196 protein-coding genes, 4 pseudogenes and 3 riboswitches (2 of these 203 running past the window's edge) are annotated in these 230,686 nt (G+C 43.0%); of the genes and pseudogenes, 39 read left to right on the forward strand and 161 right to left on the reverse strand.

Going from position 1 to position 230,686, the window contains the following annotated elements; genetic code table 11:
- From BMZ58_RS04630 to BMZ58_RS21580, 5 genes are all read right to left on the reverse strand, one after another.
- Positions 1-918, reverse strand: partial view of an FAD-binding oxidoreductase gene (locus tag BMZ58_RS04630; protein ID WP_075035391.1) — the 5' portion only. The gene continues 486 nt to the left of window position 1, outside the view; 918 of the gene's 1,404 nt are visible here — the first part of the coding sequence; the start codon lies at positions 916-918; its stop codon lies beyond the left edge, outside the window.
- A gap of 298 nt (positions 919-1,216) precedes the next feature.
- Entirely contained in the window at positions 1,217-2,866 is a 1,650-nt protein-coding gene (locus BMZ58_RS04635; RefSeq protein WP_279626116.1) for a glycoside hydrolase family 13 protein, read from the reverse strand.
- Positions 2,867-3,021: 155 nt separating this feature from the next.
- Positions 3,022-3,552 (reverse strand): chromate transporter, encoded by a 531-nt coding sequence (locus BMZ58_RS04640; protein WP_075035393.1) that lies wholly within the window; start codon positions 3,550-3,552, stop codon positions 3,022-3,024.
- A complete protein-coding gene (locus tag BMZ58_RS04645; protein ID WP_075035394.1) occupies positions 3,549-4,103 on the reverse strand; it encodes a chromate transporter in 555 nt (184 codons plus the stop codon). Before BMZ58_RS04645 ends, BMZ58_RS04640 begins: the two co-directional genes overlap by 4 nt.
- Positions 4,104-4,120: 17 nt before the next feature.
- Positions 4,121-4,243 (reverse strand): hypothetical protein, encoded by a 123-nt coding sequence (locus BMZ58_RS21580; protein WP_279626117.1) that lies wholly within the window; start codon positions 4,241-4,243, stop codon positions 4,121-4,123.
- Positions 4,244-4,619: 376 nt separating this feature from the next.
- Between BMZ58_RS21580 and BMZ58_RS04650 the strand changes: the two genes are divergently transcribed.
- The 3 genes from BMZ58_RS04650 (at position 4,620) to BMZ58_RS04660 (ending at position 8,283) form a co-directional block, all read left to right on the forward strand.
- Positions 4,620-5,669 carry a CdaR family transcriptional regulator gene (locus BMZ58_RS04650; RefSeq protein WP_075035395.1) on the forward strand — a complete coding sequence of 350 codons (1,050 nt, stop codon included), beginning with the start codon at positions 4,620-4,622 and terminating at the stop codon, positions 5,667-5,669.
- A gap of 121 nt (positions 5,670-5,790) precedes the next feature.
- On the forward strand, positions 5,791-6,909 hold the full coding sequence (locus tag BMZ58_RS04655; protein WP_075035396.1) for a glycerate kinase: 1,119 nt from the start codon (positions 5,791-5,793) through the stop codon (positions 6,907-6,909).
- Positions 6,910-6,924: 15 nt separating this feature from the next.
- Positions 6,925-8,283: a GntP family permease gene (locus tag BMZ58_RS04660; protein WP_075035397.1), complete on the forward strand. Its 1,359-nt coding sequence runs from the start codon at positions 6,925-6,927 to the stop codon at positions 8,281-8,283.
- A gap of 470 nt (positions 8,284-8,753) precedes the next feature.
- On the opposite strand, the gene BMZ58_RS04665 is transcribed toward BMZ58_RS04660, so the two are convergent.
- From BMZ58_RS04665 to BMZ58_RS04710, 10 genes are all read right to left on the reverse strand, one after another.
- Positions 8,754-9,695, reverse strand: a complete 942-nt coding sequence (locus tag BMZ58_RS04665) for an LCP family glycopolymer transferase (RefSeq protein ID WP_075035398.1) — start codon at positions 9,693-9,695, stop codon at positions 8,754-8,756.
- 368 nt (positions 9,696-10,063) lie between these two features.
- Positions 10,064-10,846 (reverse strand): DUF6612 family protein, encoded by a 783-nt coding sequence (locus tag BMZ58_RS04670; RefSeq protein ID WP_075035399.1) that lies wholly within the window; start codon positions 10,844-10,846, stop codon positions 10,064-10,066.
- 45 nt (positions 10,847-10,891) lie between these two features.
- Positions 10,892-11,524, reverse strand: a complete 633-nt coding sequence (locus BMZ58_RS04675; protein WP_075035400.1) for a class D sortase — start codon at positions 11,522-11,524, stop codon at positions 10,892-10,894.
- 33 nt (positions 11,525-11,557) lie between these two features.
- Positions 11,558-12,253 (reverse strand): TasA family protein, encoded by a 696-nt coding sequence (locus BMZ58_RS04680; RefSeq protein ID WP_075035401.1) that lies wholly within the window; start codon positions 12,251-12,253, stop codon positions 11,558-11,560.
- Positions 12,254-12,319: 66 nt separating this feature from the next.
- Positions 12,320-12,913: a CalY family protein gene (locus tag BMZ58_RS04685; protein WP_075035402.1), complete on the reverse strand. Its 594-nt coding sequence runs from the start codon at positions 12,911-12,913 to the stop codon at positions 12,320-12,322.
- Between the two features lie 68 nt (positions 12,914-12,981).
- The gene (sipW, locus tag BMZ58_RS04690) at positions 12,982-13,539 is read right to left on the reverse strand and encodes a signal peptidase I SipW (RefSeq protein ID WP_425268642.1); all 558 of its coding nucleotides are present in this window, start codon (positions 13,537-13,539) and stop codon (positions 12,982-12,984) included.
- Positions 13,536-14,822 carry a hypothetical protein gene (locus BMZ58_RS04695; RefSeq protein WP_075035404.1) on the reverse strand — a complete coding sequence of 429 codons (1,287 nt, stop codon included), beginning with the start codon at positions 14,820-14,822 and terminating at the stop codon, positions 13,536-13,538. The genes sipW and BMZ58_RS04695 overlap by 4 nt, the downstream gene beginning before the upstream one ends.
- A gap of 474 nt (positions 14,823-15,296) precedes the next feature.
- Complete coding sequence (gene gndA, locus BMZ58_RS04700) at positions 15,297-16,709, reverse strand: NADP-dependent phosphogluconate dehydrogenase (RefSeq protein ID WP_075035405.1); 1,413 nt, start codon at positions 16,707-16,709, stop codon at positions 15,297-15,299.
- Between the two features lie 41 nt (positions 16,710-16,750).
- Positions 16,751-18,196 carry a glucose-6-phosphate dehydrogenase gene (zwf, locus tag BMZ58_RS04705; protein WP_075035626.1) on the reverse strand — a complete coding sequence of 482 codons (1,446 nt, stop codon included), beginning with the start codon at positions 18,194-18,196 and terminating at the stop codon, positions 16,751-16,753.
- A 580-nt stretch (positions 18,197-18,776) separates the two neighbouring features.
- Positions 18,777-19,826 (reverse strand): lactonase family protein, encoded by a 1,050-nt coding sequence (locus BMZ58_RS04710; protein WP_075035406.1) that lies wholly within the window; start codon positions 19,824-19,826, stop codon positions 18,777-18,779.
- Between the two features lie 364 nt (positions 19,827-20,190).
- Between BMZ58_RS04710 and BMZ58_RS04715 the strand changes: the two genes are divergently transcribed.
- Entirely contained in the window at positions 20,191-21,231 is a 1,041-nt protein-coding gene (locus BMZ58_RS04715; protein ID WP_075035407.1) for an aldose epimerase family protein, read from the forward strand.
- Positions 21,232-21,411: 180 nt separating this feature from the next.
- Here the strand turns inward: BMZ58_RS04715 and xylB are convergent, their stop codons facing one another.
- Both xylB and xylA read right to left on the reverse strand, forming a co-directional pair.
- Positions 21,412-22,869, reverse strand: a complete 1,458-nt coding sequence (xylB, locus tag BMZ58_RS04720; RefSeq protein WP_075035408.1) for a xylulokinase — start codon at positions 22,867-22,869, stop codon at positions 21,412-21,414.
- A 3-nt stretch (positions 22,870-22,872) separates the two neighbouring features.
- The gene (xylA, locus tag BMZ58_RS04725; protein ID WP_075035409.1) at positions 22,873-24,201 is read right to left on the reverse strand and encodes a xylose isomerase; all 1,329 of its coding nucleotides are present in this window, start codon (positions 24,199-24,201) and stop codon (positions 22,873-22,875) included.
- A 224-nt stretch (positions 24,202-24,425) separates the two neighbouring features.
- On the opposite strand from xylA, the gene BMZ58_RS04730 reads away from it, so the two are divergent.
- From BMZ58_RS04730 to BMZ58_RS04740, 3 genes are all read left to right on the forward strand, one after another.
- Positions 24,426-25,613: an ROK family transcriptional regulator gene (locus BMZ58_RS04730; RefSeq protein ID WP_075035410.1), complete on the forward strand. Its 1,188-nt coding sequence runs from the start codon at positions 24,426-24,428 to the stop codon at positions 25,611-25,613.
- 21 nt (positions 25,614-25,634) lie between these two features.
- Positions 25,635-27,242: a glycoside hydrolase family 43 protein gene (locus tag BMZ58_RS04735; protein ID WP_075035411.1), complete on the forward strand. Its 1,608-nt coding sequence runs from the start codon at positions 25,635-25,637 to the stop codon at positions 27,240-27,242.
- A 105-nt stretch (positions 27,243-27,347) separates the two neighbouring features.
- Positions 27,348-28,505 (forward strand): ROK family transcriptional regulator, encoded by a 1,158-nt coding sequence (locus BMZ58_RS04740; RefSeq protein WP_075035412.1) that lies wholly within the window; start codon positions 27,348-27,350, stop codon positions 28,503-28,505.
- Positions 28,506-28,663: 158 nt separating this feature from the next.
- Here the strand turns inward: BMZ58_RS04740 and xylE are convergent, their stop codons facing one another.
- The 8 genes from xylE to BMZ58_RS04780 all read right to left on the reverse strand — a co-directional run bounded on the left by xylE (position 28,664) and on the right by BMZ58_RS04780 (position 38,579).
- Positions 28,664-30,088, reverse strand: coding sequence for a D-xylose transporter XylE (xylE, locus tag BMZ58_RS04745; protein ID WP_075035413.1), 1,425 nt, complete (start codon positions 30,086-30,088; stop codon positions 28,664-28,666).
- Positions 30,089-30,424: 336 nt separating this feature from the next.
- Positions 30,425-31,885 carry an alpha-ketoglutaric semialdehyde dehydrogenase GucD gene (gene gucD / locus BMZ58_RS04750; RefSeq protein WP_075035414.1) on the reverse strand — a complete coding sequence of 487 codons (1,461 nt, stop codon included), beginning with the start codon at positions 31,883-31,885 and terminating at the stop codon, positions 30,425-30,427.
- Between the two features lie 21 nt (positions 31,886-31,906).
- Complete coding sequence (locus BMZ58_RS04755) at positions 31,907-32,815, reverse strand: fumarylacetoacetate hydrolase family protein (RefSeq protein WP_075035415.1); 909 nt, start codon at positions 32,813-32,815, stop codon at positions 31,907-31,909.
- 64 nt (positions 32,816-32,879) lie between these two features.
- Positions 32,880-33,653: an IclR family transcriptional regulator gene (locus BMZ58_RS04760; RefSeq protein ID WP_075035416.1), complete on the reverse strand. Its 774-nt coding sequence runs from the start codon at positions 33,651-33,653 to the stop codon at positions 32,880-32,882.
- A 113-nt stretch (positions 33,654-33,766) separates the two neighbouring features.
- Positions 33,767-35,383 (reverse strand): glycoside hydrolase family 43 protein, encoded by a 1,617-nt coding sequence (locus tag BMZ58_RS04765; protein ID WP_075035417.1) that lies wholly within the window; start codon positions 35,381-35,383, stop codon positions 33,767-33,769.
- A 36-nt stretch (positions 35,384-35,419) separates the two neighbouring features.
- The gene (locus BMZ58_RS04770; protein ID WP_075035418.1) at positions 35,420-36,241 is read right to left on the reverse strand and encodes a carbohydrate ABC transporter permease; all 822 of its coding nucleotides are present in this window, start codon (positions 36,239-36,241) and stop codon (positions 35,420-35,422) included.
- Positions 36,242-37,237, reverse strand: a complete 996-nt coding sequence (locus BMZ58_RS04775; RefSeq protein ID WP_244151504.1) for a carbohydrate ABC transporter permease — start codon at positions 37,235-37,237, stop codon at positions 36,242-36,244. It abuts the gene before it with no gap.
- Between the two features lie 61 nt (positions 37,238-37,298).
- Entirely contained in the window at positions 37,299-38,579 is a 1,281-nt protein-coding gene (locus BMZ58_RS04780) for an ABC transporter substrate-binding protein (protein ID WP_083412526.1), read from the reverse strand.
- A gap of 335 nt (positions 38,580-38,914) precedes the next feature.
- On the opposite strand from BMZ58_RS04780, the gene BMZ58_RS04785 reads away from it, so the two are divergent.
- Positions 38,915-40,888, forward strand: a complete 1,974-nt coding sequence (locus BMZ58_RS04785; protein ID WP_075035629.1) for a YjhG/YagF family D-xylonate dehydratase — start codon at positions 38,915-38,917, stop codon at positions 40,886-40,888.
- A gap of 118 nt (positions 40,889-41,006) precedes the next feature.
- Here the strand turns inward: BMZ58_RS04785 and BMZ58_RS20985 are convergent, their stop codons facing one another.
- From BMZ58_RS20985 to BMZ58_RS04810, 6 genes are all read right to left on the reverse strand, one after another.
- The gene (locus BMZ58_RS20985; protein WP_167360025.1) at positions 41,007-41,177 is read right to left on the reverse strand and encodes a hypothetical protein; all 171 of its coding nucleotides are present in this window, start codon (positions 41,175-41,177) and stop codon (positions 41,007-41,009) included.
- A gap of 289 nt (positions 41,178-41,466) precedes the next feature.
- Complete coding sequence (locus BMZ58_RS04790) at positions 41,467-42,984, reverse strand: tripartite tricarboxylate transporter permease (RefSeq protein WP_075035419.1); 1,518 nt, start codon at positions 42,982-42,984, stop codon at positions 41,467-41,469.
- Positions 42,985-42,999: 15 nt separating this feature from the next.
- On the reverse strand, positions 43,000-43,446 hold the full coding sequence (locus BMZ58_RS04795) for a tripartite tricarboxylate transporter TctB family protein (RefSeq protein ID WP_425268643.1): 447 nt from the start codon (positions 43,444-43,446) through the stop codon (positions 43,000-43,002).
- Positions 43,447-43,518: 72 nt separating this feature from the next.
- On the reverse strand, positions 43,519-44,520 hold the full coding sequence (locus BMZ58_RS04800) for a tripartite tricarboxylate transporter substrate binding protein (RefSeq protein ID WP_075035421.1): 1,002 nt from the start codon (positions 44,518-44,520) through the stop codon (positions 43,519-43,521).
- 364 nt (positions 44,521-44,884) lie between these two features.
- Entirely contained in the window at positions 44,885-45,559 is a 675-nt protein-coding gene (locus BMZ58_RS04805; protein WP_075035422.1) for a response regulator, read from the reverse strand.
- Positions 45,556-47,145: an ATP-binding protein gene (locus BMZ58_RS04810; RefSeq protein ID WP_075035423.1), complete on the reverse strand. Its 1,590-nt coding sequence runs from the start codon at positions 47,143-47,145 to the stop codon at positions 45,556-45,558. Before BMZ58_RS04810 ends, BMZ58_RS04805 begins: the two co-directional genes overlap by 4 nt.
- A 489-nt stretch (positions 47,146-47,634) precedes the next feature.
- On the opposite strand from BMZ58_RS04810, the gene BMZ58_RS04815 reads away from it, so the two are divergent.
- Entirely contained in the window at positions 47,635-48,432 is a 798-nt protein-coding gene (locus BMZ58_RS04815) for a nuclease-related domain-containing protein (RefSeq protein ID WP_075035424.1), read from the forward strand.
- Between the two features lie 152 nt (positions 48,433-48,584).
- On the opposite strand, the gene BMZ58_RS04820 is transcribed toward BMZ58_RS04815, so the two are convergent.
- Positions 48,585-49,703 (reverse strand): M20 peptidase aminoacylase family protein, encoded by a 1,119-nt coding sequence (locus BMZ58_RS04820; RefSeq protein WP_075035425.1) that lies wholly within the window; start codon positions 49,701-49,703, stop codon positions 48,585-48,587.
- A 364-nt stretch (positions 49,704-50,067) separates the two neighbouring features.
- A riboswitch (TPP riboswitch) is annotated at positions 50,068-50,171 on the forward strand.
- 93 nt (positions 50,172-50,264) lie between these two features.
- Between BMZ58_RS04820 and BMZ58_RS04825 the strand changes: the two genes are divergently transcribed.
- From BMZ58_RS04825 to BMZ58_RS04840, 4 genes are read left to right on the forward strand one after another with little or no spacing between them, the layout of a single operon-like run.
- Entirely contained in the window at positions 50,265-50,867 is a 603-nt protein-coding gene (locus tag BMZ58_RS04825) for a YkoF family thiamine/hydroxymethylpyrimidine-binding protein (RefSeq protein ID WP_075035426.1), read from the forward strand.
- Positions 50,864-51,442, forward strand: coding sequence for an ECF transporter S component (locus tag BMZ58_RS04830; protein ID WP_075035427.1), 579 nt, complete (start codon positions 50,864-50,866; stop codon positions 51,440-51,442). The genes BMZ58_RS04825 and BMZ58_RS04830 overlap by 4 nt, the downstream gene beginning before the upstream one ends.
- Positions 51,439-53,064, forward strand: coding sequence for an ABC transporter ATP-binding protein (locus tag BMZ58_RS04835; RefSeq protein WP_075035428.1), 1,626 nt, complete (start codon positions 51,439-51,441; stop codon positions 53,062-53,064). Before BMZ58_RS04830 ends, BMZ58_RS04835 begins: the two co-directional genes overlap by 4 nt.
- Positions 53,051-53,830, forward strand: coding sequence for an energy-coupling factor transporter transmembrane component T family protein (locus BMZ58_RS04840; protein WP_075035429.1), 780 nt, complete (start codon positions 53,051-53,053; stop codon positions 53,828-53,830). The genes BMZ58_RS04835 and BMZ58_RS04840 overlap by 14 nt, the downstream gene beginning before the upstream one ends.
- Before the next feature lie 100 nt (positions 53,831-53,930).
- Here the strand turns inward: BMZ58_RS04840 and BMZ58_RS04845 are convergent, their stop codons facing one another.
- The 6 genes from BMZ58_RS04845 to BMZ58_RS04870 all read right to left on the reverse strand — a co-directional run bounded on the left by BMZ58_RS04845 (position 53,931) and on the right by BMZ58_RS04870 (position 60,081).
- On the reverse strand, positions 53,931-54,908 hold the full coding sequence (locus BMZ58_RS04845) for a 2-hydroxyacid dehydrogenase (RefSeq protein ID WP_075035430.1): 978 nt from the start codon (positions 54,906-54,908) through the stop codon (positions 53,931-53,933).
- A 14-nt stretch (positions 54,909-54,922) separates the two neighbouring features.
- Positions 54,923-56,071 carry a galactonate dehydratase gene (gene dgoD, locus BMZ58_RS04850; protein WP_075035431.1) on the reverse strand — a complete coding sequence of 383 codons (1,149 nt, stop codon included), beginning with the start codon at positions 56,069-56,071 and terminating at the stop codon, positions 54,923-54,925.
- 124 nt (positions 56,072-56,195) lie between these two features.
- The gene (locus tag BMZ58_RS04855; RefSeq protein ID WP_075035432.1) at positions 56,196-56,972 is read right to left on the reverse strand and encodes an IclR family transcriptional regulator; all 777 of its coding nucleotides are present in this window, start codon (positions 56,970-56,972) and stop codon (positions 56,196-56,198) included.
- 144 nt (positions 56,973-57,116) lie between these two features.
- Positions 57,117-58,610: a glycerol kinase GlpK gene (glpK, locus tag BMZ58_RS04860; protein WP_075035433.1), complete on the reverse strand. Its 1,494-nt coding sequence runs from the start codon at positions 58,608-58,610 to the stop codon at positions 57,117-57,119.
- 27 nt (positions 58,611-58,637) lie between these two features.
- Positions 58,638-59,468: an MIP/aquaporin family protein gene (locus tag BMZ58_RS04865; RefSeq protein ID WP_075035434.1), complete on the reverse strand. Its 831-nt coding sequence runs from the start codon at positions 59,466-59,468 to the stop codon at positions 58,638-58,640.
- A gap of 319 nt (positions 59,469-59,787) precedes the next feature.
- Complete coding sequence (locus BMZ58_RS04870) at positions 59,788-60,081, reverse strand: YrhK family protein (RefSeq protein WP_075035435.1); 294 nt, start codon at positions 60,079-60,081, stop codon at positions 59,788-59,790.
- A 347-nt stretch (positions 60,082-60,428) separates the two neighbouring features.
- Between BMZ58_RS04870 and BMZ58_RS04875 the strand changes: the two genes are divergently transcribed.
- Positions 60,429-61,844 (forward strand): alanine/glycine:cation symporter family protein, encoded by a 1,416-nt coding sequence (locus BMZ58_RS04875; protein ID WP_075035436.1) that lies wholly within the window; start codon positions 60,429-60,431, stop codon positions 61,842-61,844.
- 160 nt (positions 61,845-62,004) lie between these two features.
- Here BMZ58_RS04875 and BMZ58_RS04880 read toward each other — a convergent pair whose 3' ends face one another.
- The 7 genes and pseudogenes from BMZ58_RS04880 to BMZ58_RS04910 form a co-directional block, all read right to left on the reverse strand.
- Entirely contained in the window at positions 62,005-62,934 is a 930-nt protein-coding gene (locus BMZ58_RS04880) for an aldo/keto reductase (protein ID WP_075035437.1), read from the reverse strand.
- Between the two features lie 377 nt (positions 62,935-63,311).
- Positions 63,312-64,529, reverse strand: a complete 1,218-nt coding sequence (locus BMZ58_RS04885; RefSeq protein WP_075035438.1) for a M20 family metallopeptidase — start codon at positions 64,527-64,529, stop codon at positions 63,312-63,314.
- Positions 64,530-64,532: 3 nt separating this feature from the next.
- A pseudogene (gene panF, locus BMZ58_RS04890) lies at positions 64,533-66,006 on the reverse strand (sodium/pantothenate symporter).
- Positions 66,003-66,290 carry a YhdT family protein gene (locus BMZ58_RS04895; RefSeq protein ID WP_075035439.1) on the reverse strand — a complete coding sequence of 96 codons (288 nt, stop codon included), beginning with the start codon at positions 66,288-66,290 and terminating at the stop codon, positions 66,003-66,005. The pseudogene panF and the gene BMZ58_RS04895 overlap by 4 nt, the downstream one beginning before the upstream one ends.
- A gap of 117 nt (positions 66,291-66,407) precedes the next feature.
- Complete coding sequence (locus tag BMZ58_RS04900; protein WP_075035440.1) at positions 66,408-67,844, reverse strand: aldehyde dehydrogenase family protein; 1,437 nt, start codon at positions 67,842-67,844, stop codon at positions 66,408-66,410.
- A gap of 23 nt (positions 67,845-67,867) precedes the next feature.
- Positions 67,868-68,623 carry an SDR family NAD(P)-dependent oxidoreductase gene (locus BMZ58_RS04905; protein ID WP_075035441.1) on the reverse strand — a complete coding sequence of 252 codons (756 nt, stop codon included), beginning with the start codon at positions 68,621-68,623 and terminating at the stop codon, positions 67,868-67,870.
- 10 nt (positions 68,624-68,633) lie between these two features.
- The gene (locus tag BMZ58_RS04910) at positions 68,634-69,701 is read right to left on the reverse strand and encodes a tartrate dehydrogenase (protein WP_075035442.1); all 1,068 of its coding nucleotides are present in this window, start codon (positions 69,699-69,701) and stop codon (positions 68,634-68,636) included.
- A 525-nt stretch (positions 69,702-70,226) separates the two neighbouring features.
- Here BMZ58_RS04910 and BMZ58_RS04915 point away from each other — a divergent pair.
- Positions 70,227-70,934 (forward strand): FadR/GntR family transcriptional regulator, encoded by a 708-nt coding sequence (locus BMZ58_RS04915; protein WP_139207285.1) that lies wholly within the window; start codon positions 70,227-70,229, stop codon positions 70,932-70,934.
- Positions 70,935-71,097: 163 nt separating this feature from the next.
- Here the strand turns inward: BMZ58_RS04915 and BMZ58_RS04920 are convergent, their stop codons facing one another.
- From BMZ58_RS04920 to BMZ58_RS04950, 7 genes are all read right to left on the reverse strand, one after another.
- A complete protein-coding gene (locus BMZ58_RS04920; RefSeq protein WP_075035444.1) occupies positions 71,098-71,889 on the reverse strand; it encodes an SDR family oxidoreductase in 792 nt (263 codons plus the stop codon).
- Complete coding sequence (locus BMZ58_RS04925) at positions 71,867-72,775, reverse strand: fumarylacetoacetate hydrolase family protein (RefSeq protein WP_075035445.1); 909 nt, start codon at positions 72,773-72,775, stop codon at positions 71,867-71,869. Before BMZ58_RS04925 ends, BMZ58_RS04920 begins: the two co-directional genes overlap by 23 nt.
- Before the next feature lie 21 nt (positions 72,776-72,796).
- Complete coding sequence (locus BMZ58_RS04930) at positions 72,797-74,953, reverse strand: TRAP transporter permease (protein ID WP_075035446.1); 2,157 nt, start codon at positions 74,951-74,953, stop codon at positions 72,797-72,799.
- Positions 74,954-74,955: 2 nt separating this feature from the next.
- Positions 74,956-75,453: a DUF1850 domain-containing protein gene (locus tag BMZ58_RS04935; protein WP_075035447.1), complete on the reverse strand. Its 498-nt coding sequence runs from the start codon at positions 75,451-75,453 to the stop codon at positions 74,956-74,958.
- A gap of 38 nt (positions 75,454-75,491) precedes the next feature.
- Complete coding sequence (locus tag BMZ58_RS04940; protein ID WP_075035448.1) at positions 75,492-76,487, reverse strand: TAXI family TRAP transporter solute-binding subunit; 996 nt, start codon at positions 76,485-76,487, stop codon at positions 75,492-75,494.
- Positions 76,488-76,628: 141 nt separating this feature from the next.
- On the reverse strand, positions 76,629-77,318 hold the full coding sequence (locus tag BMZ58_RS04945) for a response regulator (protein WP_075035449.1): 690 nt from the start codon (positions 77,316-77,318) through the stop codon (positions 76,629-76,631).
- Positions 77,293-78,915 carry an ATP-binding protein gene (locus BMZ58_RS04950; RefSeq protein WP_075035630.1) on the reverse strand — a complete coding sequence of 541 codons (1,623 nt, stop codon included), beginning with the start codon at positions 78,913-78,915 and terminating at the stop codon, positions 77,293-77,295. The genes BMZ58_RS04945 and BMZ58_RS04950 overlap by 26 nt, the downstream gene beginning before the upstream one ends.
- A gap of 256 nt (positions 78,916-79,171) precedes the next feature.
- Here BMZ58_RS04950 and BMZ58_RS04955 point away from each other — a divergent pair, with 256 nt between their 5' ends.
- Entirely contained in the window at positions 79,172-80,224 is a 1,053-nt protein-coding gene (locus BMZ58_RS04955) for a DctP family TRAP transporter solute-binding subunit (protein ID WP_075035450.1), read from the forward strand.
- 19 nt (positions 80,225-80,243) lie between these two features.
- Positions 80,244-80,549 carry a DUF3870 domain-containing protein gene (locus BMZ58_RS04960; RefSeq protein WP_075035451.1) on the forward strand — a complete coding sequence of 102 codons (306 nt, stop codon included), beginning with the start codon at positions 80,244-80,246 and terminating at the stop codon, positions 80,547-80,549.
- Positions 80,550-80,714: 165 nt separating this feature from the next.
- Here the strand turns inward: BMZ58_RS04960 and lhgO are convergent, their stop codons facing one another.
- The 38 genes and pseudogenes from lhgO to BMZ58_RS05150 all read right to left on the reverse strand — a co-directional run bounded on the left by lhgO (position 80,715) and on the right by BMZ58_RS05150 (position 121,590).
- Positions 80,715-81,920: an L-2-hydroxyglutarate oxidase gene (lhgO, locus tag BMZ58_RS04965; RefSeq protein ID WP_075035452.1), complete on the reverse strand. Its 1,206-nt coding sequence runs from the start codon at positions 81,918-81,920 to the stop codon at positions 80,715-80,717.
- Between the two features lie 15 nt (positions 81,921-81,935).
- On the reverse strand, positions 81,936-82,871 hold the full coding sequence (gene glaH, locus BMZ58_RS04970; protein ID WP_075035453.1) for a glutarate dioxygenase GlaH: 936 nt from the start codon (positions 82,869-82,871) through the stop codon (positions 81,936-81,938).
- Between the two features lie 371 nt (positions 82,872-83,242).
- On the reverse strand, positions 83,243-84,856 hold the full coding sequence (locus BMZ58_RS04975) for a gamma-glutamyltransferase family protein (RefSeq protein ID WP_075035454.1): 1,614 nt from the start codon (positions 84,854-84,856) through the stop codon (positions 83,243-83,245).
- A gap of 204 nt (positions 84,857-85,060) precedes the next feature.
- Complete coding sequence (locus BMZ58_RS04980) at positions 85,061-85,471, reverse strand: PaaI family thioesterase (RefSeq protein WP_341864765.1); 411 nt, start codon at positions 85,469-85,471, stop codon at positions 85,061-85,063.
- Between the two features lie 10 nt (positions 85,472-85,481).
- On the reverse strand, positions 85,482-86,261 hold the full coding sequence (locus BMZ58_RS04985; RefSeq protein WP_075035455.1) for an enoyl-CoA hydratase/isomerase family protein: 780 nt from the start codon (positions 86,259-86,261) through the stop codon (positions 85,482-85,484).
- Between the two features lie 5 nt (positions 86,262-86,266).
- Positions 86,267-86,656 (reverse strand): PaaI family thioesterase, encoded by a 390-nt coding sequence (locus BMZ58_RS04990; protein ID WP_075035456.1) that lies wholly within the window; start codon positions 86,654-86,656, stop codon positions 86,267-86,269.
- A 23-nt stretch (positions 86,657-86,679) separates the two neighbouring features.
- Entirely contained in the window at positions 86,680-87,864 is a 1,185-nt protein-coding gene (locus tag BMZ58_RS04995; RefSeq protein WP_075035457.1) for a thiolase family protein, read from the reverse strand.
- 11 nt (positions 87,865-87,875) lie between these two features.
- On the reverse strand, positions 87,876-89,027 hold the full coding sequence (locus tag BMZ58_RS05000) for an acyl-CoA dehydrogenase family protein (protein WP_075035458.1): 1,152 nt from the start codon (positions 89,025-89,027) through the stop codon (positions 87,876-87,878).
- 17 nt (positions 89,028-89,044) lie between these two features.
- Positions 89,045-89,890 carry a 3-hydroxyacyl-CoA dehydrogenase family protein gene (locus tag BMZ58_RS05005; protein ID WP_075035632.1) on the reverse strand — a complete coding sequence of 282 codons (846 nt, stop codon included), beginning with the start codon at positions 89,888-89,890 and terminating at the stop codon, positions 89,045-89,047.
- Between the two features lie 6 nt (positions 89,891-89,896).
- Positions 89,897-90,877 carry an electron transfer flavoprotein subunit alpha/FixB family protein gene (locus BMZ58_RS05010; protein ID WP_425268644.1) on the reverse strand — a complete coding sequence of 327 codons (981 nt, stop codon included), beginning with the start codon at positions 90,875-90,877 and terminating at the stop codon, positions 89,897-89,899.
- A 12-nt stretch (positions 90,878-90,889) separates the two neighbouring features.
- Entirely contained in the window at positions 90,890-91,639 is a 750-nt protein-coding gene (locus BMZ58_RS05015; protein WP_075035459.1) for an electron transfer flavoprotein subunit beta/FixA family protein, read from the reverse strand.
- 15 nt (positions 91,640-91,654) lie between these two features.
- Positions 91,655-92,518, reverse strand: a complete 864-nt coding sequence (locus tag BMZ58_RS05020; RefSeq protein ID WP_075035460.1) for a 3-hydroxyacyl-CoA dehydrogenase family protein — start codon at positions 92,516-92,518, stop codon at positions 91,655-91,657.
- Positions 92,499-94,127: a long-chain-fatty-acid--CoA ligase gene (locus BMZ58_RS05025; protein ID WP_139207286.1), complete on the reverse strand. Its 1,629-nt coding sequence runs from the start codon at positions 94,125-94,127 to the stop codon at positions 92,499-92,501. The genes BMZ58_RS05020 and BMZ58_RS05025 overlap by 20 nt, the downstream gene beginning before the upstream one ends.
- 34 nt (positions 94,128-94,161) lie before the next feature.
- Positions 94,162-95,172: a TAXI family TRAP transporter solute-binding subunit gene (locus BMZ58_RS05030; RefSeq protein WP_075035461.1), complete on the reverse strand. Its 1,011-nt coding sequence runs from the start codon at positions 95,170-95,172 to the stop codon at positions 94,162-94,164.
- Between the two features lie 22 nt (positions 95,173-95,194).
- On the reverse strand, positions 95,195-97,159 hold the full coding sequence (locus BMZ58_RS05035) for a TRAP transporter permease (protein ID WP_075035462.1): 1,965 nt from the start codon (positions 97,157-97,159) through the stop codon (positions 95,195-95,197).
- Between the two features lie 47 nt (positions 97,160-97,206).
- On the reverse strand, positions 97,207-98,355 hold the full coding sequence (locus BMZ58_RS05040; RefSeq protein ID WP_075035463.1) for an acyl-CoA dehydrogenase family protein: 1,149 nt from the start codon (positions 98,353-98,355) through the stop codon (positions 97,207-97,209).
- 263 nt (positions 98,356-98,618) lie between these two features.
- A complete protein-coding gene (locus BMZ58_RS05045) occupies positions 98,619-99,551 on the reverse strand; it encodes a ketopantoate reductase family protein (RefSeq protein ID WP_075035464.1) in 933 nt (310 codons plus the stop codon).
- Positions 99,548-101,245 (reverse strand): sigma-54 interaction domain-containing protein, encoded by a 1,698-nt coding sequence (locus tag BMZ58_RS05050; protein ID WP_244151493.1) that lies wholly within the window; start codon positions 101,243-101,245, stop codon positions 99,548-99,550. The genes BMZ58_RS05045 and BMZ58_RS05050 overlap by 4 nt, the downstream gene beginning before the upstream one ends.
- 138 nt (positions 101,246-101,383) lie before the next feature.
- A complete protein-coding gene (locus BMZ58_RS05055; protein ID WP_139207287.1) occupies positions 101,384-102,751 on the reverse strand; it encodes a hypothetical protein in 1,368 nt (455 codons plus the stop codon).
- Positions 102,752-103,086: 335 nt separating this feature from the next.
- A complete protein-coding gene (locus BMZ58_RS05060; protein WP_075035636.1) occupies positions 103,087-104,316 on the reverse strand; it encodes an ABC transporter substrate-binding protein in 1,230 nt (409 codons plus the stop codon).
- Between the two features lie 74 nt (positions 104,317-104,390).
- Positions 104,391-105,098, reverse strand: coding sequence for an ABC transporter ATP-binding protein (locus BMZ58_RS05065; RefSeq protein WP_075035466.1), 708 nt, complete (start codon positions 105,096-105,098; stop codon positions 104,391-104,393).
- The gene (locus BMZ58_RS05070) at positions 105,091-105,855 is read right to left on the reverse strand and encodes an ABC transporter ATP-binding protein (protein WP_075035467.1); all 765 of its coding nucleotides are present in this window, start codon (positions 105,853-105,855) and stop codon (positions 105,091-105,093) included. Before BMZ58_RS05070 ends, BMZ58_RS05065 begins: the two co-directional genes overlap by 8 nt.
- A 2-nt stretch (positions 105,856-105,857) precedes the next feature.
- Positions 105,858-106,886: a branched-chain amino acid ABC transporter permease gene (locus BMZ58_RS05075; RefSeq protein ID WP_075035468.1), complete on the reverse strand. Its 1,029-nt coding sequence runs from the start codon at positions 106,884-106,886 to the stop codon at positions 105,858-105,860.
- A pseudogene (locus BMZ58_RS05080) lies at positions 106,887-107,750 on the reverse strand (branched-chain amino acid ABC transporter permease).
- Between the two features lie 72 nt (positions 107,751-107,822).
- On the reverse strand, positions 107,823-109,502 hold the full coding sequence (locus BMZ58_RS05085; RefSeq protein WP_075035469.1) for a long-chain fatty acid--CoA ligase: 1,680 nt from the start codon (positions 109,500-109,502) through the stop codon (positions 107,823-107,825).
- A 73-nt stretch (positions 109,503-109,575) separates the two neighbouring features.
- Complete coding sequence (locus BMZ58_RS05090) at positions 109,576-110,349, reverse strand: SDR family NAD(P)-dependent oxidoreductase (RefSeq protein ID WP_244151494.1); 774 nt, start codon at positions 110,347-110,349, stop codon at positions 109,576-109,578.
- 21 nt (positions 110,350-110,370) lie between these two features.
- A complete protein-coding gene (locus BMZ58_RS05095) occupies positions 110,371-110,775 on the reverse strand; it encodes an acyl-CoA thioesterase (protein ID WP_075035471.1) in 405 nt (134 codons plus the stop codon).
- Positions 110,776-110,846: 71 nt separating this feature from the next.
- Positions 110,847-111,416, reverse strand: a complete 570-nt coding sequence (locus BMZ58_RS05100) for a TetR/AcrR family transcriptional regulator (RefSeq protein ID WP_075035472.1) — start codon at positions 111,414-111,416, stop codon at positions 110,847-110,849.
- Between the two features lie 76 nt (positions 111,417-111,492).
- A complete protein-coding gene (locus BMZ58_RS05105) occupies positions 111,493-112,665 on the reverse strand; it encodes a thiolase family protein (RefSeq protein WP_075035473.1) in 1,173 nt (390 codons plus the stop codon).
- 21 nt (positions 112,666-112,686) lie between these two features.
- Positions 112,687-113,460, reverse strand: a complete 774-nt coding sequence (locus BMZ58_RS05110; RefSeq protein ID WP_075035474.1) for an SDR family oxidoreductase — start codon at positions 113,458-113,460, stop codon at positions 112,687-112,689.
- Positions 113,450-114,681 (reverse strand): annotated as a pseudogene (locus tag BMZ58_RS05115) (acyl-CoA dehydrogenase family protein). The gene BMZ58_RS05110 and the pseudogene BMZ58_RS05115 overlap by 11 nt, the downstream one beginning before the upstream one ends.
- Before the next feature lie 12 nt (positions 114,682-114,693).
- The gene (locus tag BMZ58_RS05120; RefSeq protein ID WP_075035475.1) at positions 114,694-115,116 is read right to left on the reverse strand and encodes a MaoC/PaaZ C-terminal domain-containing protein; all 423 of its coding nucleotides are present in this window, start codon (positions 115,114-115,116) and stop codon (positions 114,694-114,696) included.
- A complete protein-coding gene (locus BMZ58_RS05125; protein WP_075035476.1) occupies positions 115,113-115,547 on the reverse strand; it encodes a MaoC family dehydratase N-terminal domain-containing protein in 435 nt (144 codons plus the stop codon). Before BMZ58_RS05125 ends, BMZ58_RS05120 begins: the two co-directional genes overlap by 4 nt.
- Before the next feature lie 19 nt (positions 115,548-115,566).
- Entirely contained in the window at positions 115,567-116,331 is a 765-nt protein-coding gene (gene fabG, locus BMZ58_RS05130) for a 3-oxoacyl-ACP reductase FabG (protein ID WP_075035477.1), read from the reverse strand.
- Between the two features lie 21 nt (positions 116,332-116,352).
- A complete protein-coding gene (locus tag BMZ58_RS05135) occupies positions 116,353-117,522 on the reverse strand; it encodes an acyl-CoA dehydrogenase family protein (RefSeq protein WP_075035637.1) in 1,170 nt (389 codons plus the stop codon).
- 566 nt (positions 117,523-118,088) lie between these two features.
- Entirely contained in the window at positions 118,089-119,066 is a 978-nt protein-coding gene (locus BMZ58_RS05140) for a phosphotriesterase family protein (RefSeq protein ID WP_139207294.1), read from the reverse strand.
- A 22-nt stretch (positions 119,067-119,088) separates the two neighbouring features.
- Positions 119,089-119,841 carry an SDR family NAD(P)-dependent oxidoreductase gene (locus BMZ58_RS05145; RefSeq protein ID WP_075035479.1) on the reverse strand — a complete coding sequence of 251 codons (753 nt, stop codon included), beginning with the start codon at positions 119,839-119,841 and terminating at the stop codon, positions 119,089-119,091.
- Positions 119,842-120,291: 450 nt separating this feature from the next.
- Entirely contained in the window at positions 120,292-121,590 is a 1,299-nt protein-coding gene (locus BMZ58_RS05150) for an ABC transporter substrate-binding protein (RefSeq protein WP_075035480.1), read from the reverse strand.
- 365 nt (positions 121,591-121,955) lie between these two features.
- Between BMZ58_RS05150 and BMZ58_RS20990 the strand changes: the two genes are divergently transcribed.
- On the forward strand, positions 121,956-122,099 hold the full coding sequence (locus tag BMZ58_RS20990) for a hypothetical protein (RefSeq protein WP_167360027.1): 144 nt from the start codon (positions 121,956-121,958) through the stop codon (positions 122,097-122,099).
- A 52-nt stretch (positions 122,100-122,151) separates the two neighbouring features.
- On the opposite strand, the gene BMZ58_RS05155 is transcribed toward BMZ58_RS20990, so the two are convergent.
- A complete protein-coding gene (locus tag BMZ58_RS05155) occupies positions 122,152-122,763 on the reverse strand; it encodes a LysM peptidoglycan-binding domain-containing protein (RefSeq protein WP_075035481.1) in 612 nt (203 codons plus the stop codon).
- Positions 122,764-122,966: 203 nt separating this feature from the next.
- On the opposite strand from BMZ58_RS05155, the gene BMZ58_RS05160 reads away from it, so the two are divergent.
- The 8 genes from BMZ58_RS05160 to BMZ58_RS05195 all read left to right on the forward strand — a co-directional run bounded on the left by BMZ58_RS05160 (position 122,967) and on the right by BMZ58_RS05195 (position 132,494).
- On the forward strand, positions 122,967-123,185 hold the full coding sequence (locus BMZ58_RS05160; RefSeq protein WP_075035482.1) for a hypothetical protein: 219 nt from the start codon (positions 122,967-122,969) through the stop codon (positions 123,183-123,185).
- 407 nt (positions 123,186-123,592) lie between these two features.
- Positions 123,593-123,697, forward strand: a riboswitch (SAM riboswitch).
- A gap of 68 nt (positions 123,698-123,765) precedes the next feature.
- A riboswitch (SAM riboswitch) is annotated at positions 123,766-123,873 on the forward strand.
- A gap of 72 nt (positions 123,874-123,945) precedes the next feature.
- Positions 123,946-125,100, forward strand: coding sequence for a thiolase family protein (locus tag BMZ58_RS05165; RefSeq protein ID WP_075035483.1), 1,155 nt, complete (start codon positions 123,946-123,948; stop codon positions 125,098-125,100).
- 20 nt (positions 125,101-125,120) lie between these two features.
- Positions 125,121-127,064 carry an acetoacetate--CoA ligase gene (locus BMZ58_RS05170; protein ID WP_075035484.1) on the forward strand — a complete coding sequence of 648 codons (1,944 nt, stop codon included), beginning with the start codon at positions 125,121-125,123 and terminating at the stop codon, positions 127,062-127,064.
- The gene (locus tag BMZ58_RS05175) at positions 127,064-128,224 is read left to right on the forward strand and encodes a thiolase family protein (protein WP_075035485.1); all 1,161 of its coding nucleotides are present in this window, start codon (positions 127,064-127,066) and stop codon (positions 128,222-128,224) included. The genes BMZ58_RS05170 and BMZ58_RS05175 overlap by 1 nt, the downstream gene beginning before the upstream one ends.
- Entirely contained in the window at positions 128,221-128,643 is a 423-nt protein-coding gene (locus tag BMZ58_RS05180) for a Zn-ribbon domain-containing OB-fold protein (protein ID WP_075035486.1), read from the forward strand. The genes BMZ58_RS05175 and BMZ58_RS05180 overlap by 4 nt, the downstream gene beginning before the upstream one ends.
- A gap of 95 nt (positions 128,644-128,738) precedes the next feature.
- Entirely contained in the window at positions 128,739-130,238 is a 1,500-nt protein-coding gene (locus BMZ58_RS05185; protein WP_075035487.1) for a sodium:solute symporter family protein, read from the forward strand.
- 218 nt (positions 130,239-130,456) lie between these two features.
- On the forward strand, positions 130,457-131,167 hold the full coding sequence (locus BMZ58_RS05190) for a vanadium-dependent haloperoxidase (protein ID WP_075035488.1): 711 nt from the start codon (positions 130,457-130,459) through the stop codon (positions 131,165-131,167).
- A gap of 346 nt (positions 131,168-131,513) precedes the next feature.
- Positions 131,514-132,494, forward strand: coding sequence for a TIGR00341 family protein (locus BMZ58_RS05195; RefSeq protein WP_075035489.1), 981 nt, complete (start codon positions 131,514-131,516; stop codon positions 132,492-132,494).
- A gap of 71 nt (positions 132,495-132,565) precedes the next feature.
- Here the strand turns inward: BMZ58_RS05195 and BMZ58_RS05200 are convergent, their stop codons facing one another.
- The 4 genes from BMZ58_RS05200 to kduD all read right to left on the reverse strand — a co-directional run bounded on the left by BMZ58_RS05200 (position 132,566) and on the right by kduD (position 136,266).
- Positions 132,566-133,408, reverse strand: a complete 843-nt coding sequence (locus BMZ58_RS05200) for an aldo/keto reductase (protein ID WP_075035490.1) — start codon at positions 133,406-133,408, stop codon at positions 132,566-132,568.
- Between the two features lie 154 nt (positions 133,409-133,562).
- On the reverse strand, positions 133,563-134,534 hold the full coding sequence (locus BMZ58_RS05205; protein ID WP_075035491.1) for a dienelactone hydrolase family protein: 972 nt from the start codon (positions 134,532-134,534) through the stop codon (positions 133,563-133,565).
- A 102-nt stretch (positions 134,535-134,636) separates the two neighbouring features.
- Entirely contained in the window at positions 134,637-135,470 is an 834-nt protein-coding gene (kduI, locus tag BMZ58_RS05210; RefSeq protein WP_208601397.1) for a 5-dehydro-4-deoxy-D-glucuronate isomerase, read from the reverse strand.
- 40 nt (positions 135,471-135,510) lie between these two features.
- Positions 135,511-136,266 carry a 2-dehydro-3-deoxy-D-gluconate 5-dehydrogenase KduD gene (kduD, locus tag BMZ58_RS05215; protein ID WP_075035493.1) on the reverse strand — a complete coding sequence of 252 codons (756 nt, stop codon included), beginning with the start codon at positions 136,264-136,266 and terminating at the stop codon, positions 135,511-135,513.
- 231 nt (positions 136,267-136,497) lie between these two features.
- Here kduD and BMZ58_RS05220 point away from each other — a divergent pair, with 231 nt between their 5' ends.
- Together BMZ58_RS05220 and BMZ58_RS05225 are read left to right on the forward strand one after the other, a co-directional pair.
- Positions 136,498-137,496 (forward strand): LacI family DNA-binding transcriptional regulator, encoded by a 999-nt coding sequence (locus BMZ58_RS05220; RefSeq protein WP_075035494.1) that lies wholly within the window; start codon positions 136,498-136,500, stop codon positions 137,494-137,496.
- A complete protein-coding gene (locus BMZ58_RS05225; RefSeq protein ID WP_083412531.1) occupies positions 137,489-138,187 on the forward strand; it encodes a rhamnogalacturonan acetylesterase in 699 nt (232 codons plus the stop codon). Before BMZ58_RS05220 ends, BMZ58_RS05225 begins: the two co-directional genes overlap by 8 nt.
- Here BMZ58_RS05225 and BMZ58_RS05230 read toward each other — a convergent pair.
- From BMZ58_RS05230 to BMZ58_RS05440, 45 genes are all read right to left on the reverse strand, one after another.
- Positions 138,172-139,092, reverse strand: a complete 921-nt coding sequence (locus tag BMZ58_RS05230; protein WP_075035496.1) for an AEC family transporter — start codon at positions 139,090-139,092, stop codon at positions 138,172-138,174. The two genes, BMZ58_RS05225 and BMZ58_RS05230, sit on opposite strands and share 16 nt — an antisense overlap.
- A gap of 103 nt (positions 139,093-139,195) precedes the next feature.
- A complete protein-coding gene (locus BMZ58_RS05235; RefSeq protein WP_075035497.1) occupies positions 139,196-139,831 on the reverse strand; it encodes a YesL family protein in 636 nt (211 codons plus the stop codon).
- Positions 139,832-139,878: 47 nt separating this feature from the next.
- On the reverse strand, positions 139,879-141,171 hold the full coding sequence (locus tag BMZ58_RS05240) for a Gfo/Idh/MocA family protein (protein WP_075035498.1): 1,293 nt from the start codon (positions 141,169-141,171) through the stop codon (positions 139,879-139,881).
- A gap of 33 nt (positions 141,172-141,204) precedes the next feature.
- A complete protein-coding gene (locus BMZ58_RS05245) occupies positions 141,205-142,326 on the reverse strand; it encodes a glycoside hydrolase family 88/105 protein (protein WP_075035499.1) in 1,122 nt (373 codons plus the stop codon).
- Between the two features lie 26 nt (positions 142,327-142,352).
- Complete coding sequence (locus BMZ58_RS05250) at positions 142,353-143,195, reverse strand: carbohydrate ABC transporter permease (protein ID WP_075035500.1); 843 nt, start codon at positions 143,193-143,195, stop codon at positions 142,353-142,355.
- Between the two features lie 17 nt (positions 143,196-143,212).
- Positions 143,213-143,896, reverse strand: a complete 684-nt coding sequence (locus BMZ58_RS05255; protein WP_341864766.1) for a carbohydrate ABC transporter permease — start codon at positions 143,894-143,896, stop codon at positions 143,213-143,215.
- A 128-nt stretch (positions 143,897-144,024) separates the two neighbouring features.
- Complete coding sequence (locus tag BMZ58_RS21680) at positions 144,025-144,201, reverse strand: hypothetical protein (RefSeq protein ID WP_341864767.1); 177 nt, start codon at positions 144,199-144,201, stop codon at positions 144,025-144,027.
- 83 nt (positions 144,202-144,284) lie between these two features.
- Complete coding sequence (locus BMZ58_RS05260) at positions 144,285-145,577, reverse strand: ABC transporter substrate-binding protein (protein ID WP_083412533.1); 1,293 nt, start codon at positions 145,575-145,577, stop codon at positions 144,285-144,287.
- A 311-nt stretch (positions 145,578-145,888) separates the two neighbouring features.
- Complete coding sequence (locus BMZ58_RS05265) at positions 145,889-147,436, reverse strand: response regulator transcription factor (RefSeq protein ID WP_075035501.1); 1,548 nt, start codon at positions 147,434-147,436, stop codon at positions 145,889-145,891.
- A 5-nt stretch (positions 147,437-147,441) separates the two neighbouring features.
- Positions 147,442-149,160 (reverse strand): sensor histidine kinase, encoded by a 1,719-nt coding sequence (locus tag BMZ58_RS05270; RefSeq protein ID WP_075035502.1) that lies wholly within the window; start codon positions 149,158-149,160, stop codon positions 147,442-147,444.
- Positions 149,161-149,228: 68 nt separating this feature from the next.
- Positions 149,229-150,542 carry a hypothetical protein gene (locus BMZ58_RS05275; protein ID WP_075035503.1) on the reverse strand — a complete coding sequence of 438 codons (1,314 nt, stop codon included), beginning with the start codon at positions 150,540-150,542 and terminating at the stop codon, positions 149,229-149,231.
- A gap of 120 nt (positions 150,543-150,662) precedes the next feature.
- Entirely contained in the window at positions 150,663-154,787 is a 4,125-nt protein-coding gene (locus BMZ58_RS05280; RefSeq protein WP_075035504.1) for a bacterial Ig-like domain-containing protein, read from the reverse strand.
- A gap of 29 nt (positions 154,788-154,816) precedes the next feature.
- Positions 154,817-155,674 carry a sugar phosphate isomerase/epimerase family protein gene (locus BMZ58_RS05285; protein WP_075035505.1) on the reverse strand — a complete coding sequence of 286 codons (858 nt, stop codon included), beginning with the start codon at positions 155,672-155,674 and terminating at the stop codon, positions 154,817-154,819.
- A gap of 16 nt (positions 155,675-155,690) precedes the next feature.
- Positions 155,691-156,680 (reverse strand): sugar kinase, encoded by a 990-nt coding sequence (locus BMZ58_RS05290; RefSeq protein ID WP_075035506.1) that lies wholly within the window; start codon positions 156,678-156,680, stop codon positions 155,691-155,693.
- Positions 156,673-157,320: a bifunctional 4-hydroxy-2-oxoglutarate aldolase/2-dehydro-3-deoxy-phosphogluconate aldolase gene (locus BMZ58_RS05295; protein ID WP_075035507.1), complete on the reverse strand. Its 648-nt coding sequence runs from the start codon at positions 157,318-157,320 to the stop codon at positions 156,673-156,675. The genes BMZ58_RS05290 and BMZ58_RS05295 overlap by 8 nt, the downstream gene beginning before the upstream one ends.
- A gap of 17 nt (positions 157,321-157,337) precedes the next feature.
- Positions 157,338-158,828 (reverse strand): UxaA family hydrolase, encoded by a 1,491-nt coding sequence (locus BMZ58_RS05300; protein ID WP_075035508.1) that lies wholly within the window; start codon positions 158,826-158,828, stop codon positions 157,338-157,340.
- A gap of 23 nt (positions 158,829-158,851) precedes the next feature.
- Positions 158,852-160,276 carry a glucuronate isomerase gene (uxaC, locus tag BMZ58_RS05305; protein WP_075035509.1) on the reverse strand — a complete coding sequence of 475 codons (1,425 nt, stop codon included), beginning with the start codon at positions 160,274-160,276 and terminating at the stop codon, positions 158,852-158,854.
- A 15-nt stretch (positions 160,277-160,291) separates the two neighbouring features.
- A complete protein-coding gene (locus BMZ58_RS05310; protein ID WP_075035510.1) occupies positions 160,292-161,800 on the reverse strand; it encodes a tagaturonate reductase in 1,509 nt (502 codons plus the stop codon).
- Between the two features lie 374 nt (positions 161,801-162,174).
- A complete protein-coding gene (locus BMZ58_RS05315) occupies positions 162,175-163,137 on the reverse strand; it encodes a formylglycine-generating enzyme family protein (RefSeq protein WP_075035511.1) in 963 nt (320 codons plus the stop codon).
- Positions 163,138-163,329: 192 nt separating this feature from the next.
- Entirely contained in the window at positions 163,330-164,847 is a 1,518-nt protein-coding gene (galT, locus tag BMZ58_RS05320) for a UDP-glucose--hexose-1-phosphate uridylyltransferase (RefSeq protein WP_075035512.1), read from the reverse strand.
- Positions 164,848-164,864: 17 nt separating this feature from the next.
- Positions 164,865-165,854 (reverse strand): UDP-glucose 4-epimerase GalE, encoded by a 990-nt coding sequence (galE, locus tag BMZ58_RS05325; protein ID WP_075035513.1) that lies wholly within the window; start codon positions 165,852-165,854, stop codon positions 164,865-164,867.
- 14 nt (positions 165,855-165,868) lie between these two features.
- Entirely contained in the window at positions 165,869-167,026 is a 1,158-nt protein-coding gene (locus BMZ58_RS05330) for a galactokinase (protein ID WP_075035514.1), read from the reverse strand.
- 169 nt (positions 167,027-167,195) lie between these two features.
- Complete coding sequence (locus tag BMZ58_RS21305) at positions 167,196-167,339, reverse strand: hypothetical protein (RefSeq protein WP_208601398.1); 144 nt, start codon at positions 167,337-167,339, stop codon at positions 167,196-167,198.
- 65 nt (positions 167,340-167,404) lie between these two features.
- Complete coding sequence (locus BMZ58_RS05335) at positions 167,405-168,454, reverse strand: Gfo/Idh/MocA family protein (RefSeq protein WP_075035640.1); 1,050 nt, start codon at positions 168,452-168,454, stop codon at positions 167,405-167,407.
- A 36-nt stretch (positions 168,455-168,490) separates the two neighbouring features.
- Positions 168,491-169,624, reverse strand: coding sequence for a Gfo/Idh/MocA family protein (locus BMZ58_RS05340; protein ID WP_075035639.1), 1,134 nt, complete (start codon positions 169,622-169,624; stop codon positions 168,491-168,493).
- A gap of 13 nt (positions 169,625-169,637) precedes the next feature.
- Complete coding sequence (locus BMZ58_RS05345; protein WP_167360028.1) at positions 169,638-170,300, reverse strand: YesL family protein; 663 nt, start codon at positions 170,298-170,300, stop codon at positions 169,638-169,640.
- Between the two features lie 32 nt (positions 170,301-170,332).
- The gene (locus BMZ58_RS05350; protein WP_075035516.1) at positions 170,333-171,163 is read right to left on the reverse strand and encodes a sugar phosphate isomerase/epimerase family protein; all 831 of its coding nucleotides are present in this window, start codon (positions 171,161-171,163) and stop codon (positions 170,333-170,335) included.
- Between the two features lie 145 nt (positions 171,164-171,308).
- Positions 171,309-173,315, reverse strand: coding sequence for a Sip1-related alpha-galactosidase (locus tag BMZ58_RS05355; protein ID WP_075035517.1), 2,007 nt, complete (start codon positions 173,313-173,315; stop codon positions 171,309-171,311).
- Positions 173,296-174,600, reverse strand: coding sequence for an amidohydrolase family protein (locus BMZ58_RS05360; RefSeq protein ID WP_075035518.1), 1,305 nt, complete (start codon positions 174,598-174,600; stop codon positions 173,296-173,298). The genes BMZ58_RS05355 and BMZ58_RS05360 overlap by 20 nt, the downstream gene beginning before the upstream one ends.
- Positions 174,601-174,638: 38 nt before the next feature.
- Positions 174,639-175,943, reverse strand: coding sequence for an ABC transporter substrate-binding protein (locus tag BMZ58_RS05365; RefSeq protein ID WP_075035519.1), 1,305 nt, complete (start codon positions 175,941-175,943; stop codon positions 174,639-174,641).
- 118 nt (positions 175,944-176,061) lie between these two features.
- Positions 176,062-176,958, reverse strand: coding sequence for a carbohydrate ABC transporter permease (locus tag BMZ58_RS05370; protein WP_208601399.1), 897 nt, complete (start codon positions 176,956-176,958; stop codon positions 176,062-176,064).
- Positions 176,955-177,848 carry a carbohydrate ABC transporter permease gene (locus BMZ58_RS05375; protein WP_075035520.1) on the reverse strand — a complete coding sequence of 298 codons (894 nt, stop codon included), beginning with the start codon at positions 177,846-177,848 and terminating at the stop codon, positions 176,955-176,957. Before BMZ58_RS05375 ends, BMZ58_RS05370 begins: the two co-directional genes overlap by 4 nt.
- Before the next feature lie 25 nt (positions 177,849-177,873).
- Positions 177,874-178,887, reverse strand: coding sequence for a LacI family DNA-binding transcriptional regulator (locus BMZ58_RS05380; protein WP_075035521.1), 1,014 nt, complete (start codon positions 178,885-178,887; stop codon positions 177,874-177,876).
- Positions 178,888-179,229: 342 nt separating this feature from the next.
- Entirely contained in the window at positions 179,230-181,653 is a 2,424-nt protein-coding gene (locus BMZ58_RS05385) for an alpha-mannosidase (RefSeq protein WP_075035522.1), read from the reverse strand.
- Complete coding sequence (locus BMZ58_RS05390) at positions 181,629-184,790, reverse strand: FAD-dependent oxidoreductase (protein WP_075035523.1); 3,162 nt, start codon at positions 184,788-184,790, stop codon at positions 181,629-181,631. The genes BMZ58_RS05385 and BMZ58_RS05390 overlap by 25 nt, the downstream gene beginning before the upstream one ends.
- 53 nt (positions 184,791-184,843) lie before the next feature.
- On the reverse strand, positions 184,844-185,920 hold the full coding sequence (locus BMZ58_RS05395) for a Gfo/Idh/MocA family protein (protein WP_075035524.1): 1,077 nt from the start codon (positions 185,918-185,920) through the stop codon (positions 184,844-184,846).
- A 50-nt stretch (positions 185,921-185,970) separates the two neighbouring features.
- Positions 185,971-186,939 carry an ROK family protein gene (locus tag BMZ58_RS05400; protein WP_075035525.1) on the reverse strand — a complete coding sequence of 323 codons (969 nt, stop codon included), beginning with the start codon at positions 186,937-186,939 and terminating at the stop codon, positions 185,971-185,973.
- Positions 186,936-187,571, reverse strand: coding sequence for a D-sedoheptulose-7-phosphate isomerase (locus BMZ58_RS05405; protein WP_075035526.1), 636 nt, complete (start codon positions 187,569-187,571; stop codon positions 186,936-186,938). Before BMZ58_RS05405 ends, BMZ58_RS05400 begins: the two co-directional genes overlap by 4 nt.
- A 20-nt stretch (positions 187,572-187,591) precedes the next feature.
- Entirely contained in the window at positions 187,592-188,389 is a 798-nt protein-coding gene (locus tag BMZ58_RS05410; protein ID WP_075035527.1) for a DeoR/GlpR family DNA-binding transcription regulator, read from the reverse strand.
- Positions 188,386-189,702 (reverse strand): four-carbon acid sugar kinase family protein, encoded by a 1,317-nt coding sequence (locus tag BMZ58_RS05415; protein ID WP_075035528.1) that lies wholly within the window; start codon positions 189,700-189,702, stop codon positions 188,386-188,388. Before BMZ58_RS05415 ends, BMZ58_RS05410 begins: the two co-directional genes overlap by 4 nt.
- Entirely contained in the window at positions 189,699-190,352 is a 654-nt protein-coding gene (locus BMZ58_RS05420; protein WP_075035529.1) for a class II aldolase/adducin family protein, read from the reverse strand. Before BMZ58_RS05420 ends, BMZ58_RS05415 begins: the two co-directional genes overlap by 4 nt.
- Positions 190,353-190,361: 9 nt before the next feature.
- Complete coding sequence (locus tag BMZ58_RS05425) at positions 190,362-192,389, reverse strand: YyaL domain-containing protein (protein WP_075035530.1); 2,028 nt, start codon at positions 192,387-192,389, stop codon at positions 190,362-190,364.
- Between the two features lie 21 nt (positions 192,390-192,410).
- Positions 192,411-193,337, reverse strand: coding sequence for a class II fructose-bisphosphate aldolase (locus tag BMZ58_RS05430; protein WP_075035531.1), 927 nt, complete (start codon positions 193,335-193,337; stop codon positions 192,411-192,413).
- Positions 193,338-193,357: 20 nt separating this feature from the next.
- Positions 193,358-194,848 (reverse strand): FGGY-family carbohydrate kinase, encoded by a 1,491-nt coding sequence (locus tag BMZ58_RS05435; protein ID WP_075035532.1) that lies wholly within the window; start codon positions 194,846-194,848, stop codon positions 193,358-193,360.
- Complete coding sequence (locus BMZ58_RS05440) at positions 194,845-195,513, reverse strand: aspartate/glutamate racemase family protein (protein ID WP_075035533.1); 669 nt, start codon at positions 195,511-195,513, stop codon at positions 194,845-194,847. Before BMZ58_RS05440 ends, BMZ58_RS05435 begins: the two co-directional genes overlap by 4 nt.
- Before the next feature lie 240 nt (positions 195,514-195,753).
- Between BMZ58_RS05440 and BMZ58_RS05445 the strand changes: the two genes are divergently transcribed.
- The 3 genes from BMZ58_RS05445 to betC all read left to right on the forward strand — a co-directional run bounded on the left by BMZ58_RS05445 (position 195,754) and on the right by betC (position 199,760).
- Entirely contained in the window at positions 195,754-196,248 is a 495-nt protein-coding gene (locus BMZ58_RS05445) for a GNAT family N-acetyltransferase (protein WP_075035534.1), read from the forward strand.
- Between the two features lie 14 nt (positions 196,249-196,262).
- Positions 196,263-198,149, forward strand: coding sequence for a beta-N-acetylhexosaminidase (locus BMZ58_RS05450; RefSeq protein WP_075035535.1), 1,887 nt, complete (start codon positions 196,263-196,265; stop codon positions 198,147-198,149).
- A 147-nt stretch (positions 198,150-198,296) separates the two neighbouring features.
- Entirely contained in the window at positions 198,297-199,760 is a 1,464-nt protein-coding gene (betC, locus tag BMZ58_RS05455; RefSeq protein WP_075035536.1) for a choline-sulfatase, read from the forward strand.
- Positions 199,761-199,908: 148 nt separating this feature from the next.
- Here the strand turns inward: betC and BMZ58_RS20995 are convergent, their stop codons facing one another.
- From BMZ58_RS20995 to rpiB, 9 genes and pseudogenes are all read right to left on the reverse strand, one after another.
- Positions 199,909-200,178 (reverse strand): immunoglobulin-like domain-containing protein, encoded by a 270-nt coding sequence (locus BMZ58_RS20995; protein WP_167360029.1) that lies wholly within the window; start codon positions 200,176-200,178, stop codon positions 199,909-199,911.
- On the reverse strand, positions 200,169-200,717 hold the full coding sequence (locus tag BMZ58_RS05460) for a hypothetical protein (protein ID WP_075035537.1): 549 nt from the start codon (positions 200,715-200,717) through the stop codon (positions 200,169-200,171). Before BMZ58_RS05460 ends, BMZ58_RS20995 begins: the two co-directional genes overlap by 10 nt.
- A 14-nt stretch (positions 200,718-200,731) precedes the next feature.
- Positions 200,732-201,319 (reverse strand): hypothetical protein, encoded by a 588-nt coding sequence (locus tag BMZ58_RS05465; RefSeq protein WP_075035538.1) that lies wholly within the window; start codon positions 201,317-201,319, stop codon positions 200,732-200,734.
- Between the two features lie 152 nt (positions 201,320-201,471).
- Entirely contained in the window at positions 201,472-202,392 is a 921-nt protein-coding gene (locus BMZ58_RS05470) for an AEC family transporter (RefSeq protein WP_075035539.1), read from the reverse strand.
- A gap of 246 nt (positions 202,393-202,638) precedes the next feature.
- Complete coding sequence (locus tag BMZ58_RS05475; RefSeq protein WP_075035642.1) at positions 202,639-205,152, reverse strand: bifunctional 2',3'-cyclic-nucleotide 2'-phosphodiesterase/3'-nucleotidase; 2,514 nt, start codon at positions 205,150-205,152, stop codon at positions 202,639-202,641.
- A 491-nt stretch (positions 205,153-205,643) separates the two neighbouring features.
- A pseudogene (tkt, locus tag BMZ58_RS05480) lies at positions 205,644-207,609 on the reverse strand (transketolase).
- A gap of 66 nt (positions 207,610-207,675) precedes the next feature.
- Positions 207,676-208,320 carry a fructose-6-phosphate aldolase gene (gene fsa, locus BMZ58_RS05485; protein ID WP_075035540.1) on the reverse strand — a complete coding sequence of 215 codons (645 nt, stop codon included), beginning with the start codon at positions 208,318-208,320 and terminating at the stop codon, positions 207,676-207,678.
- 26 nt (positions 208,321-208,346) lie between these two features.
- Positions 208,347-209,297 (reverse strand): class II fructose-bisphosphatase, encoded by a 951-nt coding sequence (glpX, locus tag BMZ58_RS05490; protein ID WP_075035541.1) that lies wholly within the window; start codon positions 209,295-209,297, stop codon positions 208,347-208,349.
- Positions 209,298-209,315: 18 nt separating this feature from the next.
- A complete protein-coding gene (gene rpiB, locus BMZ58_RS05495; protein ID WP_075035542.1) occupies positions 209,316-209,795 on the reverse strand; it encodes a ribose 5-phosphate isomerase B in 480 nt (159 codons plus the stop codon).
- Between the two features lie 290 nt (positions 209,796-210,085).
- On the opposite strand from rpiB, the gene BMZ58_RS05500 reads away from it, so the two are divergent.
- On the forward strand, positions 210,086-210,880 hold the full coding sequence (locus BMZ58_RS05500; protein ID WP_075035543.1) for a DeoR/GlpR family DNA-binding transcription regulator: 795 nt from the start codon (positions 210,086-210,088) through the stop codon (positions 210,878-210,880).
- 432 nt (positions 210,881-211,312) lie between these two features.
- Here BMZ58_RS05500 and BMZ58_RS05505 read toward each other — a convergent pair whose 3' ends face one another.
- From BMZ58_RS05505 to BMZ58_RS05530, 6 genes are all read right to left on the reverse strand, one after another.
- Complete coding sequence (locus tag BMZ58_RS05505; RefSeq protein WP_075035544.1) at positions 211,313-212,323, reverse strand: C-terminal binding protein; 1,011 nt, start codon at positions 212,321-212,323, stop codon at positions 211,313-211,315.
- Positions 212,324-212,343: 20 nt separating this feature from the next.
- Positions 212,344-213,243, reverse strand: a complete 900-nt coding sequence (locus tag BMZ58_RS05510) for a sugar phosphate isomerase/epimerase family protein (RefSeq protein WP_075035545.1) — start codon at positions 213,241-213,243, stop codon at positions 212,344-212,346.
- Between the two features lie 5 nt (positions 213,244-213,248).
- Positions 213,249-214,070, reverse strand: a complete 822-nt coding sequence (locus BMZ58_RS05515; RefSeq protein WP_075035546.1) for a sugar phosphate isomerase/epimerase family protein — start codon at positions 214,068-214,070, stop codon at positions 213,249-213,251.
- Between the two features lie 131 nt (positions 214,071-214,201).
- Positions 214,202-215,584: a GntP family permease gene (locus BMZ58_RS05520; protein WP_075035547.1), complete on the reverse strand. Its 1,383-nt coding sequence runs from the start codon at positions 215,582-215,584 to the stop codon at positions 214,202-214,204.
- A gap of 114 nt (positions 215,585-215,698) precedes the next feature.
- On the reverse strand, positions 215,699-216,661 hold the full coding sequence (locus BMZ58_RS05525; protein WP_075035548.1) for a 3-hydroxyacyl-CoA dehydrogenase family protein: 963 nt from the start codon (positions 216,659-216,661) through the stop codon (positions 215,699-215,701).
- A 44-nt stretch (positions 216,662-216,705) separates the two neighbouring features.
- Entirely contained in the window at positions 216,706-217,530 is an 825-nt protein-coding gene (locus tag BMZ58_RS05530; protein WP_075035549.1) for a sugar phosphate isomerase/epimerase family protein, read from the reverse strand.
- A gap of 1,043 nt (positions 217,531-218,573) precedes the next feature.
- On the opposite strand from BMZ58_RS05530, the gene BMZ58_RS05535 reads away from it, so the two are divergent.
- Entirely contained in the window at positions 218,574-219,377 is an 804-nt protein-coding gene (locus BMZ58_RS05535; protein WP_244151495.1) for a DeoR/GlpR family DNA-binding transcription regulator, read from the forward strand.
- A 125-nt stretch (positions 219,378-219,502) separates the two neighbouring features.
- On the opposite strand, the gene BMZ58_RS05540 is transcribed toward BMZ58_RS05535, so the two are convergent.
- The 3 genes from BMZ58_RS05540 to BMZ58_RS21315 are packed head-to-tail and all read right to left on the reverse strand — an operon-like array spanning position 219,503 to position 221,978.
- A complete protein-coding gene (locus BMZ58_RS05540; RefSeq protein ID WP_075035550.1) occupies positions 219,503-220,297 on the reverse strand; it encodes a triose-phosphate isomerase in 795 nt (264 codons plus the stop codon).
- Entirely contained in the window at positions 220,290-220,958 is a 669-nt protein-coding gene (gene dhaL, locus BMZ58_RS21310) for a dihydroxyacetone kinase subunit DhaL (protein ID WP_208601400.1), read from the reverse strand. Before dhaL ends, BMZ58_RS05540 begins: the two co-directional genes overlap by 8 nt.
- A gap of 30 nt (positions 220,959-220,988) precedes the next feature.
- Positions 220,989-221,978, reverse strand: coding sequence for a dihydroxyacetone kinase subunit DhaK (locus tag BMZ58_RS21315; protein ID WP_208601401.1), 990 nt, complete (start codon positions 221,976-221,978; stop codon positions 220,989-220,991).
- Between the two features lie 521 nt (positions 221,979-222,499).
- On the opposite strand from BMZ58_RS21315, the gene BMZ58_RS05550 reads away from it, so the two are divergent.
- From BMZ58_RS05550 to BMZ58_RS05565, 4 genes are all read left to right on the forward strand, one after another.
- Positions 222,500-223,267, forward strand: coding sequence for a DeoR/GlpR family DNA-binding transcription regulator (locus BMZ58_RS05550; RefSeq protein WP_075035551.1), 768 nt, complete (start codon positions 222,500-222,502; stop codon positions 223,265-223,267).
- 396 nt (positions 223,268-223,663) lie between these two features.
- A complete protein-coding gene (gene cidR, locus BMZ58_RS05555) occupies positions 223,664-224,569 on the forward strand; it encodes a cidABC operon transcriptional activator CidR (protein WP_075035552.1) in 906 nt (301 codons plus the stop codon).
- A 185-nt stretch (positions 224,570-224,754) separates the two neighbouring features.
- Entirely contained in the window at positions 224,755-225,309 is a 555-nt protein-coding gene (locus tag BMZ58_RS05560; RefSeq protein WP_075035553.1) for an acyl-CoA thioesterase, read from the forward strand.
- Complete coding sequence (locus BMZ58_RS05565) at positions 225,284-225,655, forward strand: hypothetical protein (protein ID WP_075035554.1); 372 nt, start codon at positions 225,284-225,286, stop codon at positions 225,653-225,655. The genes BMZ58_RS05560 and BMZ58_RS05565 overlap by 26 nt, the downstream gene beginning before the upstream one ends.
- A gap of 345 nt (positions 225,656-226,000) precedes the next feature.
- Here BMZ58_RS05565 and BMZ58_RS05570 read toward each other — a convergent pair whose 3' ends face one another.
- On the reverse strand, positions 226,001-227,095 hold the full coding sequence (locus tag BMZ58_RS05570; protein ID WP_075035555.1) for an NAD(P)-dependent alcohol dehydrogenase: 1,095 nt from the start codon (positions 227,093-227,095) through the stop codon (positions 226,001-226,003).
- Between the two features lie 174 nt (positions 227,096-227,269).
- Positions 227,270-228,025 carry a fumarylacetoacetate hydrolase family protein gene (locus tag BMZ58_RS05575; protein WP_075035556.1) on the reverse strand — a complete coding sequence of 252 codons (756 nt, stop codon included), beginning with the start codon at positions 228,023-228,025 and terminating at the stop codon, positions 227,270-227,272.
- A 211-nt stretch (positions 228,026-228,236) separates the two neighbouring features.
- On the opposite strand from BMZ58_RS05575, the gene BMZ58_RS05580 reads away from it, so the two are divergent.
- The gene (locus tag BMZ58_RS05580; RefSeq protein ID WP_075035557.1) at positions 228,237-229,163 is read left to right on the forward strand and encodes a prenyltransferase; all 927 of its coding nucleotides are present in this window, start codon (positions 228,237-228,239) and stop codon (positions 229,161-229,163) included.
- A 209-nt stretch (positions 229,164-229,372) separates the two neighbouring features.
- Positions 229,373-230,239 carry a hypothetical protein gene (locus tag BMZ58_RS05585; RefSeq protein ID WP_075035558.1) on the forward strand — a complete coding sequence of 289 codons (867 nt, stop codon included), beginning with the start codon at positions 229,373-229,375 and terminating at the stop codon, positions 230,237-230,239.
- 82 nt (positions 230,240-230,321) lie between these two features.
- Here BMZ58_RS05585 and BMZ58_RS05590 read toward each other — a convergent pair whose 3' ends face one another.
- Positions 230,322-230,686: the 3' end of a zinc ribbon domain-containing protein gene (locus BMZ58_RS05590; RefSeq protein WP_075035559.1), read on the reverse strand. It continues 1,477 nt past the right edge of the window; only the last 365 of its 1,842 coding nucleotides appear in the window; its start codon lies off the right edge, out of view; it ends in the stop codon at positions 230,322-230,324.

Genomic DNA, 230,686 nt, shown 5'->3' on the forward strand with positions numbered 1-230,686 from the left:
GATGATCACTTCTTTTGCACCCATCTCCTCCATAATTTCCTCAATAAGTCCGCGTTCCACCCGCAGCGTTTCTGGATGTCCGTCCAATTCGATGATAATCACAGCAGCTGCGTCCGTAGGCAATCCGACTGGCTGGAAGTTCTCGACCGCGACAATACAAGCCTGGTCCATGAATTCCATTTTTGCTGGGAGGATGCCGGAAATAAGCGTCTGGGAAATGGCCTCCCCCGCTCTTCTCACTTCATCAAAAGCGACCATCAGCGTCTGAACCGCTGGTGGCTTCGGCATCATTTTCAACGTAGCACCAACGATGACACCAAGCGTGCCTTCTGACCCGACGATCAGTTTCGTCAAGTCGATGCCTGTTACATTTTTTATCGTCTGACCACCAGTACGGATAATTTCTCCCTCGGGTGTGACCACTTCCAAGCCGATTACATGATCTTTCGTCACCCCATATTTCAGGCCACGAGGACCTCCCGAATTTTCAGCAAGATTTCCACCAATGGTCGCGACATGTGCACTACTTGGGTCAGGAGCATACATAAGCCCATGTTTTTCCGCTTCTTTATTAATGTTCGCCGTCAACACGCTCGGCGTCACCGTAACAGTCAAATCGCGTGGGCGAAGATCGATTTCAGCAGGATATTGAGACAAATCAAGTACGATACCACCATGGACAGGCAGAGGACCCCCGCTCAAACATGTGCCAGAACCACGCGGATGGACAGGTATTTTATACGCATTAGCCAACTTCAATACAGTGGCCACTTCCTGTTTATCTTTCGGCTGAACCACGGCATCCGGCAGATGCTCACCGAAGGAAGCGTCAAAGCTGTAACTATGCCTATCCGCAATTGACGTGAGCACGCGTTCTTCAGGGAAAAGTCCTTGCATTTCTTTTAGCCATTCTTCCATATGTGCTTCCCCTTTCCTTTTTATCCAGTTAACTATTCAGAAAATTCTACTATTATAATCATCATCGCAGAAATAGAAAAAGGAAACAACAAAGAAACCTCTCCCGCCAACTTCTCTTTCTGAACCCCTTGCCGACCTGGTCATACAAATATTGGTAAATGGTTGTAAAAAGTAAACAAGCTGTATAACAAGCTATTAGATAAAATGTAAAAAAATACCACACCTGGTCACCCAATATTTGGGTGACCAGGTGTGGTAAATAATGTAAATAACACCAATGATGTAAGACATGTCGGTGCTAAATCCGATAGACGACTCCTTCGTACGGAGCTAACATCCGTCTGTTCTCTTTCCCTGAATCATTTGTAACCACGACCGGATTTCCTTCCACTTGCTGATATACTTCCTCATCCAGCTCTACTTCCCGAGAAGAGAAATTACATACGACTAAGAGGCTTTCTGCTCCCCCGATTCGTTTGTACGCAAAAACATTCGGATCTTCCCTGAGCAGCAATTCAAAGCGACCATCTGTTATGACATCCAACTCTTTCCTCAAACGAATCAACTGCTGATAAAAATAAAAGACAGAGTCCTCATCCTCCATTGCTGCCGCTGCATTAATACTCTCATAGTTCGGGTTGACCTGAATCCATGGTGTCCCCTCCGTAAATCCCGCATTCTCTGAATCACCCCACTGCATCGGAGTACGTGCATTGTCGCGGCCTTTAACATAAATGGCTTCCATTAACTCCTCGTGGGACCATCCTTGCTCCTTTTTCTCCTCATACATGTTCAACAATTCAATATCCCGATACTCATCCAGGGTTTCGAAGCGGACATTGGTCATCCCGATCTCTTCCCCCTGATAGATGTACGGCGTCCCTTGCATCATGTGCAGGCAAATCGCCAGCATTTTCGCAGACTTCACCCGGTACTCTCCATCATCTCCAAACCGGGAAACAATCCGTGGCTGGTCATGGTTATTCCAATATAAGCTGTTCCAGCCGACTCCATGCAAGGATGTCTGCCACTTTTCAAAGTTCTCCTTCAATGCTACAAGATCAAGATTAGTCCAATTCCACTTGTCCCCATCAGAATCAAGATCCATATGCTCAAAAGTAAAAATCATATTAAGCTCTTCATTCTCAGGGTTTGTGTAATGTTTCGCATCCTCCGGAGAAGCACCAGGCATCTCACCGACTGTCATTACATCATAATTGGATAGTACTTCTTTGTTCATTTCCTGCAAAAATTCATGCACACGCGGACCATTCATGAAATACGGACTGCCATCCCCCTGTTCCCCATCTGGATACTCAGGATCTTTCGATATAAAGTTGATGACATCCATACGGAAGCCGTCCATCCCTTTATCCAGCCAAAACTTCATCATGTCATAGATATCTTCCCTTAGTTTCGGATTTTCCCAGTTCAAGTCCGGTTGTTTTTTCGCGAAAAGGTGCAAATAATATTGTTCCGTATTTTCGTCATATTCCCAAACGGATCCGCCAAACACAGAGTTCCAGTTTGTCGGTGGCTCCTCCTGATTCTTCCCCTCTTTCCATATGTAATAGTCGCGATATGGGTTATCCTTACTTTTCGCAGACTCGACAAACCATGGATGCTCATCAGAAGTATGATTGACGACAAGGTCCATCACCAGTTTCAAATCCCGCTTGTGTGCTTCTTCCAATAAACGCTCCAAATCATCCATGTTCCCGAATAGATCATCGACCTTTCGATAGTTACGAATATCATAGCCATTATCCTCTTGCGGAGAATCGTAAACAGGGGACAGCCAAAGTACATCCACACCCAACTCTTTCAAGTAATCTAATTTCTCAATAATCCCTGGAATATCACCGATTCCATCTCCATTTGTATCATTAAAACTCTTTGGATAAATTTGATAGACAACACTCTTCTTCCACCATTCTTGATTCATCACTTATCCACTCCTTCACATAAACCTTCCTCTACCAAGAATAACTGAAAATTTAGCATCCTCCAAAACCATACCAAAAATTACCGTACCAGGTCATACAGAAAATGGAAATTATCTCACCAAAAAAGAGGCGCTTTCTCTTTGCGCCTCTTTCCCATTCAACCTAGAAAAATCGCTCCGTATACGAGGGCACCTAAAATGACGAACGCGGGGTGCAATTTCACTTTCTCCAACAATACAAAACTCACTAAAATCAGAAAACCCGTTTGCCAAACTCCACTCGAATCATAGGACGTCTGAAAAAATTGATAAGCCATCACTCCGAGCAATACAGCGATTGCCGGACGGATCAAGTTTGTCATCATTTTGACTTTAGGAGAATCCTTAAACTTCGCTAATAGACTCATTAAAAATATCATCAAAATCAAAGATGGGGCGACAGTCGCGAAAACACCGACAGCAGCACCTAAGACACCGGCTTGCTGATATCCGATGAAACCTGCCATCTTTGTCGCAATCGGTCCCGGTAATGCATTGGCCATCGCAAGCATTTCACTGAATTCAGTCACACTCATCCAGCCAAACCGGTCCACGACCTCATTTTCGACAAGCGGAATCGATGCAGGGCCGCCCCCATATCCGAGAACTCCTGGAATGAAAAAAGCTACAAAAATATTCCAAAGTATCATGGTGCTTGCTCCTCCCGTTTTTTACTTGGGCGAAGGAGAGCGTATAGGAGGAGGGCAAAAATCAACAATCCTGGGTGGACATGAAGCCATTCCATTAATAAAAGTGATGCTACACCTAAAACACCAGCCGCTACCCAGCCAAGGTTGCTTTGTGCTTTTTTGAAAAAATCATACGTCAGCTTAGCAAGCATCACGCCGACCACAGGTACGACCGCCTGTGTCATCCCGTTCACCCATGGCTCCTCCCGCAAGCTGTTAAGTGACGTAATCAAAACAATCATAAGTGTGATTGTCGGTATAATCGTCGCAAGTACCGCATTCAACATACCGAAAATTCCCGCCACCCGATAGCCTATATAGCCCGCCATTTTGGTTGCAATCGGCCCGGGCAATGTATTTGCGAGGGCGAGGATGTCACTGAAGTCATCATCCGTCAGCCACTCATATTTTTCAACGACTTCTTTATGTACAAGGGGGATGGATGAAGGTCCCCCGCCGTAGCCGAGCATCCCGACTCGAAAAAAAGCAATAAACAAATTCCATTGCTGCATTCTTTCCTCTCCCTTCCTTAGAAGGCAGCGATCGTGCCATCTGTTCTGGATTCCGTACCTCCATATAATGTCCCGGTAGCACGTTCCGCCAAATGATAAAGTTCACTACCGTTAATGTTTGCCACCGTGGCTACCGACACATCTACCTAATTGCCACTGCACCTTTTATTTTTATTTTTGGCATCTAGATCTAGGAACAGTTGTCTATATGGAAATTTAATATACTCTATTTAGTTTACATTATAATTTGACATTCTTAAATTACAACGACAATATGTAATGATTCTTTAATTAGTAAATTCACCTCAAACATCACCAAAATCTTTAATTACCTCTCACATTTGCAGAAAGGGGGAACTCGGAGAATGTACTTCCTTCACCTACCTGCGATGGAGCGTACTTTCCATCTTTAAATGATACTTCTTCAACCATGATTTTTCCTCTACAAGCTTAAACGACTCTACTTTCTTATTCTGATAAAATAATAGAAAAGAAAAACATAAAGGAGCCTCGCTTATGGAACTAACCGCACAACTCGGTCAAGAAATCATTGATAGATTAACAAGATACATTGATGTCCCAATCAACCTTATGGACCCTCACGCGAAGATTGTCGCAAGCACAAACTCGGACCGCATAAATCAATCCCATGGGGGTGCTCAATATGTGATTGAAAAATTAACACCGTTGCGCTTTTCCTCCGAAGAAGCAACTCGATATGTAAATACGAAACCAGGAGTGAACTTACCGATATTTCACCGCGGTGAGTTGGCGGGGGTCGTCGGTTTGACGGGAGAGCCGGATGAAGTTTTTCAAGCAGCTGGTATGACCCAAGGATCTGTGGAAATCGCTCTGGAACAGTTATATATTCAAAAGCAAGCCTTTTATCAAGAAAGACAATGGAATTACTGGTTTCATCGATTGATATCCAACGAAAATGTTCTTGGGGAAGAATTGGAAAAAGAGGCGTTTTACACTTTACAAGCAGATGTAAAAAAGACTTGGCAAGTGCTTGTCTTCCAGGTAAAGTCCCCGTATGAACACAGCGACTCCATACGACAAAAAATCAAGAAAAGAGGATACCCCCTTTTCGTCCTTCCCTACAAGGAAAATTTCATTGTAGCTGCGATACCATTTGAAAATAAGCCTCTTATGCTTGATTTCAATGGGAAAGTAGGTGTTGGAGAACCTGGTTACACCGTAACTGGGATTCGAAAATCTTTCTACCAAGCGATGCAAGCAATTGAAATCGATCGCGCCCAAAATCCCATCGTTTATAGTGCTTCTTTAAAAATGGAACGCCTGCTTTCGCATATAGACCGTGGTACATATGAGGATGTTACTCTTCCTTATGCAAACCGACTACACCAATTAGAAGAGTCCTATTCCCACACACTTCGTACCTTTTTTAAGAATAACTTAAAAATGAATCAAACTGCGGCTGAACTTCACATTCACCGCAATACTTTAATTTATCGTTTAGAACAAATTTATAAAAAAGTAGGATTGGATGCACGCAATTTTAAAGATGCAGTGATCCTGCAAGCTATTTTGATACGCCACTAAATTGTGCATTTGCACAAGAATGCGCTTTCAAAATTCTGATATATTGTAAATTTCATCAATTGTTTCTTTAGCCAAATTCCTTTTGAATAAGAGTAAGCCTATATTGAAGGAGGGGAATATTTTGAAAATTGTATTGGCTCCTGATTCTTATAAAGGGAGTTTGTCGTCAATCAAAGTTTCGGAAATCATGAAAAAAGCCATTCAAACAGTTGATGACAAAATTGAAATAACGATGAAACCGATGGCTGACGGTGGAGAGGGGACGCTAGAAGCCTTTTCTAAAGCCGCATCTCACGAAAAAGTAGAATTCAGGTGTACAGGTCCACTCGGTGAAGAAAGACAAAGTTGGTATATAAAATTGAATGAAGATCAGGCCGTCATTGAGGGTGCTGTCATCTCCGGCTTACCCCTCGTCCCTGAGTCAAAGCGCAACCCTGATCATACTACAAGTTTTGGAATTGGAGAAGCGATTCTTCATGCACTCGAGCAAGGTTATAGAGACCTCTTGATCGCGATAGGAGGAAGCTCTACCAATGACGGTGGACTTGGGATGCTTCAGGCATTAGGAATGAAAGCTTATGATTTTCAAGGAAAAGAAGTAAACATTTTCGGAAAAGATGTAGCCACTATTCAGGATATTGATTTTTCCACCTTGGACCCCCGCCTTGAGACAGCAACTATTCGAGTTGCCTCTGATGTCGATAACCCTTTGACAGGACCAAAAGGAGCAAGTCATATCTACGGCCCGCAAAAAGGAGCGACAGTAGAGCAAATCACAAATTATGATTGGGCCCTGGCTGCCTATGGAGACTTGGTTGAAAAAGCTTGCGGTAAGACGATTGCAAATTTGCCTGGCGCAGGTGCAGCTGGAGGGCTAGGCTTTGCTTTTCTCGCTATCGGTGGGCGTCTTGAGTCCGGTGCCAAGCTTGTAGGAGAAGCAATCCAATTGCCTGAAGCAATCCGTGATGCAGACCTTGTCATTACAGGGGAAGGCCAAAGTGATGAACAGACAATGTATGGAAAAGCACCTGGATATGTCTCCGAAGTTGCGAATTATTACAAAAAGCCTGTCATCCTTTTATCAGGAAGTCTAGGTGCCGGTTATGAGAGCCTCGACCAGGTGTTTACCAGTTGCTTTTCTACTGTTCCTGCCCCGACTTCATTAGAAAATTGCCTGGAGAACGCGGAAGCAAACCTATATCAAACAACAAAACAAATCGTTAAATTAATTGATTCATAATAAAGGAGTGGAACTATGGAAGGGCTCGGTCTTGTACTTATTATTGTTTTAGGCGTTTTATTCGTGATCATAGCCACCGCAAAGTTTAATCTACACCCATTTCTTTCTCTGCTCATCTCCGCCTTTGCAATCGGAATACTATCTGGCATGCCACTTGGCGATGTGGTAACAGCTGTCAATGATGGTTTTGGGGGCTTGATGGGTGGAATAGGGCTTGTAATTGTATTCGGTACAATCATTGGTGTCATTCTAGAAAAATCAGGAGCCGCTTTACGAATGGCAGAAGTAGTTTTAAAGATGGTAGGCGAAAAACGTCCCCAACTTGCCATGAGTGCAATTGGAAGTATTGTTAGTATTCCCGTTTTCTGTGATTCTGGATATGTAATCTTATCCTCCCTTAAGAAAGCGCTCGCAAATAAAACAAAAGTAACGGTAGCCTCCATGGCTATTGCCTTATCAACAGGATTATTCGCCACGCACACCTTAGTCCCGCCAACTCCAGGGCCAATTGCAGCTGCTGGTAATATTGGTGCACAAAACTACCTCGGAACGGTCATCTTATTCGGTATCATCGTAGCCATTCCAACGATTCTCATCGGCTACCTTTGGGCTGTGAAAGCAGGAGCGAAAATTCATATTGATAGCAGTGAGGATGATCATCTTTATGATTATGATGAAGTGGTCAGCAGTTTCGGCGACATGCCCTCTGCAGCTAAATCTTTCGCCCCCATCATCGCCCCGATTATATTGATTGGATTCAGTTCTGTCATCACATTCGCTGGATGGGAAGGTGCGCTTTTCTCCTTTTTCCTTTTCTTAGGTTCACCTGTTGTCGCTCTTCTTGTGGGAGTATTGTTCGCTTTCTTCCTTTTACCTAAATATGATGAGGAAACACTCACCGAATGGGTCGGATATGGAATAAAAGAAGCCGCTCCTATTCTTCTGATCACCGGTGCCGGAGGAGCTTTCGGTTCTGTTATCAGTTCCACAAACATCGCCGATTTGATCAAAGGTATTGCAGGTAACGAAGTAGCAATCGGTGCACTATTTATTTTCATTCCATTTATTATTGCAGCCGCTTTAAAAAGTGCACAGGGATCTTCTACAGCAGCTATCGTCATTACCTCAACCCTGATAGCACCTCTTCTTTCCCAAATAGGAATTGAAGGTGCCGTGCCATTAGCCCTTGTCGTCATGGCTGTCGGAGCGGGTGCCATGGTCGTATCACACGTTAATGATAGCTATTTCTGGGTCGTTAAAGAATTCAGCGGCATGTCCATCACTCAAGCCTACAAAGCACAAACGATGGGAACATTGCTACAAGGTCTTACGGCGATTATTGTAACCTCCATTTTATGGTTCATCTTGGTTTAAAAAAGTACAGGCTATCTCTTTTAAGGGACAGCCTGTACCTTTTTTTATGACTACAAACTGAGATTCATCAATATGTAAAGTAACCCACTATCCAGCCCCATCCTAACTCTCGCCATTTGCTTAAACCTTCCTTACCATACAATTAATAGAACAATAATCCCCCAAATAGGAAGCGAAAAGACACTTGCCCAAAAAAGCCCCTCAAAAAAATTACCTTCCTCCTCTTCCATACCATCACCTCTTTGCTCACAGTATGGCCACACATATAGAGTAAATTACTTCTTCCGTACTATTTCACATAAATAGACAAGTATTTCCCAGGTAATAATGGATTCGCCATTTCTATACAAAAACATCATCCGAAGAACCGCTTCCCGTAGCCTAACTATCATTCCATCTTGTAATCGATTCTTCCACTCAACCTCTCATAGAAAAGGAAAAATAAAAAAAGCTACTCTAGAAAGAGCAGCTTAAGAATTATATTCTTGGATCATCTTACGTACATCCTTTACTTCCTGATCAGAGACTTCCAAGTACCAGATTCCATCAATCTTCGTACCATTTCCTGTCATCTGGTAAGTAGAAAGGTTCTCTCTAGCGCCACTATAATTTTTCGCTAAATCCTGCATTGTAGCAAAATCCATATTTGTAGAAACATTCTTGCCTAACACGTCCATGACATTTCCGAGCTTATTGATTGAACCGACGTTCATCCCTTTATCGACAATCCCTTGGATGACTTTCCGTTGCCGTTCATTTCGCCCGATATCCCCTTTAGGATCATCATAGCGCATGCGCACGTAACCAAGCGCTTCCTCACCGTCCATGGTCAGTTCCCCTTTTTTATATTGGAAACCATTTTTCCCTACCCATTCCATATCATTCTGGATGGTGATTCCACCGACGACATCGACCATTTCTTCTAACCCTTCCATATTGACTTGAACATAATAATCCAGTTCAATATCAAGGAAGTTTTCAACCGTTTGAATCGACATGTCAGCACCACCGAATGCATAAGCATGGTTGATTTTATCGAGCTTTCCTGCTTGCGATGAATCCCCAACCATCTTCGTCCGTGTATCACGTGGAATACTGATGATTTGGCTTCTGTTATTATCAGGGTCAATAGACAAGACCATCAAAGCATCGGAACGGCCCGAGTCTCCGGCCCTTTCATCTACTCCTAGCAATAACACGTTAAGCGGTTCACGCTTTTCCCGTTTTTTCTCTGTCAATTCATGGTCGATGGATGATACTTCCTGATGCATCTTGGAATCTACTGTACTTTTCGCTCCACTATAAACAGAGTAAGCATACACCCCTGCTGGGACTAATAATAAAGCAAGTAATACAAGCGAAACCTTCCACCAGCGACCTTTTTTCTTCTTGTGTTTTTCTGTACGACTCATTTTCGTTTCACTCCACCTTTTTAGCAATCCACTTCTATTATATAATCCTATCACTAAGATTTCTAACCTTTTTTGATAAAGAATCGCTCTTTCCCCCTGGAATAAGCTGTTTGGAGACTCTCCTATGTATATTTGGCGCTCTTTTCTTATTGCATGAAAAGATACAGGGAGTTAAATATGCGTAGAACTTTAACATTAACGTGATTGTTAACACCCAGCAATCTTTATAATTAAAAAGAGTCAAGAGCGTACCACACCGCTCTCGACTCTATTGAAAATTCATTTCTCCTGCATAGCTGACTAAATTCCCAACAAAAACCTTTTTATTAAGACAGATAACCACAGTTCAGAGACAGAGACATATTGACTTACTTTACTGAATTGTTTCCTTCAGTTTTGTCCAACAATTTAATCGTACCTTCTACTGCTACTTCGGGGAACACACTTTCCTCAACCGCATTAATATCACTTATCGTGTACATTATTTTTCCTGAATTACTGTCTACAATAATTTCTTTCATGAGATAAGTAGATTTTTCAATGAAGATTTCTATAGTCTGATTTTCACCTGAAGTGGTCTCCTCTATTCCTGCAGCTGGCATCAGATCCTGGATCATGTTTCCGTCCTGAAGAGAAATAACATAACTACCCCCGTTATCCCTCATCTCAAACACTTGACTTCCTCCCAACATCTCATCTATTTCGTCATCATTTATATTTTTCAACTTATCAAAATGGCCCCCGGAGTTTGGTAGCATAACCCATTGACCTGCTGTGTTTATATACATCTGGTCGCCATTCATGTAGAATTCTATACCTTGATTTGATTCATTTTCTCCTGTAAGCGAAGACTTAGAATGGATCTTCGGCTCCTCTCCTAATAATACATTTACTTCTATCAATGGTTGTGTTTGTCCATTCCCCTTATTGTCCTGCATTTTCTCTCCTATAATACGAAAACCATTCACCTTGGTCATAGCTTCGATCGATTGTTTTAAAATCTCTTTTCCTTCTGACATTTCCTCCCGTGCTTCGACCTGTTTGTCTGCATCACTTCCTAAAAGCTTTTCTCCAAAGGAAGTCGTTTCACTTAAGGCTACCAAGGTAACAACACCACCGATGATTAATATACCTGTATACCATTTCTTCACAATTTCTTCTCCTTTCTACTCTATGCTATTTATATGATTCGTTTACTAATCTATTAAACCAGCTTTAACAATTAAACGGTGAGTCGGGTCCGGTACTGGGTCACAAGTGATTAGCGTTACCATGCTTCCCTCTCCTGATTGTTTCAGAACGGTTAAATTATCTGGAGTTACAAGCAATGAGTTTTGAACTTCATACTCGAATCTCCCCTCCGTCGTATGAAAAAAGATAGAATCCCCTTCTTTCACTTCATCCAATTTGTTAAAAAGTTTGCCATCGCTATAGCCCCTATGAGCAGCAAGTGCGGCATTACCATTATGGCCAATAGGAGCTGTCCCATTCATATGCCCCACCCCATATTTTAAATTGTAGTCACTTGCCCCCTGTAAAATAGGCAGTTTCAATTGAATCGTAGGAATCTCAATGGTTCCTATGATAGATCCGTCTTTCTCATCTTTGGTAAATATGGATTGGTTACCCTCTCCCGCCGCAAGAATGTCATTCACATCCTCTATTTGATCATTACTCTCAAAGGTTAAAGGTGGACTACTACCCCCTTCACCAGATTCAAACTGTTGAATATATTGATCCTTTTTATACGAAGCCCATTGATTTTCAACAAACGGATAACTAATCACCCCCAGACCAACAAGGATGATTCCTAATGCCAACCACTTCATTATTCATCACTCCTAAGAAAAAAGAGCAAAATCCTAAGACGATTCTGCTCCGACAACTGGTTGTTTCTTCCTAAAGAAACTCCGGATATAAAGGGAAACACCCAATGTTAATAATAATCCGCCCACAAGGTAATATAGGAGAGGAGAACCTTCTCCTGTCTGTGGGAGCATCCCACCTTCTGATGATCCTGTTGGTTGATCTGCCTGGCTCTGTGGAGAACCCTCTCCCTGATCAGGTGTTGACACTGGAGGTATATCACCTTCTGCAAAGAACGTAAAGCCCACTTCTGTTGCCAACCCTTGAAATTCATTCCCTGATTCGTATGGAAACTCCACCTTCAAAGTCATTTCATCGGCGTTTTTTGCTGCAAGCTTTCTTGCTGAAATCTTTTCAAAGTCTGATAGATGACCAGCAAATACTTGCTCACCTTCAATTTCCAGGATGAAGGTTAATTGGTTATACAATTTTTCTGATCCGCTTTTATGTGAGGAGGTCATTGTGTATTGGAGATTCTGAGTGCCATCGTTATTCAAAGCAAAGGAGCGGACTGCATAATCACCCGGCTTAAAGTTTTCGATATCAATGACTCGTTCGTGCGAGGTTGAAAGATCAATCTCCGAAGCATCTTCTAATGCCTTGGTTGACCCGATCGGTTGGAAGAGGACGAAGAGTAAAATACATATACTATAAATGCTGAAGAATTTAAGAAAGAGAGGGAGTTTTTTCATAATAGGATCTCCTTTAGTGTTAGTAAAGAAAAGGCGGGAGGAATCCCCCCCACCCTTTGAAACAACTTATCTAGCTTCTCCAGCTCCCTGCTTACCTTCAAATTTCCAAGTAAGCTCAAGGCCATCCCCTTGGAATTGGTTTTGATCCTGGTTATTTTCTACAAATTCGTATTGTACATAGAGAGTATCAGATGTTCCAGCTGCAAGGTTACCGCCTCTTTCGGCAAGCCAGCCACTAAATATATTACCTTCAATCACATCAGGACTCATCCCCTTCAAATCCGCTAGGGTAGTAGAGAATATAGGTGCATCTAACTTATCAGCATTCAGTAAGAAATTCACTCTAATGTGCTTACCCAAATCTTGAGAATTATCACCCTCAGCGTCACTAACAGAATAATCAGTATCTAGATTAATAGAAGCAATATCCAAAGATCCACCATTTACTAAGTCAAATGAACGAAGCATTGTATCCCCTGGCTTAAGATTCCCTACATCAATAACTGTTGTTGGATCCGCAGATAAATCTAATGTACCTGCAGCAAATGATCCGCTAGCCTCAGCTGTATCACTGAAGTAGGCAAACGTTCCTCCACCCACCAAAGACAATCCCAAAGCCGCTGATGCAACACCCAAACCTAATTTCTTTTTCAAACCCATGTAACTTCCTCCTTAAAATTTATGTTTTTTTATATTGAATCCTTGCTTATGTACAAGGAGTACAACCGTTAAGCCTTTGCAGATTCTTTCTCTTTGTTATCTTCAAGTTTGGAAATCTCTCTCCAGATGGAGATACATCCATAACCAAACAACCCAACTCCCGGAACGACTAGTAATAAAAGAGATCCTAGCTTGGAATTAGCAAAATCCATCACATAACCAATATAGGGAACCGTGAAATCCACATACTTACCAACGACATTGCTTGCTAACACTGGTTCCAGGTCAGCGCCATCATTGTTATCTCCCTTGGTGACATAGCTGGTATTTTCGCCTGATCCTTTAACCTCTATGATTCTGTGAGTGACGAGAACGCCTTCCTCACGGAGAAATGTAATAACATCGCCCTTTTTATACTGAGTTCCATCATCGGTAGGTTCTATCGCAACAATCGAACCTGTTTGGAACGTAGGTTCCATAGAACCGGAAAGGACAGTTTTTAATTGATATCCCATAAACGTGGATTCACCGCCAGAGATTTTAGAAACAGCCACTATGACTACCATGAAAATTAATATCCCATACAGTAGAAATGTCATGAGTGTACTCAATACATTTTTCATCATGAATCTCCTTCTTTAGATGTTTTAGTTTTCTTTTCTTTAGAAGTGTCTTGCCCTTGGCCTGAAGAGTTTCCTTCTTCTCCATCATTTTTTGAGGACTGATCTTTATTATTTTTTGTACTCTCCGCAGAGGAAGAGTGTTTTCCTTGCGAATCTTTTTTCTCTTCTGGCTCATCTACTTTCTTTTTATCTTTTGATTCATCTGTTCCTTTTTCTGATGTTTGTTCATTGCTGGAAGAGGACTTATCGTTACTTGATTTATCTTCTTTATTCTCCTCTTTACTTACTTGTTTATTTTCGGGACCGTCATCCTCTTTGCTTTCCTCTTTTTCTTCAGAAGAATCATCCGATGTTTCTTTCTGACTGTCCTGCTGCTCTCCTTGATCCTTTTTAGCTTTTTGCTCTTCTGCTTCTTTCTGTTCTTCTTTCTCTTTTTCAGCCTTCTCTTTTGCTTCCTTCAGTTTTTCTTCTTCCTCTTTTTCAGCCTTTTCTTTCGCTATCTTCTCTTTCTCCTCTTTTTCCAACTGCTTAATAATGGCTTGTAGAGAAGCGATTTCTTCTTCTATCTTTTTCTTCTCTTCTTTCATCGTCTGGTTATTCTTTTCTAACTGTTTTTTAGGAGACGTGAAGATTTCATTGATGGAAGCTTGAAAATCCTCCCAAATTGCTGTCCCTATGGCGGGAGAAGCATTCTGACCAAACTGATTGGTATTATAATAGAATAAAAGCTTTTCAATTTGTTTGTGATTCAACCCACTCTTGACCATTAGATCCTTTAATGTATCACCTGCTAATGGATATTGATCCTGTAAGCAAGAAGCTGTTGTCTGATCTGAAAGTTGAGCAATCCTTACAAATAATTTATAGATAGTATGGGCTCTCTCTTTAAGGTTTTCTTTTTCAATGTCCAGGCTTTTATCCAATTGCAAGCGATCGTTTTGTAATTTTTCCAGTTTCGTCAGTTTATCTTTCAGTAGTTTTTCTTCCTCCTTCAATTGTTGCAAGGAATATTCCGATAACCCTGCTATTCGCTCAAAAGAAGACGTATAACTAGTAACCTCTGGAATATTTTTCACTTCATTATTAAAGAGAAGAAGTTCTTCTTTCACGTCTGAGAACAGTTCATTTATATATCCGGGGAACACTTCACAAGCTTGTATTTGCGAGGTTGCCACATCCGAATCGTTAAATGCCCCTAACGTCTTACCAACAAATTGAGAACTTGTACCGACAATCAGTGAACTAATTGCAACACTGCATGTAATGTGTTTGGTCGTTTTCACCATCCGCGTTTTGCGCTGTCTTCTAAATTTATCCCTTCTTGGCTCCAGAGGATCTCCCCCCTTTTTCACAATCATTCGTTCTTGAAAATCAATTTTTGTTCTTTATTAAGAATACTGTAACCTGATTATAGTACCTAAGTTATTTTATGGAAAACTTTAAAAAGAACCATTATTCTTTATATAGAACAAAAAGTGTAGGTTAATCTTCGTATATCTCCATATAGCTTACAATTAATCAAAATTACACACTCCTATTTCTTATAAAGAACAAAAAAGCAATGCTTGAAAAAGTTAATCGGAATATCAGACTTTTTCAGATTCAAGTGAGATAAAAATAGTCCTATAAAATATCAAAATTCTTAAAGGGAGGGAGTGCAAATAGATTGGAAAAAGTCTTTTTTCCATTCCTTACTGTTTCTTTTAAAATAAAAAAAGAGCGCAAACCTCATCCGATGGAGGTTTGCGCTCTTATCTTGATTATCCGTTGATCCAATCTGTATGGAACGTGCCTTCTTTATCAATACGCTGATACGTGTGAGCACCGAAGTAGTCGCGTTGTGCTTGCAGCAAGTTCGCTGGAAGCTTTGCGGTACGGTAGCTGTCATAGTATGCCAGCGCACTGGAGAATGCCGGTACTGGTACGCCGTTTTGAATAGCTAGAGTGAGCGTTTCGCGAAGCTCTTTTTGATACGATGTTGCGATGTCCTGGAAGTATGGATCAAGCAACAGGTTCGTCAGGTTCTCTTCTTTGTCGTAAGCGTCTTTGATCTTCTGCAGGAACTGTGCGCGGATGATGCAGCCGCCGCGGAAGTTCATCGCGATATCGCCGTACTGCAGGTCCCAGCCTTTTTCTTCGGACTGTGCACGCATTTGTGCGAAGCCTTGGGCGTAGGAGCAGATTTTACTCATGTACAATGCTTTACGAAGGTTTTCGATTACTTCTTCTTTATTTCCGTCAAAAGTAACTTCTGGTCCTGTCAGGTATTGGCTTGCTTTCTCGCGCTCTTCTTTCATTGCAGAAAGGAAGCGGGAGAATACGGATTCTGTGATGATTGGAAGTGGCACGCCAAGGTCCAGGGCACTCTTACTTGTCCATTTTCCTGTTCCTTTTTGGCCTGCTGTATCAAGGATGACTTCAACAAGTGGTTTTCCTGTTTCTTCGTCCACTTTTGTGAAAATGTCTGCCGTAATCTCGATCAGGTAGCTATCCAGTTCGCCTTCATTCCACTCTTTGAACACTTCGTGCAGTTCTTGTGCGGAAAGGCCAAGGACGTTCTTCATGATGAAGTATGCTTCACAAATGAGCTGCATGTCGCCATACTCGATGCCGTTGTGCACCATTTTCACATAGTGGCCAGCACCACCGCGTCCCATGTAGGCTGCACAAGCTGCGCCTTCTACATTCGCTGCAATTGCGTCAAAAATCGGCTTCACTTCGGCATATGCTTCACTTGGTCCTCCTGGCATGATGGAAGGACCTTTACGTGCGCCTTCTTCTCCGCCAGAGAATCCAGTGCCTATGAAGTGGATGCCTTTTTCTTCTAAGTAAGCGGCACGGCGTTCTGTGTCTTCATAGTACGTGTTACCACCGTCGATCAGCATGTCGCCTTCTTCCAGATGTGGAACAAGACTTTCGATGACTTTGTCTGTCGTTTCCCCTGCTTTGACCATCATCAAAATTTTGCGTGGCTTTTCAAGGGAAGCGACGAATTCTTCTGCACTGTAAGCGCCAGAAATACCGCCACTGTTTTCTTCATTTCCTACTAGCTCATCTACACGGTCTGTCCAGTAATCATAGACAGATACAGTGTAATCATTGTCCTGGATATTAAGAGCAAGATTCGCCCCCATGACACCTAAACCGATAACTCCGATATTCTGCTTTTCCATTATCCGACCAAATCCTTTCCATTCTATCTAATAAAAATTTATTACCACCACGTATTGCCATCTTCATTCAAGAGCTTCTCAGCCGCTTCCGGCCCTTCGGATCCTGCTTGATAGCCGTGAAGAGGAAGGGCATCATTTTCGAACGCTTCTAAAATCGGCTGGATCCACTTCCAGGAAAGCTCGACTTCGTTCCAGTGCGCGAAATAGGTGGAGTGACCAAGCATGGCATCCCCCAACAAGTTCTCGTAGGCTTCCGGCTGAGCATCAAGGTTCTTGGTGAAGTTGATGTACGCCGGTTCGAATTTCTCGTTCGAATCATCTTTCAGGTTGATTCGTAAACCGACACTTTCGTTTGGATTAATTTCAATCATCAACAAGTTAGAAACCGCTCCTGCTGCATCTTCATCATCCTCGACTTCATTTTTGAATTCGATGATGATCTTTGTTGATTTCTTATTCATACGCTTCCCTGTACGGATGTAAAAAGGAATGCCTTTCCAGTAGTTGTTGTCGATGTACAAGCGAGCTGCGAAGTATGTGTCATTGTTGGAGTCTTCGGCTACGCCTTCCTCTTCCATGTACCCTGGAATGTGTTCGGCATTGATTTCTCCCGCTTCGTACTGACCACGGACGACATGCTTGGAAATCTCATCTGTTTCGACTGGTCGCAATGATTCCATGATCGCCTTCTTCTTCTCTTCAATCTGTTTCGGCGTCAATTTTTCCGGATGGTGAAGAGCTGTCATCATGACTAATTGCAACAGGTGGTTCTGCACCATATCGCGAATTGCTCCAGCTTTATCATAATAGCCGGCTCTAGTACCGACGCCCACTGTTTCACTCGCCGTAATCTGAACGTTGGCTATCTGTTGATGATTCCAAAGAGAACTCAAAATAGGATTCGGACGGATCAATGATTCAAGGTTCTGAACCATCGGTTTTCCAAGATAGTGGTCAATGCGGAAGATTTCTTCCTCCTGGAAAACTTTCGTCAGTTCATCATTCAAGTGTCTCGCTGAATGCAAGTCGCTTCCGAAAGGCTTTTCTACAATCAGACGCTTCCAGCCATCCGTATCTGTAATGCCGCTCTCATGAAGCGATGCGGTAATCGGCTCCACCAATTTAGGTGCGACAGACATATAGAACAACCGATTCTCTGGAATAGAAAGCTCGCTTTCACGCTCTTCGATGAATGCCTTCAAACCTTTATAGGATTCTTCTTTCATTGCATCAAAAATAAAGTAACGGAAGACTTCGAGAAACGCTTCCAGATTGGATGTGTCGACATCTCTTCTAGAGAAGGTTTCCAGTGATTCCTTGATGATATTATGAAAATCTTCCTTCGTATAAGGTCTGCGTCCCAATCCTACGACAGAGAGAGAGTTCGGCATTTTCCCTTCAAGATATAGGTTATAGAGGGCAGGGTAGATTTTCCGTTTTGCTAAATCCCCGCTGGCTCCGAATAAAACAAAGGTCATGTCGTCCATTCTTTCTACGGTATCGATTCCATGACTTGTCATGTGTTGTTGACTCATTTTCGTGACTACCTCCTGTACTTTTACGCTTTTTCCAGTATAAAACATGACCACCAAATATGTAAGTAAACAGGCTTATATCCAGGTCACGGTTTATTGTTTGCTTCATGGTTCAGATTTATAAATGGCTAAGTTCCCATGAAAATTATTTTACTGAAAATTCGTCTATTTTTAAAGAGGCTGCAGGAGACACATAGTCCTTGTGAACCCTAATTTGAAGGGTGTGAGCCAAATGACGCTTTGTTTGTCTACTATACTCTTAGTGTGAGCGTTTTCACTCTTTTTTGCAATAGATTGAAAAAAATTTTCATGTTTTTTGTGTTTTCGTGCCTGACTTCTGGTGCGTTAGTGAACGAAAGGATACGTGACACGGAGGGGTTACTCTTTTAATGTCAGGCATATTAAAATCGCTTGATATCGTTTCATTGCCCAATAAAAAAGAAAACAGCCACCCTGGCTCAGGATGACTGTTTCACCTATTTTTTCTGTTCATAAGTCGGTTCCTTAAGACCTGAAAGGGGAAGCGCTACAATCATGCATCTCCAATAAATTTCACACAAACAGGTTCCGGTACGAAGACGTCAGATTGAATCAAGGATAGCTTTCCTGTAGATTTGTCTCTCTCAAACAATGTCATCGTGTTTGATTTTTGGTTCGTAGCAATAAGGAAATCTTCGGAAGGATCCAGAACAAAGTCACGCGGCCAATTTCCTTCGGTTGACGTCCAATCGATGAATGTTAATTGCCCTGTATCCTGGTCTACTTTATATACTGCAATGGTGTTATGCCCACGATTTCCGGCGTATACATATTGACCATCAGAAGAAATATGGATTGCACTTCCGTCGTTCGTTTCATTAAAATCCTGGGGAATGGTTGAAATCACCTGTTCATCTGAAAAACTTCCATCTTTCTCATCATAATGAAGGACAAGGATTTCTGAACTTAGTTCTGTCATCACATAGGCGAACTTTTTATTCGGGTGGAAGGTGATGTGTCTTGGACCACTACCTGGTTTTGTGTTGAAGACTTGGGCCTGATTTAATTTACCGTTATCAGAAAGATAGGTGATTACCCTGTCAGTTCCGAGATCGATGGCAACCACGTACTTTTCATCTGGTGTGAAACCGGCAAAATGCATGTGCGGTTTCTCCTGTCTTTCATGTGGACCGGTGCCCTCGTGTTCCACAACGGAAGCGGCGGGATCAAGGGAGCCATCTTTGTTTGTTAAATAGGATGCAATTTTCGTTGTATGATAATTAGCTGTCAACACCGTGCTTTTTTCGGAATCGACGCTCACGTGGCATGGAGGTGACCCGACAGCGGTTTGACTATTTAATTTCGTCAATTCCCCGCTCTCCTCACCAATCGTAAAGGCTGTAACACCGCCGTCTTCTCCCTCTTTCGTGACCGCATATAAATTCTTATGGTCGTCACTCACCGTGACATACGTCGGGTTTGCCAGCTCTGCCGCTAGTTTCACATCTCTTAATTCTTTGTTGTCCGTATCGAGCGTAAACTGATAGACGCCTTTACTTTCCTGTTTGGTATAAGTTCCAACATATCCAGTATACTTTGTCATCTTAAAACTCCTTTACGATTAGTATGGAAATCTCGTTAGTCAAACTCTTCCTACCCATTATCACATAAAGGTATTTACTCCTAAATCGATAACTCTAATATTCATACGTTATCCGTAATCTGGAGGTCTGTAAAGTTTACTGATTTCTTTTAAAATAACATAACATACCATCCTTTAAAAAATGAAAATAACATAGACGATATTATATCAAAAAATAAGAAGTTTATTTGTTGGATTGCTTTCCAAGTCAATCAAAAAACAGGAACTCTTATTGCTGGTTTATGGTCGAATGGGAAGCAGGTTGTTACCTCCATCGATTTAACAAAGTGATACAATAGAAGAAACTATGAAGAGGAGGATGGAAATGAAGGTCACGGAAGAAAAACTACCAAACGGGTGGACCCAATACACTCTTATTAACGATAAGGAAATGTCAGTAAAAGTTTTAAATTATGGAGGGATCATCAAAGAAATCAATGTTCCTGATAACAAAGGGAATATCGAGAATGTCGTACTTGGTTACCAGAAAGACGAAGATTACCTGGAAGACCCTAACTTTTTCGGTGCCCTGATAGGAAGAGTAGCCGGCCGGATTGCAGGCTCCACCTTTACCATCAATGGAAAAAAGTACAACTTGGAAGCAAATGATGGCGAGAATCATATCCATGGAGGTTCTGGAGGGTTTCACAAACGGCTTTGGGAAACAAGCACATTCCAGGATCCTGAGCATGTCGGCCTTGTTCTTACTCTGCAAGTTCCTCATTTGAGTGATGGTTATCCTGGCGATGTTAACGTGAAAGTCACTTATCAACTCGACAATGATAACCAATTAAAGGTAGATTACGAAGCAGTGAGTACCCAGGATACCGTCCTAACCTTAACTAACCATACATATTTCAACTTAAGTGGGTACGCAAAAAGAACTATCCACGATCATGAAGTGAAAATGCCCAGCAAACACTTTCTCGAACTGGATGAAGACCTGATTCCTAGTGGACACGTCCGCCATGTAGAAGGTACGCCTTTTGACTTTCGCCGTCCTACCCCTTTACGTACCGGGATAGAATCGGATTATGATCAGAACAAAATTGCAAAATCCGGCTATGACCATTACTTCCTTTTTTCTAAAGGAGATAAGAATATCATTGAGGTTAGAGATCACGACAGTGGAAGAATAATGATAGTGGAAACGGATCAGTCTGGTGTGGTGATGTATACAGGAAATAACCTGACAGATGACCACCAGTTAGCTGAAAAACAATCGGAAAAGTATTTAGGCGTTTGTTTTGAAACACAAGGATCACCAGCCTCCCTCCATCATCAAGATTTCCCTTCTATAGAATTAACAGCTAATACGATCTATTCGCAGCAAACCGTCTTCACTTTCCAAAATGAAAATCATTAACAACTGCTCAAATACAATGGAAAAAGCCAAATGCTTAGAATTATTTACTTTTCTTTTTAGTCCATAAAGAAAAGTGCGGGGATACAGGGACACCATAAAAAGAGCGTCTTATCCAAAATGGTAAGACGCTCTCTTTATTGATCACCTATAGGATTGCAGACGTTCATTCAACTCTTTCGTCTAGGCATATACATCCTGATAAATGTGGAACAACTTTTTATAGGACTCCACTTTTTCCTTGTCTGGTGAGAAAGTCTTTTCGATTGTCAGAAATTCATCTGCACAACCTTCCAAAGTATCAAACCACCCGCAGCCGTACGCCGCAAGCATCGCTGCTCCTACACCTGGACCCTGTTCGCTCGACAATTTGACGACTTCGGCATTAAAGATATCCGCCTGCATTTGCAGCCAATATTCATTCTTCGCTCCGCCACCTGTCGATACTATGGTATCAATCGTTTTTCCATTCTCTCGAAAAATCTCAAGCGATTCATTCAATGAAAAAGTAATCCCTTCCATTACTGCATGGACGAATTCTCTTCTCGTATGAGAGTGGGTCATTCCTATGAAACTCCCACGTATGTTGGCATCGGCATGCGGTGTCCGTTCTCCTGAAATATAAGGAGTGAACAATAATCCTCTGGATCCTGGAGAAACTTCTTCGACTCCCTTTGCAAAGGCTTCAAATGTTTCTTGCGGTGCATAGACATCTTTAAACCAACGGAGACTGTCTCCAGCCGCAAGCGTAACACCCATCGTGTAGTAAGCATCAGGGGCGCCATGGTTGAAGTAATGGACTTTTCCTCCAAAATCCTTATCCCGACTTGACTCATAGGAGAGGATGACGCCTGAAGTCCCGATACTGCACAGTGTCTTTCCATCACTCAGTATACCTGAACCAATCGCCCCGCAAGCATTATCCGCACCACCTGCAAAGACTTTTGTATGTGCACGAAGTCCAGTTTGTTCCGCCACTCCTGCCTCTACAACGCCTGTTTGATCACTCGAGCTCACTAAAGGAGGGCAGATCTCTATGTTTATACCAACAGCATCACAGATTTCCTTACTCCAATCATTTGCCGATAGATCGAGCAAAAGTGTACCGGCTGCATCCGAATAATCCATGGCGATTTCACCAGTGAGACGATATCGCAAGTAATCCTTCGGCAAGACAAAGGTAGAAGCTTTTCCATAAAGTTCTGGTTCGTTTTCTTTCACCCACAAAATTTTTGGAAGAGTGAATCCTTCCAATGCAGGATTTTTCGTGATTGCAAGCAGGCGATCCTCTCCTACTTGGTGAAGAATATCCCGGCACTGTTTGGTTGTACGTGTATCATTCCAAAGAATTGCATTCCTTAATGGTTTCTTCTCATTATCCAACAGGACAAGCCCATGCATCTGCCCAGAAAAACTCATGCCTTCAATATCAGACGCAGGACACGGGGCCTGCTGGACTAGTTCTTTCAATCCAGCAAGTGTTTCTTCCACCCATACTTCAGGGTCCTGCTCGCTATAGCCGTTTTTTTCTTGGATAAGAGGATAAGACTTCGACACCTCTAGAGCTATATCACCATTTTGGTCGACAAGTAACAGCTTTACTGCACTTGTCCCCAAATCAACACCGATCACATATTTCATAGATTACTTCTCCTCTGCATACATCGTCAGCAAGTATTGATTGATTTTCGCTTTAATCTTTTCTAAACCTCCTGATTGATTTTCAATACCATCAAGTCTTAAAGCATGTTCCTCCAACTTATGGAAGTCCGTAGAGCCATCAACGATATCTTTTCCAATACCTTCGCGGAAGCTTGAGTATCTCTCATTTACAAGGCCATCAAGTACATCATCATCAATCAATTTCTGAGCAACTTTCAATCCGACAGCAAAACTATCCATCCCAGCAATGTGTGCGTGGAATAAATCTTCTGGCGCAAAGGATCCGCGACGTACCTTCGCATCGAAATTCAATCCTCCGGAGCCTAAGCCGCCATTTTTAATGATTTCATACATTGCTAGAGTAGTAGAGTAAAGATCAGAAGGGAATTCATCTGTATCCCAGCCCAATAATGGGTGACCCTGGTTGGCATCCACCGAACCTAGCATATCATTGACCCGTGCATAACGAAGTTCATGTTCGAATGTATGACCAGCTAATGTCGCATGGTTTGCTTCAATATTGAATTTAAAATGGTCGGCAAGATCATACCTTTGTAAGAATGCATAACCTGATGCAACATCAAAATCATATTGATGCGTCGTTGGTTCCTTCGGCTTCGGTTCAATGAGGAACTGCGCATCGAATCCGATTTCCTTCGCGTAATCTACCCCCATCCGGAAGAAACGTCCGAGATTGTCAAGCTCCAGCTTCATATCGGTGTTCAAAAGGGTTTCATAACCCTCACGACCGCCCCAGAACACATAATTTTCTGAGCCTAATTCTTTCCCGACTTCCAAACCTTTCTTCACTTTTGCAGCCGCATAGGCAAAGACGTCAGCATTATTCGATGATGCCGCTCCATGGACAAACCGGGGATGAGTGAAATTATTCACCGTATTCCAAAGCAATTTCGTTTTGCTATCTTTCATATAATCCTTAATCATCGCAACAATGGTATCAAGGTTCTGGTTCGACTCTCTTAAATTGCTTCCTTCTGGTGCAATGTCTACATCATGGAAACAGAAATAAGGAACATTCAGTTTTTCAAAGAATTCAAATGCTGCTTCCACTCTAGCTTTTGCTAAGTCCATGTCATCATATTTATCCCAGGAACGGATAGCGGTACCAGTACCAAATGGATCAGACAGGTCTTCTGTGAATGTATGCCAGTATGCCACCCCAAAACGGAGATATTCTTCCATCGAACGTCCGCCTACTACTTCTTCCGGATTATAGAATTTGAACGCATATGGATTATTGGATTGAGGGCCCTCATATTTGATTTTGTCAATATTATTAAAATAAGTCATTACGATAACCTCCTGAAAGATGCGTTAAGATTTTTAAAAATAAGTGGTGCTAAAAATAAAAGAAACCGCTTTCTTAAACAGGTGACCTCCCTCTTATAAAGAATAGAATTTTCATTATTTTATAAATGTTTAATCAAAGACTATCAAACAAATCTTAGTTTGTCCAATGGATAAACAAATAAAATTGTGTTATAATTTAAAAAAATAGAAAGCGATGGGGTTAAATGACCAAAAAATACACTTGGAATCAGTATACGATTAAGAATGTCAACAAATCTTTAGTGTTAGAAACCATTCTGAACCAATCACCGATCTCCCGGGCAGATATCGCGAATGAAACCCAATTGAATAAGGGGACCGTTTCCTCCCAGGTTACGGAGTTATTAGGTGAAGGGCTGATCTATGAAAAAGGGCCCGGTGAATCAAAGGGAGGAAGAAGACCTGTCATGCTCCTCTTCAATGAAAAAGCAGGTTATTCTATCGGTGTCGATATCGGAGTGAATTACATTTTAGGAATTCGTACAGACCTCGTCGGCAACATATGTGAAGAAGTGACGACTTACTTCAATGACCTCTCTTTCGAATATATTAGGGTGAAGCTTTTCCAGGTGATCGACCAACTCATTCAGTCAGCACCCCAGAGCGAATATGGGATTGTTGGAATCGGGATCGGAGTGCCGGGTGCTGTAAACAAAGAAGGAAAAATCCTGCTTGCTCCGAACCTTGGCTGGGAAAACATAGACATCAAGGGGATGATTCATCAGCGATATGAATGTCCTGTCATTGTTGAAAACGAAGCGAATGCAGGAGTTTATGGGGAAAAAACTTTTGGTTCCGGTCGCTGGGAAAAAGATATCATCTACGTAAGTGTCGGGGTCGGCATTGGGGTTGGATTGATTTTGAATGGCGAACTTTACAGAGGGACCGATGGTTTTTCAGGAGAACTCGGCCATATGACCGTAGAAGGACGTGGCCACAGATGTAGATGTGGAAATCAGGGGTGCTGGGAGTTATATGCTTCCGAGCAGGCGCTTACTTCTAGTTCTCAAATAAGTTGGAAGGATTACGTGGATCCTTTAACAAACATGATTGAAAAGGCAGAAAAAGGCGATGAAGATGCGATAGATACTTTCCATTCCATTGGTACATATTTAGGAATAGGTCTGACGAATATCATTAATTCATTCAACCCAGAGCGCGTCATTATCGGTAACCGAATTACTGCAGCACAGCGATGGATCGAACAACCTATGATGGGAAAAACAAAACACAATGCGCTTTGGTTTCAACAAGACTCTTTAAAAATCCACTTCTCAGAATTCAATTCCCACTCATCTGCTTTAGGTATGGCTGCCTTCACATTTGAGAATTTTTTAAAAGTAAATATTCACGAATATACGAGCTTGGTTTAAAAAATTTTAGAGGTGATGATTATGACAACGATCCAAAATCCAATTTTAACCGGATTCCATCCCGATCCGAGCATTTGTCGGGATGGGGAAGACTACTACATTGCCGTATCTACTTTCGAATGGTTCCCTGGGGTTGGAATCTATCATTCTAAGGATCTGAAAAACTGGCGGTTAATTTCCCGGCCCTTGAACCGGATAGAACAATTAGATATGCGCGGAAACCCCGATTCAGGTGGGATATGGGCCCCTGCTCTTTCTTATAGTGATGGAAAGTTTTGGCTCATCTATACAGACGTAAAAGTTGTCGATGGACAATGGAAAGATTCCCACAACTACCTCGTCACTTGTGACACCATTGATGGCGAATGGTCCAATCCTGTCCATTTAAATAGTTCCGGATTTGATCCCTCGCTTTTTCATGACGATGATGGCAAAAAGTATTTAGTGAATATGATGTGGGATCACCGTGTTGGTCACCACAACTTTTATGGAATCGTCCTTCAGGAGTATAGTCATGAGGAGAAAAAGCTCATTGGTAAACCGGAAATCATCTTCAAAGGGACGGACGTAAAACTTACAGAAGCTCCCCACCTTTATAAAATGAACGGCTATTACTATTTATTGACAGCCGAAGGGGGAACGAAATTCGACCACCAGGCTACATTGGCACGTTCTACTAGTCTCAAAGGTCCTTATGAAATTCATCCAGATAATCCGCTTATTACGACATGGCCATACCCACGAAACCCCCTTCAAAAAGCAGGTCACGCATCGATGGTTAAAACCCATACAGATGAATGGTTCCTTGTCCACCTTACAGGGAGACCGCTTCCAAAAGTAACGGATGCCCTTTTAGACCCAAGAGGCTATTGCCCCCTTGGGCGGGAAACGGCTATCCAAAGATTAGAATGGGAAAATGACTGGCCGTATGTAGTGGGAGGAAATCAACCCTCTCTTGAAATTGAAGGACCAGAAATTCCTGAAGTCCAATGGGATAAAGATTTTGTGGAAAAAGACGATTTTGATAGCAATAATCTGAATCATCATTTTCAATCTTTACGAATTCCGCTGGATGAGAACATCGCTTCTCTAAGGGAACGTCCAGGACATCTGCGTCTTTATGGTAAGGAATCTTTAACTTCCACTTTCACCCAGGCCTATGTTGCAAGAAGATGGCAGCATTTTAACTTCAGGGCAGTAACGAAAGTAGATTTCAGACCAGAGACCTTCCAACAAGCAGCCGGACTAGTCAATTATTACAATACAAAAAATTGGACAGCGCTCCAAATTACATGGGATGAAGAAAGAAGGACAAGAGTATTAGATTTAACCATTTGTGATAATTTTTCTTTCAGTCAAACCTTAGATCAAGGAGTAATCATTCCTGATGAGGTGGATGATGTTTACCTCAGAGTAGATGTGAAAACGAACATTTACACATATGCCTATTCTTTTGACGGGGAAAGCTGGCACGAACTACCTGTCTCCCTGCCATCTTACAAACTGTCTGATGATTACGTGGAAGGCGGCGGATTCTTTACAGGCGCTTTTGTAGGAATGCAATGCCAGGACACATCAGGTCAAAGTCAACCAGCAGATTTCGACTACTTTATATACCAAGAAAATTAAATCTAAAGTGAGCCCTGGTCGTTACTCTTGACCAGGGCTTTTTCAATCGATTATATGATACAATGATGCATACAAATATAGACAGATAGTCTGGAGGATGTATGCATGTCTTGGTCTCAACAATCCATCAAATCGCAAAATAAAAAAAGAATATTAGAGACGATCATGACCGATGCACCGGTATCACGTTCTGCGATCGCCAAAAAACTAGGGGTTACTAAAGGAACCGTTTCTTCTTTAGCCGCCGAACTAATCGAAGAGGAAATTATTATTGAACAAGGTCCTGGTTCCTCCAGTGGGGGAAGAAGACCTCTGATGTTACTCTTCAATGAAAAGGCTGGTTATTCCATCGGCATTAATCTTGGTGTTAATTATATCCTTGGCATATTAACTAACTTAAACGGTGAAATCATTGCTGAACAACGTCAAAGCATTTCCAAAGAAAATTTCAATCAATGGCTCCCGGTCATCATAGAAACCATACAACATTTAATCGACCAGACTCCTTCCTCTCCCTACGGTGTAGTAGGAATCGGAGTGGGAGTTCCGGGCATCGTCGATAACAATGGTCTCGTCCTTCTCGCTCCGAATCTGGAATGGGAGGACATCGACTTGAAACAAGAATTGGAACAAGTCTTCCACCTTCCAGTCATCATTGATAATGAAGCGAATGCGGGAGCTTACGAAGAAAAATTTCATCATTCCCCCCCTGCTCAAGCGAACAATATTGTGTATGTAAGTGCCGGTATCGGTATTGGAGTTGGGCTGATCATTGATGGAAAACTGTATAATGGAGAGAAAGGTTTTTCTGGAGAACTGGGCCATATGATGATAGACATCAACGGGCGTGAATGCTTGTGTGGAAGTCAAGGTTGTTGGGAAATGTATGCGTCAGAAAAAGCTTTGATCAGCGAGGCAGCAAAACTTCCCTCTTACACAGCAGATAGCCATTTGGAGTCTTTGATCGAAGAAGCAGACACCAATGAGCAAGTAACCGCCTTGTTTGCTGACATCGGGTATTATTTAGGGATCGGCATCAGTAATATCCTTAATACCTTCAACCCTGAAAAGGTTGTTATCGGTAACCGTCTCGCTATGGCGGAAGACCTTCTTCAACCATCTTTGAAAGAAGCAGTGGAACGCCATAGTTTACGTTTTCATAAAGAAGATGTCGCTATCAGTTTCTCAAAGGCCCCGCAATACTCGACTGCCCTTGGGTCCTGCCATTACATGATCGAAAAATTCTTAGAAAATTCTTTTTAGGCAAACACTATATAATGTACGGAAAGTCAAACCTTCTCCCCATTTTTCAGCCACGTTTTTCCGATGAAATGGTTAAAGAAGGAGTTCGTTAAATAACTTCCCAGAATAAAAAGCCGTTCAGCCAAGGTTTCCCTGCTGAACGGCTTTTGATCTCAAGGCTATTTAGTTTCAGCCATTGTTTTGTATTCCTCTCCGTTTCCTCTACTTCTACGCAAACGCATTTCTAATTGCTCCAACGATTTCCCTTTCGTTTCGGGAACGAATTTCCATACAAATAAACCGGATAGAATACTCATCACACCATAAAAGGTATAGGTTAAACCTCCGCTGAACTCCATCATCATCGGGTAAGTCGATGAAATGAAATAGTTTGCAGCCCACTGAGCAGCTACTGCAATCGCAACTGCTTGTCCGCGGATTTTATTTGGGAAGATTTCAGAAATCAGAACCCACACGATCGGCCCCCAGGACATCATAAAGGATGCAGTATAAATGATAATGAATATAAGTGTAGCAATTCCGATTGCATTCGCATAAGCGAGACCAGCGACACCAAACATTCCGATCGTCATGCCAAGCGAGCCTATAATCAATAGCGGCTTTCGTCCGAATTTATCAACAGTCAAAATTGCAATGATGGTAAATATCACATTCACAAGCCCCATGATAATTGTCTGGAACATGGAAGCGTCCCGGGCTGCTCCCATACTCTCAAAGATTCTCGGAGCGTAATACAACGCTACATTGATGCCGACGAACTGCTGGAACACAGAAAGCAAAATTCCAACAACAACGATAGAAACACCAAAAGAGAATAGTTTCCCTTGTTTCGTATCAAAAGAATTATTGATTTCATACAATGTCGCTTTCGCCATCGTCTTATCATAAATTTTGTTCAAAATTGCAAAAGCTTCCTCACTTTTATTCTGTGAAGCTAAATAGCGAGGTGTCTCCGGCACTGTAAATAATAAAAGAAGGAACAAAAGCGCTGGGATCGCTTCGGATGCGAACATCATACGCCACCCGATCTCATTTACCCACTCTGTCGTCTGTCCTCTGGCGATTCCCCAGTTAACGAAATAAACAACAAGCATACCGAAGATGATAGCAAATTGATTCAATGATACTAAACGTCCGCGGATATGGGATGGAGCAATCTCACCGATGTACATGGGAGAAACCGCTGATGCTAAACCAACACCAATCCCACCGATAATTCTATAAAAATTAAATAGTAATAAAAGGCCATGACTCGGTTCCCCTGCCGTGAAAAATAAAGCCTCCGGATAGGCGGACCCAAGAGCAGATAATAAGAAAAGAGCGGCAGCTAATATCAATGTACGTTTACGTCCGAAACGAGTAGCAAAATAACCGGACATCAAGCCCCCAATGATACATCCGATCAATGCACTGGAAACCGTCAAACCATGGACGAGAGAACTTAAGTTCAAATTGTCAGCAAAATAATTCTGTAAGGACCCTTCTGCCCCAGATATAACCGCTGTATCATACCCAAACAATAAACCACCTAGTGTCGCAACCAATGTAATTAAAACGATATACAAGTTCTTATTTTTATTCATTTTCTAACAGAGTAGAAGACAAGCCTACTCCTTCCTCCTTTCAATTTCGAAATCGCTTTCATTTTTCATTGTATCAATAGATACTTAGTTTGTATAGTGAACAAACTAAGTAATTTAGAATTTTTTGATTTTATTTTAAATGTATCGTACACCGAGTTCCTTCTATTAATAGGATGGAACTCTGACAAAGCTCCAATTTCTACTCTAAACAGGCGCCTCCGTTGTGTTTTTATAGTTTTAGAACAACACTTAAGTCCACTTACAGGGTGGAGGACAGGCACTAAAAAAAGCAAAGCCAGCATAGAGACTGACTTTGCTTCAAGCTTCTATTCTTTCTTAACCTTTCAGGAATACGGTTTTCATCGTTGTAAAGAATTCTTTCGCCGCTTCTCCTTGTTCGCGTGAATAAGAGCTGGAAGCCTTCATACCACCGAATGGAGCTTGCAGTTCGACGCCAGCTGTCTCTGAATTGATTCGTACGAGACCAGCTTCAATGTCATCAATAAAGGAGAGAATATGGTCGATATTTTTCGAGAAGATCGATGCGCTCAATCCGAAATCGACATCGTTCGCTAGTTCGATTGCTTCTTCAATGGTTTCCACCTTCATCAATGCCAGGACTGGACCGAAAATTTCCTCTTGTGCGATGGTCATAGAGGATGTGACTTTATCAAAGACCGTAGGCTCCATATAGTATCCACCGGATTCATTTGACACCGGTCGTCCACCATAGACTAATTCCGCCCCTTCTTCCTGGCCGATTTCAATATATTTTTGAACCGTTTCATACTGCCCTTTAGTCGCGCAAGGTCCCATCCAGGATTGCTCTTCGAGACCGTCACCTACATTAATTTCACTGACTTTCTCTAGTAGTTTCTGTTTGAACTGATCATAGATCCCTTCCTGGACAATGACCCGACTGCTGCATGTACATTTTTGACCAGTAGATTTAAGACCACCACTGATTGCTGCATCGACAGCCAGATCCAGGTCGCAATCATCAGCCACGATCAATGGGTTTTTTCCACCCATTTCCAGTTGGTATTTACCACCGCGTGCGGCAACTGTTTGACCAATATGATTACCCGTAGCATTGGACCCTGTGAAAGTAACGGCTGTCACATCCTTATGCTCTGCGAGGCCTTGGCCGATGACGGAACCTTTCCCTGTCACAAAGTTGACGACGCCTTCTGGCATGCCTGCCTTGTCAAAACATTCAATGACTTTAGCTGCGGTTACAGCTGCTTCTGTTGCAGGCTTCAAAATCACTGCATTTCCATAGATTAAAGCGGGAGCCATCTTCCACAAAGGAATGGCAACAGGGAAGTTCCATGGTGTAATGACGCCTACGACGCCAAGTGGCACTCGCTTGCTGAACATGAGCGCAGAACTATCAGTAGACGGGATGACATCCCCTTCTTTTCTCATCCCTTCGCCCGCGTAATATCTCAAGATAGCGACGCCACGAGCTGTTTCTCCTTTTGCTTCGGGCAGTGTTTTACCCATTTCCCGTGTCATCGTCTCAGCAATATCTTCTATGTTTCTTTCTAATATGTCTGCTACTTTGAATAATAGATTCCCTCTTTCGGCTCCGGAAAGTTTCTTCCACTTTTTCTGACCTTCTTTTGCAGCATCTACCGCTTTTTCCAAATCTTGTTTTGTAGACGCTTGCACATGACCTAAAACCTCAGAAGGATTTGCTGGACTTGTACTTTTCAATTGTTCACTGGATTCAGACACGCTCCACGTTCCATTAATATAGTTCAAATAATTTTGGGTTTCTGTTGTAACACTCATTACTATACCTCCTAAATAAATTTAAGATAATGTCGCTTGTTTCGTTACTTCTAACTTTTCAACAGGATTACTCAACGTACCTATTTCAGGGATGGTGATCTCAATCAAATCTCCTTCTTGCAACGTGAATTCATTAGGTGGAATGATACACGTACCAGTAAAGAGGACGGTTCCATCGAAAATGACGTTGTCGCGCATTAAGTATTCCACCAGCTCATCATATCTGCGTTTCAATTGGGAAGTACTGGCACTGTCTTCAAAAACTTTTTTTCCATTTCTAGTAATCTTACAAGTAATCATCAGGTCATAAGCATCCTCTACGGTTTCCGCTAAACGGATGGCTGGTCCAAATGAACAGGAATGCTTCCAAATTTTCGCTTGTGGCAGATACAGCGGATTTTCTCCTTCGATATCGCGGCTGCTCATGTCATTACCTACCGTGTAACCGACTATATCCCCCTGCTTATTTAATACCAGTCCTAATTCAGGCTCTGGTATTTGCCAATTGGAATCATTGCGCAAATAAACAGGCTTTTCAGGGCCAATCGTCCGCTTACTTGTAGACTTCAGGAAAATCTCTGGGCGATCTGCATCATACACCTTGTCATAATACGAATCCTCCACTTCCTCTTTCCCATCATAGGCCTCATAATTTCTCGCATTTTTACTCTTTAAATATGTAACTCCTGATGCCCATACCTCATCTGCCTCCAAGGGAAGAAGTAAGCTCAAATCGGCCACATCGACTGGAAGCGCCTCCAATTGACCGATAGCTTCTTCCACGATAGCAAGACAAGAAACCTCCTGTTCTTCAGATTTCTGGATCACCTCCAGAAAGTCCTTGTATGGAAGTGGATAAACAACGGTTTCATTTTTTACTGCTGCCAGCTGCGGGGTACCATCATCTTTTCTGAATTTAATCACTTTCATAAGATCGCCTCCGTTTTATAATATAAAACACCGTTTTGATATATGGGTTAAAATATAATCTACCTTATGCGTGGGATAAAGTAGATGTATAACCCAGCTTCCTGGAAATCGTCTCGCCCGTCTGCTTCAATTTAGAAATGACAGGATGAATTCGATCACCCGAGAAACGCGTGGATGGAGCAGATATGCTGACGGCAGCAGTTACACGACCGGAATGATCGTAAATGGGAATCGCAAGACATGTGACTCCAGGTTCATTTTCCTCTGCGTCTATGGCATACCCTTTGGTCAATACTCTTTGAAGTTCTTCTTGAAAGTCTTGAGCATTTGTAATAGTCTTTTCCGTTTGTTTCTTGTAATCATAATCTTTCAGTGTCTCATTTCTTTCTTCTTGCGATTGATAAGCAACTAATACTTTACCAACAGCACTGGAGTGAATCGGTACTCGTCTGCCCACGCGGGAATAGCCTATGATTGCTGTAGGGCTATCGACTTTATCAATATAAACACCTGCCTGTCCATCTAATATGACTAAATGGACAGCAAGGCTTGTTTCCATCGATAGTTCTACTAACGATTGCTTGGCTATGGATCGCACATCTATACTATTCATTAAGAAATTGGAACGCTCCACGAGTTTCATGCCTAAGCTGTACTTCCCAGAGTCCGGATCCTGTCTTACGTAGTCATGCTCTTTTAATGTTTTGAGCAGGGAGTGGACCGTGCTTTTGTTCAAACTAAGTTTCGAGCTGATTTCTGATACTTTAAGTTCAGGATTCAACTCATTGAACAAATCCAGTATCTTAAAAGCTCTGTCGACAGATTGTATGATGGGCATCTTCGTTCTCCTTCAATGAAGTGAAAATGTGTAACCACTTCAATACATACAATATATAACTTGCAAATTGTAGAGTCAAGTCCCACAATTCTGACAAATGGGATTTTACTTATTTACATTTCTTCCGCTCCCCCCATTTTTACGACCTTTGATTTGTCATATATTTTATCCTCATAGACAAAATAATCAAAGTCTGCAGGCTTCTTTTCTCCACTAAGGTCTTGTGCACACAGCCCGACAAAAGTACCAGTAAATCGGATCAACTCAGCATCATCATCTGATAAGTGACTAGCGTCTATATTCTGGATGACGGGTTCCCAATTCTCCCCATTCAAAGAATAGAAAAAGCTGAGCCATTCTTCCTCCAACCGTGCTTTCAGGCCATAGAAGGGTTGGTCCGGCAGAGATATTTCCCTTGATAGACATTCATCATATTCTCCATGTTTCGACTGGATGACGCCTAACACTTTTCCATCTTCTTCGTTATGAGTAATTCTTAAATAAACATAATCTCTTGTATCGTAGTAAAAGATCAGACCGGCCATTTGTTGAAAATGCTCGGGCTGGAAATCCATCCTTGTTTCCACTTCAATATCTAAGCTCTCCACCCTTCTTGCGACCATGCTCTGTCTGTGAAGGGAGCTCATCGATTCTTGCCCCTTTAAGCGGAGATGATTTGGACGTTCCTTCAGGGAGACCCAATCTTCAGAGAAAGGGATACGTAACGAATTCCAGTTACCATCAAGCTTTGGTCCGGAAAAATCATCATAGATCGGGTTTGCTTTCTCCACAGGCACAGGGTGTAAATCTGGACCAGTAACGGACAACTGTGGTCGTGGTCCGCCTTCCACCCTCAACCAATCATCTTCGGTCCAGTAACATTTCTGCAGTGCTGTTTCCCGGCCAAGCATACATTTCTGATTTTTCACCGGCCGTGCACAAAGGTGGGACAAATACCACTCCCCAGTTTGTGTTTCTACTAAACTCGCATGACCAGCTTTCTGCAATACATCGTCTTGACTCGAAGTAAGAATAGGGTTCTCTGGATCTACTTCATAAGGGCCGGCCAGATTCTTTGATCGTGCAACCGTTACCGCATGGTTATACCCTGTTCCCCCTTCTGCTGTGATCAAATAATACCATCCGTTTCTTTTATAGATGTGAGGCGCCTCTGTCAGCCCCAGCTCTGTCCCCTTAAAAATATTTTTCACGGGACCGACCAGCTTTTTTTCCTCCACGGAGTATTCCTGTAAAGCAATTCCCGCAAAAGAATTCGTGCCTTTCCGGTGGTCCCAAATCATATTCAAGAGCCACTTCGACCCATCATCTTCATGATAAAGGGAAGGATCGAACCCACTACTGTTTAAATAAACGGGCTCTGACCATGGCCCATTTATATCTTCTGCTGTCACAAGATAATTATGGGTGTCTTTGAAAGCTCCCGCTCTGCTTTTCACATCCGTATAGATTAAATAAAACACCCCATCCGCATAGCTTAAGCACGGTGCCCATACCCCGCCAGAATCTATGTTCCCGACCATGTTCAGCTGAGAAGTTCGCGTCAATGGATACGTATGAAGCTTCCAATTAACCATATCCTTCGAATGGTAGATTTGCACTCCAGGAAACCATTCAAACGTAGAGACTGCGATATAGTAATCTTCCCCTACTCTTAATATAGATGGGTCCGGGTGATAGCCCGGCAAGACTGGGTTCGAAATAGTACCCATAAGATCTCTCCTTTAATAATGAATGTTTGACTTCCTTTACCCTTTCACAGAACCAGCAGCAATCCCTTTGACAATCTTCTCCTGAGCAACAAGATAAATGAGCAACAAAGGTAGACTACCAAGTGTCAATGCCGCCATAATGCCAGGCACATTCACCGAAAATTGGCCATAGAATTCACGTAGCCCTAATGGTAGTGTTGCATTCTCTTCTGAGTTAGTCAGAACAAGAGCGAAGATGAACTCATTCCAAATTTGAATAAAGTTATAGATTGCTACTGTAGCAACAGCCGGAGTCAGTAACGGAAAAAGAATTTTCCAGAACAACCGGAAGGGCCCACACCCATCCATTTTGGCCGACTCTTCCAACTCCTTCGGTAAGTCCTTCAGGAATTGAGTGAAGATGATAATAGACACAGGTAAAGCAAATGCAATATAAGGTCCTGGCAAAGCCCATATCGTATCATAGAGCCCCATGTTCTTCGTTAATAGAAAAATCGGAATCAATGTCGTGTGGATCGGAATCATCATTCCGACTAAAAACAGGATGAACAAAGGTCTGTTCAGCTTAAAGCGCATGCGTGCCAAAGGATAACTAGCCATAGCAGCGAGAACAATTACGGCTACAACAGAAATCACCGAAACGACGACACTATTGAAAAAGAATCTAAAAAACTCGGATTCCAGGAGCAGCCGATAATTTTCAAAAGAAAGACTTTCCGGCAAAGACCATGGCGAGCTCATAAACTCGATTTGGGTTTTAAAAGAAGTACTCACCATGACGAAGAAAGGAATACCAGTGAACAACAATAAAAGGATCGCTAAAACATAAAGTGGTATTTGTCGTATTCTTTTCAGCATCTAGTTAACTCCTTTCCGTCTTTGATCAAATATTATGATGATAATCGTTACAAACAGAGCGATGATGAACATACTAAAGGAAATACTGCTTCCATACCCCATATTGAAGTTGGTGAACGTCTGCTCATACATATAAGTGGCCATCAGCTCTGTAGAGTTGTTCGGTCCCCCATCTGTCATCACATAAATCAGGTCAAAATACTTCAATGCTCCGATAATAGAAAGAATCGAAGAGGTAATGATAGTAGGGATCAATAAAGGCAGGGTGATATTCAAGAACTTCTTCCTTGAGTTTGCTCCATCAATTTCCGCAGCTTCATACAATTCTTCTGGAATCCCTACGATTGCTGCCCTGAATAGAATCATATAAAAAGGGGCAAATTGCCAGCATACCGTGGCAATTACCGCCCAAATGGCAGTATCTTCATTTCCAAGCCACCCTCTCTGCCATGATTCCAGTCCTAATTGACCAAGAATTTGGTTGACGATTCCAAAGTTACCGTCATAGATATAGATGAACAAAATCCCGATCGCTACCGTGGACATTAAGAAAGGCATGAAGTAAATCGAACGGAAGAACCTCATTCCTTTGATTGGACTGAATAAAAGCAAGGCCATAATCAAACCTAGCGGGAGCTGAGTCAATAAGGAAGCTGCCACTAGTAGAAAATTGTTCTGTAGGGAGGTCCAAAATACGCTGTCCCCAAGAAGGGTGATATAATTTTGGATTCCTGTGAAAACCATGCTGTTATCAATTCCGGACCACTCGAACAAGCTGTAATAGAAAGTCATCGCTATCGAATAAACAACATACAATCCATAGATGAGTAGAGCGGGACCTAAAAACCCGATAATCACCCAAAAATCCTGTTTCTTTCGTTTCTTTTTCGTTTGATCCGCCCTTACAGGGGTAGGAGGGGTATAGACTTTATCACTTTCCTGATCTTCCTTCTCTTCTAAGTTCCATTTCTTTGCATTGTTCTCCAAGTCTCTCACCTCACTCAAGATGGATAAAAACTACATCAAGAAGTAGTTTCTTGATGTAGTTTTCCTTTGGTTATTCCAGAACTTCCTTCGCTTTCTCTTCGACTTCTTTTGCGGCTTCCTCAGGAGTCATGGATAAACCGAACAAGGCCTGAGTCGTATCCAGGTGTACTTCTGCTAATTCCGGAGGCAGGGTTTGGTCATAGAACGTCTGCATATATTCCGCTTCTTCCAGTACACTGCTAATTTCTGCGACGTATTCATCATCATATTCGACATCCTTGACAGCGGAAATCGCTCCATCAGTATTCGCCAACTGCTGAGCTGTTTCTTTACTTGTCAATTCTTTGACCAACTCTGCTGCAAGCTCCTGATTTTCACTTTTCTCTGCTACGGAGAAAACAGGACTGACACCACCGACGATATCTTTGCTGGACCCTTGTCCACCTTCAATAGATGGGAATAAGAAGAAACCTAGCTTTTCTTCAAACTCTGGCATATCATTTCTCGTCGTTCCCAGCATCCAGTTCCCCTGGATGATCATGCCTGCTTGTTCCGCATAAAGCAGTTGTCTGGATTGACCTGTATCAAAGTTCATGCCGTTGAAGCCATCCGGGAAAGCCTCCATTTCTGCAAGCTCCTGGATCTTTTCCCCAGCCTTCACATAAGCTTCATCATCAAATCCTCTGCCCTCACGGTTATAAGCTTCATTGAAAAGCTCAGGTCCACCAAATCTTTCAGCGAAATACATGTAATAGAAAGAACCAGGCCATTTTGATTGGTTGGCCAAGGAGAATGGAACAATATCATTGGATTTCAATGTCTCTACAATTTCTAATAATTCATCATAGGTCTCAGGTTCTTCTAATCCTAACTCTTCAAACATCTCTTTGTTATACCAAACAGGTACGATGTCCATAGCTAGTGGAGCTCCGTAGTTCTTCCCATCGAATTCAGCCGGTGACAATGCCGCTGGAAGATATTGCTCTGCATTGATATTTTCAGAAATATCCTTTACCTGGCCTGCTTCTACAAATTTCTCCAGCCAGCCACCGCCCCAGGAGTGGAAAACATCAGGAGGTGTTCCTCCGCCCATCGCAACAGAAAGCTTCGTTTTATAAGGATCGTTTTCTTGTCTGACTACTTCTACATTCACACCTTCATTATTACTCTCAAAGCGTTCCACCGCATCTTCGATAGCTACTTCGGAGTTTCCTGTTTCAATATGCCATAGTGTCAATGTTTTAGAACCATCCCCCTCTGAATTACCATTGGAGGTGCTCTCACTGTTCGCACAGCCGGATACGATAAATAATACAACCAGAGACATGATCCATACTTTGGATTTCCACATAATATTTCCTCCCCATTTGTTAGCGTTTTCATTTTTCTGAAATATGGTTTGCTTTTACCTTCCCATCATCCCTTCCGAAAAAGGTCACCTCCTAAAAATAATAAACCAAAACTAAGTTTGTCCATTGCACGAACTAATTAACGTCATAATACCTTATAATTTGTTAGATATCAAGAATATTTTGAAATCTAATTGCAATCTATCGTTTTATATTATAAAACCTCGTACTACATAGTTGACATTTCTGTTGAGAAAATTCATAATCATTTAATAAATAAGCGTTTACATAACGAAAAAGGAGTGCTTTTCTTTTGAGTAACCAACCTCTGGATTTAATGGAGTTAACAGAAACAGATATCGATGCCATAGAAACGAAAGCTGCAGGTCCGGCTGGATCTTTGCCTCTCACTGATGAGATGCTTCGCAATTCCCCGAGTGGTCATTTATTTGGACTATCACAAAATGTGGGCATGGGGTGGCAACCGAATAAGCTGAATGGAAAACAAGTGCTCATGTTAAGTACACAAGGCGGAATGAAAGATGAAAACGGCAACCCTGTAGCCCTTGGCTACCATACGGGACACTGGGAAGTTGATATGCTGATGAAAGAAGCAGCCATGGAGGTACATCGGGCGAAAGGAGTTCCTTTTTCAGCGTATGTAAGTGATCCTTGTGACGGCCGCAGTCAAGGAACAACAGGGATGTTCGACTCGTTCCCTTACCGTAATGACGCTGCAAAAGTTTATCGAAGGCTGATTCGTTCCTTACCCACTAGAAATGCAGTAGTGGGAATCGCCACGTGTGACAAAGGATTGCCTGCAATGATGATGTCCCTCGTTTCCATGCACGATTTACCAACTGTTCTCATTCCTGGAGGTGTCACTCTCCCACCTGCCCAAGGGGAAGATGCTGGAAAAATCCAGACCATCGGGGCCCGCTATTCCAATGATGAACTTTCTCTCAAAGAAGCTGCAGAGTTAGGCTGCCGTGCTTGTGCAACACCAGGTGGGGGCTGTCAATTCTTAGGTACCGCTGCCTCTTCCCAGGTCGTCGGGGAAGCTTTAGGTCTTTCCATCCCTCATGCAGCTTTAGCACCTTCTGGTCAAGATATATGGAAGGAAATGGCACGCAAATCCTCCCGGGCCGTGCTGGATATGATTGAAAAAGAAATAACAACAAAAGATATCATTACAAATGAGTCGATTGAAAATGCGATGGTCGTCCATGCTGCTTTTGGTGGATCGACGAATCTTCTTCTTCATATCCCAGCAATCGCTCATGCAGCTGGCTGTGATATACCGACAGTAGAAGACTGGATTGAAGTGAACAGAAAAACACCACGAATCGTCAGTGTTCTTCCTAATGGACCAGATGACCATCCTACTGTTAGAGCCTATCTTGCAGGGGGAGTACCTGAAGTAATGTTACATTTGAAAGAACTCGGTCTTCTTAACCTCGATGTGATGACCGTGACAGGCAAAACTTTGAGAGAGAATCTCGAATGGTGGGAACATTCTTCACGAAGAAATCAAATGAAACAACGTTTATGGGATGCAGATCAAATAAAACCAGAAGAAGTCATTATGTCCCCGGAACGAGCGAAAGAAAGAGGCCTGACATCTACGATTACATTCCCTGTCGGAAACCTTGCACCCGAGGGTTCCATTATAAAGTCTACATCGATAGATCCTGAGGTTATCGATGAAAATGGAATCTATTACCACAAAGCAAAAGTAAAAGTATTTACGAGTGAACGAAAAGCTATAAAAGCTATAAGAAACGGGGAAATCAAAAAAGGCGACATGATGGCTGTTACCGGCTGTGGTCCTTTGGGCACAGGGATGGAAGAAACCTATCAATTGACTTCCGCTTTGAAGCACTTATCTTATGGAAAATATGTGACGCTGATTACAGATGCTCGTTTTTCTGGTGTATCCACAGGTGCATGTATCGGACATATCGGCCCTGAAGGACTCGCTGATGGCCCTATTGGAAAACTAAAAGATGGGGACGTTGTTGAAGTTTATGTAGATACACACAACTTGACGGGTCACCTCCACTTCCTGGGGACCGAAGATCAACCAGTCAGCCCGGAAGAAGGAAGGGAAATACTAGAACATCGGGTACAAAACCCAGACATACAACCATCGGAAAAGTTGCCTGATGACACACGGTTATGGGCAGAATTACAAAAGGTGAGCGGAGGGACTTGGAAAGGTAGTGTATACGATGTCGATCGGATAATTAAGGTTTTACGGGCTGGTGAAAAAGCACTGGAAAAAGAACAGGTTACTGTGGACAGTAAATAAATAAGAAGTAGAAAAAGAAAGCCCGGTTTTGTATCAACACTGACAAAACCGGGCTTTCATTGTATTCTTGGCCCATTAATTCTATTGTTTTCCCCTCATCTGTTTCATAGAATTTTACCTAAACACCAACCGTAGAAAGAGGCTCTCTTTCTTTTATTTGCTTCATTTCTTGTTCCAGCTTCAAAACTTTCTTTCGTTCTTCCTCCAATTGTTCCTGGAGGTGTTGATTCTCTTTCACCAAATAATCTCTTTGATCTAGTACGCGCAGCATATCTTCTCTCACATTCATTCCTACTTTCTATATATTTTTTCAATGATGGACAAAAAAATGGACAGGAAACTCTTTTGTAATCTACACCGGATGTTTGTGTTGGAAAATGACGTTTTTTGTATTTTTATAATATACTCCTGTCTATACCCATTGTAAAACTTTTATAAACAAAAAAGGAGAAAAATATTGGAGGCGCCCTCTCCATCGGTTAGAAACCATTCTATTGCAGGGATATTTCTATCTATGAGAGACGCATTCTTCCGTTCGCTAACGCACCAGGAGCAGGCACAAAAAAAGATGCTCCCGATCAGGAAGCATCCGAATTTTGTTCTTCTTGCTGATGTTGATTATTTTTGCGGTTACGAATTAGAGGGACAACAAACGATAAGATACTGACAATATAAAGACTGATCGATACAGGATCAGAAATCAGGGCCATTATATCTCCATTGGATGCTGTAAGGGATTGTCTTAGCGATTGTTCCATCATCCCACCAAGGATGAAAGCGAGAATAAATGGAGCTGCCGGAAAACTGAATAATCTCATCAAATAACCGAGCACCCCGAAAATCAACAGTAAATATAAATCAAACGTGCTGAAGCTGATCGCATAGACTCCAATTAAACTAAAAATCGCTACTAGAGAGATAAGCATAGGTCGAGCAATTTTTAATATTTTCGCTATATAAGGAATCAAAGGTAGATTCAAAACCAACAAAAAGATATTTCCGATATACATACTGGCAATGATGCCCCAGAATACATCAGGGCGATCTGCCATCAATAGTGGTCCTGGTTGAATACCCAGGACGAGAAACGCACCGAGCATGACCGCTGTCGTCCCGGAACCCGGAATCCCCAAACTGAGCAATGGGACGAAAGCTCCACTAGTCGCCGCATTGTTCGCTGTTTCCGGAGCGGCCAACCCTTTGATAGAACCTTTCCCGAACTCTTTCGGCTTTTTAGCGATTCTTTTTTCACTAATATAACCGATGAAGGAAGCAATAGTCGCTCCAGCACCTGGCAAAACTCCGAGAATAAAGCCGAGGAATGATTGACGGGTCATGGGACCTCTCATTTCCTTAAAGTCAGCTTTACTGAGTTTCAAGCTTCCGATATCTCCTTGACTACCCAACGAAGTGTCTTTTCGCTTAAGGATAAGAAAACAAATTTCAGCTAAGGCGAATAGACCTAGAGCAATGACAAGAAAGTCAATTCCTTCGAGGAGGTTCGGATTTCCGAATGTAAAACGAGTCGTTCCCGTTTGTGTATCGATTCCAATAGTCGCGGCCATGAATCCGATGGTCGCTGTAATGAGAGCTTTAATCGTCGAGCCATCTGATAAACTGGCAATTGCCGTCAATCCTAAGAACATTAAAGCGAAATACTGTGGCGGCCCAAATGAAACAGCGACTTGCGACAAAGCAGGAGCGAAAAGCATCAACAAAACAACAGAAACTGTTCCACCGACAAAAGAGGAGATAGCAGCAATGGCGAGGGCTTTACCGGCTTCTCCCCGCTGGGCCATCGGATAACCATCGAACGATGATGCCACTGTTCCCGAAATTCCCGGGGCATTCAATAAGATTGAAGAGGTGGAACCACCGAATACAGCACCGTAATAGACACCTGCCATCATAACTAGAGCGACGGAGGGATCCATTCCATACGTAATCGGGATCATAATGGCAATCGCACTGATCGGACCAAGTCCTGGCATCATACCGATCAATGTTCCGGCAATGACACCGATCAAAACAAATAGTATCCCTTGCCAACTAAAAGCAACTTGCACTCCTTGCATTAAACCTTCCATAGCACCCATATTGACTCACACCTTCTAAAATGGTAGTAATCCTTGAGGTAAACGGATTTGTAACAAGTAATTGAACGATAAGTACATAATCAAAGGAAAAAGTACGGCGACTAATATTGCGGTTTTGAGCTTTCTGTAACCCAAAAACCAGGAGCATCCAAATATAAAAAGAAAAGAACTCAACACAAAACCGATGATTTCCAAGAGGAAAATATAGAAGAAGATCATTCCTCCAACGGCAAGTAAAACGAGAATCTCTTTTTTCGGTACTTGACGCTTTTCTTTCTCCTCTTCTGTCTCTGAGGATTTATCAAAAAATAAAAAGATAGCAAGAACAATCAGAAGGTATCCTAACACCTTCGGAACTAAATCGGAGTCGACAGGGACATAGGGATATTTTTTCAAGTTGTAACTCAAATAAAGATAACCAGCGGCAAATAAAATCAGGAAAACACTTATCTTCTGGTTCATCGTCTTCAACACAAAGATCACCTTCTATTTAATAAGAAAGGGTCTGTGAAGAGGAAACAGACCCTTTCAAGATTATTGATTCAATCCCAACTCTTCCATAAGGCTTCCGAGTTCCTCTCTCTGTTGATCAAGGAATTCACTGTACTCTTCACTGTCCATGTAGGATTCATCCCAACCATAATTGTCACGTACCTCTGCAAATGCTTCAGAGTCGCTGACTTCTTTCAACTTTTCTTCATAATAAGCGACTTGTCCTTCCGTCATATCTCCCGGACCAAAGAATCCTCTCCAGTTGACGAACGTTGCATCAATCCCTTGTTCTTTCGCTGTAGGGAATTCTCCAATGACCTCGCCATCGACGCGTTCCTCAGCAGTAATACCAAGAACTCGGACTTTACCAGCCCTCACTTGTTCAACTGTCTCAGCCATCCCGGTAGAATAAACATCAGCACTTCCGTTCAAAATTTGAGTCATTCCTCCACCATCCTGGGCGGAAACGTATTTGATTTTTTGGATATCCACTCCTGCTTCCTTCGCAATGGCCACGAATTGCATATGATCCATAGAACCGGGAGCAGATGTACCAACGACCGTTACACTGGAGGGATCTTCTTTCATATCCTCAAAAAGTTCATTGAGATTTTCCCATTTAGCATCCTCGGCTACAGCAAAAGCAGCATAGTCGGCAATCATATTCGCAAGTGGCGTAAAGTCCTCATGTGAAAGATTAGATTGACCATTCAATGGAACAAATATCAATGGAGGCGAAGATACAAAAATGTTATGAGGGTTATTCGTGCTGTCTACATAAGACCAGCCGACAGATCCGCCTCCCCCTTCTTTGTTGACAACCCCGACATTTTGTTCAGTAATGTTTTCTTCTTCCAGAACCTTACCTACAGAACGAGCCGTCGTGTCCCAGCCACCACCGGCTCCTGCTGGTGCGACGATTTCAATATTTTTATCCGGTTGCCATTCCCCATCTTCTCCTTCTCCGCTAGTCTCTGATGAACTTCCACAAGCAGTAAGGAATAATACGAGTACCAATGCACTAAACATCCATAATTTCTTCATTCTGAATCCCCTCTCTTCAAGCTGTTTGTAGCTAGTTTATATGAAAGTTTTTAGTATGTAACCGTTTTCAAAATATCCTTTATTAAATGCAATAAACGAAATTAACCAAATAAAATTCATGGGATTCATAATTTGCTTTATAAGGTAGTCTGCTAGGTTCGGGGATATCCGCCGATTGCCAGGATATATCCGCGACTTTTGTAAAGATATCCGCGAGTTGGAGAGATATATCCGCGACTTGCCCAAAGATATCCGCGAGTTACTAAGTTATATCCGCTACTAACCCAAAATCATAGCTAGAAGCTTACTAACCAGCAGTTATCCATTATTTTCTGGCCATAAAAAAACTCGCCCGAAGACGAGTTCATCTACAATAATATTTCCGTTCTGGACGACCGACTTTTCCGTAATTCATCTCCGCTTTCCCTTTCCCGATCCGAATCAAATATTCCAAGTACCTACGAGCCGTCGTTTTGGAAGCACCCATCAGTTCACTCGCTTGCTCAGCAGTCAGCCCTGTACCTGCCGCTTCTGATAACATTGTTTGTACTTTTTCCAATGTAAGCGGATCGATTCCTTTAGGAACTGGGGGATCCTCTATTGCTACTTTACCTGAAGGCTTGATTAACCGATCAACGGTTTCTTGATCGAACGTTTCCAAGTTATCGATCTCTTCTTTCCGCTTCAAACAGTCTTCAATCGTCTGCTGAAACCTTTCCATTGTAATCGGTTTGATAATATAATCAATGATTCCATACTTCAACGCTTTTTCCAAAACATCTTTTTCTTTCGCTGCTGTAATCATAATCACATCAAGCTGTGGAGCTTTTTCACGGATTTCATGGAGGAGGTCGACGCCCAAACCATCCGGCATATAGACATCCAGCAAAAGTAAATCCGGTTGTTCCTTCTCAAGCAAATCTATGGTTTCCCCAGCATTCAAAGCTTTCCCGACAACTTCAATCCCGTCCATCATCCGCAGAAATTGAGCATGGAGCTCAGCAACACGAAAGTCATCTTCACTGATCATCACTTTCATTGAGTTTCACCTCCTGGATTTTTAGGTAAAAAAATAGAAAATACTGTGCCACTTTGATCTCCATTTAATATCTCCAGCGTACCTCCAAGTTGATCTACGACCTCTTTCACATTTGCAAGTCCATAGCCTCGAAGTTCCCCTTCCTTCGTAGAAAATCCTTTTTCAAAGCAACGGGAATACATATCTTCCGGAAACCCAGGACCATTATCCGTCACTTCGAAAACGATATCTTCGCCTACATCTGTTACGAAAAACTCTACTTGTTTCACTTCCTGACTGCTCACTGCTTCAAAGGCATTATCAATCACGTTCCCCAGCACCGTAACCAAATCCGCGCGATTGATATGCGCAGGTACACGCCCTAGTTCCGAATCTATTTGAACCGTGAAATCAACCTTCTCTTCCGATGCTTTACTCATTTTCCCTACTAAAATCGCCTGGACCGTTTCATCCTGAATATGATCAAAAATAACTTCTTGGTGTTTTTGTGAAGTCCGCGACTCCTCTGCAATCATTTGTATCGCTTCTTTTTCTTTTCCAAGCTGCAACAGTCCCAGCAGCACATACATCTTATTCGCATGCTCATGTGTCTGCGATCTCAAACCTTCGGAATGGCGTTTCACCTCTGATAGGGCCTGCACCATCTTTCTCACTTCCGTCTTATCACGAAAACTAGAAACGACACCTTCCACTACTCCGTTATGTATGATTGGCGTCCGGTTGGCGATCACCAGTTTGTCACGCAGCATCATCTCTTCATCTTTCAAGGCTTTGCCTGTTTGTAAAACTTGCAGCATTTTTGTATTTGGAAAAACCTCTGTGATCAGACGACCTTCCGCTCCTTCATCTAAATCCAGCAATTCGATTGCTGATTGATTGATCATAGTCACTTTGCCTTCTGCATCGATCGAAATGATACCTTCTTTTATTGATGATAAAATGGCTTGCCGTGTTTGATAGAAGGACGTGATTTCGTATGGTTCGAGTCCTAAAGTATCTTTCCGAATGCTTCGTGCCAGCAGTAAACTCCCCACCACACCTACAATTAAAACAAGCACAGCGACCCCAAAAACATTTTCGACTTTATTCCAGACAATCGTCCGTATATCTTCCAGTAAAAAACCGACGGAAACAATGCCTATGATCTCTCCGCCTTCATTAATGATCGGAGCTTTACCGCGTAGAGAAGGACCAAGCGTCCCCTCTGCTCTTGATATGTAATACTTCCCATCGCTTAAGGCCCGTTCATTGTCACCTCCGACCATACGCTTGCCGATTTTACTTTCATCGGGGTGGGCGTAGCGAATGCTATCCGTATTTCCAACAACGACGAACTCCGCCCCCGTCTGCTGCTGGACGCTCAATGATATTGGCTGAATAATTTCAGAAGGGTTTTCCTCCTCAAATGCCTGTTGAACCGAAGGCATGAATGAAACCGTTCGGGCTACCTCAAGCGCAAGCCGCCCCATATGCTCTTCAATGTCCTTTTTTTCCATATAGGCAAAAACACCTGCCAACAAACCAATCACCATTACAAGCAGTGAAAGAACCAATCCTAGAATCTTTGTGCGCAGTGAAACCTTCATCCCCTATCTCCACCTATGAAAACGTTATCTTAGATTATCGTAACATAGAGATTGTCGTTTGAGTGATTAGGAGAATCGGTATTTTTTAAAAAGTCAGTTATTTTTTACAATAGGATGGTAATTTATGTAGATCTTAATGGGAATTCACTAGTTATCCCTGGTCAAGGTAAAGGTCGATAAAAGTCAGATGAATGTTTATGCCGATAAAGAGTCGGAAATTGGAGAAGAGAATATTTCCTGGGAAATTACAGGGGAAATTTGATGAATAGTGATGGCGCCTTACTATCTTAAAAATTTTAGTTTCTCACCATCGAATCATCTCACTAGTTTTACAGATTATGATAGGCCTCAACCTCTCTATTCAGGCCAGATCTAGAAGCTTCATATTCCGAGTATAACCGGCCACATGTTACTAGATATTCCATAAATCTTTTAAAAAAATCGATATATGACGATATAATTAACACCTTCAAAAAAAGGAATGAGTGCATGTTATCTAAACTATTTCGTAAAAAGAAAAAAGAACCACAGGAAAAAAAGCCACTTCAAAAAAAACCAAACGAAAGAGGCAAAGCACACATCAGTAAGAGAAAAGGAGAAATTGGGGAATACAAAATAGATATTCAATTAGACCAAATGCCAAAAGAATATAAGCATATGAGCGACTTACTAATAGAAAATCCAAAATCCAAATCCGGATATTCGCAAGTCGATCACGTACTTATAACAAGCTATGGTATTTTCGTCATCGAAACTAAAAATTATCAGGGAACGGTGTATGGAGGAAAAGACAGAAAAACATGGTCTGTGAATGGGAAGTTCAAAATGATGAACCCGTTCTTTCAAAACTATGGTCATATCCAAGCACTGAAAAAGATTATCGGAGAGAAGTATGAGGGAAGCATGGTTTCTATCGTTTCTTTCACAAAGCGTTGTACCTTCAAAATCGATACCAACCTCCGTGATATTAAAGAGAATCAACTTATCGTTTATGATATGGAACTTAGTGAATTTATCAATCGGAAAATCCATGTACAAAAGTTAATACATAAACAACCTCTTATAACTGCGGAAGAGGTTCAACACATTTATGGTGAAATAAAAAAACAACATATATCAAATCCCGATGTTCTAAAAAGACATGTGGAAGCCTTAAATGATACATCGGAAACTACTCGATCTACCTGTGTAGTGTGCGAGAAAGAAGTATCTAATAAAGTGAAATCGTTTTGTTTAAATAATAAAAAGTTTGAGGGTAAAATCTATTGTTACGACCATCAAAAATAATACTTTTCGCTCTAATACTAGCGTGGCTGCCCCGACAAAGGCCCTTTCTATTTTATTGCTAATAAAATTTACCCTTTGAATTTTATAATCACCAAAACTCCTTTCTATGCTTCCCGAGCACAAAAAGGAGTTTCACTAAATTCTATAAATATCTAAGCACGACCAGCCAACAAGCTCATCACCGTCTCTACTAAAACACGAGAAGCATCTGGCATTACTGTTTGATCAAAAGTCATTTTTGGATGGTGAAGGCCGGGCTGTAAATCACAACCGACCCCGAGCATAGATGCTTTCAATTCCGGCCGTTTAATCGTATAAAAATGAAAATCGTCACCCCCGCTGGTTTGGAGGACAGGTGAAAGAGCATCTGCCCCTACAGCTTTTGCGATGCCCCGCTCCATATGAGCAATAGCATCAGAATCGAGGACAGCGGCGGGAACGTCGGATTTCACTTCAGCCTCGACATCCACCCCGTATAATTTTGATACAGCTTCCAATACCGCCTCTACTTTTGCCGTCAGCTCGGCCATTACATCATTCGTCTGCGCACGTAAGTCAACGGAAAAGGTAGCACTTCCTGGTATGATGTTCGTACTCTCCCCTCCACCATGAAAGGAAGTAACTTTAGCGGAATAGGGAACCATCGGATCCAAATGGATGTTGTTGATCATTTGAATGATTTCCGCTCCGAGCTCAATGGCGTTTTTATTTAAATGCGGGCGGGCGCCATGAGCATCTTCTCCTGAGATTGTTGCTTCTAAAAACCGTGCGGCTCCATGTTGGATCGCTGGAGAGAACTGGCCGGTCCGTAATTCCTGAATAGGTCTTAAGTGAAGACCATAAAGGTAGTCCACATCATCCACAGCCCCTTTTTCAATCATCTTCCACGCACCTTCCATTTTTTCTTCTGCAGGTTGAAAGATAAAGCGAACCGTTCCACTTACATTCGCCAGCTTTTCTTCTAAGGTGAAAAGCGTTTGTAATACCATCGCCATATGGGCATCATGGCCGCATGAATGATTCGCTGTAGATACCCCGTCGACCTCCTGATAAAGGGCGTCGATATCAGCTCGAATCGCAATACATGGATGACCGCTCCCGATTTCGGCAAGTAGTCCTGTACAATCATCAAATCGCTTGATCCTTGCATCCGTTTTTTCTAATAAAGATGCGATGTAATCAGTCGTCCTTGTTTCTTGCCAACTGACTTCAGGGTTCTCATGTAAATGAGCGAACATCTCCTTTATCGTCGGGCGAGCATTTTTGTTCATTCGTAGCCTCCTCTAACCGATTTCATTCCTATTTCCCGTTTGTTTAAGAGATAGATATCCATTGTCTTCCTTTCTCCCCCTCGTCGCTTAGGATAGATCTTCAGGCGACAAAGAAAACCAGGCTGTTTATAACAGATCTCCTATTCTGTCATCCTAACTTTCATGATTATTCTGTCAACTCCAACTTTACTATATTGGCAAATTTGAGTCAGGTTTTTGTTTCTAGAAGTAAGGGGTATTTTTTATAAAGTATGGCTGCTCTCTTCATATGTGGGACCGTACAATAGAGTTTTTTGAATAAAGTCCATTTACAAATGTCGTTGTCTTCGCTACTATGAAATCAAAGCACAATAACTGCATACGCAAACAGCACTAGGGGAGCTGCTTCAAGCGGCTGAGAGGAAACCATTCCGACCCTTTGTACCCGAACTAGATAATACTAGCGTGGGGAAGTGCGGTCGTCACTCACAAGGACCATAGTGGTTCTTCCTTATTATGATTGATCGACTGCATTCCCATGGGATGCAGTTTTTTTTGTGTTCAAAAAAAGGAGGAATACAAATGGAAAATAGTTGTGGAAATTCTCGTATTGTGGGGTGCTCTTTTTCTGTGCACCCAATGTCCGACCAATTCGTGTCTTATATTAAAACAAGCTTACAGGAAGTGGACACATCAAAAGTATGGATGCACACAGATGATGTCACGACAACTGTCCGCGGACGGATGGAGCATGTATTTGATGTGACGAAAGCGATTTTATTGCATATCGCAAAAACAGAAGTCCACGTCGCGTTCCAGGGTACCTTTTCTATTGGATGCCCGGGCGATTCTTCAGGGGATGTGTATATGGATGAAACAACAGAGCGGATGAACGAAGCGGAAACAAGAGACATCCAGCAGTATATCGCAGCGAAATTCTCTCTCTATCCAATGGGTGGCGGAAATTACATGGATACGATTTACAGCCAAATCGAGGCGATGAAAGAAAAAGGTGTAACCGTCTCCCCCGCCCACTATTCGACACGACTTGAGGGCGATACCCATGATATTTTCTCAGGACTGGAAGATGTCTTCAGGGAAACAGAAAACAGCGGGTCTTCACATACGGTCATGACTGTTACGGTTTCTGCCAACAGCCCGACCCACAAGGAGAAAAAATCATGAACTCCTGGAAGTTGAAAGAAATCGTAGTCATGTCTGTATTGTCTGTCGTTTTTGCTATTGTTTATCTCGCTTTTCTCCCTGTTGGAAAAATTCTTGTCGGCTTCTTCGGTCCCATCGGCTATGATTTGATTTTCGGCATCTGGTTCATCGTCTCCATCATCGCCGCCTATATCATCCGCAAACCAGGAGCTGCGTTTTTATCTGAAACAATTGCAGCAGCTGTCGAAGTTTTACTTGGCAATGCGGTTGGACCAATGCTTTTAGTTTCCGGGATGATTCAAGGACTCGGAGCTGAATCCGCTTTTGCGATGACCAGATATAAGCGCTATGACTTGTTCACACTCATGCTCGCAGGTGTAATGGCAGCTATCTTCAGTTTTGTCTGGGGCTACTTCCTTTCCGGGTTTGCAGCTTTAAGTACGGGGTACGTCCTCGCCATGTTCATCTTTCGTCTAATTAGTGGTGCGCTCATTTCAGGAGTATTAGGAAAAGCACTTAGTGATGCACTAGCGAAGACAGGCGTCCTATCAAGCTTCGCCCTTGGAAAAGAATACCGGAGGAAGCGGGCCGCATGAAGGATACCATTTTGCGAACAGAAAACCTTACCCTTTCCTATGAGGAGCACCCGGAACCAGTGCTTCAATCGATCACTTTTTCGGTCCAGAAGGGAGAAGGGGTTCTCCTGCTTGGTCCTAGCGGGTCGGGGAAAAGTTCCCTCACGCACTGTTTGAATGGACTTTTCCCTCGCGAACTTGATGGGTCGATGAATGGAAATGTTTTTATCGAAGACCGTAACACCAGCGATTATCACCCCGGGGAAATCGCACGAAAAGTCGGTGTCGTCTTCCAGGATCCAGATTCACAGTTTTGCATGATAACCGTGGAAGATGAAGTTGCCTTCGGGCTTGAGAACTTGAATGTTCCTTATGAATCGATGATAGAGAAGGTGGACAAAGCGTTGCAGTGGGTAGGAATGGCGGATTACAAGCTGGCGAAGATCTCCGATTTATCTGGTGGCCAAAAACAAAAAGTCGCCCTCGCCTGTATCCTCGCGATGGAGCCGGAGGTCCTCATCCTTGATGAACCGACCGCCAATTTAGACCCCGTTGCAACTAAAGAATTCATCGACTTATTGAAGCGATTGAAAGAAGAACTGAACTTCACCTTACTGGTCATTGAGCATAAATTGGAAGGCTGGCTGACCTTTCTGGAAAGAGTCATCGTTTTCAGCGAGGACGGTCAGCTTGATTATGACGGTCCGTTACGTCACCATTTACAATTCCATGCAGAGGACCTTCATAACATGGGGATCCGACTTCCTTTTGCAACGCGGACGTCATTGGAAGAAAAAAGGCAACCTCCTCACCCTCTTTTTGTCACAGATTTACCTGGACTCCCTTCCTTACAAGAGGAAAGGACTCGGGGAAAAGCCATGGGAGATGCCTGGTTGGAAATGAGCAATGGCACTTGGAAATCGATTTTACACAGCATAGATGTCACCATTCATGAAGGGGAATGGATAGCGATTGTCGGAGAGAACGGAAGTGGAAAATCTTCGTTATCGAAAATTCTCGCTGGCATTCAAAAACCAACTAGAGGGAGCATCTCTCTTGATGGCCGTCCGTTAAACAAGTGGAAGGAACAAGAATTGCGCAAAGAAATCGGCTACGTTTTCCAAAACCCGGAACATCAATTCATTACAGATTCTGTATTTGAGGAAGTCGCCTTCAGCCTAAGACACGGCGGAATAGCAGAAGAAGAACTGAAAAACACCGTCGAGGAAATTTTAGCTTTTTGCCGGTTGAAGGGAATGGAAAACCAGCATCCTTTTGTTCTGAGTCAGGGACAAAAACGACGGTTGAGTGTAGCCACGATGATCGTTGACAACCAACGGCTGCTTTTTCTTGATGAACCTACATTCGGACAGGATGAAAAATCGACAGCCGAATTAATGGATCTACTGCAACAAAAACACGACAAAGGAACAAGTATTGTTATGATCACCCACGACATGGAACTTGTCGATCGTCATGCGACCCGGGTGCTCGTCATGAAAGAAGGAAGGCTGGCATTTGATGATCGACCGGAAAAACTATGGTCCCACCCTGGTCTCCCTGATTTCCATTTGGAACTTCCACCACGGGAACAGTGGAAAAGAACAATAAAGAACAAGGAGCATACCTATGTTTCTTCATAATGTAAACCCGACAGTAAAGGCCCTGACGATTATAGGGATCGTCTTTCTACTAGCCTTTCTATTCGATCCTGTCACTCCTTTGCTCTATATTTCCTGGACGATTGTTGTTACCTTTTTGTTCGGGACGTTCAAAAAGAAATATTACATCTACTATTTCCTTTCATTCCTGCTGTTTGCATTTGGAATGTTTTGGACGACGTTGGTATTTTCAGATACTTCCGCCCCTTCCGGAAAAACCTTGTCTCTCTTAGGGATCACCGTCCCAGCGGAAAATCTCTGGGTAGCGACTTCGTTAGGTCTGCGTGTTCTAGCCTTTGCCACGCTTTCGTTGTTGTTCCTTTTCACTACAAACATGGTTCACTTTATTCTCAGTCTCATCCAGCAGTTGAAACTACCACCAAAAATAGCTTATGGAGTGTTAGCAGGTTACCGCTTCCTGCCAATGTTGAAAACTGAATTCCAGCAGGTTCTTGCTGCTCATAGAATCCGTGGTGTCAACAAGCCAAAAACATGGAAAGAAAAGATTGTGCAGTATCAACGAATGGCCATCCCTCTCCTGGCTGGTGCCATTCGCAAAGCAGAGCGTACAGCTGTTGCCATGGAATCAAAAGGATTTACCGGCGCTAAGGACCGCACCTTTTACCGTCCGATGAAAGTACAGAGAAAAGACTGGTTATTTCCATTGATGATGTTCGGAATGCTCGGGATCACGATAGCTCTTTCTGTTTACTTCGGATACTTCTCTTTCTACGACGGACAACTTTGATCATAAAAAAAGCCTGAGTCCCAATACCTTAAGGTACTGGGACTCAACCAATCTTCACTAAAAATTTGCTATTTAAATTTATTTCATGAAATAGAAGTCCTCATAGTAAATGTTTTAACTCTTCCACAACATTCTCTGGTTTCCCGCCCGTCACACCAGCGACCAGATTTTCTGCTGCTTTCATAGCCATCGCCTCACGGGCCTGAGCCGTGGCTGAGCCAATGTGTGGAGTCGTCACAACGTTATCCATTTTCAGGAGTGGGTTGGATGGTTCGACAGGTTCATTTTCAAACACATCTAAGCCAGCTCCGCCGATCATACCTTCCCCCAGGGCATGAATAAGTGCTTTCTCATCAACCACCTGCCCACGAGAAGCATTAATTAAAATCGCATCTTCTTTCATTTGTTTCAGTTCTCGCTCTCCTATCAAATGCTGGGTTTCTTCAGTCAGGGGTACCATCGTAAGAACAAAATCAGATTTATTCAATAGTTGTTCTAGCGATTCTTTTTTAAGCCCGTATTTTTTTTCAACCTCAGGACGAGCATTTCGATTATAATAAAGCACGTTCATATCGAATCCTTGAGTTGCCCGTTTGGCCACCTGTTCTCCAATCCGCCCCATGCCGATAATACCGAGAGTGGAATGATGGACATCCTTTGATAAAAAAGTAGGTTCATCTAACTTGTCCCATTTTCCGACTTTCACATATTGGTCCAACTGACTGATTCGTCTAGAGCTCGATAAAATTAAACCAAAGATTAAATCGGCCACGGTATCGTCCAGCACGTAGGGAGTATGAGTACCTATAATATTGTAATCAGCCATAAGATCAGTATCTAATGTATCGTATCCAACAGAAATATGGCTAATAATTTTCAAGTTCGGGGCCTGCTTAATAAAATTTTCGGTCACTTTGGCTTTAGGAATCATTAGTCCTTGAACATCTTTAATTTCGTCAAACAAAATGTCGTTCGGAATACTTTCCTCCTCTCTCCAAATCCTATAATCACAATGCCCTGCTATATAGTCTTCGACTTGTTGCGAGACGGGTTTCGCGATAAAAACTTTTGGTTTCATTAGTCCCTCTCCTTTTACCACTCCGCTATACTTCTATCCTTATGTCTCCAAATCGGATTTCTCCAATTATGTCCTTCTTCCGCACGCTGACGTACATAATCTTCATCAATCTCAATACCGAGCCCAGGACCATCAGGGAAAGCTACATGTCCGTCTTTATAATCAAAAACGCTCCGATCTTTTACGTAATCCAACAAATCATTTTCTTTATTGTAATGGATTCCTAAACTTTGCTCCTGGATGAAAGCGTTGTGTGCAGTCGCATCCACGTGCAGGCAGGCAGCTAAAGCAATCGGGCCTAATGGACAGTGTGGCGCAAGGGCAACATCATACGCTTCTGCCATGGAGGCGATTTTTTTCACTTCTGTGATTCCTCCCGCATGTGACAGGTCTGGTTGAATGATATCTACAAACCCTTCAGATAAGAGGTTTTTGAAGTCCCACCTTGAATACATTCTCTCCCCTGTAGCAATAGGAATATGCGTATGGGCGGCAATATCTCTCAATGCCTCGTTATGCTCGGATAACACAGGCTCCTCAATAAACATTGGTCGATAAGGCTCAAGTTCCTTGGCTAAAATTTTGGCCATCGGTTTATGTACTCTCCCATGAAAGTCAATGCCGATACCGACGTCTTTGCCAACACTTTCGCGGACACTTGCCACCCTTTCTACGGTTTGATCGATTTTACTGTAGGTATCAATGTATTGCAGTTCCTCTGTTCCGTTCATTTTGATGGCTGTGAATCCCGTAGCAACCGCTTCCTGTGCAGCTTTGCCCACATCAGAAGGTCTGTCGCCGCCAATCCAGGAATATACTTTGATCGAATCCCGGCACGCACCGCCCAGCAGTTGGTATACCGGTGCGTTATAATATTTCCCTTTAATGTCCCATAGTGCCTGGTCAATGCCTGCAATGGCACTCATAAGAATCGGACCACCGCGATAGAAACCGCCTCTGTACATCATATTCCAATGGTCTTCAATTCGTAGAGGATCCTTTCCAATCAAACCCTCCATCAATTCCTCAACAGCCGCCTTGACTGTATGAGCCCTTCCTTCAATAACGGGCTCCCCCCAGCCTGTAATGCCTTCACTCGTTTCTATTTTCAAAAACAACCACCTTGGTGGCACTTGAAAAAGTTCATAGCTTACAATTTTCATAATGTGATAGTCTCCTTTTCAAATAATTCGTTTCCAGTTCCTGATTACGGAACACTGTTCCAACAATATCGTAAAAAAACAGAAACCAATATTTACAAAAGTATATCTCCAAGTGAAAACGCTGTCAACCATTTGCAGAACCTAACAAGCTGGAAATCTCTTGAGAAACCTTCTTCACCTCTACAGCAAGATGCTCCAATTTCTTATCATCCACTCTCATAATCGGACCTGCGACACTGATTCCGCCAACCACATCACCATGAAAATTGAAAAGTGGTGCAGCTGCACATTGGATGCCTTCCTCATGTTCTTCCAAGTCAAAAGATACTCCACGACTCCTGATCTCTTGTAGATGCTTCTTCATTTCTGCTTGATCTGTAATGGTATTTTCGGTAAATTTCGTCATCGGGCGTTCGGTCAATACCTCATCGATTTTCTCTTCCGGTAAAAAAGCTAAAATCGCTTTCCCAACCCCTGTACAATGCATCGGCGCCCGTTTGCCGATTCTGGAAAACATCCGAATCGTAGCTTCTGATTCGGTTTTATCAATATAAACGATTTCTGACTGATCCATCATTACGAGGTGAACCGTTTCTCCCGTCGTTTCCGCTAATTGATTCAAATAAGGCGCAGCAGTCTTACGGATATTCAAATGACTGGAGACCACTTCGCCAAGCTCGATTAATTTAAGCCCGAGCAGATATCTTTCATTTTCTACATCCTGCTTGACGAAACCTTGCAGCAATAGAGAACTCAACAACCGGTGAACAGTACTTTTGGAAACGTTCAAACGGTGGGAAAGTTCTGTTACACCTAAACCTTTCGGATGTTCTTTTAGCATATTCAAAATGGTTAAAGCCCGATCTACGGATTGAACAGTAACCGCTTCCTTTTTCGCCATTCCTTGCACCCCGATCTAGAATACTATTATTTCCGATTATATCATATTTAACTCTCCCATAAGCTCATAGAACGATGGCTTTCTTCTTTAGCACGAAAGGTCATCCTCTAAACGGATGACCTTTCGCTTGTTTTTGCATTGGAATTATTTAAACTGACGTGTTGCTTCAACAGCTTTCTTCCAGCCTTTATACAACTTATCCTGCTCGTCTTCACTCATTTCTACCGTAAACGTGCGCTCGTTCTCCGACTGTTGTTTGATCTCCTCTTTATCCTTCCAGTATCCGACAGCAAGTCCAGCTAGAAATGCTGCACCTAGTGCTGTTGTTTCCTGGACGACAGGCCTCTCGACAGGTACTCCTAGAATGTCACTCTGAAATTGCATGAGGAAGTCATTTTTGACTGCACCACCGTCGACGCGGAGAGCTTTCAAATCGATTCCTGAGTCTGCAATCATTGCATCCAGCACATCTTTTGTTTGGTAGGCGAGTGACTCCAAAGTCGCCCGTACAAAATGTTCTTTTGTTGTACCACGGGTTAGTCCGAACATCGCACCTCTCGCGTCACTATCCCAATAAGGAGTGCCTAACCCTACGAAGGCAGGTACTAAATAAACCCCATCTGTAGACTCTACCGAGGTCACGTATGCCTCTGTTTCCGGCGCATTCTCGATCATTTTCAAGCCATCTCGTAACCACTGAATAGCCGATCCAGCTACAAATATGCTTCCTTCCAACGCATACTCGACTTTCCCATCGATTCCCCATGCAAGCGTTGTCAAAAGTCCGTGATCAGAAGCTACACCTTCTTCTCCTGTGTTCATCAGCATAAAGCAACCGGTGCCGTACGTATTTTTGGCCATTCCTTTTTCAAAACATGCTTGTCCGAACAAGGCCGCTTGTTGGTCCCCGGCAATTCCTGCAATAGGTACTTCCTCCCCGAAGAAATGATAGTCGACGGTATGGGCGTAGACTTCTGAAGACGGTTTCACTTCTGGCAGCATCGATTTCGGGACATTCAGGATATCGAGGAGTTCTTCATCCCATTCCAAATCATAAATGTTATACATCAACGTCCGGGAAGCATTGGAATAATCAGTAATATGAGTTTTTCCACCCGAAAGTTTATAAACAAGCCATGTATCAATCGTTCCAAATAGTAGTTCCCCATTATCCGCTTTTTCTCTGGCTCCTTCTACGTGGTCAAGAATCCATTTCACTTTCGTGCCCGAAAAATATGGATCCAGCAGAAGACCTGTTTTTTCACGAAAACGTTCATTGTGAGCAGCGGCACGAAGATCCTTACAAATGTCTTCCGTTTGACGGGACTGCCAAACAACAGCTCTATGAATCGGTTTTCCTGTATTTTTGTCCCAAACGACTGCTGTTTCTCTTTGATTGGTTATGCCGATCCCTGCCACTTGTTGGGCAGAAATATCTGCTCTTCTCAACACATCCGCAATACAAGCAAGCACGGATGTCCAGATTTCATTCGCATCATGCTCTACCCAGCCTGGCTGCGGAAAAAATTGCTCAAATTCCTTTTGCGCAGTTTCTACAATTTTTCCTTCTTTATTAAAAAGAATTGCTCGTGAGCTTGTTGTTCCTTGATCAATAGAAAGAATATATTTGTTTTCCATATCTATCATCTCCTCATAGAATATTAGTTAGCTGATTTTTTCTTCTAACTGGTTACTATACGTCTCTCCTTTTTTAATTTCAGCCCGGGCTGCACCGAATAGAATAATAGCGACTATGGCTGAGAATACCCAAAAAGAAAACGAGAGTTCTAACAAGAATACGGCTTTGTAAAAAAGTGCTCCATAGATACCTCCCAAAATCGGACCCACAACGGGAATCCAGGCATAGCCCCAATCCGAACCGCCTTTTCCTGGAATCGGAAGCAACGCATGCGCAATCCTCGGTCCCAGATCGCGGGCAGGGTTGATAGCATAACCTGTCGTCCCACCAAGCGACATCCCGATCGCAACAATAAGAGCCCCAACGATTAGAGGGTTCAGCCCTTCGGTGAATTCATTGGCTCCAATAAATAATAGCCCCATCACAAGCACGAACGTACCGATTATTTCTGTAACTAAATTCGAAAAAGGACTGCGAATTGCTGGGTCCGTCGAGAAAACGGCAAGCTTAGCGCCTTTATCTTCCGTAGCTCTCCAGTGTGGCAAATAATTAAGAAATACAATGCCCGCACCAATCAATGCCCCGATTATTTGTGCAGTTATATATAAAGGCACCTTTGCCCATGGGAAGTCACCAATTGCTGCAAATCCCAACGTAACGGCTGGATTGATATGAGCACCAGAAAATCCACCGACAGCATAAACCCCCATCGTAACCGCAAGCCCCCAGGCAATCGTGATGACCACCCAACCGGACCCTTCGGCTTTTGAATTCTTCAAAACTACTCCACCAACAACACCACCACCGAAAATGATCAAAATCATCGTCCCGACAAGCTCAGCCATAAACTCTGACATCTCTTCCACTCCTTTTTCTTTGTTTTAGTGATTCGAGTTAAGAATGCACAAAAAAGAGACCCACACTAATAACCGAACTGAAAAAAGTCCGGCTTACGTGTGAGTCTCCTAATCTCCGTCACATACTTAACTTGTTGTTGCTCATTATATCGACTAATGTAAGCGGTGTCAACTGTCATTTTCCATCTTATCTAAAGTTCCACCCTAATATTATATAAGTGAATTCTCAAAAAAGCGTAACACCAAGAAGCAAATCCGTTGGTGTTACGCCATCCTCTATAATTGGATAACGGAGTGGGCACAAGCACTAAAATATAAATCACTCATCCTTCTTTTTCTCATATTTCTCCGCATATTCCTTGCGCAAATGAAAGTTATGAATGAGCCGGATCGTCGGCCGAATCAGCATCTGGATACTTCCGAGGACAAACAGGGTCACACCCCAGTGTTTCAAGTGTTCGAAGTAAAAGAAAATACTACCGACCAGAAACCAGATTCCAAGCAAAAAATCATTGATTGTATATAACATTTCATAGTTTTTATTGATAAAAAGTTCGTGCTTCCCTAAATGGAAATCGACATATTTCTGTTTATCAGACTTTTGATCCGACATACATTCACCTCCACCACCCCCATTCCCTTTTTGGTGTAGTTTTATAGCTTAATCCGAATATCGCCTTTTTTTACGAGGAAAGCATAGGAGCTTCGAAAGGTTCGCACCCCGGAAATTTCAACGAGAATTGAATAAGCTTGTTTTATAAAAAAGTAACCTCTCGTTATCCCGATTTTTGTCTTTGCCTCCCAATAATTCTGCGATGTTTGTCATTTTCCACAAATGTAAGCGCTTATATTTTAACATTTCAACGAACGTTTCTTCTTATAGGGGTGATATTGTATATAATGGACCTTGGCGGAAACCGTCATAAATAGGCAGTTACATCAAGACACAGGAGGTAAATCATGTTAGATGTTTTGAACCAGATCAACGATGTACTATGGGGAGCACCCAGCCTGATCCTATTATTCGGGACAGGGTTATTTCTGACTATCATGTTAAAAGGATTGCAATTCAGCAAGCTATTTTATGCCTTTAAACTCGCTTTTACTAAAGAGGATAAAACAGAAGCAACTGCTGATTCCAAAGGGGATATCAGTAACTTTAAAACATTAATGACAGCGCTGTCAGCTACGATCGGAAACGGTAATATCGCTGGTGTGGCAACTGCGTTGACCCTTGGAGGGCCAGGGGCGATCTTCTGGATGTGGATAGTTGGCTTGTTAGGAATGGCGACGAAATACTCGGAAGCCCTCCTTGCTATGAAGTACCGGGTGAAAAATGAAAATGGAGAGTATTCCGGTGGACCGATGTATTACGTGGAACGAGGCATCGGCAGGAAATGGAAATGGCTCGCGATCGCATTTGCGCTATTTGGCGCTTTTGCTGCGTTAGGGATCGGCAATAGTGTCCAATCCAATACGATTTCTGATGTCATGAGTGAAAGTTTCCATATCAATAGCTGGATCACAGGAGCGGTCCTAGCCGTGTTTACAGGACTGATCATTTTTGGAGGTATTCAACGGATCAGTACAGTTGCAGGATTTTTTGTGCCGATTATGGCTTTTCTGTACATCGGTGGTGCTTTATTAATCATCATCGTTAATTATGACGCGATTGTCCCTGCCTTTCAGATGATCTTCCATTATGCGTTCAGTCCCGTTTCCGCAGCCGGAGGATTTGCTGGCGTCGTGGTCATGGAAGCTGTAAGAAGCGGTGTTTCACGAGGGATTTTCTCTAACGAAGCTGGTCTAGGTACAGCCGCACTAATCGCCGGAAACGCTAAAACCGATCATCCTGTAAAACAAGCGCTTGTGGCGATGACCGGAACCTTTATCGTTACGATCATCGTTTGTACGATGACTGGACTTGTCCTGATTATGACAGGCTTCTGGGACCCATCAGGGGGAGCAATTTCTGGGGTTCAACACGCTACAGGGCTTGACGGTGGAGCATTGACGAGTGCTGCATTTGGACATGCGTTAGGAACAACCGGCGAATACATTGTCGCCTTTTCGGTCATTTTCTTCGGCTTTTCAACGATTGTCGGCTGGTACATGTACGGAGAAAAATGTTTTGAATACTTGCTTGGCCTTCGTTACATTATTCCGTACCGCTTCATCTACATTGCCGCAACCTTTATGGGAGCCGTCATGCAGCTCGATCTCGTATGGGCTTTTGCCAATATGGCGAACGCATTGATGATGATTCCGAACTTAATTGCTCTATTGCTGCTTTATAAAGTAATCGTCAAAGAAACAAACTTTTACTTTAACGACTATATCCAACAACATTCCTACACACGAACGAAAGCAAGTTGATAAAAGGGATAAAATAACCTGTCGAATGGCAGGTTATTTTTTATCATTTCACTGATTTCATAAATTACATTAAATATAACCTACTCTTATAAAACTAAAGATAGCGTAATACCAGTAGAAAAAACATTGGTATTACGCTCTTCTTTAGTTATTGATCGAATTAAGAGAAGATATTATCTATACGCGAAATCTCATCATCTGACAAATCAACATCCAACGTTTTCAAATTGTCGATTACCTGCTGTGTCCGTTTCGCCCCAGGGATGACAGTATCGATCGATGGCTGATTCAAATACCATGCCAAAACAATGTGTGGGACTTCTACCCCTTTTTCTTCAGCGATCGGTCTCAATTGATCGACCTTAGCCAGATTCTGCTTGAATGCCTCTCCCTGGAAGAGAGGATTCTTTGCTCTGAGATCATCGAATGTGGTGTTTTCATCATATTTACCGACTAACAAACCGGACGCAAAAGGGAAATAAGGAACGAACGATATCCCCTTCTCAGCTGTATAGGGGAGCATCTCTTTCTCTGCTTCACGCTTGAATAAATTATATTCTCCTTGAATCACATCTACATATCCATCCTTATTGGCCTCTTCCAATTGCTCAACGGAGAAATTCGAAACGCCGATCGAACGTATTTTACCTTCGTCTTTTAATTCTTTCAAAGCTCCGACCGCTTCGTCTTTCGGTGTGTCTTCATCTGGAAAGTGGATATAATATAAATCAATATAATCGGTCCTCAAACGCTGAAGGCTATCTTCCACCGACTGTTTCAAGAACGAAGGAGAATTATTAAAGACAACATCTTCTCCTTTAAATTGGTGAGCCCCTTTGGTAGCAAGGACAATGTCCTCTCGCTTATACTCTCTCACCACCTGACCGACCAATTCCTCTGATCGTTCCGGACCATAGATAAAAGCTGTATCTAAAAAGTTCATTCCATGCTCAATAGCTGTTCGGACGACATCTTTACCTGCTTCTTCATCTAAGTTTGGATAAAGATTATGACCGCCAACCGCATTGGTACCAAGTCCTACAGGGTTGACCACTAAATCAGACTTTCCTAGACGTGTCTTTCTTTCCACGTTATTCAACTCCTTTTTATATCACTACGTTCAAGTGTTTACCACATAAGCTTAAATGGAAAACAAATCCAAACCGTACAAGAGATCACTTTCCATTTCTTGTCCGACTTAAAATGTCTTCATTCCCTTTACATGAAAAAAGAGAGAAATCCCCATAAGTACTCGAACCATAAGTAGAAGTCTGGAAGAATAAGACTTATACATCCTCAGGGACAGATCGCTTACCGAGTGTCTGAGAGCAAGAGACCCCTTTTGCGTATTTTATCAATAGCTCAGATTTTATAATTCCCAGTCCATAAAAAATCCAGTGACCCTTTATGATCACTGGATTTTTTGCTATAGGGTCTTCCCTCTTTGCAAGCGGAGGCTTGTAAAATTCAACTTTGTAAGAAATTCAAAGCTGCTTGCCGATAAATTTCTGTAGTCTCTGCTAATTCATCGATATCGACATATTCATCAATCTGATGAGGTACTTCCCGATCTCCTGCACCGGTAGTAATGATCGGGACCCCTGCCACATGTAAAAAGGTGCCGTCCGTCGCACCAGGAACACCGTTATAAATAGGTTCCTTTTTTAAAACCTTACGGACTGCTTCTGCTACGGCTCTCACGACAGGTTCCTCTTTCTCCGTCGATGTCCAAGGGCGGTCTTCGATCACCTTGAAATCAGCTTTGAAGTCCGTATCATCCTCAGCGAGTCTGTCGATAATTCGCTGGATCTCCCCTTTTAATGTTTCATGATCCTGCCCTGGTACGGTACGAATATCCAGCGTTGTCATGCATTGTGCTGGAATGACATTGACTTGTGCGTCTCCTTTAGCAGGTGCTTGTAAGATGGTAGGTGTAATACTTGGCCAGCCAAGAGTTGGATGCTTTCCTAAACGCTCTTGTTCTCTCTTTTCCAGTTTTTCCAGTTCGACGATAAGTTTAGCCATTCGCAAATTCGGGTTAATGCCGCTCCATGAAATAGCCCCATGTGCCATTTTTCCATAAGCAGTCAGGACGACCCTCATTGCTCCTCGTTGGGCAATGCAGACTTGATTCTCTTCAGGTTCGCAAATGATAGCTCCATCTACATGATCTGCCCATCCTTGTTCGATAAAATGTTTAATCCCGATCATCATTCCTTCTTCATCACATGGAATACATAGAATGATTTTCCCGGACCATTCTTCTTCATCTTCTAAAAGGGATTGCACTGCCGTGATCATACAAGATAGATTCCCTTTCGTATCATTGGTTCCCCGGCCATACATCCGGCCATCTACAATTTCAGCACCGAATGGATCGTACTTCCATGAGTCATGATCCCCCTCTGTCACGACATCCGTGTGCCCTTCGAATAAAAGCGTCCGTCCTGGTTTTCCAGAGTCGACCACCCCAATGACGTTAGGACGTCTTGGCTCCACCTCTTCTACGTGAACTTCAATGCCTAGATTTTTTAAATAGGCAGCGACGTAAAGGGCGGCTTTTTCCTCATTCCCACCTTCAACTCCCGGCCTATATACACTCGGTATTCGCACGAGGTCCTGGGTTAAAGAGAGAACACGTTCTTTGTCTCGTAATTTCCTTGTATCTATATGGATATTGGGCATCTATTAAACGCTCCTTTCTAATTGATCCTGATAGGCAGATTGGTTTTGAATGAAAGATTTCGTCAACATACTGATGGTTACAAAGGCAACTAAGGAAAGCAGGATCGGGACAACTACGTTATGCATGCCAAGCAAATTAGGGAAAAACTGGTCGACGATAATATAAGAAGCAATACCGACGATCATGGATGCCAAGGCTCCATATTTATTTCCTCCATCCCAGTAAAGACCAAGTACGACAGGCCAGATGAAGGTTGCTTCAAGACCACCGAAAGCAAACAAATTGAGCCAAATGAGTAAGTCAGGCGGACTCAGAGCCATGAGGAAAACGAGAATTCCAAGAATAGCAGTCACCCCGAAACTCATCCGCTTCACACGTGTATGAGAAGCATCCGGTTTTATATAATTCAAATACACATCCTTTACAACAGCTGAACTAACCAGCAGTAACAAGGAGTCTACCGTGGACATGATGGCTGCCATTGGTGCAGCTAAAACAATACCAGCAAGCCAGGCAGGCAATACTTCCTGGGCGATCAACGGCATGACCTTGTCCCCGACTTCTATTCCAGGGAGAATGGGACGTGCGAATACACCGATCAAGTGCATGTTCAACATAATAAATCCTACGACAATCGTTCCAATAATGAGTGCACGGTGCATAGAACGGGAATTCTTATAGGCCATCGCACGAACGGTTACTTGTGGTAAACCAACAACTGCGACACCGACAAGTATCCAGAAGGAAGATACGTAAGTCGGACTCAGTCCCCCCTTCTGCTCCATAAGGGGTCACAAGGTTCGGATTCTCTGCAGTAAGGTCTGCCATTATGTTTCCGATCCCACCTCCAGCAATGATGGTGGCAATCAACAAGATAAGCGTCCCACCGAACATGACAACACCCTGGACAGTATCCGTCAGGGCCACGGCCTTGAACCCGCCGATAATGACATAGACTAGAACAGATACGGCAAAAATGAATAAAGCTGTCGTATAGTTGAGACCAGTAAGCGACTCAATAAGTCGTGCTCCACCGACCCATTGTGCTGCCATAGCAGAGAAAAGGAAGATGATGATACTGAAAGCCGCTGTTAGTACGACCCACTTGCTTTGATAACGCCCTTTCAAATAGTCGATGAGTGTGACCGCTTTGTACCTTCGTGCCATGATCGCAAACTTTTTGCCAAGGATCATTAAAACAAAGTAACCGGTAGCTACTTGTGACATGGAAAGAAGCACCCAGCCGAATCCTTCTGTGTACGCGACACCTGGACCTCCGATGAAGCTGCTCGCACTACCATATGTTGCAATCATCGTCATAGCGAGGATAAAACCGCCGAGCTGACGTCCTCCAAGAAAATATTCCTGTAAAAAGGAGTCCCCGGTTGCATTTTTCAAAGAGCGGCTCGACCAAAAACCGATCGCAAAGATGAGAACAAGGAATATGAAGAGTGAGATGACTACAGGGGTGTTCATGTTTGCTCACCTTCTTCTTCATCAAATGGTACTTCCACAAACCAAAATTTGACGACAAAGATGACGAGCAAAGCCATGATGATAAAACCAAGTACACAGCTGTAAAAAAACCATGCAGGCAAACCGAAAACATAAGAGTAATTATCAGGCGTCCGACCTCCGAGACCGTAAGCAAAAGCAAACCACCAGACGAAATTGAAAACAGCTAAAGCAACCCCAATCACAGCTTCACGGTTGGCAATCTTGAACCGTTCATCCGGTTTTCTCTTCCTTTCTTTTTCCAAGTCTCCATCTCCTTTTCACAACGTTCGAAGCAAGGAGCTCCCCTCGATTCCAACGTCTATTTATTTAAAAACTCCTACATAGAAGTTTTCTTACAAGTAGTGCTGAAGCAAACCGTTTCACATTTTGACAGCAACGTTTTTCAAAATAGTGTAGTTCCTTAAGGCTTCTAACCCCTTCTCCCTACCGAATCCGCTCTTCTTATATCCACCGAATGGCATCTGGATCCCGCCCCCTGCTCCATAATTGTTGATGAACACTTGTCCGGCTCTGATTTTTTTCGCGAGGCGGTGACCTCGACCTATGTTCTCTGTCCATACTCCTGTCACTAACCCGTATGGGGTAGCGTTCGCAAGATGAACCGCTTCTTGTTCACCTTTGAAGGTGAAGACACTTAGAACTGGCCCGAATATTTCTTCTTGTGCCACTTCACTTTGTGGATCCAGCCCATCAAGGAGTGTCGGTTCAAGAAAATACCCATTTTCATACCCCTCCACATGAGCTCGTTTCCCTCCAGCAAGAAACGAGGCGTTTTCCTTGTTCGCGATGTTCAAAAAACTCTCGATTCGCTGAAACTGTTTTTCGGATAACACAGGACCCAGATCTGGATCTTGAATACCTGGTCCCATTTTCAATGAAAGCATACGGTTTTTCACACGTTCGACCAGATCATCCTTCACTTCTTCCTGAACGAGAAGACGGGAACCTGCTGAGCATGTTTGCCCTGCATTTTGAATGACTGATTTCACAATCCAATCAGCAGCTTCATCCATCTTCGCATCAGAAAAAACAATGTTAGGTGACTTTCCTCCAAGTTCTAAGGTGACCGGCACGATATTACGGGAAGCAGCTTCCATGACAAGCATCCCAGTCTGAACAGAACCAGTAAAAGTTATATGATTAATATCTTTATGATGAATCAATGCAGAGCCCGCTTCATCACCGTATCCTATCACCACATTGAACACACCCTTTGGTAAGGACGTTTCATCAAATAACTCTGCTAGTTTGATAGCCGTCAAAGGAGTATCTTCCGCTGGCTTCACCACCACCGTATTTCCTGTTGCGATTGCAGCTGCGGTGCTTCTGGAGGCGATTTGGATCGGGTAGTTCCATGGGATAATATGAGCCGTCACGCCAACCGGTTCTCTCACGGTATAATCCAAAATGTTCGCCTGAACAGGGATGGTTTCACCAAAAATTTTGTCTGCCATTCCGGCATAGTATTCAAAGTATCGAGCAGCAGCTTCGACATCGTTTCTAGCCTGGGAGATCGGCTTCCCTGTATCCATCGTTTCAAGTTGAGCGATCTCTTCGGCAGAATGCCTAAGCTTTGAGGCCATCTCATAAAGAATTCGTCCGCGCTCCTCCGGGGCAAAATCCTGCCATTCGTCTGACTCGAAGGTTTTCCTTGCCGCCATGATAGCGTGATGAATCTCAGTTTTTCCCCCTCTTGGAACTTCAGCAGTCACTTCTTGAGTTGCCGGGTCTTTGGTTGCAATCGTCTGTTTTCCTTCACTTTCTATCCATTCGCCCCCCACATACATGCGCTTCATACTTCCACCCCTCTTTCCTTTTTTTAAATTCCTCTACCTCCATCAACATTAAGGACACTTCCTGTTACCATTCGGGCGCCATCAGAACTCAAGTACAAGGCAGCTTCTGCTATGTCTTCAGGCTTTACTAATTCTCCTAAAGGAACACTTTTCTTGAATGTCTCTTCCTTCACCTTATCAACATCTCCATCTTCCGGACTGAACTTGCCTAACATACTTGTATCAGAAGGACCAGGATTAATCGCGTTGACACGTATCTTGTATTCTGCTAATTCAATTGCTAAAGCCTTTGTAAAAGCAATTGCTCCCCCTTTGGAGGTTACATAAGCATTCAACCCTGGTCGAGGACGTTCCGCAGCAATCGAGGCGATATTGGTAATGGATCCCATTCCTTGTTTCTTCATCGTTTTCACGACTTCTTTATTTATGAGGAATAAAGAAGTCGTGTTGACAGCCATTAAACGATTCCATTGGGAAAATTCAACTTCATCGATCGGGGTGGCAGACTGAGCAATTCCTAATGTATTTACTAGAGTCGTTATCTTACCCAAGAAATCTACAGCCTTTTCTATAGCATCTTTTACCTGCTTTTCTTCTGTAAGATTTGCTGATATCGTAACTAAACGATCAGGATATTCGTTCTCCAACTCTTCTAATTCATCGACATGCAAATCCAGGGCTGCTACTTTCGCCCCTCCCTCTAAAAAACGCTTCGTAATTGCTTGTCCCATACCGCCATTTGCTCCGGTAACTACGACCGTCTTATTTTGAAGATTCATAGTTTCCCTCCTACATTTGTTGATAGATTTGTTTAACAATGGCATCTCCCGTTTCAAAGGTCTTTGCATTCCCTTTTAAATCAGGAGTCAAAGCTGTATTCGATTCAACTACACGCTCAATGGCTTTCATGACAATCGCTGAAAGATCTTCTCTCCCTAAATGTTCCAACATCAGAGCAGCTGACCAAATTTGAGCAATTGGATTGGCGATTTGTTTTCCTGTAATATCAGGAGCAGAACCGTGAATCGGCTCGAACATGGAAGGGAAATCCCCCTCTGGGTTGAGATTTGCCGATGGTGATAATCCCAGCCCTCCGACAAGAGCTGCACCAAGATCTGTAAGAATATCCCCGAATAGATTAGAGGCAACGACCACCTCAAATGACTCCGGACGCTGAACAAAATGCGCAGCCAACGCATCAATATATACATCTTCCACTTCTATACCTGGATACTCAGAAGCAGTGGTTTTCACAACTTCATCCCACAGCCCCATGGAATGGATGATGGCATTGGATTTTGTGGCATTGACAACCTTAGTCACACTATTTTTCCGAGCATAATCAAATGCATAGCGGGCAAGTCGCTGGACACCTTTTTTTGTGATCACCGTATTTTGAACGGCCATTTCATCAGGCGTTTTTTGGTACAAACGCCCACCCATGTTAGAATACTCGCCCTCTGCATTTTCTCGGAAGACGTAGAAATCGATCGGGCTTTTCGTATGTAAAGGGCTTTTCACTCCAGGCAATTGTTTGATCGGACGCAGGTTCACATACTGGTTGAAATTTTTTCGGATCGGCATAATCAATTCCCATATCGGTATATGTTCAGGTACGCGCCGGTCCCCGATAGCACCGAAGTAAATAGCATCAAAATCTTTTAAACGGCTTAAACCGTCCTCGGGCATCATCCGGTTATGTTTCAAGTAATAATCGGAGTTCCATTCAAAGGAAGTGGTCTCCAGCTGGAAAGATGAATCAGCTTCAGCTAGAGCTTTCAAAACCTTTACCCCCTCCGTCATAACCTCTGGTCCGATTCCGTCTCCTGGCAAGATAGCTATGCGATACGTTTTCAAACGAATCCTCCTCCTACTATTATTTTAATGAACAACAAGCTAAAAAACGGGAAAATGTAACGATCAATAGGTGGGTGATCATCATGATGATAAAGGAATAAGCGGTGCCAATAAATATGGACAATAGATTGAGAACAAAGCGATTATAAATTACTAGAGAAAAAAGGGTGTGTACGCGTTACGTAATAACAATGGGAAAGAGTCAAAGGAGTTAAACATAGGCTGGTTGGTGATAATGGATAGATTTCCTCTAAAGTGAGAAATATGTCACCGATCGGAATGGTGGGATCAAAGATTCCCAACTATATGTAAGTCAGAAGATGTGTTTGAGTGGTCGATTTACTTCAAAGAAGAATATAGGACTATGATTGCTACATAAAAAATGCGTTTGATAAATCGATATTTTTATTTTGTTCGTGCGTACATCATATGTATGATGTATTATATATAGTATATTATCTGAATATTTGGAATATGTAAATGTATTTTATCTAAAATTCTGATTTATAAAATATTTTAGCGAGGATGATAGTATTGAATATTTCATTCGACAGGATCCATCCAAATCAAACAAAAACCATGGGGATTGTCTCTGTGATTAAAGACTCTTTAATCGAAGGAAAATTAAAACCTGGAGATAAACTGCCTACGGAGATGGAGTTAATCGATCAATTAGGAGTAAGTCGGACGCCTGTCAGAGAAGCAATTAAAATACTGGAGTCCATTGGGGTTATTCAGATCAAACGCGGAGAAGGGATGTTCATCACAGACAGCTCTTCTAAACTGACCATGAATCCTCTTATATTCAGCTTGATTATGCATAGCCATAACGTCGAACAGCTTATCGAATTCCGCCAGCACTTCGAACTGCTGCTGATGAACATGATTATTACAAAGAAAGATAAGAATTTAAATAAAATCGAAGCGGTATACGATTCCCAGGTGGAACGAATGAGTCAGGATTTGACAGCCGAGGAACTCGTAGACATTGATTTAGAATTTCATTATGCCATTCTGGAAGAGACAGAAAATCCTTTTACAATGGAAATTGGAAGGACAATCTATGAGTTGATACGGCCGAAAATGATCCATTTCAAGGACCCCGAAGGCATTGATCGGACGCTTGCCACCCATAAAGAACACTTGGAATTCATGAAAGGAGAGAAGGTATTCGATCCTAAAGAGGCTGTTACGCAGATGATTAAAAATAATGAAGATATGATTAAAGAATGAAAAAAATACGCGCCTATACCATAAATTAGATCCCTCGTTTTACAGCTCGGATTTTTATCTTTATCATCTCCCTTACTAAAAAAGGACGTAACACCAAAGGTAAATACCTTAGTGTTACGTCACCCTTTAACTTGCTAATGCAATGGGGGTCAGGCACTATTTATTACAATGCCTTAACCAAACCACCATCGATGACGAGCGACTGTCCAGTCAAGTAAGTGTTAGCACCGGAAGCTAGGAAAACGACAGATCTAGCAAACTCTTCCGGTTCGCCGTAACGCCCCGTAGGAATCGACTGCTCTGTCTTCTTTTTCAATTCTTCCACAGATGTCCCCAGTTTGTCCGCACGCTTTTCATCAAGAGCAGCCACTCGATCTGTCGCGATTCTTCCTGGGCCAACTGTATTGATCAGGATGTTATCACTCGCTAATTCTTGAGATAGACTTTTGGCAAGACCTACGATTCCTGCCCGGAAAGTATTGGACAGAATCAAATTATCCAATGTCTGCTTGATGGAAGATGAAGCGATATTAATAATCCTCCCCTGTTGCTGCTCCTTCATTGATGGCAGTACCTCTCTGATTGTGCGAGTGAAACTTAGAAGGTTCAACTCAAAAGCTTTTTGCCAGTCTTCATCTGTGAATTGATCGAATGTTCCTGCAGGTGGTCCGCCGGCATTGTTGATTAATACATCAACTGTACCATTCCATTCGATGGCTTTTTGAATCAGCTGTTCTATATCTTCTTTTTTCGTGACATCACATACTTGATACTCAACCTTTTGATTCCCGCTTATTTCCACGATTTCTGCTTTTGTTTTTTCTAATTCCTCCTGATTGCGGCTGGAAATCAATACGTGTGCTCCTTCTTTAGCGAATTCTGTGCTTATCGCTTTTCCTAATCCCTTGCTTGATGCTAAAACGACTACTGATTTACCTTTTAGCTGTAGATCCATAAAGCGCTCCACCCTTTCCTTGTTTTTTCAAATCAGTTACCGGGTTTCTTAATGATGGAAAGCCATCAATCTGGCATTCTATGATATCCCCATCTCGTAGCACAATTGCTCCTGGTGTCCCTGTAGATATAATATCACCTGGCTTTAAAGTCATCACTTGAGAGTGAAAAGAGACAAGATAATATGGAGGAAACGTCATGTTTTCTACTTTGTTCGACCGATGTACATCTCCATTAAGGACAGTAGAAACCTCCAGTTTGCCTACATCCCCGATTTCATTCGGTGTTACTAGTTGGGGGCCAAAACTGAAAAAGGTATCGAAACTTTTAGATCGAGTCAAGTACCGGGGATTACGTTTCAGTATATCTTCTGCCGTCATATCAATGACTGTCGTATATCCTGCAATGACTTGCTCCGCTTCTTCTACAGAAACATCTTTACATTCTTTTCCGATAATAATTCCTAATTCAGCTTCTCCTGTCGTCCGTTCCGATTGATGGGGAAGACAAATCCTGTCCCCGTATCCTATGATGGTCGTGTCCGGCTTCATAAAACTTGCCGGTTCCCCCTGTGGAGCCTGTTCATCTAAATCAGAGGCATGATCCACATAGTTTAATCCAATTCCCCAAATTTTTCGGGGATGCCGGTAAAGTGGGCGATATTCTGGATATTCGATCCTCTCTACTTGATCGGTCTCCTCTGTTGGCTGTTCCCCCCACCACCTCTGAAAGGCGGAGAAAATTCCAGGCTGTATCAATTCAAATAAATCACTTGGCCAAGATTTGTTAAAGTGTTCATTAATAGAGGGTAACGTCATGGATCTCCACTCTTTGTCGAGGACAGCCGCTTGTTCTTTTCCATCGTTGTTAATCGATACGAATCTCATAATTACTCACACCTTCCTAATTTAAAGTGCAGAACGGTGTTGCTGAATATCATTTGTTTTTCTCAAATTAGTGAATAAGATAAGCGCAAATGCCGACAGCCCGATAACGTCTGTAAGAATCCCTGGATAAATGAGCAGCAAGGCTCCTATCCCTGCGACCATCCGCAACCACACCGGTACAGCCGTTTTAAGGTAGCCCTCTGTCATTATCGATAATAGGAAAACACCGATCAGGGACGTAACTGTTATGAGGATGATATTCAAAATAGTCGCATCAATCATAAGCATCTCATGGGAAAATACAAACATGAACGGAACGATAAAACCTGCGATTGCAAGCTTCATTGCCTGGAACCCTGTCTGGTTCGGATTCCCGCCTGCAACTCCTGCACCTGCAAAGGCAGCCAGGGCCACAGGTGGTGTGATATTAGCAAAAATTCCGAAGTAGAAGACGAACATGTGAGCAACAAAAGTAGCCGTCTCCGTCGATCCCGCAAGCTCACGATACAAAGGAAGCTGCAATAAGATGGGAGCAGCCATTGTACTTGTGATGATATAAGTCGGGATACTTGGTAATCCCATTCCTAATATGATAGAAGTAATCATCGTAAGCAACAGGGTGATAAGCAACTGGATAAGAGGGCTATCGACCGCGCTGCCGATATTGACAATACTATTGGCAATTTCCAATGCTACCCCAGTCAAGGAAGCGATTCCTACGATAATTCCTACAGCCCCGCACGCAATAGCTACAGGAACGGTCGTTTTCGCTCCATCCTCAAGCGCTTTTAAACAGTCCGTGATTCCTACTTCATCTCCGGGAATGTTCATCAGCTTTCTACCGACATTGATAGCTAATGGGATAATTAAGATAAGAATCAGCTCCCACCAGTCACTACGGACATTCGGCAAACTGCTTCCCGTAATCAACGCAGATAATTGCGGTTGGAAAATCAAAAATAGGGAAATGGCTACAATGACTGGTAACATCCTCTTGGAACCCGCAATGACGATTGTCGCGATGATGGACCAAAATGCTGCGTAAAAAGGGGTTTTCCCCGAGAAAAGTAAATAAAGTAATGTCAGCATCGGGATAATCAAGTGGCCACGTTCCGCTATCACTTCTTTTAAAGAGGGCAGTTCACTTTTCGGCAATCCTTGCAATCCCCGCTTTGCTGCCCGAAAATGAACTTGTAATAAGATCCCTACATAAAATAAGAGCGCGGGTATAATTCCCGCCAGGATGATTTTCGTATAGGCGACATTGAGGTTTTCCGCCATGATAAAGGCAGCAGCACCCATGATCGGTGGGAGGATTTGGCCGCCTACACTGGCAGCTGATTCCACTGCTCCGGCAAAGTTTTTCTTGTACCCGATTTTTTTCATTAAAGGAATCGTGAAGGTCCCTGTTGTGACGACATTCGCAATTGCAGAGCCATTGATTGAACCAAGGAAACCGCTGGCTATGACTGCTACTTTTGCAGGACCACCCCTGGTATGCCCGGCTACTGCAAGTGCCAAGTCATTGAATAGCTGTCCCATGCCAGACCTTCCGAGAAAAGCCCCAAATAAAATAAACAAAATGATATAACTGGCTGAGACGCCAATAGCAGTACCTAACACACCTTCTGTGAGGAACACCAATTGAGCGATAATCTGCTTGGATACATTCGTTAGGACGGGCATGGTCAATTCGGGATAGACCGACAGCTTCACATAAAATCCATAAACCAAAAAACCAAGACCAAGTAGAGCAAGCCCCCACCCCGTCACTCTTCGGGTAATATCGAACAATAAAAGAATGATAAGGATCCCAACATAAAAATCCATATCGTTGATTTGCCCGCCAGTTTGAATGATACGTTCGGCAGTGGCAAGCATATAGATGGCCACAAATAAGGACAAGGCTGCAGTAATGTAATCATAAAAAGGGATACCCTTGCTCCCTTTCTTCCTTATAAAGGGATACATAAGAAAACCAAGAGTCATCAATGTATAAAGGTGGATGCTGCGTTGCTTAATATCCACAAGGGAACCAGCATAAGAGGTATATAAATGAAACAAAGATAATGCAATAGCTAACACGGATATGGTCAAGGCAACCGGTTTAGCTATATTCACCCTGGTTGTACTTTCGCGATCGTATTTTTCAGCTGTACTACTTTCTTGTTTATTCATTTCTATTCACCTCTCAATTTCACTAAAAAGTAATACCAGATTGAATTCAGTAAAGAATGTTGACCAACACTGATTTGATAAGCTTTGTTCTTTTCCAGATTGAATTCTTCATCGCTTCCATATATTAAGCAGTGATTTGTATGTTCGCCCGTTCTTAAGGAGAGATGTTTACCTATCGTCTGATTGATGCCTGTCATATAAACCCAACCATCTTTGATAAAGGTACGGTCCCCAGTATCATTTGGAACCCCTGCCCCAAATGTTTTAAATCGGGTCCCTGTCAGATCGATCTCTCCCTCTTGCAAAACGAACATTTCTTCCCATTCTTCTTTTTCCACCGAATGTCTCCATCTTATCTTGAATTCTACTTCCTCTTCATAAAAGTAAAACTGTTGAACAGTACCTTCTGTTGAGATTGCTAGTGTCGGAACCTTAACAATCATCAAGGTAATCACTGCCCCGATGACAGATGCGAACAAAACGATAAGTTTCCATTTCATAGAATAAAAAAGGGCACCAGATCGATGCCCTGTTTCCTTTACTCTAGAATGCCTTGTTCTTCATAGAATTTTTCAGCTCCGGGATGCAGCGGTGCTATTAAGCCTTTTGCAATCTCATCACGTCCTAATTGTTTCAAGGCCCCGACAGACACTTCCTCCGTACCAAGGTACTCATAGTATCGTTTTGTCATGTCATAGACGACATCTTCACTCAATTCAGGAGACACGATGATCATATTTTGGATGCCGACTGTTTCCACAGCTTCTTCCAAATCATACCTTGCTTCATCCCCGGCTTCGATCGTGTTCGCTTTATAGAAAGGATATTTCTCCATCAAGGCATCCGCAGTATCCCCTTTGATTTCCACAAAGTTTATATCCGTTTGCTGCATAAGGTCAGTGATATTACTGTTCGGTACGCCAGAAGTAAAGAAAGCTGCATCCAGGTTGCCATTCTTCATTTCCTGCACACTATCCGCATACCCCGTGTGGGTCACTTTGGATAAATCATCGTAAGTAAGACCAACCGCTTCAAGAACCTTTTTAGCACTTTGTTCAACACCTGAACCTACTTTCCCAACTCCTACTTTCTTTCCTTCTAAATCTTCAATCGAAGAAATACCACTATCTTTTAGAGCCACTACCTGGACAACATTTTGGTACATTCCCGCCATCGCTTGAACATCGGCAGCATTCCCATCAAACTGACCTTGTCCTTCTATCGCATCATAACCGACGTCACTCATGATAATCGCCATCTGGTTCAGGCTGTCCTCGATATTCTGGATATTAGCAACAGATGCCCCGGTCGATTCCACAGTGACATTATTGATACTTTCACTTTCTTCAAATACTGGCTTTAATGCTCCACCTATTGGATAATAAGTCCCTGATGTTCCTCCTGTACCAAAAACAATAGATTCTGACCCAGATTCATCTGATCCAGAGGCTTCCTCCGAACCACCGTCGCCACCACATGCCGCTAAAGTTGTAGTAAGTATTAAAGCTAATACAAAGAATAATCGTTTTAGCATCTTCTCACCCTCCATTTCTTAATTCTAGATCCATGTTAACGCTTACATTGAAATATTAGAATATTTTGACCATATTGGACATTTTGGTCTTTTTGATCATTTGCAGGTAAAAAAAGACTTTGCATGATTTATGCAAAGTCCTCACCACTTCATTTTATACCGATTTACTGGACGACCAATGCCACCGTACTGGATTTCAATATCCACTTCTCCTATTTTTTGAAGATATTCCAAATACCGCCGCGCTGTCACACGAGCCATTCCGATTCCATCTGCTACTTGCTCTGCAGATAAGGCACACTCACTTTGTTGAAGGAATTGCAGGATTTGATCAAGTGTTTGCTGATTCAGACCTTTAGGTAATTCCTTAACACCCTCCTTCACATAACTGCCAATCAATCCATCTACTTGTTCCTGTTGAAGAGCGCCTTCTCCATTTATCTGGGAGTGATAAGTTTTATAATTGATCAAGGATTGCTGCAATCTCTCGAATTTGAATGGCTTGAGAATATAGTCCACTACTCCATTTTGGAACATAGTCCGGACCATTTCTTTATCATTGGCAGCGGTGATTACTATGACGTCCACATCGAATGCATGCTTCCGGATTTCTTTTAGTGTATCCATTCCGTTCAGCCCGGGCATATAGATATCAAGGATAATAAGGTCGGGGGCCAGCTTTTCTGCGAGATGTACTCCTTCTTTCCCATCAGAAGCTATATCAATCACTTGAAAAGGAGGCACCGCTTCGATGAATTGTCTATTAACTTCCTGCACCATCGGATCATCTTCAATCAATAATATATCAATACCCTGTTGTTTTTTGCTCATGTAACCCCTCCTCGTATACCATAGGGATATGGATGAAGATGCTTGTCCCTTCCCCTTGTTTAGAGATGACTTCTATATTCCCTAAGCTCTTGCCTACGATATTTTTCACCAAATACAGTCCTATCCCTGAACCTTCGTTACCCTTGGTGGAGAAGCCTTTGTCAAACACCCTTCTGTGTTCATCTTCCGGAATCCCTTCCCCATTATCCTCTACAGCGATCGTGCAATTTTGGCTGTTTTGAGTAATAGAAATATCAATCCACCTTTGCTCTCTATGGACCTGATCAAAGGAATGGAAAGCATTTTCAATCAAGTTACCCAGTATAAGAACAAAGTCATGTTCATCCAATAAAGGAGGGTACTCCTCCAACCTGCTCTGTTCATCAATAGCTACTTCAATCCCAAGCTCTCTCCCACGACTCACTTTGCTCAATAGCAAACCAGATAAACTGTAATCTTTAAATTTGTTCACTAAAAATTTTGATAATTTTTCTTGTTTCTCTGTGGACTCAAATACGAAGTTCAATGCATCTTCCTTTTTATCCAGTTGTATCAACCCAGCTATAGTATGCAGTTTATTCATATGCTCATGGTTCTGGACTCTCAAGGCGTCCACAAAAGCTTTCACCCCGGTCAATTCTTCAGCTAGTTTCGTCACTTCTGTCCGATCTTGAAATATGGCAACCGCTCCAATCGTGCGATTGTCGACACGGATTGGAATTCGGTTATTCATGAGCAATGCGCTGCCCAGACGAATCTCCTCATGGAATGCAACCTCCCCGGAAGGAAGCACATCAGCCAATTTTATGTCTGGAATGACGTTTTTGATCGATTGATGAGTGTAATCACCGTCAAGGCCAAGAATCATCTTCGCTTTATCGTTCATGAGGGTGATCTTGCCTTCCTTATCGATAGCCACAACCCCTTCGTTCATCGCTTGAAAAGTTGCGGTCCGTTCGACAAGGAGTTGAACGATTTCGTGAGGTTCTAAACGATAGGTTTGCTCTTTGATATGCCGTGCAAGAAGCCAGGATCCTGTTATCCCAAAAAGGGAAGTCAAGAAGAGAACAAACAGGATTTCGTTTTTCATTTCTAAAAGGATTTCTTGTACAGATGGGAGAAGGTTCCCTACGATGACGACACCTATTTGCTCATGGTCATCATTCATCACTGGTACAAATCCTCTGACAGCTTTACCAGATTCTCCTTGCGCTTTTGAGGTATAGCTATGCTCAGCAAGAGCAGGGCCTTCATCTTTTCCCGCAGATAAGGTACCAAGCTTTTCTTCCACAGGGTGAGAATAACGGACGCGGTTCATATTCAAGACAACGATATAGTCAGAGTTGTTCACCGTCCTAATCCTCTCCACGACGGGATTGATTCGTTTCCATCCCTCCGATTCTATCAGGCCCTCTTTCACTGCAGACAGATTTGCTACCGTCCTTCCTGTGACGAGAGCACGCTCTCCGAGTGAGTCTTCCTTTGTCTCTATTGTATTTCCAATAATGATGATGCCACCAATCAGAATAGCGAAAAGGACAATTCCGAATGATAGGATTGTAATTTTCCACCGGATGGGCATCCGTTTCAGTGACATAACCATTCTTTCTTCCTCCTCTGGTAGAGTGGGTTTCAAAAAGGAGGATAAAAAAGACCGAGAAGTTCAAGGCGGCGTAGCCTTGAGCACCGGAGTGTACGGAGATAGGTACAAAAGGAGCGGAAAAGCAAGCCAACGAAGAAATTCGAATTGTCTTTTTCACCGGACTTTTTGAACATCCTCTAGTATTTCTAGTGTATCACTTAAAAGTCTACCTATGGTACACTAATGTAAACGATTCCAAGGGGTTGTTCCGTTGAAAACTTTTGCAGCTATCAGTCTATTCATTTTCACTGGAATTTTTACTGCTCTTTTTTTTGGTTTCGATTTAAGTGAAGCTTCTGAATCCCTGGAATATGACGACGAACAAGAGGGACTAGAAGATGAGGTCGTCATTAAATTCAGTCACGTCGTAGCAGAAAATACTCCAAAAGGGGAAGCGGTCAGGAAATTCGCTTCACTCGTCCAAGATCGTTCGAATGGAGAAATTAAGGTCGAAGTATATTCCAACGGAACACTTTACAATGACGAGAATGAATTTACGGCACTAATGAACGGCCATATTCAAATGATCGCTCCAGCCACTTCAAAGATGACCGAACGTTTTCCGAAATGGCAAGTTCTTGACCTTCCCTTCGCTTTTCCTGATTATGATGCTGTCAGACAAGCTTACGAAGGGGAAATCGGTCTTACGTTATTAAACAACCTGGAAAATGGTGTGAAAGGAATGACTTTTTGGTACAACGGTTTTAAACAACTGACAAGTGATAAGCAGCCGCTCACTGTTCCATCTGATTTCAATCGGACCCACTTCAGGATCATGCCGAGTCCTATGATAGAATCTCAATTCCGCGCTCTTGGTGCGAGCACGAGCATGCTCCCCTTCAATAAGACCTACAGCAATCTGGAAGTCGATTTTATTGATGGACAAGAAAACACACCATCGAATGTCTACACTAAGAAACTTTTCCAGGAACAAAAGTATATGACGATAAGCAACCATGGCTATTTAGGGTATGTAGTCCTCATGAATGAAGCATTTTGGGAGAATCTTTCTGAAGAGCATCAGACAATCGTCCAGGAGGCATTGAATGAAACGACCAACTGGATCCGGCGTCACTCTATCGAAATGAATGATGCCCATCTCCGTATGATGAAACGAGCAGATTCGATAGAAGTCCACTACTTGACAAATAAACAAAAACAATTGTGGAAGCAGACGTTTGAGCCTGTATATGAGGAAGCTGAAAACATCGTGGGGAAACGATTGATGGAAGAAATTTATGGTATCCAGGAGCAATACAAGTAAGGATAGAGGAGGAAGGAAAATGAAGACTATTTTTGTTGCCGGACATTCGAAATTACCTACAGGGATTGCTGCCAATCATATCTCGGAATCTTTGACTCTAACGTTAGAAATTGATAAAAAATACGGTGTCATTTTAGACGCATCCTGTACATTAGCAACCGAGCATGGGAGAGGTTTCATTAAATCTTTATTAAAGGGATATAGTCTAAAGGATGGGATCGAGGAACCTATAGCAATATTGAAAGAAGGGTATTTAGGTAAGGCTGGAAATGCACTGGAGGCAGCGTTAAAAGATTCCTATAAGCAATACCAACTAAACCAATAAAGCCAAAAAAACCACGTTCTATCCCAAGAAAGAGAAAGGGACAAAAATCTGCCCGAACAAAAACACGCGTGAAATCAGATTTGATGATCTGGATTTCACGCGTGTTTTATTTCGTATAAGGAAGCATCGGCGGTAATTAGAGGCTTTTGCCCCGCCCTCGTCCCTTCAACTTACTCTTGTATATTCTAATTGAGGCAATCGTCTGGCAATCTCTTTACCGATTTCTAAAGAAGCGGTCGCTGCCGGAGATGGGGCATTACAAACATGTACCGAACGTTTACCCGTAATCAAGTGAAAATCATCGACGAGCTGGCCGTCTTTCAACATTGCCTGCGCTCTTACTCCTGCATTTGTCGGAATGATATCATCCGCTTGTATTTCCGGTACCAGTCGTTGAAGACTTTTAACAAAGCTTTGTTTATGCACAGAACGGATCATCTCTTTCATACCTTCTTTCATATTCGCTCGTGCCATCCTCCAAAAACCAGGGTATGACAAAACATCAAGCGTGTCCTTCCAATGAAAATCCGTTTTACGATAGCCCTCCCGTTTAAAGCTTAAAACCGCATTCGGACCAGCGTGGATGCCTCCATCGATCATCTTAGTCAGGTGGACACCTAAAAACGGGAAATCCGGGTTCGGAATCGGATAGATGAGTCCTTTGACAAGATGACTTTTCTCTTCTGTCACCTCGAAATACTCTCCGCGGAAGGGGACGATTCTTAAATCCGTGTGAATCCCCGCCATTTTCACAAGGCGATCGCTGTATAAACCAGCACAATTGATCATAAAACGGGAATGCAGACTTTTCTCTGGTGTATCGATCACCACTTCATTTTCTCGTTCCGAGATATCAACAACCGCTGATCCCAGCATAAACTCTGCTCCTGCATTTTCTAACAGGTCCTTAAGTTTTTCACTTACTTTACTGTAATCAACGATACCTGTACTTGGTACCTTCAATCCAGCTATGCCATTGACATGCGGCTCGATATCCCGAAGCTCCTCTTGATCGATCTTGGTTACATTCAACCGATTTTGTTGGACTCGCTCATACAACGCTTCCATTCTGGGAAGCTCTTCTTCTTCGGTAGCAACTAGAACTTTTCCACAAACTTCATGAGGAATGTCATGATCCTGACAGAACTTGACCATCGTGTTCCGTCCCTGGATCGCCATCCTCGCTTTTAAACTACCCGGTTTATAGTACACTCCAGAGTGGATCACCCCACTATTTCTGCCGGTTTGGTGAGCAGAAATGTGTTGTTCTTTTTCCACAACGACCATTTTGGCATGCGGATATTTTTGCATAAGCGCATAAGCTGTAGATAAACCGACAATTCCGCCTCCGATAATCACATAATCATACATTGTTACTACCTCCTACTACTGAACGAACCTTCCTCTTTGGCGTAATAGCTCTCTGTGTAATTGGGGATTCTTTTCAAAACCAGCTCTTCCATGGAGCCAGAAGCGATTGTTCAACATCACCAAATCTCCTACAGGCAATTCCAGCTCGATCAGCCCGGACGATTCTTCCATCGATAGAGACAACCCTTTCAAATATTGTGCCTGTTCAATTGTTTCAGGATAGACGAACTGATCGATGAAACAGATACAAGGTCTGTTGTTCCAGTCATAAAACGTTTTGCGCTGGACATCCTCAGAAACATTCTTGCTAGCAGGAGCTTTATAAGTAAACGGGTAAGATGCAAGCGGATGGTTATAGTAATAGTCGAACTCTTCCCAATCATCAAGGTGAAGCAGACGGGAGCTCCCACCAACCGCATTCTCCTCTTCCATCTTCATCATGAGCAGCCAGTCGGTCGGTTCGTCCACATACGTTCCATCGGTGTGAAGGGTGAACCTCCTATAAGCTTGACGAAGATACGAGTCACTATCATCTGTATGTTTGACGGAAAAACGTGCATAGTACTTTTGTGACATGGCATCAAAGTTCGGAATACCAGCTAAATGAGTCAGTGCCGTTGAAAACTTCACATAGTCTTGAGGGTCTGTCGTACGGTTGCTAAGTCCAACCGTAAAGCCTCCAGAGCTGCGGTCATGCAAAATATGACGGATCGTTTCTCCAAAGTTTTCATCCAGTAATTCTAAAAGCGTATTAGCTACAATCAAACGCTGATAAGGGATATATTCCAATTGTTCATCACTAATATTCCGGACTTCTTCTAAAAACCGGTCAATGACATGCGCCTCTAATTCAATGTTGTAAAGACGTTCATGATCAGAATGAGGTTGAATACGATATCCCTCTCCCGTAAATACCGGTAGACTTTCTTTTTTCATTTCCATTGCACACATAATTGGTACCCTCCATCATTTTTAATCGAATTAGGTTCTTATGGGCCCATAAGATTAAAAAAAGCCAGTCTTTCCCCTTTGAGAGAAAAACTGGCTTTAAACTGCGGATGAACCTCTGGTTTGCAGAGATTGAACAGTTTTACAGTTAGGTTATTCACTTTTACAGACACTGGCATTGCAACCGGATATTGAAAGGAGTCAGCCTTTCTATAGGGTTGCTTTCTGATACCATCATATAACTATTTAAATTTTCTGTCAACAACCAAGCCAGATTAATCTGTAATAGATAATGAGTGTTTATGACACTATAGTACTTAATCTCCCCTGCTCCCTGATATTCGCTTATCTCCTTCCTGACCTTCTTGCTTTCTTTAAAAAGCAGAGATGGTCCCATCCGTACGGGATTCTGTCCCACCAAATAACGTTCCTGTATTTGGATCGCGCCAAATGACTTGGCCTCTGCCGAATGCACCTGTCTCCAACTGCACTTCAATTTTGTGGCCTTTTCTAGCTAAAGCTTCTGCGACATGTTTAGGGAAGTGAGGCTCAACCCAGACCGTTTTATCTTTCATCCACTGCCATCTTGGAGCATCCAGAGCCGCCTGAGGATTCAGGTGAAAGTCGATGGTATTCATCGCCACTTGGACATGACCTTGTGGCTGCATGAACCCTCCCATGACTCCGAATGGCCCAACAGGTTGTCCACCTTTTGTAAGGAAACCCGGAATGATCGTATGATACGATCGCTTCCCTCCACCAAGGGCATTGGCGTGATTTGGATCCAGGGAAAAATTGTGACCACGATTTTGCAAAGCAATACCTGTGCCCGGAACAACAAGACCTGAACCGAAACCCATATAATTACTCTGAATGAATGAAACCATATTTCCTTCCGCATCTGCTGCCGCTAAGTAGACCGTCCCGCCTTTTGGAGGCATACCAGCTTCAGGAGTGAGCGCATCTTCCCCAATCAAACCTCTTCTTTCTGCCGCATAGTTTTCGTCCAACAACTCCTCAGCAAGAACATCCATGCACCTTTCCTCTGCCACATACTTTTCTCCATCAGCGAATGCAAGTTTCATCGCTTCGATTTGTTTATGATATGTATCGACAGCATCCTTTTCCTGAAGATCAAACCCCTTGAGAATATTAAGGGCGGATAACGCGACGATCCCCTGCCCGTTCGGAGGGATTTCCCATACGTCATATCCTTTATAGTTCACTGAAATCGGTTCTACCCAATCCGGGTTAAAATCCGCTAAGTCCTCTTTTGATATGTAACCGCCATATTGCTTCGAGAATTGGTCTATTTGCTCTGCCAGTTCGCCTTTATAAAAGGCTTCCCCTTTCGTGTCTGCGATTTTCCTTAAAGTGCTCGCATGGCCTTCCGATTTCCATACTTCTCCGATATGAGGAGCGTGGCCATCCGGTGCGAAGGTATCAAACCAATGAGAGAATTCTTCCCCTTCCAGCGTTTCTTTGAACTTCTCCGCCGCCAACGACCAGAACTTCCCTAATACTGGTGAGATAGGATAGCCATCTTCAGCGTATCGGATCGCAGGGGCCAGCAAATCCTTGAATGGTAGTTTTCCGAAGCGGTTCGATAGTTCCACCCAGGTCCCAGGCGCCCCAGGGACCGTCACGGGAACAAACCCATGTTCCGGGATTTCCTTATATCCACGCCTTTTTAAGTCCTCAATTGAAATAGAGGAAGGAGAATGCCCGCTTCCATTCAGTCCATAAAGTTTATCTTTCACCCAAACAAGAGCAAATGCATCTCCTCCGATGCCGTTTGATGTCGGCTCGACGACAGTCAAAGTGGCTGCCGTCGCGATGGCAGCATCAATTGCATTTCCTCCTTGCTGCAAAATCGACAGCCCTGCCTGGGAGGCTAGCGGTTGAGAAGTTGCGACCATGCCATTACGTGCGATTGTCGTATGTCTTGGTGTCTGATATGGATTGTAGAGATTATCTAAGTGTTTCATTTACGAGCTCCTTTCTGTGCAAATCCATGTTTCCATCTTTGATACCGAAAAAATAACAGGCTTCCAGTCTTTGTATACTTCAAGGCAGGCAGCATAATTTCCTTCTTCGACTTTTCTCGATAAACATCAATTCAACAAAAAAGGACCATCTGCTGGTCCTTTTTCATACTTGAATGCTTACCTATTAGTCTTCAGAAAAAACACTCAATCCTCCCGAATCAATTTAAATGTGCCGATCCCTTTAGCCATCATGTTCCCCTCTTGATCATACAATTCTCCTTCGGCAGTCACGATACGGTATCCCTGTTTCAAAATCCTCCCTTTTGCTTGAATCTCCCCTCCACTCGCGGGAGCCAGGTAGTTGATATTCAAGTTCATCGTTGTACAACGGGTCTTCGTGGTCGACCGGATGGCCATCCCTAAAATCAAATCGATCATCGTAGCATGAACGCCTCCATGAAGGGTGCCATTCACATTGTATAACTTCTCATGGACCGGCAGTTTCAGGAGTACATTTCCTTCTTCAAAGTGAACAATTTCAAAGCCGATATGGGAGAAAAATGGACTGGATTCAAAACTCTCTCGTACTTCACCAATAGTCTTCGTCACTTCCACACCCCTCGCCTCATTTTCCTTGGAAAACGGCTGACCTTTTCTCAAGAAATGCCTTTGTTCCCTCGTTCTTATCCTCAGAATTGAACAAAATAGCCTGGGAAAGTTTCTCTAACATCAGCCCTGTTTTCATATCGGTTTCCGCTCCCATATGTACAGATACCTTTGCTAGTTGTACAGCTAATGGACCTTTGGCGAGAATCTTCTTACTTACCTCTTCCACTTTGTCCTGAAGCTCTTCCGGGGCCACGACTTCCGTGACAAGTCCGTATTGTAAAGCTTCGTCTGCATCAATGACTTTCCCAGTCAGGATCATTTCTAGTGCTTTTCCTTTTCCTACTAATCTGGCTAAACGCTGCGTCCCTCCCGCTCCAGGGATAATAGATAGATTCAGTTCAGGGAGCCCTAATTTCGCGTTCGTTGAAGCGATGCGGATATCACAGGCCATCGCTAACTCACAACCGCCTCCGAGCGCATACCCATTGATCATAGCTATGGTAGGTTTTTCGAAGCTTTCAATTTTATCGTAAACTTGTTGCATCCCCTCTGGTTTTAATGCATCGACTGCTGACTTCTCCTTCAGTTGGTTGATGTCCGCCCCTGCCGCAAAGGACTTCTCCCCTTTGCCGGTGAACACGACTAACCCAACTTCAGCATCTTCTGACGCTCGCCCCATTGCATCCATAATCTCATCCAATGTTTCTTTATTGAGCGCGTTACGGACTTCTGGCCGGTTGATAGTAATGAATGCAAGCTTGTCTTTCTTCACGTATTCTACATTTTGTAATACCATACCGTTCATCCTTTCTGATCAGAGTCACGAGCCGACACTTTAAATGTCCCGACTCCTTTTGCTACAACTTTATCCTCCCCATCTAACACGGTTCCTTCCCCTACGATCATCTTTCCGTCTTTATGTGTGATAGAAGCATGAGCCGAGAACGGACCATTATTAGAAAAATCGACGTAATTCATATTCAAGTTCACCGTACTAGTGGGTACTTGCAAGGTTTCTCCGATGGTAGATCCGATTACAGTATCTAACATACTTGAGAATAAACCCGAGGGGATGGTGGAGTCTTCGGTTATATTCTCTGGTTTAACTTCCAGGCTCAGAATGACACGTCCATCCCTGTCTATATATTTATGAAAACCGAGATGTTCAAAAAAAGATGAGGACTCTCTCACAATTCAGCCTCCTCAACCACCATCTAAACTTTTTCCACCATGATCGCCATCCCCTGACCACCACCTGCACAGAGAGTAGCCACTCCAAGTTCCTCATCTCTTCGTTTCATCTCGTGCAAAAGGGTTGTTACTATTCTTGCGCCACTCGCACCGACCGGATGGCCGAGAGCAATGGCCCCTCCATTGACATTCACTTTCTCTTTGTCCAGTCCGAGCTCCCGTATGACGGCTAGTGATTGAGAGGCGAATGCTTCATTCAACTCCACCAAACCGATGTCATCTACTGTTTTGCCTGTTTTTTGCAAAAGTTTTTCAACAGAAGGGACAGGACCGATCCCCATCAATTCAGGAGAAACTCCAGCTGTCGCCCAATCGATGATCCTCGCCATAGGCGTCAAACCTAATTCTTCCGCTTTCGAAGCACGCATAAGAACAAGAGCGGTAGCCCCATCATTACGGCCACAGGCATTACCTGCTGTCACAGTGCCATTTTCCTTGAAGGCAGGGCGCAAACTTGAGAGCTTCTCAAGCGTCGTATTCGGACGGGGATGCTCATCCGTATCAAAAGTGACCGTTGATTTTCTTTCCTTCACTTCGACGGGGACGATTTCCTCTTTGAAACGTCCGCTCTCCATCGCATGAGCGGCTCTTCTCTGACTCTCAATGGCAAAAGCGTCCTGGTCCTTTCTCGACACAGCGTAACGTTCCGCTACATTCTCAGCAGTGACTCCCATCCCTAAATGATTTCCGTAGATTTCTTTCGGCTGCTGACCGGCTTCGGTATTGGAATCCACCAGCTCTGTTTTATCCCCGCCAAATCGTGAATTCCTTAAATAAATGGGAGAGCGGCTCATACTTTCCGTTCCACCAGCAACGATGATTTCTGCTTGCTCAAAGCTGATCTGCTGCACACCTGATGCAATGCTTTGCATCCCAGAAGCACACAGCCGGTTGATGGTGTAAGCAGGAGAGGATTCCGGGACACCTGCCCGTAATGCAGCTACTCTGGCCACATTGGAAGATTCCGTCGTTTGGCGGACTTCCCCCATAATGACTTCATCGACTTGCTCCGGTGATAACCCTGCCCGCTCAATCGCCTCTTTGATAGCGACAGCCGCTAAATGTCCGGAAGATTCATGTTTCAATGAACCTCCATAACGACCGATGGGGGTTCGGACGGCACTGACAATAACGATTTCATTACTCATTTATATCCTCCTTATAGGGCATATTCTTTTTTCAACTGACCGGATATGATATTTTTCTGAATTTCTGAAGTGCCTTCATATATTCTTGTAATCCGTGCATCACGGAAAAACCGTTCAATCGGATAATCAGAAATGTAGCCGATCCCTCCGTGTACTTGGACCGCTTTATCTGCTACACGGTTGTAGACTTCTGATCCATAAAGCTTCAGCATCGCGGCTTCCTTGATCACTTTCTGACCCTGGTCGACCATCCAGGCGATCCTGTAAGTGAAAGAGCGAAGGGCTTCTGTTTCCACCGCCATTTCTGCCACCATATGCGCGACAGCCTGATGATCGATGATAGGAACACCGAATTGCTCGCGCTCCTGTGTGTATTGCATAGATAAATCAAGCAGCTTCTGACACGACCCCAGGTTCCTCGCTGCCAATCCAGCTCTGCCATTCGCCAGTATTTTCAAAGCATTCACATAGCCTTGCCCTTCTTCCCCAAGTACATTTTCCGCAGGAACTTCACAATCCTCTAAAATGATTTCAGCTGAATGGGAGCCATGTAACCCCATCTTCGGTTCAAGCGCCCCGACCTCGAATCCAGGGAAATCCTTCTCTACGATAAAAGAAGTGATCCCTTTCGCACCTTTACTTGCATCCGTGACAGCCATAACAGTGAAAACATCCGCTTCCGTTGCGTTAGTGATGTAATGCTTCGTGCCATTGAGGATGTATTTATCCCCCTTTTTCACAGCTGTCGTCTTCAAATTGGTGGCATTCGAACCAGCACTAGGTTCTGTAAGGGCGAATGCTCCAATCGACTCACCACTTGCTAAGGCTGGTAAATACTTTTGTTTTTGCTGCTCATTTCCGAGTTCGACAATACCGACCGTCCCAATCCCTGTGTGGGCCCCGATCAACGTAGTAAAACCATTATGGGTCGCACCTATTTCTTCATATAGCGCACATTTGCCGACCATCCCGATTCCCAAACCGCCATATTCTTCTGGGATACTCAATCCGAAAAGCCCCATTTCCCTGGACATTTCTATGATCCGTTCAGGAATTTTGTCTTCCTTTTCAATTTCCATTGCCACTGCCTCTACTTCTGTCTGGACGAAATTACGGACATTCTCTTTCAGAAACTGAATCTCTTCATCTAATGTAAAATCCATGCTTATCGCTCCTTCTTCTAAGTATAGTGATAAAAACCTCTGCCTGTTTTCTTACCTAAGTGCCCCGCCTTCACATACTTGGTTAAAATCGGACAAGGACGGTATTTTTCTCCCAAGGTTTGATGGAGGTATTCCATGTTTTTCAACCGTGTATCCAAACCGACTAAATCGGCTAGTTCCAAAGGACCCATCGGGTGATTCAATCCGAGATTCATAGCTTTATCAATGTCTTCCACGGAACCGACACCCTCCATTACCATGTTCATGGCTTCATTACCGATCAGACAATTCATCCGACTGACGGCAAAGCCAGGGAATTCATTGATTTTCACACACTCTTTCCCTATCATTTCACCAAATTGGAAAGAGCGATCAACGGTTTCTTCTGAGGTTTCCAAACCGCATATGACTTCAATCAATTTCATCTTAGGAACAGGATTGAAAAAATGAAGCGCGATACACCTCTCCGGCCGACTTGTCTGCGCTGAAATTTCCGTCGGGCTCATCGTCGAGGTATTTGTTGCGAGAATTGCATGGTGAGGAGTATACCGATCCATTTCCTTGAAAATCTCCACTTTCAAATCCATGATTTCAGGGACAGCTTCAATGACGAGATCTGAATGGGATACAGCTTTTTCGATCGCCTGATGGTATTCGATGTTTTCTATCTTTTGATCAGCTTCCTGACTCGATATTCTGCCTTTTTCTACACTTCTTTTAAACTGTTTTTCCATATAAGTTTTGCAGTCTTCTATTCCTTTTTCATATTTGTCCTGGACAGACACAGATAATCCGGATAACGCACATACAAATGCGATACCTCTTCCCATCGTTCCTGCTCCAATCACACTCACATGTTGAATCATCCGTTATACACCAACCTTCATTTGCTTCACTTCTTCTACTAAAGCAGGAACTACTTCGAATAAATCTCCTACAATCCCATAGTCTGCTATATGGAAGATATTCGCCTCTGGATCTTTGTTTATCGCTATGATGAGTTTTGAATTGGACATCCCAGCTAAGTGCTGGATAGCTCCGGAGATTCCACACGCTATATAGAGATCCGGGGTGACGACTTTCCCTGTCTGGCCAATTTGTAAGGAGTAATCACAGAAGCCAGCATCACACGCTCCTCGAGAAGCACCGACCGTTCCACCGAGAACTTCAGCCAATTCCTGAAGGGGACCGAATCCTTCCGCACTTTTCACACCTCGACCACCGGCAACAATGATTTTCGCTTCGGATAAATCCACTCCATCGCTTTTGCTGTGGATGATTTCCTTGACCATCGTCCGTAAATTTTCGATTTCTATATCAATCGATTCGACCTTCCCTGACCGGGATGGATCCCTATCAAGTGGAGGAATATTATTGGGACGTATCGTCGCCATCATCAAGCCTTCTGTAATTACCTTCTTCTCGATTGCTTTTCCAGAAAAAAGCGGCCGTGTAAAAACGATTGTTTCCTCTTCCCTGGCAATACCTGTCACATCAGAGACCAGCCCTGCATCCATCCTGCTTGCGACTCTTGGTGCAAGGTCCTTACCAAGTGCTGTATGTGCAAATACCAGTCCGTCTGGCTGCTCTTCCTCCATCACTTTAAAAAGAGCCTGAGCATATCCATCTGACGTAGCATTTCTAAGATTTTTATGCTCTACTGTCAGGACACGATCGGCTCCATAAGCGATCATCTCATCTGAATACCCCTGTATTTCTTCTCCTATGAGAATAGCTGTAACTTGGCCATTACCAGCGATCTCCTGCGCTGCAGCAATCGCCTCAAATGATACGCTCCTCAGGCTTCCTGACTTCAGTTCCCCAAGGACTAACACGTTTCTATTCACCATTCACCCACTCCCTTACTGGAATATTTTCGCTTCGCGCCGAAGAATGTCCATCAACTCTCCGACTTGCTGACGGACATCTCCTTCCAGCCGTTTTCCTTTTTTCTTTGAGACGGGAAGGATGTCAATCGTTTCTGTTTTCGCATTAACATACCTCTTATTCTTCCAGGTCCACTTTTCAAGCGATTTACTTTCCGCATCCTTGATGTCAAGCATTGGAGCAGGGGAGTCCAACCGTTCGACTATGGTCATAAGAAAAGGAAGGGACGTGATCACCATCTCCTTATCTCCTTCTACCTCGCGCTTCAAGATAGCTTTTTCTCCAGACAACTCCAGGTTGGTGACATTCGTCAGAGCAGGAATCTCCAACAGTTCGGCAAGTCCAGGGCCTACTTGGCCAGAGCCTTCGTCGATAGATACGGGGCCAGCAAGGATCACATCCGCTTCTTCACCTTCGAAAAAATCCGCAAGTGCGTGTGCGGTTGTGAATGCATCCCCGCTTCCTTTACCTGGATCGATCCATATCGCTTGGTCTGCTCCCATCTCTAACGCCGTTTGTAATGGACCAGCAGCATCCCCACTATCCACACTTATAGCGATGACTTCTCCTCCGTATTTCTGTTTTAAGCGAACGGCTTCTTCAACAGCACATGCATCATAAGGATTGATCATATAAGAGGAATGACTCTCATCGAGCTTCCCGTCCTCGATGTGAAAATTCCCTTCTAGTTTCCATACACGTTTTATGAGGACATAGATTTTCATCGTGCTTCCCCCTGTTCAGCTATATTGATAAAAACCTTTTCCTGTTTTCCGGCCGAGCTCCCCTTTGTTCACTTTTTCCTCCACGATTTTCGCCGGTCGATCTGCTTCATCCCCGGATTCCTCATAACGTTGCATCCGGACGAAATAATTCACATCAAGACCAGTCAAATCCATTAAAGAAAAAGGACCGATGGGATGGTTCAGCGCTTTCGTACAGACGGTATCGATTTCTTCGTGTGTGGCATAACCATTTTCCAGTAAAAAGACAGCTTCATCCATCAGCTTCCCGAGAATACGATTGGCAATGAAACCAGAAATCTCTTTTTTCAGCAGGACCGGTGTTTTGTTGATTCCTTCAACGAATCTAAAAGCTTGTTGTGCTGTTTCTTCTGAGGTATGCGGACCTTTCACCACTTCTACAAGTTCCATGACCAGCGGTGGATTAAAAAAGTGAAGATTACATACTTTGTCCTGGCGATTTGTTGCATCAGCTATTTTAGAGCTGACAATGGTCGAACTGTTTGTAGCGAGTATGGTATGGGGAGGAGTAAGTTCATCCAGCTTCTTGAACAGCTCCCTCTTCACATCAAGCTTCTCTACAACAGCTTCAATCACAAGATCGGCATCACTGACAAACGTAAGATCCGTCCCCAATTCCAATCGTCCAAACGCATCCTCCACTTGCTGATTTGTTAGTCGTTGCTTTTCGATGCTCCGGTCCATCCTTCTTTCCAATTCTCCACGCGCTTGTTCTAAACGCGCTTCATCTAAATCGTTCAGATACACAGGGAAGCCTTCCAGTGCACAAACCATGGCGATTTGTGCCCCCATGGCTCCTGCGCCGATGACTGCTACTTTCTCAATGGGATTGGATTCCATTTATGTCATCCTCCTTTTGGTTTTCTGCTTCTATAAGCTTCCGCTTCAACAGTTTTCCGACTGTATTTCTTGGCAGTTCTGTCGTGATTTCAAATTGCTTCGGTACCTTATAACGCGTTAAATTGCGGTAACAATGGCCTTTCAATTCTTCTAAGTCGATGGTATGACCATCTTTCGCAACGATATATGCTTTGACGATTTCACCTTTTTCACGATTTGGAATCCCGACTACTGCCGACTCTTTCACATCCGGATATTCATATAAAACGCTTTCAATTTCCTGCGGATAAATGTTGAAGCCACCGTTGATAATCATCTCTTTCTTTCGTCCAACAATATAGAAATAGCCGTCCTCATCTGTCATAGCCAAATCTCCAGTGTATAGCCAGCCATTCCTTAAAGCATGACTTGTTTCCTCTTCTTTCCTCCAATATCCCTTCATCACTTGCGGACCTTTGATGACCAGCTCCCCTACGCTATTTTCAGGAAGCTCCTGATTCTCCTCATTGACCACTTTACTGTCTGTTCCAGGAAGAGGAATTCCGATACTCCCCACTTTCCTTACGCCAAACGTAGGATTTCTATGGGTAGAAGGAGAGGCTTCTATCAATCCGAACCCTTCACCTATGACAGCCCCCGTCAAACTTTCAAATCGCTTGATGATTTCTACAGGCAAAGGTGCGGACCCACTTGAGCAAAACTTCAAACAATCAAGCCCGAAGAATTCTACATCGGAATGATTTACAAAAGCGTTATACATCCCCGGGACACCTGGAAAAAAAGTCGGCTGATATTTTTTAATCTTATCAAGCACATCTTCTACCACGAATTTACGAATTAATAGAATAGAGGCACCTATATAGATTCCTAGATTCATGGCACTTGTCATGGCATACACATGGTAGAGTGGGGTGGCGGTCAAAACAACTTCTTTTCCCTTCACCATCCTCTCCCCGTACATGGCATGACTTTGCACCACATTCGCCACAAGGTTGAAGTGTGTGAGCATAGCTCCTTTCATTTTCCCTGTTGTTCCTCCTGTGTATTGAATCACCGCTACATCTTCTTTTACGAAAATAGGGATGTCTCTTTCCAATGGAACCGCCTGTTCGATGAGTTGAGTGATGGAGTTGGATTGGCTGTCCCCTCCATTCGCCACAAACACCTGACTCAAGTCACACATATCTTCCACTTGTTCTACGGTTGAGAGGTGCTCATCCTCGACGACTAAAAAGTTCATGTCTGCGTCATCAATGATCTGCAACAATTCCCTTGCGGTATATCGAGGGTTGATCTGGACGACGATCAAGCCGAGCCTTTGAGCTGCATAGTAAGCAATAATATAGTCGGGATGGTTCGACACCATCAAACCGATGCGGTCCCCTTTTGCCAGACCAATACGGTCCCAGGCACCGGCAAGCTGATCCACCTTCTTCTTCAATTCTTTATAGCTGATGGTTCGCTCTTCATAAATGACAGCCGCCCGACTTCCATACGCTTCCACAGTCTTCTCTAACAATTTGTACAACGGAACTTCAGGGTAAGAGATCCCTTTTTTCATTTCAGCTGGATAAAATTCAAACCATTTACGATTCACTAATTGATTCACTCCGACTCCCCCCCTCAGGCTATAGTGTGCGTCCCTATTCTAAGGCTCCAACTTCCTCATAGTATTTTTTCGCTCCTGGGTGCAAGGTTTCTGGGTCGATTCCATCCAAAGCTGTTTCTACAGTGAAGTGCTTCGCTCTCTCTGGTATTTGACTTTCAAATTCCGGGATATTATCCCAAAATAATTTGGTTAGGTTATAGGCGTAATCTTCCTCCATATCACTCCGTGCTGTCAGCATCGTCACCATTGTGTAGGTAGGAATCGCCTCGTCCATGTTTTCATAAGTATCCGCAGGGATTTCTCCTGAAGCAATACCTATTCCTTTCTCCTCGATGCTCTGCAGCTTGTCTTCCTCGATAGGAATAATTTTGATCGGTTTAGTGATTTCTATCTCTTGTAATGCTGGAATGAAAGGGGCTCCGCCTCCTACAAAAACCTCCACATTGTTATCCTTTAACATGGAGGCACCATCAGAGTAATTCCCGTAAGAAATTTCCCCACCGGCTTCTTCAATCGTCGATTCATCGATGCCATACTCTGCCATCATGTTCCAAAATGCTACCGGGCCGCCTCCTCCTTTAGGGCCGAGGAAAATATGCTTGTCTACGATATCTTCTATGGAATTGATGTCTTCGTTGTCCGTCGTCGTTGCTATTGTTTGATAGACGGGATATAAAGCACCAATAGCGGAAATCTCACTTAATGGCTCATCAAAGCCTTCCCCTCCATCGATAGCTGAGGTGAAATCAGACGTGTAATTCAGACCCATTTGAATATCTCCGACCTCCAGAGATTTCAAGTTAGCGGTCGAACCACCTTCCACTTGTGAAACGTTCAGTCCTGAAAACCCATCCATATATACATCCGTCATCACTGTAGTAATCGGATACCAACCTGACCCCATCGGACCACTGCCGATTTTCAGGAACTTGTCGGGTGCTGACGGTTTGTCCCCTGCTCCTGACGTCGCATCACTATCACTACATGCGGCCAAAAGGATGAAACTAGACAATACAGTCAACAAAAAAACCATTGTTCTTTTCATTGAAAATCCACCTTTCTTGGGATTAGCCACTCATTTGTTTAGAGCTTTCCGAAACGTAAGCGGAAGATTTTTTCTGCCATAAGATCAAGAATATGACTAGAGTAAGTCCGATCAAGTCACCTACTAGACCCGGCATCACCAACAATATGGCACTTGCGAACAGCATCAGCCTCTTCCAAATGCCTAAAGGACCAAGGAAATAATTCTCCAATGCACCAGCAAAGAACAAACAGCTCAATAAAGCACTGGATACTGCTATGACTATTTGGCTCGTATCCCCACCTTGAAGAAGCAGTTCTGGGTTATAGACGAAAAGGAACGGAATAAAGAATCCGCCTAGTCCGATTTTTATCGCATACAGAGCGGTTTTCGTAGGATCTGACCCAGCGATGCCCGCTGTCGTATAAGCAGTGATAGCAACAGGAGGTGTCAAACCAGAAAGAACGCCGAAGTAAAAAACGAACATGTGGGCAGCTACCACGTTAACACCAAGGTCGATCAAGGCAGGTGCACCCAGGACCGCAAGGATGACATATGCAGAAACTGTCGGCATCCCCATCCCCATGATGATCGAAGCGCAAGCAACGAGGACTAACAGCATTATGAGTGAGCCGCCAGCCACATCAATGACAAATCTCGAAAAAGTGATGCCAAGACCTGTCAACGAAACGGCACCGACGATAATCCCCGCCGTAGCACATGCCGCAACCACGACCAACGCATTCCTCGCCCCGTTCTCTAATGCAGCTAAAATATCCAATAGGCTCATTCTTGTCGCTTTTCTGATCCAGCTTAGAACCACTGTCGCAACAATCGCATAAAAACCTGCTTTCATTGGGCTGTATCCATAAATCATCAAACCGATGATCAATAATATCGGCAAAAATAGATAGCTTTGCTTCAGTAATACCATTTTTAAATTTGGAAGTTGCTCTTTCGGAATCCCGGCCATCTCTAAACGCTTGGCATGATAGTAAACGACCATACCTGCGATGAAAAAGTAGATGATCGCTGGAATTAACGCGAACAGAGCAATTTGGATATATGGTAGTCCGATGGTCTCTGCCATGATGAAAACGGATGCTCCCATAATCGGCGGCATGATTTGACCACCCTGGGAGGCCACCGCTTCGACAGCTGCAGAAAACCTTTTACTATACCCTAACTTCTTCATCAACGGGATCGTAAAGGAACCGGTGATGGCCGCATTGGCAGCCCCGTTCCCTGTGATGGTCGCTACAAGGGCACTTGATCCTACAGCAGACAAAGCAGGTCCGCCAGTTTTATTACCGAACAAGCCAAAAGCGAAATCTGTGAAGAATTGCCCGCCCCCCGACTTCATCAAAAACGAGCCGAAAATAACGAACAGAATCAACACCGTTGAACTGACATAAATCGGGGCACTGAAAATCCCCAATGTTCCATTGAACATATGATCGACCATCTTCTCATATCTGACACCAGGGTGCGCCAGAGCACCTGGGAAGTACCTCCCTAAGAAGATGTAGGCTAAGAAAAACACCCCGATCAAAGACATAAGAACACCATTCGTTCTTCTTGTCGCTTCTAGAACAAGAGCTATGAAAATCGTTCCGAAAATCACATCACTATCACTGATGTTTCCTTGCCGGCTTTGAATCATCTCAGCACCTGTAATCATGTAATACGCTGTCACTAGAGTCAGCAACACAATGAGTACATCCATAAAGCCGAATTTGCTCCCCTTTTTAAAAGGGAACAACAAGAAAATCAGCAGCAAAGCCCAGAGGACGTGGACACTCCGTTGCTGCCAAGATGGCAACGTACCGAAACCTGCTGTATACACGTGAAAAATGGATAACCCGATGGCAAGCAGGCTGATGGCCAGGATGAAAAAGCGCGGCCCATTCCATTTTTCCTTTCTCTCCTGCCAAAGCGTTTCAATATGGGCTGGCTTTTCCTTTATGGTCGTGTCCAACTTTTTGACGTCCCTCGCTTCCATGCTCATTTCTGTTCACCTCCAAACCAGTATTGTTAACGCTTACAATAAACCGTTTAATTTTCTTCCAATACTCTTCTGGCAACCAGCAGACGTTGAATCTCGTTTGTGCCCTCATAAATTTTTGTTATTCTAGCATCCCTGTAAAAGCGTTCCACTGGATATTCACCTATATAGCCGATGCCACCATGAATTTGAACGGCCTTATCAGCAACCTTATTGAAGACTTCAGACGCGAACAGTTTCGCCATAGATGCTTCCTTGATCACTTTTTTACCTTCATCCACCTTTTCTGCTGCCATCATCGTCAATGTTCTTGCTGCTTCCGTTTCTGTAGCCATATCCGCTAACATCCACTGGATCGCCTGGTTCTCAGCAATCGGTTTACCGAACTGCACTCGTTCCTTTGCATAGCTTGCGGAAAGTTCAATCAGCTTGTCACAGGATCCTACCGCTCTAGCCGCAAGGCCGATCCGTCCTTCACCCAGGATTCTCAGAGCATTGATATACCCCATCCCGACTTCACCTATGACATTTTCATCAGGAACGATACAATCTTCAAAAATGACTTGAGCGGTATAGGACCCTCTTAAGCCCATCTTTTTATCTTTCTTACCAACGATTAAGCCAGGGAAGTCTTTCTCTATTAAAAAGGCTGTGATTCCACCTTTGGCCCCCTTTTCTCTATCTGTTAAGGCAAAGACTGTGAACACATCTGCTACAGGAGCATTCGTGATGAAGTGTTTAGTTCCATTCACCACCCAATGATCCCCTTTCTTCTCCGCTTGTGTGGCTAGATTCGTTGCATCAGACCCTGCTCCCGGTTCAGATAAAGCAAAAGCAGCGATCTTCTCTCCTGTTGCCATGGCAGGTAAGTATTTTTGCTTCAATTGTTCAGACGCCAGCTTGACCAATCCGGTGCTGCCGATTCCTGTATGGGCACTGATAAGGGATACAAATCCATTATGGGTCCTTCCCAACTGCTCCAGCACAATCGCTTTTCCGACGGCATTGAGGCCTATCCCCCCATACTCTTCCGGGATACTCATACCGAACAATCCAAGTTCTTTCATTTTTTCTACTAAATGAGGGGGAATAGCATCCTCATCTTCAATTTGCTGGGCATATGGCTCCACTTCATTTTCCACAAAACTACGGATCATCACTTTCATTTGTTCTATTTCATCTGTAATCGTTGCCGTCATTTGTAACATCCTTTCCGTTTTTGTCCTTCACCCTAATACATGCAATTTCCATGCCAACTTTAGCTTTTTTAAAAAATAAACCATAAAAAAAACCTGCAAATGCAGGCTATGCTTAAAAAAAGATTTTTTATGTTTTTTGTGGTCAGGGGATGAAAATTCTCTGGATGGTGTCATTCAACCATTCGAAGATTCAAAAGTGAATCGTTAAATGGACAAACTCCTAAAAATCAATTCATTTTTGAATAACGTGATTCAAAAGTGAATCACGTTTTCAACTGGGGTGCCCGACCTTGTTGTTGATTGACAAAATTCAAGGCACTGTAGATCGACTGCATGGCAGGTGTGTTCAGTCCGTAAAGAGCTCCCTGTTTTGTGATATAACCGCACATTGCTTCGACTTCCATTCGTTTCCCCCGGAGGCGGTCTTGCAACATAGACGTCCTGTGTTGTCTGGCAATTTCAGCACGGGAAAAAATTTGGGAGATAGTAGCTTCGGCATCTACCGGCAATCCTTTATGTATCGCTACATCAATGACCTCTCTGCAAATGGTTTCCGCTGTTTGCCTAAGCTGATCATCATCCAAAATTTCGCCCACCCGTGCTCCAGAAAGCGCTGAAAGTGGGTTGAAGGTGGCATTCCACATTAGTTTGTTCCATTTCTTTGCCAAAATATTTCCTGAAGGGACTGTGTCCACATCCGCTTCTTGTAAAAGCGAAACCACACCACTCTTTATGTCTGTCGAAGGGTCCAATTCTCCGATAACCAACTTCACCCTCCCTTGTTGACGTATCTTTCCAGGTTCATCGACAGAGGCTTGAATATAAGTGACAGCAGATAATATTCGTTCGGCACCAAACACGTCTATCAAAATTTCCTCATTTTCCACACCATTCTGCATCGTCATAACCAGCGCTTTTTCATCGAGGACAGCCTGCAGTTGTTCCGCCATTTCTTTCGTATCGCTCGATTTCACACAAAAGAGCACAAGTTCAACATCTGCTAAGGCAGTCACATCATTAGTGAAAAAGCCATCGACTGAAAAGTCCCGATTTTCTTCTTGGATCGATAAACCTTGCTGGCTCATGGCCTTCAAGTGTTCCCCTCTGGCTAAAAATGTCACCTCATGCCCCGCTTCATATAATTTACCTCCAAAATAACATCCAACGGCCCCTGCTCCAGCTATGCCTATTTTCAATCGATCACGTCCCCTCTTGGAATCCGTAAATGATACTTTTTAAGCTTTCTTACAACAGTCGGTTGACTCGTCTCTAAGGCTTCGGCAATGTCATAGGTGTTTTTATACTTTTCTACAGCCAGCTTCAATACTTTTTCTTCCGCTAATTCGGCTGCTTCCTTTAAAGGAAGAATGGAAGACGGCATGATGGTTATGTCCGTCGTTTCTTGATATTCAGGCGGAAGGTTTTCCATCTGGATGGTGTCTTCCGGGGTCGTCACAACCAGTCGCTCAATTAAATTGGACATTTCCCGTATATTCCCTGGCCACTTATAGGAAAAAAAGAAGTCTTTCAGTTTTGAATCGATTCGCTTATCCATTTCATATTTTTCGTTGGCCTGTTTCATAAACATTTCGATTAATGGAAGGATATCGTCCCTACGATCCTTCAAAGGGGGAATCGATATCGGAAGAACATTCAGTCGATAATATAGATCTTCCCTGAACTCTCCCTGTTCCACCATCTCCTTCAAATCCCGGTTCGTTGCCGCAACAATACGGACATCTACCTTTCTAGGTTTTGTGCCGCCGATACGCTGGATTTCGTTTTCTTGCAACACTCTTAAGAGCTTCACTTGCAATAGAAGAGGCAATTCCCCGATTTCATCTAAAAAAAGCACCCCTCTATCCGCCATTTCAAACATTCCAGGCTTTCCCTTTTGGCTTGCTCCTGTAAAGGCTCCTTGTTCATAACCGAAAAGTTCCGATTCCAATAGATCTGCAGGAATGGCCCCGCAATTGATTTTTATAAATTCACCTTCTCTTGAACGGGCACTTTCCTTAAAAATATGCTTGGCAAGGATGTCTTTCCCTACCCCTGTTTCTCCTAAAATCAACACGGTCGCGTTAACGTGAGCAATCCTTTCCGCTGTATCATAAATCCTTTTCATGGGTTCACTTTGAATGACAAGGCCTTCTAATCGAGACGTTCGATTTTTTAAGAGATCGAGTTCCTTTTTGTACTTGTCATTCAATTGATTCATTCTGCTCAACTTTGTTTGAAGTTCATTCAAATCTGACAAATCTCTGATATTAGTGACGACTTTTTCAATTTCTCCATCTTCATTGAAAACTGGTGCTCCCGTGATCAGTGTTTCTTTTCCCTCATAGTTTTCCTGTACGAGAGAAACGATCCGGCGCTGCTTGACGACCCGGTGGGTAACAGAATTCTTCAGAATCCCCCTCTTGATCAGGGCATCCACATTTTTCCCTATATAATACTCTTTTGGAATCCCTGTAATCCTTTCTATCGCTGAATTCGTTTTCCAGGTAACCCCTTTATGATCGGTTATATAGATGCCATCATAAGAATTCTCTATAATCGCATCCAGCTCACGGGTCAATCTTTTCAGATCTTCATTTTCATTCTTCAAAGCGGATAATTCAGATGTTTCTGTTCCGACAAACAAGTGGGCATGATCATCGTATGTGGAGCTCCGGATGAATACATATCTTTTTTTTCCATCTTCCGCCAAGATCATCTTAGACGTCGGCTTCACATCCCAGGTAGGAAAAATTTCTTTAATACTCGTTCCTATGCTCAACTCATGCTCAATGTTCGACTCCATTAATTCATTAAAGGAAAGTATTTCGCCTTTCTGATCAAGGATAATAGCTGGAAGTGGAATGTGTTCCATACGATCGATCAGTTCCAAGATTTCCTCACCTCTTTTATAGCTTGAGATTGACTTTCAGGTTGTTACCATTATCAAGACTGTTCCATGACAGTGACCGACGACCGGAAATGAACGAACCATCGAATTACCCTGGACACCATGTTATCCAGCTTTAAATCAGAACAAGCCATACACTGTAAGGGCGACAATCAAAATGCTCACCAGGCTCATGACATATGTTCCATTCCATCGGAAGCCTATTGTAAACCCATTCCTCTCTAAACAATTGCTGACTATGATATTAATGGCGTTCAAAGGGCATAAAACAGCTGTGATAGACCATGACATGATGAATATCAAGGCCAGAAATTCTGGTGACATCCCTACACTGGAAGCAGATACCTGACTTGCCAGAATGGGAATGACAACAATCTGGTGGACACCGATAAAAGCAAAGAACAGGACAACTAAAAAAATGATCAGGACGAATAGCAACAAAGATTGTTCCGCAAATCCCATCAAGAAGGATTGAAGCTGATCGGCGAACACTGTATTCCTAATGGCAAGGCCGAACAATCCCGCACTTAAAAACAGAGTAATTTCATGATCCATATGGGAAATCTTCCGTAAATAGCCTTCGAATTCGGTCGCTAGCACCTTCCATTGGTTCAACACCGCAGCCCATAAGAGAGGAACAAAGACAGCGATCAGACTGACTAGTGTCAACATAGAGATACGTGTAACATGTTCTAAGATCAATAATGAGAAAATCATTACGACAAGCATACAAAGGATTTTCAGCAAATTTCCCCTGTGAACTTGATCGTCTTCTACCTCTCCAGTCAGGTCTTCTTTCCCTCGTTTTCCATTTCCGTAAAGTTTTTTTGAGGACCGTAGGAAAAGCAAATTTCCGATTATTAATTGAAGAAGTGCAACCGCCATCCCGAGGACGATATATTGGTTGAACCGGCCTCCGACTTCATGTAAAACAATAGCCACCGATGCAAAATACGGCGACCAAAGCATAGAGGAAGTAAAGCCGATCAAATAGGATTTCCCGAGGATCATTGGATTGATTCTCAACTTATCTACCATTTCATGGACGATTTTCACAGATCCCATGTTCAAAATCGGACTGATCAATGCCAGAAAACTAGAAAGGCCGAAGAAAGCAAGCCTCGGCTGATCTTCCCATTTCCTCATAAAATGCTTGATCGAATGAAAATAACCGCCCGCTTTTAATGGAATGGAAAGCATTGGGACCAGGCTGATCAACGCTAGCAGTGGCAAGTTTTGCTGGATACCTTCAAGACCTATCTCAAAAGGGGCATCCTTGGTATTCCAATTGATCAATAAGGCCAATAAGAAGAGTGTGAGAGTAATGAACCTCGCTACTCCTTTAACATTCAGGACACTGGAAAAATAAACAGCTAGACAAAACCCTGATAACACATAGAAAAGGGCTGGAAAGGGAAAGAAAAAATAAATAAGATAGAACAAGCACATCGCCAATATGGCCCCTGACTTCCAAGTGAGTACTGACATAAGACCAGCTACTTAACTTCTTCCTTTTCATTTGAATAAGGCCTCTTGCCCATTTCTCGTTTTCCTTTCCAATCGAAATCCATCGGTAGATCATCCTCCTTTTTCTCTCTTATTCAAAATAAAAGCCAGCCATATCAAAGGAATCTTGATATAACTGGCTTCGATCTACGTTAAAGATCCACACGTCGAATGCGGAGTCCATAGAATCACAGTTTCCTTATGCTAAATGATTTTCTGACTCATTCACGGATCATGAAAGAGGTGATCTTTCTAGAAGTGAATGCCTTCTTTGATTATATACTTTTTATAATTTTCTGTCTAATCTGACCATATCTCTAATCTACGTTGATGGTTACAACCTCTCCATCCTCTACAGCCGCGATGCGGAGTTTGGTCGTAAACCCGCCGTTCTCTCCAATTTCTTCAATTGTGTAAACTTGTTTGTCTTCCGGCAAAGCATCAAGACCATCTTGCATATGGGCACGGATGGCTTCTGGATCATCTACGGATCCTGCTGCCTTCATCGCTTCCATGAACGTGTACATAGCGACATAGTGATACCCTGCTTCCGAACCTGGAGTTTGACCATGCTCTTCTTTATATTTTTCTATGAATTCTGCCGTTCCAGGATAGTCAGAGTTCACCAAAGGGGTCACGCCTACAGATCCTTCCAAATCTTCATAAGAGCCTATTACACTCTCCATTTCATCAAGCTTGGCCTGGTCCATAATGATGAACCCACCTTCAAACCCTAACTCTCTCGCTTGCTTAGCTACTTTCGCAGTTGGTTCAGAAGGACCGCCAATGAATAAAACATCAGGATCTTCTTCCAAAGCGTTTGTAACTAAAGTGAAGAAATCGGTATCTTTCGAGAAGTCGATGGAAGAATTATAGACCACTTCTCCACCTTGTTCTTCCCAATGAGGGACAAGCGCTTCTGTCCAATCCTTCCCATATTGAGAAGCCGTCGGAAGTGCTGCGAGTTTCTTGCCATGGTTTTCCATCGCATAGTTCGTGAAAGGCTCCAAGTAACCATCATAACTCGGCGGAATACGGACAGTCAGTCCATTTCCTGCTTCCGTGACATCCGGCTCACTCGTATAGGCACCAATCAGGAAGTTTTCCTGTTCATTGAACACTTGCATTGCTTTGATTCCTCCACTGTGAGGAGAGAAGATGATGGGTGCCTCGTTTTCCTGCAGTAAACGTTTGGCGTTAGCTGCTGTTTCGTTCGGCAAATATTTGTCGTCCAGGGAGACCAGATTGAATTTATAATTTTGGCCATCTACTTCGAACCCGCCATTGTTGTTGATTTCTTCCACGGCCATTGTCACACCATTCAATGTCCGTTCGCCATAGTAAGCAGCCGGTCCACTTAAAGGTCCGCTGTATCCGATGTTGACAACCTCTTCTCCTTCTTCTACTTCTGGTGCTTCTGTTTCGGTTTCAACCTCATTTCCGCTTTCACCACCAGCCGCCTCGTTCGAAGGGTTATCGATACATCCCGCCATCACCAACAATAACGTGGATACCAACAAAAAAACGGATAACTTGATAAATTTCATTTGAGTTCCTCCCATGGTTTGTTTTTTCCCATCCTTAAACAAACGAGCCTTCCCCTTTCAGCAAAAATTTATCTTCAGGCACCAATATAAGCCCTTCGAACCGTATCATTTGCTAACAGTTCTTCGGAAGTTCCTTTGACGACAATGGAACCACTTTCGAAAACATAACCACGGTCAGCTATTTTCAAAGCTGCAAAAGCATTTTGTTCGGCTAACAGAACCGTCGTCCCATCTTTATTGATCTTTTGGATGACCTCGAACATCTGCTCAACGATCAATGGTGCCAAACCGATGGATGGCTCATCCAGCAGCATCAATTTAGGCTTTGCCATCAACGCACGCCCGATCGCAAGCATCTGCTGTTGTCCCCCACTCAGAGATCCAGCTGCATTCGCTCTTTTCTCATATAGTATTGGGAATAGCTCAAATACTTCTTCCAAAGAGCTGTTGACCTGTTTCCGCTTCCTCCTATGAATATAAGCCCCCATGATCAAGTTTTCCTTGACTGTCATCTGCGGGAACAACTTCCGATCTTCCGCACATTGAACGATGCCTGACTGAACGATTTTATCCGGAGCCACCCCTTGAAGCAGGGTCTCTTCAAAAACAATCTGGCCTTCACTCGGTTTTTGCAGCCCGCTGATCGCATTGAAAATCGTACTCTTCCCTGCACCATTGGAACCTAGAAGAACGACCAATTCTCCTTTCTCTACGGTGATATCCACATGTTCGACAGCAGTAAATCCACCATAATCAACCGAAACGCGGGATAACTCAAGCACTCGCGTCCCCTCCTAAATACGCTTCGATGACAGCCTGATCATTCATGATTTCCTCCGCTGTCCCCTCTGCAATTTTTTCTCCATAATTCAACACCATGATTTTATCTGCAAGTTTCATGATCATCTTCATCTTGTGTTCAATCAAACAAACCGTGATTTGCTTCTTCACCATTTTTTCCATCAGCTCCGCCAATCCTTCGGTTTCGCCAGGGTTGATACCCGCGGTAGGTTCATCCAGGAAGACGATTTCCGGATCAGTGGCTAGAGCTAATGCGAAGGCAACACGCTTTTTCTCTTCCTGAGTGATACTCCCTGCAAGCTGATCCCTCACATGAGTCAATCCAACAAAATCCAATACCTCCATCGCTTTATCCCGGCACTTCTTCTCTTCCCTTTTGAACCGTTTTGTTCTTAACACCGCATCTAGTATATTCGACTCCGTCCTTAACCTATGGCCGACGATCACATTATCCAGCACCGTCGATTGCTCAAAAAGATTCGTCGTCTGGAAAGTGCGGGCGACCCCAAGCTTGGCGATCTTATTAGGAGGGAGTTTCGTAATGTCTTTCCCTTTATAAATGACCCGTCCCGAAGTGGGAGAGTAAGAACCACTGAGAAGATTAAAAAAAGTAGATTTACCTGCCCCGTTCGGTCCAATGATTGCATTGATTTTACCTTCTTCAATTGTAAAGTCCACCTCGTTGACAGCAACCAACCCACCGAACTTCTTCGTCAGTTTCTTTGTTTCTATCAGCACTATCATCCCTCCTTGATCTTTTTCTCCGTTTCTCGTGATTGTTGCTGGACATATTTTTGTTTCTTTTCCGTCTGTTTCTTTTTCTTCGCCCAACTTTTCATCCGCCAGTCATGATAGGCTCCGACGATTCCTCGTGGATAAAAAATGATCAATAACGTCAATAACGGACCGAAAATCAACATACGATAGTCTTGTAGAAATTGAAGGGATTGAGATACGGTCACGATAAGGAATGTTCCTACAATCGGACCTGCCAATGTGCCGATTCCGCCTACTAACAAATACGTAAGCAAATCGAAGATGATAGTGATGTAACCGATATCCGGGCCTATGAACCGGATGAAAGAGGCATAGAGTGCACCGGCAAGGCCAGCAAAGAATGTAGAGATAACAAATACTAACAGTTTATTTTTCATCGTTGAAATACCGATTGTCTGAGCCAAATCCTCACTATTCCGTATCGCGATAAAAGTCCGGCCTGTCAGAGAATGGACGATGCGGTACATGACGAATACGGTGAGCAATAAGAAAAATAAGATGAGATAGTATTGGGATAGAGGAGTCTCAAAGGATAAGGGACCGATATTCGTAGGAGCAGGGATTCCGATCAAGCCACGGACACCGCCTGTCAGACTATCCCACTTATCAATGACAAGGTAAATGATATAACCGACACACAATGTATAGATCGCGAAAAAATGCTCCCTCGTCCTTAAAGCGACCAGCCCGACAACGGCACCAATGGCACTTGTCAATAGACAGGCAAGAACAAGAGATACCCAATAGTTTAAGCCAGCTTTGACTGTCAGCAGTCCCAAAGCATAAGCACCAATCGCGAAGAAACCGGCATGGGCAAGAGATAAATACCCTGTATAACCAGCAAGCAAATTCAGTCCATAAACCGCAATCATCCAAATGAAAGCAAGCGTCATAATGTGTAGAAAGTAGTCATTTTGTGAAAGAAATGGGAAGAGAACAGCAGCGAGAATGAAGCCAATGATCCATCCTCTCTTTTTGAGAAGTGAACCCAATTAAAATCCCTCCCTGGTAAACAATCCTTTTGGCTTGATTGATAAAATGACCACAAGCAGTAAAAATGCAATGATATCTTTGTAGTCATTCGATATATAAGTAGCTCCCAAACTTTCCGTGAAACCAAGGATATATCCACCCAGAATAGCACCTGGTACACTGCCCATCCCACCGATAATAATGATGACAAAAGCTTTTAAAATGACGAGGTGGCCCATACCGGGAAAAACAAGGTTGATAGGTGCGGATAAAGAAGCAGCAATAGCAGCTAACCCACCGGAAATCATAAATGTCAACATCGCCACTCTATTCGTATTGATTCCGACGAGGTGGGCTCCCTCCCGGTTTTAAGCCATAGCAATAATCGTCGAACCGATATAGGTCTTTTTCAAAAACAGAAAAAGTAGGACCATAACAGCAATCGCCCCGATATTGATCAATACTCGTTGCACCGTAGCGGTCATACCGAACAGGTCGATGACTTGACCATAAGGCGTTTCCATCGTCCGGTAGTCTGCTCCCCATATCAACTGGGCAAAAGCTTCCAGAAACAACAGGATCCCGATGGCTGCAATCTTGTCATGAATCGGCGGAGCATTGCGGAGTGGATGGAAGACGAGCCTGTCCATAATCACGCCGAGCAAGCCAACCACCAGGACGGAAACAGCCATCGCCACCCAATAATGGACACCCCACAAAAGCATCATGGTCAACGTAATATAAGCGCCAAGCATATATAAGGCACCATGGGCGAAATTGGGAATATGCAAAATCCCATAGACGAGGGTCAAACCGAGAGCGACCAAGCTATAGACACTGCCAATCGTCAGCCCATTGAAAAGTTGCTGTGCTAAAATATCCATTGAACTTCTCCTTTACCCTTCATTTTTGAAGCTTTTAGCGCTCTGGATGTACCAGAGCGCTTGGAACTTTGGTCAGCCCTGCTGGTCGGAGTGACTTTTTTCCCGCTCTTCTTCTTGCAGTTTTCTCCATAAAATCTTACCACTGTTCGTAGTCGGGAATTCCTTCTTGAACTCGACGATTCTCGGATACTTGTATGCTGCCATCTGCTCTTTGGACCACTCGACGATATCTTCTTCTGTCACTTTTCCTTCATATCCATCATTCAGAATGACGAACGCTTTGATGTTCTCCCCCTTACGTGGATCTGGAACGCCGACAACGCATGCTTGCTGGACGGCAGGGTGATCATACAAAGCTGATTCAACTTCTGTCGGCCAGACGTTGTACCCGGAAGCATTGATCATCCGTTTTAAGCGATCAACCATAAAGAAGTATCCTTCCTCATCACAGCGGCCGATATCTCCCGTCCGGAAAAAGGACTTTCCTTCGATATCGATAAAAGCATGTTCATTTTCCTCTTCACGATTGTAATAACCGACCATCACTTGAGGGCCATTGACGACGATCTCTCCGATTTCTCCTGGTTCCACTTCTTCATTCGTCGCCGGATCAATAATCCGTGCATCGACATCAAAGGAAGGAATGCCGAGGCATTGCAGTTTCGGTCGATCAGGTGGATTGAAGTGTGTCTGAGCTATCGTTTCCGAAAGGCCATACCCTTCCACAAATTCCAGTCCTGTCAGTTGATAAAGTTTTTCACCTAACGCTTTAGGAAAAGCGGCTCCCCCTCCTGAAATAGCGTATAAGGAACGGAGATCTTCTGCTTTCACTTCAGGATTGGCAAGGAAATCAACCAGCATCGTACTGATCGTCACCCAGTGGCTGCATTTCTGATCCCGGATCAACTGCCTGGCGGTTTCCCGATTCCACCTTGTCATGATGACGATTTTATTCCCACTGAAAATCGGCATGTGCATACTATGAACCATCCCTGTGACATGAAAATAAGGTAAGGTAGCCAGCGTCCTCGAATCGGTCGTCGCACGCGCCCAGTAGAACGCCCCCATGATATTTGCCTGGACCGTCCGATTGGTGTGCATACACCCTTTCGGAAGTCCTGTCGTACCAGATGTGTATGGTAATACAGCCAAATCATCTGCAGAAACTTCCCGATTCTGGGTTTCTGTCCAAACTTTCATCGCATCTGCCCAGGAATGAATATGGACATCCTCATATGTTGCCCTCGGTGCCGCAACTTCCGGCGGTAACAATTCGTCATGACCTTCCCCTTTATAATCTGAATAAGCTGCAACCACCATATCGCTCAACGTTGTATTTTCCAGGAGAGGGCTGACTACATCAGCAAGTTCTTGTCCAACGATTGCTGTTTTGATTGAGCAATCTTTTACATAAAATTCGAGCTCAGCCGTCTTCAACATCGGATTGATGGGTACTACTACTGCACCAGACTGTAAAATTGCATAATAACCGATGATGAACTGTGGGGAGTTTTGCATAAACAACAATACCTTCTCCCCCTTAACGACATCCAAAAGCTGCTGAAGATAGCCAGCTAATTGATCGACTTCCTTCAATAATTCCCGATAGGTCATAGTCTGTCCATAATAATAGATAGCTTCGTGATCAGGATATCGAGTTGCCGAAACCTTCAAATTGTCGTAAATAGACGTTTCCGGAACAGTTATGGACTTCGTCAACTTCGGCCAAAACTCATAATGCTTCGTTTGCAAGAGACCACTCCTTTTTATAGAATCAACCAACCATTTGTAAGCGTTATCATTTATTTTCAAAATTTTTTGCGCCTTATTTGATCATCCAACCTCCATCGACAAGCAAGTCCGAACCTGTCATATAGGAAGCCTCTTTTGAAGCAGCGAAGGTGATGACTTGGGCGATTTCTTCTGGTTTCCCTACCCGGCCTAAAGCAGTATTTCTTTGAATCGCTTCTTCAAATCGTTTATTTCTCAAGCCTTGTTCGGTCAAAGGTGTTTCCGCAAATCCAGGTGAAACAGAATTAACTCGAATGCCATAAGGCGCGAACTCCAATGCAAGGGACTTGGTAAAATTGATGACTGCCGCTTTGGAAGAACTGTAGTGTGGAATCTTGGCTCCTGCTTTATGGCCAGAGAGGGAAGCGACATTGACGATCGCACGGTTCCCCTCTTCCTTTTCGCTTGACTCAGCCATCACACGCCCGAGAGCTTTCGAGACGAGATAGACACTTTTTAAGTTCGTATTTTGGATGCGATTCCACTCTGTTTCTTCCATTTCCATTATGGTAGATTTCCCTGATGTACCCGCGTTGTTCACGACGACATGCAAGTCCCCATAAGTTCTCTGAACAAAATCTGCAAGTTTACTAACCTCATCTTCTCTGGTTACATCTGCTTGAAAAATATCAGCCCGAGGCTCTGTTAAACCTTCGTTAATTCGATCAGCCACCTTTTCCAATTTTGAAACGGTTCTGCCAACTAAGACGACTTTCCCACCCTCTTGAGCCATCTGAAAAGCTGTCTGTTCTCCGATTCCACTCCCGGCACCTGTTACTACAGCTACCGTATTTTCGAATCTAGTCAAACGATCCACCTCCTTTTTCATCTAGTTCAATGCTAAGTGTGAATCTAATATCGCCCTTAGTTCCTCAGGGATTGACTCACTCTTTTGCTCTTCATAATTATAATGAACGATCGTCGCCTCCGCTTCAGCAATGACCTGCCCTGTATCCTTGACCCGGATATTATGGTTAAAACGGAAGCTTTTGTTTCCGATGTTCGTAATCCAGGATTCGATAGTCAAATGTTGCCCGAAATAGGCTTGACTTACATAATCACATTTCGTCGAAGCCAATATGAAACGACCGACGGAATTCAAGTCTTCAGGAAAGACATCACGGAAAAACTTCCCTCTTGCTTCCTCTAAGTAGATAAAGTAACTAGTATTATTCACATGACCAGCCATATCGGTTTCACAAAACCTGACTCTTACTTCTGCTTCATGTGTCAAGGATCCTGCCTCCCTTCCGACCGGTCAGTATTCCCACTAGTTGGCCCAATCAAGAGGGCCTTACCGACCAATCAATCCTTTTTATTGATGCCATTCAAGATCATTTCAAGGTAAATCGTTGTCAACTCATCTGCAGAGATATCCCCTTCAGGATCGAACCAATAGTAGCTCCAATTCGTCATTCCAAGAATGCCGCGTGTCACCATATCAGGATTCATTCCGGTTTGGAATTCGCCTTTTTCAATCCCCTCTTCGATAAGGGTTTGGAAGTTTTTCCTGAACTGGTCTCTTTTTTGAACGTTCTGCTCCAAGTAGGCCTTCTCAAGATTCCGCATTTCCCTGAAGAAGATGCGCGCACTTTTCTTACGCCCCTTGATACTGTGGATAACCATAAAGATCATTGCCCGCAGCTTTTCCTGGCAGTTTTTGGACTCATCCTGAAGGATTTCTTCCTGATTTCTCAATAAAAATTCGATGAAATTCAAATGGATATCCGTCAAAAGTTCCTGCTTATTTTTGAAATAATAATAAAAAGAACCTTTGGTTACATCAAGCGCTTCGACGATTTCCTGCACGGATGTTTCTGTGAAGCCCTTTTTGTCAAATAAATGGATGCTAGTATCTAGTATTTTCTGTTTCATAGATTGACGTTCCTCTCATTTAGGGATGATATAACATTATAACATTCCTAAAGTCCCCCAAAGCGATGAAATTCTATCAGTCCCGCTCGAGAATCATGGCAATCCCTTGACCACCACCTATACAAGCAGTGATCAACGCATATCTTCCTTGACGCCGTTGTAATTCATATATTGCTTTTGTAGCAAGGATCGCTCCGGTCGCCCCCAGGGGATGACCGTGGGCAATGGCACCTCCATTGACATTCACCTTTTCCATGTCCATGTTTAAATCTTCCTGACAGGAGAGGACTTGAGCAGCAAAGGCTTCATTGATTTCGATGATGTCGATATCTTCAAGGGTGAGACCAGTACGTGCCAAAACTTTTTGCGTTGCAGGTACAGGACCGATACCCATGATATTTGGGTCGACGCCTGCTACCGTACAGGCTCTCACCGTTGCGAGCGGTGTTGCACCAAGCTCGTGGGCTTTTTCCCTCGACATCAAACCAAGAGCCGAAGCCGCATCATTCAAACCAGAACTGTTCGCAGCAGTGACAGATCCATCCTCCTTAAACGCCGGCCGCAGTTTGGACATTCCTTCTAAGGTAGACTGTGGTCTTGGATGTTCGTCTGTTTGGAAAACAACCGGCTCCCCTTTTCGGACGGGGATGGTTATAGGGACGATTTGTTCATCAAAACGCCCTTCTTCCATCGCAATCGCCATTTTCTCCTGGCTCTTTTGGGCGAACTGGTCCTGTTTTTCTCTTGGGATTTCATATTGTTCGGCCAAGTTTTCTGCTGTGATCCCCATTGGCGGATCTCCGACTTCCTTCGGGGATAATTGAGATTTTCTGAACTTTGGAGGAACAGGACTATATGGACGCTCTGGACGATCCATCAAGTAAGGGGCACGGCTCATGCTTTCTGTTCCGCCTGCGATATACACATCACCGCTTCCTGCCTGGATCGCTTGTGCCGCCAAATGGATCGCGTTCAATCCTGAGCCGCACTGGCGATCCACGGTCAAACCTGGGAGGCTCATCGAAAGACCCGCCTGCAAGGCAGATAATCGGGCGATATTCCCTCCACCACTTAAGACGTTTCCGAAAATGACATCTTCTATCACGTCTGGTTCTACACCTGAGCGTGATACCGCTTCTTTGATAACTTCCGCTCCTAATACATGAGCAGGTACGGTTGCGAGGGCGCCCCCTTGCTTTCCGATCGCCGTCCGGACCGCTGATACAATTACTGCATCTCTTTGTGTCATTTTTCCACTCCTTTCATATCCTTACATCGCATGAGTACCACCATCAACAATCACAACGTCTCCTGTAATATGGTTGGATGCAGCAGAGCTTAAGAAAATAGCCGCCCCTTTCAAGTCATCCTCACTCCCGAACTTCCGTAACGGTGTCCCTTGCAGAAAAGCGTCCTCCCCTTTATCCATCAACACTTTGGACATTTTAGTAGGGAAAAAGCCAGGGGCGATTGCATTGACATGAATGCCCCGAGGGCCCCATTTGACAGCAAGATCTTTCGTAAAGGTGAGCACAGCCCCTTTACTGGAATTGTAGCCGATCGTATCCATATATTTCGGGTCAGAGCCCTTCATGCCGGCAACGGATGAAATATTGATGATTTTACCTGAACCTTGCTCCAGCATGACTTTCCCTACCATTTGCGACATGAGGAACGTCCCTGTCACATTGACATTGAACACTTTATGCCACGCTTCGAGAGGCATCTCTTCCACAGGAGCTCCCCAAGTCGCCCCACTGTTATTGATGAGAATGTCGATACGTCCAAAATGATCGACGGTTTGGTCGACAACCTTTTGCATACTATCCGGGTTCGTCACGTCACATTCGAATGCGAGAGAATCCACTCCGAGCTGTTTCAGTTGCTCACTTACCTCCTGGCATGCCTCCACTTTTCTTGAGCAAACGACGACATTGGCGCCTGATTCAGCTAACCCTTCTGCGATTTGTTTCCCCAGTCCTCTTCCGCCACCAGTGACGAGCGCCACTTTTCCTGTCAGATCAAAAAGTTCTTTAGCGTGCATGCACTTCCCTCCGTTTCTGAGATTTGGCAAGCTCGTATTTCGCAATCGCTCGTCGATGTACCTCATCAGGTCCGTCCGCTAGTCTCAGTGTCCGGATGTTCGCCCATTTTGCTGCAAGTCCTTTGTCTGCACTGACTCCCGCAGCTCCGAACGCTTGTATCGCCCGGTCAATGACTTTCAAGGCCATATTAGGAGCTACAACTTTAATCATCGCAATCTCTGATTTCGCTTCTTTATTCCCAACCGTGTCCATCATATAAGCCGCCTTCAAAGTAAGTAAACGTGCCTGTTCGATTTCGATACGGGAATCTGCAATCCACTCACGGATGACGCCTTGATCAGCAAGCTTCTTACCGAAAGCCTCCCGTTCACTTACACGTTCACACAATTCTTCTAAGGCTCGCTCGGCAGCTCCTATCGTTCTCATACAGTGGTGGATCCTGCCTGGTCCGAGGCGTCCTTGGGCGATGGCAAACCCTTTCCCTTCCCCCCCCATATAAGGTTAGAGGCGGGCACGCGGACATCCTTGAATTCAATCTCCGCGTGTCCGTGCGGAGCATGATCGTAACCGAAAACCGGTAGCATTCGCTTGATCGTGACCCCCGGCGTGTCGAGTGGTACAAGAATCATAGATTGCTGCTCATGCCTTGGAGCATCCGGGTCTGTTTTCCCCATCACGATACTGATTTTACAACGGGGATCTCCGGCTCCGGACGACCACCATTTCGTTCCATTGATGACATATTCGTCTCCTACTTTAGTGATACTAGTCTGAACGTTTGTTGCATCCGAAGAGGCAACCTCAGGCTCTGTCATAGAAAAACAAGAACGGATATCCCCATCGAGGAGTGGCTGCAACCACTGCTCTTTTTGGGCATCAGTACCATAGCGGACGAGCACTTCCATGTTCCCTGTATCAGGTGCGGCGCAATTAAATACTTCAGGAGCCATTGTGGAACGACCCATGATTTCACAAAGAGGGGCGTATTCTGTATTGGTCAATCCAGCACCATATTCACTTTCCGGTAAAAACAGGTTCCACAAACCGGCTTCTTTCGCTTTATGCTTCAGTTCTTCAAGCACTGGCGGGATAACAGCAAAGCGATCCTGCTTATCAAGCTGTTCTTCATACAACGCCTCATTTGGATAAATATGTTCCTCCATAAATCGAGTCAATTTTCCCTCGAGATCTTTCACTTTTTGTGAGTACTCAAATTGCATTTCCTTCCCCCCTTAATATGTAGCCACTTCTGTTAAACGCTTACAAAATACGACATGGCCTTCGATGACACTCTTTCCATCTTGATTTTCAGCAAAAACGTCGAACGTAATCTCCTCTTCCCTGTTGGCATCAACGACTGCGTGTAAGCTGATGATATCATTCACGAACACCATTCCTTTGAATCGAATGGAATAGTCCTGGATGAAACCTTCTTCATAATAGGGGGTAAACAGTTTTGCTAAATTTCCCATCGTCCACATTCCATGGGCGATCACCCCCGGGAGACCCGCTTTTTTCGCCTCTTCATCGATCGTATGAATCGGATTATAATCACCAGATGCTCCTGCATATTTAATCAAATCAAGCCTTGTGACAGCAGGAAGGGTAACAGTATCAAGCGAATCTCCAGCTTGCAGTTCTCCTAGAAGTGTCATACCTGCATCTCCTTTCTTACAGCTTCCGTAATGATGACAACCTGTTCTTCAGAGAAAATCAGCTTCCCCTCCAAATCTTCTCCGTACCGCTTCACTTTGAGAAAACCCATGTCTCCGCTTTTACCGCTTCTTTCATAATAATCTTCCACCTCTGCATAACAAAGAATCTCTTCCCCGACAAGCAGCGGTCGTTCATAATGATAGTTCTGTTCCCCATGGATCAACCCTTTTTTCGGTAAATCAAGGTCCTGGATCGTTCCATAATCAAACACTCGTGGAAAAGTAGGGGGAGCAATATTCCTTGAGAATTTCACATCATCAATGAAAACAGGGTGAGGATCCCCGATTGCTTCGGCAAACTTTTTGACCGCTCCTCTTTCGACCGTATTTTTCACTTTGTCGGACTTCTTCCCAATCGCTTGTTCAAACATTAGTAAGCCTCCTATTACATCAGTTTTTTGGACCGCCAGAGACATATAGCACTTGACCATTCACAAAGGAAGACTGTTCATCCGCGAAAAATGCTACTGCATTAGCGATATCCTCAGGTTTTCCACTTCGCCTGACTGGAATTTTATCTACGCTTGCTTTGACGAGGTCTTCAAAAGAAATGCCGATACGGGAAGCTGTTTCTTTCGTCATCTCTGTTTCAATAAAACCAGGAGCAACGGCGTTTGCTGTAATCCCGAACTTTCCAAGCTCGATCGCCAATGTTTTCGTGAATCCTTGCAAGCCGGCTTTTGCAGTCGCGTAGTTCGCCTGTCCCCGGTTTCCAAGTGCAGATGTGGAGGAGATATTGATGATCCTGCCATATTTATTTTCCACCATATACTGTTGGGCCGCACGGGCAGCGTTGAAGGAACCTTTAAGGTGGACATCCATCACGGTACTCCAATCAGCATCCGTCATTTTGAATAGCATGTTGTCCCTGATGACCCCTGCATTGTTCACTAAAATATCGAGAGAACCGAATCTTTCATAGGTCTCCTTCATAGCTGCTTCCACTTGGTCGAACTCTACTACATTAGCTATTTTACAAAAAACTTCAAAACCTTCTTCCCTGAACTCCGCTTCCGCTTCTTGCAAAGCCTCTTCATTCACATCGATGATGGCGACTTTTGCTCCTTCTTCCGCAAAACGTCTTGTAATTCCTTTTCCGATTCCACGACTTCCACCTGTAACGAATGCCACTTGATTTTCAAACTTACCTGCCATGTCTATTCCTCCTTAAAATGACTAACCGATTTTCACATGTCCTTTTAATAGATTACGAGAGATGATCAGACGCTGGATTTCATCCGTACCATCGTAGATCCTCCATAGTCTTGCCTCACGGTACCACCGTTCGATCGGTAATTCTCTGGTATACCCCATGCCCCCGTGGATTTGAAGCACACGGTCGATGACATTATTGCCCATATTCGCTCCATACAACTTCGCCATGGAAGCGTAATGACGGTTATCTTCCCCTTGATCCAGCGTAAAGGCTGCATTCAATACAAGCCACTTGGCCGCTTCAATTTCAACAGCTGAATCTGCGATTTGCCACTGGATCGCCTGGCGCGTCGCAATCGGTTTTCCGAATGTTTCTCGCTCATTGGCATAATCGATGGCCATATTGAGGAGACGCTCCGCTGCTCCCACTGCACGGGCACCGACGATCCAACGGGCAAACCCGATCCACTCGAGTCCAAGATCATACCCATGGTCGATTTCCCCTAAAATATTCTCTTCAGGAACCCGTACATTTTCAAAAATGAGAGCCGCTGGTCCCCACTCCCCCATCGTGTGGATATATTCGGATCCCCATCCCATATCACGGTCTACGATAAAGCAAGTAACGCCCTTTCTTCCATTTGAAGACTTATGAAGTTCTTTGTCCGTAATCGCAATAGCCATAACGAAATCAGCTTCATTTCCACCCGTTATGAAGGTCTTCTCCCCGTTCAACACCCACTCATTTCCGTCTTTCACAGCGGTCATACGAAGGTTCCGTGTATCTGATCCCGCTCCAGGTTCTGTCATCGCAAAGCAGGATTTTTTCTCCCCATTGATGGTCGGCAGCAAGTATTTCTCTTTTTGTTCCTCATTGCCATAGTACAAAATATTATCTGCTGAACCTCCGAATTTGAACGGAACGAACGTGCGAGCCACTTCCATTTGCACGATCGCGAGCATCATCTGCCCTAGATCTGCTCCACCATATTCTTCAGGAGTATTGATCCCCCAGAAACCAGCTTCTTTGGCTTTTTGCTGCAATTCTTCCATCTTACCTTCCGGGAGACTCGGTTTACCTTCTCTTTCATTTCTTAATACATCATTCTCAAGTGGAATCAATTCTTTCTCCACGAATTTTCGTATCGTTTTTCTAACCATTTCCTGTTCATCGGTCAAACGTAAATGCATACGATCATCCCCAATTCTTATTTTTTCGCGCAGGCTCATCCTGATCCCACATACCTACCAGTTGGTATGTTTATTTTTTATATTATTGTAAATTTTCTAAAAATACAACACCTATTGGAAAATTATCGATAATTGATAGAGAAATTAGCAGAGTGATCCGTCGATTTTTCTATGGTCACATCATGTGTAACTTATTATTTCTGAGGGTGGATTTTTTGGTTTGGAAAGAATATAGAGTGTGGCGGCAAGATTCAAGCCTTAGTTGGACGAATTATTTCTCTTCCTGGACAGATCCAGTCATTTTCTGGCTTATTTATTTCTTTAGTGGACAGAATATTTCTATTTTCGGCAGAAATTCATTCTTGAAATAGTAGATTTAAAACTGGGGATTTGGATGAGAGAAAGAGAGGATGAATGAAGCCTAGAATAACACCATATCACTTGGAGAAAGTTCCCGAAAGCAGAAGTATGGCCGCATCCATAACCAGATAACAAAAGCCGGAAGCAGTTGGAATTCCATTCATGAACCCAACTGCTTCATTTATAGGATCTTCATGAGTATGCGGCTAAGAAAAGAGTATGCCTGCATTTTTCTCAAGCATTTGCGAAATCTTTTTTTCTGGCACACCACGTTCCTTTAGTTCAGGGAGAATCCGCCGGAAAATATGGTCAGGTGTCCAATGCTGGATCATTGGCTGCAAGGCTTCAGGAATGACCGGATCCCTGCCCCACCAGACATTCACTGTATCATGAGATAAGAATACCTTGTTATCAAACCCTTGTCCCAGCAGCCCCATGAGTACTGTCATTCTTGCTTCATCGGACGGTGTACCGACCATGCCTTGTAAACCGAAACGGTCCATTGCAATATAAACCCCTTCGTTCAGAGTTTTTAAATGTTGCGTGATATCTGTTGTGCCACACATATGACCAATGACAACTTTTGATGGATCCGCTCCCTGTTCAACTAGAAAGGAGGCTTGTTCCGGGCCCATCGTACCTTCCTGGGTATGTGTCAATAAAACAATGCCTGTTTCCTTTTGAGCTCTTACGGCTGCTCGAAAGAACATCCTTTCATATTCTGTTATCTCATCTTTGCTTGAAGCAAGTTTTATAATACCAGGTTTAACACCTGTACCTTCAATGCCATTCGTGATTTCTTCCATGAACAATTCATAGATTTCCTCTTCCGCACTTCCAAGCTGTTGACGGAATTTGAAGTAAGGCGTAGCCCCTTCTCCTTCATAGTAATAGCCCGTGGCACAAATAATGTTCAGCCCTGTTTCTTCAGAGACTGCCTTTAAAAGTTTCACATCCCTCCCACATTCGTTCGGGGTCGGGTCGACGACTGTTTCTACTCCCTGCGCCTGCATTAACCGGGCAACTTCCACTCCTTGTCGTTTTTTCATCTCAAAGTCAGACGTACCGAGTGTCATATCTCCTTGGAAACCTGGATAACCAAAATAAAAATGCTCATGGATCAATGTCTTTCCCAGTTTCATTGCATCTAAAGGCCCTCTCACCGTTTCAACTGCAGCCATAATATTCCCCTCCAAAATTTTATGCTTAAAACGTCAAACCCCCGCCATCTACCATCAGAGTTTCTCCCGTAATGAAGGATGCTTGATCCGACGCCAGAAATAGAACCGCTTCTGCGACTTCGTGGGGTTGGCCAAGCCTTCCAAGGGCGTTCGCTTGAGAAATGATTTTCCACTTTCGTTCGTCCTCCCGCCACGTATCGACAATCGGGGTATCAATCACACCTGGTGCCACAGCATTCACTCTGATTCCATAACGGCCGTATTCAAGAGCGGCGTTTTTCGTCAGCGTGACAACCCCACCCTTCGACGCATTATAAGGACCTGATCGCTTCTTCCCTTTAAAACCGAGTACACTTGATGTATTAATAATTGCTCCTTTTTCTTGATTCATCATGGTCGGGACCGCATGCTTAATCCCATAAAAGACGCCCTTTAAATTGGTGTCCACAACTCTATCCCACTCTTCTTCCGACAATTCATGAAGCTTCTTCTCCTGACCTCCGACCCCTGCATTGTTGAATAACACATCAAGAGATCCCTGTTCGTTTACTATAAAAGCAATGGATTCCTTCACACTTCTTTCATCAGTGGTATCCACTTCCAGAAACTCAGCTTTGCCTCTCCTTTCCTTTATTTCATCACGAACCGCTTCACCTTTTTCCCGATTTTTATCACAAACTAGAACAAAAGCTCCTTCTTCTGCCACCCGGAGAGCTGTGGCTTGTCCAATCCCGCTCGCTCCTCCGGTAATCAGCACATTTTTTCCCTGAAACTTCAAAGGAACCACCCCTTCCCTTCATAATACTGACCGGTTGGTATCTCAATTGAAAAAATATATCTTATCTTTACCTCACTATATACCTATATGTCAGAAAATTCAATTATTAATAGCTAGCAGGGTTTACTGAAATTTTCAGTGGATATTATTTAGAATGGGGATTCTACCGTTTAAGGGTACGAGATGGTTGAGAAACGGACTTTATCATCATGAAAATGGAGAGTATGTGGGCAGCTAAATGGGAGTTGGTGATGCCAGAAATTTAGTTAATTAATGATAATGGTTTTTTATGGTTTTACTCTGGTTCTACTATTTCAGAAAAATGGGTATCCCATAGATGCCTCCAAGTGATTTGATTTATTAAGAAAAAACCCGAATAAAGACCTATTATTATTACATGGCCTTTATTCGGATAGGAATCCTGTTCGTTTATCTGTTATATATCACAAGTTATTGACGGGCTTCTTCCCAAGCAGATGATGCTCGCTCTTCTACCTCTTCCCACGTAATATCACCTGCTATATATTCCTGCATAGCAGAAGCCATTTCCTCTTCTGTCCAAGAAGTAGGTGCTCCTAGGAATATCCATCCAATCGTATTTCCCTCGCTGGCATAATTATAAATTTCCTGAGAAATAGGATCATCTATTTTCATATCTTCATATCCTTCATAAGCTGGGATGAACTTGAATTGCTCGGTAACAAACTTCTTCCCTTTCTCAGAGGTATACATCCAATCCAGGAAATCCTTACTTGCCTGGACTACCTCATCTTCCGACTCTTTATTGACAACCCAGTAGTTCGGCACACCGACAGGAACACTTCCCTCATAACCTTCTACAGGAATTGGCAGAATCCCTACGTTATTTTCCGCGAATTCAGGGTCCATCTGCTCTATCGTGTTATATACCCAGTTCCCTTGTTGAATCATCGCTACATTTCCTAGTGAAAAATGCTCTTCCACTTGTTGAGAGTAGTCTAAACTCAAAGTTGGTTGGACGGAATACTCATTTTGCAAATCTAAAAAGCGTTTCATTTGATCACCCATGGTAAATTCCACTGTATCCGCTTCATATGCTTCCATTACATCATGGTTGAATTCGTCCGCTAAAAAGGTGTTCGCCAAATGGCTCCCTATTACCCATTTTTCTTTCGCTGCCAGGGCAAATGGTGCTTCTATTCCCAACTCCTCTTTTTGACTTTCTAACGTTTCGACAGCTCCTTCCAAATCTTCATAGGTTTGGATGTCATCAGGATTAATACCAGCCTCTTCAAACACTTTCTTATTATAAAGAAGTCCATATCCCTCCTGGTTAAATGGCAACCCAAGAACTTTATCCTCTCTTTGAACGGCAGAAAGCGTACCTTCCAGTGCTGCACCAGCTGCCTTCGTATCGGAAACGTCTGCTAAATACTCTTCATATTCCTCAATGGCTGTGGGACCGTCGGCATTGAATATATCTGGTTCTTCATCTGCAGAAAAGGTAGATTTTAATGCTGCTTCGTAATCATTTCCGCCGCCTACGGTTTGAACGTTTATATTCACACCAGGATTTTCTTCTTCATAGATACTGACTAATTCTTCAAATTGGTCTTTAAACTCCACTTTTTGTTGAAAAACATCAACGGTTACCTTGTCTTCAGAAGAACTCTCATCACTGGCCCCCGATGAAAATGAACATCCCGTTAAAGCGATAACGGATGTTAACAAAACAGTACCAACACTTGAACGAAACTTTATCCCCTTCATATAACTCTCTCCCCCTACAATGTACTTGAAAAAAAGAAGTGCATGAGCTAAACATTCGACTTACTCGATTTTCCCGCTTTTTATTTTGAAACTTGCGGATCACCGTATGTAATCGATTTCAAAATACCCCAGCACCTCCCCTCTTTTTTAGAAAACAACCTACTTCCCCAGCGCAAGGAAAACGTTTGCACTAACAAAAAACTATTATAATAGCTGAAAATTGTCAATGCTCTTTCAGAAAGTTAAATGATCTCTCTATCACTTTGAACCCCCCAGTCACTACCTTCTCTTCAAGCCTAGAGCTGGATGGAAGACAGTGAGCAAAGAATTATGAATGGAAACATTTACATGTAGGTTCGATAGGAGTGGCCGAACAAAACAATGTGGCTACTGTAGCTAGTAGTTGTCTAGTAAATCAATACACTGTATGGATTGTTTATCATGCAATAGTCATCTCGCTACGTGTCGGGTGTCAGGCACCAAAAAAAGACGTAACACCAAAGGGATAAACCTTTGGTATTACGTCATCTTCCAGTTCATTCAGCGGGAACAAGGACCCAATCACTTCATATAATCGGTAGTTTCACCAGTGTGAGGATTTACTAGATACCATCCTACAGTTGCCGTATGATTGTCCACTACATTATAAGCGTGAATCAAATACTTATTGTCAACGACATTGTCGTATTCCACTTTCACATTATCTTCAATATCATAGTTTTCTCTTACAAGATTTTCAGCTTTATCTTTACTTATATGCTCTTCTGCAGCACCAGTTTCTCTCACTTTTACTTTGTCACCAGGTTGTAAATCATAAGGGTCAATGTCTGGGTTCAACTCATAAAGCTCATCGAGAGTCACATTTGCATGAAGGTTGGCAATACTGGATAACGTAGAACCAGGGGTTACGGTGTGATAGATTTCTCTCGAGCTATCTTGTTCAGCCTTTACTCGGAGTTCTGAACCTATTTCCAATTGGAACGGATCCACATTCGGGTTCATTTCGTACAATTCATCTACCGTGACTCCTTCGTACAGTTGGGATATGCTCCAAAGCGTGTCGTCCGGCTTAACTTCCACGGTATTATCAGATTCCGCGGATACACTGCTGCCTACTCCAAAACTAATCCCTAAAGCTATAAGAGGGGTTAGATATTTAGTGGATTTTTTCATCTTATCTCCTCCTTTTATATAGCTTCTACTATTTATGTCCCCGTAACATCCTGTCATTTAAACGTAAAATTTCAGATAAATTGTAACTCTGCTGAAAAATTAAGAAACTAAAATACTTTTTCCTATTTATGGTATGATAATTCTGTTTAAGACTTTAGGATCATGACAATTATACCGATATAAAAAATGAAAGGAGGTACTTTATGAGCGCAGACGAACGCACTACAAGAGTTATTTTCGAGAAGCCAGAAAGCAACGGACTTGCGACCGCATCCTTAGTGTTAGGTATTATCGGTGTTATATTCGGCATCATTCCCGGGATTGGTATTCTGTTTGGTTTTTTATTTTGGGTTTTAGCAATCATCTTCGGAGCAGTCGGTGCGATCAAGCCCGTAAAAAAGGATCGGCTATTGCTGGATTAATCATGGGTATCGTGATGCTTGTCTACCAGATTGGATTCATTACCCTTTTAGGCATCGGTGCTTCCAATGGAACATACTGACTACATAACCAAAGAACTCGAGGGTAGGAGCACAATTATTCCCACCCTTGAGTTCTCTTTATGTTATAAAAAATGAATATCCTACTGCCATAAATACGAATGAATAAGAGAATCGCTCTTCATTCGATAACTATCGCTTCTTCAGCTTCCCTCCAAATCTTTCTGTTTTATCTAAAGTAGTAGATTGCTACTGCGACCAATTATAATGACTGACCCCCACCAAAAAAGAAGCTCTTAATAAAATAAATTTTCTCACTTTTCTATAAAATATATTGACACAGTCCCTTTCCCTTGCTAACATGACACTTAATTAAACAACGAAAAATATTCTTATCCAGAGAGGTGGAGGGACTGGCCCTGTGAAACCCGGCAACCGCTATATTCCTAGCATGGTGCCAAATCCTACTGAGTCAAAGCTCAGGAAGATAAGAGAATCCTAGATCTCTTATCCTCTCTATTTCACCGATAGAGAGGTTTTATATTTTCCAATTGAATAATCATTCTTATCCAGAGAGGCAGAGGGACTGGCCCGTTGACGCCCGGCAACCATCAAGCATCCGCTTGATAAGGTGCTAATTCCTGCAGGAGATGCTCCTGAAAGATAAGAAGAGCTGATAGCCCTCTTCTTGTTTTTTAGTGAAGAGGGCTATTTTTATTTGAAAAAAGGAGTTGTCACATATATGAAAGCCGTTCTTTTAGATGGTATCCGTACCCCCTTCGGAAAATGGAAAGGGGCGTTGAAAAAACTATCCGCAACAGAGCTTGGAGCAAATGCGCTGAGTGCACTTTTAGAGAAGAACCCGGTTGCAAAACAGGCAGATGGCGTGCTGCTTGCCCAAGTGATCCAGGCTGGAGGAGGACAGAACCCTGCCAGACAAGTCGCTCATAAGGCAGGTGTCGACATCGGTACACCCGCCATCACACTGAACAATGTTTGTTTAGGCGGAATCGCTACGATTGCGGACGCCTCCCGAAGACTGCAGTTGAACGAAGGAGAATTATATATCGTCGGTGGATTTGACTCGATGACGAATGCACCTCATACCGCTCCTGTCCGTGTTTCTTCTGGCCTCGGGCATGCACAGCTGACCGATACTTTAGTGAATGACGGTTTATGGTGCGCGTTAAGTGATGTCTCGATGGGAGCTCTTACCGATGAGAAAAACCGCTACTTCGAAATCGGACGTGCGGAACAGGATGAGTATGCAGCTCTTTCCCAACAACGTGCAGCTAATGCCCAGGAAGAGGGATGGCTGCAACCAGAAATCGCTCCAATTGCAGGTTTATTGGAAGAAGATGAAGGCATCCGCAAAGGGACGACAGCGGAAAAGTTAGCCAATCTCTCTCCCGCTTTTTCAAACGAAGGCACGATTACAGCAGGTAATGCGTCACAAATGACGGACGGGGCGAGCATTGGGATCGTCACAACCAAAGAGAAAGCGGAAGCCCTCGGCCAGGAGCCGCTGGCAGAAGTCATCGATTGGTCAGAAATTGCCGGACCAGATACGAGCTTACAAACAAAACCATCGCAAGCTATTAAAAAACTATTAGATAAACACGGTTTGACTACAGAGGATATCGATCTGTTTGAAATCAATGAAGCATTTGCAAGTGTCGTCATCGCCAGCTGTCAGGAGCTTGGCATCGATTATGATCGTGTCAATGTCAATGGCGGCGCCATCGCTCTAGGTCACCCATTAGGTGGCACAGGATTCCGGCTGGTATTGACCCTTGCCCACGAACTGAAACGGCGCGGTGGAGGAAAAGGCATCGCTTCCCTTTGCGGTGGTGGTGGACAGGGAATGGCCATTTTGATTGAAGTTCCTCATGCGTAAATCGAAAGGAGACAAATCCAATGGGTACATCGACAACAGCTCAGCGTTCCCCTTTTCTATGGGAGCCAACGAGTGAAAGAATAAACCAATCACACATCAAAGCTTTTGCTGATTATACCGGCCAGGCCCTCTTTCCTTATGAACGATTACACCGCTGGTCTGTTTCCCACCTCGCTGACTTCTGGTCAGCCATCTGGGATTATGCAGGGATTATCGGAGAAAAGGGGAAGCGTATTTTTGTCCCTTCATCTTCCATGCCAGATAGCGAATGGTTCCCTGAAGCACGACTGAATTTCGCGGAAAATTTATTGCGCGGTTCTCTTGATCGGATTGTGGCCTATGAAGCAGATGAGACGGGCGTCCGCCGGAAGATCACGCTGGAAGAGCTAAGAGAATCGGTAGTGAAAGCCCAGGAAGGGTTAAGAAGACTCGGTGTCCAAAAAGGCGATTGTGTTGCCGGGGTGACAACAAACGATATCGAGGGGCTGGTCGCCTTGCTTGCGACCACATCTCTTGGAGCGACATGGACGTCCTGTTCCCCTGACTTCGGCACAAAAGGAATCGTCGATCGAATCGGTCAGGTGAAACCGAAAGTATTGATCGCTACTCTTTCCTATCAATATAAGCAAAAGCCTTTCCATATCGAGGACAAAATCAAGCAAACGACGGAAAACCTTGAAGGACTATCCGCACTGGTTACGCTCGGAGGGGAGGCATCGATCGATGGGGTTGCATCTCTATCCTGGAACGATCTTTGCGACAATGAAGCAAAAGAGCCGACATTCCAACCTGTGCCTTTTGATCACCCATTATATATTTTATATACATCTGGAACGACGGGGCTGCCGAAAGCGATCGTCCATTCTGTCGGCGGAACCCTGCTTCAACATGTGAAAGAGCACCAGCTGCATTGCGATGTACAAAAAAATGATGTGTTGTTCTGGTACACCAATACGGCCTGGATGATGTATCCATGGCTCGTTTCCGGTTTAGCAAGTGGAGCAGCCATCCTGTTGTATGACGGATCTCCCGTAAAGCAGGATTCCCTCACCCATTTGTGGGACATTGCTGACGAAGTCGGAGTTACCCATTTCGGCACCAGTCCTAAATATTTAGATACATTGATGAAAGCAGGTGTCGAGCTGGAAAGCAGTCATTCGCTTGATTCATTGAAAAGTCTGTTATCGTGCGGCGCTCCATTAGCACCAGAGCAGTACGATTGGATTTTTCAAACGATCAAACAGGATCTGTTCCTTGCTTCCATTTCTGGAGGTACAGAAATCATCGGCTGCTTCGTGATGGGAGCTCCCGTCCTTCCGCTGAAGCGAGGCGAAATCGCATGCAAAGCGTTGGGAATGGCGGTTGATGTACTGGATGATCGAGGGGCCTCTGTCTATGAGGAAAAAGGCGATCTTGTGTGTACACAACCATTCCCCAGCATACCGATCACCTTTTTCGGCGAAGGTGGAGAGGAACGCTACCGGAAGAGCTATTTTTCCAAACGGCCAGGGATATGGACACATGGGGATTTAGCAGAACAAACCATCGACCAATCGTTCATCATTTATGGGCGTGCCGATACGACATTGAATCCAGGTGGTGTCCGGATCGGTACGGCAGAAATCTACCGTGTCGTCGAGCACATCAAAGAGGTAAAAGATTCCGTTGTATTCGGATTACCGAAAGATCATGACGAAGAAATCGTCCTTTGTGTAGTCACGGAACAACTTACGGAAGACTTGGCAAAAGAAATACGCCAGCAAATCAAGGCTAAAGCTTCTCCACGCCACGTACCGAAGCGGATTTATCAAGTAGAGGAGATCCCTCATACCATCAATGGAAAAAAAGTCGAAGGGGCAGCTAAAACGGCCGCTTTAGGAAATGAAGTGAAAAATGAAGCATCGTTAAGTAATCCATCCAGTTTACGATCATTCCGTAAGCTTTTAGAAAAGGAGTTCGTATAATGGCAAGCCAAACACAGGGGGCGATCATCGGAATCGGTGAGCTGAAACCCGTTCGTTATTCTACAGGAAAAACAACATTAAGCTTGATTGCAGAATCCGTCCGCCTCGCCATTCAGGATGCAGGCATCTCTAAAGAAGACGTCGATGGCCTCCTCGTCGGGCCACAGGTAGGGGAAACGCCGCAGCATGTGCCGGCGACGGTTTCTGAATACTTAGGAATCGATCCCAACATGTCCAATACGGTGGACCTCGGCGGCGCTACCGGACCTGGGATGATCTGGAGAGCAGCTGCAGCCATCCAGGCAGGCATGTGCGAAACCGTCGTATGTGTCTTAGCCAACAAAAATGAAAAAGGGGAAACATTGCGATCACCGAACCGCAATCCGATCCGCGAATTTGATGTGCCTTTCGGAGCGTCAGGGGCCAATACTTCTTATGCTCTATTGAAAAGACAGCACATGGAAGAGTACGGATCCACCCAGGAAGATTTTGCAAGGATCGCCTATTGGGCGAGGAAAAATGCCCAGTTGAACCCTGATGCGATTTTTCACGGCAAGCCAGTCGAAGTCGAAGATATACTCGCCTCTCCGATGATTGCCGATCCGCTTCATCTGCTGGAAATCGTGATGCCTGTCGCTGGTGGAGCAGCAGTCATAGTGACCTCTCCGGAAAAAGCAGAGAAAGCGAAGCATAAACCGGTCTACCTGAAAGGAGCAGGTGAAAAAATCACCCACCGGGCTGTGAGCCAGGCACCAAACTTAGAGGGCTTGCCATTCAATTACTCAATCCCGAGAGCGCTCGACCAGGCAAGAACAAACATTGAAGACATCGATCTTCTCTCTTTGTATGACTGTTATACAAGTGTCGTTGCCACCACCCTTGAGAGTGCTGGTCTATGTAAACCTGGTGAGTTCGGAGATTTTGTCAAAAACCATACTTTCGGCCATGACGGAGATTACCCATTAAACACGCATGGCGGCCAGTTGGGCTTTGGTCAAGCTGATTTAGCTGGCGGGATGTCCCATGTCGTGGAAGCCGTCCATCAGTTGAGAGGCGAAGCTGGAAACCGGCAAATTCCAGATGCAAGAAATGCGCTTGTAACAGGGAACGGTGCCACGTTAAGTGAAACGACTGCCCTTGTGTTAGGAGGAGAACGATGAGCGAATTACAAAATATTTCTTTGCCAGGTCCTACGATCACACCGGTCAGTGAACCTTTTTGGGAAGGCATCAAAGCAGGCCGTCTCAGCCTCCAGCAATGTGACAAATGTGAGCAATGGATCTTCTACCCTCGTGAGCACTGTCCTCACTGTTTCCATCATTCATTGACATGGAAACAAGCATCAGGCCGCGGAAGGTTGAAAACATGGAGCGTGATCCACCGGGCCGGACACCCTGCATGGCAGGAGCATACCCCATATGTTGTGGGCGTCGTCACTCTTGAAGAAGGGCCTTCTCTTTTGACTCATTTATTGATCGAGGAAGCCGCCTTAACGTATAACATGGAAGTCGAGATGGCTATCAGTGAGATAGGCCCACATCCATTGCCATTCTTCAAAAAACAGGAGGAAATGAAATGATACTTACTTACTTCATAGCTGTCGCTTTATTCTGGCTGCTCGGATTATTTATATGGAAGAACTTTTACACCACGAAGAAAGGAGAACGATAAACGATGCTTACAAGTTCCAGTGTTTTATTATGGACCGTCATCCTTTTATTGGCTGTATACTTTGCCGCTGTAACGTGGGTGGGTAAAAAAGGACAGGCCCATAGCCGCTCGATGTCCGGTTTTGCTACTGCCCGTGGAAAAGTCAGCCCATGGCTTGTCGGCGCAAGTTTTGCCACCTCTTACGCAAGTGCCAACCTATTCATCGGAGTCCCGGGTCTCGCCTACGAACATGGCACCGCAGTGCTCTGGTATACCCTTGGTTGCTTTGGTGTCTCCTGGGTCGGACTTCTCCTTTTTGCCAAAACGTTCTGGCGTTACGGCAAAAAATTCGGCCATGTCTCAACACTCCCGGAGTGGCTTGGGAAACGTTATAACTCGAAAGCCTTGCAAGCAATCGTTTCGTTACTGATCTTATTCAATGTTTATTATATTGTCGGGCAAAACGTCGGACTTGCGACCATCTTCGAAACCGTCCTTGGTATTCCGTATTTCTGGGGCATCATTATCGGTGTTGCGATTACGATTCTTTATATCGGACTTGGTGGGGCTTTCGCACAAATCATCACCGACGGCATTCAGGGGATTCTGATGGCGATCACCTCTATCTTCCTCGTCGTTTCCTTTCTCTGGACCATCGGCGGGGGATGGAATGTGTTCGGTGTGCTTACCGATCGCTTGAATGCCATCGACCCGAACCTGACTGCTGCTATCGCGGACGGTGGTCCTTATAACAGTGCGCTGGCAATCATGGCGGTACAGTTCCTGCTCTTCAGTTTCGTGTTGATGCCCCACCTATTGAATAAAGTACTGTCGATTGAAAAAGAGGAAGATCTTGCTCCGTTCACGTTATCCGCTGGGTTGGTGCTATGCATCATTTCTACGCTGATGGTGCTCGGGGGACTTGCTGCCCGTGTACTTTTCCCGAGCTTGCAAAGTGCCGATGCGGCGATACCGACCTATGTGATCGAGGCCTTCCCAAGCATCATCGCAGCCATCATGATCGTCGGAATCATTTCCGCGATTTTATCCAGTACGGACAGCCTGTACTTAGGAGTCACTACAAGTATCGGCAACGACTTGTACCGTGTCGTCGCACCGCTTTTGACATCTAAGAAAATGTCTGAACAAGAACTGGACAAGAAATCGTTGAACGTTGCGAAAGGATCCCTGATTGTCGTCGGACTACTGTCCCTCTACTTCTCATTAGAACGACCAGAGTCCCTGGCATTCCTGATCCAATTCAGCTTTTCCGCGATCATATCCGGTATCATCGCTCCGATCACGCTCGGGTATTTCTGGAACCGTGCGAATAACTATGGCGCCATCGCGGCAGTCATTACAGGGGCTTCCCTTTATGTCATCTTCACGTCTCTCAACTTGATCGGCAATATCTTTATTGCCATGTTCTTCAGTGCAGCTGCTGCCTTCCTCATCATGGGAATTGTGAGCGGGTTGACGGCAAAAGCGAGTGCGGAGAAGTTGGTGTTGAAGAAATCCAGTTAACTAAAAGTACCAGCTTTCCTTATGATTAGGAAGGCTGGTATTTTATATATCACTAATGGTGCCTGACCCTCAGCGTACTAAAGCATTAGCATAGTAGGGGTCAGGCACAAAATCAGGCTTAACCGTCAGTCTGCTTCTTATCCATTCCTATCCCTCATATATTGATATCATTCATAACATTTACCATGAAAAATAGAAATTTATAAGGGGATGGATGAATGAGAATAAGTTACAGAAAGTGGTCACAATATCCTTATCAAGGAGAGCAATTCCCTCCCCAACCTTCCCCCGCACCAGCTTACTTTCCGATGTTTTTTATATTCAGGCAAGGAAATGATGAATTCCTTGATCCTTTCAGACAGCGTATTAATTGGCAAATTAAAAATCCAGAAAACATTGACTGGGCTAGAGAGCTATCGATTGTAGAGCAAACCTTATCAGTTCTCACACCTGCCCAAACCCAACTTGCACAATACTGGGGGACTGCGGAATCCACTCAGAATATGCTCCCTATGATTTTCAATCTAGCCAGAAAATACAGGCTGGGATCACCGCAAATCGCCAGAGTGCTCGGATATTTTCACGCGGCTGTCAATGATGCTTTTGTGATATCGTGGCACTTTAAATACCTTTGGGATGTGGCCCGTCCCAATCAATACGGCCAAAACCTGACTCCTATATTGGTTACACCGCGCTTCCCTTCCTACCCTTCTGCCCATGCCACTGTAGCAGGGTGTGCCGAATCGATATTAACGTATTTCTTTCCACAAGAAGCATCAGGCATACGGAAAACAATGGAAGAATGTGCTTTATCACGTTTGTACGCGGGGGTACATTTCAAAGTGGATAATGATGAAGGATTGAGATTAGGGAGACAAATCGGGAATATCGTTGTCAACGTACTGAGAACGCAAAATCTCAATATATAGTAAAAAACAGCCATGTCGCTGATTACACCTGGAAAAAATGAAGGGAAAACCAAAAGTAACTGACGCCACTCCATGGTGTACAGTTACTTTTTTGATTTCCAAGAACTTTATTCTTGAACCACATCTGTTCATAAACTGGTGCTTCATATAGAAATAAACTTTCGGCTTCTATTTAAGTGAAAGAATGAATGCTCCATTTGGAAAAAACGGGTAGCTGAAAGGTATCCAAGCTTAAAGGCCACTATATACCAGTATTTAATCGGTCCCTCTACCCTGGGAGAAACTTTTCCGTTAAGGATAAAAAATTGTGGCAACAATGATGTATAAAAAGGAGGACAGTAAAAACATGAATTTGCAGTTGCTGGAAATTTATACCCCTAGAGGATTCTTGAATATGGAAGAGATAAAAGAAACCTTTCCCGTAGTGGCCTATTGGACTTTCGAGGAAACAGAAGAAAGAATGCTGACGAAGGTTCTATTAGAAACAAATGATGTTGAACAAATCCTTAATTATTTGGAGAAATTGCCCGGTAGTAAAAACGCTTATCAAGTCATGCTGCTTCCTGTCCAAACCTTTCTCCCCCGTGAAGAAGTGGAAGAAGTGGATAAAGAAAAAGATCTCGAGCGAGCTAGCCGGCAAGAATTGTATACAGCCGTTGAAGTATCGAGCCACACGAGTATCAGCTATATGTGGTTCATCATTTTTTCCTCCATCGTTGCGACGGTCGGCATTATTAAAAACAGCCCGGCTATCGTCATTGGTGCGATGGTGATTGCCCCTATTATCGGCCCCGTGACCGCTGTTTCATTTGCTTCCGTTCTCGGGGACTTCAAGTTAATACGACACTCTTTACTTACATCCTTGTTCGGGGTGGGGATCCCGATCCTAGTTGCTACTGCATTCGGATTCTTCTTCCCGATTCCTACTTCCAGTAGTGAGTTCCTTTCAAGGACAGATATACAAATTATTGATGTTATAGCAGCGCTCGCTGCAGGGGCTGCGGGTGCTCTCTCTTTCGTGAAAAGGAATGAAGGTGCACTTGTAGGCGTAATGGTATCTGTTGCTTTACTGCCGCCTGCTGTTGTATTCGGTATGATTCTCGGAACGGGGAAATGGGAAGAAGCGGTTGTTCCATTCCTATTGTTGATGGTGAATGTAAATTCGATTCTTCTATCAGCAGTAATCGTATTCTGGGTAAGTGGCATTAAACCAACCAATTGGCAAGACATACAGAACGCAAATAATTCTCGTAAACTTTCTCTTCTATTCATTTCCTCTATCTGTATTGTACTGGTCACGGCTATTATATTTATTAACTTTATTTGATCCATTGGTGGATGAACAAAACAGAGCCCCAGTGACACTCACTGGGGTTCTGATATATGATCTACCATAATTTAAAATTCTTCATAAATCGCAGGATCCTGATCGTTTATTCTTCCATCAGGGCGAGTTAATTCTGCTATCCGGCCCATTTCCTTATCGCTTAGAGAAAAATCAAAAATCGAGATATTTTCCAGCTGACGTTCAGGGGACGAAGATTTAGGAATGGAGATCGCTCCTAGTTGATAATGCCATCGCAAAATAACCTGTGAAATCGTCTTGTCATGGTTAACAGCAATCGATCGAATGGTTTCATTCTGTAAAACTTCACTTGCTCGGGCTAATGGACTCCATGATTCTGTTTTGATGTTATTCTCGTGGTGCCATATTCTTTGTTCTTCCTGGTTGAAAAATGGGTGTAACTCTATTTGGTTGATGCTTGGTTTTATTCCGGTTTCCTTCTCGAGACGCTCCATATGTTCCGGTAAGAAATTACAGACACCAATCGAACGTATCAGCCCCCATTTTTTAGCATCGATTAATGCTTGCCATGCTTCTACATAAATATCTTGTTTAGGGTTGGGCCAATGGATCAGGTATAAATCATAATAATCGAGGTTTGCACGGTATAAGGATTCTTGGATCGTAGTGACAGCTTTATCGTACGAATGATAACGACCTGGTAACTTGGATGTGATTCTTAATTCTTCTCTTGGAACCGATGCACGTTGGACAGCTTTCCCAACGGTTCCTTCGTTTTCATAAATATAAGCTGTATCTATGAGTCGATAACCTGTATCAATCGCACCGCTTATGCTATTGGCTCCTTCATTTCCATTCAGCTTATATGTACCCAAACCGATCACTGGCAACGTAAGTCCATCATTAAGTTTGATTTCCGGGATGGAAATACTCATAACTACTCACTCCTTCCTTATAATAGTTTAAGGTTACCATCCATGTGATAGACTTCCAAATAATTGAACTTCCTTTTTTTCTGGTGCTTGACTCCCACTATGCTAATGCTTTAGCGCAGTGGGGGTCAGGCACCACTAAGGGAAGAAGGACTTGCTACATCAACTGTTTTTTCAGCCATGCTGTGCTGGAGCCACCACTCACTTCATGTCCTCCCTGGAAGCATTCACTTTCAAAAACACTATCCTTACTCTCAGTATTATAAATGGACCTAATCCTCTCGATTGCAAGATGAGCGTGTCTACTCGGGAAAACTTCATCACCCTCACCTGCCTCTATAAATAAAGGTTTGGGAGCTATCATTCCTATTAATTCCGGCATTTCCGCCAACCTCAATAAACCTGGTATATAGTTATCCAGGCAATGCACTGTTGCCAAAACACTTCCTTTGAACGTATTGGGATATCCACTTAAAACAGTAGCTTTGACACGATCATCTAAAACCGATAGTAGAGTTGCAATCAACCCTCCTCCGGAAAATCCGACCACTCCTATCTTAGCTTCGGGATACGTCTCTTTTATGTAATCTAAAGCAATTTGTGCTTCAAATGTTCTTAATCCTGCCAGTGTTTTCCCTGCCATCAGATGATGAACCGCTAACGTATAACAAGAGTTTGCTTTTTCTCTATCCGCCTCCAACTTCCGATCCCCCAAGCCGATCATTTCTGGTACAAACACTTTAAAACCTTCTTTTACTAGCTGAACAGCCCAATCATTATGTGAAGTAGGAGTATAGCGCGGGGATCCATCTTGATACAGACCAACCATTTCTCTGCTGCCATATCCGTGGCCATGTAAAGCTAAAACAATGGACATTCTCCGGTCTGAAGGGGCATGTTTTGGTGTTAGAACGTACATAGGAACGGTCATTTCATCCACGGAAGTAAAAAATACGCGCTGCCGTAAATAACACTCGCAATCCACCGTCTCTTCTATCACCCCGGATTCTCCTGGTTTCGTTTGTTGGAAATGCCCTAAAACCTCTCTAAGTTTTTCTGAATCCAATCTATCTTGATCTGCTACCGTTCTATCATAAAGACGGTTTAAATATCGATTGATACCATTCATGAAATCCCCTCTTCTTATTCGGAGTTTCCAACTTTTCCTGGACAACAAACACGAAAATCCGATTCAACTTTGCGTCGAACCGGACTTTCCCACTGCCAGCGTTTATTTCAGTTTATCCATCTTCACATGGTCCATATCTGTAAACGTATAGTTTTCTCCAGCCATCGCCCAGATGAAGGTGTAATTATTCGTCCCTACACCAGAGTGGATCGACCATGGTGGGGATAATACCACCTGTTCATTTTTAACTACAAGGTGCCGGGTATCGTCTGGCTTACCCATGAAGTGGAAGACTCGGGACTCCTCATCCATATCAAAGTAGAGGTAAGCTTCCATACGACGATCATGAACGTGTGGCGGCATCGTATTCCACATGTTGTTCGGAGCAAGTAAAGTCATGCCCATCATGAGTTGACAGCTTTGCAAACCATCTTCATGGATATATTTATAAATCGTGCGATTATTGGATTCCGCATCAGATCCTAATTTAGTAGGAGTTGCATCTTCAATCGGAAGTTTTTTTGTCGGATATTCTTTATGAGCAGTTGCAGAGGCTAAGTAGAAACGGGCAGGCTGAGAAGCATCGACACTATCCAACTGCACGTCTTCATTTCCACGTCCGACATACAGGCAGTCGCGTTTGTTCAGTTCATATGTTTCTCCATCGACGGTGACTTTCCCTTTTCCATCAGAGATGTTGATGATGCCGATTTCTCTTCGTTCCAGGAAAAATTCTGTTTTCAGAGTTTCCTGGTCTTCTAATTTCAGAGGTTTCACTGTCGGGACAGCCCCACCAGTAATCACTCGATCATAGTGAGAGTACACCATATTGATTTCACCTTCTACAAACAGGGACTCTACCAGAAATTCACTTCTCAATCTTTCACCATCATACTGTTTTACATCTGTCGGATTTGTTGCATACCTTACTTCCATTTCCATTCTCCTCTCATTTATGAATCATTCTATAAACCTATTAAGAGCTCATCCATCCACCATCAACATTTAAAATATGTCCATTCACGTAATCGGCGGCATCAGAAGCTAAGAAAATTGCTGCACCTTGTAAATCATCCGGTGATCCCCATCGTCCTTGAGGGATCCGGGATGTAATATAGGCATTTCTTTCTTCATTTTCACGGATCGGTGCTGTGTTATCTGTGGCCATATAACCAGGTGCGATAGCATTGACATTGACGCCTTGACTTCCCCACTCATTCGCAAAAGACTTCGTCAAACCGGCGACCGCGTGTTTACTTGCTGTGTAAGCTGGTACCTTAAGCCCCCCCTGATAGGAGAGCATAGAAGCGATGTTGATAATTTTCCCGGATTTATTTTCTAACATATGTGTACCTACTTCACGGCATAGTTGAAAGACAACGTGCTGGTTGACATCAATGACGTCAAACCAATCTTCATTAGAATAGTCTTTCGCATCAGACCTGCGGATGATGCCTGCATTATTGACGAGCACATCGACCCGTCCCCGAATGGCAATCGCATCAGCGGCAAGCTTTTCTGCTGCTCCTTTTTCACTAAGGTCAGAGATGATATCGTGAAACGTTCCCCCAACGTCTTCTACTTTCTCTTTTGTATCCTGCAAGGTTTTCGTACCGACCCCGATCACCTCTGCCCCTGCTTTAGCGAGGCCGACAGCAATTCCTTGTCCCAATCCCCGGCTTGCTCCTGTTACCAAAGCTATTTTACCTTTTAAAGAAAATAATGATTCCATCTGAATGAAAAACCTCCTTAGACTGAATCCTTTCTATTTACCATTGCACTCAAATAACAACGTTGTTATTATTGTAAATGTAAAGGCTTTCTTTGTCAACGAAGTTATCGCTTTAATTAATTTCCGTACGTTTGCTGATATAATTTATAATTTGAACAAGATAAACAAACGAAAATAGACTTTAAAACCAAAAGATAGAAGAACTTTTATACAAAAGGTGGAGGATTAGCTATGGGAGTTACCATTAAAGATATTGCCAAAGCAGCGGAGGTCAGCTATTCGACTGTTTCTAAAGCACTGCGTGACAGTCCGCTCGTCAAAGAACCAACAAAACAAAAGATCATCAAGATCGCCCATCAACTGGGATACCAGCCGAACGTAGCAGCACGGAGTCTCGTATCAAAGAAATCCCAAACCATTGGCGTTGTGTGGCCTACCATTGAACGCGTCACCCATTCAGCCCTGGTGACAGGCTTGAACAAACAACTAGAAGAGCTTTCCTATACTACACTGATTTCCATTAATGAGATGGAAGACGCCATAAACACATTCAACCGCTATCAAGTCGACGCCATTGTTGCTTTTAATGAGAAAAATTCACGAGAACCTGCAAAATCCACTGTACCAATCGTCACTTATGGCATCGCCCACGAAGACTCTCCCTTTCCTACAGTGGACGTCAACCGTAAGCAGGCGATTCAAACTGCTGTAGACCATTTAGCGCGGACAGGGCATCGATCCATAAGCTATATTGGTGATATGGTCCAGGAAGATCATCTGCAGGAAGAAAAGGTAGAAGGTTTCCGACAAGCCATCAAAGATTATGACCTTGAACTGAATTCGACTTCGATCATCAAAGTAAATGACCTGGCATCTTATGATGGCTACGAAGCTATGAAGGAGTTATTGAAAAAAACAGACCATCCCAGCGCCGTCATCAGTGGAAGTCATGATTTATCCAAAGGGATTCTGCGAGCGATTCAGGAAGCCGGTCGATCCATTCCTGAAGATATCTCCATCATTAGTTATGACAACATTCCCGCTACAGAGGATTTGGAATTACCGTTATCAACCGTGGGTGTCCCGTTGTCTACGATCACCGAAAAACTCTCAGAAATTTTGATTGCCTTGATCAATGAAGAAACAGTCGAGCAAAGTATCTACTTAAAACCCGAATTGAATATCACTCAATCTTGCAAAGCATGGAATGGAGGAGAGACAAATGAATAAACGTCAAATCTTTTTAGCTGGGGACTCTACGATGGCCGACTATCCTTCTTCGAGTTTTCCGCAAAAAGGCTGGGGCCAGGAGCTGTCTTCTTTTTTTAGTAATGAGGTTCACATTCAAAATAAAGCGATGAATGGAAGGAGTTCCAAAAGTTTCATAAACGAAGGACGCCTGGAGGAAATAGAAAAGAAGCTACAGCCTGGCGACTATTTGTTCATCCAATTCGGACATAATGACAGCAAACCTGAAGATGCCCGGAGAACAGATCCTTACAGCTCTTACCAGGATAATCTAAATACATTTATAGAAGCGGCCAAGTCGAAGGAGGCTATTCCTGTTCTTCTCACACCGATCCAACGCAGGAAATTCACAGAGGAAGGAACCCTTCACCAAACCCACGGTACTTACCCAGCGGCTATGAGGCAGTTCGCCCAAACTCAATCCGTGACGCTGATCGACTTGACAGCCTTAACATCCGACCTCCTTCTTGACCTTGGTCCTGAGCGATCCAAACAACTTTTCATGTGGCTTAATAAAAACGAAAGCCCCAACTTCCCTGAAGGAGCCGAAGATGATACACACCTGAATCAAAAAGGGGCGAGGCAAATAGCTAAAATGGTGGCTGAATCGATTGCACAGCAACAGGATCCGCTATCAAAATATGTTCAACTCTCTAATCAGAACAACATCTGAGCAAAATAAATCGTCAACGTAACTATACCCATACTGAAGACCGTCGAAGCTAACACAATTTGAGCGGCTAGCTCTGGCTCGCTGCGGTATTCCTGGGCGATGATCGCGCTGTTCACGGAACTTGGCATCCCTGAGGAAATCAACAGAGCCTGGGCTAGAATTCCGTCAAACCCTAAGACCCAAATAAGTACGAAAGCCAAAGCCGGGCCAAGCAGCAACCGGATGAATAGACTGATATAAACGACTACCAGTTTTAATTGGATAGTAAGCTGGGCCACTTGGGCACCCAGGGTAATCAAAGCGATCCCCACCATGGCATTCGCTACATACTCTCCAGGTTTCAGGATGAACTCAGGCACGTCCACGTCCCCCACGTTCAAGAGAATCCCGAGTGTCATCGCGTAAATAGCCGGCATCTTCAACAGACCAATCATAGCCCTTGCTTTTCCCTCATCCACTGCTCGTAAAGAAAAAACACCATATGTATAAGAAAACACATTCTGCAAGGTCATTACGATGACTTGGATTGTGGCAGCAAAGGGGTCCTGCTTGAAGGCCAGGTCATTGACCGGAATTCCGTAGTTCCCGGAGTTATATAGCAAGACACTATTTGTAAAGACTCCTCGGACTCCTTTGTTATACCTTCCAACCCATGCGACCAGCTGGACGACGATATAAAGCAGAACAATGAATAAAGAAAAGAACAATAGGACCTTTCCCAGTAAGTCGAGAGAAAAGGAAGAATGATAGAGATTCACCAGCACAAATCCCGGGCTCAAAAAATAGATATTGAGTTTGGCTAAGGTGAAGAGGTCCAGTTTGAATGTTTTGTGCAATACCGCTCCTATCCCTATCAAGAGGAACACAGGAACGATAATATTGAGAAAAATAAACAGCATTTCCATGAATGAACTCCCCTCCCCCTTGGTAAAATACGGATCTTTCTTCTATGTTTCTTCCAATGTAAACAAACATGGCCCTCTTTAGGAGGACCATGTTCTACACCTTTTACGCCGCTTCACCAGCCACTTTTATTTCTTCGATGTTCTCAAAACATTTCAATCCCAACCACATATTCAAATGGGCGAAAATGGTAAACCCGAAGATAGGGATAAACCCTGGAAAGGAAATGAAGAAATAGTAGGTAGACAAACCTGTAATAATCATGAGTACCAGATTACTAGGTTTCAAGAATCCAATAAATAAGGCTTGTTTGATTGTTTGCAGTACTTTCAAATCATAGTGGACATACACAGGTAGAATGTACATAAGCACAATGATGAATGTTAAACAGCAAATAAGCGCGACGGTTGAAAGAATTTCAAAAAGGATACCCTCGAACTGACGAAAGAAGTGCAAATCATAAAAGCACACAACACCTAAGAATGTCAGTGTAAGAGCAAGACCGTTCGCTCTGAAAAACTCTTTCCGGAAAGTTTTAAAAAAGGTTTTCACCAGCCGGGTTTCTGTTTGACCCATTGCTGCTTTCCTAGTAACTGTATATAAGGCGACAGTGCTTGGAGCGATTCCGAAAACGATTCCTCCTAATAACGTGCACCCCACCCACATCAGATTCAATAAAGCGAAATGGGTCACCCAGTTGCATAAAGCCAGGACACCTGCTAATAAACGCCCTCCCTGCATTGTGAAAACCTCCTTAAAATTGTCCAGAATCAGAAACTCTTTTTTCCTTAACGACTTAATGTAGGCTGATCGAGTAATTCTTCGATCTTAATCGACTGCTTATCTTTCACGGACTTCCAAATAGCTTCTCCGGTCGTAACAGCATAAGCGCCGTCCTTACTTCCGGATAGAACCTTATATGGCCGCGAAGGATTTTCCCCTAAGAAGATATCTTCTTGAATGATCGGATCGCCGCCCCCATGGCCACCTTCCTGTTTCAAAACATGGATCGTTTCTTTGGATCCGAAGAGCGGAAAATACTCAATCGTCTGTTCCGGTACTGGAAAAGGGACACGGGAGGGTGCATGGAATTCTGTCGTTTCTATTCTTCCTTTTGTACCATTGATGGCCAGTCGATAGCCTTCATATGGCAAAGAAAAGTTGATGGAATAGCTCAGTAATGCTCCCTGGTCATATTGGATTGTCGCCGTATACGTATCTTCGATTTCAATTTCACTGTCAAAGATACATTGATCGGGACGATAATTTGTATACCCATCTTTTCTAGCTTCATCGGAATCGATATGGTCATCATTAACCACGGCACTGTTACTCCGTGAATTCCACCTTGTGTAATACGCACAATCGTGTTTCACCTGGCATGTCTTACAATGACGCCCATCTTCCTGCAAAGGATTATGTTCGCTTTCCGGCCCATAATAATTAAGCGCCCCAAAAGCGAAGACCTCGACTGGCTTTTGATCCAGCCACCAGTTGACCAAGTCGAAATGGTGGGAAGATTTATGGATCGACAACCCGCCAGAGTACTCCCGTTTTCGGTTCCAGCGTTGAAAGTAGCTCGATCCATGATACGTATCGATGTACCAGTTCAAATCAACAGATGTAACACGGCCAACTTTCCCCGATAGAATCAGTTCCTTGATTTTCATATGATAGGGACTATAGCGGTAATTGAAAGTGACAGTCACTTTCCCTTTACTTTTCTTCTCCGCCTCCATGACCAGGCGACTATCATGAGCTGTCGTCGTCATCGGTTTTTCTGTGATCACATCAAGGTCATGTTCCAATGCCTTTAGGATATAATTCACATGCGTATCATCCCTGCTTGTGACAATGATGGTATCCGGGTTTGTTTCGGCCACCATTTTTTCAAATTCCTTCTCCTCATACTCAGGCACATGGGCAATCTTAGGAAAAGAAGATTTACAAACAGCGAAGCGCTTTGGATCATTATCCAACAAACCTACCAGTTCACTCGTCTCTGCAAATGTATCGATCATCGGGCGGATGAACATATCGTTCGCCCGTTTACTCACTCCACAAACTGCAAATTTCCTCATGATTCCAACTCCAATTTTATAATTTCCATCGGTTTAGAGTTCTGGTAATAGATGCTGCATTTCCAGACTTGCCAGGACAAAAGACCCTACCCCATGGAGATCGTTCGCTGTTTTTGGACGGTTTATATAGTGTTCATAATCACCGACACCTGTGCCAATGCAAATCTCAGGCATCACAAAATGTCCATTATCATCAAATTTCATTCTTTTCAAAAGGCCACGATAGCCCTTGATCGCCTGTTGTTTAAAACTTTCATTCACATAACCGGAGCGAATCCCTCTTGCAATCGTGTAGATGAAAAGGGCGGAACAAGAAGTTTCAATCCAGTTATCATTCCGTTCCGGTCGATCAACGACCTGATACCAAAGCCCTGTATCTGCATCCTGATAGTTGGCAAGACTATCAACAAGACTTCTAAGTGCATCTGCCAATTCTTGTTCGGATGGGTGATTCTCAGGGAGAAAATCGAGGATTTCATTGAACATGATTCCATACCAACCGATGGCTCTGCCCCAGAATTCCGGTGACTTTCCAGTTTCTGAGTCCGCCCATGGTTGAGCTTTACTTTCATCCCATGCATGGTGATACAATCCTGTCTTTTCATCCAACGTATGTTTCCTCATCAGACGTTCTTGCTCAAGAACCATCTCGAGCAGTTCTGGTTCATTATACGCTTCCGCATAGTTCATGGAGAAAGCACCGCCCATATAGAGGCCGTCCAGCCACATTTGGTATGGATAACCATCTTTATGCCAGAAACCGCCGTCAGAAGTCCGGTTCAATGTCGGGAACATGTTCCGGAGTTTTTTAGCCGCTTTGCGGTACCTCGTATCTTCATACTTTTCATCTAATTCAAATAATAATAGTCCGGCCTGAATGGCATCTAATTCTTTTCTATTCCATAAAAAATTTCCATGTTCATCGATGTTGTGATCGACATAACCTTTGATATAGGAAAGGTAATCATCCCCTCCTGCCACTTGTCTTAATTGGCGCATGCTTTCTAAAAACACACCCTGGTGATAATGCCATCTCCCATCAGGAGGCAGTTCTGACGGCTCAAATGTCGCCATCAATGAATCGCAAGCCGCTTTCCCCCAATCCAATGGAGTATCCAATTTTTTGTTAGATGCCGTTCTTTGATCTGAAACCATACAATCGCTCCTTGAATAATAATATTTTAAGCTTTCATTCCTGTTGAACTGATTCCATCGACAATGTAACGCTGGAAGATGAAGAAGATGACAAAAATCGGTAAAATACTTAATGTCGACATCGCAAACATCGCTCCCCAGTTCGTCACAGAGTTAGGATCAGAGAAAAGTTTCAAAGCGAGGGAAACAGGGTATTTCTCAGGTGTAGACAAATAAATCAGTGGTCCCATGAAATCATCCCATCTCCAGTAAAAGGAAAAGATGGCCGATGTCATCATGGCCGGGATAATCAGTGGGACGATAATCCGGAAAAAGATATCAAACGTGTTACAGCCATCAATTTTCGCAGCTTCATCCAACTCCATGGGAATGGTTCGGATGAATTGCATAATCAGGAATATGAAAAAGGGAATTCCGAAAAATGTCGGTAAAATCAAGGGCAGATAAGTATCAATCCAGCCAAATTGATTGAACATGATATATTGCGGGATCATGACCATTTCAAAAGGAAGCATCATGGTCAACATCATAGAGACGAACCAAATTTTCTTACCTGCAAATTTGATTCTGGCAAACCCGTAAGCAATCAATGTGGAAGACGCAATACTCCCGACGGTTGCGATGACGGTTATGATGGTCGAGTTCCAGAAAAAAGTACCAAAGGTTATCCCTGCAAAACCATTCCAGCCATCAATATAGTTGGTAAAATGCCATTCAGTCGGAATTAAAGAATGGGAGTTGACGAAAACATTCTCACTCTTTTTTAATGAACTACTGATCATCCATACAAGCGGATAGATCATAATCAAAGCGAATGAGCCCATCAATACATGCTGTATCGTCTTTTTTGTTATTTTTTTCTTTTTCATGGCTTCTTCTCCTTTCCTTATTTAGTATCCGATTCATAATGGACCCAGTGTTCCGAACTCTTGAAGATCAAGGCTGTGAATATCGCGATGATGATTAACATCACCCATGCCATAGCAGAAGCATATCCCATATCGAAATATTCGAATGCACGTTGGTACATATAAAGAACGTATAATAATGTACTATTGACTGGTCCCCCGTTCGTCACGACGAAACTTGGTGTAAAGGCCATGAATCCTTGGATGACCTGCATGATGGTGTTAAAAAGAATCACAGGTGTCAACAAAGGAATCGTAATGATGAAGAACTGTCGGACAGGGCCCGCTCCATCGACGCTGGACGCTTCATAGAAGGTTTTCGGTATATTTCTTAAACCAGCTAAGAAAATCAACATCGAAGACCCGAATTGCCAGCCGTACAGGACAATCAATGTCCATATCGCTGTATCTGGGTCACCTAACCAGGAGTGTGTCGGCAATCCGATAGCCGCAAGGATGGAGTTGAACGCTCCATCATTTCCGAACAACTGACGCCACATGATGGAAACGGCGATGCTCCCACCAACGACGGACGGTAAATATAAGAGTGTCCGGTACAAGCCCACCATTTCAACCACTTTATTCAGTGCTAACGCAACCAATAAAGCAAACACTAGACGAATCGGCACCGCCACGCCTGCATAGAAGAAAGTAACTTTCATGGATTGCCAGAACGTAGGATCGCTGGTAAACATTCTTGTATAGTTATCCAGACCAATCCAGTTCGGCGTGCCCATCATATCGAAATCTGTAAACGATAGATAAAGAGAATAAAGGATGGGAAAAAGTGTCAGAGAGAAAAACCAATCAAAAAGGGTGAAATGAACGCATAACCAGTCACGTTCTTATTTCCCGTATTTAGCTTTTTGTTGGGTGGGGTAGGTTTCATTTTCTTATTTTTCGTCTTTTTGGACGGATGCTGCGGGACAGCCACCTCTTGAATTTCTTCTTGTTTTTTCGGTATCATCGCACTCACCTCTTTCTTGTTTATTTATGACTGGGAAAAACGACCCTGATTCAAGATGATCAGGGTCACTTCCCTCCGTTGTGTTATCTAGCCATTATTCTCTCGACCGTAGATCTGAATTGTTTTGCCCCTTCTTCCGCTGAAAGTTCCCCATACATGACAAGCTCATCAATCTTCTGCAATTCACCAAGAACCTCGGAAGATTCAGGTGGGAAGTTCGAATCGATTGGAGAACTGTTCTCTGTCACCATTTCAATGTACTCGAACACTTTCTTGTCTGTTTCGCTTAAGTCAGCAGACAATTCTTCACGAATTTCTTCTTTAATCGGTACACCACGGTCAGATCCACCAATTTCATAGACTTTTACATTATTGACGAAGAAGTCAATAAAACGTGCTGCTTCTTCTTTATGTTCAGAACTTTCACTTACAGACCAAAGCATCGCAGGTTTCAAATACATTCCCTGGTCGTTATTCTCCCCTGGAAGCAGGGTCATTCCAATCGGTTTTCCACCAGCAGCACTGTCAAGAGCAGTGGCCTGGTTGGACCATCTGAAGTCGAAAGCAGCTTCCCCACGTACAATCAACTCATCTTCTACCCCTTTGATTTGTTGAATGGTGTCATAGTTCGGAACTGCCCCTTTTTCTTCAAGAGCAAGGTTTCTTTCAAAATAATCAACTAGTAGTTGATCATCTTCATATCCCAAAGCTGTTCCATCTTCATTGAATAATTTCTCGCCTTTTTCTCTTAAGTAATATTCAAACAAGTTCTTCGGTTCCATCAATCTTGCGCCATATTCTCCCGTTTCTTCACTGATCGCAGTCACATACTCTTCATAGTCTTCCCAGCTCCATTGACCATCGGAGACGTCAACTCCTGCAGCTTCTACCATATCTTTGTTATAGAAAGCAGTCAGGGCGTTCGTTCCAGTAGGAATTCCCAGCAATTTCCCATCTTTCTTACCAGATTCCATGATGGTATCGCTGACCCCTTCCACATCAATCGTTCCATCTTCTACTAAAGGAGTAAGATCAGCCAGCAATTCTTTATCTGCGTACTGATTCAAGTATTCTCCAAAGTTTTGCTGCATGATATCAGGCAGGTTGTCCCCGGAAGCTTGAGCTGCCATCTTTTCGAAATAACCATCAAACCCTGTGAATTCAGATTCGATTTTTATATCAGGGTTTTCTTCTTCAAAAGCCTTGATGATCTCTTGTGTCTGGTCATGTCTGCTTTGTGACCCCCACCATGTCATCCTAAGTGTTGTTACACCATCTTCATCTTCCCCAGATGCTTCTTCGGATCCCGAACAAGCGGCCAGAACACTTGCTAACATCATTGCCATCAAACTGAAAACCAGGAACTTTTTAATCAATTGATAATGACCTCCCCCGTAATTTTTGAAAGCGCTTTCTCTTTCATGTATCTATCATAAGCCGGATTCTTTTCTTATTAAATAAAATTTTCAGATATCTATGTCAAAAAAACAGACTTGTACAAAATTTTGGAAGAAAGGGGCGATTCTATGTATATAGTTCTCGAATAAAAAGACATAACGTGTCAGTTCTGCTCACCACTTCCCCCTCTGCAAATGGGAAATCCGAGTGATTCCTTAAAGTCCCCCTGACCGGACCCGAATTACTTTCCTAAACAAAAAAACTTATAGAGTATACCTATAAGTTTTCTTCACTCCTTCTTCAAATAGTTGGAAGGAGTCACTCCCGTATGCTTTTTAAACACTTGCCCGAAATACCTTGGGTTATTCCCAAAACCTACTGCTTCGGCAACTTCGAATATTTTCACTTGATCCGAGTGTTCAAATAATTCTCTCGCCTTCTCCATTCGACGATTGATTAAAAAACTCGAAAACCTCTCCCCTTTTTCTTTTTTAAATAGCTTGCCTAGGTAATCAGAGTTCATATAAAGAACATCTGTCGCGATATGGGACAACGATAGATTTTCATCGGAAAGATTTTTCTCGACGAATTCGACGACTCGATTGATAATCGTGCTTTGGGTTTGCTTTGTTCGTTCATAATGGTAATGCGAAATTTCAAGCGCTGTTTTTTCGATAAACCCTTTCATGTCCTGAAACCTCTCATATTCCTGGAATAGAATCACCTGTTTGAAATACTCATCAATCTGTTTCCGATCCGCTTGACGTATCATCGACATGAATAATTCCAAGCAGTGGGACCTCAGTAGGTTTACCGCATATTTCTCCTGCCACACTTCATTAAAAAAATCATCCAGATACTGTTGCACAACTTCTTTATTTCCGCTCCGAATCGCATAAATTAAATCTTCATGATCATATTGAAGCTCTTCCATGCTTGATTGATGATTGATATCTTGAGGAGTAATGATACTTCCACCTGGTACGTAAAAGCGTTGCGTCAAGCAGTCAAGCGTCTCGTTATATAAATTCCTCAGTTGATTGATGCTCCCCAGATTACTGATGGCGACCGTATAATCTATCGGATAATAGCTATGAAAGGATTGTTTAGCACCCTTCACTTTTTCAATTATGAATTCACGTGAATCCAATTCGATAAGGATGACAATCTTATCACCTATCGTCGTTTCTAATGGAATGTGAGACTCTCCGACTTCTTCTACCATGATTTTTTTCAATGCTAATAAATGCTCATAATCATAGGAATCTTCCATCTCTATGACTAACAGATAAAATTCTTTTGAATCGGTGTCGATTTCAAACAATTGACTGTAATACTCCCAGTCCTTCACGCTGTATTTTTTATTAGTTATATAATCTTTCAAAAATTGTTCCTTCGCTTTTGGCATGACTTTTTTTAAATGGTCACGCATACTTTCCAGGAATTCCTGCCTGCCTTGCTCTTCGTCTAAATCGCTCACCACTTCTTTTAGAGCCTTTTCGATCTTTTGTTCATTACTAGGTTTCAGTAAATAATGTTTGACATTACACTCCATCGCCGTCTTGGCAAACTCGAATTCATCATGACCAGAGAGAACGATAAACCGGATCTCCGGATAGATATCATGGACTTTCCGGATCAGCTGCACCCCATTCAGACCTGGCATTTTAATATCTGTCACCACAATATCCGGCTGACGTTCTGTAATGATATCAAAAGCCATTTGCCCATGGTGAGCCTTAGCCATCAATTCAGTGCCACAGGCTTCCCAATCGACAATCGCTGCTATTCCTTCTAAAATATTGATCTCATCATCGACTAACAGAATTTTATACACATCTCTCACTCCGTCATATATGGTAATCGTATGCGGACCGTGGTCCCTGCCCCAACCTCGCTGTCAATTTCCAAACCATAGTCTTTCCCATACATCATTTTGATGCGTTCATTGATATTATTCAGTCCGATACCTGAGCTTTTGGAACGTATTTCTCCGCGATAGATTCCTTCTAATTGCCCTGTTTCAATTCCTGGACCGTTATCTTTGATGGCAATTTCCAAATCTTCTCCGGCTTCGGTAATGCTCAAGCGGATGCGGCATTCCTCGATCATCTCTTCTAACCCGTGCTGAATGGCATTCTCTACGATCGGCTGGATGGACAGTTTTGGAATTTTGCTATTCTTGTATTCTTCTTCTACATCAAGAGAAAAGTTGAGACGGTGTTCATACCTGTAAGTTTGAATCGTGATATAATTGCAGACGATTTCCAGTTCTTCCTTTATGGTGATCATCGGGGTTTTTTTACTGATGATGTTCCTCATCATATTTCCAAGCGCATCAGCCATCACCGATATCTTTTCTTGTTTATTGACTTTGGCGAGCCAATTAATCGAGTCTAAGGTGTTGTACAAAAAGTGAGGGTTGATTTGTGCTTGTAATGCTTTATATTCTGTTTCCTGTATCATTAATTGCTTTGTATAATTCTCTTTAATCAGTTCATTGATCCGGTTCAGCATCAACTGGAAATTATCATGTAACTCTCCGATTTCATCATCGTGGAATTTCTCCGGCAACGACGATTCACTGAAGTCTCCTTGCTGCACCTTCTTCATTCGGGAAGACAAAGCTTCTAAAGGCTTGGAAATATTGTTAGCTGCTCGTTTGCTCAGCAGCACAGTCAAAGTCAACATTAATAAGAAACAAACAATCATAATGACCTTAATAGCATTCGTTTGTTTTTGGATATCTCCATACGGAAGTAAATGATGATAGGTCAGTTGTGAAAAGTTGGAACGAGAATAGGTGAGCAGATATTTTTCCCCATCAATAGATTCAATCATGTAACCGCTATCATTTTCCTCGTTGGCAAAGTCACTCACTTCCCAATCACTGTCACTGCTTTGATAAAAGATTTCGTGTTGACTCGTAATCACCATATCTTTATTTTCCGGCGAAAAGTTAAGCGTTTCTTCAACGAAAGTATCCATATCGATGGAAATGACCAGTGTACCCATTTCCTGCAAGCTGAGATTCGCTTTCTTCCGTATGTAGCGGGCTGAAGAAATCCCATTCTCACCTTCTATTTTTGTCCATACATTGCCCCCGTTGCTCCCTGACAGGACTCTTCTGATTTTCCCTGTGTCATTTTCTAACGAAGTATCGAAGCCTGTCGTGTGTGTTTCGCCATGCAAATCAATGATCTGCATGGAAGCGATGTATTTTCTTGCTGATGCGTAGGAAAGCATGCGCTCCAACAGTCTCACCTTGGTGTCATAAGACTCAAAACTAAACCGGTTTTCATTGATGGTCTTCAAATAGTTTTGAATGACAGTATCTGTACTGACTTGAAAAGAAAGTTCTTCAATCATATTCAATTCTTTGTCTACAACAGACGAGGACAATTGGAGCATGTCTGCCGATTCCTCATAAATTCTTTTTTCGTATAAATTCGTAAAGTATTGAAAAGTGACCAGCCCTAAAAGTCCGAAAATGATCAATAAAAGGAGGGAAACAGAAAAAATCTTATTTTTTATTCTAAAATTGCTGTAAAAAGGTTTCATCCGCTCCCCCCTCGTTTTTAATCGAATTATATCACAATTCAGACAAATATACAGGAGACATCGAATAGTTAGGTTGTACCATGTAAGCGATCTTTTTTACCTGTTCTCATTTTTGCAACTATAGTTATTACGATGATTAAAGCAGTCAACTCCCCTAAGGACGCTGCTATCGAACCATTCACTCCATTCCATGAAGGAAAGAAAGTGACAAGCAATGACGCGGTAAGGATCACTGTTATTAAGTTAACGATTTGTGCTGCAGCCATCCGTTTTGTCTTTCTGTACAACATCAGATATCCATTCAAAAAATCCACCCATGGAAAGACCAATGTTTTAATAATAAAAAACTTCAAAACCATGATCGTCGTTGTAGCCAGCTCCTCATCAGCCCCCATAACTTCGCCCATGAACCACATTCCTACAGGGGTGTAACATAAAAGGATGAGCGCTAAAGTAGGCAGCAAACTGATGAATATGATGAACCGAATCACTTTCTGTCTATTCACTTCATAAAGCTGAAGGACAAGCTGGTGGGTATACATGAAAAAACTCAACAACATTTGGGTGATACTGAAAGCGAGAGCGAACGATGCGATTCCCATCTCAATGTTCTGAGATTTTGCTAGAAACACATAAATGATCGGAACCATAACCGTTTGAAGGACAAAGTAAAACACAAGAGGCAGATAGAAAGTTGCAATCTCCCCGTTTTTAAGGTTTGTCTTCTGCTTAGGATAAGAAAATCTCAAAATCCCCTGACCTTTCCAAACACTGATGACACATTCAATCAGCATTCCCCCTAAAAACAAGATAGCACCGCTCAAACTGGTAATATAGTCGAAATATACAAACCCATACGCCACGAGGAACATGATGACAAGACGGATCACCACCATGATGGTCAACCATTTTGTCTCGAGATTGTTGATAATCACTCCTTGATACAGCCCGCGGATACCTGAGAAAATGATCACAAATAAAAGAATCGCAAAGGTATCGGAAATCGTGTCTACCATATTTCCATCAGCATTGAATAAGTGGATATAAACCCAGTCCCCGAGTGAACTGAAGGCCATCAGCAAACTGAAGATGATGATCACCACCATCGGAATAACCATAAAAAGGGATAGGACTTTGAACGATTGCACATCTTTCACAAGTGCAGAGCAAGTCTGTCTGAAAACGATGATGGGCCTTTCGATAATGCCAAATAAAGCAAATGCCACTGCATAGCAGGCGATAATGAAAGCAGCATTCTCCCCACGACTGAGCGTTCCATTAATAATGACATGAGTAATGGAAGTCAAACTTGCCGATAATCCTAAAGGGATAAAAAAACCACTGAGTTTCTTGTAAGATAATGGACTGTTCTTCGCATTCAACCTTATTCCTTCTTTCTCATAAGCTTCACCGAAATCCCGGCGTCAGTACGACTGGTGTTCTCCCCTTTCCTTACCCTGGACCATGAAAAAGAAGAAGAGGATATTTCCCTCTTCTTTCTATCATTTAACGTGAATCATACTTGTGGCAGAAAATGATAATCCTGATTCCAGTTGTCCACTTAATGTTATTTCCTGTTCACCTTGCTCAAGCAAAGAGGCTAATTGATTACGTGAAAATTCTACACGATATTCTTCTATCTCGTCCTTATCAAAATCACCGATTTTATGTTTCTTCTGTTTGTCCAATGGTTGAACTTCTCCATTGAGAAGAAGGGAATCTGGGTCGATATCAGAAAGATCATATCCCTCCTGCATACTAACATAAGCCGTGACTTTCGGTCCTTTATGCCCCGGCTTATCAGGACCTTTTCCTTTCGGCGATTTTATTACAGAAGGTTGTAAGTCCACAGAAGCTACCACTTGGAATTTCAGAAAGTCTCCTCTGATCAATTCCCCATTTTCCTCTCGCTCGAATGGGAGGTCCGGGGTCAAACTAAGGAAGTTTTCATCAGTTAATGTGACACCAGTGTTGTTCCCACTTTCCGTTCCATCAAAGAAAAAGTTACCCTCCGCTTCTAATTCTGATGGATATTGGTCTGCCCCTCCATCCCCTGTGTGATAGGAAAGGAACCCATCTATAGTGAAATCTTTTTCGATATTCGGATAAGTGGTGAAGGATAGATTTCTTCCTCCATTATTATAAGACGTATTGTTTTCCGCAATGACGCCCGGGTTACTGTTACTCGTAATTCCGTCCGCACCGTTAGCGAAGGCTAAACTTTCACGGAGAATATGTGGCACATGAATCCCTTCTCCGCCAAGTTTAAATCCATTCTTATCTCCATCTCCGACCGTGCCATCCGTAAGCGCACCATTCTCGTAAGCGATACTATCTTCTATCAATACCGCTCCGATCGCTCCCGTACCTGCTTTTGTATATAAATCCCATCCATCATCGATATTATGATGGGCGACACAACCACGGAAGACGTTCCCTTCCCCTGAAGTGAGTTTAGCAGCGAAACCGTCCGCATTGTTATCAGATGGATCACGGTTATCAAATGACTCACTATTTAAGATCAGGTTATGCGACGGCCACTCTTCTTTCGGGGCTTCCCCATCTGTCCTGCTGATTTGCAAGCCTGTGTCCCCATTTTCATAGAAACGGCTTTTTTCCACGATGTTATGATCGCCACCTATCGTAAAGCCTTTCGTATTCCCGGCCGAACGTTTAAAATCGATGCCCTTCACATGCCAATAGTTTCCGCTCAGTACGACACCTTCCGATTTTTTATCAAAGTTGATGACAGGTGTTGCGTCTTCAGCGGCTACGAGGTATTTTCTCTCTTCTTCTGTCCCATCGTTATATTTGGATATTTCCAATTTTGAATCACGGACGTATTCTCCATCAGCCAATAGGATTTTTTGACCTGGCTGTACATATTCTACAGCTGTATCCAAATCAATCGGGTCTTCTGCTGTTCCTGTCCCGTCTCTTGTGCCCATTGGTGTTACATGAATCGGTTCGCCACTCCGGAATGTTTGATGGGTTACACGGAAGTTCTTCACCTGCTTCTCATATGAAGTTAAGAATTGGGTATCATCAGGAAGAAAAGTGATACTGAATTTCGTATCTGTCTGTTCAGGCAGTTCCGTAGAGATAGAGGCTGCTTCTCCCTCACTGATCCGTTTTCCTTGTTCAATGACTTCATGTCCTTGTTTGATGGTAAGGACTCCATCCACATTGGACGTTAACCGAAGTTGATAACCCTTCTCTGATGTCTGTTCCCTTGACTCCACATGGAAGGCAGGAGATACAGGTTGTTCTGGCGCTTCTACTTTCGGTGGATCCGTCTCTCTCGCTGTTACAGAGTAATGGATGTTGCTTACTTCAATATCTGCAAGACGGGCGGTATAGAAACCGACATACACATTGGAATCCTGGACATTCAAAATCTCCGGTTCAAAGAAAATATCTTCTTTCCCGTCATTCCATTGTCCCACATAACCGCTGTTCGTCTTTGCAAGTGTCAGACGGTATTCCTGCTCTGGGGCCGTATTACTATCTTCTGGTTTCTCATCATTCAACATTATTTTCTGGATCCCTTGACTGCCTGCACCATCTGGGGACTCGACGCCTGTACGGATGAACATCTGTGTTCCATTTTCCTCTTTAGTCCCGCCACTGTATCCACCGACCGCTGCAATATTAGAAGCGAACACACTTGACTCATCATTTTCGCCGATGGCGTCCCGTGCCATAATGCCAAAAGATTCCTGTCCATCATGTGGGCTTTTCGCATATTCATTCACTTTGATATCTGCGGAAAGTTCAAAGTTATCTTCATCGTTGTCAATTTCCGTATAATAAAAAGTGATGCCATCATGGTCGCCCGTTATTTTCCCTGCTCTAGGTTCTGCCACAATACGGACACTCTCCTCGCCTTCCTCGACATAGTTCGTGTCGCTTCCGGTGGATTGCCCGAATTGGATCGCCTTCCATTCCGGTTCTGCATCATCTCGAACGGTTACCTCAAACTCAATCGGATCCATTGACTGGTCTTTTGGAAGTACGACAACCGGATAGACACCTGTTTGTGATGGATCAACCGCGGTTTGATCGAGTTCATAGTCCGATCCATCCATGACAACCTTATCCCCATTATCATACACCTCGGACACCTGCAGTTCAGAGAAATTTAATTCTTCTCCCAATTGATAAGTCGTTTTCGGATAGGCGGTCACTTCCATGCCTTTTCGTTCTTTTTCCTTTACATTGACAGGAAAAGAAACCTCAGCACCCTTATAAGAGAGGGTGAGTTTCTTATCCCCGGAGCTGCTTGTATCAAGAGGGGAAACTTCCAATTGTTCTTTCGTCACCCTTACACGTTCTCCATCTGTGTAAACTGCTTCAACGGAAAGACCATCAAGGTTCAATTCTTCTCCTAAAAAGTATTGGGTTTTAGACGGTAATTGAGCAATCTCGAGTGCTGTCACTTGCTCATCTTTAACTTCAATTTCGAAATCAGTAGTAATCTCGGGAAACTGGGTGGACTGAATGGTTATTTCTTGCGTACCTGCTTCCATCAACGCTGTTCCCGGCTCAATGATTTCACCTTCCATGGAGAAAGTGTATTGTTCTCTAGACAGCGTTTCTTCGGTATACCCGGATTCATAGACACCGATTACCTCTAACCCTTGCGTATCAAATGGATCCTTCACATAATAATCCGTTTGAGCCGGGTAGTAATCGATATACATATCAGTCAGATGAAGATCCCGGATCGTCAATCCAATGGTTTCTTCCACTCCTCCATAGCTGATTGTTATCGTATTGGTTCCTGCCTCACCGCTATCATAGCCTGTAACGATATAATCCTCTGCTGTGAGGGGGATTTGCTGTCCATCGTCAAGCACAGCTTCGACTTCCAGCCCCTCTAAATCCAGCGGTTCATCGATTAAGTATTCCGTCTTCATCTGTTCAGCATCGACGTGAAGACGCTCGACATTTTCTGTCTCTTCCACTTGTGTATCGTGGAAGGGAATGCTTCCATTCCTCGCTACAAACATTCCTACATAAAGGTCGTCCTGAAAGTTTCCATCCAGCGAAATGGTTTTACTCTCCCCATTCGAAGTGACACGGAACATGTCTCCTGACTTCTTGATAGAAAGCTCATACGTTTCCCCGGAAGCCGGGGCGATATTTTCAGGAAACGGATCGAGTTTACTCAGGCTTCCATCACTGTAAAACCCTCTCATCTCATCATCCAATCCTCCGACAGCTATGTAGTTGGAGGCATGATGATCACTATCACCATTTTCACCGACCTCATCCTTCACCATCAGCCCGAAAGCTCGCTGACTATCAGGAGTATATTCATCCACATGAACGGTCGTCGAAAATTCAAAGTTGGTGTCTTCCGTCAATTTCAGATAGTAAAAAGACAGTCCCTGTTCACTGCTTGCAATCTTGCCTCCCGTTGCTTCCAGTGATAGGGAACCATCTTCATTAAATGTAGGGGGAGGGTTCTTATCTTTCCCGGTATTGGAGCCAAAAGCTGCGAACTCCCACTCATCAGACTCCTCTCCGGGTCCAGCTGCGGCAAAGGTGCTCCACGGGATACTAGAAAACATGACTACTAGAATCATAAAAACCATCCCACTCTTCCCTAACAGACGATCCATGTCATTCCTCCTTATTTATTTCACCTTGTTCAATTGAACACTCTATTAATAGAAGCTTTCAATCTGGCCTGTTCACGCGTCTGCTCAATAAAGTTTTTCGCTTCCAGCATCTCGTGTTCCTTGGCGGCTTCCATAATGATATTCATCTGTGGTTTATACTGTTCTAGCAGGGATAGATATAACTCGTAGTTCAACTCTCCTTTACCTGGGACGACAGTCTTGATTTTACCGTCTTCCGCTATTACACGATCCTTCGCATGAGCGGCGATGATGCGCGGCCCCAACAAATCAAAAGCTTCTTTAATTACTTCATCCTGATTAGAAAAGTTGGTCTCATGTACTAGATTTCCAGGATCCAATACGACACCGATATGGGAGGATGGTACTTCTTCCAGCATCCAATTCAACGATTGCGCTGTGCCTATCAGATGGTCATTGGCCGGTTCTATCCCGATATAGACGCCCCACTTTTCCGCTTCCTCTACCAACTCTTCCAGTGCTGTTTTCATAATCAGCCATTCGTCACCTGTCTGCTCCTTTGACTGGATCTTGCCCACCTCTGCTGCCACCATTGGAGCCCCGAACAAACGGGCATAACGAATCAACTCTTTGAAGCGGTCGATATTTTCTCTACGCAGTTCGACATCTTCATGAAAAAAGTGTAAATAACAAGCTAGGACAGAAATAGAAACGCCATGTTTTTCAAATTCCTCGGCAATATCTTCGACCAGTCCTGGACTCAAACGCCCTGGTTTATTAAAATCATAATCATTGAAGGCCTTCCATAATGCGAGTTGAACATGTGGAAACCCTTTAGCTCCCACTTTATAAGCAAGCTCTTTATAAGACATCTTTCCAAACAAGTGGGCTAATACCCCTACACTCATGTGCGTACCTCCTTCATTACCTTGTTACCACCTGGTTTTTGTTCATCAACTGGCGAACTTCCTCCTTCGTAGATGCGCCTTCCCAATCTCCAGGAAACTGAGTGGCTATTGCTCCCGTTACATTGGCTTGTCTTAAAGCACGAGGCACCGAATCGATTAAGGTCTCTTCCCTTAGTGGATGTTCTGTTGCCAGCCATTCATCCAAAAATCCAGCCGCATAAGCATCTCCAGCCCCTACCGTATCGACGACCTGTTCCACCTGATAGGCCGGCGCTTCAAATACGTGCGTACCAACAAAACCGATGGAACCTTCCTCCCCTAACTTCAGGGCAACAACCGATGGCCCCATGTTTAAAAACGCTTCCCCATACGCTGCTGGCGATTTTTCCCCTAATAAAAAGTGAGCTTCTTCTAATCCAGGCAAAAAGACATCACAGAGAGGGATCAATTCCAGCAAAACAGCCCTTGCTGTCTCGTCATCCCACAATTTACGTCTTAAGTTAGGATCAAATGAGACCGTCAACCCTTGCTCCCTTGCCTGATTCATAGCATCTTTCAAGAAAGCAACGGTGTGATCACCAAGTGCAGGAGTTATGCCTGTCACATGAAGATGTCTTGCTTGTTCAAACCAGGCTGGCTTTATATGTTCGGGGGCTAGTTGACTCGCTGCTGACTGTTTCCGGTAATAATGGACCATCGGATCGCCTGGAATTTTTGCCTCTTTGAAATAAAGCGCCGTCGGATGAGCATGGTCTTTTTCGACATGATCCACCTCTACCCCTTCCCCTGCAAGCGTGGATAAAATAAACTCCCCAAACGGATCCTTTCCTACACGGCTGATCCACCTCACCTTTCTACCCAGCCGCGATAAACCGAAAGCAAGATTAGATTCCGCCCCTCCGACCGATTTAGTCAAAAGAGGGGCATACTTGATCGTGCCTCCTGTATAAGGTTGGAAAAGCACCATGCTTTCCCCTATCGTTACCACATCTACTCGTTTATCCATGGACTACACTTCCTTCAACCTTTGCAACATAGGCCTTAGCCAGCCTTGTAATTTCTTCATACTTTCCTTCGGCAATCAGCTTATTGTTGACGAGATTTCCGCCAAGTCCCACAGCTTTCACTCCGTAGTGCAAAACCTCTTCGATGTTATCCAGGTTCACCCCTCCTGTAGCGATCATCGGAATATGACCAAGCGGTCCGCGCACATCCTTGATATATTTCATCCCGAGCGCACCGACAGGGAATACTTTGACAGCCGAGGCCCCGAGATTAGTTGCCCGCATCATTTCCGTCGGTGTCATCGTACCTGGCCAAACCGGAACCCCTTTAGCCAAACAATAGGTCACGATCTCTTCATCAAAGTGTGGGGATACGATATATTCCGCGCCTGCGTCAATCGCAGCTGCAGCCTCCTCGACACTCAACACCGTACCAGCTCCGATTTTCAAGTCCCCATCGAAGTTTTCCTTCAGATTTGAAATCAATTCAAGGGCGCCTTCTGTATTCAGAGTGATTTCAAGAAAACGGATACCTCCTTTGTACAAGGCTGCCGCCACTTCATTTCCTGTGCCGGAAGGGATCCCTCTAATAATGGCGATGATTTTGTGGTCTTCCAACTGTTGTAAAAGGCTTTGCTCCATGTTCGGTCCCTCCTCATTTAAAGCGTGACCCCTGACTTGAAAATCGCTATTTCGCGGAAGTCATTTTTTTCGTTATTGACCAGTTCTCCGCTGGCCACCCGGATGATATAATCACGGAAATCCTTCAACACATCATCCGGCTGGGAGCCTTCCAATAAACGGCCTGCGTTGAAATCGATCCAGTGTTTCTTCTTCTCATACAGCGGTGTATTCGTAGAAATTTTCATCGTCGGTACGAACGAGCCAAACGGTGTTCCTCTTCCTGTCGTGAATAAAACAATCTGACAACCTGCAGCACCGAGGGCAGTAGAAGCAACCAAATCGTTGCCTGGGGAACTGAGTAAATTCAGCCCTTTCGTTTGCAGCCTTTCTCCATATTTAAGGACATCTGTAACGACAGAGGTTCCTGCTTTTTGCGTACATCCTAACGACTTGTCTTCAAGCGTTGTTATGCCACCATCTTTATTACCAGGCGACGGGTTCTCATAAATCGGTTGATCATGAGTCAGGAAATACTGCTTGAAGTCATTGATCAAATCGACCGTTTTGTGAAAAACTTCTTCATTGACCGCCCTTTCCATCAGTAATTTTTCTGCACCAAACATTTCAGGTACTTCCGTCAAGACGGTCGTGCCTCCCTGGGCGACTAGATAATCAGACAGTCTGCCAAGCAACGGATTGGCCGTGATGCCGGAAAAGCCATCGGATCCTCCACACTTAAGCCCGACCTTCAATTCCGACAGCGGAACATCTTCCCGGTGATCATCCTTCGCCGCTTGGTAAATGTCGTGTAAACATTTGACCCCTTCTTCGATTTCATCTGAAACATCCTGGGAAGTAAGGAACTTGATTCTCTCGCGGTCATAATCCCCAAGGGAAGCCTCGAACTCTGTGACACTATTATTCTCACATCCAAGTCCCAAGACAAGGACCCCGCCGGCATTCGGATGTTTGACGGCATTGCCTAAAATCGTCCTTGTGTTAAGATGGTCATCCCCCAATTGAGAACAACCATAGTTGTGTTTCAGCACCTGGATGTTATCAAATGGGGCGATATCACCGACTTCGGATTGGAAAATTTTAATGATTTGCTCGGCGATGCCATTCACGCAGCCCACTGTGGGAACGATCCAAAGTTCATTCCGGATGCCTACACGGCCATCAGATCGTTTGAAACCTTTGAACGTCCGGTTTTCATCCTCAAAAGGGTTGGCCGCGAATTTCGGTTCATAGTGGTATTCCTGGACACCTTCCAAATTCGTTTTTGTATTTTCCGTATGGACCCAGTCCCCGACATCTACGTGGTCTTCCAAATGTCCGATTGGAAAACCATATTTAATTACATCCGTCCCTTTCGTCATCGGGACCAACGCTACTTTGTGCCCGCTTGGAATATTTGCATTCACAGTGATTTGACGCCCATCTACATTCACGGTCATGCCTTGAGGCAAATCTTTCAAAGCGACGGCAACATTATCCTGTTCGTTTATTTTCAAGATATTTTCCAAGATAGATCCTCCTAAATTAAGCTCTAAACTTTTAATTGCTGGGACTGTGTCTGAAAACCTAAATAGCGGACAGCATTTCTATAAGAAATATCTTTGATAATCGGTTCTAACAATTCGTCATCATTCGGGACTTCCCCATTCTCCACCCATGTCGCCAACAGATCACACAAGATTCTGCGGAAATACTCATGGCGCGTATAGGACAAGAAACTTCTTGAATCTGTCAGCATACCGATGAACTGACTGAGTATACCCATATCTGCAAGCGTTTTCATTTGTGACAACATGCCTTCCTTCGTATCGTTGAACCACCAGGCGGTACCAAATTGCATTTTCCCTGGGACGCCGCCCTCCTGGAAGCTTCCCGCAATCGTCGCCAGGACGGGATTATCTTTCGGGTTCAGGGAATACAACACGGTTTTCGGGAGAGCATCCTGCTTTTCAAGGGCATCCAGCAAACGGCAAAGTGGTTTTGCAATCTGGCCATCATTCATACTGTCAAAGCCAGTATCCGGACCTAACTGCTGAAACATTTTAGTATTGTTATTGCGCTGGGCACTAATATGGTATTGCATGACCCAGCCCAGTTCGGAGTAAATTTTTCCTAAGAACGTAAGGGTGAAAGATTTATATTTAGCTTCCTCTTCTTTACTGACTTTGAAGCCGCTTTTCGCTTTTTTGAAGATGTTAGAAACCTCTTCCATCGTCGCCTCTTGATAAACTACTTCATCCAATGCGTGATCAGACACCCGCCCGCCTACTTGGTCGAAATATCTTGCCCGCGCATCCAAGGCAGCAAGGAAATCCTCATAGTTATTGATGGAGACCTGGGAGGCATCTTCCAATTTACTCACCCATTCCTGATAACCATCCCTATTCAGCTCCAAGCCTTTATCCGGACGGAAACTAGGCAGGACTTCTGTCTCAAAATCCGATTCCTTCAAAAGCTTATGGTAACGCAAATCATCTACTGGATCGTCAGTCGTACAAATGACTTCCACATTCGAAGCTCGGATTAAATCACGCACTCCGAAATCATCCTGGGTCAACTGTCCATTCACCTTTTCCCATATTTCCGGTGCTGTGTTTTCATTGAGGGCGACAAAAATATTAAAATAACGCTGCAGTTCCAAATGGGTCCACGTATAGACAGGATTTCCGATTGACTTCGGTACCGTACGCGCCCAAGCAAGGAATTTTTCGTACGGAACAGCCTCTCCTGTAATAAGGTTTTCATCGATGCCATTCGCTCTCATTAATCGCCATTTATAGTGATCACCATCGAGCCAAATATCGGCGATGGTTTGATAAGACTTATTTTCATAAATCTCTTTCGGACTAAGGTGGCAGTGATAATCAATAATCGGCATGTCTTTCGCATAATTGTTATATAACCGTTCCGCTGTTTCACTGTTCAGTAAGAATGTTTCATCCATAAAGTTCTTCATATCATCCCATCCTTTTTATTTTTGATTTTCCAATGCCCATGTGTCTTTCAACATCTGTGCCGTTGTATTTCTTGCACCCTTCGTCCGGATAGAGTGGAAATACTCCCATACAGCATCAGCCGCTGGGGATAAATCTCTTCCCCAAAGATTTTCATTACTTAATAAGGAAGTGATGGCTCCGTGATCCTGTTCGCCTTTATTCCAAAAATCAATAAATGCATCTAAAACCACTTGATCATCACGCACTTTATATTCTGTGCCCTGATAGCTCCCCATGAAATGCCCCTCGTAAATCGTCTGGGCTCGATAATAATGAAGCAAGGAAGCAAGGGATAGAGCAATTGAATCAGGTATCATTTCATCCTTTGGCAGCAAAGGGAACACTCTGCTTTTCCATTTCTGGACGGCATTCAACCCAAGGTCTGTCAACTGATGTTTGACGAATGGATTTTGGAATCTCTCCAGCACAGAAGCGGCAAAACTCTCCTTTTCCTTTTCATCAAAAGAAAGCCCTGGCAAGATATCCTTATAAATAACAGAACGAACATAGGAAGAGACGACATCATCCTCCATCACATCCTTGACAGTTTGAAGGCCGGACAAAAAACCGACGGAAAAAAGCAATGTATGAGGAGCATTCAATAGACTCACTTTCAAGTCACGATAAGGCTTCACCTCTGCCCATTTCACATTCAAACCAGCTTCCTTGAAAGGTAACTTCTCTTCCAGTGGTTCATCCGCCTCAATGACAAAAAGATGAAACGGCTCCCCGACAGCCATGAGCACATCTTCATACCCTAACTTTTGCTCCCATTCTTTGCTGTTCTCTTTTGGATAACCGGGAACGATGCGATCGACAAGCGTGTTGCAAAATGTATTTTGATCATCGACCCATTTCTTAAAGTCTTCGGAGAGATCCCAATCTTCAGCAATGCGAAGCACAATTGATTTCAGGAGGCTTCCATTTTCTTCGACTAGCTCACATGGGATGATGGTGAATCCCCGGCCCCCGTTTGTGTGGGTAAAGCGACGATAAAGCAAGGCTGTCAATTTACCCGGAAAGGATAAGGGAGATGAAGTTCTTGGAAATTCTTCCTCCATATGCACAAGCCCTGCTTCTGTCGTATTGGAAAAGATGAATTCCATGGAGTCAGACTCCGCTAACTTCAAGAGCTCTTCCCATGATTCATAAGGATTGATACTGCGGGAGATTGTAGAATTCACCTCCACCTCCTGCGTTTCCTCTCCATTCTCTACTCCTTGTAGAATTGTCGTGTACAAATTGTCCTGCTTGTGAAGTTTCGGTACGACTTTCCCATGAGGAGTCGGCTGGATGGCGACTGTTCTGCCATTGAACAAGCCTTGCTGATTCATTTTTTCAAGCATCCAGTTCAAATAAGCACGAAGGAAATTCCCTTCCCCAAACTGAATTGCTCGTTCTGGTAATTCTTTATGGATTAACGTTTTATTGGAAGCATGGATGCTTTGTATATTTTTTACTGTTTCTTTTGTTAAGCGAACCATAAATATTCCACTCTCCTTCGCCTTTGAATAACAACGTTGTTATTTAAGCTAAAAAATATATACTCCGTAACAGGAGATAACTTTTTAACAACGTTGTTATTATTAAGTGTATGGATAATCATTCTAAATGTCAATGGGTTTTCCTTTTGTTGTCTGAAAATTCTAGGATTTAATTATCCTGTAAACTTCCAGGTCGTTATCACCTTCCCTTTTTACTGCTTAAGTATAGGAATCAAGCTGATTTATCGGAGCATGGAAGAGCTATAACCAAAAAAACAACGGAAGTAAAAACTTCCGTTGTTTCTCTGAACTTTCCATCCAGTAACACAGTGGAGGGCAGGGACAAAAAATGAAATGACATATTTGTTTATTTGTTAAGCATTCCTTACACAACGGAAACCTATATTACCAGTAGAGCTATCCATAATATTTGAACTACGAGCAGCTACACGATATCGATTACAGTAAGATTTATGACATAGGTAGGAACCGCCTCGCATTACTTTAGGCATTTGGTTATCGATTTGTTTTTTATCTTCAGCTTTTCGATAAGGACGAGTGGTAAACCAATCTTCACACCATTCCCACACATTTCCGGACATATTATAGAGTTCATAGCCATTCGCAGGAAATGAATGAACAGGTGCAGTCCCGATAAAGCCATCTTTTTCCGTGTTTTGACGTGGAAAATCACCTTGCCAAATATTACAATAATGCTCCCCATTTGGTGTTAAATCATCTCCCCATGGATACTTTTTCTGTTCTAAGCCCCCACGGGCCGCATATTCCCATTCGACTTCAGTTGGCAGTCGCTTTCCTGCCCACTTACAAAAAGCCACGGCATCATTCCAAGATACGTGGATAACTGGGTGATCCATACGATCTTCTATTGTAGACCCCTGACCTTCAGGCTGAAACCAATAAGCTCCTTCGACTGCAAACCACCATGGTGTTCCAGCCACTTGTTGGACTTTGCCTATCATATCTTGGGATAAAAACTTGTAAAAAACAAAAGACCATCCAAATTGCTCCGCCTCTGTCTTATATCCAGTATCTTTAATAAATTGGTCGAATTCTTCGTTACTGACTGCATAGCTGTCTATATAAAAAGGATTTACTTTAGCTTTCCTCACAGGTCCTTCTCCATCAGCAGAAAACCCTTCATCATCATCCGTTCCCATAAAAAACTCTCCCCCATGCAAGTAAACCATCTTCTCTTTAAATTTAATCTCTTGCTTATTCAATCTTTTCTTTTCGTTATCTCCCTTTGTCTTACCAAGTTTAATGCTTTCTCGATTCACACTACAACAGGAACGTGTTTTTTGCTTTTCCTTCATTACTCTCCCCCTAAAAAATTTACCAAAAAAGATAAGTGTTCGGTGGTTGTGCGTAAGGATATTTATTATGCACTCTATTTGGTTATCAAATTAAATGAACTCTTTAATGATAGTTAGCCTAAAGGACGTAAATTAAGTATAATTCCTATTCACTTAAAAATTTACATATAGCACTGCAAATAAAACACTACCTTAAATTTGGTCTAGGAATCGACGGAAAGCTTCCTGACCCTGGGTGTCCGTTTTGAACACTCCTGCATGCTCGAGCACCGTGGAAAAAGTTCTGCCTATCTCTGTCTGTAAAAGTTGTTTGATATTTCCTTCCTTTAAATTAGGATGCTCAGCTTCAATTCGTTTTGCCCAATCGATATGCTTGGCCGTCCTTTCATCTTCCTTTCCTTTGGTTTCGAGCTTGTCGGCGAGCATATATTGGCTAAGCACCTCCATTTCTTCAACCAGACGGCCTGGGAGTACAGCAAGACCCATAACCTCGATTAGACCGATATTTTCTTTCTTTATATGGTGGACTTCCTGATGGGGATGGAAAATCCCTAATGGATATTCATCACTTGTACGGTTATTCCGGAGTACCAAGTCGAGTTCATAATAATCGTCTTTTTTCCTGGCGATAGGTGTGATAGTATTGTGTGAATTTCCTTCGGTTTCTGCTAAAATGCCAACATCTTTATCACTATAATCTCTCCATTTTTCAAGTATCCTGCCGCCAAGCTTAGAAATCTGGTCACGATTTCTTCCTTGAAGCCGAATAACAGACATAGGCCATTTGACAATGCCGACGGTTATATTTTCGAAGCCATCCATAGGGACAATTTCTTTTATCGGTGCTTTTGCCATTGGAAAATCATGATGACCAGCCTGAAAATGATCGTGACTTAGAATTGACCCTCCGACAATAGGAAGATCCGCATTTGAACCGACGAAATAATGGGGAAATAGTTCAACAAAATGCAACAGACGATCAAAGCCTTCTTTCGATATTTTTATTGGGCGATGCTCTCTAGAAAGAACGATTGCGTGTTCATTGTAATAAACATAAGGGGAGTATTGAAGGTACCATTCTTCTCCGGCAAGTTCCATAGGGATGAGCCGATGATTCTGTCTCGCGGGATGATCAAGCCGTCCGGCATATCCAACATTTTCCTTACATAATAAACATCTTGGATAAGAAATAGTAGTGTTTGCCTTTGCTGCTGCAATAGCTTTCGGGTCTTTCTCCGGTTTGGACAGGTTGATAGTGATTTCCAAGTTTCCGTATGTGGTATGGCTATGCCAGTGAACGTTTTTGGCAATCCGCTCCGTGCGGATATAATGAGATGATTTTGCCATGTCATAAAAATATTCAGTTGCTGCAATTGGTCCTTCGATTCGGTAATAATGATAAAACGTTTTGATGATCTCCGCCGGACCTGGAAGGAGTTCATCCATAATTAGAGGGTCAAACAAGTCACGATATATCACCGTATTTTCCGGTAGAAGTTCGTGGTCAGCGGCATAATCCAGCATTTTTTCCAAGATATCAACCGGAGTGTCGAGACGTTCATCAGGCGTGGATGTTGGTTGATCCTCTGTTAAATGGAATAACTCGAGCAGACCATTCCTGACATAATCGGTATCCCAAGTAGAAATCATTTCCTTTTGCAGTCCATACCTGATCAGTCTGTCGATTTCTCTGTAGATATTCACACTCATATGATCACCTCTATCTATTAATCTTTGTAACCATCCGGATGGTCCTGGATCCATTCCCATGCAGTATGAATCATTTTGTCAATGTCACCATGCTGAGGATTCCAGCCGAGTTCTTTCATAGCATTTTCCGAAGAAGCGACCAATTGTTCCGGATCTCCCGCCCTCCGTGGCGCTGTTTCCGCCGGAATTTCATGTCCTGTTACTCTTCTTGCTGCATCGATGACTTCTTTAACTGTGTACCCCTGCCCATTACCAAGGTTGAAAATATTACTTTCAACACCATTACTCAATTTCTTAAGAGCTAAAAGGTGTGCATCGACTAGATCGACTACATGGATATAGTCACGTACACAGGTACCATCTTTTGTTTCATAGTCATCACCATAGATAAATATTTTTTCACGTTGGCCTAAAGCTACTTGCAGAACTATAGGGATAAGATGAGTTTCTGGTCTATGATCTTCCCCGATTCTGCCATCTGGATCGGCACCTGCAACGTTGAAATAGCGTAATACGATAAAATTGATGCCATGGGCTATTTCTGCCCATTTAAGCATTTTTTCTATCGTAAGTTTTGTTTCTCCATAGGGATTCGTCGGTACAGTTGTATCCGTTTCCTTTATCGGCACTTGTTCCGGCTCGCCATATACAGCTGCTGTAGATGAAAAGACGAGTTTTTTTACGTCGTTCGCTGCCATGGCACTCAGCAGGCAAATGGCTCCAGAAACATTGTTATCGTAATATTGAAGCGGATTTTCGACACTTTCACCGACAAGAGAATCAGCCGCAAAATGTATGACAGCTTCCACGTCATTTTCTTGAAAAACGTTATTCAGAAAATCCTTATCCCGAAGATCTCCCTCATAAATTCTTGCTCCAGGTAAAATCGCCTGCTTATGCCCTTTTTTAAAATTATCCACGACGATTACCTCTTCGCCTTTATCTATTAATTGTGCAACTGCATGGCTTCCGATATATCCTGCCCCACCACAAACTAGTACTGCCATGACTTTTCCTCCTTTTACACCATTTTTGCTCCGTCACCGATTTCTACGATATTAAAACTTGCTTCCAATCCAGTTTTTTGCTTATATTTCTGCTGAACATTTTCTATGAAACTTTCGATAATATCATTTGGCACTATACTAATTGTGCATCCTCCGAAACCTGCCCCTGTCATTCGGGAGCCTATTGCGCCTTCTTCCCAGGAAGCTTCGGTAAGCGTATCAAGTTCTTTTCCTGTGACTTGATAATCATCCCTTAGCGATCGATGGGATTCGTTCATCAATTGCCCGAACCCTTTTACATCCCCTTTATTCAGTCTTTCAACTGCTTTGATAGTTCGAGCATTTTCGTAAACCGCATGCCTTCCCCGTTTTTGAACTGTATCATCTGTGATTAAATGCTTATACTGCTCGAATTTTACTGGCGTGAGGTCTCCAAGACTATTTATATCCAATACACTTCGTAGTTCCTGGAGAGCTGTTTCGCACTGTGTTCTTCGCTCATTGTATTTTGAATCAGCCAGACCCCTACGTTTATTCGTATTGATGATGATCAGGCTTTCTTTTTCTAATGTAATCGGAGTATACCTGTACTCTAATGTCTCGCAATTTAATAATATGGCATGGTCTTTTCTTCCGAATCCAATAGCAAACTGATCCATGATGCCACAGTTCACACCAATAAAATCGTTCTCGGCTTTTTGTGCGAGCTTCACCATTTCTACCGTGTCTAAATTAAGACTATACAATTCATTCAGCAATACAGCGGTAGTAAGCTCGATAGAAGCAGATGAGGAAAGACCGGCGCCGTTTGGAATATTACCGTAATAAGCTACATCAAAGCCATGCCCCAATTCGTACCCTGCTTTTTGAAAAACAGCCGCAACCCCTATCGGATAATTGGCCCATTTTTGTTCAGGGTTGTATTGCAATTTTTGCATTGTAGTTGCTATGGTCCCAGAACTGTCAAAATTCATGGAATAAAGATTTAGCTTTGTGTCATCCCGCTTACGAGCAACTGCGTAGGTGCCCACGCTCAGAGCACATGGGAATACATATCCACCATTATAATCAGTATGTTCCCCGATCAAATTGACCCGGCCAGGAGCGTAGAACGAATAGAGCTCCCCATGCCCTCCGAACTGTCTTATAAATGCATCTTTTAAATGTTCCATCCTGCCCACCTCTTAAAAATATAATTGATTACCTTAAAACCTATTTTCCAATCTACCCCAACACGCGTTTCTTACCAGGCTATAGTACTCATCCATTTCCAGAGTGCTCAGTCCTTATGAAAAAACCGGATGGTATAATACCATCCGATTTTTAATTATATTTGGGTCGCTAATTACTTTGTGTACTTATTTCACACTTCAACTCCCGGCCATACATCAACGATTGGTTTTCTACTCCACAGGAAAATGAGTATAGCAAGAGCCTGATAATACCGGCGATTGCTCCAGTATTTTCGTCACGGTATTTATTCATCTGGCACATATATAGTTTTTTATATACATTATCTAATACTGTCTTTGTTCTTTCTCAACCTTTGATCATTCATCTAATTTAACTGCCTCTCCTGTTCGTGCCGATTCATAAAGACCATTAATGATTTTTTGAATTACTACACCTTGTGCTGGAGTGCTAAGGGGGGATTCGTTGGCAAGGCAAGCGTTCACAAAGGTTTCTACTTCTAATTCATGATATCCTTTCTTCGGGAGATAAGCAGGTGAAATATCGATCAATGTATCATATTTTTCCTGATATATTTTCAATGGAAAAACATCCGCCCCGCCTTCATTACCCATCAGGGAGACATTCATTAGATCATTCTTTTCTACATTTGCTGCAAAGGCTGTTTCAAGCATAACTGTCGCTCCATTTTTAAAACGGATCATCCCTAGCGCCATGTCTTCGATCGAGAAGTTCTTCCAATCCCACTCCCCCATCGTTCCTACCCCTTTCCGGGTACCAATTTCTTGATAAGTAGCACCAAATACGGTTTCCGGTTCAGGATAGTCCATTAAGTAAAGGGCTGTATCTAACATATGGACACCGATATCGATGAGGGGGCCACCGCCTTGAAGCTCTTTATTTGTAAAGACTCCCCAGCCTGGAATACCTCTTCTTCTCACAGCTTTGATGGTAGCGGCATAAATATTCCCAAGGGCTCCACCCTCCGTAAAGCGCTTTAACGCCTGTACTTCAGGAGCATAACGGAAGTGGAAGCCATAGGTGAGAATTTTTCCATTCCTTTCCGCAGCCTCTTCCATGGCTTTGGCTTCCTCTACATTCATGGCTGGTGGTTTCTCACATAAAACATGACAGCCTGCTTCAAGAACATGGATTGAAGCTTCCGCATGGAATTTGTTAGGGGTACACACACTGACGGCATCTAGGCTGCATTGTGCCAGCATTTCTTTATAGTCTGTAAAAACTTGAGGAATGGAAAACTTTTCGCCGCATTCCTTTGCGTTTTTTTCAATCACGTCAGCTACCGCTATTATTTCTACTCGGTCGGAGTGTTTTAAATAGTTGGGAATATGTATACCTCTTGCAATGCCACCTGCACCGATGATGCCTACCTTCAACTTTTCATTCAACAAGTCATCACCCTTCCTCTATTTTAGCCTTACTAATCATGAAGGGACGTTTACCCATCCACCGGTTTCATCCGATTCTTCCACTGCTGCCAATACAGCCTGGTTTTTTACTCCATCCTCAAAATCCGGGTAGTCTTTCTTGTCCTGGTACAACCCTTCTAGAAAAGAATGGAATAAATTAATAAATGTATGCTCATAGCCGATGATGTGTCCTGCCGGCCAGTAGGCTCCAGCATATGGATGGATTTCTTCTGTACAGTTGATCGTACGGAACCCTTGCAAGCCTTCCTCATCTTTAGCAAGGTAAACATCAAGCTTATTCATATCCTCCATGTTCCAGCGAAGGGAACCATTTTCTCCATTGATTTCAAATTCGTTTTTGTTTCTATTTCCACCTGCAAACCTGGTTGCCTCAAAGGTCCCAAGAGCTCCGTTCTCAAAGCGGCACAAAAAGGCGCAGGCATCGTCGACGGTGACCTCACCAACACTTGAAAAGTCTGACGAGGCACTTAATCCTCCGGACATTTCCCCAATGGGTCTCTCTTTAATGAAAGTTTCTTTTGTGCCGACAAGTGATTGGATCTCCCCTGCCAGAAAACGGCCTAAATCGATGCTATGGGCTCCGATATCCCCCAAAGCCCCTGAACCTGCCACTTCTTTCTTTAAACGCCAAATGAGCGGAAAGTCTGGACTCATAATGAAATCCTGAAGATAGCGGGCGCGAAAATGATAAATGCGTCCTAACAGCCCTTCCTCGATCAGCTTCTTGGCATACTGCACAGCTGGAGCATAACGGTAATTATGGCAAATCAAATGCCCGACATTATGTTCTTTAACCGCGCTATACATTTCCTTTGCTTCCTCCAATGTGAGTGCAAGCGGTTTTTCTGTAATGATATGTTTGCCAGCTTTGGCAGCCGCAATGGCGATTTCTGCATGAGTATGGTTCGGGGTAACGATATCAATGACATCGATGTCCTCTCTCGCTATTAATTTTCTCCAATCCGTTTCGTAAGACTCCCATCCCATCTTTTCAGCTGCTTCTTTCACGGATTCTTCTTTTCTGCCACAAATCGCCTTAAGAACAGGGGTAGTGCTTACATCGAAATAAAAGGGTAAATCCCTATAAGCATGACTATGAGCTTTTCCCATAAATTGATACCCGACCATACCTATTCTGATTTCACGTTTCACTCCACCATTTCATCCTTCCTTGAATTGCAGTTTTTTTGTTCCGTGGCTTTTTATTTTGATTCAATAATTTTTGGAAAGTCGGTAATGTAATCATCAGCCATAAATAGGCGATACCACTTCCGAAGAAGAATAAGTATAAGCCTGGAGACTTACTCATCAAAAAATAGATGCCATAGGCAAGGAAGAGCATTAATAAACCTCTAAACGGAGCTGAGAAAGAAGTTAAAATGGCGACCTTTAAATATTGGTACCATTTAAACTCATGATGGACATAGAGAGGAAAGAAATAGGCTGCAGCCATACAGTAGAAGGCCGAAAGGATATATAGAAGCAGCTGAAGAATTTGCTGGTCCTCTCCAAATTGATAGATAAACAAATCAACATATAGAATATAACCGATAAGCACAAACCCCGCTCCCGCACCATTTGTCCTCCAGAATTCTTTTTTATAAAAAAACCAGAACTCTTTGATGAGGGATGAGCCAAGATTACCTTTCATCCACTTTCTCATTACAGCAAACATAGCAATTGTCGAAGGGAAAACTCCAAAAACAACTGCCCCTACCACTATGAAAAACAGCCAGAGTAAATTGATGGCAGCCAGTTTCATAATGATGGAAGACACATAGGCCAGTCCATTTTTCCATCCCATTGTCATCAGCCCCTTTTCTTAGATGTTCTAGGTCATAAAGAAACACTCAGCTTGTCTTGAACGAAGTCCCGACATACAGCCAGACTCTCATACGGTGTGCTTGTTGTTTGATCAATTTCAACAGTAAGCCACCCTCCATAATCGATATCTTTTAAAAAATGGACAATTTCCTTTAGCTCATCGCTGAGCGTTCCTAGTCCCAGCTCACAAAAAATAGGCATCTGCTCGTTACCTTCTAAGATTGGAAAAGTTTCGGAATCCGCGAACTCTGGAGAGATGTCCTTCAAGTGAACGTAGGCAATTCTATCCTGGTATTTCTTTATTACTTCCAATGGATTCATTCCCGCCTTGGCCAGATGGGCTGTGTCTGGACAGAAAAACACATATTCTGGATCTGTTAATTCCATGATCATGTCCAGCTCGGACTCATTTTCGATTTCAGTACCAATGTGCGGGTGGAGGCAGGCTTTCACCCCCAGCTCGGAGCATTTTCTAGCTGCCTGATTAATCGTTTCGGCTGCAATATGCAATTCCTCTAATGTTGTACCATCTTCATTCCTTGGTCCAGCCGGTCCAAGGATGATCCTGTCTCCTCCGGCGGCAGCTATAAATCTAGCAACCTGCGCATTACGCTCAATTATATATTCACGTTTGGTCAAGTCTGTGAATCTCCCTCCTCCATAAAGAGCAGAAAGTTCAAAACCATATTCATCTAATAAACCATTGAACTTGTCAATATCTTTTTCATAAGCCAGTGCCAAATGGGTGAACGTCTCACACGCTTGATACCCAAGCTCGGAAGCTTCCTTTAATCCTTTTAACAAGTCCTCTCCCCAGGTGATGAGGTGGCAAGAAACCTTCATTGTATTTCACGCTCCTCTTAACTATAGTGTTATTTCCACAACAGGCGACGATTCGTAGTCAGAACAATCCAGAACATAAAGAACAGATTGAGGGTTTTGGGGTCGTACGATTTCTCCATTTATTTTCACAGAATTCGGGACATGCTCAGCAATAAACCCAAACTCTCCCCCCCTCTTTCACCCTTACAGTCAAATGCTTTTCATTTCGATATAATTCTTCAAACGTGGCAGGCGAGATATACTTATCTATCAACCCGATCGGTGTTATAGTTTGATGCGGTAAAAAGAAATACAGGTCTGCTTCCTCTTGATGGAGTGTGATTTCCTTCTCGTCACTGTTCTTCATTTCAAAAACGTTTCTGCGGTTATAATCAAAAACCCAATAGAACCCAGAATTACAGAGGTCGATGATAGAAGGAGAAATTACGTCATTCAGCATTTCTGCATCCTTATTAACATGGAATAAAGTGAGAATCCCCACTTCTCCCACATTATTTTGCACCTTCAATAGTGTATTTTCCCCTACCGGGCTGCTCATCAATGTATCTTGAGTAGGTTTTCCGGGTGAATCGCATCGTATGATTTTTCCATCCCTATATATAAGTGGCCAAATTAAATCTGGATCTGTCTTTCCTACTGGGTCACTTGTATAGATCGGGCCTCCACTGACAGCTCTTAATAGGGCATGACGCTTAGCATCCTTATGCTGCGTCCAAAACATGTCCCAATCCCCATAATAAAGTTCTCCATGCCATAGGGAGTTATAAGTATTCTGCAGGGCATGCTCCGAAAAACCTGCAGGGTCATCCGGGACAAAATCGTCACTGCTACGGGATATACTGGAGATTGGGCGATTCCATACATTCTCCTGGGCCATTCCCATACAGTTGATGACTGTATGATTGAAGTGTATTCCAGTGGAGGCTTCCAATGCCTTATGAGTTTCTTGGGATGATAGACCAATCGGCATATGGTACCTCATAAAATTATTAATTCCACTTTGGGCGTCGACCTTCACAAAGTCTATTCCCTGGGCTTTTAAATAATTGTGCCACGCATCCCAGAAACCAAATCCACGCTGTTTATCAGGATAAGGGATCAGTTTGCGGCTTCTAGTTTCATAGAGGGTTTGACTCATATCTTTGGCTAACTCACTGTCCGGGTCTATGCCGCCCCAATAGCCGGCAAGCGTATGCCATACCCCTACAGAGTGAACACCAAAGTCCTGTTTCAGACAGGAAACAACTTCTTTCAATCCTCCCGGAAACTTTTCTGGGTCTGCGGAAAAAGCGGCCAGGCGTTCCTCCTTCACTTCCGACCATCCATCGTCAATCAGCATCCATTTAGCCGGAATCTTTTTATCTTTTAATTCTTCTGCTTTCTTTAATACACCATCGGCATGAACTTCTTTATAAAAAGCATCCCAACTGCACCAGCCAAAGTAATCGAGCTGGGATGGGTAAGTACGTTCAGAAATAGTCTTGAAGGAACGGCCCTTTCTTGCGATTGCCGATGTCATTTGTTCGGTTAATGTAAATGGGTTGTCCTTCACTCCCAACATAAACATTGGAAACTTACCGTAATCCCTGCCATTTTCATAAGAGGAAACAGTAATTTCGCAGCCATCCTCCGTTCCCTGAATTTCTGATTTCACCACATCATCCGGCAATGGAAGCCAGCCCAAGTAGTCCTCCTCCACCTTCCACAAGAGAGACTGAGTCCTTGGCGGCAGGTTCCGAATGTCCTTTTGGAAATGAGGACGTGTCCACCAATCTTTATGAAGATAATGAGCGACCAATCCTTCTGGTTCCGTCCAATGATCCAGCTTGATCGTTACCCCTCCCTCCGGTGTGAGAGAAGGATTTTTCGCAAACAAACGTTCACAATGGAGCTCAACTTCTCCATATGCCTTAATGGACCATTCGTAAACATAGAAGGATAATGTGAAGCTTGCTATCTCATCTTTTTTATATCTGTATTCAAATAACTTGTAAGGGCCATGGTCATCCAACCCCTCCGAAATATGTTCATTAACCTGTTCTAAAGGTAGTTGTTCCCCAGTATCTACCTTCACCACAACCCGCAAGCTTTCCCATATAGGAGTCTCCTTGAACATCAGGGGTAGGGATCCATTATTTACTAATCGAAACATGATTTCCCTCCCTTAACTGAGAAGAGTACTTCATATTTAAGTTATATAAATCTATTAAGTTATCGCGTAAAATATAATCTGCAAATTCACATGCATCCTCTTCTGTCATATCGCCATGTTCTATTTTTGAAATTAGCACTTCGCTCAAGATTCGTCGTGCCAGCTTAGCATGTGCATATGTGCCCTCCACCTGGCTGTAGTCTCCGCCAAATCCAATAATTTTAGATTGTGGAACCATTTCAATCATCTTAAACAGCATATCCCTTGTTGCTGTTGGTGAAATGATATAGCACCATGTTAAGTCGCCGTATACATTCGGAAAATTTTTAACAATGGATAAAAACTCATCGTAATAAGGATAGCCCCCATGCAGAAGAACGAAATTTGCTTCTTTGTATTCCAGTAATAATGGAACCAAATCCGTCACCTTCGAATTGGTGAGGATATTTCCATTCATAGAAACACTCGGCTCCTGATGGCCGGTATGAATTTGGATTGGCATATGGAACTTAATAGCCTGTTGGATTAAGTGGTGGATCAGATAATCCTGAAGAGGTTTGGCCTCTTCAGGTGCCAGACTTTCTTTCAAATGAAAGGTCTTCACTCTATTGAAAGCGTAAGAAGCTTCGTTAGCGGTAGGTTTATCCACCCTCAGGGACCGCCAATAAGCAGCCCCGATTTTGATGGATACCATCCCTTCTTTCACATAACGCTCAATAATTGCATCCATTGCCTTTAAAAGATCCTCGAACTCATAAATTCTGTTTCCCCATTGTTTTTCCAATGCTTCAATATTTGCTAGCGAGGTGATGTTAAATGTATGGTCCATAAACATCACTGGACGAAACAGTTCAAAGTCCACATTCGTAGAAAATATTAAGGTGAAAGCCAGGTCAATACCGGCTTTATCCTTTAGCACATACCGGTAGTGGTCAGGGTCGTAGGTCGCTTTCTTCACTTTTTTATTCAGTTCTAGAATACCTTCCACAGACCAATCCTTCATGCCGTATAAGTCCTCAACAGACCAGCGAAGCATTTGTGCATAAGTGGTATTTTTGGTCTTATGCCAATACTTCAAAAACAGCTCTGCCCTTTCTCTGTCAGACATGCTATGACCATCTTCAAAGAAGGACGGGTCTAAGCCTGCTGTAATAAGGTCTGACCTCACATAGTGCAACAGATCAAAGAAGTCTGCATCCATTTTCTTTCGTTCTGAATGCGGTATCAAGTGTTCATGTCCATCAATTATGCGAATATTCTCTATATACTGCGTAATAGAATTCAATTACAAATCCCCTTTAAAGACAGTATCCCTATGTCTTTTTACTCTATTTCAATTTCCGGATATCCGTTTGCTACCGATTTCTTGAATTTTTCAATTGCTTGTTCATAGGACTGTCCCCCGTCTATCGCGGAAGATGCCGCATCATAAAATAGTGTTGAGATGTCATTGTTATTCTCTCCTGCTTCGTGGGCAGGAACATCTTGAACAAGATCATAGTATTGCTCTAGAATTTTCTGCTCACCGAAAAATTCGTGTGTATAGGAGTCAAGATTCTCCTCATAAACGGAAGTCAATGCTGGCATATTTCCGGTTTCTTCAAGGTTCTTGTTCTGCCATTCCTCACTGGAGATATAGCGGACAAATTCATACGCGAGCTGCTTATTATCAGACCCTTCATAGATGGAACGGTACGTACCGCCTTCATAATAACCGCTCGGAGTTTTGGCAATTCCATATTTCCCTTCGGCCTTTCCATCCTCATTATCAATCATGAAACCACCCCAGGCAGGCATCGCAAACATAATGACACCACCTTCGTTTAAAGCGTCACCCCATCCTCCTGAAAAATAACCAAGCTTAGCATCAACATTGTTTTCTCTGATTTGTTTCATATTATTGAAAATATCTTTCCAGGCTGGGTCAACCACTAATTTGCCATCCTGTACCCATTGTTCCTGGTGCTGTTTCTCTGTATTAAATACGTCACCATAGTGGGAAAGGAGATTTACTTCTCCGTCACTTTCTTCATACACCTTCTGGCCAAGTTCAATGATCTTATCCCAGCTTGATACCATTTCCGATATCTCCTGTGGATCATCTGTTCCTAAATATTCCTTTGCTAAATCTCTGTGGTACCAGAATGCTCCTGGAGAAGAGTGGTCGGAAATGGCACGCACATCACCATTTTCACCAGTACCCAGTTCTTTAACATATTCTACCTGTCCTTCCACCAGCTCATCGGCACCCATATCAGACAAGTTGGCCACAAATTCCTGATTAATAAATTTCCCCATATAACTCCGTTCCAGATCAAAAATATCAGGCACATCGGTTCTACTCTGAATCGCTGTCATTAATTTCGTCTGATACTGATCCCCAGGAAAAACTTCCACATTCACATCCACATTTGGATATTTCTCTTCAAAACTCTCAGCCATTCCTTCAACACCGCCGAAGAAGGTCCAGATATCCAACGTCCCTTCAAAATCCTCTGGTTCCATATTTTCATTATTCATTTCCTCACCGTTGTTACTACCTGCTTCTTCGCTATCACCCGAGCACCCAGCAAGAACACCAATGATCAAGACAGAAAACATCATGATAAAAGTAAAACTTTTTCGCATTTCATCGTCCTCCTAAATGAATGTAATGGTTAAAACCTTCTCTAAATTTCACAGCAAAAGTTTTTAGTGGATGTCCCTGGGTAACGCCCCCCTTCAGGTCATTAATGACAGAATTTCTTTACTGTTTAAGCGCTCCAGCCATAACATTTCCGATGATTTTTTTCGATGCAAGTGCGAACACAATAATGATCGGTACAACAGAAATGGCGATTCCGACATATTGAGCTCCATAGTCCACACTGAATTGGTTCCTTACACTGGCAATCATTACAGGCAACGGTTGAAGACTGTTATCAAATAGAATAATCATTGGCTGCAAAAATTCATTCCATTTCCCGATAAATAAAAAGATTCCTAATGTCGCAATGGCGGGAGTCATCAATGGTAAAGCAATACGGTGGAAGATTTGAAGCTCATTACATCCGTCTATCCGTCCCGATTCAAGTAACTCTTTCGGTACAGCTGAATCAGCCACCTGTTTAAGAAAAAACAGTCCGAAAGCGTTATTGGCAGCCGGCACTATTAACGGCCAGTAAGTGTTGATCAAGCCGAACATATTCATAAGCTTGAAAAAGCCTATAATACCCAATTGACCAGGAATCATCATGGTTGCTAATACAAAGGCAAACAACGGACCATTCCATTTGAAATTAAATTTTGAAAAGCCGTAACCACTGAGAGCGGAAAAGTATAATCCGATCGCCGTAGCACTTACTGTGATAATCAAACTGTTCAAAAAGCCTCTCCAAATCGGTACTACATCGACAAGTCTTTGATAATTATCAATCAGATGACTTCCAGGAGTCAGGAGCAGCTTACGTGTGATATCAGCATTAGCGTGAGTAGCGGTAATCATCATACTGTAAAAAGGGAGAAGACAAATGCCTGCCGCCAAAATGAGCAATATCCAAATGATAATTTTGGCTAAAAAACTTTTCCGCTGATTTCTTCTGATTTCAGAGTCATGCTGTTCTTCGGACCTGGACGCCATGGCTGAGATAGAATTGTTCCTCAACTTACTCCCTCCTTCTTTTCTCGAATTTTAGTCATCCACATGGAAAATGCTGTCGCTACCGCGATGAGAACGAATATTCCATAGGCAATAGCCGCACCGTATCCGTATTCGTACCTGACAAATGCTGCTTCGTATAAATGCATAACCATAGTTAATGTAGAATTCTCAGGACCTTTTCCGATCATAAGCGGCTGGTCGAAGATCTGCATCCCGCCGATGACGGAGGTAATCATGGTAAAGATAAGGACAGGTCTCAATAGTGGAAGCGTGATTTTGATAGCAGTTTGGAACTTGTTCGCTCCATCGATTTCAGCGGCCTCATATAAATCTTCAGGAATTGACTGAAGCCCTGCCAGGAAGACAAGCATGTTAAAACCAAACCATTGCCACATCAATATCGAGGCGACAATCAACTGTGCAAGAAATGGACTGTTAAACCAGTTCACAGGGTCGTCCACAATCCCAAGCGCCATGATAATCTTGTTGGCGCTCCCGTTCTGCCAATCAAAAATCAAGGCAAACAGAACACCCATCGTGACCGGTGTAACCATATTCGGGAAATAGAATATGGCGTGGAAAAGATGTTTACCCCTAATGAACTTTTCATGAAGTATGAGCGCTAACGTTAGAGCGATGGTAAGCTGGGGGATGATTGACAAAATCCAAATCACCAGCGTGTTATAGATCGATTTAAAAAACAGTGTATCTTGAAGCAGCCGCTCGTAATTGGCCAACCCTACAAAGGATGGAGTGTCAAAACCGCTCCAGTCTGTGAAACTTAAATAGAAAGAATATAAGATTGGACCTAAATCAAAAATAAAAAAGACAAGGAAAAAAGGTGCGATAAACAAATATCCGTACCGGCTTTTATCAATTTTTCCTGCAAACATTCGGCGGACATCTCCCTTCTATCATTTAAAGTAAATTCATACATGAATCGCGGACTACTAGATTCGGTTCGATTAATCTCCTTCCTTGGAGCGGGGCTTCTTTATTTTTCATTTTTTTGACAAGTCCCTCTGTTGCTTCAATTCCTATTTGATATAATGGCTGCTTAACAGTTGTAAGCGGAGGATAGACCCAGCTTGAGACTTCAATATCGTCAAACCCGGCGATAGAAAAATGTTTTGGAACACGGAATCCTAGTTCATGGGTACAAAGCAGAGCACCAATAGCTGTCTCATCATTGGATGCAATAACCGCAGTCATCCCACCTTTATTGATCAGCTCACTCATCGCTTTGTAACCACCTTCTTTCGACCAGTCTGATGGAACAATCCAGGAAGGTTGAAGTGTTAAACCAAGTTCCTTCAGGGCTTTTTTATAACCTGTGATCCTCTGGGAGGTAGCGGAGAATTCATCTGGTCCCGCTATGAAGGCAATCTCTTTATGTCCGATACGATTCAAATAATGAACAATCTCTTTAATCCCGTGTTCGTTATTGACATCGACGGATAAAAGACCATGATCTCTTATCCCCTCTCCTCCATCACCGATCAGGGCGACCGGCATGGATAAATCTTTGATTTTCTCAAACAACTCCGGCGAGCGCTTTAAAAAGCTGATGAGAATCAACCCATCCACCTGACGTTCATGAGCAAGGTTCAAAAAACCAAATTCTCCCTGTCGATGAGAGACCCCGTTATAATAAACACATTGGTAGTTATGGAGATTAGCCACTTTTTCTATCCCTCTTAAAATACCAGAGTAAAAGTTATTGGAGATATCATCTACCACTACCCCTATGGTTTGGGTACTGTTTTTCACTAGCCTCCTGGCATTAACATTCGGATGATAGCCGAGCTCTTTGATTGCTGCTTTCAACGTTTCTTCTGTACGTTTTTTTACAGGCTGTCCATTTAAATACCGAGATACGGTACTCTTAGATGTTTTAGAAAGCCTGGCTACATCATGTATCGTCGGGTTCACCTTCCCCACTCCTTCTACAAGTTATGCAAGCGCTTTCCCGAAACTTAAGAATTGAACCGCTCCCACTTTACCTGTCATTTATTAAAAACCCTTTTGTTCCAAAAAAGTCAGGATATGAGAGCGGTTGTATATATAATTCTATCAAGTTGAAATGGTGTATAATTGGAACGTTCCCATTTTATTAAATCGCTTACATAATAAGTTACCTTACCATTAGAAGATTTTCAATAGCTTTTATCAAAAAAGTCTGAAAAATATTGACGAAATCCACAATAAAGCACATAAACACCCCATGAAACCTTAAATATTTATTATGAATTATCACTCATCCACCAGAACTCCTCATTCTTCCCATTCAAGCATGTTTGTTTCCACAACTGGACCGGAGGAATCCTCAGGTACCCGGAAGGTTTTGATTTCACATGCGCCGATTGAAGTCGTAAACTTGCGATCGAGAGCAGGCAAAGTAATGGTTACCTCTGTTTCCTGTTTATTCGTTTCATAAAAACGCACTATGGTGTCCCCATTGTCTTCTGCCTTTTTCATAGCACTGACCACGACATTTTCTTTGTCTACTTTAATAAAAGAATTCACTTGTGGCAGCTCTCCCTGATGATAGGTTTCAAGTAAAGCGGTCGGACGTTGATTCAGCTCATAAGCATGTTTGACCGTTCCCGCTTGCTCCCAGCTGTCAACATGGGGAAGCAATGTGTACTGGAAGTGTTGAATGCCATGATCGATGAAAGAATAATAGCCGTCTGGTTCTGGAACTAATGGGTCATGATGGGCATAGATGGGACTTCTGAGCACGGTGATATTCATCTCATTTCCATCGACATCGTAACTATATTTCGCATCATTTGCGATACTTAGCCCATATCTTCCCCCCGTTTCTTTTATCGTTCCCGAAACATCTATCCAGCTTTGGCCGGGTTGTTCTTCTCCATTGGTTTCCCTGACAGCATGACCATATGGTATCTCGTACGTCGCCCTTCTATGGGTGACATTCACAGGAAACTTCAACTTAAGGGTTCGGAATTTCTCTCTCCAGTCCACGCTCACCTTTACATCAACATGATCAAGATCCTTATACATCGTGAAATCCTGGACAAAGTGAGATCGCCCATATTCGCTGATGACGCGCACGACTGACTTCACAGGACCATGTTCTACGCGCTTTATGCTCACTGGCTTGAACTCCCCGACAACATCAGCGTACCTGATGACATCATGGGACCATGTATCACTTTCATCCTTAATTACCACAGGGCGTGCTGCTTCGCCTGCAAACAATTCAAATTGCTCCTCTTTATCATAAAGACTACTGATAAACCCTGTCTTTGGATTGATTTCCAGACGGTAGCGATCATTTTCAAGCGAATAATCATCAGCTTTAATCGCAAGTGTTTCCACTCGTTCTTTATTGGACCTTATTTTATACACACGATATCCCATAGAAGGAATATCCGCTATGAAGCTTATACGGTTACGACCCTTCGCAGTAGCTTGGGATTGGACAACCTGGACAGGAATTTCATTTCCCTTTTCGTCTGTTAAAAATTGATCTTCTTTTAACCTTGTATATTCCAGTTCTATAGATGTTTTCACATCCCAGGAGTGAGGGTTGAACACAACGACTGGTGTCATTCCCTCTTCTTGTTCGATATCTATCGCCCAGGCAAGAGATTGTACCGCATAGTTCAGTCCGCGATCTCCAATGGTCATCGCTTCTCCATGCATGTTTCTCGCATCTTCATAAGCTTGTTCAATACTCGTCCCTGCAAGTATGTCATGGAATTGATTAAACAGCACATCTTTCCATGCCTTTCCATAATCACTAGGGTAAGGCTGTCCGGCCACGTTTTTTGCAATAACGGAGAATTTCTCAGCAGCTCCTAATAAGTTTTCTGCTTCTCTGTTCCATTTTTTCACAGGGGAATGGACAGAATAGCAGCCTTTCGCATGATTTTGCAGGTCATGGTGGACGACAGGAAGCTCAGGATCTTCTCCTTTAATTTTATTGAAAAATTGATCAGGGGAACTGAACACCAGGTTAGGTGTATCATCCGATGCATTAAGATTTTTGATGCTTTCAATGTTCTCAATAGTCGGGCCACCTCCGTGGTTGCCCACACCATAAAAGCTCATTAAATCATTGACTGGTTCTTTTATTTCCTGAGCGCACCTGTGCACATGTTTTTCTAAATCCTTGCCCCATGTAGTATATTCAAAAGGAATTTGGAAGGTCATCACACGAGAGCCGTCATCAGATTCCCACCAGAAAAGCCTTCCAGGCAATCCTTTCTCATGAGGTCCTGGGCGCATGAATACATAATGATCCATCCCGCTTTTCTTGAGAATTTGCGGAAGCATCCCAGCATGGCCAAAGCTATCAACGTTATAGCCTGTCTTCGCGGTGACTCCGAATTTTTCATTGAAGTAATGCTGTCCGTATAACCCTTGTCTTACAAATGACTCGCCACTTGGAATATTACAGTCAGGCTGCAACCACCAGCCGCCGCAAATCTGCCAGCGTCCTTCCTGGATGCGTTCTTTTATTTCCTCAAACATTTCAGGGTGGTTATTCTCTACCCATTCATACATAACTGCCGAGCTTGAGGTAAAAACAAAATCGTCATATTCCTTTAATCGGTCAAGAGCTGACCTGAACGTTGCTTTCGTTTCTTGAAATCCTTCCTGCCATTGCCATAACCAGACAGGATCTAAATGAGCGTTACCAATCATGTGGAGAGTCTTCTCTTCCATAATAATCCTCCTCGAGTGTTTGAGATGTCGTATTGATGATTTACTTCTACATAGGACTTCCATTCTGGGACATGCTTTCCAAAGTCTTCGCCAGTCAACCTTCGTAAATAAGTATGGGCCTGGTCGGCAAGCAAACTGCGATAATCTGACAAATAATCGATAAGGATATGAAGTCCCTGGCTGCTTCCACAAACGGCAAGAGCCCTACCAATCGCGAGCTCCAGCATCGCCTGTCTTTCTTTAAAGTAATCAGGTTCCAGTGCTCTAGTTCTCATTTGATTACGAATGGTCTCATGACGGTGAAGGCTTTCCAATACCGGAATACACTCAGGACGGGCGAGCCGTTCAGCTCCATCACAGAGTGCATCTATATAATAGAATGTTCCTTTATACATATCCTTCAAATTCCCCTCGCTTGGTTCGACCCATTCAGCAACCTTCCGCCAGACAGCGATACTGCGTTCATCTTTCGTCAGAGCAAGTGCGTACATTAAATAAACGACATCCGGCATAGCTCCTTGATCAGGAGGAAGCTGTGTGTGCCGGATAAAGCTCGATCTTTTGGGAAGCACTCCACCGGAAAGTTCCTTTTCAATCTCTTTGATTAAGACAGGTACCGCATCTTTCGAACCATACATAGCCAAGGCTTTAGCCAAAAGAACCTGTCTATTGATCTCACCTTTTTCTACAGCTTGGTTTAGTGCCCTTTGTAAATAAGGAAGGACCCTTGGCCCTGCTGTACACACCTCTACAAAAGGAATTCTTTCTTTATAAACATCATCCATTTCCATATCCGCATAAGAGTATAGCGGCATCTCTCCGTTCAATTCCCCGACAAGCCTTTCCAGTTCCTCATCGGTATAGGTCTTTTCTTCAATCGAACGATCGGTAACTCCCTCCGGTAAAACATCTTCAACTACGAGCCTTGACTGTAAATGTTTCCGGTCAATCTCATGAGGAAGACAGTCATTTCTTACTGCCTGAACCGCTGCCAGAGCTGCCACTCCTCCGAGGTTTTCTAAATCCGCCTGCATCCGTATGGCTGCAAAACCGTCGTGGGTCGCCGATATAGCTTTTCCAACCACCAGAATTCCTGTTAAGTTCTTCGGTAATAGCGCCCGGTAAGGAACTTCTATTTCCAAATTAGGTGGAATCAGTCCTATATTCATCCAGGAGGACCCACTTTTACCCTTCATATCATGGTTACTGAAATGAATGTTCACGACATCCTCCCATTGCCTGTGCTTCAACTGATCCGTAAGTGTCAGTACCACTTCCCCAAAGATATGCCGTGTCTCTCTGGAGGCAACATAAATACCGTGATCGTGACAGTCCCTGTTCCGTTTTCTCCTGCGGCCTTCCATTATAGCCCTTGTATAATCCTCAATATCAGAGACCTTTACCATACTGGTGAAGTTATTCTGACTTTTCCCTGGTTTGGCGAATTGAGCAAGCGAATACCACATGACAATCTGATCGGTTTCAGAACCATAGACGTGCTCCGCGCCGGCAAATGCGGCTATATCACCGTCCCCAGTAGCATCGATAACCACCTTTGCTTTAATGGCAAAAACTCCCCATTTAGTAGCGACGACGACCCCTTTTACTTGTGTCCCATCCATAATGGTGCCGATAGTTGTCGCATACAAATAAGTTTTCACACCGGCCTTTTCTGCTTCATTAAGCAAAGTGTACATTTTGGCTTCGATGTTCCATTTTGTACTTTTATGATTAATACGGTCATGGACCTCTTGTAACCATTCGGAAATACGGACATTAAACCCACCTTTTCGTCCAAACCAATAACTGTCCACAGCCCCATAAGTAGCCGTGCCTCCAAGACCAGGGTTCATATCAAGAAGAACCGTTTCCACCCCTTCTTTGGCAGCGGTAATCGCCGCGTTCGCACCACTGGTTCCCCCGCCGACTACTAATACATCCGTTTCTTGTAATACAGGAACAGCTTTACCAGGCACCTCGCACGTTGGATATTCCCGGCCTTCACGAGGACTTCCCCCTTCTCCTATGTGGATATCATAGGAGAAGGGCTCCCGGTTCGGTTCGACTGATGGTGTACATGGAGTTAAAAGTTCGTCCCAGACCGCGACAAGCTCGGAAGCAAACGCTTCACCTGTTTTGCAAGCAGCTACTGGACTTTCGAATAGACCAGGAGCTGAAAATTCGTTCAAATACCAGATGTCCAAATCATAGGTGACAAAGTCGTTTAGCGGAACGCCTAAGACCCTATTTTCTAGAAACTTCTGTCCTCCACTCCTCCATGATTCGCATTTTCGTTTAGCGACAGAGAGAGAGTGAAGTTCGTAGGAAGATCCAGCCAGATAGGCTCTCTTAAAAGCAGGGTGCGACTGAATCAAATAAGAAGCTAAATCCATAGCGATATGTCGGGATGCGATTTCTTTTTCCATGGCATTATCGATAGCTAGACTGGTTCTGTCATAGGGAAAAACAAGTTCAAATTCCAGGAAGACGTGACTATCATTCAAATACCCACGATGAAGGTGAACCGTGTTGTTATGAATACCTAAGGACTTCGGGACAGATATTTCAACTGCAGTTGAACCTTCTGCCCGGTACATTTCAATAGTCTTCCTATATACCGCTGGACCGGTGTCTGACTCTTCTCCTCCCTCCATGAATTCCCGAAGGAGTCCGGAGCTTTCCGCACCAATCACTACATCTGCCTGGATGATCTGCCTGCCTGACTTATTCCCTATAATTAGCTGCCTTTTCCCATATGTCTGAATCAAATCAATTGGTTGACTTGCATAGAGAACCGATACATTTTCTTCTACTAAAAGGTCTTCCAAATGTCGTTTAACCTGATCTAAATAAAGACCTGTCTCACCTGCTGAATCAGCAGCTTTCTCAAACAACCCCTTTGTCCATTTAGATAGATTCCCTATGTCCCGTGTTTGGACCCAGGGTCGCAGGGTCGCACACATATCTGTCCCAAGGTATGTCCTGGATTCGACGAGGGCGACCTTTTTTCCAGCTTCTGCAAAACGTCTTGCTGCTGTAACCCCAGCAAATGTACCTCCAATGATGACAGCATCTACATCATATAAAATTGGAAGGCTTTTGGAAGATAGATATATCTCGCTTTTCTGTTGAACCAAACAATCACCCTTCCTTCTCGGGAACGTTCCCGTTTATGGAAAATAAAAAAGAATCAAAACTGCTTATGCATTTCTAGTAACTCTGGCCTCTCTATCGATCCGGTTAAGTGATAATGCTTTTCTTCTTCAGAGGCGATATGAATACCATGCATAATTTCCAAAACGTGATACGACAAATCGCTATTTGCACGATGATCCCTGCCTTCAATAATCGTTTCAGCCATATCTGCAAGACCAACGCCCCGGCTGTTGCTTGTGTACCCATGAGTAAGGGGCACATCATGAAACTCTTTTTCATCTTTACGCCGGAATTTTACTGGCCCGCCAAACGTGTTGGGGTCCGGTACACATAACGTGCCAGTCTCGCCGTAGATTTCGATTCGTGGCAAATTATTGCCCCAGGAATCAAAGCTTGTAACAAGAGAAGCTACAGCTCCATTTTCAAAATCCAGGACGCCAGCAATGTGGGTAGGGATTTCTACTGAAATTTTCCTGCCTTCAGGGGTCACTCGCTCCTTAAATGAGGTACTGGCTGAACCTGTTACTCGTTTAATAGAACCCATCATTGCAACGAGGGCCGTAAGGTAGTATGGACCCATATCAAACATCGGACCACCGCCTACCTGATAAAAGAAGTCCGGGTTCGGGTGCCAAGCCTCTACACCGCTGCTCATGAAAAAGGCGTTGGCTGCCACCGGTTCCCCAATCCATCCGTCCTCAATAAGCTTGATACACGTCTGAATTCCGCCGCCAAGAAATGTATCCGGTGCCCCTCCAACTTTCAACCCTTTCTCTTTCGCCTTCTCGATTACTTTCTTGCCATCAGACAAAGAAATGGCCAACGGTTTCTCTACATAGACATGCTTCCCTGCTTCCAGTGCTTGCAGACTGACTTCTGCATGTACGGATGGAATCGTTAAATTCAAGACAAGATCGATTTCCCGGTCGTTCAGTAATTCATCCACCGTATACACGTTAGGAACATTAAATTCAGAAGCTTTCTCTTCGGCGTTTTCCATTTTCAAATCTGCCACCGCGTATATATCCAATGACGAAAAATGCTGGCAATTCGTTAGATAAATAGTACTGATATTGCCACATCCAATAATTCCAACCTTTAATTTCCTCATCCTTATTCTCCTCCCCGTACGTATGATACCGCTTTCAAATTTCTTCTTTTCTATTTTTCTAAGGCCATCATTGCTACAGAAAAGCTCGCATAATCACCGATACTTTCCCCAAGGCCCGCCGGGATGATTTCACAAACGGATAAAGATAAACCAATCGCTTCTTTTTCTAATTCCTCCCGCAGAAGTGGTTCCAGGAGGCTCTGCTGGCGTCCGAAGATGCTTCCGATTATCACTTTTTCAGGGTTCAGAATATCAATCAATATAGAGACGCCTCTTCCTAATTCTTTTCCCACCACCCGGAACACATCGTTCGCAGTTTCATCTCCCGCCTGTGCTGCTTCTCCGACCTTTTTTGCCGTTATATTCCTTAACTCATTATAATTTTGACAAAAGGCAGGTTTCTCACCTAGTTGAAGAGCTTCCTCCGCCTTTTTCCGGGCAAGCCGAGCGATACCTCCGCCGCTGCAGAATCCCTCAAACGACCCAGCCTTGCCAAAACCGACCGGTCCATCGTTCTCCAAACGGATATGACCTGCTTCACCAGCTAAATCATTGGTACCTGAGTACAATTGGCCGTTTAAAATCAGTCCAGCTCCCATACCTGTACCAAATGTAAGGAAAATCATGTTAGTTGTCCCTTTTCCTGCTCCCCACCTCCACTCAGCCATCGCTCCTGCGTTTGCATCGTTTTGGAGGGCAACCGGGATTTGAAAACGCTCCTCCAGTTTCGCAACAATTTCTATATTGTCCCAGTCAGGCAGGTTGGGAGGTGAAAGAATGATACCATCACGACTGTTCAGTGGGCCTCCACAACTGATTCCAACAGCATCTATACCAGAAAGCTTGTGTTTTAGTTTAAGATTGTTCACTTCATCTATTAGTCTATCAATAACTTGATCGGGAGTGCCAGAGGTAGGAAACCTGACCTTTGAGAGAATTGTTATTTCGTCTCCCTCTAAGACAGCGAGGGAGGCTGCACATTTAGTTCCACCAATATCAACCCCTGCGAGAATAGTCATTCGTTAAAAAACTCCTTTTCTAAAATAATGCAGAGCGAGTGATAGATCGGGAGATGACGTTCCTGTACGTCCAGAGTTTCTGTCCACGGAACACGAATAGTTACATCACAGATTTCTTTCATTTCCCCTCCGCTTTCCCCTGTCAATCCTATTGTCCGTAACCCCATAGCCTTCGAGACTTTTAAAGCATTGACAACATTGGCTGAATTTCCAGAGGTACTGATACCTATTACCATATCTCCCGCTTCTCCATAACCATATACCTGCTGGGCAAAGACCATTTCAGGGGTGACATCATTAATAAAAGCTGTGCTTAGGGCAGAGTGACTCGCAAGGGAAATCGCTGGAAGCCCCTGTTGTAAGTTTTGAGCGAGAAATTCCCCATTCTCTGGAAAGGCTTCCTTCAGTTCTTTTTCAAACAAGGAATCGACGGGTCGCTTCAAGGTAAAACCCTTCATCAGCTCACCGACAATATGGTCACAATCGGAAGCACTGCCACCATTTCCGCAAAGCAGTGTTTTCTTCCCGCTTTTATATCCTTTAATCAAAAAGTGGGCAGCTTGTTCAATGTCATTTCTGCACACCTCAAGGTCCGGATATTTTCTTAACAACCGCTCCATCTCCTGTTCCATCAAGATCCACTCCTTTCCTTCTAAGAATTTTTTTGTTTGATTTCTTCAACCACTGGTGTAAGTATGACTTCCACCCCTTCGCCTTCGATTTTACGGACGATACTCGGGTCTACTAAATCGCTTGTCACAAGAATATCGACACCACTGAAGGGGGCAAAAGAAACAAGCCCTTCCTTGCCGAACTTGCTGTGATCGGCCAATACTACAATTTTGTTGCCTGCTTCCACCATTGCACGTTTAACCGCCGCTTCATATATATCAAAACTGGTAACCCCTTTTTTCATAGATATAGCAGATGCACCTAAAAACGTGAACGCAGCGTTATAGTTTTTCAACTCTGCTTCTGCCTGCGGCCCCATCATACTCATCGTGTTTTTACGAAGCTTTCCACCAAGCACATAGACATCCGTATCGTTTTTACTACACTCCTCGGCTACATTCATAGCATTGGAAATGACCATAAGTCCCTCTTTATCTTTTAAGCTTCTAGACATATGCCATGTGGTAGAACCTGCATCGATAATAATGATCTGGCGGTCCTCCACTAATTCGGCCGCCCTCTCACCAATTAACTTTTTCTCCAAATAATGTTCCTGCTGCCTTTCCTCAATGGGCATAGGGTCAAACTTGTTTAAATCTTCTAAGATAATGGCCCCACCATAATTCTTTTTCAGGAAATTTTCTTTTTCAAGGTGGCTTAAATCTCTGCGTATGGTCTCTTCTGACACTTGGAATTCTTTTGTTAAATCCGAAGCTTTGACACTTCGTTTGTGGGTAAGAATCTCTTTAATTTTATTTCTTCTCTCGGCTGCTATCATTTAGTTTCCCCCTTTATATATTCTTGGGAAGCCAGATGACGAAAACCCTGTTCAAAAAAGTCTTCCGTTCCGAAGCTCCCTGATTTTAAGATAAATAAGTAGGGAGGTTCTTTATGAGATAAACAAGAAGGAAGACCTGGCTGAATCTCTTTCCATACCCTGAACCCTTTAACCCTAAGCGCTTTACATATTTTAGCAGACGTATCTCCGCCGGCTGCGATGAAGCGGTTCTGTCCTGTATCCTCAAGAACTCTTAATGTCACTTCAGCTAAACGCTCTGAGATCAAGTTGGAGATAGAAGTGCCATCCCACCCTTGTCTTTTCCCTTCCTCCTTCGTTTGTTGAACCTTTTGATAGGCTTGACTGGAATGAAAAATTACATCGCTACCGCTTTTTATATCGCCAATGATTTCCTCGGTCAATTCATCGATCATGGAAGAAGGCTGATCTTTCTTCATAAAGGTCAATGTATCGAACTCGATCGTCTTGTATCCTTTATCCCTCATATAGTTGACTTGATCAATGGTCTGAGGTGTCAGGCTTCCTGCAGTACATAACATCCCTGCCTGTCCTATTCGCTCTGGAAAAGCCAAATCCTCCCCAAGGGTATGATTCTGGGATTTAACTTTCGGTATTTCTTCCCCTAAGGCAGAACTTCCGCACAACACCTTTTCATCTTTGACGGCATAGGCGATTTCTTTAAGATCATCCTGATCAGTGACATCAAGAATGAGATAATTAACGTCTCCGGACGCTTTCACTTTTTGAATTTCGCTCTTCAGCCTTTCTCCGCCTTCCTGGATGATGTCCTCATGGATAGCACCGACTTTCCTATCCGTCTGCTTTCGGAGAATGGAACATAAATTTGATTCGGTCATCGGGTGGACAGGGTCTTGCTTGAATTGCGAATCAGCAAGCGGAATGCCGTGCACATAATGGACGGATTTTTTAGTCAGTCGTCCATTTTTAGGAAAGCCAAGCACCACTATCGCAAATTCTTCCCCCAAAGCATCAAGCATGGCATCAAATTCCGCCCCGATGTTTCCCCTGAAAACAGAGCATGTTTTATTGAAAAATTGATCAGCACCAGCCTTCTCCATCAGTTTCGTCGCTTGAAAAACTTTTTGATAAGCTGCTTCAGCCTTATCCAGCCTGCTGTCTGTATCAAAAATCAGTACATTCGGTCGATGGTTATGCACTTCCTCAATTACCGTAGGAGAATAGCTGTACACATCTGTCTCATAACCGGATGAACTGAACATAATCCCTATATCATTCGCTCCTGTAATGTCATCTGCGATTACACCAATCATTCTGTAACCCACTTTCTTCTAGGCTTATACCCTGCATTTTCAAGAAAATCATTAACAATTCCTTTTTCTAACCCATTTAAATTGAGCTGAGCCGCTCTGGCTTCCACCAGCATACGACAAGCAAATTCCAAGGTTTGCAGAGCCATCCTTGCTTCTTTGACGCTGCTCTCAAACACAAGCACACCGTGATTTTCCAAAAAAAGTATATTTGCCTGTTGCGCTTTTTTACCTACTTCCTCCCCCAGCTCCTCAGATCCCGGATGGGCATACGGTACGCGCGCCACTTTTTCCAAATAATACATGGATTCGACAAAAAGGTCGGAGGGCGGATTGATATCGGAACAAGCGATCAACGTGCTGTAGAACGGAGACGCATGCAGAACTGCCTGTATATCCGGGCGTTGGTTGTAAACAGCTGTATGCATAGGAACTTCCTTCGAAGGTTTCCTGTCAGAGTAGTGGTTCGAGCGGTCCATCGCTACTTCGACAAAGTCTTCGCGGCTCAGTTCCCCCATATACGTGCCACTTGCCGTGATGATGAACTCATTCTCCCCTGTTTTGGCGCTGAGATTCCCAGCATTCCCCCATGCCAGCTGATTGTCCATCATATATCGGCCGACTTTCTGTAATTCTTCAACCTCTGGTCTCATTTAAACACCTCACAGATTTAGCTCTTCTGCAAATTCAGCTGCTTCCTGTGTCGCATACAGAATGACACCGACGGACCAGGCATGAGATAACGTCAACAGCATCCCCTTCGGCTGAAAACAGTTTGTATTGTAATACCGTTCGGTAACCATTCCCTTATAAGCATTAAAATCTCCATCCTCACGTGCAATACACTGTAAGAAACAGGCTAAATTATCTCTCGTCCGATCAAGAAAATAGGAGTCCTCCGTATATTTCCAAAGTCTCAGCATCTCAGGGACACAGAATAGTCCATAATTATGGAGATGTTGATTAGACGGTGATGCCTGATCTGCTCCTCTTGAGCGGAAGTCCAACTGCTTGAGCATGGTATGTTCAGGAAACTCTAAGTTGTACGACCAACGGAATGTCATCATCCATTCAGCTGCTCGACGTGCAAGTTCCAGCCATTTGTTATCAAAGTCACTTTCATATAGTAAAACATAAGAAACTACAGCATTATAGGCATCCTCAGAAGTAGGAGTTAAGTGGACATCTTCTGGGGCTCCATAAATGAATTCGTCAAGGATGAATGATTGATAATAATGTCCAGCCTTCACTGCGGCATCGCGATATACCCGACTGTCAAAGTATTTAGCGCCTTCTAACAATGCTGAAATCCACAAAATTCCTCCAGCACCGTCCCATTCTTCGACCTCACCAGTTTCAGAGTGATAATAAGAGCCGAAATTCCCGTCTTCGCGCTGGCATTTCACGGCAAAATCCAAGTTTGAGCGGACGGCATTTTCCCAGTTGTCATGTGTCTGGCCATGTTCCTTCTCAAAGTGAAGGGCGCGAATCATGAATAGAGATGCTTCAGAAACGGTTCTTGCCTGGAGCCACTTATTATTAGGATTCCAGCCTGTCCCCCAGCCTTTGTCCGCCTTCCACTCTGCCCAGAAAATACCGATAGGAGAGAGCCCTTCCGCTATTTTATCCAGTACATGAACAGCAGCTTTTGTGTAGTTAGTATTTTGTTGATTCCTCCCGTAAGTCAAAAGAGCGTAAGAATAAGGGGCACCGCTGACCCAGCCTACGTGCATGTTGGGCCGATCTCCCTGTCCGCCTACATTCCCATTGAATTCTCGGTCAAAGGCAGCGGTTTCCATTAATATGTGATGTTCATCATCATAGTGCCACTCATAAAGACCGTGAGCAGTCAGTTCGGCTGCCTTTTCCAAATCCACCCACGGGTTTGTTGGATATTTTTCCTGATGCTGTGCGTATATCTCACGGACAAAAGGATCGTAGCTATGCAGGTCGTTGTTGCCTAAGTAAATTTTATAAGAAAGGGTTACTTCTTCCCCTTTTTCCCAGGTATGAGCCGGGCAGTCGGCTGGGTGAGGATCGACAGGACTGTGAAAAGTGATCGGTTCTTCCCGATATGGGTAGTTGATCCAGAGGGATGTTTCTTCTTCATTGCCTCTGAAACCAAGACCGCTCAGCCCGAGCTCAGACATCTCTTCGGTAAAAAGCGCTGCCGAAAAATCATTGTTCCAAGCAAATACCGCCGGAAGAGAGGCTCGATCTGAACGGAAAGCCCAGTAATCGGATTCCAGCCGATCAATATCCCCTCCAGAATAATCATATCTGGGATACATGCGGGTATTGTGGGAGAATCGATTTTCTTTATAAAAAGCCCCAGGAATCAGCCAGGTCGGCTTTCCAGCTCCCAAAAGTTCATATTTGATTTGAAGCCCTGTATCGAGAGTCTCACTGCCGATATATTGAATCTTCAACTTCACATCAAGATAGTCACAGGATCTATTCTTATAATAAACTTGTGTCTCTGCCTTAAAATGCTCCGATTCCCCCTTGAGGGTAAATCCGTCTTCCTCACCCTCCACCAAGGATACAGGCACTTTTTCATTTTCCTTAAGACTTGTCGTTTCCAGTAAAGAGTTCAGTTGCAAGCTGGACCCTGCCCCTTCTAAATCATCAGGGTAAATGTTTATTTTATATCCATCATCTGTTTGCTGGTGCTTAGTTTTTATACTCAAACTCTACCCTCCAGTAAATGATTACGATTTATAGGAAAACTTTTCTGCCTGTTGGGCACTGTGAAGAAAATTTTCAATTTTATCAATGACAGTTTCTTCTACTGCTCCTTGAGCACGATTTTTTTCTTCAGCAGACAAAGCTTTACATTCCTGATTGGTCATTCTCTCTTCACGGTTAAGCTCTTTTAATAGACTCAACTCTAAATCTGTAGCGATGTTCACTTTGCTGATGCCTCCGCCTTCGAGCTTCATGGCACCCTGCATCATCTCTGCAGGCACCCCAGAGCCGCCGTGTAGGACAAGGTGTACAGAAGTAAGCTTGCGAATCGCCCGCAGCCGCTCCAAATCGACCTTCGGCTGCCTTGTCATATATACCCCGTGGGCCGTTCCCACAGATACAGCCAGCGCATCTGCCTGCGTTTCATTGACAAAGGTCAAGGCTTCTTCAGGGTCCGTATAGAGCTCTTCATCTTTATCTGTTTCCACAAAATCGGTTGTGCCGATTTGCCCGAGCTCCGCTTCTACAGACACCCCTTTAGAGTGGGCATATGCAGCTGCTTCTTTACTGATGGCGATATTCTGCTCCAACGGGTGCTCGGATGCATCGATCATAACAGAGGTAAAACCTGCCTCAATCGCTTCTTTTATTACCTCCAAGTCTTTGGTGTGGTCAAGGTGCAGGACAACCGGAACCGTGGTTTCCTCTTCTTCCAGTGATTTGTAAAATTTTTCCCCGAATTCGGCCGGCGTTATATGATAACGGTTTAGTTCCTTCTGAGAGATTTGTACAATGATCGGAGAACGTGTTCTTTCTCCCGCCCGGAGAATAGCTGGAATCATATCGGTATAACGAGCGGCGAAGGATCCGATGGCATACCCTCCTTTTTCCGCTTGCTCCAGAGCTTTTTTCAATGTAACCACGTTTTTAAAGTCCACTTTCTTCGTCAAATGACTCACTCCATTTCCATTTATGATTGACTTGCATAGTAATCCCGCAAAGGACCTTGAAGAGGAAGATACCCCTCTGTAAAAATTTCAGAATAACGCTGGTGCAGGTGCTTATCAGGTGAAACTTGTCTGTGCTCTGCTTTGCCCACTACCCGGATAATTTCATCCGGACTAGAATAAATGCCAGCACCAAGCCCCGCAACTAAAGCAGCTCCTAATAGAGTAACTTCAGCTGTTTGAGGAATGAAAAACTCACGATTCGTTACATTCGCTTTAATATCCATCCACTCTTGGTTCTTCGTTCCGCCACCTACACTGACAAGCTTTTTAATATTTCCAAGCCCCATATCTTCCGCTGCCTCAATCATCGATCGAAGTTCATAAACCGTTCCTTCCAGCAAAGCTTTATATATATCACCTTTTTGATGAGAATCCTTTAATCCTATAAATGCCGCCCTGACTCTTGGATCAGGCTTGGGCGCTCCGCTGCCTGCTAAATAGGGGTAATATAAAATCCCGGTCGGCTCTCTGGGTGCATCCTTTAACAAATCATTCATAGCTTTATAGGATAAAAGCTCGTCTGAAGAATATTGCTTTCTCAACCACTCAACCGAACCTCCGGATGACTGAATACTACCCAGCCAAAAAAAGTAGGAGGGGAGAACGTGACAACCAAAACTAAATCCGGACTCAAAATCACTTTTTCCTAGTTTTCTCTCTTTGGTGGATCCAAGCAGAGTTTCCGCTGTTCCCATGGAATTCAGTGTAGTTTCCGATTCGACCACTCCTGCAGCGAGCATCGTACAAACGTGATCATGGCCTGAAACCGCTACAGGAATCCCGTCTTCAAGTAACCCTGAAAGTCCTTCGGTGTACCCAGTAGTAGTCCCACTCGGTTCGGCTTTTGGAAATATGGAAACGGGCAATTGAAAATGTTTGATCAGTTGCTCATTCCATTCTTTGTCGTCAATTCCAAAAGCGTAAGTTCTCGCTGCGAGCGTATAATCTGTACCGATTTCACCAGTTAACTTATAGACAATGTAATCAGATGCAGACAGCCATACAAGATCCGGGTGTATTTCCGCCCCATTCTGCTTCAGCCATAAAATCTTTGCCAGTCCATGCTTGTAGCTGTTATGCAGTCCGGTTTTTTTGAACTGCTCGAAGGAATCGATCTCTCTTCCGATCCAGTCGGATACTTCCTCGGTCCGGCGATCGAACCATGGAATCATATCCGACACACACTCACCTGTGTGACGATTAACAAGCAAGCCGCTCTCAGCCATGCTGGTCACACCGATGGAGACGATATCTTCTTCCATTTCCTTAGCGACTTTCTCAATAGCATCCATCACGGTCTGCCATAGCTCTTCAGGGTCGTAATAGGTATTCCCTTTTTCGTCTATATGTGACTTCGTTGGATGGATAGACAAATGAACAAGCGAACCATCAAAATGGAATATTCCCGTTTTAATATGGGTAGTACCTATATCAATACCGAGAAGACTCATCCTTTTACCCTTTCAAGCGTTTCCTGGAGTCTCTCCACACCAGATTCTGGACTGGACAAAAATTTATCCTGCTTATGTTCTGGTAATCGGGAAACAACTCTAGCCATCGAAGCTTGAGCTAACACGACAACATCCACTTCATCGGCGAAGGTTGAGAGAGCGTCGGCTAACACCTCATCATGTCCTTCTTGATCCCCCGCTGTCAGCCGCTTATACGCTTCATCGACCAGATTCTCAAATATCTCTACTTCTTTATTTCGCTTTGAAGCTGTTTGTTCCAGCAAATTTTTTGTCGGATTCAGTGTTGTAAACAACGTAGCCGTGACACCGATTTTGCTGCCTGATTGAATAGCCTTTTCAGCCATTGCTTCATCGATTCGGATTACGGGAATGGACACCTTCTGCTTCATTTCCTCCACCAACTCCCCGACAGATGAACAGGCGTTTAAAATGATATCCGCCCCTGTTTCCTCAGCAAACGCAGCGTATTGTAACAACCTATAAGAGACCTGCTTAACTTCCCCATTACTTTCTATTAATTGGGGGAGGATCGTGTCATCTACAAAATTATGAACCTTACAGTCTGTAATTTTTTCTTCTACCAGCTTTTTAAGAGGCTCCACTGTAACAGGGGTAGTATGAAGAATCGCTACTCTTGTACTCATATAACAAAGGCTCCTTTATCGTTATTTTGTATTTTTGTGTTTTTTAGAGGGTTTTTGTGTTGTTTTAATTATGTAACAACAAAATCCACACGTCAATGAAATGGCAGAATTTTTTCATATTTATGAATTATTTAGCGTGTTGCTCTATACTCTGCCTAAAAAAGTTGATAAAGTAAAAAACAACGAAAGCCGATTTGTTTTTGTGTGGGATTATGGATTCTAATATAGGGAGGAAATCAAATGGACGCAGATTTATTAGTCAAACTGTATGATTTAGAAAAGTATGACCACCATCACATAAACACCTTAAATATATTAATAGAAGAAGGGATAACTATTAAGCGCCCTCTTTCATTAGACCGTAAAGAACTTACTGATTACGTACATCATCAATTCAATGAATATTGGGCAAATGAGGCACAAAGCGTTTTCACAGATTATCCTGTATCCTGTTTTATTGCTGTCAAGGATCAACAGGTTATTGGTTTTGCCTGCTACGATGCGACTGCCAAAGGCTTTTTTGGACCTGTGGGAGTTTCAGAGCCATACCGAGGAAAAGGTATCGGGGAGGTTCTGACTCGGGAATGCCTGCTTGCAATGCGGGAAGCAGGTTACGCCTATACCATCATCGGCTGGGTCGCTGATGAAACGATTCCTTATTATGAACAAAAGTTTAATGCCCAGGTGATCGAGGATTCTCACCCTGGTATCTACGGCAGAATGATAAAAAAATAAGGAGGGGTTATGATATGCAGTTGAACTTTAAAGGAAATACTGCCCACTTGGAAACCGGTCTATCCATTTTGTGTGAGGAGCTCGGGATTGATGTGCATAATAACGGATTACCTATCCAAATTATCCAGCATAACGGTCCCATTGAAATCTCTTGTGAAGACGGTGAGGGACAGATTAAATATGAAAAGCCCATTCATTTCTTTCGAGCTTTAGGGCTGTGGGTGGAAGCTTATCAGGCGCACCAGACCTTTTTCAAACGTGAATTCCCACAATTTGAAATGAACGGGGTGATGATTGATGTATCAAGGAATGCTGTATTGAAAGTCGATCAACTTCACCTCATTCTCCGAAAAATGGCATGGATGGGTCTGGATACAGTGATGCTTTATTCGGAAGATACATACGAGGTAAAAGAATACCCCTACTTCGGTTACATGCGCGGCAGATACACCGAAGATGAATTAAAAGCTTTTGACGACTATGCTTATCATTTTGGCATCGAGGTCATCCCGTGTATACAGACACTCGCTCACCTGAAGGAAGCTTTGAAATGGAATGATACAACGCATATTCGCGATACGGACGATATTCTTCTGGTCGGGGAAAAGGAGACCTATCGTTTTATTAAAGCCATGATCCATGCAGCCAGCCGACCTTTCCGTTCTTCCCGCATCCATATTGGAATGGACGAAGCCCACTCCCTTGGTCTTGGTAAATATTTAGAGAGAAACGGCTACCAGGATCGTTTCTCTATCATGAACTCCCACTTGCAGCAAGTAGTCGAGATTACGGAGCAGTTAGAGCTTAAACCTATGATTTGGAGTGATATGTACTTTAGGCTCGGTTCTAAAAACGGGAGTTATTATGATCTTGATTCCATTATCCCATCCTCTGTACTGGAGTCCATCCCTCAAGGCCTGCATCTTGTGTACTGGGACTATTACCATACCGACCAGTCCTTTTATGAGCAATTTATAGAAAAACATAAATCCCTCGGAACTGAGGATCCGATTTTTGCAGGTGGGGTGTGGACGTGGAATGGTATCGCGCCTAATTATGGACTTGCCATGACGACCACTCATGCAGCCCTCAAGGCTTGTAAGAATAAAGGGGTGAAAGAGGTATTTGCCACGATGTGGGGGGATAACGGCGCAGAAACACCTATTCAGTCTGCACTTGCCGCTCTGCAGCTATTCGCTGAGCATGGTTACAATGAAGAAGTCGATCAAACCCGTCTGGAGGAACGCTTTCACTTTTGTACGGGAGGTAGGTGGGAAGACTTTTATCTTCTGAATGCGTTTGACGAGACTCCCGGGGTCATGGAAAATAACCTGAAAGAAGCGCATCCCTCAAAATTTTTACTCTGGCAGGATGTGTTGCTTGGTCTATATGATGCCAACATAGAAGGCCTGAGTCTGAATAATCATTATAGCCAGCTTGCTGAACGCCTCCAAACCGCAGTTGATAGAAACTCACAGTGGAAGCCATTATTTGAATTTTATCTATCACTAGCTAATACACTGCGTTTGAAAGCGGAGTTTGGCATTGAATTAAAACAAGCATATGACGAAAAGAATGTGAAAAAGTTGAAGACATTGAAATGCGAGCTTAACACCTTGTTATCAAGAGTGGATGAACAAAGATGCAAACACAGAAAGCTATGGTTCCTAACTAATAAACCTTTTGGCTGGGAAGTGCTCGACATCCGTTACGGTGGTGTAATTGCACGGCTGAAGACTGCCGAACACCGCTTAGAATCCTGGTTGGAAGGATCAGTAGATAAAATAGAAGAGTTGGAAGAAGAACGACTCTACCATGACGCACCATGGAAGATGCCTGAAGGAACACTTGGTCGCAACGCCTATCATAGAATCGTTACCGCCTCAGGTTTATCGGAATAATAAGGAAGGTGTAAACAATCAAACTATAAAACTGTTAAATAGAGGTCCCCTTCCCCAATTAAACAACCTGAAATTTAATTCATTACCAAAACCTAATATAGTCAAGGGTTGGGACCTAAACTAAAATACATTAGGAGGAAAAAATATATGCAACCACAAGGAGAAAAAAATCCAAACATTGTCTTGATTATGGCTGATCAACTTGCCCCAGACGTCATTAGCGCATTGGGGCATCCCTCAGTCCAAACACCTAATATAGACAAGCTTGTGGAAAAAGGCGTAACGTTCGACAATGCCTATTGCAATTCACCTATTTGTGCCCCTTCCAGAGCTTCATTCATTAGCGGGCAGCATGTGAGCAGTATTGATGTATTTGATAACGGCTCAGAGTTTTCTTCGGATACCCCCACCTTTTTACATCATTTGCGAAAAAGTGGCTATGAGACGGTTCTTGCTGGGAAAATGCATTTTATAGGACCGGATCAATTTCATGGCTTTGAGAAGCGAATAACTGACGAAATTCACACTCCAGATTTTGACTTGACGCCAGATTGGTCGAAAGGAGTATATCACAACCCGGGTACTGGGGTTAAACGCTTGAAGAAAGCAGGAGTTGAGGAGCTTAATAATAATATTGATTATGATGAAAAGGTCATTCACCGGACTTTAGAACAAATCAGAACCTTTAAACGAACAGAGGATCAACGCCCTTTCTTTTTATGCTCATCCTTTTTCCACCCGCATGACCCGTTTGTCATAACTGAGGAATATTGGAACAGGTATGAAGGTTGTGATATCCCTATGCCTGCAGTTCCAGAAGAAGCTCCTGAAGATATGCATCCTTTTAATCTATGGATCCAAAAACACCACGAACGCGATATTTGTGAACTAACAGAGGAGGAAATTTATAATAACCGGAGAGCTTATTATGGAATGGTCACCTATTTTGATCATAAAGTTGGTCAAATCATCCATGAACTAGAACGCTTAGATATGATGGATAACACAATAATCATGGTAACGAGCGATCACGGGGAGATGCTCGGCGAACATGGAATGTGGTTTAAGCGTACATTTTATGATCCAGCCGCTAAGGTTCCTTTGGTTATATCCAAACCCGATCAGTTTCTTCAAAATCAAAGAGCTTCTCAAGTGGTCTCCCTTGTTGATCTGGCAGCGACAATCCTGGACCTTGCTGATGTGGAAGATAAGGAAGGATTAACAGCAGAGATGGATGGGGATAGCTTTGCTTCCATGTTAAGAGAAGAGGAAATTAAGGATTGGAAGAATGAAGCGATTTGTGAATATTACGGGGAAGGACCAGTCAAGCCCATGATCATGATTAGAAAAGATTCTTACAAGTATGTGGAGGTTCTTGATGAGGCCCCCTTACTGTTTGATGTAGAAGCAGATCCCCTCGAAATCAATAACTTGTCAGAACAGGAAGAGTTTCAACCACTAATCGACATTTTCCAACAGCGTATTGAAAAGCAATTCGACCTTGAAAGTATCCACCGAAAAATTTTAAAGAACCAAAAAAATCGATTGTTTATAGCGGATGCCTTAAATACTGGCTATAAAACTTCTTGGGATCATAATACAAAAGATTAGTGGGAGCTTAACAAATTTCTGTAACTAGTTTTCGGGCTTCTCTTACATATGGAGTCTACCTTTATTCCCAGAGGTAGACTCTTTTTTCTGTTTATTACTGTTAGTTTATCTATATCTGTCCGGTTTCCTCAATCTTGCAAAATAAAAATCATTCAATCTCAAACTCTACTCCCAAAGTCGCTTCTAGATCGGTATTTTGCGCACCAAACGACTTGATAATCCTGTACTTTCCTGGCTCCAAATCCCACCTGCTCAAATCTATCTCCTGTGTATAAGTCTTATCAGGATGAAGAGAGTATCCGATTGATTCGAAGGCCATGTCTCCAATAGCATCCTTCCAGTTATTGTTGGTAAACTTCTGCAAATTAAAGGGCTTGCCGAACTCGAGGATGGTTGGTCCCCAGTTATCTACATGCACTTCCAATGTGTATTTTTGGAGAAGCTAGAATGATCGACATACATCCTGGCATTCATTTCTTCTTTAGGAACATAATAGATAACAACATCTGTATCGAGAACCTGTTCCCCGTCACCTAAAATTTCCTGGCTATACGTATAAAGGACGCCCGTTTTCTCTGGCAGCTCACCAGACAGTTTTTCTCCATTTTCGAGAACCTTCTCTTCCACCAGTTCAACCTTACCCAAATCCTCCGTTCGTTCAACAAGCTGGACTCTGGCTGTCTGGTCTGGAAAAGCTTCATATGAACCAACGTTCTCCCCTGGCTTTTTCATAAAGAGAGTGTTGTGTGTAAATAACCCTTTGAAGAATTCCCCTGTAAATGCCTCATACTCTGTCTGTTCATAAATCTCTTCCGCCGTCCAATCCCTGTAATCTGGTAATTGGGACTGGTCGTTCGGCTCACCGATTTGATGAGGGATACTAGAAGAACCTGCTGTAGGTCCCTCAGAACAACCTATCATCACCGACAGAAGCAACAGTCCCAGGATATTTTTCATAACCAACCTCCTGACTAGTCCCGGCCTCTAACCACAATCCCATTCATTTCTCGTTCAACATCTTTTACGTAATCGACCCAATAATCACGATCGAAGTCCTTACGCTCCTTATTCGGAACAGATTCATATTTTTCGAATACGCTGTACATTCCATCGTTGAAAACTAAAACTTCCTGGAAAAAATCAAGTTGCTCTTCATTCAGTTCTTTACTACTCCCATCGTTTTTGCTATCCATGTCTTCCAGGGTATAAATAATTTCAGAAATTTGCTCAAAGAAATGATTCCAATTGACCTCCTGTCCTTCCAACTGTTCTGCCATATTGGATAAACTTTGAAAATGCTCCCTTACATTCCAATAAGTCGATTTTAGGATAGAAAGCGTTTCATTACTTATTTCTTCTTTCTCTATCGATTCTTTAATAATTCCATTCATTGAATAAAAAGTATAATCTTCATCCAGCAAAATTGATGCAGGTGTATATTCCGCCCCTTCCACGAATTGATGATAGGAATTGAGTTTCATATGTAAGGTTCCTGCATAAATAGCCAGGCCTGCAACTAAAAGAATGAAAGCTATATTCTTTATTTTCTTCTTATCCATGCGCTCCCACCTAACTGATAATTATTATATGTATAGTTCTTTTCTTTCAATAAAGATAGAGAAAATGCGCGAACCAATTTTACCTCTTTCCTCTCTACACGATGAGGAACCATACCTTCTTTTAATTCGGCAGATAAGCACAAAAGATTAAATCAAAACAAAATTTGAGCAGCATAGATCGTCATCGTAACCGTTCCCATACTAAAAACAGTCGAAGCTAACACAATTTGAGCGGCTAAATCCGGCTCACTGCGGTATTCCTGGGCGATGATCGCGCTGTTCACGGAACTTGGCATCCCTGAGGAAATCAACAGAGCCTGAGCCAGGATTCCGTCAAACCCTAAAATCCAAATAAGCACGAAAGCCAAAGCAGGCCCAAGCAGCAACCGGATGAATAGACTGATATAAACGACCACCAGTTTTAATTGGATGGTAAGCTGGGCCACTTGGGCGCCTAGTGTAATCAAAGCGATTCCTATCATGGCGTCCGCTACATACTCCCCAGGTTTCAGGATGAACTCCGGCACGTCTACGTTCCCCACGTTCAAGAGAATCCCGATTGTCATCGCATAGATGGCTGGCATCTTCAAGAGACCAATCATTGCCCTTGCTTTCCCTTCATCCACTGCTCGTAAAGAAAAAACACCATATGTATAAGAAAACACATTCTGCAAGGTCATCACGATGACTTGGATTGTCGCAGCGAAGGGATCTTGTTTGAATGCCAAGTCATTGACCGGAATTCCGTAGTTCCCCGAGTTATATAACAACACACTATTTGTAAAGACTCCTCGGACTCCTTTGTTATACCTTCCAACCCATGCGACCAACTGGACGACGATATAAAGCAGAACAATGAATAAAGAAAAGAACAACAGGACCTTTCCCAGTAAGTCGAGGGAAAAGGAAGAATGATAGAGATTCACCAGCACAAATCCCGGGCTCAAAAAATAGATATTGAGTTTGGCTAAGGTGAAGAGGTCCAGTTTGAATGTTTTGTGCAATACCGCTCCTACCCCTATCAAGAGGAACACAGGAACGATAATATTGAGAAATATAAAAAGAATTTCCATGAATGAAATACCCTCCCTTCTGTAAAAGCGATTGACTTTTCTTATCTTTACGCTCCTAATACATATATTGGTAGTCTATCATATTTATAGTTTCCATTCTTTCCATAAAATAGAGAAAAACACGATCAGGTTCCTGCTATCCAGTTACACATCACCGCACAAGCTATCCTTTAGTTCTCTTACGCAGCGGGGGTCAGGCACTAAAAAAAGAGGAAGAACACGTAGTGGTTCTCCCTCTTTCGTTATTTATCGCAAGCGATAAACGACCGTAGCCGCTTCCGCTCGACTTGCAGTTCCTTTTGGTGCAAATTTATTCCCGGGGACTCCAATCATGAGATCAAGCTCATAAGCAGCGGTCACTTCATCAACAAAACCGATACGGATTTGATTTTGATCTTCATACGGCACATCACCGGACGGATCGTAGTCTTCGCCGGCTTTATATTCGTAAGCCCGGACAACCATCGCTGCCATCTGTTCACGATTAATCAGAGCGTCAGGATTGAAGCGGTCGGATGAAACACCATTTACGATACCATTCTCAAAGGCTGCTGCCACTTCTTCCTGATATTTTTCCGGAACGTCTTCAAAAGGACTTTCTCCTTTTGCTGTTAATCCTAATTCTCTTGTCAGCAACATTGCGAATTGAACACGAGTCAATTTGTCCTCAGGTCCGAAGTCACCATTCGGATAACCCTTGATGACCCCATCTGCTGCCAATGCGCTAATCTTATCCGCAACCCAATGGTCTTCTGGTACATCAGGGAAAGATACGTTTTGCTCTGTATTTGTCAAATCAATCGAATACTGAGCGAAACCATCGGATTGAGTCTCAAGATAAGTGATGTTCTCTTCCTTTTCGGCATACTCCTGTCCTTCAGGAGAGGAGCGGAATGTCAAAGTGACATCTTCTTCAATCGGAGCAAAAGACCAGTTACCATCTGCTTGTGGATTGATCGTTCCATTATCACGGATATAATTAACAAGCACTTGGCGGTTTTCATCAGGGGATTCAATCACAACATTGTCCCCATCTGGATTAGCAAATTTGGATGAAGCACGGTAGTTGTTTGTTGCTACTAAAAATTCCTGATCAAGATCGATCGGTTCACCATTGAATTCCACGTTTTTGATACGATTGCTATCATTGATTTTTTCACCTTCATTGTTGTAACGCGCTGGTTCTGTTACATCAATTTCATAAGTGAGTCCGTCAATGACATCAAAATTGTAGCTTGGGAAACCTGGCTCTGTGCTTGTATTTTCTTTCACCAACTGTTGAGCTTCCTCTGCTCCTGGGTCAATCTGATTGAATTGACCTGCACTCCACTCGAGCCATTCGATGACTTCAGCTCCATTTATTTTCGTAGCTCTTACTGTATTCGGATACTTGTAAAGCGATGTCGTGTCTTTTATCGCTAAACCACCCTCAGGAATGTCGGTGTAATCACTGACACCGTCGCGGCCTGCTTTGAATGGCGCGGCTGCGGAAAGTACCGGCAATCCTTCCAACTCTGTGCCTTGAATATACTTTTCAATATAACTCTTCTGCGCATCGTTGACGATTTGAACGGTTGGATCATCCAGCACCTGGGAAAAGTAGCTGTACAATGGTGTTTCTGTCTCCCCGACAGGAGTCGCTACATAATCCTTCGTACCTTCATGATCATGCTGAACAACATCGACAACCTCTTGATCCGGTTCAACCAATGATTCGCCTGTTTCAGAATCATAGATTGGACGTGCTTCTGAATGTCCATCAACGACATCCCATTCCCCATCTGTTTTTTCCAGCTGTAAATCGATGATTCCTAAGTCAGAACCCCAAAAACCTGCCTGAGTTGTAGGAACACCATTAATGGTACCTGTACTCAAATCAATATTATGCTTACCATTAAGGGAAGCGTAATCCTGACTTGGGAAAGTTTGGTGAGAGTGCCCGAATAACAAGGCATCAAAACCTTTGACTGTAGAAAGCTGATAAGTCTGGTTTTCCGCTCTTTCTACATATTCATCCGTCGAACCAAGACCAGAGTGAGCAATCCCGACAATTACATCAGCACCGTCTTCCTTCATTTTCGGAAGGAATTTTTCCGCTGTTTCTTTCAGATCACGAGTAGTCACATGCCCTTCCAACTTGTCCTGATCCCATGTCATGATTTGCGGTGGGACGAAACCGATAACTCCTACTTTGATTGTATGTGTCTCTCCGTCCTGGTCCACTACCTCGCGATCAAGGATGACATAGGGGTCGAAATAGTTCTCCTCACTATCCGCTTTATACACATTCGCATTCACATATGGGAATTCAGAACCTGAGATCGCCTGGTCCAGAAAATCCAGCCCATAGTTGAACTCATGATTTCCATAGTTCCCTGCATCGTAATCCAGAAGGTTCATCGCCTGGTAAACAGGGTGAATATTCCCTTCTTCATCAAGGATTTCTTTATCTACTACATAATCCGCCATCGGGTTTCCCTGAATCAAATCCCCGTTATCAAATAACATAGAGTTGGAAACTTCATCCCTTGCACTGTTGATCAGTGTCGCTGTATTGACGAGACCGACTGTGTCATCTTGCTCTCCGGAAAAATAGTCATAGTTCATCACATGGCTGTGCAAATCCGTCGTCTCCATCAATCGTAAATCGACGACATCCTCATCCGTATCCGCCATGACGGTCGAAGGCAATACCGCAGAGGCTGCCAGTCCGAATCCAAGTGCCGATCGCAGCCACCATTGCTTTTGATTCTTTCTCACTCTCACATCTCCCTCTCCTATTGTTTTTTTATGTAATATCTTGATGCTTCTCCTCTTATTTTACCACCTTATGAAAATAATTGTATGCCTTTACATATTATTAATAATTAGAGCTTTTTTGTGGTACCTGACCCCATAGCCCGTCAACTTAAGAAAATAGATACGTTTGAGGGGACCAGTGGGATAGTAGTTTTTCTGAGCGAAAGATAGAGTGGAAAAGAGCAACTTATTATAAATATCTTTATCGGTTATTTCGCCAGGTTAGCCATGCTTAACCTGGCTATGATTAAAGAAGACCACCTTCCTTCAATCATAAACACTCTTACATGTTAATAGGAACATATACTATTGCAAAGGGGCAAAAATGCTAACGCCAAGAGGATTAAACCCTTGATGTTCGCCATTATTCAGCACGATAATGCAGTGGGGTCAGACACCATAGCAACAAAAAGGGATTGAACCATTCCAACAGTTCAACCCCTTGCTACCTTCTAGTTTTCTAGTATTTTTTTCATTCTATCAACCACATTCTTTGTGGTGAATCCATACTTCTCTATTATTGTATTACCCGGAGCTGATGCCCCAAATTTATCAATCGATAGAACATCTCCTTCTTCTCCGATATACTCTCTCCAACCGAAAGATGATGCCATCTCGATTCCTAGTCTTGCTTTAATTGACTTAGGAAGTATTTTCTCCCTGTATTCTTGCGATTGAACCTGGAACTTATCCCAACTTGGCATGCTGACAACATTTACAAATATACCTTCTTTTTCAAGTTCTTTTTGCGCTTCGACGGCAAGCGCTACTTCAGAACCTGAAGCCAGCAATATACCTTGAGGTACGTCTGAAGATGTTTCGCTTACTATATAAGCACCTTTCTTAACACCTTCATAAGCTAATTTATTTGTATTTTCCAAAATCGGCAAGCCCTGTCTAGTCAAGACAAGCGCTGTAGGCTGGCTATTATTCTCTAACGCTAACCTCCAAGCAGCAGCAGTTTCATTTCCATCGGCAGGTCGAATGATAGACAAGCCAGGCATTGCACGTAAAGATGCTAATTGTTCTACTGGTTCATGTGTTGGTCCATCTTCCCCTACAGCAATACTATCATGTGTAAAAACATAGGTGACTGGTACCTCCATTAGGGCGGAAAGTCGAATGGCAGGTCTTAAGTAATCAGAGAATACGAAGAAAGTACCACCGAATACCTTAACTCCCCCATGCAAAGCCATACCATTCAATGCTGCTCCCATAGCAAATTCACGAACTCCAAACCAGATGTTCCTTCCACTATAGTTTCCTGCTGAATAGTCACTATCATCGTTTATTTTTGTTTTATTTGAACCCGCTAAATCGGCAGATCCACCGAGGAATGTAGAAACATTCCGTGCTACTCCATTTAATACTTTACCGGAAGCATCTCTAGTTGAAAGCTGATTATCTTCTGTAGTAAAGGAAGGTATCTCAGCATCCCAATCATCTGGAAGGGAATCTTTTATTGACTGACCCAGTTCTTTTGCTAATTGAGGATATGCCTATTCATACTTTTCAAAAAGGTCATTCCACTTCTGTTCTTTCTCCTGTGCCTCCTGGCGGAAGTTTTCCACATTGTTCTGAACTTCCTCAGGAATATGGAAAGGTTCCTCGTGTTCCCAACCATAAGCTTCTTTCACTATCTCTACTTCTTCTTCCCCTAATGGAGCACCGTGAGCAGCAGAAGTACCCCCCCTTGTTCGGAGAGCCGTAACCGATAACTGTCTTCACTTCGATCAAGGTAGGTTGCTGGTCGTTCCCTTTTGCCTCATTAATAGCTGCATTAACTTCATTTAAATCATTACCATCAGAAACCCTGATCACTTGCCAGCCATATGATTCATAGCGTGATGCCACATCCTCAGAGAAGGATTGGTCTAAATCCCCATCCAAAGAGATATCATTGGAATCATACAAAACAATTAATTTATCAAGTTTCAGATGTCCTGCTAAAGAGGCAGCTTCATGAGAGATTCCTTCCATGATGTCTCCATCTCCGCATAAGCTATAGGTATAATGGTCAATAACAGGAAAAGCGTCTCTATTAAACTTGGCGGCTAAATGATTTTCTGCCATAGCCATTCCTACAGCCATAGCAACTCCTTGACCTAGAGGACCTGTAGTAGCCTCTACACCTGGGGTATGGCCGTACTCCGGATGTCCAGGTGTTTTGCTTCCCCATTGACGGAAGTTTTTCAATTCTTCTACTGGTAAGTCATATCCAGTAAGATGAAGCAGACTGTAGAGTAGTGCAGAACCATGTCCAGCGGAAAGAATGAAACGATCTCTATTAAACCAGTTAGGGTTTGCCGGGTTATGATTCATGTGCTTCAACCATAATTCAGAGGCCATTGGGGCTGCTCCCATCGGGAGACCGGGATGCCCTGAACTAGCTTTTTCTATCATATTTATCGATAACATTCTTAAAGTGTTAGCTGTCAATAGATCAATATCCAGGTGTGTGATAGTCAACGTTAAACCTCCTTATTATTTCGGGACCTTTTCCCAATCTGCTAAAAACCGTTCAATTCCACTATCAGTAAGGGGATGGCTCCACAATTTCGGAAGTATAGAACCTGGTATAGTCGCTATATCTGCTCCTGCTGCTGCAGCTTGTTCCACATGGGAAATATTGCGTACACTCGCTGTAATGATTTTGGTATCAAACTCATAGTTATTTAATATACTTTTTAAGTTTTTCACCATCTCCAGTCCGTCTGTTCCAATATCATCTAAACGACCGACAAACGGGCTGATATAAGTAGCACCTGCTTTCGCTGCCATTAAACCTTGTGTTGCTGTAAAAATCAAGGTAACATTCGTTTTAATACCTTCTTTAGTTAATCGATTGACTGCTTCTAAACCTGCTTCAGTCATAGGAACCTTAACCACTACGTTCGGAGCCCATCCTGCGATCTCCAACGCTTCCTCTACCATTTTATCTGCAGTAAGTCCAATCACTTCTGCACTAACAGGTCCTTCAACAAGACTGCAAATCTCCTGGATAACGCTCTTGAAATCTCTGTTTTCTTTTGCAATAATCGTTGGGTTGGTAGTTACACCGTCGACCAAGCCAAGGCGACTGATTCTTTTTATTTCCTCTATATTTCCAGTGTCTAAGAAAAATTCCACTCTACTACCTCCTGTTTTTCAAATAATCACGCAATCCTATTTTTTAAATATAGACTTTCAATAAAGCGAAGTTGTTTATCTTCACCATTTAATAAGACGGAATTTACAAGATAATTGCCTTCTGGGGAAACTTTGATTCCATTTAATAAAATATTTTCTGTGATGCCTGTAGCAGCAAAAATACAATCATCAGAACTGACTAAATCATTGTGTCGGAGAGCAGTCTCAGGGTTAGCCAAGCCCATTTTTCTACACCTGTCAGCTTCTTCTTCGTTCCTTGGCAGCAACCTCGCCTGCATTTCTCCTCCCAAACACTTAATTCCAACCGCTGAAACCACGCCTTCAGGAGCACCGCCGATTCCAATAACCATATCCACGTTACCTATCTCTAAACATGTGGCAATAGAATAGGTTACATCGCCTTCACTAAATAAGTGAACTTTTCCACCTGCCTCGCGGATGGTATCAATATACCCTTTATGTCTATCTCGATCCTGCACATAAACATTTAACTCACTTAAACTTTTCCCATTCGCGGAAGCAACCGCCTTGATATTATCGATAAGCGGTGCATCTATATCTATTTTGCCTATAGCTTTAGGTCCCACAGCTATTTTTTCCATATACATATCAGGAGCATGAAGCAACGTCCCTTTGGGCGCCGCAGCTATTACTGCATTTGCGTTTCCTTGGCCATTAACTGTTGGAGTCGTCCCTTCGATAGGATCCACTGCAATATCGATTTTTGGTTCACTGCCATTACCAAGCTTTTCACCAATATACAGCATTGGTGCCTCATCTAATTCTCCTTCACCAATAACAACCGTCCCATTCATGTTTACTTGATTAAGCATTTCTCTCATGGCAGTAGTTGCAGCGTCGTCTGCGGAGTTTTTTTCCCCGGTCCCCACCCACGGTAAGGATGCCACAGCAGCAGCTTCAGTAACTTTCAGGAAATCTAACGATAATTTGTGCATTAGAAAGTTCCTCCTATTTTAATTATCGCTCCCGGTAACCTCTTGCAATGATTGTTTGACGAACTCTTTTTCTTTATCATTGATTTTATTCACTTTACGCTCAGATCCTTTTGCCCAATGGGAGGTCAAATAAGCTTCGACCACTTTTTTCCCAACTTCCGGTCCGATGATTTGAGCTCCCATCGTGAGAATCTGGGCATTGTTGCTTAATTGCGCTCTTTCAGCAGAGTAAGTATCATGACAAAGTGCGGCGCGGATTCCCGGATATTTACCTGCTGCAATAGCCACTCCTATGCCGGTTCCACAAATTAAAATCCCCCGATCTATTTTGCCTTCTGAGATGGCCTGAGCCACATCAAAGGCTACATCAGGATAATCCACTGCATTACAAGAATGACACCCATAATCCACGAGATCATACCCTTTATCAGCTAAAAACCCTCTAATTTCTTCTTTAAAATTAAATCCGTTATGGTCACTACCAATAGCAATTTTCATTTAAACTATCCCCTTCCGTTAATAAATCACCTTTTATTTCTTCACACTTATATCTTATTATATATTTTCGTTTGTTTCAATAATTATTTTCATTAACTTTCGTTTTATACTGTTTTTAAAAAATAAACGAAAGAACGAAGATTGGAATCACGGAAAAATGTGGGGGAATAATGGTTTTGAAAACCTACACAAGGTATTGTTTTGTGTGTACTTCTTTTATGTTTATTATCGTTTGATTTCGTGGTATAATGGTACTAAATTTCTGAATGAAGACGTTGAAGGTGATTAAGATGAGCAAAATGTTTGCTGCTGAACGAAGAAACTTAATTTTAGAGCTCCTAAACCAACAGAGTCGAATAACGGTTAGAAGCCTTTCTAAGTCGTTAAAAGTTTCTGAAGCTACCCTTAGGACTGACTTAAATGTCATGGAGGAAGAGGGATTGCTTACCCGCACCCATGGCGGAGCAGTACTGAATAAGGAAAGCTCCCAGGAAAACAGTTTCTCTGAAAGGGCCAAGAAAAATACGGAATATAAAATGGCTGTCGCAAAAAAAGCTGTTGAATTTATTCATTACAAAGATTGTGTGGTCCTTGACGCAAGTACGACAGCCTTGGAGTTGGCCCGCCTATTAAAACATACCGAATTGAGAATAACTGTAGTGACAAATGGTATTTCAGCTGCTTTGGAATTAAAAGAAAATCCAGATATTAATGTGATACTAATAGGAGGAATGGTTCGCAGAGGATCGATGGCCTTAGAAGGATTACTTGGAATAAATACACTAGAGAAAATAAATATAGATAAAATCTTCACCTCTGCCAGTGGTTTCACTATAAGCGAGGGGCTTACGGACTTTAATGTATATGAAGTAGAGTTGAAAAAGGTCCTGATCGAAAAAGCTTCCAAAGTGTTTGCGCTGTTAGATCATACAAAAATGGATAAGAGTTCTATCGCAAGTTTCGCTACGGCCGATCAAATCGATTACATTATTACAGACATGAATACTCCAGATCATCTACTGGATGATTTATACGAGAGAGATGTACAAGTTATAAAAGCTTCCAACATCCCTTCTCCTCAATAAAAAAGTATTCTAAGGATTAATGTGAACCTATGTATACGGGAAGAGAGCACCTTCAAGGTGTAAATTCCTTTACCTTTGAAGATGTTATTTCTTATGTATGTGACAAGAATGCAAATCAATCAAGCGCACCTTTCAATAATTAACGAATCCAATTAGAGGCTTTTTGCTCCATATTTTTGGTTATGTATGCGTAACTATTCATATTGGTGTTAATATTCTCGTGGTCTAATCCTTGTTGAGTCTCTTTAGTAACTACACCAGCCTCAATCAAAAGAGAGGTAGGGGATGTCTGAAAGGGTAAGGTCTTACCTTTTTCTACTATCTATTTAACTTAATAAGCGCAATACAAAAACTCAAAGCCCCCTTTTATATAAAAGGAGGCTTTATTAATGCATTTTCCATTTCCTCCCTACCGAAGATAAAGATTTTTCTTTAAAACGCATAACGTCCATCCATAACAAACGGCTTTAATTTTACTTTTTCTTTAACGTTTTTATTTACAAGGTATTTAGGATATTGTTTATGTACTAAAACATCTGTTATCCCTAACGCTGTTTTCGTGCGCATTTCAGCTGCAGATTCTTCCGAATACCCTGCCATATGTGGTGTAAGTATTATATTTTCCATTGTTAAAAATGGATGATTAGGTGCAATTGGCTCTGAATCTATAACGTCAAGACCGCCACCCGCGACAACCCCATTTTCTAATGCCTCAAGGAGCGCATCTTCTTCTATGACAGGGCCTCGTGCTGTATTGACAAGGTAGACACCCTTCTTCATCAAGCCAAATTGTTCCTTCCCTATCATCCCTCTAGTTGTATCATTGAGAGGGGCATGTACAGAAATTAGATCAGATATCTTACACAATTCTTCTAATGATACAAGAGTGACATTCCTTTCTTCAGCAATTTCTTCTGATAAAAAAGGGTCTGATACAATAACATTAATCCCTAGTACTTGTATCTTTTCTGCTAGTCTTCTAGGTATATTACCAAATCCCACCAGTCCGATTGTCAAAGTATTTAATCTACGGATCGGTTTCGAATGATTTACGTCCCAAGCACCATTTTTGACTTGTTGATTAGATGTGGTTATTTTACGCAAAAGACTCATAATTAAAGCAAGAGCATGATCAGATACTTCATCAACCCCGTAGTCTGGGACATTACCTATCAATATCCCCTTTTCTGTAGCAGCTTCTAAATCGATTGTATCCACCCCAACACCGTACCGAGTAATAACTTTGCATTTTGTTAAACTTTCAATAACCCTACGTGAAATGGGAGCATAAAGGTTAATAATTCCATCCGCATCATGACACGATTCAATTACTTCATCTTCTGTTTTGCATTGCATTTTTACAAGTTCAATATCTTGATGTTTAAGTTCGCTTTCTTCATAACGTAAGTCTTCGTATTCATGATCAGTTATTACTACTTTCATAGTACCCCACCTCTATGATTTTAGATTTTTACGAGGTTCAATGCCTGTTTTAATATCGACCTGAGTTCCTTTTCATTTTGGTAACAAGATTCTTTATCCCCTTTACCACGAACCTCAACAGCTACACGCAGTCCATTTGTTTGTTGAATCTTAAGTTCATTAGCTTTACGCAAAATCGCACTGATTCCCTCAATTGTTAAAAACCCCGGACTACCAATATCCATATGAAAATCACCATATAATTTACTGTGCTTATCTAGAACAGCATTTGAAAAATGGATCTGATGAATAAGTGAGTCCCCTTTTTCCATTGCTTCAAAAATATTCTCGCCATTAAGTGCCGCATGGGATGTATCAAATGCGATGCCGATATTTTCATGTTCTTCCTGTACCCTGTTAAGTAGTGTGATCGTTTCATCTGTTGTACCAATAATCCGCTTTTTATGCGCAAAACGATCAAGTGGTTCAATCAATAAATTCATTTCATACGTTTTTGCAGCTTCAGCTATATCACATAAGCTTTCATAAAGACCTTCTTTACCATCTTCACGATGGTCTGCGCCAGGGTCATCTCCTGTCACAATTGCAATATTTTTAGCACCGATCTCTGCAGAAGCAGACAAACTGTCTTTTATCCGGTTTACTGTTTCTAACCTTAGTCTTGAATCTAGTGAGGAAACATCTAAATTATTTTCTTCAATTAAAAATGTAAGCCATTGTGTTACCTCGATGTCCTTCTTTTCAGTTAATTCTAGAATACGTTTTCTTTCGGTCTTCTCAAAACCATCTCCTACCTCAATAGATTTATAGAAATCTTCCTCAATAATGCTTTCAATTACTTCTGCAGTAAAATTCTTCTCTCTTTTAAATGGGTGGAAGACTTCAGGTATTAATAAGGAAGGTTTAAATTCCACGCTCATAACAACTACTCTCCTTTAACAATCGGGGAGATATTTTTCTTTACATAATCGCCCAGTTCTTCAATTACTTTGCTTGTATCTTGTGTTTCTCCCGTTTCTTCTTCTAAAATGATCCAGCCATCATAGCCTCCATCTTTAAGAACATTTGCACATTTCAAGAAATCAATATCTCCTTCGCCCATTTTCATCCATTCATTATTCTTGGAAGCATCTTTAAAATGGACATGTTTAACCAATGGTAAGGCCTCTTTAATGATCTCAGCGGCTTCCATTCCACCAAATTCAATATGACCGGCATCTGGAGTGTAACCCATATACCTAGGGTCTAATCCATCAAAAAGGACATCATAGTCTTCTTTAAACCTCCAGTAAGAAGTTACATAAGATATCGGATGAAGAGATGTAACAATGCCATGTTCTTCAAGCGCTCGTTTTCCTAATTCGTTTGCACCTTTAATAATTTCTTTTTGCCTTTGATATAGATGCTCACGATTTTTTCCGACTCTAGAAGGGACATTCATAATCGCACCAGGGAAGTGTTTTAAGTACTCAAAATAATAATCTTCTAATTCTCTTTCTTTATCAGAGGGTTTACCACCTTCAAACGCATGGGGAATGGTTAATGCTGCTAGTTTAAGTCCTCTCTTATCAAGTTCTTCTTTAAATCGTTCGGGAGCATTATTGTATCTACCCAATAGAGAAATTTGCATATCTAAACCTGTAAATCCACCATGTTTAACATCATCCATAATTTTATCCATGATATCTGCTTCTACATCATAATCCAATACCCAAGTTGATCCTTGACATCCAAATTCCATTCGCATTTTCAAAGCCCTCCTGACTTTAACCTTTGTTAGTTTCAGATTAAGCCGATAAATAACAGATCCATCGTTCTCTGTTTGAAAGAACTTTATGGCATTAATAATAGAAGGTTCTCTTCAAAATTCTATAAATGTTACATTAAAAATAAACTAAAGATTAGACACATCACGAAACCTACGAATGAAATAATCGTTCCCACTACAGACCATGATTTCAGTGTATCTCCTACACTCATTCCAAAATAACGGTTAACCATCCAGAATCCAGAATCATTAACGTGTGGAGCAATAACAGCACCAGAAGCAATAGCGATAACAATTACAGCTAACATCGGTTCACTAATAGTCATCGTACTTATTATCGGAGCAACTATACTAGAAGAAGTAACCATCGCAACAGTTACCGAACCGACAGAAAGCCTTAACAATACTGCCGTCAGGAATGCAAATACGATTACTGGTAGTTGTGCTTTTTCCATTGTACTTGCTAACACATCCCCCACACCTGAAGCGACGAGCATTTCACCAAATATACCGCCAGCACCTGTAATCAGAATAATAATCCCTGCAGGTTCAAGCGATTTTGTGGTTATTCGTTGAATTTCTTCTCTCGAATACCCCCGTTTCGTTCCAAAAATATATAACGTTAACAACGTCGTGATAGTAAGGGCTGCGTAGGGATGCCCAATAAACACTAAAATATCCCTTATTACAGATCCTTCCTCTAACATAAAGGGGGCTAGAGTATTTAATAACATTAAAATTAGTGGTAACAAAATAATGGATAGAACACTGGTAAAGCTAGGCAATTCTTTTTGATTTTCATTTTCATTAGCCCTTTCTTCTAAATCAGCAATTGCAGCTGCTTGTTCACTCATTTCTTCTGATACAGAAACATGAATTTTTTTAGAGATAAAGCTTCCAAACAATGGACCTGCCAAAATCATTGCTAGAATTCCGATTATTAGACCAAATAAAATAACCCAACCTAAATCAGCTTCTAGAATTGATGCTACTGCAATCGGGCCTGGTGTAGGAGGAATCATCCCATGAGCTACGAGAAGTCCAGCCAATAACGGTACACCAAAGTATAGCAATGACTTTCCTGTTTTATTCGCTAAGGTGTACAATATAGGCATCAGAATAACTAGTGCTACATCAAGGAATATGGGAATAGAAATAACTAGACCAGCTATTCCGAGAGCCCATGATGATCTTTTCTCACCAAACTTATTTATCATAGATAATGCCAGTCGTTCTGCGCCACCAGATACTTTCAGAATTTCACCAAACATCGCCCCTAATCCAATGACGATCGCTATAAAAGCAACTGTTTCACCCATTCCTTTCTCAAAAGTTGCTATAAGATCTTTTGGTGACATTCCTACAGCTATACCGACCACAAAACTCACCAAAATAATAGCTAAAAACGCCTGAAGCTTAGCCTTCATTACGAGAAACAATAATGCAACTACTCCTAATACAGCTACTATAATCAACCACTCTGTTTCTCCCATATAGCTAGTACCCTCCTTAGTTTAATGAATAGAGATTAAATTTTGTTTTTGTTTTTAATCTCTATTCATCCTCTACACAAAATAAAGTTGTATATCTCATTTCAGAGTAGTTGCTTAAATTTTCACATCACTATTTGACTCTCTTAAATCCTTCTTCAGCCAATTAATTAATTCTTCTTCACGCTCCTGTTCCTTTTGTGCAGTAAATTCTGGTGTCCATTCATAGTAACCTTTTCCGGTTTTCGGACCATAATGGCCGTTATCAACTAATCCTTCCATAGCTGAGAATACTTCCTTCTTATCACTTAAATCTTCGAAAAGGTAAGAAGTAATTGAAGCATTTGTTTCTAAACCTCCCATATCCATCGTCATGAATGGTCCTGTAACACCGAAACGTCGTCCAAGACTATTTTGGATAGCGGCATCGATATCTTCCATAGAAGCAATTTCGTTTTCAAGAAGATATTGCGCCTCTCTAAAAATAGCGTATTGTAAGCGATTACCTACTTGACCTAAGACGTCCTTCTTAACAAGAATTGGTTTTTTATTCATCGATTCAAGTAATGCTAATGCACGTTCTACCGTTTCATCAGATGTATGATTACCGCGGACAACCTCAACTAATGGCATTAAATGAGCAGGCAGCCAAAAATGCGTGATAACAGTACGTTCAGGCTTATTTGTTAATTTTGCAATTTCTGTCGCACTTAGACCAGATGTATTGCTAGCTAAGATTGTATTTTCAGGGCAAGTTTCATCCAATTGTTTGAAGAAATTTTGTTTCAGCTCTATATTTTCAGGAATCGCCTCAATTACAAATGTCGCATCAAAAACACATTCTTCTAATGAATCAGTAAATGTGATAGCATTTATAATTCGTTCTTTTTCTTTCCCGTCCAACACATGGTAACTTACTAAGACATCTAATTTGGCCTCTACGCCTGCTTTAGCACGCTCAATATCGGCTTTATCAATTCCCCATACTTTAACATCAATCCCTGACCAGGCTGCAGTTAAAGCAATGGAGTGCCCCATAATTCCAGATCCTGCTATTGATAGTGTTTCTTGATTTGACATATTTGTTAGCACCTCACATTTGTTTTTTATAACTAAAGAATCGCTTACTTACTCGTTTCAGTAATGGGTTTTAAACGGTTTTCAACATAGTCATTAATATCATAAATAACTTTATTTGGATCCACTGCTGTTTCTTCCGTTTCTTCCTCTACCATAATCCAACCCTTATAATCATATTCTCTGAGATGTTCAACGATTGCCGGAAAGTCAATATCACCAGTACCCATTTTCTTCCATTCAGAAGTTTTAGAGCAATCTTTAAAATGAACATGTTTAATAATAGGTAAGTTATCTCTCACAATTTTCACCGGATCCATACCACCAGCCATGATATGACCCGCATCTGGTGTGTATCCTATGTATCTCGTATCAAGACTATTGAATAATACGTCATAGTCTTCTTTTGTTCTAAAATAGGAAGTTTCAGGTGAAGCTGGATGAAAAGAAGCAACCACACCATTTTCAAATGCCCTTTTTCCTAATGCATTAGCACAGCTAATGATTTGTTGTTGTCTTTTTAATAGATTTTCCCTATTAGGGCCGACCCTGGAAGGAACATTCATCACAGCACCAGAGAAATATTTCAAATAGTTAATATAGTAATCGGCATGTGCCCGCTCTTCTTCTGTTTCGTTATTATTACTCCAGGTAAATGGTACAGTTAAAGCTGCTAGCTCAATTCCTCTCTTATCAAGCTCTGCTTTCAGCTTCTGTGGATCATGCTTGTATTTCCCCAGCATAGCAACCTGTACATCAATTCCTTTGAATCCAGCTTTGCTAACGGTATCCATAATGTCATCTAAATAATCAATTTCTTTATCATAGTCTAATTCCCAAGTAGAACCATGACACCCGAATTTTATTTCCATTTTACTATCTCCTCCTTATAAAATAGCTTACAACTTTACTGCTATTTTTATATTGAAATCGCTTTCAAGTTGTTACATTCCATATTATCACTTATTTTCAATTTGTCAATGTTTTTCATTGAATACCTTCGTTAATTAACGAATAGAAAGTTAAATGAAAATAAAAAACAAAAAACACTGAGTGGCAACTTCTTGGGATATTCTTGATAAATTTCATAGACTATCATTCTATTCACCAGTTCTTAAACTTTAAGGAAGTAAACTTTAATGGATCGGAGCGACTACAGTAAACAAGTAATTTAATAAATCTCCTGATTTGAATCACTTAATGGGAAATGGAATGAAGTTGATGTCCTGAAAATTTCACAGTTTAGTACTTCAGCAAAGCGAAGCTGTTTAACACCCTAAAGTCCTGGCACCCATTTTGATGTAAAGGGAGCTGATATATAAGAAAGTGCTATAATAATAGGTTGATTCTAAACTTACTCATGGCAGGGATATTGCTATACGAGTTCGAGCCATTCATATGGCAAGAGATGGTGAGGAATGAGGCGCTTTATTATGTGGGGAATCGAAATTGTCTTGGGAGCCGGTGTATGGACTGTACGGAGTGGAGGAGATAAAGAAACCACAGGGAGCAGAGCGATTCGGTGTTGACTTATCGTACAGAAGCGGGGGTAAGTCTCACTAGTCGCTAGGCACTGGAGCTGGATAGCACACACATCGCTTATGTCCTCATTTTTGGTTTAGCCACTTCAGGGGGAAGATCGGGAAAGGATAGACTGGCAAAACCCCGCAGGGCCATAGACCGAGAAAGCTTGCCGTCTTCCTCGCGATAAGCGACTTATTCCCCACCGCCCCTTAATTCCCACAATCATCTTGAGTCTTCAAGACTACTGCCATAAACTTTAATAACTGATTAGGAACATCAACGTTTAATAGAGTCTATGGATTTAAAGAGTTACTTTAGCATCAGATCTTAGCAAGGAGCCATTTATATTTTATTTCATTTACTATCGTGATATCCTAAAAGTATCTACGGAATGTTAACAAAACAAAAAAATGAAGGTGATTTTTTGGGGAAAATGTTCGCTACTGAGAGACGTAACTTAATAGTAAGCCACTTACAACAAGAAAAAAGACTAACTGTTAAGCACTTAGCAAATAAATTAAACGTTTCTGAAGCAACTCTACGTACAGATCTAAATCTTTTGGAAGAGGAAGGATTATTGACACGCACACACGGTGGAGCCGTTCTGAATGAAAATGAACCGCCAAAAAATAACTTTTCTGATAGAGCGATGAGAAACATTGATTATAAAAAATCGATAACACGTAAGGCTGTAGAGTTGATCTCCCGCAAAGATTGTATATTGCTGGATGCCAGTACCACTTCTTTAGAATTGGCTCGTATTATAAAAGAAAAAGAAACAAAACTTACAGTCGTAACAAACGGAATATCCACCGCCTTGGAACTAAAAGAAAATCCTTCTATAAATGTTATTCTCATAGGGGGAATAGCTAGAATGGGATCTATGGGATTGGAAGGTCTCCTTGGAAAAAACGTATTAGATGAAATTAATATAGAGATGATGTTTACTTCTGCTAGTGGATTTACATTGGAAGATGGGTTAAGCGATTTCAACGTATATGAAGTAGAATTGAAAAAAGTAATGGTACAAAAAGCAAAAAAAGTTATAGCTCTTTTGGATCATACAAAAATAGGAACCAGTTCGATCGCTCCTTTTGCGTCTATTGATGAAATTGACAAAATCATCACGGATGAAGATATTCCGAATGAGATATTGCAATTATTAAAAGATAGCAATATTGACATCATTAACTAAAACACAAAAAAGAGAGCAGTCTTATAAGATGACCGCTCTCTTTTCTTTGTGTAACTTTTTTATCCACATCTGAAAGACGCTTAATTCTCCTCTCAAGATGGAACGTCAGCATGTTTTCTGTTTATTTATACTTTACTAACATCAGTTGTTAATAATGAATCAAGAGAGTGTAATATTTCTTGAAAGCTTTCTATATTCCAGGCCGCTCTTCCTATAAACAAACCATTCACATTTTGAATGTCGATATATTCCAGAAAATTATCCTTGTTTACACTTCCTCCGTACAACAATGGAATTTCTCTTCCAGTATCTCCAAATAGTTTCACCAAAGTTCGCCTTAGAAATAAATGGATATCAGCTACATAGGAAGAGTCTGCTGGAATTCCTCGTTCCCCTATAGCCCACACCGGCTCATAGGCTATCATTACTTGTTTTACTTGCTCTTCTGTCAGGCCTTTTAAGCAAATTTTTAATTGGGATGCTAGCGTTTCTTTTGAAATAGAATTATTTTTTTGCTCCATATTCTCTCCGATACATACAAGCGGTTTTATTTTATGGTGTAAGGCAGCATGGACTTTTTTATTTATGTCGATGTCGTTTTCATTAAAATACTGCCTGCGCTCGGAATGTCCGAGTTCAACTAATTCTATACCGATTTCATTGAGCATAAGAGGAGATACCTCTCCCGTAAATGCCCCGCTATCCTCCCAGTGCATGTTTTGGGCGCCTAGTAGAATACTAGATTCAGACAATTGGTTTTTAACAGGGTAAAGTGCGGTGTGAGAAGGAATAATGAACAACTGGATATCACTGGATAAAGTACCTTCAATATCCTTTAGCAGTTCTGTGTACCTTCCCCCTTCCTCAATGGTTTTCGTCATTTTCCAGTTTGTACCGATCCAAAGCTTTCCCTTATGCATGTTTGCTCAAACCTTCAACCCATTCTCTCATCGACTTAAAGATAATCCATACAGAGGTAGCACCAGCATCCTGATGACCGATAGCTCTTTCCCCTAAAGATTTAGCTCTTCCGAATTTTGCGATATACTCTTTGGAGAGTTCGACTCCTTTGTCAGCGCCCTCTTCTGCATTTTTCAGCCCTTCTAATAAACTTTTATTATTGTCAGAACATTGTTTTAATCTCTCGACAGCTGGTTCAAAGGCGTCAATCATTGTCTTATCACCTAAACTTGCTTTCCCCCGTACTTTAATGGCTTCAAGTGATTTCTCAAAAATCTCCGCTAATATCGGCAAGTTTAATTTCTCATGAGGTTCTAATCCTTTTACTCCCCCTATAAACATAGTTCCGAAAATAACTCCAGATGCTCCACCCATCGATGTCATCATAGACATACCTACTGTTTTTATTACTTCATTAATCGTTGTAAATTCTTTTTCTTTTAAATTTTCTTCTGCTTTTGTAAAGCCAATCGACATACCAATCCCATGGTCTCCATCACCGATAGCGCTATCGATTTTGGTTAAGAGTGGTTTGTTTTCTCTTACTTTTTCCCCAACATATAGGAACATCTCTTTTACTTGAGTTGCATTCAAATTAATTATCAGTGCATCTGTCTGCATGGTTTTCCCCTCCAAATTAATTTTATAGACTTATTTTTTGTAATAAGGCGAGTTTGCCGGTGCATCATACAGCTCTTTTAACTCACTGTCCAACTTCAAGAGGGTGATCGAGAGCCCGCCCATCTCTTGTGTGGTGCAATAACTGTTTACATCCATGTCATGAATTGTAATGGATTTATCCTCCAGGATTTGAGCTACTTTACGGTTAACAATGAATAATTCCATCAGGGTTGTCGAACCAAGACCGTTTACTAAAACACTAACTTCCTCCCCGCTGTCAATCTTACTTTCATCCAGCAATCTTTCCATTAGCCGTTCCGTCAATTCGTCCGCTGTCATCATTTTGGTCCGTTCGACTCCCGGCTCCCCATGAATACCCATACCAAATTCTATTTCATCATCTGCTAGAGTAAACGTTGATTCTCCAGAGTCCGGCATCGTTCCGGGATTTAATGCAACTCCAATCGAAAATGTTTGATCGCTCGCTTTTTGGGTCACTTTTGCAACACTCTCTAAATCTAACCCCTGCTCGGCAGCACCACCGGCAATCTTAAAGACAAAAACGTCACCAGCTATCCCTCTGCGATCTTCGTATCTTTCCATTGGCGCAGAAGCTACATCATCTCTCACCAGTACCGTCCGGGATTCAATTCCTTCCATTTCAAGCAGCTCAGCAGCCATGTCAAAATTCAAAATGTCCCCCATATAGTTGCCATAGACAAACAGGACACCTTTGCCTGAATCAACTGCCTGCGCAACGCTTTGTACATTATTCGGTGAAGGTGCAGCAAAAACGTTACCAATGGTTACACCGTCTGCAAGCCCGTCCCCAGCGAATCCCATGAACAGTGGTTCATGACCACTGCCTCCTCCAATAACGACTCCAACTTTATCCTTAAGATTCCTTCGGGTTATACCATTTACATTCTCTACCTTACGGAATGAATGATTGTAGGCTGCTAAAAATCCCTCAATCGTTTCTTCCACCACATCACTTGGGTTATTAATGACTTTTTTCATGCTCATCCTCCCTTACGAATTATCCTGTAAACTTGGGTTTTTCCCTTTGTTTTTTGTTACTTTTGCAATAATCTTTACCGGTATGTAGGACGTTACTCTGGAACCCCCATAGATTATAAAGTTTATTGATTTCTCCTAATCCGGATTCCAATGCAAATATGGACGCTAGTATATGGATGCTTTGACTCGAAAGCCGCCCTTTTACAAGGCATTTTTGTTCAAAGAGGTATATACAATCCCATCTAACTCCTTATCACGGACTAATTTTGTTACAAAAGTAAAGGTATTGCCTGACATTTTAACAGAATCTTCAGATAATACACCTGATAATATATGCATATTTTGTTGCCAGCTATTGTAACCGTTTACATATTACTGTATATTCATAATATCACTTATTTTCATTTTGTCAAATATATTTTTGAATATTTTCGAAACGAGGGGAAACGATACTTTTAATAATTTTCCGTAAACCGTGAACACAAGCTTTATTATTGAAAAAGACGAAGGGGGAAGGTACTATGAAAATGTTTGCAAGTGAAAGAAGAAATGAAATTATGAAAATTCTACAACAGAAACAAAGGTTGACTGTAAAGGAAATAGCTGAGCAAATCAGCACTTCGGAAGCTACCATTCGGGCGGACTTAACCAAATTAGAAATGGATGGTCTGTTAACACGAACACACGGTGGTGCCATTCTTAACGAAGGTGTTAGCAATGAGACGAGTTTTTATTTTCGTGAAAAGAAACACAAAAGCGAAAAAAGAAAAATTGCTGTAAAAGCTCTCGAATTGATTAAAAACCAACAATGTATTCTACTTGATGCGAGTTCGACGACGGTGGAACTCGCTCGGCACTTAAAAAATATTCCATTTCAATTAACTGTTGTAACAAATGGTATCCAAACAGCTTTGGAACTAAAAGATAACCCGTTGATTACGGTTATCTTGATAGGGGGAATTGTAACAAAGGGATCCACTTCAATTGAAGGAGACCTGGGAATACAGACCTTGGACCAAGTTAATATCGATTTAATGTTCACATCAGCAAGCGGGTTTTCGATTGAATCAGGACTTACAGATTTTAATCTTTATGAAGTAGAACTTAAGAGGGAAATGGTAAAAAGAGCGAAAGAAATTGTCGCGTTAGTAGATCATTCTAAAATAAACCTTTCATCTAGTGCGGTATTCTGCTTATCCAATCAAATCAACACCTTTATTACCGACCAACCTATGGATGAAGAGCTTTACAGGGAACTCAAAAAATTGAATGTGAAAATTATTGATTAATTCATACAATGTAAGTAGAAGTGTCTGCTGGAGAAGGCTTTTCTACTTTTTTATTTCTTGTCACCTCCTTAATAAGATGGATCTTCCTTGTATTCTAAGGTCAGCCAGACATTTCTGGCTGCCTTTTTTATTTCTAATCCTACACCTGCATAAACAGACTAATGGATTAGTTCTTAAGACATAGACCTCCTGGTGTCACCTATTCTTTAGTTCGTTCCTTATGCTACTAAATCTAAGTCCTTTAAGTAAGCCGCTACTTGGACAGTCGATTCGTAATCCAATATTGATATAAGATAAAGCAGGAGGAGAAAATAAAAAAACTTTTCCATTGATAGAATGGACAGCTCTCTTTATGATGGAACGTAATCAGTTAACCAAATGAAGGAGATGTAACCAATGGACATCCGCCATTTACAATATTTCATAGAAGTCGCCCGCTTCCAAAGTTTCACCAAAGCAGCGGAACACTTATTTATTGCCCAGCCGACCATCAGCAAAATGATCAAAAACCTGGAAGAAGACCTAGGGGTGGAATTATTTGAACGAACAAGGAAAAAGGTTATCCTTACCGATGCCGGACGGTTGATTTTGATGCAAGCAAAAACCATCGATAAAGCCTTCGAAAACCTTAACACCCAACTCGATGATCTGCTAGGACTGAAAAAAGGTCACATCCGAGTCGGTCTTCCGCCGATTATGGATGCTGATCAAATCATTAAAATTCTCGGAGGCTTCCATGCCAAGTATCCCCACATCACCTTCCAACTCATCGAGGACGGGGCGAAAAGAATCGAAGACAATATCCTCCAGGAGGAACTCGATGTTGGTATTACCGTTTTGCCGACACAAACGGACCGCTTCGACCACTTCTTTCTTTTAAGTGAAGAATTGGAGGTCGTCCTTCCTCCTGCCCACCCGTTAGCAGGACGTAAACAAATACGGCTGGAAGAACTGAAAGACGATTCATTCATCCTATTCAACAAAGATTTCGTTTTGAACGACAGGATTACATCTTCCTGCAAAGAAGCTGGCTTCATTCCAAAAGTCATCTCCGAAAGCTCTCAATGGGACTTTATCGGCAAGATGATCGCTTCAAATCTCGGTATTTCCATCCTCCCTAAAAGTGTGGCCAGACTGCTAAAAGAGGATGTGAAGAAAGTCAGAGTCATCAAGCCTGCCATTGCCTGGGAGCTTGCACTTATTTGGCCGAAAGATCAATACATCTCTTATGCCACGAAGGAATGGCTAGCATACACTCAAGATCGCTTAAGTACAGAGGGAAGTGGACCAGCTTCAAGTTGAAGTTGGTCTTTTTTTTATGCAAAAAGTCAATGATTGTAAGCATTTCCATAGATAAAGGCTATCCAACTCATGATGATTTGCTATTTCACTTCCCAAAAATTCACCCGTACACTGAAGTTATTCCATGATTATATCCAGATATAAAACAATAACGAATTATTCCAGATAAAAGGGGAGAAAAATAGATGGAAGCAAAACGCGCAAAAGAAAGTTTAGTGATCAATACAGATCAGGTAATGATCAATGATTTAAATAATTACAATACATTGTTCGGCGGCGTCCTCATGAAGAAACTTGATAATAACGCCACCATATCGGCACGACGGCATGCTCGTGTGAAAGAATGCGTCACCGCTTCGACAGACTCGATTGATTTCTTACATCCGATCCATCAAACCGATTCGGTGTGTGTAGAGTCCTTCGTTTCTTATACAGGGAACAAATCAATGGAAATCTTCTGTAAAGTAATTGCGGAAGACATGATTACAGGCCACCGCCGCATGGCTGCGACTGCTTTCTTGACGTTCGTCGCTCTTGATGAAAATAAAAAAGCTGTCAAAGTCCCGGCGGTTATTCCAGAGACAAATGAAGAGAAATTCCTTTATCAGTCCGGCGAAGAGCGTGCGAAAACACGGAGGATCCGCCGGGAGCACAGCTCTCAGCTTACAGAAATAATCGAACTTGAAAAACCATGGGAAGAAGGAGCAGATAAAAATGTTGAAATTAGCAAGCTTGGATGAATTGTACGAAGCGAAAAAAGATTTGGAAGAAGTCAGCCGCCGCAACCCTGAGGTCTATGAAATATTGACACATGTCGTCAGTTTCACCCGTCAGCTTCAAATCAAGTATGGCTATATGGGGGCCCTTCTAATGGAAGAAGACTTGACAGCTACCTACCCGGAATTCGTTAAAGGTTCGATACTTTCTCTTTATAAAAAGGAAGTGGACAAACTAAAAAATCATGAGGATTTCCCAGTGGTCAAAGAGGTACTGGATCAATACCGTGACATCGGAGACGCTAAACTATTCTTATTGATTCTAGGAGCTAAACCGGAGCTACTCAAAGGATCAACGATTATGAAATAAGCCAATGCCCGCCAGGAAGGTAATCCTTGCTGGCGGGTCTTTTTAACTATTCGTCTTTTGGATTTTGAAAATAGAATAACCTCAACAATTAACAACTTGGTTAACCCATCATTTTTCACACTAACGAAGTCGGGAAAGCCCACCCAATCGTCTGTCCAAGGAGATGAATAATCTGTCCGGTTTCAACGTTAATTTTTCCAACTCTCCCATGATTTCAGCCATTATCAGCTGTGATCCAGCCAAACCTATCTATTATTCAGCGATAAATGTCCATATTCAAGCGAAGAGCGGACGACACAAAAAAGCCCTGAAAGAGTCTCCTCTTTTCAGGGCTTCCATTAAATATCAATGCTCCATTTTAACAATCGGTTTGACCGTTTTTCCGTCTGCTGAATCAGCGAATGCCTGGTTGATTTCTTCCAGCGAATAATATTTAACAAGTTTATCGAACGGGAATTTACCCATCTTGTAATATTCGATCATTTTCGGAATGAACACTTGGGGCACAGCATCTCCTTCGATCGCTCCGACTAATGCTTTTCCTTCCGCCATGATGTCTTCAAAAACGTTGAACGTCGTATCAGGCGTTACACCGACAACAGCAGATGTTCCCATGGGACGAAGGGCGAGCACAGATTGACGAGTCACTTCCGGGACCCCTGTCGTTTCTACAGAATAATGGGTACCACCATCTGTCACTTGTTTAATTTCTTCCACAACGTCGACTTCTTTACCGTTGAAGGTGTGAGTCGCTCCGAGTTCTCTTGCAGATTCAAGCCTGCTGTCATGAACGTCGACGGCAATGATTTTAGAGGCTCCGACAATCTTAGCGGCCATGATAGCACTCAATCCTACAGCACCGCATCCATATACAGCGATCGTTTCACCGAAGGCTGGTTGAAGCTTATTCAATACGGTTCCACTGCCTGTTTGTATTCCGCACCCGAGTGGGCCAAGCAGCTCGAGATCAACATCCTTGTCCACCTTCACCACATTCCGCTCATGAGCGACGGCATACATACCGAACGAGGACTGTCCGAAAAAGCTGGAAAGCTCCTGACCTCCTTTGTAAATACGGTGGGTTCCATCAGGCATTTTACCCCCAAAATTCAACTCCACCATCACATCACAGTAAGCAGGATTTCCGGTCAAGCAATTTTCACATTGGCCGCAGGAAGAAAAGGAAAGAACTACATGATCTCCTTCTTCCACGGAACGTACACCTTCCCCTACCTTCTCGACGATTCCTGATCCTTCATGACCAAGAACGGCAGGAAGCGGAGTAGGTGCCTCCTGGTCTCTTGCTACCGCATCGGTATGGCATACACCGGAAGCTACTACTTTAATCAACACTTCATTCGCTTTCGGTTCTTGCAATTCGACTTCATCTATTTGGAAGTCAGCTCCCTTGTCATAAGTAATAGCTGCTTTCGTCTTCATGTAACTCCTCCTGTTATATATGCTTGAATTTTTATGTTCCCCTGTATTTTCATATATAAACGAAGGAAATAGGTAGAGAGTAGGGTGACTCTTTTCTTATGTGGTTTTCTGAAGCAGGCGAAATAATTTTTCCAGTCAAAAAAAGAACCTTGCCCGATTGCAAGGTCCTCCCGGTTATTGCTTCACACGATTCGTAAGTTTTCCGATTCCTTCTATTTCTATTTCTACCTGATCGCCAGGAGACAACGCCCCCACTCCCGCTGGCGTTCCTGTCAAAATTACATCACCAGGTTTTAGTGTCATCACTTCTGTCACTTTTACAAGCAGCTTTTCGATATTGTGGATCAAGTCGCTCGTGTTCGATTGTTGTCTGACTTCCCCATTCAAAGTAAGCTTTATATCCGCATGATTCGGATCCATCTCAGTTTCGATAACAGGGCCGAGTGGTTTAAAAGTGGCAAAAGATTTCGCCCGGGTAAATTGTCCATCTTTCTTTTGTAAATGACGATCAGATACATCATTACCAATGGTGTACCCGAAAACATAAGAAAGCGCATCTTCCTCGGAAACGTTTTTCGCCTTTTTCCCAATCACGATGGCGATCTCTGCTTCATAGTCGATTCGGTGGTCCAGATTCGGAAGTACAATTTCTTCGCCTTCGGAGATGACTGCGCTTGGGGAAACCATCCACATCATCGGTTCCTCCGGCAGCGGCTTACCCGTTTCTTCTGCATGGGAAGCGTAATTAAGCCCGATGCAGACCACTTGAGACGGCTCGACAGGTGGTAACACTGTCACTTCGTCGAAGGCATATGTATTGGAACTTTTTTCTGCCCCTTCAAGGAAATCCCCGTTCAGCTTTGTTATCTTCTGATCTTCCAATACACCAAAATGATTTTCTCCATCTTTTTGAAAACGAAGGTATTTCATGTACTTTCCCCCTAGTGAAATGATATATTTTTCATAATGTTCTTAATAATCAATTGTAAACTTCTTCGCTTAAAAGGAAAAGTACTTACGCTTGATTTGATTCTCACTCGGGTATGTAAGTAATAGTGGTCTTTTACATATAGTCTCTTATTTATGGCCCGACTCCCCATCGAAACAATCAAAAAATCTCAATTAAAAGGTGTTGAAATCCATGTTCACCCAAGCTCTCTCTACCATAAAAACCGGTTGGTTATTGCTTCGATCCGTGGCTGTCATTTCTTCTAGTGTCGCCACCATCGTTTCCACAATGCTGCCTTTATACCTTTACTTCCCTATATCAGGAAACCAATGGATGATCACTTTCACCCTGTTAGTACTTGGTGCTTTCCTCATCCACGGGGTGTTGACCCATCTTTTGAATGATTATATCGACGACCAGTCAGGGACAGATGCCCATAGTCCAGCAATTTTGTCAGGAGGAAGCCGGGTGATCCAGACAGGTTTGGTTTCTTCCCAGACGATGTGGCAGTTGGGAAAAGGGCTGATTGTCGTCTTACTTATGACGACGATCGCTTTTGCCTTTTTCCAGTTTTATAAATTGGCGATCTTGTTAGCTATCGGGCTTTGGGGTGCTATCTCCTACTCCCTTCCCCCTTTCCGACTAAGTTACCGTCCTTTTGTCGGGGAATGGCTCGCTACTTTTCCATCGGTACTTTTTCTTGGACTTGCCGGAGCCTGGCTTACCTTCGATACACTCCCTGAATGGGCAGTCCAGAACGCTGCCATTAATGCTTTATTCTGCATCGCCTGGGTGATGGTCCACCATATCCCTGATCGTGATGCCGACCAGCAAGCACATCCGATCAAACAGACAAGCGTCGTTTGGGCTGCAAATAAATTCGGTCCGGCATACAGCCGTCTGCCTGCTCTTTTTTACTTTGGAATGACAGGGCTTTGCGCCTTCTGGCTAGGCACGGAGCGGATGTGGGCAGCGTTTGGTATGGTAGCCATTGTAATCACGGCCATCTGTTTAATTTTCAAAATGGATGTGGATGATCACCAGCAGGTTTCCAATTATGAAAAGATAATTTTGATTCTAGCTATGATCAATGCGGTCTGGTTAGGTATTTTTATATAAATGCAAAAGAGAGTCTGACCGCCAGACTCTCTTTTATTGTTCTTCGGCACGAAAGGTCCTCCTTTAGTTCACTAACGGAGTGGGGGTCAGGCATCAAAATAACAAACATCAACGGGAGTTTGGCCGCGTATAATGTCATGATTGCCTCGAATACCTACCGAAAGGAGGAGTACATAAGCAGTACGACTAAGTGAAAAGGAGTGAACGTGATGCAACAATGCGCCCATTGCAAAACAGCCTATCAAGGAGGAAAGTTCTGTGGTAACTGCGGGAAACCATTTGAACCCTTAGAAAATGGGGAAACATTTACAACGGAACTCCCTTCAACAATTAACGAACAAGCCACCAGTCCAGCCATGTCAGAGCAATCCCACTTTTCTTCCCAACAACATAGACAAGTCATCACTGCAACGCCGGCAGTAGTCAACACGGATAATGCCCAACGCCCATCCGGAAAGTTTATCGAGTCCACGAAAGATTATTTCGAATATTTGAAGGTTGTGTGTAAAGAACCGACCAATGCATTTCGAGAAGGAATGGATGATAATTATTCGAAAGCAAGAAATACGTTCCTACTATTCCTTCTTTTCTCCGTGCTTACCGTGCATCTTGCAACACAAAAAATAACAGATATGTTCGGCTTTTTCGGTTTCGGGTTTGACGTGTCGTTCATGACCGTACTTTTTCCTGTCCTGATTGTATCCCTTCTAGCCATCACAATTGTTTGTGCCACGATGTTCCTTTTACTGAAAATAAGAAATCCTGACCCCCCTTCTTTCAGGGAAGTATCCGGCAGATTCGTTACCTTCCTGACGATTCCGATGGTCCTACTAGCCGTCACATGTTTATTCTTGCTGCTTGGTCTTGGGTCTTTGATTCCATTTACCAACGCGCTAATATTATTTGGACTTGCATCCAGTATTCCATTCACCCTTTACTCTTTGCACCATGAGAAAAAGCTCGGCCTGGATCCTTTCATCCATACCATGCTTACGTATTTGATATTATTCCTGTTACTGCGTGTCGTAGTGAACCAATTCATTTCAAGCATGACTAATATGTTCATGCCGTTCTAGCGGTTAAAATCAATAATCTGCTTGAACAACAAACGCGTGAAATCAGGTTTGGAATCTGATTTCACGCGTTTTTATTTACCCTTCAATCCCGTACTGTCTCTAAAATATCAATTCTCTCTATTTTATAACTCCCCTCCTCATCCACTGTTAACGTATATTCCTTTTCACGGTTATAATCGGTCCGCTCGCCATTATGAGTGAAAGTGAACGTTTCATGCATGAACACGATCGCACCATCAGCAGTGGTCTCCACATTCAAAGGTTCGTTCAAGGTAAAATTAAAATCAAAAGAATCTTCGACTTCTGTTTCCACATAGTCCTTCAATTCATGATATGCCGTACTATCATCTAATAAATAGTCTTTAGCAATCGAAAAGTCGACAGCGTTAAGAGCAGCCTCATAAGAGTTTCTAAACTCAATGACAAACTGAGCAGGATGCTTAGCTT

It is taken from the genome of Halobacillus dabanensis, assembly GCF_900114165.1.
Lineage (GTDB): Bacteria > Bacillota > Bacilli > Bacillales > Halobacillaceae > Halobacillus > Halobacillus dabanensis.

What these genes read in the sequence shown, in the direction of transcription:
- BMZ58_RS04640 (WP_075035393.1), bottom strand. Translation starts at nt 3,552, where the DNA reads ATGATACTTTGGAATATTTTTGTAGCTTTTTTCATTCCAGGAGTTCTC.
- BMZ58_RS04645 (WP_075035394.1), bottom strand. Translation starts at nt 4,103, where the DNA reads ATGCAGCAATGGAATTTGTTTATTGCTTTTTTTCGAGTCGGGATGCTC.
- BMZ58_RS04650 (WP_075035395.1), top strand. Translation starts at nt 4,620, where the DNA reads ATGGAACTAACCGCACAACTCGGTCAAGAAATCATTGATAGATTAACA.
- BMZ58_RS04660 (WP_075035397.1), top strand. Translation starts at nt 6,925, where the DNA reads ATGGAAGGGCTCGGTCTTGTACTTATTATTGTTTTAGGCGTTTTATTC.
- BMZ58_RS04665 (WP_075035398.1), bottom strand. Translation starts at nt 9,695, where the DNA reads ATGAGTCGTACAGAAAAACACAAGAAGAAAAAAGGTCGCTGGTGGAAG.
- BMZ58_RS04675 (WP_075035400.1), bottom strand. Translation starts at nt 11,524, where the DNA reads ATGAAGTGGTTGGCATTAGGAATCATCCTTGTTGGTCTGGGGGTGATT.
- BMZ58_RS04680 (WP_075035401.1), bottom strand. Translation starts at nt 12,253, where the DNA reads ATGAAAAAACTCCCTCTCTTTCTTAAATTCTTCAGCATTTATAGTATA.
- BMZ58_RS04685 (WP_075035402.1), bottom strand. Translation starts at nt 12,913, where the DNA reads ATGGGTTTGAAAAAGAAATTAGGTTTGGGTGTTGCATCAGCGGCTTTG.
- sipW (WP_425268642.1), bottom strand. Translation starts at nt 13,539, where the DNA reads ATGATGAAAAATGTATTGAGTACACTCATGACATTTCTACTGTATGGG.
- BMZ58_RS04695 (WP_075035404.1), bottom strand. Translation starts at nt 14,822, where the DNA reads ATGGTGAAAACGACCAAACACATTACATGCAGTGTTGCAATTAGTTCA.
- gndA (WP_075035405.1), bottom strand. Translation starts at nt 16,709, where the DNA reads ATGGAAAAGCAGAATATCGGAGTTATCGGTTTAGGTGTCATGGGGGCG.
- zwf (WP_075035626.1), bottom strand. Translation starts at nt 18,196, where the DNA reads ATGGACGACATGACCTTTGTTTTATTCGGAGCCAGCGGGGATTTAGCA.
- BMZ58_RS04710 (WP_075035406.1), bottom strand. Translation starts at nt 19,826, where the DNA reads ATGACAAAGTATACTGGATATGTTGGAACTTATACCAAACAGGAAAGT.
- BMZ58_RS04715 (WP_075035407.1), top strand. Translation starts at nt 20,191, where the DNA reads ATGAAGGTCACGGAAGAAAAACTACCAAACGGGTGGACCCAATACACT.
- xylB (WP_075035408.1), bottom strand. Translation starts at nt 22,869, where the DNA reads ATGAAATATGTGATCGGTGTTGATTTGGGGACAAGTGCAGTAAAGCTG.
- xylA (WP_075035409.1), bottom strand. Translation starts at nt 24,201, where the DNA reads ATGACTTATTTTAATAATATTGACAAAATCAAATATGAGGGCCCTCAA.
- BMZ58_RS04730 (WP_075035410.1), top strand. Translation starts at nt 24,426, where the DNA reads ATGACCAAAAAATACACTTGGAATCAGTATACGATTAAGAATGTCAAC.
- BMZ58_RS04735 (WP_075035411.1), top strand. Translation starts at nt 25,635, where the DNA reads ATGACAACGATCCAAAATCCAATTTTAACCGGATTCCATCCCGATCCG.
- BMZ58_RS04740 (WP_075035412.1), top strand. Translation starts at nt 27,348, where the DNA reads ATGTCTTGGTCTCAACAATCCATCAAATCGCAAAATAAAAAAAGAATA.
- xylE (WP_075035413.1), bottom strand. Translation starts at nt 30,088, where the DNA reads ATGAATAAAAATAAGAACTTGTATATCGTTTTAATTACATTGGTTGCG.
- gucD (WP_075035414.1), bottom strand. Translation starts at nt 31,885, where the DNA reads ATGAGTGTTACAACAGAAACCCAAAATTATTTGAACTATATTAATGGA.
- BMZ58_RS04755 (WP_075035415.1), bottom strand. Translation starts at nt 32,815, where the DNA reads ATGAAAGTGATTAAATTCAGAAAAGATGATGGTACCCCGCAGCTGGCA.
- BMZ58_RS04760 (WP_075035416.1), bottom strand. Translation starts at nt 33,653, where the DNA reads ATGCCCATCATACAATCTGTCGACAGAGCTTTTAAGATACTGGATTTG.
- BMZ58_RS04765 (WP_075035417.1), bottom strand. Translation starts at nt 35,383, where the DNA reads ATGGGTACTATTTCGAACCCAGTCTTGCCGGGCTATCACCCGGACCCA.
- BMZ58_RS04770 (WP_075035418.1), bottom strand. Translation starts at nt 36,241, where the DNA reads ATGCTGAAAAGAATACGACAAATACCACTTTATGTTTTAGCGATCCTT.
- BMZ58_RS04780 (WP_083412526.1), bottom strand. Translation starts at nt 38,579, where the DNA reads ATGTGGAAATCCAAAGTATGGATCATGTCTCTGGTTGTATTATTTATC.
- BMZ58_RS04785 (WP_075035629.1), top strand. Translation starts at nt 38,915, where the DNA reads ATGGAGTTAACAGAAACAGATATCGATGCCATAGAAACGAAAGCTGCA.
- BMZ58_RS20985 (WP_167360025.1), bottom strand. Translation starts at nt 41,177, where the DNA reads ATGAATGTGAGAGAAGATATGCTGCGCGTACTAGATCAAAGAGATTAT.
- BMZ58_RS04790 (WP_075035419.1), bottom strand. Translation starts at nt 42,984, where the DNA reads ATGGGTGCTATGGAAGGTTTAATGCAAGGAGTGCAAGTTGCTTTTAGT.
- BMZ58_RS04795 (WP_425268643.1), bottom strand. Translation starts at nt 43,446, where the DNA reads ATGAACCAGAAGATAAGTGTTTTCCTGATTTTATTTGCCGCTGGTTAT.
- BMZ58_RS04800 (WP_075035421.1), bottom strand. Translation starts at nt 44,520, where the DNA reads ATGAAGAAATTATGGATGTTTAGTGCATTGGTACTCGTATTATTCCTT.
- BMZ58_RS04805 (WP_075035422.1), bottom strand. Translation starts at nt 45,559, where the DNA reads ATGAAAGTGATGATCAGTGAAGATGACTTTCGTGTTGCTGAGCTCCAT.
- BMZ58_RS04810 (WP_075035423.1), bottom strand. Translation starts at nt 47,145, where the DNA reads ATGAAGGTTTCACTGCGCACAAAGATTCTAGGATTGGTTCTTTCACTG.
- BMZ58_RS04815 (WP_075035424.1), top strand. Translation starts at nt 47,635, where the DNA reads ATGTTATCTAAACTATTTCGTAAAAAGAAAAAAGAACCACAGGAAAAA.
- BMZ58_RS04820 (WP_075035425.1), bottom strand. Translation starts at nt 49,703, where the DNA reads ATGAACAAAAATGCTCGCCCGACGATAAAGGAGATGTTCGCTCATTTA.
- BMZ58_RS04825 (WP_075035426.1), top strand. Translation starts at nt 50,265, where the DNA reads ATGGAAAATAGTTGTGGAAATTCTCGTATTGTGGGGTGCTCTTTTTCT.
- BMZ58_RS04830 (WP_075035427.1), top strand. Translation starts at nt 50,864, where the DNA reads ATGAACTCCTGGAAGTTGAAAGAAATCGTAGTCATGTCTGTATTGTCT.
- BMZ58_RS04835 (WP_075035428.1), top strand. Translation starts at nt 51,439, where the DNA reads ATGAAGGATACCATTTTGCGAACAGAAAACCTTACCCTTTCCTATGAG.
- BMZ58_RS04840 (WP_075035429.1), top strand. Translation starts at nt 53,051, where the DNA reads ATGTTTCTTCATAATGTAAACCCGACAGTAAAGGCCCTGACGATTATA.
- BMZ58_RS04845 (WP_075035430.1), bottom strand. Translation starts at nt 54,908, where the DNA reads ATGAAACCAAAAGTTTTTATCGCGAAACCCGTCTCGCAACAAGTCGAA.
- dgoD (WP_075035431.1), bottom strand. Translation starts at nt 56,071, where the DNA reads ATGAAAATTGTAAGCTATGAACTTTTTCAAGTGCCACCAAGGTGGTTG.
- BMZ58_RS04855 (WP_075035432.1), bottom strand. Translation starts at nt 56,972, where the DNA reads ATGGCGAAAAAGGAAGCGGTTACTGTTCAATCCGTAGATCGGGCTTTA.
- glpK (WP_075035433.1), bottom strand. Translation starts at nt 58,610, where the DNA reads ATGGAAAACAAATATATTCTTTCTATTGATCAAGGAACAACAAGCTCA.
- BMZ58_RS04865 (WP_075035434.1), bottom strand. Translation starts at nt 59,468, where the DNA reads ATGTCAGAGTTTATGGCTGAGCTTGTCGGGACGATGATTTTGATCATT.
- BMZ58_RS04870 (WP_075035435.1), bottom strand. Translation starts at nt 60,081, where the DNA reads ATGTCGGATCAAAAGTCTGATAAACAGAAATATGTCGATTTCCATTTA.
- BMZ58_RS04875 (WP_075035436.1), top strand. Translation starts at nt 60,429, where the DNA reads ATGTTAGATGTTTTGAACCAGATCAACGATGTACTATGGGGAGCACCC.
- BMZ58_RS04885 (WP_075035438.1), bottom strand. Translation starts at nt 64,529, where the DNA reads ATGCCCAATATCCATATAGATACAAGGAAATTACGAGACAAAGAACGT.
- BMZ58_RS04900 (WP_075035440.1), bottom strand. Translation starts at nt 67,844, where the DNA reads ATGAAGCGCATGTATGTGGGGGGCGAATGGATAGAAAGTGAAGGAAAA.
- BMZ58_RS04905 (WP_075035441.1), bottom strand. Translation starts at nt 68,623, where the DNA reads ATGAATCTTCAAAATAAGACGGTCGTAGTTACCGGAGCAAATGGCGGT.
- BMZ58_RS04915 (WP_139207285.1), top strand. Translation starts at nt 70,227, where the DNA reads ATGATAGTATTGAATATTTCATTCGACAGGATCCATCCAAATCAAACA.
- BMZ58_RS04920 (WP_075035444.1), bottom strand. Translation starts at nt 71,889, where the DNA reads ATGGATCTACAGCTAAAAGGTAAATCAGTAGTCGTTTTAGCATCAAGC.
- BMZ58_RS04925 (WP_075035445.1), bottom strand. Translation starts at nt 72,775, where the DNA reads ATGAGATTCGTATCGATTAACAACGATGGAAAAGAACAAGCGGCTGTC.
- BMZ58_RS04930 (WP_075035446.1), bottom strand. Translation starts at nt 74,953, where the DNA reads ATGAATAAACAAGAAAGTAGTACAGCTGAAAAATACGATCGCGAAAGT.
- BMZ58_RS04935 (WP_075035447.1), bottom strand. Translation starts at nt 75,453, where the DNA reads ATGAAATGGAAACTTATCGTTTTGTTCGCATCTGTCATCGGGGCAGTG.
- BMZ58_RS04940 (WP_075035448.1), bottom strand. Translation starts at nt 76,487, where the DNA reads ATGCTAAAACGATTATTCTTTGTATTAGCTTTAATACTTACTACAACT.
- BMZ58_RS04945 (WP_075035449.1), bottom strand. Translation starts at nt 77,318, where the DNA reads ATGAGCAAAAAACAACAGGGTATTGATATATTATTGATTGAAGATGAT.
- BMZ58_RS04950 (WP_075035630.1), bottom strand. Translation starts at nt 78,915, where the DNA reads ATGTCACTGAAACGGATGCCCATCCGGTGGAAAATTACAATCCTATCA.
- BMZ58_RS04960 (WP_075035451.1), top strand. Translation starts at nt 80,244, where the DNA reads ATGAAGACTATTTTTGTTGCCGGACATTCGAAATTACCTACAGGGATT.
- lhgO (WP_075035452.1), bottom strand. Translation starts at nt 81,920, where the DNA reads ATGTATGATTATGTGATTATCGGAGGCGGAATTGTCGGTTTATCTACA.
- glaH (WP_075035453.1), bottom strand. Translation starts at nt 82,871, where the DNA reads ATGTGTGCAATGGAAATGAAAAAAGAAAGTCTACCGGTATTTACGGGA.
- BMZ58_RS04975 (WP_075035454.1), bottom strand. Translation starts at nt 84,856, where the DNA reads ATGAAACACTTAGATAATCTCTACAATCCATATCAGACACCAAGACAT.
- BMZ58_RS04985 (WP_075035455.1), bottom strand. Translation starts at nt 86,261, where the DNA reads ATGGTATTACAAAATGTAGAATACGTGAAGAAAGACAAGCTTGCATTC.
- BMZ58_RS04995 (WP_075035457.1), bottom strand. Translation starts at nt 87,864, where the DNA reads ATGAGTAATGAAATCGTTATTGTCAGTGCCGTCCGAACCCCCATCGGT.
- BMZ58_RS05000 (WP_075035458.1), bottom strand. Translation starts at nt 89,027, where the DNA reads ATGGATTTTACATTAGATGAAGAGATTCAGTTTCTGAAAGAGAATGTC.
- BMZ58_RS05010 (WP_425268644.1), bottom strand. Translation starts at nt 90,877, where the DNA reads ATGGTGAATAGAAACGTGTTAGTCCTTGGGGAACTGAAGTCAGGAAGC.
- BMZ58_RS05015 (WP_075035459.1), bottom strand. Translation starts at nt 91,639, where the DNA reads ATGAAAATCTATGTCCTCATAAAACGTGTATGGAAACTAGAAGGGAAT.
- BMZ58_RS05020 (WP_075035460.1), bottom strand. Translation starts at nt 92,518, where the DNA reads ATGGAATCCAATCCCATTGAGAAAGTAGCAGTCATCGGCGCAGGAGCC.
- BMZ58_RS05030 (WP_075035461.1), bottom strand. Translation starts at nt 95,172, where the DNA reads ATGAAAAGAACAATGGTTTTTTTGTTGACTGTATTGTCTAGTTTCATC.
- BMZ58_RS05035 (WP_075035462.1), bottom strand. Translation starts at nt 97,159, where the DNA reads ATGAGCATGGAAGCGAGGGACGTCAAAAAGTTGGACACGACCATAAAG.
- BMZ58_RS05040 (WP_075035463.1), bottom strand. Translation starts at nt 98,355, where the DNA reads ATGACGGCAACGATTACAGATGAAATAGAACAAATGAAAGTGATGATC.
- BMZ58_RS05055 (WP_139207287.1), bottom strand. Translation starts at nt 102,751, where the DNA reads ATGTCAGTACTCACTTGGAAGTCAGGGGCCATATTGGCGATGTGCTTG.
- BMZ58_RS05060 (WP_075035636.1), bottom strand. Translation starts at nt 104,316, where the DNA reads ATGAAATTTATCAAGTTATCCGTTTTTTTGTTGGTATCCACGTTATTG.
- BMZ58_RS05100 (WP_075035472.1), bottom strand. Translation starts at nt 111,416, where the DNA reads ATGAAACAGAAAATACTAGATACTAGCATCCATTTATTTGACAAAAAG.
- BMZ58_RS05105 (WP_075035473.1), bottom strand. Translation starts at nt 112,665, where the DNA reads ATGACACAAAGAGATGCAGTAATTGTATCAGCGGTCCGGACGGCGATC.
- BMZ58_RS05110 (WP_075035474.1), bottom strand. Translation starts at nt 113,460, where the DNA reads ATGCACGCTAAAGAACTTTTTGATCTGACAGGAAAAGTGGCGCTCGTC.
- BMZ58_RS05120 (WP_075035475.1), bottom strand. Translation starts at nt 115,116, where the DNA reads ATGACACTTCTAGGAGAACTGCAAGCTGGAGATTCGCTTGATACTGTT.
- BMZ58_RS05125 (WP_075035476.1), bottom strand. Translation starts at nt 115,547, where the DNA reads ATGTTTGAACAAGCGATTGGGAAGAAGTCCGACAAAGTGAAAAATACG.
- fabG (WP_075035477.1), bottom strand. Translation starts at nt 116,331, where the DNA reads ATGGCAGGTAAGTTTGAAAATCAAGTGGCATTCGTTACAGGTGGAAGT.
- BMZ58_RS05135 (WP_075035637.1), bottom strand. Translation starts at nt 117,522, where the DNA reads ATGCATTTACGTTTGACCGATGAACAGGAAATGGTTAGAAAAACGATA.
- BMZ58_RS05150 (WP_075035480.1), bottom strand. Translation starts at nt 121,590, where the DNA reads ATGAAGGGGATAAAGTTTCGTTCAAGTGTTGGTACTGTTTTGTTAACA.
- BMZ58_RS05155 (WP_075035481.1), bottom strand. Translation starts at nt 122,763, where the DNA reads ATGAAAAAATCCACTAAATATCTAACCCCTCTTATAGCTTTAGGGATT.
- BMZ58_RS05160 (WP_075035482.1), top strand. Translation starts at nt 122,967, where the DNA reads ATGAGCGCAGACGAACGCACTACAAGAGTTATTTTCGAGAAGCCAGAA.
- BMZ58_RS05165 (WP_075035483.1), top strand. Translation starts at nt 123,946, where the DNA reads ATGAAAGCCGTTCTTTTAGATGGTATCCGTACCCCCTTCGGAAAATGG.
- BMZ58_RS05170 (WP_075035484.1), top strand. Translation starts at nt 125,121, where the DNA reads ATGGGTACATCGACAACAGCTCAGCGTTCCCCTTTTCTATGGGAGCCA.
- BMZ58_RS05175 (WP_075035485.1), top strand. Translation starts at nt 127,064, where the DNA reads ATGGCAAGCCAAACACAGGGGGCGATCATCGGAATCGGTGAGCTGAAA.
- BMZ58_RS05180 (WP_075035486.1), top strand. Translation starts at nt 128,221, where the DNA reads ATGAGCGAATTACAAAATATTTCTTTGCCAGGTCCTACGATCACACCG.
- BMZ58_RS05185 (WP_075035487.1), top strand. Translation starts at nt 128,739, where the DNA reads ATGCTTACAAGTTCCAGTGTTTTATTATGGACCGTCATCCTTTTATTG.
- BMZ58_RS05190 (WP_075035488.1), top strand. Translation starts at nt 130,457, where the DNA reads ATGAGAATAAGTTACAGAAAGTGGTCACAATATCCTTATCAAGGAGAG.
- BMZ58_RS05195 (WP_075035489.1), top strand. Translation starts at nt 131,514, where the DNA reads ATGAATTTGCAGTTGCTGGAAATTTATACCCCTAGAGGATTCTTGAAT.
- BMZ58_RS05200 (WP_075035490.1), bottom strand. Translation starts at nt 133,408, where the DNA reads ATGAGTATTTCCATCCCGGAAATCAAACTTAATGATGGACTTACGTTG.
- BMZ58_RS05205 (WP_075035491.1), bottom strand. Translation starts at nt 134,534, where the DNA reads ATGAATGGTATCAATCGATATTTAAACCGTCTTTATGATAGAACGGTA.
- kduI (WP_208601397.1), bottom strand. Translation starts at nt 135,470, where the DNA reads ATGGAAGTAAGGTATGCAACAAATCCGACAGATGTAAAACAGTATGAT.
- kduD (WP_075035493.1), bottom strand. Translation starts at nt 136,266, where the DNA reads ATGGAATCATTATTTTCTTTAAAAGGTAAAATAGCTTTGGTAACAGGA.
- BMZ58_RS05220 (WP_075035494.1), top strand. Translation starts at nt 136,498, where the DNA reads ATGGGAGTTACCATTAAAGATATTGCCAAAGCAGCGGAGGTCAGCTAT.
- BMZ58_RS05225 (WP_083412531.1), top strand. Translation starts at nt 137,489, where the DNA reads ATGAATAAACGTCAAATCTTTTTAGCTGGGGACTCTACGATGGCCGAC.
- BMZ58_RS05230 (WP_075035496.1), bottom strand. Translation starts at nt 139,092, where the DNA reads ATGGAAATGCTGTTTATTTTTCTCAATATTATCGTTCCTGTGTTCCTC.
- BMZ58_RS05235 (WP_075035497.1), bottom strand. Translation starts at nt 139,831, where the DNA reads ATGCAGGGAGGGCGTTTATTAGCAGGTGTCCTGGCTTTATGCAACTGG.
- BMZ58_RS05240 (WP_075035498.1), bottom strand. Translation starts at nt 141,171, where the DNA reads ATGAGGAAATTTGCAGTTTGTGGAGTGAGTAAACGGGCGAACGATATG.
- BMZ58_RS05245 (WP_075035499.1), bottom strand. Translation starts at nt 142,326, where the DNA reads ATGGTTTCAGATCAAAGAACGGCATCTAACAAAAAATTGGATACTCCA.
- BMZ58_RS05250 (WP_075035500.1), bottom strand. Translation starts at nt 143,195, where the DNA reads ATGAAAAAGAAAAAAATAACAAAAAAGACGATACAGCATGTATTGATG.
- BMZ58_RS05255 (WP_341864766.1), bottom strand. Translation starts at nt 143,896, where the DNA reads ATGAAAGTTACTTTCTTCTATGCAGGCGTGGCGGTGCCGATTCGTCTA.
- BMZ58_RS21680 (WP_341864767.1), bottom strand. Translation starts at nt 144,201, where the DNA reads ATGATACCGAAAAAACAAGAAGAAATTCAAGAGGTGGCTGTCCCGCAG.
- BMZ58_RS05270 (WP_075035502.1), bottom strand. Translation starts at nt 149,160, where the DNA reads ATGAAACCTTTTTACAGCAATTTTAGAATAAAAAATAAGATTTTTTCT.
- BMZ58_RS05280 (WP_075035504.1), bottom strand. Translation starts at nt 154,787, where the DNA reads ATGGATCGTCTGTTAGGGAAGAGTGGGATGGTTTTTATGATTCTAGTA.
- BMZ58_RS05285 (WP_075035505.1), bottom strand. Translation starts at nt 155,674, where the DNA reads ATGAGTGTAGGGGTATTAGCCCACTTGTTTGGAAAGATGTCTTATAAA.
- BMZ58_RS05290 (WP_075035506.1), bottom strand. Translation starts at nt 156,680, where the DNA reads ATGGATAAACGAGTAGATGTGGTAACGATAGGGGAAAGCATGGTGCTT.
- BMZ58_RS05295 (WP_075035507.1), bottom strand. Translation starts at nt 157,320, where the DNA reads ATGGAGCAAAGCCTTTTACAACAGTTGGAAGACCACAAAATCATCGCC.
- uxaC (WP_075035509.1), bottom strand. Translation starts at nt 160,276, where the DNA reads ATGAAGAACTTTATGGATGAAACATTCTTACTGAACAGTGAAACAGCG.
- BMZ58_RS05310 (WP_075035510.1), bottom strand. Translation starts at nt 161,800, where the DNA reads ATGGTTCGCTTAACAAAAGAAACAGTAAAAAATATACAAAGCATCCAT.
- BMZ58_RS05315 (WP_075035511.1), bottom strand. Translation starts at nt 163,137, where the DNA reads ATGAAGGAAAAGCAAAAAACACGTTCCTGTTGTAGTGTGAATCGAGAA.
- galT (WP_075035512.1), bottom strand. Translation starts at nt 164,847, where the DNA reads ATGAGTGTGAATATCTACAGAGAAATCGACAGACTGATCAGGTATGGA.
- galE (WP_075035513.1), bottom strand. Translation starts at nt 165,854, where the DNA reads ATGGCAGTACTAGTTTGTGGTGGGGCAGGATATATCGGAAGCCATGCA.
- BMZ58_RS05330 (WP_075035514.1), bottom strand. Translation starts at nt 167,026, where the DNA reads ATGGAACATTTAAAAGATGCATTTATAAGACAGTTCGGAGGGCATGGG.
- BMZ58_RS21305 (WP_208601398.1), bottom strand. Translation starts at nt 167,339, where the DNA reads ATGAATAAATACCGTGACGAAAATACTGGAGCAATCGCCGGTATTATC.
- BMZ58_RS05340 (WP_075035639.1), bottom strand. Translation starts at nt 169,624, where the DNA reads ATGGTCGGGTATCAATTTATGGGAAAAGCTCATAGTCATGCTTATAGG.
- BMZ58_RS05345 (WP_167360028.1), bottom strand. Translation starts at nt 170,300, where the DNA reads ATGGGATGGAAAAATGGACTGGCCTATGTGTCTTCCATCATTATGAAA.
- BMZ58_RS05350 (WP_075035516.1), bottom strand. Translation starts at nt 171,163, where the DNA reads ATGAAGGTTTCTTGCCACCTCATCACCTGGGGAGAGGACTTGTTAAAA.
- BMZ58_RS05355 (WP_075035517.1), bottom strand. Translation starts at nt 173,315, where the DNA reads ATGTTTCGATTAGTAAATAATGGATCCCTACCCCTGATGTTCAAGGAG.
- BMZ58_RS05365 (WP_075035519.1), bottom strand. Translation starts at nt 175,943, where the DNA reads ATGCGAAAAAGTTTTACTTTTATCATGATGTTTTCTGTCTTGATCATT.
- BMZ58_RS05375 (WP_075035520.1), bottom strand. Translation starts at nt 177,848, where the DNA reads ATGTTTGCAGGAAAAATTGATAAAAGCCGGTACGGATATTTGTTTATC.
- BMZ58_RS05385 (WP_075035522.1), bottom strand. Translation starts at nt 181,653, where the DNA reads ATGGAAGAGAAGACTCTCCACATGATTGGTAACGCTCATTTAGATCCT.
- BMZ58_RS05395 (WP_075035524.1), bottom strand. Translation starts at nt 185,920, where the DNA reads ATGAGGAAATTAAAGGTTGGAATTATTGGATGTGGCAATATCAGTACT.
- BMZ58_RS05400 (WP_075035525.1), bottom strand. Translation starts at nt 186,939, where the DNA reads ATGACTATTCTCGCAGGGGTTGATATTGGTGGAACTAAATGTGCAGCC.
- BMZ58_RS05405 (WP_075035526.1), bottom strand. Translation starts at nt 187,571, where the DNA reads ATGGAACAGGAGATGGAGCGGTTGTTAAGAAAATATCCGGACCTTGAG.
- BMZ58_RS05410 (WP_075035527.1), bottom strand. Translation starts at nt 188,389, where the DNA reads ATGATAGCAGCCGAGAGAAGAAATAAAATTAAAGAGATTCTTACCCAC.
- BMZ58_RS05415 (WP_075035528.1), bottom strand. Translation starts at nt 189,702, where the DNA reads ATGATTGGTGTAATCGCAGATGACATTACAGGAGCGAATGATATAGGG.
- BMZ58_RS05420 (WP_075035529.1), bottom strand. Translation starts at nt 190,352, where the DNA reads ATGAGACCAGAGGTTGAAGAATTACAGAAAGTCGGCCGATATATGATG.
- BMZ58_RS05435 (WP_075035532.1), bottom strand. Translation starts at nt 194,848, where the DNA reads ATGAGTCTTCTCGGTATTGATATAGGTACTACCCATATTAAAACGGGA.
- BMZ58_RS05440 (WP_075035533.1), bottom strand. Translation starts at nt 195,513, where the DNA reads ATGAGTACAAGAGTAGCGATTCTTCATACTACCCCTGTTACAGTGGAG.
- BMZ58_RS05445 (WP_075035534.1), top strand. Translation starts at nt 195,754, where the DNA reads ATGGACGCAGATTTATTAGTCAAACTGTATGATTTAGAAAAGTATGAC.
- BMZ58_RS05450 (WP_075035535.1), top strand. Translation starts at nt 196,263, where the DNA reads ATGCAGTTGAACTTTAAAGGAAATACTGCCCACTTGGAAACCGGTCTA.
- betC (WP_075035536.1), top strand. Translation starts at nt 198,297, where the DNA reads ATGCAACCACAAGGAGAAAAAAATCCAAACATTGTCTTGATTATGGCT.
- BMZ58_RS05460 (WP_075035537.1), bottom strand. Translation starts at nt 200,717, where the DNA reads ATGAAAAATATCCTGGGACTGTTGCTTCTGTCGGTGATGATAGGTTGT.
- BMZ58_RS05465 (WP_075035538.1), bottom strand. Translation starts at nt 201,319, where the DNA reads ATGGATAAGAAGAAAATAAAGAATATAGCTTTCATTCTTTTAGTTGCA.
- BMZ58_RS05470 (WP_075035539.1), bottom strand. Translation starts at nt 202,392, where the DNA reads ATGGAAATTCTTTTTATATTTCTCAATATTATCGTTCCTGTGTTCCTC.
- glpX (WP_075035541.1), bottom strand. Translation starts at nt 209,297, where the DNA reads ATGCACAAATTATCGTTAGATTTCCTGAAAGTTACTGAAGCTGCTGCT.
- rpiB (WP_075035542.1), bottom strand. Translation starts at nt 209,795, where the DNA reads ATGAAAATTGCTATTGGTAGTGACCATAACGGATTTAATTTTAAAGAA.
- BMZ58_RS05500 (WP_075035543.1), top strand. Translation starts at nt 210,086, where the DNA reads ATGAGCAAAATGTTTGCTGCTGAACGAAGAAACTTAATTTTAGAGCTC.
- BMZ58_RS05505 (WP_075035544.1), bottom strand. Translation starts at nt 212,323, where the DNA reads ATGAAAGTAGTAATAACTGATCATGAATACGAAGACTTACGTTATGAA.
- BMZ58_RS05510 (WP_075035545.1), bottom strand. Translation starts at nt 213,243, where the DNA reads ATGAGCGTGGAATTTAAACCTTCCTTATTAATACCTGAAGTCTTCCAC.
- BMZ58_RS05515 (WP_075035546.1), bottom strand. Translation starts at nt 214,070, where the DNA reads ATGCGAATGGAATTTGGATGTCAAGGATCAACTTGGGTATTGGATTAT.
- BMZ58_RS05520 (WP_075035547.1), bottom strand. Translation starts at nt 215,584, where the DNA reads ATGGGAGAAACAGAGTGGTTGATTATAGTAGCTGTATTAGGAGTAGTT.
- BMZ58_RS05525 (WP_075035548.1), bottom strand. Translation starts at nt 216,661, where the DNA reads ATGTCAAATCAAGAAACACTATCAATAGCAGGATCTGGAATTATGGGG.
- BMZ58_RS05530 (WP_075035549.1), bottom strand. Translation starts at nt 217,530, where the DNA reads ATGGAAATAAAATTCGGGTGTCATGGTTCTACTTGGGAATTAGACTAT.
- BMZ58_RS05535 (WP_244151495.1), top strand. Translation starts at nt 218,574, where the DNA reads ATGTTAACAAAACAAAAAAATGAAGGTGATTTTTTGGGGAAAATGTTC.
- BMZ58_RS05540 (WP_075035550.1), bottom strand. Translation starts at nt 220,297, where the DNA reads ATGCATAAGGGAAAGCTTTGGATCGGTACAAACTGGAAAATGACGAAA.
- dhaL (WP_208601400.1), bottom strand. Translation starts at nt 220,958, where the DNA reads ATGCAGACAGATGCACTGATAATTAATTTGAATGCAACTCAAGTAAAA.
- BMZ58_RS21315 (WP_208601401.1), bottom strand. Translation starts at nt 221,978, where the DNA reads ATGAAAAAAGTCATTAATAACCCAAGTGATGTGGTGGAAGAAACGATT.
- BMZ58_RS05550 (WP_075035551.1), top strand. Translation starts at nt 222,500, where the DNA reads ATGAAAATGTTTGCAAGTGAAAGAAGAAATGAAATTATGAAAATTCTA.
- cidR (WP_075035552.1), top strand. Translation starts at nt 223,664, where the DNA reads ATGGACATCCGCCATTTACAATATTTCATAGAAGTCGCCCGCTTCCAA.
- BMZ58_RS05560 (WP_075035553.1), top strand. Translation starts at nt 224,755, where the DNA reads ATGGAAGCAAAACGCGCAAAAGAAAGTTTAGTGATCAATACAGATCAG.
- BMZ58_RS05565 (WP_075035554.1), top strand. Translation starts at nt 225,284, where the DNA reads ATGTTGAAATTAGCAAGCTTGGATGAATTGTACGAAGCGAAAAAAGAT.
- BMZ58_RS05570 (WP_075035555.1), bottom strand. Translation starts at nt 227,095, where the DNA reads ATGAAGACGAAAGCAGCTATTACTTATGACAAGGGAGCTGACTTCCAA.
- BMZ58_RS05575 (WP_075035556.1), bottom strand. Translation starts at nt 228,025, where the DNA reads ATGAAATACCTTCGTTTTCAAAAAGATGGAGAAAATCATTTTGGTGTA.
- BMZ58_RS05580 (WP_075035557.1), top strand. Translation starts at nt 228,237, where the DNA reads ATGTTCACCCAAGCTCTCTCTACCATAAAAACCGGTTGGTTATTGCTT.
- BMZ58_RS05585 (WP_075035558.1), top strand. Translation starts at nt 229,373, where the DNA reads ATGCAACAATGCGCCCATTGCAAAACAGCCTATCAAGGAGGAAAGTTC.